228 protein-coding genes, 7 tRNA genes, 3 pseudogenes and 1 other annotated feature (2 of these 239 only partly in view) are annotated in these 227,900 nt (G+C 54.2%); of the genes and pseudogenes, 150 read left to right on the plus strand and 88 right to left on the minus strand.

What is annotated here, in order from left to right; translation table 11 throughout:
- From RHN82_RS18110 to ugd, 35 genes are all read left to right on the plus strand, one after another.
- On the plus strand, nt 1-908 hold the 3' portion of the coding sequence (locus RHN82_RS18110) for a polysaccharide export protein (protein WP_003862079.1). It extends 229 nt beyond the left edge of the window; the window shows 908 of its 1,137 coding nt (coding positions 230-1,137); its start codon lies beyond the left edge, outside the window; its stop codon occupies nt 906-908.
- Between the two features lie 6 nt (nt 909-914).
- Nucleotides 915-1,358: a low molecular weight protein-tyrosine-phosphatase Wzb gene (wzb, locus tag RHN82_RS18115; RefSeq protein WP_003862078.1), complete on the plus strand. Its 444-nt coding sequence runs from the start codon at nt 915-917 to the stop codon at nt 1,356-1,358.
- 2 nt (nt 1,359-1,360) lie between these two features.
- Entirely contained in the window at nt 1,361-3,523 is a 2,163-nt protein-coding gene (wzc, locus tag RHN82_RS18120; RefSeq protein WP_015572374.1) for a tyrosine-protein kinase Wzc, read from the plus strand.
- A 110-nt stretch (nt 3,524-3,633) separates the two neighbouring features.
- Nucleotides 3,634-4,476, plus strand: a complete 843-nt coding sequence (gene wcaA, locus RHN82_RS18125; RefSeq protein ID WP_017383272.1) for a colanic acid biosynthesis glycosyltransferase WcaA — start codon at nt 3,634-3,636, stop codon at nt 4,474-4,476.
- The gene (gene wcaB, locus RHN82_RS18130) at nt 4,476-4,967 is read left to right on the plus strand and encodes a colanic acid biosynthesis acetyltransferase WcaB (RefSeq protein ID WP_047053456.1); all 492 of its coding nucleotides are present in this window, start codon (nt 4,476-4,478) and stop codon (nt 4,965-4,967) included. Before wcaA ends, wcaB begins: the two co-directional genes overlap by 1 nt.
- The gene (wcaC, locus tag RHN82_RS18135; protein ID WP_047053458.1) at nt 4,964-6,181 is read left to right on the plus strand and encodes a colanic acid biosynthesis glycosyltransferase WcaC; all 1,218 of its coding nucleotides are present in this window, start codon (nt 4,964-4,966) and stop codon (nt 6,179-6,181) included. The genes wcaB and wcaC overlap by 4 nt, the downstream gene beginning before the upstream one ends.
- A complete protein-coding gene (wcaD, locus tag RHN82_RS18140) occupies nt 6,156-7,376 on the plus strand; it encodes a colanic acid polymerase WcaD (RefSeq protein WP_003863508.1) in 1,221 nt (406 codons plus the stop codon). Before wcaC ends, wcaD begins: the two co-directional genes overlap by 26 nt.
- 16 nt (nt 7,377-7,392) lie before the next feature.
- Nucleotides 7,393-8,139: a colanic acid biosynthesis glycosyltransferase WcaE gene (gene wcaE, locus RHN82_RS18145; RefSeq protein ID WP_047053460.1), complete on the plus strand. Its 747-nt coding sequence runs from the start codon at nt 7,393-7,395 to the stop codon at nt 8,137-8,139.
- A 16-nt stretch (nt 8,140-8,155) separates the two neighbouring features.
- Nucleotides 8,156-8,710: a colanic acid biosynthesis acetyltransferase WcaF gene (wcaF, locus tag RHN82_RS18150; protein WP_015572376.1), complete on the plus strand. Its 555-nt coding sequence runs from the start codon at nt 8,156-8,158 to the stop codon at nt 8,708-8,710.
- A 21-nt stretch (nt 8,711-8,731) separates the two neighbouring features.
- Nucleotides 8,732-9,853, plus strand: a complete 1,122-nt coding sequence (gene gmd, locus RHN82_RS18155; protein ID WP_003863514.1) for a GDP-mannose 4,6-dehydratase — start codon at nt 8,732-8,734, stop codon at nt 9,851-9,853.
- A gap of 2 nt (nt 9,854-9,855) precedes the next feature.
- Nucleotides 9,856-10,821: a GDP-L-fucose synthase gene (locus RHN82_RS18160; RefSeq protein ID WP_015572377.1), complete on the plus strand. Its 966-nt coding sequence runs from the start codon at nt 9,856-9,858 to the stop codon at nt 10,819-10,821.
- A 2-nt stretch (nt 10,822-10,823) separates the two neighbouring features.
- Nucleotides 10,824-11,303: a GDP-mannose mannosyl hydrolase gene (locus tag RHN82_RS18165; RefSeq protein ID WP_065186924.1), complete on the plus strand. Its 480-nt coding sequence runs from the start codon at nt 10,824-10,826 to the stop codon at nt 11,301-11,303.
- A complete protein-coding gene (gene wcaI / locus RHN82_RS18170; RefSeq protein ID WP_047053464.1) occupies nt 11,300-12,523 on the plus strand; it encodes a colanic acid biosynthesis fucosyltransferase WcaI in 1,224 nt (407 codons plus the stop codon). Before RHN82_RS18165 ends, wcaI begins: the two co-directional genes overlap by 4 nt.
- A 3-nt stretch (nt 12,524-12,526) precedes the next feature.
- Nucleotides 12,527-13,963, plus strand: coding sequence for a mannose-1-phosphate guanyltransferase (gene cpsB / locus RHN82_RS18175; protein WP_047053466.1), 1,437 nt, complete (start codon nt 12,527-12,529; stop codon nt 13,961-13,963).
- A gap of 109 nt (nt 13,964-14,072) precedes the next feature.
- A complete protein-coding gene (cpsG, locus tag RHN82_RS18180) occupies nt 14,073-15,443 on the plus strand; it encodes a colanic acid biosynthesis phosphomannomutase CpsG (RefSeq protein WP_047053469.1) in 1,371 nt (456 codons plus the stop codon).
- 46 nt (nt 15,444-15,489) lie between these two features.
- Nucleotides 15,490-16,884: an undecaprenyl-phosphate glucose phosphotransferase gene (gene wcaJ, locus RHN82_RS18185; protein WP_003863525.1), complete on the plus strand. Its 1,395-nt coding sequence runs from the start codon at nt 15,490-15,492 to the stop codon at nt 16,882-16,884.
- A 1-nt stretch (nt 16,885) separates the two neighbouring features.
- The gene (wzxC, locus tag RHN82_RS18190; RefSeq protein ID WP_003863527.1) at nt 16,886-18,364 is read left to right on the plus strand and encodes a colanic acid undecaprenyl disphosphate flippase WzxC; all 1,479 of its coding nucleotides are present in this window, start codon (nt 16,886-16,888) and stop codon (nt 18,362-18,364) included.
- 15 nt (nt 18,365-18,379) lie between these two features.
- Nucleotides 18,380-19,660, plus strand: a complete 1,281-nt coding sequence (gene wcaK / locus RHN82_RS18195; RefSeq protein ID WP_006811234.1) for a colanic acid biosynthesis pyruvyl transferase WcaK — start codon at nt 18,380-18,382, stop codon at nt 19,658-19,660.
- Nucleotides 19,657-20,877 (plus strand): colanic acid biosynthesis glycosyltransferase WcaL, encoded by a 1,221-nt coding sequence (gene wcaL, locus RHN82_RS18200; protein WP_047053471.1) that lies wholly within the window; start codon nt 19,657-19,659, stop codon nt 20,875-20,877. The genes wcaK and wcaL overlap by 4 nt, the downstream gene beginning before the upstream one ends.
- A 12-nt stretch (nt 20,878-20,889) precedes the next feature.
- Nucleotides 20,890-22,287 (plus strand): colanic acid biosynthesis protein WcaM, encoded by a 1,398-nt coding sequence (wcaM, locus tag RHN82_RS18205; protein ID WP_047053473.1) that lies wholly within the window; start codon nt 20,890-20,892, stop codon nt 22,285-22,287.
- 182 nt (nt 22,288-22,469) lie between these two features.
- Nucleotides 22,470-23,465 (plus strand): NAD-dependent epimerase/dehydratase family protein, encoded by a 996-nt coding sequence (locus RHN82_RS18210; protein ID WP_047053476.1) that lies wholly within the window; start codon nt 22,470-22,472, stop codon nt 23,463-23,465.
- Between the two features lie 215 nt (nt 23,466-23,680).
- Entirely contained in the window at nt 23,681-24,577 is an 897-nt protein-coding gene (gene galF / locus RHN82_RS18215; RefSeq protein ID WP_023303982.1) for a GalU regulator GalF, read from the plus strand.
- A gap of 284 nt (nt 24,578-24,861) precedes the next feature.
- Complete coding sequence (locus tag RHN82_RS18220; protein ID WP_047053479.1) at nt 24,862-25,959, plus strand: glycosyltransferase family 4 protein; 1,098 nt, start codon at nt 24,862-24,864, stop codon at nt 25,957-25,959.
- Nucleotides 25,956-26,744, plus strand: a complete 789-nt coding sequence (locus RHN82_RS18225; protein WP_047053481.1) for a glycosyltransferase — start codon at nt 25,956-25,958, stop codon at nt 26,742-26,744. Before RHN82_RS18220 ends, RHN82_RS18225 begins: the two co-directional genes overlap by 4 nt.
- Nucleotides 26,741-27,625: a glycosyltransferase family 2 protein gene (locus RHN82_RS18230; RefSeq protein ID WP_047053483.1), complete on the plus strand. Its 885-nt coding sequence runs from the start codon at nt 26,741-26,743 to the stop codon at nt 27,623-27,625. Before RHN82_RS18225 ends, RHN82_RS18230 begins: the two co-directional genes overlap by 4 nt.
- The gene (locus RHN82_RS18235) at nt 27,615-28,850 is read left to right on the plus strand and encodes an O-antigen ligase family protein (protein WP_048982130.1); all 1,236 of its coding nucleotides are present in this window, start codon (nt 27,615-27,617) and stop codon (nt 28,848-28,850) included. The genes RHN82_RS18230 and RHN82_RS18235 overlap by 11 nt, the downstream gene beginning before the upstream one ends.
- Entirely contained in the window at nt 28,822-29,403 is a 582-nt protein-coding gene (locus RHN82_RS18240; RefSeq protein WP_023303977.1) for a hypothetical protein, read from the plus strand. Before RHN82_RS18235 ends, RHN82_RS18240 begins: the two co-directional genes overlap by 29 nt.
- A complete protein-coding gene (locus RHN82_RS18245; RefSeq protein WP_310398406.1) occupies nt 29,400-30,053 on the plus strand; it encodes a glycosyltransferase in 654 nt (217 codons plus the stop codon). The genes RHN82_RS18240 and RHN82_RS18245 overlap by 4 nt, the downstream gene beginning before the upstream one ends.
- 10 nt (nt 30,054-30,063) lie before the next feature.
- Nucleotides 30,064-30,564: a glycosyltransferase gene (locus tag RHN82_RS18250; RefSeq protein WP_310398407.1), complete on the plus strand. Its 501-nt coding sequence runs from the start codon at nt 30,064-30,066 to the stop codon at nt 30,562-30,564.
- Nucleotides 30,565-30,664: 100 nt separating this feature from the next.
- On the plus strand, nt 30,665-31,774 hold the full coding sequence (locus RHN82_RS18255; RefSeq protein WP_063153451.1) for a hypothetical protein: 1,110 nt from the start codon (nt 30,665-30,667) through the stop codon (nt 31,772-31,774).
- A gap of 18 nt (nt 31,775-31,792) precedes the next feature.
- A complete protein-coding gene (galE, locus tag RHN82_RS18260) occupies nt 31,793-32,806 on the plus strand; it encodes a UDP-glucose 4-epimerase GalE (RefSeq protein WP_023303974.1) in 1,014 nt (337 codons plus the stop codon).
- A 126-nt stretch (nt 32,807-32,932) separates the two neighbouring features.
- Nucleotides 32,933-34,339, plus strand: coding sequence for an NADP-dependent phosphogluconate dehydrogenase (gene gndA, locus RHN82_RS18265; RefSeq protein WP_047053487.1), 1,407 nt, complete (start codon nt 32,933-32,935; stop codon nt 34,337-34,339).
- An 89-nt stretch (nt 34,340-34,428) separates the two neighbouring features.
- On the plus strand, nt 34,429-35,514 hold the full coding sequence (rfbB, locus tag RHN82_RS18270) for a dTDP-glucose 4,6-dehydratase (RefSeq protein ID WP_047053489.1): 1,086 nt from the start codon (nt 34,429-34,431) through the stop codon (nt 35,512-35,514).
- Nucleotides 35,515-36,396 carry a glucose-1-phosphate thymidylyltransferase RfbA gene (gene rfbA / locus RHN82_RS18275; RefSeq protein WP_017693099.1) on the plus strand — a complete coding sequence of 294 codons (882 nt, stop codon included), beginning with the start codon at nt 35,515-35,517 and terminating at the stop codon, nt 36,394-36,396.
- A gap of 239 nt (nt 36,397-36,635) precedes the next feature.
- A complete protein-coding gene (ugd, locus tag RHN82_RS18280; RefSeq protein ID WP_003859477.1) occupies nt 36,636-37,802 on the plus strand; it encodes a UDP-glucose 6-dehydrogenase in 1,167 nt (388 codons plus the stop codon).
- Nucleotides 37,803-37,851: 49 nt separating this feature from the next.
- On the opposite strand, the gene RHN82_RS18285 is transcribed toward ugd, so the two are convergent.
- The gene (locus tag RHN82_RS18285; protein ID WP_047053492.1) at nt 37,852-38,856 is read right to left on the minus strand and encodes an NAD-dependent epimerase; all 1,005 of its coding nucleotides are present in this window, start codon (nt 38,854-38,856) and stop codon (nt 37,852-37,854) included.
- Between the two features lie 192 nt (nt 38,857-39,048).
- Between RHN82_RS18285 and wzzB the strand changes: the two genes are divergently transcribed.
- Complete coding sequence (wzzB, locus tag RHN82_RS18290; protein WP_023303969.1) at nt 39,049-40,029, plus strand: LPS O-antigen chain length determinant protein WzzB; 981 nt, start codon at nt 39,049-39,051, stop codon at nt 40,027-40,029.
- Between the two features lie 38 nt (nt 40,030-40,067).
- Here wzzB and hisIE read toward each other — a convergent pair whose 3' ends face one another.
- The 9 genes from hisIE to hisL all read right to left on the minus strand — a co-directional run bounded on the left by hisIE (nt 40,068) and on the right by hisL (nt 47,283).
- Entirely contained in the window at nt 40,068-40,679 is a 612-nt protein-coding gene (hisIE, locus tag RHN82_RS18295) for a bifunctional phosphoribosyl-AMP cyclohydrolase/phosphoribosyl-ATP diphosphatase HisIE (RefSeq protein WP_047053494.1), read from the minus strand.
- Complete coding sequence (hisF, locus tag RHN82_RS18300) at nt 40,673-41,449, minus strand: imidazole glycerol phosphate synthase subunit HisF (protein ID WP_047053496.1); 777 nt, start codon at nt 41,447-41,449, stop codon at nt 40,673-40,675. Before hisF ends, hisIE begins: the two co-directional genes overlap by 7 nt.
- Nucleotides 41,431-42,168 (minus strand): 1-(5-phosphoribosyl)-5-[(5-phosphoribosylamino)methylideneamino]imidazole-4-carboxamide isomerase, encoded by a 738-nt coding sequence (gene hisA, locus RHN82_RS18305; protein ID WP_047053498.1) that lies wholly within the window; start codon nt 42,166-42,168, stop codon nt 41,431-41,433. The genes hisF and hisA overlap by 19 nt, the downstream gene beginning before the upstream one ends.
- Nucleotides 42,168-42,758: an imidazole glycerol phosphate synthase subunit HisH gene (gene hisH / locus RHN82_RS18310; RefSeq protein WP_017383297.1), complete on the minus strand. Its 591-nt coding sequence runs from the start codon at nt 42,756-42,758 to the stop codon at nt 42,168-42,170. Before hisH ends, hisA begins: the two co-directional genes overlap by 1 nt.
- On the minus strand, nt 42,758-43,825 hold the full coding sequence (gene hisB / locus RHN82_RS18315; protein ID WP_047053501.1) for a bifunctional histidinol-phosphatase/imidazoleglycerol-phosphate dehydratase HisB: 1,068 nt from the start codon (nt 43,823-43,825) through the stop codon (nt 42,758-42,760). Before hisB ends, hisH begins: the two co-directional genes overlap by 1 nt.
- Nucleotides 43,822-44,883 (minus strand): histidinol-phosphate transaminase, encoded by a 1,062-nt coding sequence (gene hisC / locus RHN82_RS18320; protein ID WP_047053503.1) that lies wholly within the window; start codon nt 44,881-44,883, stop codon nt 43,822-43,824. Before hisC ends, hisB begins: the two co-directional genes overlap by 4 nt.
- A complete protein-coding gene (hisD, locus tag RHN82_RS18325) occupies nt 44,880-46,184 on the minus strand; it encodes a histidinol dehydrogenase (protein WP_047053505.1) in 1,305 nt (434 codons plus the stop codon). The genes hisC and hisD overlap by 4 nt, the downstream gene beginning before the upstream one ends.
- A 5-nt stretch (nt 46,185-46,189) precedes the next feature.
- Nucleotides 46,190-47,089, minus strand: coding sequence for an ATP phosphoribosyltransferase (hisG, locus tag RHN82_RS18330; protein ID WP_000886595.1), 900 nt, complete (start codon nt 47,087-47,089; stop codon nt 46,190-46,192).
- A 44-nt stretch (nt 47,090-47,133) separates the two neighbouring features.
- Nucleotides 47,134-47,257 (minus strand) — a sequence feature (His leader region).
- A complete protein-coding gene (hisL, locus tag RHN82_RS18335) occupies nt 47,233-47,283 on the minus strand; it encodes a his operon leader peptide (RefSeq protein ID WP_099516347.1) in 51 nt (16 codons plus the stop codon). (Overlaps the previous feature by 25 nt.)
- A 172-nt stretch (nt 47,284-47,455) precedes the next feature.
- On the opposite strand from hisL, the gene RHN82_RS18340 reads away from it, so the two are divergent.
- The 4 genes from RHN82_RS18340 (at nt 47,456) to RHN82_RS18355 (ending at nt 50,881) form a co-directional block, all read left to right on the plus strand.
- Entirely contained in the window at nt 47,456-48,280 is an 825-nt protein-coding gene (locus RHN82_RS18340) for an SDR family oxidoreductase (RefSeq protein WP_017383300.1), read from the plus strand.
- 41 nt (nt 48,281-48,321) lie between these two features.
- Complete coding sequence (locus RHN82_RS18345) at nt 48,322-49,251, plus strand: LysR substrate-binding domain-containing protein (protein WP_047053507.1); 930 nt, start codon at nt 48,322-48,324, stop codon at nt 49,249-49,251.
- A gap of 219 nt (nt 49,252-49,470) precedes the next feature.
- Nucleotides 49,471-49,533: a membrane protein YoeI gene (gene yoeI, locus RHN82_RS18350; RefSeq protein ID WP_099458931.1), complete on the plus strand. Its 63-nt coding sequence runs from the start codon at nt 49,471-49,473 to the stop codon at nt 49,531-49,533.
- Nucleotides 49,523-50,881 carry an APC family permease gene (locus RHN82_RS18355; protein ID WP_006811203.1) on the plus strand — a complete coding sequence of 453 codons (1,359 nt, stop codon included), beginning with the start codon at nt 49,523-49,525 and terminating at the stop codon, nt 50,879-50,881. Before yoeI ends, RHN82_RS18355 begins: the two co-directional genes overlap by 11 nt.
- A gap of 121 nt (nt 50,882-51,002) precedes the next feature.
- Here RHN82_RS18355 and sbcB read toward each other — a convergent pair whose 3' ends face one another.
- Nucleotides 51,003-52,439 (minus strand): exodeoxyribonuclease I, encoded by a 1,437-nt coding sequence (sbcB, locus tag RHN82_RS18360; protein WP_162270701.1) that lies wholly within the window; start codon nt 52,437-52,439, stop codon nt 51,003-51,005.
- 191 nt (nt 52,440-52,630) lie between these two features.
- Here sbcB and dacD point away from each other — a divergent pair, with 191 nt between their 5' ends.
- The 4 genes from dacD to RHN82_RS18380 all read left to right on the plus strand — a co-directional run bounded on the left by dacD (nt 52,631) and on the right by RHN82_RS18380 (nt 56,028).
- Nucleotides 52,631-53,803 carry a serine-type D-Ala-D-Ala carboxypeptidase DacD gene (dacD, locus tag RHN82_RS18365; protein ID WP_047740833.1) on the plus strand — a complete coding sequence of 391 codons (1,173 nt, stop codon included), beginning with the start codon at nt 52,631-52,633 and terminating at the stop codon, nt 53,801-53,803.
- A gap of 118 nt (nt 53,804-53,921) precedes the next feature.
- A complete protein-coding gene (gene sbmC, locus RHN82_RS18370) occupies nt 53,922-54,395 on the plus strand; it encodes a DNA gyrase inhibitor SbmC (protein WP_045337599.1) in 474 nt (157 codons plus the stop codon).
- Between the two features lie 91 nt (nt 54,396-54,486).
- Nucleotides 54,487-55,545, plus strand: a complete 1,059-nt coding sequence (locus RHN82_RS18375) for an FUSC family protein (RefSeq protein WP_003859506.1) — start codon at nt 54,487-54,489, stop codon at nt 55,543-55,545.
- A gap of 147 nt (nt 55,546-55,692) precedes the next feature.
- Nucleotides 55,693-56,028 (plus strand): DUF496 family protein, encoded by a 336-nt coding sequence (locus RHN82_RS18380; RefSeq protein WP_000450410.1) that lies wholly within the window; start codon nt 55,693-55,695, stop codon nt 56,026-56,028.
- Between the two features lie 147 nt (nt 56,029-56,175).
- Here the strand turns inward: RHN82_RS18380 and RHN82_RS18385 are convergent.
- Nucleotides 56,176-56,251 (minus strand) — tRNA-Asn (locus tag RHN82_RS18385).
- Between the two features lie 226 nt (nt 56,252-56,477).
- Here RHN82_RS18385 and emmdR point away from each other — a divergent pair.
- Together emmdR and RHN82_RS18395 are read left to right on the plus strand one after the other, a co-directional pair.
- A complete protein-coding gene (gene emmdR / locus RHN82_RS18390) occupies nt 56,478-57,896 on the plus strand; it encodes a multidrug efflux MATE transporter EmmdR (RefSeq protein WP_047053514.1) in 1,419 nt (472 codons plus the stop codon).
- Between the two features lie 103 nt (nt 57,897-57,999).
- A tRNA-Asn gene (locus RHN82_RS18395) sits at nt 58,000-58,075 on the plus strand.
- Between the two features lie 131 nt (nt 58,076-58,206).
- On the opposite strand, the gene RHN82_RS18400 is transcribed toward RHN82_RS18395, so the two are convergent.
- Both RHN82_RS18400 and shiA read right to left on the minus strand, forming a co-directional pair.
- Nucleotides 58,207-59,661 (minus strand): AMP nucleosidase, encoded by a 1,455-nt coding sequence (locus tag RHN82_RS18400; protein ID WP_015572404.1) that lies wholly within the window; start codon nt 59,659-59,661, stop codon nt 58,207-58,209.
- Between the two features lie 76 nt (nt 59,662-59,737).
- A complete protein-coding gene (shiA, locus tag RHN82_RS18405; RefSeq protein WP_032648852.1) occupies nt 59,738-61,054 on the minus strand; it encodes a shikimate transporter in 1,317 nt (438 codons plus the stop codon).
- Nucleotides 61,055-61,310: 256 nt separating this feature from the next.
- Between shiA and pagP the strand changes: the two genes are divergently transcribed.
- Nucleotides 61,311-61,886 carry a lipid IV(A) palmitoyltransferase PagP gene (pagP, locus tag RHN82_RS18410; RefSeq protein ID WP_047053517.1) on the plus strand — a complete coding sequence of 192 codons (576 nt, stop codon included), beginning with the start codon at nt 61,311-61,313 and terminating at the stop codon, nt 61,884-61,886.
- Here the strand turns inward: pagP and RHN82_RS18415 are convergent.
- From RHN82_RS18415 to RHN82_RS18425, 3 genes are read right to left on the minus strand one after another with little or no spacing between them, the layout of a single operon-like run.
- Nucleotides 61,883-62,806: an acyltransferase gene (locus RHN82_RS18415; RefSeq protein WP_161956912.1), complete on the minus strand. Its 924-nt coding sequence runs from the start codon at nt 62,804-62,806 to the stop codon at nt 61,883-61,885. The genes pagP and RHN82_RS18415 overlap by 4 nt on opposite strands.
- A 38-nt stretch (nt 62,807-62,844) precedes the next feature.
- Nucleotides 62,845-65,895 carry an efflux RND transporter permease subunit gene (locus tag RHN82_RS18420; RefSeq protein WP_047053521.1) on the minus strand — a complete coding sequence of 1,017 codons (3,051 nt, stop codon included), beginning with the start codon at nt 65,893-65,895 and terminating at the stop codon, nt 62,845-62,847.
- The gene (locus RHN82_RS18425; protein WP_022648590.1) at nt 65,895-66,980 is read right to left on the minus strand and encodes an efflux RND transporter periplasmic adaptor subunit; all 1,086 of its coding nucleotides are present in this window, start codon (nt 66,978-66,980) and stop codon (nt 65,895-65,897) included. Before RHN82_RS18425 ends, RHN82_RS18420 begins: the two co-directional genes overlap by 1 nt.
- A 473-nt stretch (nt 66,981-67,453) precedes the next feature.
- On the opposite strand from RHN82_RS18425, the gene RHN82_RS18430 reads away from it, so the two are divergent.
- The 3 genes from RHN82_RS18430 to ldtA all read left to right on the plus strand — a co-directional run bounded on the left by RHN82_RS18430 (nt 67,454) and on the right by ldtA (nt 71,612).
- On the plus strand, nt 67,454-67,885 hold the full coding sequence (locus tag RHN82_RS18430; RefSeq protein ID WP_023303952.1) for a universal stress protein: 432 nt from the start codon (nt 67,454-67,456) through the stop codon (nt 67,883-67,885).
- A 47-nt stretch (nt 67,886-67,932) separates the two neighbouring features.
- On the plus strand, nt 67,933-70,626 hold the full coding sequence (locus RHN82_RS18435; protein ID WP_047053524.1) for a cation-transporting P-type ATPase: 2,694 nt from the start codon (nt 67,933-67,935) through the stop codon (nt 70,624-70,626).
- 62 nt (nt 70,627-70,688) lie between these two features.
- Nucleotides 70,689-71,612, plus strand: coding sequence for a L,D-transpeptidase (gene ldtA / locus RHN82_RS18440; RefSeq protein ID WP_047053526.1), 924 nt, complete (start codon nt 70,689-70,691; stop codon nt 71,610-71,612).
- A gap of 92 nt (nt 71,613-71,704) precedes the next feature.
- Here ldtA and RHN82_RS18445 read toward each other — a convergent pair.
- A tRNA-Asn gene (locus RHN82_RS18445) sits at nt 71,705-71,780 on the minus strand.
- Nucleotides 71,781-72,100: 320 nt separating this feature from the next.
- Between RHN82_RS18445 and nac the strand changes: the two genes are divergently transcribed.
- The 4 genes from nac (at nt 72,101) to RHN82_RS18465 (ending at nt 74,916) form a co-directional block, all read left to right on the plus strand.
- Nucleotides 72,101-73,018 carry a nitrogen assimilation transcriptional regulator NAC gene (nac, locus tag RHN82_RS18450; RefSeq protein ID WP_003859531.1) on the plus strand — a complete coding sequence of 306 codons (918 nt, stop codon included), beginning with the start codon at nt 72,101-72,103 and terminating at the stop codon, nt 73,016-73,018.
- Nucleotides 73,019-73,114: 96 nt separating this feature from the next.
- Nucleotides 73,115-74,065 (plus strand): HTH-type transcriptional regulator Cbl, encoded by a 951-nt coding sequence (gene cbl, locus RHN82_RS18455; protein ID WP_003859532.1) that lies wholly within the window; start codon nt 73,115-73,117, stop codon nt 74,063-74,065.
- A 190-nt stretch (nt 74,066-74,255) separates the two neighbouring features.
- Nucleotides 74,256-74,609, plus strand: coding sequence for a type II toxin-antitoxin system RelE/ParE family toxin (locus RHN82_RS18460; RefSeq protein WP_047053529.1), 354 nt, complete (start codon nt 74,256-74,258; stop codon nt 74,607-74,609).
- Between the two features lie 4 nt (nt 74,610-74,613).
- Nucleotides 74,614-74,916, plus strand: coding sequence for a helix-turn-helix domain-containing protein (locus RHN82_RS18465; protein ID WP_017383313.1), 303 nt, complete (start codon nt 74,614-74,616; stop codon nt 74,914-74,916).
- Between the two features lie 45 nt (nt 74,917-74,961).
- Here the strand turns inward: RHN82_RS18465 and RHN82_RS18470 are convergent.
- The 6 genes from RHN82_RS18470 to RHN82_RS18495 form a co-directional block, all read right to left on the minus strand.
- Nucleotides 74,962-75,037, minus strand: a tRNA-Asn gene (locus tag RHN82_RS18470).
- 167 nt (nt 75,038-75,204) lie between these two features.
- Nucleotides 75,205-77,394, minus strand: coding sequence for a TonB-dependent siderophore receptor (locus tag RHN82_RS18475; RefSeq protein ID WP_047053531.1), 2,190 nt, complete (start codon nt 77,392-77,394; stop codon nt 75,205-75,207).
- Between the two features lie 26 nt (nt 77,395-77,420).
- The gene (locus RHN82_RS18480) at nt 77,421-78,746 is read right to left on the minus strand and encodes a lysine N(6)-hydroxylase/L-ornithine N(5)-oxygenase family protein (RefSeq protein WP_047053533.1); all 1,326 of its coding nucleotides are present in this window, start codon (nt 78,744-78,746) and stop codon (nt 77,421-77,423) included.
- Complete coding sequence (iucC, locus tag RHN82_RS18485) at nt 78,743-80,485, minus strand: IucA/IucC family siderophore biosynthesis protein (RefSeq protein WP_047053534.1); 1,743 nt, start codon at nt 80,483-80,485, stop codon at nt 78,743-78,745. Before iucC ends, RHN82_RS18480 begins: the two co-directional genes overlap by 4 nt.
- Entirely contained in the window at nt 80,482-81,429 is a 948-nt protein-coding gene (locus RHN82_RS18490; protein WP_047053536.1) for a GNAT family N-acetyltransferase, read from the minus strand. Before RHN82_RS18490 ends, iucC begins: the two co-directional genes overlap by 4 nt.
- Nucleotides 81,429-83,171 (minus strand): IucA/IucC family siderophore biosynthesis protein, encoded by a 1,743-nt coding sequence (locus RHN82_RS18495; RefSeq protein WP_047053537.1) that lies wholly within the window; start codon nt 83,169-83,171, stop codon nt 81,429-81,431. Before RHN82_RS18495 ends, RHN82_RS18490 begins: the two co-directional genes overlap by 1 nt.
- Nucleotides 83,172-83,309: 138 nt before the next feature.
- Here RHN82_RS18495 and RHN82_RS18500 point away from each other — a divergent pair, with 138 nt between their 5' ends.
- Nucleotides 83,310-84,509: an MFS transporter gene (locus RHN82_RS18500; RefSeq protein WP_047053539.1), complete on the plus strand. Its 1,200-nt coding sequence runs from the start codon at nt 83,310-83,312 to the stop codon at nt 84,507-84,509.
- A gap of 3 nt (nt 84,510-84,512) precedes the next feature.
- On the opposite strand, the gene mtfA is transcribed toward RHN82_RS18500, so the two are convergent.
- Entirely contained in the window at nt 84,513-85,310 is a 798-nt protein-coding gene (gene mtfA, locus RHN82_RS18505; RefSeq protein WP_017693127.1) for a DgsA anti-repressor MtfA, read from the minus strand.
- 266 nt (nt 85,311-85,576) lie between these two features.
- Between mtfA and RHN82_RS18510 the strand changes: the two genes are divergently transcribed.
- The gene (locus RHN82_RS18510; protein ID WP_310398408.1) at nt 85,577-86,479 is read left to right on the plus strand and encodes a LysR family transcriptional regulator; all 903 of its coding nucleotides are present in this window, start codon (nt 85,577-85,579) and stop codon (nt 86,477-86,479) included.
- On the opposite strand, the gene RHN82_RS18515 is transcribed toward RHN82_RS18510, so the two are convergent.
- The 3 genes from RHN82_RS18515 to RHN82_RS18525 form a co-directional block, all read right to left on the minus strand.
- Nucleotides 86,451-87,239, minus strand: a complete 789-nt coding sequence (locus RHN82_RS18515) for a substrate-binding domain-containing protein (RefSeq protein WP_047053542.1) — start codon at nt 87,237-87,239, stop codon at nt 86,451-86,453. The two genes, RHN82_RS18510 and RHN82_RS18515, sit on opposite strands and share 29 nt — an antisense overlap.
- Nucleotides 87,240-87,245: 6 nt before the next feature.
- On the minus strand, nt 87,246-88,547 hold the full coding sequence (locus RHN82_RS18520; RefSeq protein ID WP_047053543.1) for an MFS transporter: 1,302 nt from the start codon (nt 88,545-88,547) through the stop codon (nt 87,246-87,248).
- Between the two features lie 260 nt (nt 88,548-88,807).
- Nucleotides 88,808-90,103, minus strand: coding sequence for a serine hydrolase (locus tag RHN82_RS18525; RefSeq protein ID WP_047053544.1), 1,296 nt, complete (start codon nt 90,101-90,103; stop codon nt 88,808-88,810).
- A 95-nt stretch (nt 90,104-90,198) separates the two neighbouring features.
- Between RHN82_RS18525 and RHN82_RS18530 the strand changes: the two genes are divergently transcribed.
- On the plus strand, nt 90,199-91,104 hold the full coding sequence (locus RHN82_RS18530) for a LysR family transcriptional regulator (protein WP_047053545.1): 906 nt from the start codon (nt 90,199-90,201) through the stop codon (nt 91,102-91,104).
- On the opposite strand, the gene fumA is transcribed toward RHN82_RS18530, so the two are convergent.
- Nucleotides 91,093-92,742 (minus strand): class I fumarate hydratase FumA, encoded by a 1,650-nt coding sequence (gene fumA, locus RHN82_RS18535; protein ID WP_047053546.1) that lies wholly within the window; start codon nt 92,740-92,742, stop codon nt 91,093-91,095. The genes RHN82_RS18530 and fumA overlap by 12 nt on opposite strands.
- A 52-nt stretch (nt 92,743-92,794) precedes the next feature.
- Nucleotides 92,795-94,303, minus strand: coding sequence for an anion permease (locus RHN82_RS18540; RefSeq protein WP_017383327.1), 1,509 nt, complete (start codon nt 94,301-94,303; stop codon nt 92,795-92,797).
- Between the two features lie 608 nt (nt 94,304-94,911).
- On the opposite strand from RHN82_RS18540, the gene RHN82_RS18545 reads away from it, so the two are divergent.
- Both RHN82_RS18545 and RHN82_RS18550 read left to right on the plus strand, forming a co-directional pair.
- Complete coding sequence (locus RHN82_RS18545) at nt 94,912-97,692, plus strand: flavocytochrome c (RefSeq protein ID WP_047053548.1); 2,781 nt, start codon at nt 94,912-94,914, stop codon at nt 97,690-97,692.
- 58 nt (nt 97,693-97,750) lie between these two features.
- Complete coding sequence (locus tag RHN82_RS18550) at nt 97,751-98,713, plus strand: FAD:protein FMN transferase (RefSeq protein ID WP_047053549.1); 963 nt, start codon at nt 97,751-97,753, stop codon at nt 98,711-98,713.
- On the opposite strand, the gene dcuR is transcribed toward RHN82_RS18550, so the two are convergent.
- Nucleotides 98,694-99,413, minus strand: a complete 720-nt coding sequence (dcuR, locus tag RHN82_RS18555; protein ID WP_003859556.1) for a two-component system response regulator DcuR — start codon at nt 99,411-99,413, stop codon at nt 98,694-98,696. The two genes, RHN82_RS18550 and dcuR, sit on opposite strands and share 20 nt — an antisense overlap.
- A complete protein-coding gene (locus tag RHN82_RS18560) occupies nt 99,410-101,026 on the minus strand; it encodes a sensor histidine kinase (RefSeq protein ID WP_047053551.1) in 1,617 nt (538 codons plus the stop codon). The genes dcuR and RHN82_RS18560 overlap by 4 nt, the downstream gene beginning before the upstream one ends.
- 153 nt (nt 101,027-101,179) lie before the next feature.
- Here RHN82_RS18560 and RHN82_RS18565 point away from each other — a divergent pair, with 153 nt between their 5' ends.
- The gene (locus RHN82_RS18565; protein WP_047053553.1) at nt 101,180-102,043 is read left to right on the plus strand and encodes an N-acetylmuramic acid 6-phosphate etherase; all 864 of its coding nucleotides are present in this window, start codon (nt 101,180-101,182) and stop codon (nt 102,041-102,043) included.
- A 54-nt stretch (nt 102,044-102,097) separates the two neighbouring features.
- Here the strand turns inward: RHN82_RS18565 and ompC are convergent, their stop codons facing one another.
- Nucleotides 102,098-103,261: a porin OmpC gene (gene ompC / locus RHN82_RS18570; RefSeq protein WP_049019469.1), complete on the minus strand. Its 1,164-nt coding sequence runs from the start codon at nt 103,259-103,261 to the stop codon at nt 102,098-102,100.
- Nucleotides 103,262-103,545: 284 nt separating this feature from the next.
- Between ompC and RHN82_RS18575 the strand changes: the two genes are divergently transcribed.
- The 3 genes and pseudogenes from RHN82_RS18575 to RHN82_RS18585 all read left to right on the plus strand — a co-directional run.
- Nucleotides 103,546-104,247 (plus strand): phosphohydrolase, encoded by a 702-nt coding sequence (locus RHN82_RS18575; RefSeq protein ID WP_047053554.1) that lies wholly within the window; start codon nt 103,546-103,548, stop codon nt 104,245-104,247.
- 43 nt (nt 104,248-104,290) lie between these two features.
- Nucleotides 104,291-105,724 carry a DNA cytosine methyltransferase gene (locus RHN82_RS18580; protein WP_104999914.1) on the plus strand — a complete coding sequence of 478 codons (1,434 nt, stop codon included), beginning with the start codon at nt 104,291-104,293 and terminating at the stop codon, nt 105,722-105,724.
- Nucleotides 105,705-106,112 (plus strand): annotated as a pseudogene (locus RHN82_RS18585) (very short patch repair endonuclease); the annotation flags it as partial. The gene RHN82_RS18580 and the pseudogene RHN82_RS18585, both read left to right, overlap by 20 nt.
- Nucleotides 106,113-106,167: 55 nt before the next feature.
- Here RHN82_RS18585 and yedA read toward each other — a convergent pair.
- Complete coding sequence (yedA, locus tag RHN82_RS18590) at nt 106,168-107,082, minus strand: drug/metabolite exporter YedA (RefSeq protein ID WP_047053558.1); 915 nt, start codon at nt 107,080-107,082, stop codon at nt 106,168-106,170.
- A 178-nt stretch (nt 107,083-107,260) separates the two neighbouring features.
- Here yedA and RHN82_RS18595 point away from each other — a divergent pair, with 178 nt between their 5' ends.
- The 3 genes from RHN82_RS18595 (at nt 107,261) to dgcQ (ending at nt 110,217) form a co-directional block, all read left to right on the plus strand.
- Nucleotides 107,261-108,172: a DUF808 domain-containing protein gene (locus RHN82_RS18595; protein ID WP_047053559.1), complete on the plus strand. Its 912-nt coding sequence runs from the start codon at nt 107,261-107,263 to the stop codon at nt 108,170-108,172.
- Nucleotides 108,173-108,249: 77 nt separating this feature from the next.
- On the plus strand, nt 108,250-108,432 hold the full coding sequence (locus RHN82_RS18600) for a YodC family protein (protein ID WP_003859574.1): 183 nt from the start codon (nt 108,250-108,252) through the stop codon (nt 108,430-108,432).
- 84 nt (nt 108,433-108,516) lie between these two features.
- Entirely contained in the window at nt 108,517-110,217 is a 1,701-nt protein-coding gene (dgcQ, locus tag RHN82_RS18605; RefSeq protein ID WP_047053562.1) for a cellulose biosynthesis regulator diguanylate cyclase DgcQ, read from the plus strand.
- Here the strand turns inward: dgcQ and RHN82_RS18610 are convergent.
- Both RHN82_RS18610 and yodD read right to left on the minus strand, forming a co-directional pair.
- On the minus strand, nt 110,202-111,002 hold the full coding sequence (locus RHN82_RS18610) for a mannosyl-3-phosphoglycerate phosphatase-related protein (protein WP_047053563.1): 801 nt from the start codon (nt 111,000-111,002) through the stop codon (nt 110,202-110,204). The genes dgcQ and RHN82_RS18610 overlap by 16 nt on opposite strands.
- A gap of 295 nt (nt 111,003-111,297) precedes the next feature.
- Nucleotides 111,298-111,525 carry a YodD family peroxide/acid resistance protein gene (gene yodD / locus RHN82_RS18615; protein WP_017383339.1) on the minus strand — a complete coding sequence of 76 codons (228 nt, stop codon included), beginning with the start codon at nt 111,523-111,525 and terminating at the stop codon, nt 111,298-111,300.
- Nucleotides 111,526-111,653: 128 nt separating this feature from the next.
- On the opposite strand from yodD, the gene dsrB reads away from it, so the two are divergent.
- Entirely contained in the window at nt 111,654-111,842 is a 189-nt protein-coding gene (dsrB, locus tag RHN82_RS18620; protein ID WP_003859583.1) for a protein DsrB, read from the plus strand.
- 99 nt (nt 111,843-111,941) lie between these two features.
- Here dsrB and rcsA read toward each other — a convergent pair whose 3' ends face one another.
- The 14 genes and pseudogenes from rcsA to fliF all read right to left on the minus strand — a co-directional run bounded on the left by rcsA (nt 111,942) and on the right by fliF (nt 123,461).
- Nucleotides 111,942-112,565 carry a transcriptional regulator RcsA gene (rcsA, locus tag RHN82_RS18625; RefSeq protein WP_003859584.1) on the minus strand — a complete coding sequence of 208 codons (624 nt, stop codon included), beginning with the start codon at nt 112,563-112,565 and terminating at the stop codon, nt 111,942-111,944.
- Between the two features lie 290 nt (nt 112,566-112,855).
- Nucleotides 112,856-113,648, minus strand: a pseudogene (gene fliR / locus RHN82_RS18630) (flagellar biosynthetic protein FliR); the annotation flags it as partial.
- Between the two features lie 6 nt (nt 113,649-113,654).
- Nucleotides 113,655-113,924 carry a flagellar biosynthesis protein FliQ gene (gene fliQ, locus RHN82_RS18635; protein ID WP_003859587.1) on the minus strand — a complete coding sequence of 90 codons (270 nt, stop codon included), beginning with the start codon at nt 113,922-113,924 and terminating at the stop codon, nt 113,655-113,657.
- 10 nt (nt 113,925-113,934) lie between these two features.
- Nucleotides 113,935-114,672 (minus strand): flagellar type III secretion system pore protein FliP, encoded by a 738-nt coding sequence (gene fliP, locus RHN82_RS18640; protein WP_003859589.1) that lies wholly within the window; start codon nt 114,670-114,672, stop codon nt 113,935-113,937.
- The gene (fliO, locus tag RHN82_RS18645) at nt 114,672-115,046 is read right to left on the minus strand and encodes a flagellar biosynthetic protein FliO (RefSeq protein WP_003859591.1); all 375 of its coding nucleotides are present in this window, start codon (nt 115,044-115,046) and stop codon (nt 114,672-114,674) included. Before fliO ends, fliP begins: the two co-directional genes overlap by 1 nt.
- A 2-nt stretch (nt 115,047-115,048) precedes the next feature.
- On the minus strand, nt 115,049-115,462 hold the full coding sequence (fliN, locus tag RHN82_RS18650) for a flagellar motor switch protein FliN (RefSeq protein ID WP_003859592.1): 414 nt from the start codon (nt 115,460-115,462) through the stop codon (nt 115,049-115,051).
- Nucleotides 115,459-116,463 (minus strand): flagellar motor switch protein FliM, encoded by a 1,005-nt coding sequence (gene fliM, locus RHN82_RS18655; protein WP_003859594.1) that lies wholly within the window; start codon nt 116,461-116,463, stop codon nt 115,459-115,461. Before fliM ends, fliN begins: the two co-directional genes overlap by 4 nt.
- Nucleotides 116,464-116,467: 4 nt before the next feature.
- The gene (gene fliL, locus RHN82_RS18660; protein ID WP_003859598.1) at nt 116,468-116,938 is read right to left on the minus strand and encodes a flagellar basal body-associated protein FliL; all 471 of its coding nucleotides are present in this window, start codon (nt 116,936-116,938) and stop codon (nt 116,468-116,470) included.
- Nucleotides 116,939-117,044: 106 nt separating this feature from the next.
- On the minus strand, nt 117,045-118,256 hold the full coding sequence (gene fliK, locus RHN82_RS18665; protein WP_047053567.1) for a flagellar hook length control protein FliK: 1,212 nt from the start codon (nt 118,254-118,256) through the stop codon (nt 117,045-117,047).
- Entirely contained in the window at nt 118,253-118,696 is a 444-nt protein-coding gene (gene fliJ, locus RHN82_RS18670) for a flagellar export protein FliJ (RefSeq protein ID WP_006811155.1), read from the minus strand. The genes fliK and fliJ overlap by 4 nt, the downstream gene beginning before the upstream one ends.
- A gap of 21 nt (nt 118,697-118,717) precedes the next feature.
- The gene (fliI, locus tag RHN82_RS18675; protein WP_017693144.1) at nt 118,718-120,088 is read right to left on the minus strand and encodes a flagellar protein export ATPase FliI; all 1,371 of its coding nucleotides are present in this window, start codon (nt 120,086-120,088) and stop codon (nt 118,718-118,720) included.
- A complete protein-coding gene (gene fliH, locus RHN82_RS18680; protein ID WP_047053568.1) occupies nt 120,088-120,795 on the minus strand; it encodes a flagellar assembly protein FliH in 708 nt (235 codons plus the stop codon). Before fliH ends, fliI begins: the two co-directional genes overlap by 1 nt.
- Nucleotides 120,788-121,786, minus strand: coding sequence for a flagellar motor switch protein FliG (gene fliG, locus RHN82_RS18685; RefSeq protein ID WP_003859608.1), 999 nt, complete (start codon nt 121,784-121,786; stop codon nt 120,788-120,790). The genes fliH and fliG overlap by 8 nt, the downstream gene beginning before the upstream one ends.
- Entirely contained in the window at nt 121,779-123,461 is a 1,683-nt protein-coding gene (gene fliF / locus RHN82_RS18690; RefSeq protein WP_017383346.1) for a flagellar basal-body MS-ring/collar protein FliF, read from the minus strand. Before fliF ends, fliG begins: the two co-directional genes overlap by 8 nt.
- 228 nt (nt 123,462-123,689) lie before the next feature.
- On the opposite strand from fliF, the gene fliE reads away from it, so the two are divergent.
- Complete coding sequence (gene fliE, locus RHN82_RS18695; RefSeq protein WP_003859612.1) at nt 123,690-124,004, plus strand: flagellar hook-basal body complex protein FliE; 315 nt, start codon at nt 123,690-123,692, stop codon at nt 124,002-124,004.
- Between the two features lie 75 nt (nt 124,005-124,079).
- The gene (yedD, locus tag RHN82_RS18700; protein WP_003859613.1) at nt 124,080-124,493 is read left to right on the plus strand and encodes a lipoprotein YedD; all 414 of its coding nucleotides are present in this window, start codon (nt 124,080-124,082) and stop codon (nt 124,491-124,493) included.
- A gap of 102 nt (nt 124,494-124,595) precedes the next feature.
- Here the strand turns inward: yedD and amyA are convergent, their stop codons facing one another.
- The 4 genes from amyA to fliD all read right to left on the minus strand — a co-directional run bounded on the left by amyA (nt 124,596) and on the right by fliD (nt 128,406).
- Complete coding sequence (gene amyA / locus RHN82_RS18705; protein ID WP_003859614.1) at nt 124,596-126,083, minus strand: alpha-amylase; 1,488 nt, start codon at nt 126,081-126,083, stop codon at nt 124,596-124,598.
- Between the two features lie 98 nt (nt 126,084-126,181).
- Nucleotides 126,182-126,553: a flagella biosynthesis regulatory protein FliT gene (gene fliT, locus RHN82_RS18710; protein ID WP_003859615.1), complete on the minus strand. Its 372-nt coding sequence runs from the start codon at nt 126,551-126,553 to the stop codon at nt 126,182-126,184.
- A complete protein-coding gene (gene fliS / locus RHN82_RS18715) occupies nt 126,553-126,963 on the minus strand; it encodes a flagellar export chaperone FliS (RefSeq protein ID WP_003859616.1) in 411 nt (136 codons plus the stop codon). The genes fliT and fliS overlap by 1 nt, the downstream gene beginning before the upstream one ends.
- A 30-nt stretch (nt 126,964-126,993) precedes the next feature.
- Nucleotides 126,994-128,406 carry a flagellar filament capping protein FliD gene (fliD, locus tag RHN82_RS18720; RefSeq protein ID WP_047053570.1) on the minus strand — a complete coding sequence of 471 codons (1,413 nt, stop codon included), beginning with the start codon at nt 128,404-128,406 and terminating at the stop codon, nt 126,994-126,996.
- 269 nt (nt 128,407-128,675) lie between these two features.
- Here fliD and RHN82_RS18725 point away from each other — a divergent pair, with 269 nt between their 5' ends.
- From RHN82_RS18725 to sdiA, 8 genes are all read left to right on the plus strand, one after another.
- The gene (locus tag RHN82_RS18725) at nt 128,676-129,893 is read left to right on the plus strand and encodes a FliC/FljB family flagellin (protein ID WP_047053571.1); all 1,218 of its coding nucleotides are present in this window, start codon (nt 128,676-128,678) and stop codon (nt 129,891-129,893) included.
- Nucleotides 129,894-130,056: 163 nt separating this feature from the next.
- On the plus strand, nt 130,057-130,776 hold the full coding sequence (locus RHN82_RS18730; RefSeq protein ID WP_003859623.1) for an RNA polymerase sigma factor FliA: 720 nt from the start codon (nt 130,057-130,059) through the stop codon (nt 130,774-130,776).
- Between the two features lie 54 nt (nt 130,777-130,830).
- Nucleotides 130,831-131,382, plus strand: a complete 552-nt coding sequence (fliZ, locus tag RHN82_RS18735) for a flagella biosynthesis regulatory protein FliZ (protein ID WP_015570235.1) — start codon at nt 130,831-130,833, stop codon at nt 131,380-131,382.
- Nucleotides 131,383-131,468: 86 nt separating this feature from the next.
- The gene (gene tcyJ, locus RHN82_RS18740) at nt 131,469-132,269 is read left to right on the plus strand and encodes a cystine ABC transporter substrate-binding protein (RefSeq protein ID WP_047053574.1); all 801 of its coding nucleotides are present in this window, start codon (nt 131,469-131,471) and stop codon (nt 132,267-132,269) included.
- Nucleotides 132,270-132,372: 103 nt separating this feature from the next.
- Nucleotides 132,373-133,359 carry a D-cysteine desulfhydrase gene (gene dcyD, locus RHN82_RS18745; protein WP_047053576.1) on the plus strand — a complete coding sequence of 329 codons (987 nt, stop codon included), beginning with the start codon at nt 132,373-132,375 and terminating at the stop codon, nt 133,357-133,359.
- A 21-nt stretch (nt 133,360-133,380) separates the two neighbouring features.
- Complete coding sequence (tcyL, locus tag RHN82_RS18750) at nt 133,381-134,049, plus strand: cystine ABC transporter permease (RefSeq protein WP_003859632.1); 669 nt, start codon at nt 133,381-133,383, stop codon at nt 134,047-134,049.
- Nucleotides 134,046-134,798 (plus strand): L-cystine ABC transporter ATP-binding protein TcyN, encoded by a 753-nt coding sequence (gene tcyN / locus RHN82_RS18755; protein ID WP_023306513.1) that lies wholly within the window; start codon nt 134,046-134,048, stop codon nt 134,796-134,798. Before tcyL ends, tcyN begins: the two co-directional genes overlap by 4 nt.
- Nucleotides 134,799-135,021: 223 nt before the next feature.
- On the plus strand, nt 135,022-135,744 hold the full coding sequence (sdiA, locus tag RHN82_RS18760; protein ID WP_017384479.1) for a transcriptional regulator SdiA: 723 nt from the start codon (nt 135,022-135,024) through the stop codon (nt 135,742-135,744).
- Nucleotides 135,745-135,808: 64 nt separating this feature from the next.
- Here sdiA and RHN82_RS18765 read toward each other — a convergent pair whose 3' ends face one another.
- A complete protein-coding gene (locus RHN82_RS18765) occupies nt 135,809-136,033 on the minus strand; it encodes a DUF2594 family protein (RefSeq protein WP_003859644.1) in 225 nt (74 codons plus the stop codon).
- A 464-nt stretch (nt 136,034-136,497) separates the two neighbouring features.
- On the opposite strand from RHN82_RS18765, the gene uvrY reads away from it, so the two are divergent.
- The 7 genes from uvrY to RHN82_RS18800 all read left to right on the plus strand — a co-directional run bounded on the left by uvrY (nt 136,498) and on the right by RHN82_RS18800 (nt 141,227).
- Nucleotides 136,498-137,154 (plus strand): UvrY/SirA/GacA family response regulator transcription factor, encoded by a 657-nt coding sequence (gene uvrY, locus RHN82_RS18770; RefSeq protein ID WP_003859647.1) that lies wholly within the window; start codon nt 136,498-136,500, stop codon nt 137,152-137,154.
- Nucleotides 137,151-138,983 (plus strand): excinuclease ABC subunit UvrC, encoded by a 1,833-nt coding sequence (gene uvrC / locus RHN82_RS18775; RefSeq protein WP_047053578.1) that lies wholly within the window; start codon nt 137,151-137,153, stop codon nt 138,981-138,983. Before uvrY ends, uvrC begins: the two co-directional genes overlap by 4 nt.
- Nucleotides 138,984-139,039: 56 nt before the next feature.
- On the plus strand, nt 139,040-139,588 hold the full coding sequence (gene pgsA / locus RHN82_RS18780) for a CDP-diacylglycerol--glycerol-3-phosphate 3-phosphatidyltransferase (RefSeq protein ID WP_003859652.1): 549 nt from the start codon (nt 139,040-139,042) through the stop codon (nt 139,586-139,588).
- Nucleotides 139,589-139,751: 163 nt separating this feature from the next.
- A tRNA-Gly gene (locus tag RHN82_RS18785) sits at nt 139,752-139,827 on the plus strand.
- A 51-nt stretch (nt 139,828-139,878) separates the two neighbouring features.
- Nucleotides 139,879-139,952, plus strand: a tRNA-Cys gene (locus tag RHN82_RS18790).
- 11 nt (nt 139,953-139,963) lie between these two features.
- Nucleotides 139,964-140,050 (plus strand) — tRNA-Leu (locus RHN82_RS18795).
- Nucleotides 140,051-140,300: 250 nt separating this feature from the next.
- A complete protein-coding gene (locus RHN82_RS18800; RefSeq protein ID WP_047053579.1) occupies nt 140,301-141,227 on the plus strand; it encodes a LysR substrate-binding domain-containing protein in 927 nt (308 codons plus the stop codon).
- Nucleotides 141,228-141,232: 5 nt separating this feature from the next.
- Here RHN82_RS18800 and RHN82_RS18805 read toward each other — a convergent pair whose 3' ends face one another.
- The 6 genes from RHN82_RS18805 to RHN82_RS18830 form a co-directional block, all read right to left on the minus strand.
- Nucleotides 141,233-141,703 carry a hypothetical protein gene (locus RHN82_RS18805; protein WP_047053581.1) on the minus strand — a complete coding sequence of 157 codons (471 nt, stop codon included), beginning with the start codon at nt 141,701-141,703 and terminating at the stop codon, nt 141,233-141,235.
- 160 nt (nt 141,704-141,863) lie between these two features.
- On the minus strand, nt 141,864-142,580 hold the full coding sequence (locus RHN82_RS18810) for an ABC transporter ATP-binding protein (protein ID WP_045348815.1): 717 nt from the start codon (nt 142,578-142,580) through the stop codon (nt 141,864-141,866).
- Nucleotides 142,577-143,452 (minus strand): ATP-binding cassette domain-containing protein, encoded by an 876-nt coding sequence (locus RHN82_RS18815; RefSeq protein ID WP_003859662.1) that lies wholly within the window; start codon nt 143,450-143,452, stop codon nt 142,577-142,579. The genes RHN82_RS18810 and RHN82_RS18815 overlap by 4 nt, the downstream gene beginning before the upstream one ends.
- Nucleotides 143,449-144,723, minus strand: coding sequence for a high-affinity branched-chain amino acid ABC transporter permease LivM (livM, locus tag RHN82_RS18820; RefSeq protein WP_047053584.1), 1,275 nt, complete (start codon nt 144,721-144,723; stop codon nt 143,449-143,451). Before livM ends, RHN82_RS18815 begins: the two co-directional genes overlap by 4 nt.
- A gap of 11 nt (nt 144,724-144,734) precedes the next feature.
- On the minus strand, nt 144,735-145,649 hold the full coding sequence (locus tag RHN82_RS18825; protein WP_003859667.1) for an ABC transporter permease subunit: 915 nt from the start codon (nt 145,647-145,649) through the stop codon (nt 144,735-144,737).
- Nucleotides 145,650-145,717: 68 nt separating this feature from the next.
- On the minus strand, nt 145,718-146,839 hold the full coding sequence (locus RHN82_RS18830; RefSeq protein ID WP_017693225.1) for a branched-chain amino acid ABC transporter substrate-binding protein: 1,122 nt from the start codon (nt 146,837-146,839) through the stop codon (nt 145,718-145,720).
- 411 nt (nt 146,840-147,250) lie between these two features.
- On the opposite strand from RHN82_RS18830, the gene RHN82_RS18835 reads away from it, so the two are divergent.
- Entirely contained in the window at nt 147,251-147,919 is a 669-nt protein-coding gene (locus RHN82_RS18835) for a YecA family protein (protein WP_047053585.1), read from the plus strand.
- Between the two features lie 28 nt (nt 147,920-147,947).
- Here RHN82_RS18835 and tyrP read toward each other — a convergent pair whose 3' ends face one another.
- Complete coding sequence (gene tyrP / locus RHN82_RS18840) at nt 147,948-149,159, minus strand: tyrosine transporter TyrP (protein ID WP_047053610.1); 1,212 nt, start codon at nt 149,157-149,159, stop codon at nt 147,948-147,950.
- Between the two features lie 191 nt (nt 149,160-149,350).
- Between tyrP and RHN82_RS18845 the strand changes: the two genes are divergently transcribed.
- Nucleotides 149,351-149,587: a YecH family metal-binding protein gene (locus RHN82_RS18845; protein ID WP_003859673.1), complete on the plus strand. Its 237-nt coding sequence runs from the start codon at nt 149,351-149,353 to the stop codon at nt 149,585-149,587.
- Nucleotides 149,588-149,623: 36 nt separating this feature from the next.
- Here RHN82_RS18845 and ftnA read toward each other — a convergent pair whose 3' ends face one another.
- A complete protein-coding gene (gene ftnA, locus RHN82_RS18850; RefSeq protein WP_003859676.1) occupies nt 149,624-150,121 on the minus strand; it encodes a non-heme ferritin in 498 nt (165 codons plus the stop codon).
- 200 nt (nt 150,122-150,321) lie between these two features.
- Nucleotides 150,322-150,660 carry a YecR family lipoprotein gene (gene yecR, locus RHN82_RS18855; protein ID WP_047053586.1) on the minus strand — a complete coding sequence of 113 codons (339 nt, stop codon included), beginning with the start codon at nt 150,658-150,660 and terminating at the stop codon, nt 150,322-150,324.
- Nucleotides 150,661-150,905: 245 nt separating this feature from the next.
- Between yecR and RHN82_RS18860 the strand changes: the two genes are divergently transcribed.
- Nucleotides 150,906-151,544: an RpiB/LacA/LacB family sugar-phosphate isomerase gene (locus tag RHN82_RS18860; protein WP_003859680.1), complete on the plus strand. Its 639-nt coding sequence runs from the start codon at nt 150,906-150,908 to the stop codon at nt 151,542-151,544.
- A gap of 42 nt (nt 151,545-151,586) precedes the next feature.
- On the opposite strand, the gene RHN82_RS18865 is transcribed toward RHN82_RS18860, so the two are convergent.
- Nucleotides 151,587-153,005, minus strand: a complete 1,419-nt coding sequence (locus RHN82_RS18865; protein WP_047053588.1) for an MFS transporter — start codon at nt 153,003-153,005, stop codon at nt 151,587-151,589.
- Between the two features lie 214 nt (nt 153,006-153,219).
- On the opposite strand from RHN82_RS18865, the gene azuC reads away from it, so the two are divergent.
- Entirely contained in the window at nt 153,220-153,303 is an 84-nt protein-coding gene (gene azuC, locus RHN82_RS18870; RefSeq protein ID WP_003859682.1) for a stress response protein AzuC, read from the plus strand.
- A gap of 107 nt (nt 153,304-153,410) precedes the next feature.
- The gene (locus RHN82_RS18875; protein WP_003859683.1) at nt 153,411-153,662 is read left to right on the plus strand and encodes a DUF2766 family protein; all 252 of its coding nucleotides are present in this window, start codon (nt 153,411-153,413) and stop codon (nt 153,660-153,662) included.
- A gap of 80 nt (nt 153,663-153,742) precedes the next feature.
- On the opposite strand, the gene RHN82_RS18880 is transcribed toward RHN82_RS18875, so the two are convergent.
- Nucleotides 153,743-155,086, minus strand: a complete 1,344-nt coding sequence (locus RHN82_RS18880; protein WP_047053590.1) for an anaerobic C4-dicarboxylate transporter — start codon at nt 155,084-155,086, stop codon at nt 153,743-153,745.
- Nucleotides 155,087-155,574: 488 nt separating this feature from the next.
- The gene (locus RHN82_RS18885; RefSeq protein ID WP_032654009.1) at nt 155,575-156,078 is read right to left on the minus strand and encodes a non-heme ferritin-like protein; all 504 of its coding nucleotides are present in this window, start codon (nt 156,076-156,078) and stop codon (nt 155,575-155,577) included.
- Between the two features lie 504 nt (nt 156,079-156,582).
- On the opposite strand from RHN82_RS18885, the gene RHN82_RS18890 reads away from it, so the two are divergent.
- The 6 genes from RHN82_RS18890 to otsA all read left to right on the plus strand — a co-directional run bounded on the left by RHN82_RS18890 (nt 156,583) and on the right by otsA (nt 163,383).
- Nucleotides 156,583-157,140: a DJ-1/PfpI family protein gene (locus RHN82_RS18890; RefSeq protein WP_047053611.1), complete on the plus strand. Its 558-nt coding sequence runs from the start codon at nt 156,583-156,585 to the stop codon at nt 157,138-157,140.
- Nucleotides 157,141-157,456: 316 nt separating this feature from the next.
- A complete protein-coding gene (gene araF / locus RHN82_RS18895; protein WP_017384422.1) occupies nt 157,457-158,446 on the plus strand; it encodes an arabinose ABC transporter substrate-binding protein AraF in 990 nt (329 codons plus the stop codon).
- Between the two features lie 71 nt (nt 158,447-158,517).
- Nucleotides 158,518-160,032, plus strand: coding sequence for an L-arabinose ABC transporter ATP-binding protein AraG (araG, locus tag RHN82_RS18900; RefSeq protein WP_003859688.1), 1,515 nt, complete (start codon nt 158,518-158,520; stop codon nt 160,030-160,032).
- Between the two features lie 14 nt (nt 160,033-160,046).
- A complete protein-coding gene (gene araH / locus RHN82_RS18905; protein ID WP_003859689.1) occupies nt 160,047-161,027 on the plus strand; it encodes an arabinose ABC transporter permease AraH in 981 nt (326 codons plus the stop codon).
- Between the two features lie 153 nt (nt 161,028-161,180).
- On the plus strand, nt 161,181-161,984 hold the full coding sequence (otsB, locus tag RHN82_RS18910) for a trehalose-phosphatase (protein ID WP_047053592.1): 804 nt from the start codon (nt 161,181-161,183) through the stop codon (nt 161,982-161,984).
- The gene (gene otsA / locus RHN82_RS18915) at nt 161,959-163,383 is read left to right on the plus strand and encodes an alpha,alpha-trehalose-phosphate synthase (protein WP_047053594.1); all 1,425 of its coding nucleotides are present in this window, start codon (nt 161,959-161,961) and stop codon (nt 163,381-163,383) included. Before otsB ends, otsA begins: the two co-directional genes overlap by 26 nt.
- 15 nt (nt 163,384-163,398) lie before the next feature.
- On the opposite strand, the gene uspC is transcribed toward otsA, so the two are convergent.
- Nucleotides 163,399-163,827 carry a universal stress protein UspC gene (gene uspC / locus RHN82_RS18920; protein WP_047053596.1) on the minus strand — a complete coding sequence of 143 codons (429 nt, stop codon included), beginning with the start codon at nt 163,825-163,827 and terminating at the stop codon, nt 163,399-163,401.
- Between the two features lie 796 nt (nt 163,828-164,623).
- Here uspC and flhD point away from each other — a divergent pair.
- The 6 genes from flhD to cheW all read left to right on the plus strand — a co-directional run bounded on the left by flhD (nt 164,624) and on the right by cheW (nt 170,029).
- On the plus strand, nt 164,624-164,974 hold the full coding sequence (gene flhD / locus RHN82_RS18925; RefSeq protein WP_003859693.1) for a flagellar transcriptional regulator FlhD: 351 nt from the start codon (nt 164,624-164,626) through the stop codon (nt 164,972-164,974).
- 2 nt (nt 164,975-164,976) lie between these two features.
- Nucleotides 164,977-165,555, plus strand: a complete 579-nt coding sequence (gene flhC, locus RHN82_RS18930) for a flagellar transcriptional regulator FlhC (protein ID WP_003859695.1) — start codon at nt 164,977-164,979, stop codon at nt 165,553-165,555.
- Nucleotides 165,556-165,678: 123 nt separating this feature from the next.
- Nucleotides 165,679-166,566, plus strand: coding sequence for a flagellar motor stator protein MotA (motA, locus tag RHN82_RS18935; RefSeq protein WP_003859696.1), 888 nt, complete (start codon nt 165,679-165,681; stop codon nt 166,564-166,566).
- Nucleotides 166,563-167,492 (plus strand): flagellar motor protein MotB, encoded by a 930-nt coding sequence (motB, locus tag RHN82_RS18940; RefSeq protein WP_047053598.1) that lies wholly within the window; start codon nt 166,563-166,565, stop codon nt 167,490-167,492. The genes motA and motB overlap by 4 nt, the downstream gene beginning before the upstream one ends.
- A 4-nt stretch (nt 167,493-167,496) precedes the next feature.
- On the plus strand, nt 167,497-169,506 hold the full coding sequence (cheA, locus tag RHN82_RS18945) for a chemotaxis protein CheA (RefSeq protein ID WP_047053599.1): 2,010 nt from the start codon (nt 167,497-167,499) through the stop codon (nt 169,504-169,506).
- A gap of 19 nt (nt 169,507-169,525) precedes the next feature.
- A complete protein-coding gene (cheW, locus tag RHN82_RS18950; protein ID WP_003859699.1) occupies nt 169,526-170,029 on the plus strand; it encodes a chemotaxis protein CheW in 504 nt (167 codons plus the stop codon).
- A gap of 97 nt (nt 170,030-170,126) precedes the next feature.
- Here cheW and RHN82_RS18955 read toward each other — a convergent pair whose 3' ends face one another.
- Complete coding sequence (locus RHN82_RS18955) at nt 170,127-171,386, minus strand: dicarboxylate/amino acid:cation symporter (protein ID WP_047051634.1); 1,260 nt, start codon at nt 171,384-171,386, stop codon at nt 170,127-170,129.
- Nucleotides 171,387-171,813: 427 nt separating this feature from the next.
- Between RHN82_RS18955 and RHN82_RS18960 the strand changes: the two genes are divergently transcribed.
- The 11 genes from RHN82_RS18960 (at nt 171,814) to cheZ (ending at nt 183,432) form a co-directional block, all read left to right on the plus strand.
- Entirely contained in the window at nt 171,814-172,386 is a 573-nt protein-coding gene (locus RHN82_RS18960; protein ID WP_023303908.1) for a spore coat protein U domain-containing protein, read from the plus strand.
- A gap of 7 nt (nt 172,387-172,393) precedes the next feature.
- Nucleotides 172,394-172,942 carry a spore coat U domain-containing protein gene (locus tag RHN82_RS18965; protein WP_047051633.1) on the plus strand — a complete coding sequence of 183 codons (549 nt, stop codon included), beginning with the start codon at nt 172,394-172,396 and terminating at the stop codon, nt 172,940-172,942.
- 16 nt (nt 172,943-172,958) lie between these two features.
- Nucleotides 172,959-173,720, plus strand: a complete 762-nt coding sequence (locus RHN82_RS18970; RefSeq protein ID WP_047051632.1) for a molecular chaperone — start codon at nt 172,959-172,961, stop codon at nt 173,718-173,720.
- On the plus strand, nt 173,696-176,080 hold the full coding sequence (locus RHN82_RS18975) for a fimbria/pilus outer membrane usher protein (protein ID WP_047051631.1): 2,385 nt from the start codon (nt 173,696-173,698) through the stop codon (nt 176,078-176,080). Before RHN82_RS18970 ends, RHN82_RS18975 begins: the two co-directional genes overlap by 25 nt.
- Nucleotides 176,077-177,039, plus strand: coding sequence for a spore coat U domain-containing protein (locus tag RHN82_RS18980; protein WP_047051630.1), 963 nt, complete (start codon nt 176,077-176,079; stop codon nt 177,037-177,039). The genes RHN82_RS18975 and RHN82_RS18980 overlap by 4 nt, the downstream gene beginning before the upstream one ends.
- 85 nt (nt 177,040-177,124) lie before the next feature.
- Entirely contained in the window at nt 177,125-178,792 is a 1,668-nt protein-coding gene (tar, locus tag RHN82_RS18985) for a methyl-accepting chemotaxis protein II (RefSeq protein WP_032648771.1), read from the plus strand.
- A 44-nt stretch (nt 178,793-178,836) separates the two neighbouring features.
- Nucleotides 178,837-180,438 (plus strand): methyl-accepting chemotaxis protein IV, encoded by a 1,602-nt coding sequence (tap, locus tag RHN82_RS18990; protein WP_047051629.1) that lies wholly within the window; start codon nt 178,837-178,839, stop codon nt 180,436-180,438.
- A gap of 19 nt (nt 180,439-180,457) precedes the next feature.
- Entirely contained in the window at nt 180,458-181,324 is an 867-nt protein-coding gene (cheR, locus tag RHN82_RS18995) for a protein-glutamate O-methyltransferase CheR (RefSeq protein WP_017384409.1), read from the plus strand.
- On the plus strand, nt 181,321-182,370 hold the full coding sequence (locus tag RHN82_RS19000; protein WP_003859716.1) for a chemotaxis response regulator protein-glutamate methylesterase: 1,050 nt from the start codon (nt 181,321-181,323) through the stop codon (nt 182,368-182,370). Before cheR ends, RHN82_RS19000 begins: the two co-directional genes overlap by 4 nt.
- Nucleotides 182,371-182,387: 17 nt before the next feature.
- Nucleotides 182,388-182,777, plus strand: a complete 390-nt coding sequence (gene cheY, locus RHN82_RS19005) for a chemotaxis response regulator CheY (RefSeq protein ID WP_000763862.1) — start codon at nt 182,388-182,390, stop codon at nt 182,775-182,777.
- A 10-nt stretch (nt 182,778-182,787) separates the two neighbouring features.
- Complete coding sequence (cheZ, locus tag RHN82_RS19010; RefSeq protein WP_003859718.1) at nt 182,788-183,432, plus strand: protein phosphatase CheZ; 645 nt, start codon at nt 182,788-182,790, stop codon at nt 183,430-183,432.
- Between the two features lie 40 nt (nt 183,433-183,472).
- Here the strand turns inward: cheZ and RHN82_RS19015 are convergent, their stop codons facing one another.
- Nucleotides 183,473-184,225: a hypothetical protein gene (locus tag RHN82_RS19015; protein ID WP_047051628.1), complete on the minus strand. Its 753-nt coding sequence runs from the start codon at nt 184,223-184,225 to the stop codon at nt 183,473-183,475.
- Nucleotides 184,188-185,636 (minus strand): deoxyguanosinetriphosphate triphosphohydrolase family protein, encoded by a 1,449-nt coding sequence (locus RHN82_RS19020; protein WP_047051627.1) that lies wholly within the window; start codon nt 185,634-185,636, stop codon nt 184,188-184,190. The genes RHN82_RS19015 and RHN82_RS19020 overlap by 38 nt, the downstream gene beginning before the upstream one ends.
- Before the next feature lie 236 nt (nt 185,637-185,872).
- Here RHN82_RS19020 and flhB point away from each other — a divergent pair, with 236 nt between their 5' ends.
- From flhB to RHN82_RS19045, 5 genes are all read left to right on the plus strand, one after another.
- A complete protein-coding gene (gene flhB / locus RHN82_RS19025) occupies nt 185,873-187,021 on the plus strand; it encodes a flagellar biosynthesis protein FlhB (protein WP_047051626.1) in 1,149 nt (382 codons plus the stop codon).
- On the plus strand, nt 187,014-189,092 hold the full coding sequence (flhA, locus tag RHN82_RS19030) for a flagellar biosynthesis protein FlhA (protein WP_047051625.1): 2,079 nt from the start codon (nt 187,014-187,016) through the stop codon (nt 189,090-189,092). The genes flhB and flhA overlap by 8 nt, the downstream gene beginning before the upstream one ends.
- Nucleotides 189,092-189,484: a flagellar protein FlhE gene (locus RHN82_RS19035; protein ID WP_003859725.1), complete on the plus strand. Its 393-nt coding sequence runs from the start codon at nt 189,092-189,094 to the stop codon at nt 189,482-189,484. The genes flhA and RHN82_RS19035 overlap by 1 nt, the downstream gene beginning before the upstream one ends.
- A 261-nt stretch (nt 189,485-189,745) precedes the next feature.
- A complete protein-coding gene (locus tag RHN82_RS19040; protein ID WP_003859727.1) occupies nt 189,746-191,329 on the plus strand; it encodes an MFS transporter in 1,584 nt (527 codons plus the stop codon).
- A 4-nt stretch (nt 191,330-191,333) separates the two neighbouring features.
- Nucleotides 191,334-192,473, plus strand: coding sequence for a glycoside hydrolase family 105 protein (locus RHN82_RS19045; protein WP_026080697.1), 1,140 nt, complete (start codon nt 191,334-191,336; stop codon nt 192,471-192,473).
- Between the two features lie 34 nt (nt 192,474-192,507).
- Here the strand turns inward: RHN82_RS19045 and argS are convergent, their stop codons facing one another.
- Entirely contained in the window at nt 192,508-194,241 is a 1,734-nt protein-coding gene (argS, locus tag RHN82_RS19050; protein WP_032648767.1) for an arginine--tRNA ligase, read from the minus strand.
- A 238-nt stretch (nt 194,242-194,479) separates the two neighbouring features.
- On the opposite strand from argS, the gene RHN82_RS19055 reads away from it, so the two are divergent.
- Together RHN82_RS19055 and cutC are read left to right on the plus strand one after the other, a co-directional pair.
- Nucleotides 194,480-195,040: a VOC family protein gene (locus tag RHN82_RS19055; RefSeq protein ID WP_015570274.1), complete on the plus strand. Its 561-nt coding sequence runs from the start codon at nt 194,480-194,482 to the stop codon at nt 195,038-195,040.
- A 78-nt stretch (nt 195,041-195,118) separates the two neighbouring features.
- A complete protein-coding gene (gene cutC / locus RHN82_RS19060) occupies nt 195,119-195,862 on the plus strand; it encodes a copper homeostasis protein CutC (RefSeq protein ID WP_033486800.1) in 744 nt (247 codons plus the stop codon).
- Nucleotides 195,863-196,036: 174 nt separating this feature from the next.
- Here the strand turns inward: cutC and cmoB are convergent, their stop codons facing one another.
- The 15 genes from cmoB to RHN82_RS19135 all read right to left on the minus strand — a co-directional run bounded on the left by cmoB (nt 196,037) and on the right by RHN82_RS19135 (nt 204,452).
- The gene (gene cmoB / locus RHN82_RS19065) at nt 196,037-197,008 is read right to left on the minus strand and encodes a tRNA 5-methoxyuridine(34)/uridine 5-oxyacetic acid(34) synthase CmoB (RefSeq protein ID WP_047051624.1); all 972 of its coding nucleotides are present in this window, start codon (nt 197,006-197,008) and stop codon (nt 196,037-196,039) included.
- Nucleotides 197,005-197,748, minus strand: coding sequence for a carboxy-S-adenosyl-L-methionine synthase CmoA (gene cmoA / locus RHN82_RS19070; RefSeq protein ID WP_047051623.1), 744 nt, complete (start codon nt 197,746-197,748; stop codon nt 197,005-197,007). Before cmoA ends, cmoB begins: the two co-directional genes overlap by 4 nt.
- Nucleotides 197,749-197,788: 40 nt before the next feature.
- Nucleotides 197,789-198,184 carry an MAPEG family protein gene (locus RHN82_RS19075; protein WP_003859737.1) on the minus strand — a complete coding sequence of 132 codons (396 nt, stop codon included), beginning with the start codon at nt 198,182-198,184 and terminating at the stop codon, nt 197,789-197,791.
- A 51-nt stretch (nt 198,185-198,235) separates the two neighbouring features.
- Nucleotides 198,236-199,009, minus strand: coding sequence for a DUF72 domain-containing protein (locus RHN82_RS19080; RefSeq protein ID WP_047051622.1), 774 nt, complete (start codon nt 199,007-199,009; stop codon nt 198,236-198,238).
- Nucleotides 198,988-200,301 carry a site-specific integrase gene (locus RHN82_RS19085; protein ID WP_047051621.1) on the minus strand — a complete coding sequence of 438 codons (1,314 nt, stop codon included), beginning with the start codon at nt 200,299-200,301 and terminating at the stop codon, nt 198,988-198,990. Before RHN82_RS19085 ends, RHN82_RS19080 begins: the two co-directional genes overlap by 22 nt.
- Nucleotides 200,302-200,356: 55 nt before the next feature.
- Entirely contained in the window at nt 200,357-200,593 is a 237-nt protein-coding gene (locus RHN82_RS19090; protein WP_023294930.1) for an excisionase family protein, read from the minus strand.
- Nucleotides 200,594-200,600: 7 nt separating this feature from the next.
- Complete coding sequence (locus RHN82_RS19095) at nt 200,601-200,747, minus strand: hypothetical protein (protein WP_023294929.1); 147 nt, start codon at nt 200,745-200,747, stop codon at nt 200,601-200,603.
- A complete protein-coding gene (locus RHN82_RS19100) occupies nt 200,744-200,968 on the minus strand; it encodes a hypothetical protein (protein ID WP_032103970.1) in 225 nt (74 codons plus the stop codon). Before RHN82_RS19100 ends, RHN82_RS19095 begins: the two co-directional genes overlap by 4 nt.
- Nucleotides 200,969-201,382, minus strand: coding sequence for a hypothetical protein (locus RHN82_RS19105; protein ID WP_047051620.1), 414 nt, complete (start codon nt 201,380-201,382; stop codon nt 200,969-200,971). It lies immediately after the preceding gene.
- The gene (locus RHN82_RS19110; RefSeq protein ID WP_071886803.1) at nt 201,372-201,965 is read right to left on the minus strand and encodes an HNH endonuclease; all 594 of its coding nucleotides are present in this window, start codon (nt 201,963-201,965) and stop codon (nt 201,372-201,374) included. The genes RHN82_RS19105 and RHN82_RS19110 overlap by 11 nt, the downstream gene beginning before the upstream one ends.
- Nucleotides 201,937-202,344 carry a hypothetical protein gene (locus RHN82_RS19115; protein WP_047051619.1) on the minus strand — a complete coding sequence of 136 codons (408 nt, stop codon included), beginning with the start codon at nt 202,342-202,344 and terminating at the stop codon, nt 201,937-201,939. Before RHN82_RS19115 ends, RHN82_RS19110 begins: the two co-directional genes overlap by 29 nt.
- Nucleotides 202,337-202,561 carry a hypothetical protein gene (locus tag RHN82_RS19120; protein WP_006811079.1) on the minus strand — a complete coding sequence of 75 codons (225 nt, stop codon included), beginning with the start codon at nt 202,559-202,561 and terminating at the stop codon, nt 202,337-202,339. Before RHN82_RS19120 ends, RHN82_RS19115 begins: the two co-directional genes overlap by 8 nt.
- A gap of 106 nt (nt 202,562-202,667) precedes the next feature.
- On the minus strand, nt 202,668-203,054 hold the full coding sequence (locus RHN82_RS19125) for a S24 family peptidase (RefSeq protein WP_032673909.1): 387 nt from the start codon (nt 203,052-203,054) through the stop codon (nt 202,668-202,670).
- Between the two features lie 66 nt (nt 203,055-203,120).
- A complete protein-coding gene (locus RHN82_RS19130; protein ID WP_006811077.1) occupies nt 203,121-203,552 on the minus strand; it encodes a helix-turn-helix domain-containing protein in 432 nt (143 codons plus the stop codon).
- 201 nt (nt 203,553-203,753) lie between these two features.
- Nucleotides 203,754-204,452 carry a helix-turn-helix transcriptional regulator gene (locus tag RHN82_RS19135; RefSeq protein WP_023150198.1) on the minus strand — a complete coding sequence of 233 codons (699 nt, stop codon included), beginning with the start codon at nt 204,450-204,452 and terminating at the stop codon, nt 203,754-203,756.
- On the opposite strand from RHN82_RS19135, the gene RHN82_RS19140 reads away from it, so the two are divergent.
- From RHN82_RS19140 to RHN82_RS19200, 13 genes are all read left to right on the plus strand, one after another.
- Nucleotides 204,445-204,789: a helix-turn-helix domain-containing protein gene (locus RHN82_RS19140; protein WP_309423426.1), complete on the plus strand. Its 345-nt coding sequence runs from the start codon at nt 204,445-204,447 to the stop codon at nt 204,787-204,789. The two genes, RHN82_RS19135 and RHN82_RS19140, sit on opposite strands and share 8 nt — an antisense overlap.
- Nucleotide 204,790: 1 nt before the next feature.
- On the plus strand, nt 204,791-204,988 hold the full coding sequence (locus RHN82_RS19145; RefSeq protein ID WP_000019788.1) for a DUF4222 domain-containing protein: 198 nt from the start codon (nt 204,791-204,793) through the stop codon (nt 204,986-204,988).
- Nucleotides 204,985-205,917: a hypothetical protein gene (locus tag RHN82_RS19150; RefSeq protein WP_000064516.1), complete on the plus strand. Its 933-nt coding sequence runs from the start codon at nt 204,985-204,987 to the stop codon at nt 205,915-205,917. Before RHN82_RS19145 ends, RHN82_RS19150 begins: the two co-directional genes overlap by 4 nt.
- 107 nt (nt 205,918-206,024) lie before the next feature.
- A complete protein-coding gene (locus RHN82_RS19155; protein ID WP_047051618.1) occupies nt 206,025-207,896 on the plus strand; it encodes a toprim domain-containing protein in 1,872 nt (623 codons plus the stop codon).
- A 3-nt stretch (nt 207,897-207,899) separates the two neighbouring features.
- Complete coding sequence (locus tag RHN82_RS19160; RefSeq protein ID WP_047051617.1) at nt 207,900-208,715, plus strand: antitermination protein; 816 nt, start codon at nt 207,900-207,902, stop codon at nt 208,713-208,715.
- A 203-nt stretch (nt 208,716-208,918) separates the two neighbouring features.
- Entirely contained in the window at nt 208,919-209,113 is a 195-nt protein-coding gene (locus RHN82_RS19165) for a hypothetical protein (RefSeq protein ID WP_047749287.1), read from the plus strand.
- Nucleotides 209,114-209,223: 110 nt separating this feature from the next.
- Nucleotides 209,224-209,613 (plus strand): phage holin family protein, encoded by a 390-nt coding sequence (locus tag RHN82_RS19170; RefSeq protein ID WP_017384387.1) that lies wholly within the window; start codon nt 209,224-209,226, stop codon nt 209,611-209,613.
- Nucleotides 209,603-209,881 carry a phage holin family protein gene (locus tag RHN82_RS19175; RefSeq protein WP_047051615.1) on the plus strand — a complete coding sequence of 93 codons (279 nt, stop codon included), beginning with the start codon at nt 209,603-209,605 and terminating at the stop codon, nt 209,879-209,881. The genes RHN82_RS19170 and RHN82_RS19175 overlap by 11 nt, the downstream gene beginning before the upstream one ends.
- On the plus strand, nt 209,881-210,510 hold the full coding sequence (locus RHN82_RS19180) for a glycoside hydrolase family 19 protein (protein ID WP_047051614.1): 630 nt from the start codon (nt 209,881-209,883) through the stop codon (nt 210,508-210,510). Before RHN82_RS19175 ends, RHN82_RS19180 begins: the two co-directional genes overlap by 1 nt.
- 7 nt (nt 210,511-210,517) lie before the next feature.
- On the plus strand, nt 210,518-210,787 hold the full coding sequence (locus tag RHN82_RS19185) for a hypothetical protein (protein WP_047051639.1): 270 nt from the start codon (nt 210,518-210,520) through the stop codon (nt 210,785-210,787).
- Nucleotides 210,788-211,078: 291 nt separating this feature from the next.
- Nucleotides 211,079-211,639, plus strand: a complete 561-nt coding sequence (locus RHN82_RS19190; RefSeq protein WP_080344070.1) for an HNH endonuclease signature motif containing protein — start codon at nt 211,079-211,081, stop codon at nt 211,637-211,639.
- Nucleotides 211,639-213,099, plus strand: coding sequence for a glycosyltransferase family 2 protein (locus tag RHN82_RS19195; protein WP_047051612.1), 1,461 nt, complete (start codon nt 211,639-211,641; stop codon nt 213,097-213,099). Before RHN82_RS19190 ends, RHN82_RS19195 begins: the two co-directional genes overlap by 1 nt.
- An 18-nt stretch (nt 213,100-213,117) precedes the next feature.
- Complete coding sequence (locus RHN82_RS19200) at nt 213,118-213,348, plus strand: DUF1327 domain-containing protein (RefSeq protein ID WP_039268832.1); 231 nt, start codon at nt 213,118-213,120, stop codon at nt 213,346-213,348.
- 15 nt (nt 213,349-213,363) lie between these two features.
- Here RHN82_RS19200 and RHN82_RS19205 read toward each other — a convergent pair whose 3' ends face one another.
- Nucleotides 213,364-213,648 carry a hypothetical protein gene (locus tag RHN82_RS19205; RefSeq protein WP_039268833.1) on the minus strand — a complete coding sequence of 95 codons (285 nt, stop codon included), beginning with the start codon at nt 213,646-213,648 and terminating at the stop codon, nt 213,364-213,366.
- Nucleotides 213,649-213,816: 168 nt separating this feature from the next.
- On the opposite strand from RHN82_RS19205, the gene RHN82_RS19210 reads away from it, so the two are divergent.
- The 18 genes and pseudogenes from RHN82_RS19210 to RHN82_RS19295 all read left to right on the plus strand — a co-directional run.
- Nucleotides 213,817-214,404 (plus strand): hypothetical protein, encoded by a 588-nt coding sequence (locus RHN82_RS19210; RefSeq protein ID WP_023296833.1) that lies wholly within the window; start codon nt 213,817-213,819, stop codon nt 214,402-214,404.
- On the plus strand, nt 214,404-214,754 hold the full coding sequence (locus RHN82_RS19215; protein ID WP_032682360.1) for an HNH endonuclease: 351 nt from the start codon (nt 214,404-214,406) through the stop codon (nt 214,752-214,754). Before RHN82_RS19210 ends, RHN82_RS19215 begins: the two co-directional genes overlap by 1 nt.
- A 158-nt stretch (nt 214,755-214,912) precedes the next feature.
- Nucleotides 214,913-215,386, plus strand: a complete 474-nt coding sequence (locus RHN82_RS19220; protein WP_032619868.1) for a phage terminase small subunit P27 family — start codon at nt 214,913-214,915, stop codon at nt 215,384-215,386.
- The gene (locus tag RHN82_RS19225; RefSeq protein ID WP_047051611.1) at nt 215,386-217,122 is read left to right on the plus strand and encodes a terminase large subunit; all 1,737 of its coding nucleotides are present in this window, start codon (nt 215,386-215,388) and stop codon (nt 217,120-217,122) included. The genes RHN82_RS19220 and RHN82_RS19225 overlap by 1 nt, the downstream gene beginning before the upstream one ends.
- Complete coding sequence (locus tag RHN82_RS19230) at nt 217,122-218,426, plus strand: phage portal protein (RefSeq protein ID WP_032104390.1); 1,305 nt, start codon at nt 217,122-217,124, stop codon at nt 218,424-218,426. The genes RHN82_RS19225 and RHN82_RS19230 overlap by 1 nt, the downstream gene beginning before the upstream one ends.
- Before the next feature lie 13 nt (nt 218,427-218,439).
- The gene (locus tag RHN82_RS19235) at nt 218,440-219,288 is read left to right on the plus strand and encodes a head maturation protease, ClpP-related (protein ID WP_032619863.1); all 849 of its coding nucleotides are present in this window, start codon (nt 218,440-218,442) and stop codon (nt 219,286-219,288) included.
- A 9-nt stretch (nt 219,289-219,297) separates the two neighbouring features.
- Nucleotides 219,298-220,509 (plus strand): phage major capsid protein, encoded by a 1,212-nt coding sequence (locus tag RHN82_RS19240; protein ID WP_023296252.1) that lies wholly within the window; start codon nt 219,298-219,300, stop codon nt 220,507-220,509.
- 43 nt (nt 220,510-220,552) lie between these two features.
- Nucleotides 220,553-220,879, plus strand: a complete 327-nt coding sequence (locus tag RHN82_RS19245) for a head-tail connector protein (protein WP_022650848.1) — start codon at nt 220,553-220,555, stop codon at nt 220,877-220,879.
- Between the two features lie 8 nt (nt 220,880-220,887).
- Nucleotides 220,888-221,226, plus strand: a complete 339-nt coding sequence (locus RHN82_RS19250) for a phage head closure protein (RefSeq protein ID WP_047051610.1) — start codon at nt 220,888-220,890, stop codon at nt 221,224-221,226.
- Nucleotides 221,223-221,672, plus strand: a complete 450-nt coding sequence (locus tag RHN82_RS19255; RefSeq protein WP_022648887.1) for an HK97-gp10 family putative phage morphogenesis protein — start codon at nt 221,223-221,225, stop codon at nt 221,670-221,672. The genes RHN82_RS19250 and RHN82_RS19255 overlap by 4 nt, the downstream gene beginning before the upstream one ends.
- Complete coding sequence (locus RHN82_RS19260; protein ID WP_063922089.1) at nt 221,669-222,016, plus strand: DUF3168 domain-containing protein; 348 nt, start codon at nt 221,669-221,671, stop codon at nt 222,014-222,016. Before RHN82_RS19255 ends, RHN82_RS19260 begins: the two co-directional genes overlap by 4 nt.
- Before the next feature lie 59 nt (nt 222,017-222,075).
- Nucleotides 222,076-222,495 (plus strand): annotated as a pseudogene (locus tag RHN82_RS19265) (phage tail tube protein); the annotation flags it as partial.
- Nucleotides 222,496-222,527: 32 nt separating this feature from the next.
- Nucleotides 222,528-222,911, plus strand: coding sequence for a phage tail assembly chaperone (locus tag RHN82_RS19270; RefSeq protein WP_001549114.1), 384 nt, complete (start codon nt 222,528-222,530; stop codon nt 222,909-222,911).
- An 8-nt stretch (nt 222,912-222,919) separates the two neighbouring features.
- Nucleotides 222,920-223,198 (plus strand): DUF4035 domain-containing protein, encoded by a 279-nt coding sequence (locus RHN82_RS19275; protein WP_032619858.1) that lies wholly within the window; start codon nt 222,920-222,922, stop codon nt 223,196-223,198.
- 55 nt (nt 223,199-223,253) lie between these two features.
- The gene (locus tag RHN82_RS19280) at nt 223,254-223,595 is read left to right on the plus strand and encodes a hypothetical protein (protein WP_032668789.1); all 342 of its coding nucleotides are present in this window, start codon (nt 223,254-223,256) and stop codon (nt 223,593-223,595) included.
- Between the two features lie 57 nt (nt 223,596-223,652).
- Entirely contained in the window at nt 223,653-226,955 is a 3,303-nt protein-coding gene (locus RHN82_RS19285) for a phage tail tape measure protein (protein WP_047051637.1), read from the plus strand.
- A gap of 2 nt (nt 226,956-226,957) precedes the next feature.
- Nucleotides 226,958-227,296: a phage tail protein gene (locus RHN82_RS19290; protein WP_022648882.1), complete on the plus strand. Its 339-nt coding sequence runs from the start codon at nt 226,958-226,960 to the stop codon at nt 227,294-227,296.
- Nucleotides 227,293-227,900: the 5' portion of a phage minor tail protein L gene (locus RHN82_RS19295; RefSeq protein ID WP_022648881.1), read on the plus strand. 151 nt of this gene lie beyond the right edge of the window; only the first 608 of its 759 coding nucleotides appear in the window; the start codon lies at nt 227,293-227,295; its stop codon lies beyond the right edge, outside the window. The genes RHN82_RS19290 and RHN82_RS19295 overlap by 4 nt, the downstream gene beginning before the upstream one ends.

The following is a 227,900-nucleotide window of genomic DNA, read 5'->3' on the forward strand; positions in this document are numbered from 1 at the left end:
ACCAGGAAATTGCCTCTTACCAGTATCGCGTGGGTCCGGGTGACGTCATTAACGTGACCGTCTGGGATCACCCTGAACTGACCACGCCTGCGGGCCAGTACCGCAGCTCAAGCGACACCGGTAACTGGGTACAGTCCGATGGCACCATGTTCTATCCCTACATTGGCAAAGTGCACGTCGCGGGCAAAACGCTTGCTGAGATCCGTAGTGATATTACCGGCCGCCTGGCGCAGTACATTGCTGACCCGCAGGTGGACGTTAATATCGCCGCGTTCCGATCTCAGAAAGCCTATATCTCTGGCCAGGTCAATAAATCCGGCCAGCAGGCGATCACCAACGTCCCGCTCACCGTTCTCGATGCGATCAATGCCGCAGGCGGCTTAACCGACGGCGCTGACTGGCGCAACGTGGTGCTGACCCACAACGGCAAAGAGCAGCGCATTTCGCTTCAGGCGCTGATGCAAAACGGTGACCTGACCCAGAACCGCCTCCTTTATCCGGGCGATATTCTGTACGTGCCGCGCAACGACGATCTGAAAGTGTTCGTGATGGGTGAAGTGAAGAAACAGAGCACCCTCAAGATGGACTTCAGCGGTATGACCCTGACCGAAGCGCTGGGCAATGCGGAAGGCATCGATCTGACTGCCTCCAACGCCAGCGGTATCTTCGTGATCCGTCCAATCAAAGGCGAGAACGCGAAGGGCAAGATTGCCAACATCTACCAGCTGGATATGTCCGACGCGACATCGCTGGTCATGGCAACGTCGTTCCGTCTCCAGCCGTACGATGTGGTCTATGTCACCACCGCGCCGGTTGCCCGCTGGAACCGTCTGATCAACCAGTTGCTGCCTACCATCAGTGGCGTTCGCTACATGACGGATACGGCGAGCGACGTTCATAACTGGTAAGCCGCGATGTTTAACAAAATTCTGGTGGTGTGCGTGGGGAACATTTGCCGTTCCCCCACGGCTGAAAGGCTGTTGAAAAATTACCAGCCTGCGTTAACGGTCGACTCCGCAGGGCTGGGCGCGCTGGTCGGAAAAGGTGCCGACGAACGTGCCGCAAGCGTTGCCCTTGAGCATAACCTCTCACTCGACGGGCACGTTGCCCGTCAGGTCTCTGGCCGGATGTGCCGGGAATATGACCTGATCCTCGCGATGGAAAAACGCCACATTCACGCGCTGTGCGATATCGCACCGGAGATGCGCGGCAAGGTGATGCTGTTTGGTCACTGGGATGGTGAGCGCGAAATTCCCGATCCGTATCGCAAGAGCCGCGAGGCCTTTGAGGCGGTATACACCTTACTAGACCAGTCTGCCCGTCAGTGGGCGCAGGCACTGAAAGCTCAGCAGGGATAACAATGACAGAAAAAACAAGACCTTCTGCCGCCCCGACGTCGGGCAGTGATGAAATCGATATCGGTCGCCTGGTCGGAACCGTTATTGAAGCGAAATGGTGGGTGCTGGGTATTACCGCCATCTTTGCCGTGGCGGCGATCGTTTATACGCTGTTCGCGACGCCAATTTACAGCGCCGACGCGCTGGTGCAGATCGAACAAAATACCGGAAACTCGCTGGTTCAGGATATCGGATCGGCACTGGCCAACAAGCCGCCGGCATCGGAAGCCGAAATTCAGCTGATCCAGTCGCGCCTGGTACTGGGCAAAACGGTTCATGACCTGGGGCTGGATATCGCGGTCACCAAAAACACCTTCCCGGTATTTGGCGCAGGCTGGGATCGCCTGATGGGGCGCAGTAACGATACGGTAAAAGTGACCGACTTCGTGATCCCAAAAGGGGCAGGGGACCAAACCTTTACCCTGACCGTGCTGGGACCAAAACAGTATCAGCTGACCAGCGACGCGGGCTTCAGCGCGCGCGGCGAAGTGGGGCAGATGCTGACCAAAGAGGGCGTCAGCATCAAGGTCAGCGCAATTCAGGCGCATGAGGGCGGGGAGTTTACGGTCACCAAATTCTCGACGCTCGGGATGATCAACAACCTGCAAAACAACCTGACCGTCACCGAAAACGGCAAGGACACCGGCGTCCTGAGCATGACCTTCACCGGTGAAGACAAGGATCAAATTCGCGACATCCTCAATAGCATCACCCGCAACTATCTGGAGCAGAACGTTGAGCGTAAGTCAGCGGAAGCCGCAAAAAGTCTGGCGTTCCTCAGTAAACAACTGCCGGAGGTGCGCGCCCGTCTGGATGATGCAGAGAACAAGCTGAACGCCTACCGTCAGGACAAGGATTCCGTCGATCTGCCGCTGGAGGCGAAATCGGTTCTCGACTCCATGGTGAATATTGATGCGCAGCTGAACGAGCTGACCTTCAAAGAGGCGGAGATTTCCAAGCTCTATACCAAACGTCACCCGGCGTACCGCACGCTGCTGGAGAAACGTCGTACCCTGGAAGAAGAGAAGGCGAAGCTGAATGACCGCGTGACCGCGATGCCGAAGACGCAGCAGGAAATTGTACGCCTGACGCGTGATGTGGAATCTGGCCAGCAGGTTTACATGCAGCTGCTGAACAAACAGCAGGAGCTGAAAATCACCGAAGCCAGCACCGTCGGCGACGTGCGTATCGTTGACCCGGCGATTACCCAGCCGGGCGTGCTGAAGCCGAAGAAAGCGCTGATTATTCTCGGCAGCATTATTCTCGGCCTGATGCTTTCCATCGTCGGCGTGCTGCTGCGCTCGCTGTTCAACCGCGGTATCGAAAGCCCGCAGGTGCTGGAAGAGAACGGGATCAGCGTGTATGCCAGCATCCCGCTCTCCGAGTGGCAGAAGTCCCGGGATAGCGTCAAAACCGTTAAGGGCGTCAAGCGCTACAAGCAGAGCCAGCTGCTGGCCGTGGGTAACCCGACCGACCTGGCGATTGAAGCGGTGCGCAGCCTGCGTACCAGCCTCCATTTCGCCATGATGCAGGCCAAAAACAACGTCCTGATGATGACCGGTGTCAGCCCGTCAATCGGTAAAACCTTCGTCTGCGCCAACCTGGCGGCGGTGGTGAGCCAGACCAACAAGCGCGTGCTGCTGATCGACTGCGATATGCGTAAGGGCTACACCCACGAGCTGCTGGGCACCAACAACGTTAACGGTCTATCGGAAATCCTGCTCGGTAAAGGGGAAATCAGCGAGAGCGCCAAGCCGACCTCGATTCCGAAATTTGACCTGATCCCGCGTGGCCAGGTGCCGCCGAACCCGTCTGAACTGCTGATGAGCGAGCGCTTCACGCAGCTGATTGAGTGGGCGAGCAAAAATTATGACCTGGTGCTGATCGATACCCCACCAATTCTGGCGGTTACCGACGCTGCCGTGGTAGGGCGTCATGCGGGCACCACGCTGATGGTCGCACGCTATGCGGTGAACACCCTGAAGGAAGTGGAAACCAGCCTGAGCCGCTTTGAGCAGAACGGTATTGAGGTGAAGGGGGTCATTCTGAACTCCATCTTCCGCCGCGCGACCGGGTATCAGGATTACGGCTACTACGAGTACGAATACAAGTCTGACAGTAAATAATAATCCCCCTCATCCTAACCCTCTCCCCAGGGGGGAGAGAGGACTGCATGGTGCAGCTTTTCTCCCTCTCCCTCCGGGAGAGGGTCGGGGTGAGGGATAAGGGGAAGACCATGACCACACAACGCCCTTTGATTTCTATCTATATGCCGACATGGAATCGTCAGCAGCTGGCGATCCGCGCGATTAAATCGGTCCTGCGTCAGGATTACGATAACTGGGAACTGATTATCGTGGATGACTGTTCCTCCTCTTACGAACAGCTGCAAAAATTTGTCGAAGACCTGAACGATCCGCGCGTGGTGTACACCCACAACGCCATCAACTCCGGGGCGTGTGCGGTGCGCAACCAGGCGATTATGCAGGCGAAAGGGCAGTATCTGACCGGTATCGACGACGATGACGAATGGACGCCAAACCGTCTGTCGATCTTCCTGTCGCACAAAGCGCAGCTGGTGACCCACGCGTTTCTGTATGCCAATGACTATGTCTGCCAGGGAGAGGTCTATTCGCAGCCGGCCAGCCTGCCGCTGTATCCGAAATCACCGTATTCCCGCCGCCTGTTCTACAAGCGCAACATTATTGGCAATCAGGTGTTTACCTGGGCATGGCGCTTTAAGGAGTGCCTGTTCGATACCGAGCTGAAGGCCGCGCAGGATTACGACATTTTCCTGCGGATGGTGGTGGAGTACGGCGAGCCGTGGAAGGTGGAAGAGGCCACGCAGATCCTGCACATCAATCACGGGGAGATGCAAATCACCTCGTCGCCGAAGAAATTCTCGGGCTACTTCCATTTTTACCGCAAGCACAAGGACAAGTTTGACCGTGCCAGCCGGAAGTATCAGCTCTTCACCCTGTATCAGATCCGTAACAAGCGCATGAACTGGCGCACGCTGCTGACGCTGCTGTCGGTACGTAACGGCAAGCGTCTGGCTGACGGGCTTCGGGGGAAATAATGTTTCTGGAAGATTGCCGCGCTAACAGCTGGAGCCTGCGCCCGTGCTGCATGGTTCTGGCCTACCGTATTGCGCACTTTTGCTCGGTGTGGCGCAAAAAAAATGTGCTGAACAATATCTGGGCCGCGCCGATGCTGGTGCTGTACCGCATCATCACCGAATGCTTTTTTGGCTATGAAATTCAGGCCGCTGCCACCATTGGCCGCCGCTTTACCATTCATCACGGCTATGCGGTGGTCATCAATAAGTTCGTCGTCGCGGGTGATGATTTCACCATTCGCCACGGGGTGACAATCGGAAACCGCGGGCCGGACAGCCTGGCCTGCCCGGTGATTGGCAATAACGTCGAGCTGGGCGCCAACGTGGTGATGATCGGGGACATTACCGTGGGCAATAACGTGACGATTGGCGCAGGCAGCGTGGTGCTGGACAGCATTCCGGACAACGCGCTGGTGGTGGGCGAGAAAGCCCGCGTGAAGGTGATTAAATGAACATTCTGCAATTTAACGTACGCCTCGCAGAGGGCGGGGCGGCAGGCGTAGCGCTGGATCTGCACCAGCGCGCGCTGCAAAAAGGACTCCAGTCGCGCTTTGTTTACGGTTACGGCAAAGGCGGCAAGAAAAGCGTCAGCCATGATAACTATCCGCAGGTGCTGAAGCAGACGCCACGTCTGACCTCCATCGCCAATATTGCGCTGTTCCGCCTGTTTAACCGCGACCTGTTCGGCAACCTGAATAATCTCTACCGCACCGTCACCCGCACCCGCGGGCCGGTGGTGCTGCACTTCCATGTGCTGCACAGCTACTGGCTGAATCTGGAAGAGGTGGTGGCGTTTTGTGGCAAGGTCAAGGCGCACAAGCCGGATACCCGATTCGTCTGGACGCTGCACGACCACTGGAGCGTGACCGGACGCTGCGCCTTTACCGACGGCTGCGAAGGCTGGAAAGATAACTGCCAGAAATGCCCTACGCTCAGTAACTACCCGCCGGTGAAGATCGATCGCGCGCATCAGCTGGTTGAGGGTAAGCGTCAGCTGTTCCGCGATATGCTCTCGCTCGGCTGCACCTTTATCTCCCCAAGCCAGCACGTGGCGGACGCTTTTAATAGCCTGTACGGAGCAGGGCGCTGCCAGATCATCAACAACGGTATTGATGTGGCGACGGAAGCGATCCTGGCCGAACTGACGCCCGTAGCCGTTACCCCCGGTAAGCCGAAAATTGCGGTCGTCGCCCATGACCTGCGCTACGACGGCAAAACCAACCAGCAGCTGGTGCGCGACATGATGGCGCTCGGCGACAAAATTGAACTGCATACCTTCGGCAAATTCTCGCCGTTCGAAGGCGCTAACGTGGTGAACCACGGGTTTGAAACCGACAAGCGCAAACTGATGAGCGCGCTGAACGGTATGGACGCGCTGGTGTTCAGCTCCCGCGTGGACAACTACCCGCTGATCCTGTGCGAAGCGCTCTCCATCGGCGTACCGGTGATTGCCACCCACAGCGACGCCGCGCGGGAAGTGCTGGAGAAATCGGGCGGTAAAACCTTCAGTGAAAACGAGGTGCTGCCGCTGGTGCAGTTGTCGAAGGCCGATATCGCGCAGGCTGTTTTTGGCACGGACCTGGAATCGTTCCGCAACCGCAGCCGCAAAGCGTACAGTGGACAACAGATGCTGGAGGAGTATGTCTCGTTCTATCAGAATCTGTAGTTATCTGCTGCTGCCGCTGATCTACCTGCTGGTCAACGTTAAGATTGCCCAGCTCGGTGAAAGCTTCCCGATCACTATCGTTACCTTCCTGCCGGTTCTGCTGTTGCTTTACGTTGACAAGCTTAACCTCAAAAAGCTGATGATTGCGCTGGGCATCGGGTTTGGTCTGACGGCGTTTAACTACATCTTTGGTCAGTCGCTGGACGCCAGCAAATATGTCACCTCCACCATGCTGTTTGTTTATATCGTTATCATTATTGGCATGGTGTGGAGTATTCGCTTTAAAACTATTTCTCCGCACAATTATAGGAAAATCCTCAGGTTCTTTTATATTGTCGTCGGGCTGATTGTTGTGCTTGCGGCAATGGAGATGGCACAAATTATTCTTACAGGCGGCAGTAGCCTGATGGAAATAATTTCGAAATATCTTATATACAGTAACAGCTATGTACTGAACTTCATTAAGTTTGGTGGCAAGCGTACAACCGCGCTCTATTTTGAACCGGCGTTTTTTGCTCTGGCATTAATCTCAATTTGGCTCAGCATCAAACAGTTCGGTATCAAAACCCCCAAGACCGATGCTATGATTCTTGCAGGAATCGTTCTGTCAGGGTCGTTCTCCGGGGTAATGACGTTTATTCTGTTTTACCTGCTGGAGTGGGCGTTCCAGTACCTGAACAAAGAGGCGATTAAGAAAAAACTGCCGCTGGCGATAATCTCTCTGACGGTATTTTTAGTGGGCGTAATATTTGCATTTCCGTACATTTCTGAACGTCTGGGTGATTTGGGAACGGAAGGTTCGTCGTCCTATTATCGTATCATTGGTCCACTGGTGATGGTGGGTTATTCCTTAACCCATATTGATGGCGTAGTAAGATTCGGCTCACTTTACGAATATGTTGCATCATTCGGAATCTTTAACGGTGCGGATGTCGGTAAAACCATAGACAATGGTCTGTATCTGTTAATTATCTATTTTTCCTGGTTCGCCGTACTGTTGACACTGTGGTATCTGTTTAAAGTTTTCAAAATGATGATTAACGCGTTTGGTGATAACCAGAACTTTCGCGTGCAACTTTATCTGTTCACACCGGTGTCGTTGTTTTTTACCGGGTCAATATTTAGCCCGGAATATGCATTCTTAATTGTATGTCCGTTTATTTTGCGCAAAGCGCTGAATATTACGAGCGTATGACGAAATGAGGTGATTTATGTTTCTTAGCGTCATTACTGTCGCCTTTCGTAACTACGAAGGGGTGGTAAAAACCTGGCGCTCGCTGCGCAACCTGGCGCGCGATCCGAGCCTCACGTTTGAGTGGATCGTGGTCGATGGCGGCTCGAACGACGGCACGGCGGAGTTCCTGGAAAAACTCAACGGTGAGTTCAACTTACGTTACATCAGCGAGAAAGATAAAGGCATTTACGATGCCATGAATAAAGGCATCAACATGGCGCAGGGGCGTTACGCCATCTTCCTCAATTCCGGCGATGTGTTCCATGAAGATGTGGCGCTGTTTGCCCGTCAGCTGGCGCGCCAGAAAGAAGATGCCATGTTTATCGGTGATGCGCTGCTTGATTTCGGCGAGGGGAAAAAAGTGCTGCGCAGCGCGAAACCAGGCTGGTATATCTACCACAGCCTGCCGGCCAGCCATCAGGCTATTTTCTTCCCAATGAGCGGCCTGAAAAAACAGCCTTACGATTTGCGCTATAAAGTGTCATCAGATTATGCCCTGGCCGCCAGCCTGTACAAATCTGGCTACCCGTTCCGTCGAATTAAAGGTCTGGTATCTGAATTTTCCATGGGCGGCGTGTCAACCTCGAATAATCTGGAACTGTGCCAGGATGCCAAAAACGTGCAGCGTAAAATATTACGCGTGCCGGGGTTCTGGGCGGAATTATCTTATTTCTTACGTCTGAAAACGACGGGTAAAGCGAAAGCCTTATATAACAAAGCCTGAGATATAAGGAAACGTAATGCAGGAATTAAATGGATTCTCCGTGCCGAAAGGTTTTCGGGGCGGGAGCGGTATTAAAGTTCAACTGTGGTGGGCTGTACAGGCAACGTTATTTGCCTGGTCGCCGCAAATACTGTACCGCTGGCGCGCATTTTTACTGCGTCTGTTTGGCGCAAAAATAGGAAAAAACGTAGTCATTCGACCTTCGGTGAAAATTACTTATCCCTGGAAATTAACGCTTGGGGATTACGCCTGGGTTGGGGATGACGCGGTGTTATATACCCTTGGCGAGATTACGATCGGCGCAAATTCGGTGGTGTCACAGAAGTGTTATTTGTGCACCGGCAGCCACGATTTTATGAGCCCGCATTTTGATATTACCGCTTCGCCTGTTGTGATCGGTGAAAAATGCTGGCTGGCAACAGACGTCTTTGTTGCACCCGGTGTTTCTGTTGGCGATGGCACGGTAGTCGGTGCCCGCAGCAGCGTTTTTAAATCGCTACCGGCAAATAAAATTTGCCGTGGCAACCCCGCAGTGGTGATACGCGAACGCGTTGAAACTGAAAAACTTTGATAAGTACAGAGGAATATAAACATGTCTAAAGTCGCTCTCATCACCGGCGTTACCGGACAAGATGGTTCTTACCTGGCAGAATTGCTGCTGGAAAAAGGGTATGAAGTTCACGGTATTAAGCGTCGTGCCTCTTCATTCAACACCGAGCGTGTCGATCACATTTACCAGGATCCGCATGCGGCAAACCCGAAATTCCATCTGCACTACGGCGACCTGACCGATACCTCCAACCTGACCCGCATCCTGCAAGAAGTACAGCCGGACGAAGTGTACAACCTGGGGGCGATGAGCCACGTTGCGGTTTCTTTCGAGTCTCCTGAGTACACCGCTGACGTGGATGCTATGGGTACGCTGCGTCTGCTGGAAGCGATTCGCTTCCTTGGTCTTGAGAAGAAAACCCGCTTCTACCAGGCATCTACCTCTGAGCTGTACGGTCTGGTGCAGGAAATTCCGCAGAAAGAGACCACGCCGTTCTACCCGCGTTCTCCGTACGCTGTGGCGAAACTGTACGCTTACTGGATCACCGTGAACTACCGTGAATCCTACGGCATGTACGCCTGTAACGGCATTCTGTTCAACCACGAATCTCCGCGTCGCGGCGAAACCTTTGTGACCCGCAAAATCACCCGCGCGATCGCCAACATCGCTCAGGGCCTGGAGTCTTGCCTGCACCTCGGCAACATGGATTCCCTGCGTGACTGGGGCCATGCGAAAGACTACGTGAAAATGCAGTGGATGATGTTGCAGCAGGAACAGCCAGAAGACTTCGTGATCGCGACCGGCGTGCAGTACTCCGTACGTCAGTTCGTTGAGATGGCTGCGGCACAGCTGGGCATCAAGCTGCGCTTCGAAGGCACCGGCGTGGAAGAGAAGGGTATCGTTGTTTCCGTTACCGGCCACGACGCACCGGGCGTGAAGCCAGGCGACGTGATTGTCCAAGTTGATCCGCGTTACTTCCGTCCTGCTGAAGTGGAAACCCTGCTGGGCGACCCAACCAAAGCGCACGAGAAGCTGGGCTGGAAACCAGAAACCACCCTGCAAGAAATGGTATCCGAGATGGTGGCCAAAGATCTTGAAGCAGCGAAAAAACACTCCCTGCTCAAGTCTCATGGCTACGAGGTTGCCATCGCGCTGGAGTCCTGAGAATGACAAAACAACGTATTTTTGTCGCCGGTCATCGCGGAATGGTGGGTTCCGCGATTGTCCGCCAGCTGGAACAGCGCGGGGACGTTGAGGTGATTGTCCGCACCCGCGACGAGCTGAACCTGCTTGATAGCAAAGCGGTGCAGGACTTCTTCGCCAGCGAACGTATCGACCAGGTGTATCTGGCGGCGGCGAAGGTGGGCGGCATTGTCGCTAACAACACCTACCCGGCGGATTTCATCTACGAGAACATGATGATTGAGAGCAACATCATTCACGCGGCGCATCTGCACAACGTGAACAAGCTGCTGTTCCTCGGCTCATCCTGTATCTACCCGAAAATGGCGAAGCAGCCGATCGCCGAGAGCGAACTGTTGCAGGGCACGCTTGAAGCCACCAACGAGCCGTATGCGATTGCCAAAATTGCCGGGATCAAATTGTGTGAATCCTACAACCGTCAGTATAACCGCGACTATCGCTCGGTGATGCCGACCAACCTGTACGGACCGCACGACAACTTCCACCCGAGCAATTCGCACGTGATCCCGGCGCTGCTGCGTCGTTTCCACGAGGCGACTGCCGAAAACGCCCCGGACGTGGTGGTGTGGGGCAGCGGTACGCCAATGCGCGAGTTCCTGCATGTGGACGACATGGCTGCGGCCAGCATTCACGTCATGGAGCTGGATCGCGAGGTGTGGCAGGAAAACACCGAGCCGATGCTGTCGCACATTAACGTCGGGACCGGCGTGGACTGCACCATTCGCGAGCTGGCGCAGACCATCGCGCAGGTGGTGGGCTACAAAGGACGCGTGGTGTTTGACGCCACCAAACCGGACGGCACGCCGCGCAAGCTGCTGGACGTGACCCGTCTGCATCAGCTGGGCTGGTATCACGAGGTCTCACTGGAGCAGGGGCTGGCCAGCACCTACCAGTGGTTCCTGGAAAACCAGCACCGCTTCCGGGGGTAATGATGTTTTTAAGTCAGGAAGATTTTGCCACGGTAGTGCGTTCCACTCCGCTGATCTCAATTGATTTGATCGTGGAGAACGAACGCGGCGAGTTCTTGCTGGGGAAACGAACCAATCGTCCTGCACAGGGCTTCTGGTTCGTGCCCGGCGGGCGCGTGCAGAAGGATGAGACGCTTACCGATGCGTTTGAGCGTCTCACTCTGGCGGAACTGGGCCTGCAACTGCCGATGGCAGCGGGCCAGTTTTACGGGGTCTGGCAGCACTTCTATGACGATAACTTTTCAGGCACCGGTTTCACCACGCACTACATCGTGCTGGGGTTCCGCCTGAAGGTGAGTGAGGCAGACCTGCGTCTGCCTGATTCTCAGCATGACGATTACCGCTGGTTAACGCCAGAGGCGCTGCTGGCAAGCGACAACGTCCATGACAACAGTCGGGCGTACTTCCTTGCGGAACGTCAGGCCGAGGTGCCAGGTCTATGAAAATCCTCGTCTACGGAATTAACTACTCGCCGGAGCTTACCGGTATCGGGAAATACACCGGCGAGATGGTCGAGTGGATGGCGAGCCAGGGACATGACGTGCGGGTGATAACTGCCCCGCCGTATTACCCGGAGTGGAAGGTAGGCGAACGTTATTCCAGCTGGCGCTACCGCCGCGAAGAGGGCGCCGCGACCGTCTGGCGCTGCCCGCTCTACGTGCCGAAACAGCCCTCGACGCTGAAACGTTTAATTCATCTGGGCAGCTTTGCCCTGAGCAGTTTCTTCCCGCTGATGGCGCAGCGTCGCTGGAAGCCGGATCGCATCATCGGCGTGGTGCCGACGCTGTTCTGCACGCCAGGCATGCGCCTGCTGGGAAAACTCTCCGGCGCGCGCACCCTGCTGCACATTCAGGATTATGAAGTGGACGCCATGCTCGGGCTGGGGATGGCGGGGAAAGGCAAGGGCGGCAAGGTGGCGAAGCTCGCCAGCGCCTTTGAGCGCAGCGGCCTGCACAACGTGGATTACGTCTCGACCATCTCGCGCTCGATGATGAACAAGGCGCAGGAGAAGGGCGTCCCGGCGGAAAAAGTGATCTTCTTTCCGAACTGGTCCGAAGTGGCGCGCTTCCGCGATGTGACAGACCAGGAAGCGCAGGCGTTACGCGCGCAGCTCGGGTTGCCTGCTGAGCAAAAAATCATTCTTTACTCAGGCAACATCGGCGAAAAACAGGGGCTGGAGAGCGTGATTGACGCCGCGCTTCAGCTGAGCGAACACCCGTGGATGTTCGTGATAGTCGGGCAGGGCGGCGGTAAAGCGCGACTGGAAAAAATGGCCAGCGAGCGCGGACTGACCAACATCCGCTTCTTCCCGCTTCAGTCTTATGACGCGCTGCCCGCGCTGCTGAAAATGGCGGATTGCCATCTGGTGGTGCAAAAACGCGGCGCGGCGGATGCGGTGCTGCCGTCCAAGCTGACCAACATTCTGGCAGTGGGCGGAAACGCGGTGATTACGGCAGAAGCCGCAACAGAATTAGGCCAGCTGTGCAACAGCTACCCGGGCATTGCCGTTTGCGTGGAGCCGGAATCGGTTCCTGCGCTGGTGACCGGAATTGAGCAGGCACTCGCCATGCCAAAAGAGAACACGGTGGCACGTGAATATGCCGAACGCACGCTCGAGAAAGAGAACGTGCTGAGCCAATTTATTGCAGATATACGGGGATAAATCATGAGTCAAACCACTTTGTATCCGGTCGTAATGGCGGGTGGATCCGGGAGCCGGTTGTGGCCACTGTCCCGCGTGCTTTATCCAAAACAATTCCTGTGCCTGAAAGGCGACCTCACCATGCTGCAAACGACGGTTAACCGTCTGCACGGCGTGGAGTGTGAAAGCCCGGTGGTGATCTGTAACGAACAGCACCGCTTTATCGTTGCCGAGCAGCTGCGCCAGCTGAACAAACTGACCGAAAATATCATTCTGGAGCCTGCCGGACGCAACACGGCGCCTGCCATTGCCCTCGCGGCGCTGGCGGCAAAACGCAGCAGCCCGGACTGCGACCCGCTGATGCTGGTGCTGGCGGCTGACCACGTCATCCAGCAGGAAGAGGCCTTCCGCGATGCGGTACGCGCCGCGATTCCTTACGCTGAGAACGGCAAGCTGGTGACCTTCGGCATCGTGCCGGATCTCCCGGAAACCGGCTATGGCTACATTCGCCGCGGCAGCGTTACGCCGGGTGAAGGCGACAGCGTGGCCTTTGACGTGGCGCAGTTTGTCGAAAAACCGAATCTGGAAACCGCGCAGGCGTACGTGGCCAGCGGGGAATACTACTGGAACAGCGGTATGTTCCTGTTCCGCGCCGGTCGCTACCTGGAAGAGCTGGATAAATATCGCCCGGATATCTTAAGCGCCTGCGAAAAAGCGATGGCGGTGGTGGATCCGGATCTCGATTTTATCCGCGTGGACGAAGAAGCTTTCCTCGCTTGTCCGGAAGAGTCCATTGACTATGCGGTAATGGAACGTACGGCAGATGCGGTAGTGGTACCGATGGATGCGGGCTGGAGCGACGTCGGCTCCTGGTCGTCACTGTGGGAGATCAGCGCGCATACCCCGGAGGGTAACGTCCATCACGGTGATGTGATCAGCCACAAAACGGAAAACAGCTACGTCTACGCCGAATCTGGCCTCGTCACTACGGTAGGGGTGAAAGATCTGGTGGTCGTGCAGACCAAAGACGCAGTGCTGATTGCCGACCGTAATGCCGTGCAGGACGTTAAAAAAGTGGTGGAGAAGATCAAGGCCGATGGCCGCCACGAACACCATATTCACCGTGAAGTCTACCGCCCGTGGGGCAAATATGACTCCATCGACGCCGGCGAGCGTTACCAGGTGAAACGCATCACCGTGAAGCCGGGAGAAGGGCTGTCGGTGCAGATGCACCATCACCGCGCCGAACACTGGGTGGTGGTGGCGGGGACCGCCAAAGTGACCATCGACGGTGAAGTGAAGCTGCTCGGTGAAAACGAGTCCATTTATATTCCGCTGGGCGCCACGCACTGTCTGGAAAACCCGGGGAAAATTCCGCTCGACTTAATTGAGGTGCGTTCCGGCTCCTATCTGGAAGAGGACGACATCATCCGCTTCCAGGATCGCTACGGGCGCGTGTAGCACTCCGCATCATGCCCGGTGGCGCTGCGCTTACCGGGCCTACGAATGACAAAAATAAATTTGGCCATTACATGGTCAGGGCCAACTGTTGCCTGAAAAAGGGGTCATCATGGAAAAATTAACCTGTTTTAAAGCCTACGATATTCGCGGCAAGCTGGGCGAAGAGCTGAACGAAGACATTGCGTGGCGCATCGGCCGCGCGTACGGCGAATACCTGAAACCACAAACTATCGTACTGGGCGGCGACGTGCGTCTGACAAGCGAATCCCTGAAGCTGGCGTTGGCGAAAGGGCTACAGGACGCGGGCGTCGACGTGCTGGACATTGGTCTTTCCGGTACCGAAGAGATCTATTTTGCCACCTTCCACCTGGGCGTGGACGGCGGTATCGAAGTGACGGCCAGCCATAACCCGATGGACTACAACGGCATGAAGCTGGTGCGTAAGGGCGCGCGTCCTATCAGCGGCGACACCGGCCTGCGTGACGTGCAGCGTCTGGCCGAGGCCAACGACTTCCCGCCGGTGAATGAAGCCAGACGCGGCAGCTATAAGCAGATTAACCTGCAAAAAGAGTACATCGACCACCTGCTGGGCTACATCAACGTGGCAAACCTCAAACCGCTGAAGCTGGTGATTAACTCCGGCAACGGCGCGGCAGGCCCGGTTGTCGATGCACTTGAAGCCCGCTTTAAGGCGCTGAACGTGCCGGTGACCTTCGTCAAAGTGCACAACACGCCAGACGGCAACTTCCCGAACGGTATTCCTAACCCGCTGCTGCCGGAGTGCCGCGACGACACCCGCAACGCGGTGATTGAGCACGGCGCCGATATGGGTATCGCCTTTGACGGCGATTTCGACCGCTGCTTCCTGTTCGATGAGAAAGGGCAGTTTATCGAAGGCTACTACATCGTTGGCCTGCTGGCGGAAGCGTTCCTCGAGAAAAACCCGGGGGCGAAAATCATTCACGATCCGCGTCTTTCCTGGAACACCGTCGACGTGGTGAAGGCTGCGGGCGGCGAGCCGGTGATGTCCAAAACCGGCCACGCGTTTATCAAAGAGCGTATGCGCGAGGAAGACGCCATCTACGGCGGCGAGATGAGCGCCCACCACTATTTCCGTGATTTTGCCTACTGCGACAGCGGGATGATCCCGTGGCTGCTGGTGACCGAGCTGCTGTGCCTGAAAGGGCAGAGCCTGGGCGAACTGGTACGCGACCGCATGGCGGCGTTCCCGGCGAGCGGGGAGATCAACAGCAAACTGGCGCAGCCCGCTGAGGCCATTGCCCGCGTCGAACAGCACTTTGCGATTCATGCGCTGGAGATTGACCGTACCGACGGTATCAGCATGGCGTTCCCGCAGTGGCGCTTCAACCTGCGCTCCTCCAACACCGAGCCGGTGGTGCGCCTGAACGTGGAGTCCCGGGCTGATACCGCGCTGATGGAAGCCCGAACGAAGGACATTCTGGCGCTGTTGAATCAGTAATAACTGCCCCTCCCGGTGGGAGGGGGAACCGAATACAGGAACAACGATGACAAATCTAAAAAAGCGCGAACGAGCGAGAACGAATGCATCGTTAATCTCTATGGTGCAGCGTTTTTCTGATATCACCATCATGGTCGGCGGACTGTGGGCGGTGTGTTGGGTCAGCGGGCAGTCGTTCTTATACATGCACTTGCTGATGGCGTTGATTGCGCTGGTGGTGTTTCAGATGATCGGCGGCATGACCGATTTCTATCGTTCATGGCGCGGCGTCAAAATGACCACCGAACTGATGCTGCTGCTCCAGAACTGGACCTTAAGCCTGATTTTCAGCGCAGGCCTGGTGGCGTTCAGCCATGATTTTGATAACCGTCTTGTGACCTATCTCTGCTGGTATCTGTTAACCAGCATTGGCATGGTGGTCTGCCGCTCGCTGATCCGCTTTGGCGCGGGCTGGCTGCGCAACCGCGGGTATAACCGTCGCTTCGTTGCCGTAGCGGGCGACCTGCCGGTGGGGCAGGTGTTGCTCGACAGCTTCCGCAAAGAGCCGTGGTTAGGTTTTGAAGTGGTTGGGATTTATCACGATGCGAAGCCCGGCGGCGTGCCGTCCGACTGGGCAGGTAACTACGAACAGCTTATTGACGATGCGAAAGCCGGCAAAATTCATAACGTCTACATCGCCATGCAGATGAAAGATGAATCCCGCATCAAGAAACTGATGCGCGAGCTGGCGGATACCACCTGCTCGGTGATCCTCATCCCGGATGTCTTCACCTTCAATATTCTCCACTCCCGTATTGAAGAGGTGAATGGGGTACCGGTTGTTCCGCTGTACGACACGCCGCTGTCGGGGATTAACCGCGTGCTGAAGCGCGTGGAAGATATCGTGCTTTCGTCCCTGATCCTGCTGCTCATCTCCCCGGTGCTGTGCTGTATTGCGCTGGCGGTGAAGCTCAGCTCGCCGGGGCCGATCATCTTCCGTCAGACCCGCTACGGCATGGATGGTAAGCCGATCATGGTGTGGAAATTCCGCTCCATGAAGGTGATGGAGAACGACAAGGTGGTGACCCAGGCGACGCAGAACGATCCGCGCGTCACCCGCGTGGGTAACTTCCTGCGTCGTACCTCGCTCGATGAGCTGCCGCAGTTCATCAACGTGTTCACCGGCGGGATGTCCATCGTCGGGCCTCGTCCTCACGCCGTGGCCCATAACGAGCAGTACCGTACCCTGATTGAAGGCTACATGCTGCGCCATAAGGTGAAGCCAGGCATCACCGGCTGGGCGCAGATCAACGGCTGGCGCGGCGAGACCGACACGCTGGAAAAAATGGAAAAACGTATCGAGTTCGATCTGGAGTACATCCGCGAGTGGAGCCTCTGGTTCGATATCAAGATTGTTTTTCTGACCATTTTCAAAGGCTTCGTGAACAAAGCGGCGTACTAAGATGAGCTTACGAGAAAAAACCATCAGCGGCGCGAAATGGTCAGCCATGGCCACCATCGTCATCATTGGCCTCGGCCTGGTGCAGATGACGGTGCTGGCGCGCATTATCGATAATCACCAGTTTGGTCTGCTGACCGTCTCGCTGGTGATTATCGCCCTGGCCGATACGCTGTCGGACTTTGGTATCGCTAACTCCATTATCCAGCGCAAAGAGATCAGCCATCTGGAGCTGACCACCCTCTACTGGCTGAACGTCGGGCTGGGTATCTTCGTCTTTGTGCTGGTGTTTCTGCTGAGCGATGTGATTGCCGGCGTGCTGCATAACCCGGACCTTGCGCCGCTGATGCGCACCCTGTCGTTCGCTTTCGTGGTGATCCCGCACGGGCAGCAGTTCCGCGCGCTGATGCAGAAAGAGCTGGAGTTCAACAAAATCGGCATGATTGAGACCAGCGCCGTGCTGGCGGGCTTTACCTTCACCGTGGTCAGCGCCCATTTCTGGCCGCTGGCAATGACCGCCATCCTCGGCTACCTCGTTAACTCTGCCGTGCGCACGCTGCTGTTTGGCTTCTTTGGCCGCAAGATTTATCGCCCGGGGCTGCATTTTTCGCTGGCGTCTGTTTCATCCAACCTGCGCTTCGGCGCGTGGCTGACGGCAGACAGCATTATCAACTACGTGAATACTAACCTCTCCACGCTGGTGCTGGCGCGCATTCTGGGCGCGAGCGTCGCGGGTGGCTACAACCTGGCGTATAACGTCGCGGTTGTCCCGCCGATGAAGCTCAACCCTATCATTACCCGCGTGCTGTTCCCGGCGTTCGCCAAAATTCAGGACGATACCGAAAAGCTGCGCGTGAACTTTTACAAGCTACTTTCCGTGGTGGGGATCATCAATTTCCCGGTCCTGCTGGGACTGATGGTGGTCGCCAGCAATTTCGTGCCGCTGGTATTTGGCGAGAAGTGGAACAGCATCATCCCGATCCTGCAACTGCTATGCGTCGTGGGGCTGCTGCGCTCGGTGGGGAACCCGATTGGTTCTCTGCTGATGGCGAAGGCGCGCGTGGATATCAGCTTCAAGTTCAACGTGTTTAAAACCTTCCTGTTTATTCCGGCAATTATTGTGGGCGGCCACATGGCGGGCGCCATTGGCGTGACGCTCGGCTTCCTGCTGGTGCAGATCGTCAATACCGTGCTGAGCTACTTCGTGATGATCAAACCGGTGCTGGGCTCCAGCTACCGTCAGTACATCCTCAGCCTGTGGCTGCCGTTTTACCTCTCCTTACCGACGCTTGCGGTGAGCTACGGCCTGGGCGTGGTGCTCAACGGGCATCTGCCGCTGGCGGCGTTGCTTGCGGTGCAGGTAGCGGCAGGCGCGCTGGCGTTCGGCGTGATGATTGTGCTGTCACGCAATGCGCTGGTGGTTGAGATGAAGCGCCAGTTTTGCCGTAACGAAAAAATGAAAACGCTGCTTCGCGCAGGCTAATTTTACGAGGCCATTATGAAATTACTTATTCTTGGCAACCATACCTGCGGCAACCGTGGCGACAGCGCCATCCTGCGCGGTTTACTGGATGCAATTAACACCCTTAAGCCTGAGACTGAAGTGGATGTGATGAGCCGTTATCCGGTCAGCTCATCCTGGTTACTGAACCGCCCGGTGATGGGCGACCCGCTCTACAGTCAGATGAAACAGCACAACAACGCCGCGGGCGTGATGGGGCGCGTGAAGAAAGTGCTGCGTCGCCGTTACCAGCATCAGGTGCTGCTTTCCCGCGTGACCGATACCGGCAAGCTGCGCAACATTGCCATCGCGCAGGGCTTTACCGATTTTGTGCGTCTGCTGTCCGGCTATGACGCGATTATTCAGGTGGGCGGTTCGTTCTTCGTCGATCTCTACGGCGTGCCGCAGTTTGAGCATGCACTCTGCACCTTCATGGCGAAAAAACCGCTGTTTATGATCGGCCACAGCGTCGGGCCATTCCAGGATCCGCAGTTTAACCAGCTGGCGAACTATGTCTTCGGCCACTGCGACGCGCTGATCCTGCGTGAATCGGTCAGCCTCGACATGATGAAGCGCAGCGAAATCGACACCACCAAAGTGGAGCACGGTGTAGACACCGCCTGGCTGGTGGATCATCAGGATGACAGTTTCCAGGCCAGCTACGCGGTACAGCACTGGCTCGACGTGGCGGCAAAGCAGAAAACCGTCGCCATTACCCTGCGTGAACTTGCGCCGTTCGATAAACGCCTCGGCACGACCCAGGCGGCATACGAGAAAGCCTTTGCCGACGTGGTGAACCGCGTACTGGACAGCGGTTACCAGGTGCTGGCGCTTTCCACTTGTACCGGTATTGACAGCTACAACAAAGATGACCGTATGGTGGCGCTCAACCTGCGCAACCTGGTGAACGATCCGTCCCGCTATCACGTGGTGATGGACGAGCTGAACGATCTGGAGATGGGCAAGCTGCTCTCCGCCTGCGACCTGACAGTGGGCACGCGTCTGCACTCGGCCATTATCTCGATGAACTTCGGCACGCCAGCCATCGCCATCAACTACGAACACAAGTCCGCGGGCATTATGCAGCAGCTCGGTATGCCGGAAATGGCCGTTGATATTCGTCATCTGCTGGACGGGTCACTGGGGGCGATGGTGGGCGACACGCTCGGCCAGCTGCCTGCGATCAACGAACGTCTGGCGGTGGCGGTAAAAGCCGAACGCGAAAAAGGTATTGGCATGGTGAAATCCGTACTCGACCGCGTCCGGGAGGGGAAATGAAGGTTGGTTTCTTCTTACTGAAATTTCCGCTGTCGTCTGAAACCTTTGTGCTGAACCAAATCACCGCGTTTATCGATATGGGGTATGACGTGGAGATTATCGCCCTGCAAAAGGGCGATACGCAAAACACCCATGCGGCGTATACCCGGTATGGGCTGGAGGCGAAAACCCGCTGGTTGCAGGATGAACCCGCCGGACGATTGAACAAACTGCGCCATCGCGCCGGGCAGACGCTGCGCGGCCTTCATCGCGCCTCGACGTGGCGGGCGCTGAATATGTCGCGCTATGGGGCAGAGGCCCGCAACCTGATCCTTTCCGCCATTTGCGGGCAAACGGCCCAGCCGTACCGGGCCGATGTCTTTATCGCCCACTTTGGCCCGGCGGGCGTAACGGCGGCAAAACTGCGTGAGCTGGGGGTGATTGACGGCAAAATCGCAACCATTTTCCACGGTATCGACATCTCCAGCCGGGAAGTGCTGAACCACTACACGCCGGAATATCAGCAGCTGTTTCGCCGTGGCGACATGATGCTGCCGATAAGCGACCTGTGGGCCGGACGCCTGAAAACCATGGGTTGCCCGAGCGAGAAAATCACCGTTTCACGCATGGGCGTGGACATGGAACGCTTCACCCAGCGACCGGTCAAGGTGCCGGGCAAGCCGCTGCAAATTATCTCTGTTGCCCGCCTGACTGAAAAGAAAGGGCTGCACGTAGCCATCGAAGCCTGTCGCCAGCTGAAGGCACGCGGCGTGGACTTCCACTACCGCATCCTGGGTATCGGGCCGTGGGAGCGTCGTCTGCGCACGCTGATCGAACAGTATCAGCTGGAAGACGTGGTCGAGATGCCCGGCTTCAAGCCGAGCCACGAAGTGAAAGCCATGCTTGATGATGCGGATGTGTTCCTGCTGCCTTCCGTAACCGGCGCCGACGGCGATATGGAAGGCATTCCCGTGGCGCTGATGGAGGCGATGGCGGTCGGCATTCCGGTGGTCTCGACCCTGCACAGCGGGATCCCGGAGCTGATCACCTCTGAACACTCCGGCTGGCTTGTCCCTGAAAACAATGCGCTGGCGCTGGCGGACCGTCTGGCTGCGTTCAGTGATATCGATCAGCAGACGCTGATCCCTGTGCTGCAAAATGCGCGGCAAAAAGTTGAAGCAGAATTCAATCAGCAGGTGATTAATCGCCAGTTAGCGAGCCTGCTGCAAACGCTGTAACGCTGAGGTTGTATGCTGAAAAAGATTACCCGACGCCGATTTGTCTCTTCTTTATCCGTCCTGGCTGCCATCCCGCTGTTGTCGCCCCGCGTTGCGCGGGCGGCGACCGGGAAGACGGTTTCTGTCGATCGCTACAACAATCACGACTGGATCGCCGCCTTTAAGCAGGCCTTTGCCGAGGGCGATACCGTTGTTGTTCCTGCCGGGTTAACCTGTGAAAACATCAATACCGGCATTTTCATTCCTGATGGCAAAACCCTGCTGATCCGCGGTGCGCTGAAGGGCAACGGCCGCGGGCGGTTTGTGCTCCAGGAAGGCTGCAAGGTCATTGGGGAAGGAGAGGGGCACACGCATAACATTACGCTGGACGTGCGTGGCTCCGACTGTGTCATTAAAGGGCTGGCGATGAGCGGTTTCGGCCCCGTCACCCAGATCTACATCGGCGGCAAGAAACCGAGGGTGATGCGCAATTTGCTCATTGATAACATCAATGTGTCACAGGCCAACTACGCCATTCTGCGTCAGGGTTTTCATAATCAGGTGGACGGTGCGCGCATTACCAACAGTAAATTCAGCCACTTGCAGGGTGACGCAATTGAGTGGAACGTGGCGATTAACGACCGCAACATCCTGATCTCTGACCATGTGATCGACAACATCAACTGCACAAACGGCAAGATCAACTGGGGGATAGGCATTGGGCTGGCCGGCAGTACGTACGATAATGATTATCCGGAACAGCAGACCGTTAAAAACTTCGTGGTGGCGAATATCACCGGCAGCAACTGTCGGCAGTTGGTCCATGTTGAAAACGGTAAACATTTTGTGATCCGTAATATCAAGGCCAGCAATATTACCCCTGACTTCAGTAAAAAGGCCGGAATTGATAACGCGACGGTAGCTATTTATGGCTGTGATAATTTCGTTATTGATAATGTCGATATGGTCAACAGTGCCGGAATGCTAATCGGCTATGGCGTGATTAAAGGCGATTATCTGTCGATACCGCAGAACTTCAAACTTAACGATATACGCCTGGATAACCGACAGCTGGCGTATAAGCTGCGCGGGATACAGATTTCTTCGGGCAATACCACGTCGTTTGTCGCCATTACCAACGTCAACATGCAGCGAGCAACGCTTGAGCTGCACAACAAGCCACAGCACCTTTTCTTACGTAATATCAACGTGATGCAGGAATCCTCGACGGGGCCCGCCCTGACGATGAACTTCGACTTGCGCAAAGACGTGCGCGGGAAGTTTATGGCCAAAAACGAGACGCTGTTGTCGCTGGCAAACATTCATGCGGTAAATGAAAAAGGACAGAGTTCGGTGGATATTGATCGGGTCGATCAACATGTGGTGAATACGGAACGGTTGAATTTTGCGCTGCCCTCAAACGGACGATGATGATCTCAGGCGTATCTCATTCAATCTGATGTAACCCCTAAAATTTGTTACTGAATTCAGCGATTTTAAGGTTTATAATCCATGGCATTACTTTGCAATATTCATTTTATCAATAACGGTACCTCAGGGAAGAACGCTATAACCGGGGGGTTGCCAAACACACATAACGCATTGAGTGGTGTATGAACGATAAGGTTTTGTTTATTGGCGCATCTGGTTTTGTCGGGACTCGATTGATCGAGATTGCTCGGACTGAGTTTGACGTTACGAACTTTGACAAACAACAGAGTCATTTTTATCCGGATATTACTGTTTCCGGTGATGTTCGTAATCAGGATCAACTCGATCAGGCGCTTGCTGGATTTGAAACTGTCGTGCTGCTCGCCGCTGAGCACCGTGATGACGTTAGCCCGACATCGCTATACTATGATGTAAACGTACAGGGTACACGTAACGTGTTGTCTGCTATGGAAAAAAATAACGTTAAGAACATTATTTTTACTAGTTCTGTGGCAGTGTATGGTCTTAACAAAATGAACCCTGACGAATCCCATCCCCATGATCCTTTCAACCATTACGGCAAAAGCAAATGGCAAGCGGAAGAGGTTCTGCGTGAGTGGTTTAACAAAGCACCAGAGGAAAGATCCCTGACAATTGTCCGGCCTACGGTCATCTTCGGTGAGCGTAACCGTGGAAACGTGTATAACCTGCTTAAGCAAATTGCAGGTGGTAAATTCGCCATGGTAGGCGCTGGAACCAACTATAAGTCAATGGCTTATGTCGGTAACATTGTTGAATTTATCAAATTTAAGCTGACCAATGTTAAGCCGGGTTATGATGTCTACAACTATGTAGACAAACCAGACCTGAACATGAATCAGCTAGTTTCAGAAGTTGAGAAGAGTCTCAATAAAAAAATCCCTTCAGTTCATCTTCCTTACCCGCTTGGTATGTTAGGTGGGTATTGCTTTGATATTCTTAGCAAAGTTACCAAGAAAAAATATGCAATTAGTTCTGTGCGCGTGAAGAAATTCTGTGCAACTACACAGTTTGACGCTACCAAGGTACACAGCTCTGGATTTAAAGCGCCTTATACCTTATCTCAAGGTCTGGACCGTACGCTGAAGTATGAGTTCGTTCATGAGAAGAAAGATGACATCACGTTTGTATCTGAATAATGCCTCAAAGGTTGCGATTTGTCGGAAACAGAGGGCTGTGCGATTTTCGCGACAGGGTTTCCGATAATTCTGGGTCACACTTAATGCATACTCATGTTTAGTAATGTGAGTTTTAGCGCGAAACGTGATTTGCATAAGGCGTAGTAGACTTCTTGATCGGGCAATTTTCCTGATTAGGTCTATACTTCGTCAACCATTTTAAGGTGGAAGATAAAATGACCAATTTGAAAGCAGTTATACCGGTAGCGGGTCTGGGCATGCACATGTTGCCCGCCACAAAGGCCATTCCTAAAGAGATGCTGCCGATCGTTGACAAGCCGATGATTCAGTACATCGTTGACGAGATTGTTGCTGCTGGGATTAAAGAAATTGTTCTGGTGACGCACTCTTCTAAGAACGCCGTCGAGAACCACTTCGACACCTCTTATGAACTCGAGGCGCTTCTTGAGCAGCGCGTTAAGCGTCAGCTTCTGGCTGAAGTTCAGTCTATTTGTCCTCCTGGCGTGACTATCATGAACGTGCGTCAGGCGCAGCCGTTGGGTCTGGGCCACTCAATCCTCTGTGCGCGTCCGGTAGTGGGTGATAACCCGTTCATCGTGGTACTGCCGGACATCATCATTGATAACGCCTCTGCCGATCCGCTGCGTTATAACCTGGCGGCAATGGTCGCACGCTTCAACGAGACGGGCCGTAGCCAGGTGCTGGCGAAACGTATGAAGGGCGATCTCTCTGAGTACTCTGTTATTCAGACTAAAGAGCCGCTGGAGTCGGAAGGGCAGGTGAGCCGGATCGTTGAGTTTATCGAAAAACCTGATCAGCCGCAGACCCTGGACTCCGACCTGATGGCTGTCGGCCGTTATGTGCTGAATGCGGATATCTGGGCTGAGCTGGAAAAAACCGAGCCGGGCGCCTGGGATCGTATCCAGCTGACTGATGCGATTGCTGAGCTGGCGAAGAAGCAGTCGGTTGATGCGATGCTGATGACCGGCGACAGCTATGACTGCGGTAAGAAAATGGGGTATATGCAGGCGTTTGTGAACTATGGCCTGCGTAATCTGAAGGAAGGGCAAAAATTTAGAGAAACAATACAAAAAATCATTTCAACTTATTGATATAATTAATTTTTATAATACATAAACGCCCATTCTAAATAATACATATTTAGGATGGGCGTTCTGTTTTGTAGTGACATTTATGTAATAATAACAGTGAGTTATACGTTTTTTTAGAGTATAATACTAGTTATTTTCTCTTGTTTATCTTGTCTTAAAATACGACAATTAAAACAGTTTAAAGCCACTATAGCTTTTTATAGAGCACACAATTAAATACACGCAGTGCACTGGTAGCTGTCGAGCCAGGGGCGGTAGCGTGCTTGTTTCTTAAGGAGTATGTTATGAAAGTTCTTTTTTTAATAACGCGGGGAGACGAAATAGGAGGAGCACAAACCCACGTTAGAGATGTTATGCTAGGGTTACGAGATAAGTATAATATTGAATGCATCTTAGCTACTGGTTCTGTAGGAAAATTCACAGATGAAATGCAACAAAATGGTATAAAAATCTTTCATATAAAATCAATGAAAAGAGAGATATGCCTTAATGATTTCAACGCCTTTTTAGAATTAAGAAAACTCGTCAAAAAAATAAAACCCGATATAATTAGTTGCCATTCATCTAAAGCTGGTGTTCTTGGTAGGCTAGCTACTATTGGCTTGAGTATTAAGAAAGTATTTACGGCACATGGATGGGCGTTCACGGAAGGGATTCCAGAGCGAAAAGCAAAATTTTATAAAAATATAGAGCTTATTTTATCCTACCTAACAGATGCGATCATCAATGTTTCGCAATATGATCGGCAATTGGCGCTAAGTAATAATATTAAATCTAAACATTATGTTATCCATAATTGTATACCTGATAATATCCAAATAAAACGTGATGTGTTCCGGGATAAAAATGAAATACCGATTCGTTTTGTAATGGTTGCAAGATTTTGTGAACAAAAAGATCACGAAACACTGATAAAAGCTTTTTCTAATATCTCACCAAACAAGTGGCATTTGAGTCTATTAGGTGGTGGAGATAGTACAGAAATTGAAAAATTGGTTTCGAAATTAAATCTTGACTCTAATATTGATTTCATCGGTGAGGTGTCAAATGTTCAGGACTATCTTAATAAAGCCAATGTATTCATGTTAATAAGTAATTATGAAGGATTCCCAATATCTATTATTGAGGCAATGAAAACAGGCCTTCCTGTGATAGCCAGTGATGTTGGCGGCGTTTGTGAGGCCGTTATTGATGAGCAAAATGGATATCTTATCCCGCGAAAGGATATTGCTGCTTTGCAAACCAGACTTAAGAATCTCATTGAAAATCCAGACCTGCTGATTAAATTTGGTCAAGAATCTCGTGAAATGTATGAGCGTAATTTTACTTTGAATAATATGGTCGACTCATATCATCAAGTTTTTGCCGAGGTGAATAAATGAGAGACTTGATAGTTTTAATGCCAGTTTATAATGATCAAAAGGATATGATCAGAACTTTAGACAGTATAAACGAAGATAATAATGATTTCTCAGTGCTCATTATCGATGATGGCAGTAAAACCCCGTTAACTTTAAATAATAAACAATATAAATTTACAGTTAAAATACATCGTCTGACTGTAAACAAAGGCATCACAGGTGCGTTAAATGCTGGACTGGATTTAATCTCAGAGATGGATAATATTCGTTATATTGCTCGATTAGATGCAGGTGATATTCAAGTTAAGAATCGTTTTAAGACACAACGACTGTATTTTAATAAGAATCAAAAGACTAAGTTACTAGGTTCAAATGTATCTTTTTATGATGTTAATGGTGCGGCTGTATTCGATACAAACCTTCCATTAACAGACGCTGCAATTAAAAAAGAAAAATTTATTCGTTCATGTTTTATCCACCCCACTGTTATGTTTTCTAAAGAGATAATTGAAGAAGGTTTAAGATATTCAGAAAATTATCCATGCGCTGAAGATTATGAACTTTTCCTTAGAATCACAAATAAATATGAAGTGGCTAATTTAAGTGACAAACTACTTTTTTGCCATGATAGAGCGAATGGCATAAGTTTAACCAGGAGAAAAAAACAAATATCAAGTGTTCTAAAATGCCTTCTTACACATAGGGACTACAAAAGCCCGTATTGGTATGTGGGTATCGGAAAAGTGTTAGCGCAATATTTTGTACCAAGGTCCGTTTTTAGCTATATCAAGGCTCGATTATCATGATTAATACAACTGTAATTATACCTTATAAAAATAATTTGGATGCGCTTCATCGTGCATTGAAAAGTGTATTATCCCAAACAGTTGAAGTGTCTATTTTAATCGTTGATGACGGGTCAGAACAAAGTCAGAAAGCAGATTTGGTAGTGCGGGAATTAAATCATCGAAATATTAATGTTATTTATAATGATACAAGCTTAGGAGGAGGCGAAGCGAGGAATATTGGAATTCGTAATGCTAAAACAAAATTCATAGCATTCTTAGATTGTGATGATTATTGGGATCATAATAAAATAGAATCACAAGAAAAAATGTTTTCTGAATTACCAGCAAATAGGACAAATGTTATTTTTAGTTCGATCCGAGTGGTAGATGAAAAACTAAATATCATTAAAGAATATTGCAATGGTTCGGCGGTGAAAAATTTCTCCGAATATGTTTTTCTTCAAGGTGGACTCATACAAACCTCATCTTTATTTCTTGAAACTTCACTGGCCATCAGGAATCAATTTAATCCTAATTTGAAACGTCACCAAGATTATGATTTTTGTCTGAAACTAGAAAGTCAGGGAGCAATGTTTGAATGTTGTGATAAGACGTATAGTTACTGGGTTGTTCCCAGCGATCCTCTTATAGCTTTAAAAAAAGGTTATGATTACAACCTTAGTTTGGATTTTTATAATAATTATAAAGGATTGATGACTACAAGAGCAGGGTATGCTTTTTTAGCAAAGGTCCCTCTATGGTTTTCTATTAAACAAAAGAACATGAAAGGTTTCGTTTCTAGTTTATTGAAAAAATGTGGTTTTAAAACTAGTTGTATGGTTTTTCTTGAATTGGCAAGATTAGTTTTAACAAAATGGATGAGGCGCGATGTTAAATAAATTTGACGATGTGAGACCAAAAGGTTTTATATTACTGAATTCAGCGTTCTTTATTTTTTGTTTACGTCCGCATGGGATGTCAGCCATTATTTTTATAATAACTGCAATAGCTTTACTAAGTCTTTTTTCCAATAAGTTAATTCTGAGATATGAAACGCAATTCAGGTTGCTTTATATTTTGATATTCGTAATGATGATCCGATGCATAATCGGCTTTGCTTTTAATGGTGGATATGAAGAAAGATATCTCCCTGTATTACTTTTATTTAGCTGTGTATTAATTATACACATTGTGACTGCTCGACAAGCTGATCTGAACGAATGTTATTCCGGTTTTTATTACGCAATAATTTTGACTCTTGCTTTAGTTTTGCTTGAGATTATAACTGGATATCATTTACCTTCCTCAAGATATTCAGATCCTACAAATGATGCACAATTATGGAGTATATCAAAGCCAACGGCATTTTATTATAATGAAAATGATATGCTTAGCTTTCTTGTGTGTTTTTTACCTTTTGCTGTTTATCATTCCAAAAAGAATTTACATAAAATAATAATTTTTTTATTGACATTAACTAGCGCAGTTTACATAGGTTCTAAAGCAGCAATCTTGGCGTTGCTTATTTATTTATTATTTACAAAGTTAGTTTCAAAGAAAGTGATTTTATTGCTTGGCGCTTTCTCGTCACTCATGTTGTTATTGCTAAACCCTTCCATCGTTGAAGACTTACTCCTTCTATCAAATAATGCTGCTTCGAGATTAGTTAATTTTTGGAATACACTTTCAACTGCTGGTGCGGACGATGAAAGCACCTCAGAGAGACTGCAAATTTACAAGGCAAACATTGATTGGTTGATGAATCATGCGAATGCCTTGTTGTTTGGCAATGGCCGCTTTGGAGACTATGAAATTGATATAATTAATCAGTATGGTTTAAGAATGGGCGAATTCCATAATATTCATTTTGAAATGATAACAATTTATGGAATAATCTTCTACATGCTGTTTTTTTCTTATTATACATTTTTGCTTTGGCGGTGCATTAAGCTGAGACATATCAAACCAGCTGTTAGACCTCTAATTACCTCAGCTGTTTTATATCCTATTTTAATTTCATTTGGGCCTAGTAGTTCTTTGAAATATCCGTTTCTTTTTATTATTGTACTATTGATGGCTATCGGGATAAGGACTTATGAAAAAAATACTAAAGTGCATATTTAAAATAACCTTGTATATTATTAATTTACCCTTTCTGCTTTGGTATCTTACGCGAGTTAAAATTCCTTATGCTAACTTTAAAAACGTAGCCATTTCTTTATCCAAGCATACAGGTGAAAGGGGCATTTTATTGAGGCAAGTCTTTTACAAGAAAACCCTTAAAAAATGCGGAAATAATTTGCGTGTGCATTATGGTGCTTTCTTTGTATACCCGAATATAACAGTTGGGCAAAACTGTACAGTAGAAGAATTTTCAATAATAAGTTTATGTGATCTCGGTGACGATGTAATCATTGCTGCACGTGTCTCCATCATGAGTGGTGGAAATCATCATGAAGTTGATGATTTAAACTTAAAGTTCGTTGATTCTTTATTACCTCTCAAGCACCTTTCTATTGGTTCGAACGTATGGATAGGTACTCATGCTGTCATCATGAATGACGTGGCTGAAGGTTGTGTTATTGGTGCTGGAGCTGTATTAACACGTAAATTTGAGAGGAATATGATTATAGCGGGTATCCCCGCAGCAATTATTAGAAAAAGGGGCGAGCTTTGAATATCTTGACTATTCCCTCCTGGTATCCAAATCCGAAGCTGAAGACTCAAGGCCTTTTTTTTCGTGACCAGGCGCTAGCATTATCTAAAAAACATAATGTCGATGTAATCTATTGCCATAGAGGTACTGCTTTTTACAACAAAAAATATAATGATAATGGGTTAAATACTTATTTCTGGGGGTATAGATTACGAGCAGGTAAATATATTGGGATGCTTATACGTATTCTTGTGTTTATTGCTATGTACATTAAATATCAAAAAAATAAAAAGGTTGATGTTATACATTGTCATAGTGTTGCATTTAATCAGGATGGAAGCGCTGGCATCGCCGGGGTTATAATTGGTAAAATTTTTTCAAAACCCGTCATAATAACGGAGCATGCAACAGTCTTCCAGGCAAAAAATTATAGTTACATTGAAAAGAAAATAATGAAATGGGCTTTGGAAAATGCCTCATCGTTAGTGGCAGTAAGTGATGGTTTGAAAGAAAGCTTACTCGAGTTCACTAACAGAGAAGATATATATACAATACCTAATACATTAGATGTCAAATTATTTGATATTGAAAAGGTTAAAAAATCAACATCATCTAATGGTGTGATTAATATTTGCTCTGTTGGCTATTTAATGCAAAAAAAAAGGTTTTGATAGACTAATATTGGCTTTCGATAAGATTAAAGAAAACTACAATATCGCATTCCAACTTAAGATAATCGGTGATGGGCCTGATTTAGATACACTAAAGGAAATGATCGAACAAAAGGGCTTAAAATCTAATATTGAAATGCTAGGTGAGCAAAGTAAAGACGAAATTGCATATCATATGGGACAAAGTGATGTTTTCATTCTACTTAGTCGAGTAGAGACCTTTGGCGTCGTTTTCATTGAAGCGTTGGCTTCAGGACTATTTTGTATAGCTACCAAATCCGGCGGCCCTGAATTCATTATTAAAAATGATATGCTTGGTGAACTTCTTGAAAATATAGACGATGCAAACTATTTTTCAGAAAAAATAGCGAACGTATTATTATCCGAAAAATTTAAGTCTGATGTAAGTTTACGAAAGAAATTTGTCAATGATAATTATTCATATGACAGTTTTCTTACCTCCTTCGATAATTTAATCTTATCAAAATATGAAATACCTACACATAATTAAAAAATACTCCTTCTTTTCGATAGCCCCCTTAATTACGGCTTTAATTCAGCTTTTTTCGGTTTTTATAATTGGGCATACGCTGTCAGGTCCTGAATTGGGTTTGGCAGGTATTTTTAATACCCTGATTTTTATTCTTGTTTTCATATCCGATGGTGGAAGTTCTAATTACTTTATTTACAGGAAAATTCTTAGCTTTCCAGAGGTTAGGATAATTACTGTATTAAATGTTTCTGTCTCATTCTTATCTATCTTATTATATTTCGTACTGTCACCTAATTTTATTGAAAGTAGTATTGTCACATTGATTTCTTTTTTTGTGATGGCTTTATCGATTAGTTTTCCGTTATATCATTATTCGCGATTGTTAGTTGAGAAAAAGTTTAATACCATAGCTATGGTTGAAGTCTTTTCAAAATTTGTATTTATTGCTAGTTTGTCAGCGCTAATCTACCGATTTCAAATCCAGGGAGTCGCTGTTGTATATGCATGGACAGCTTCATATGTAATAAGGTGTTTGATTTTTATAGTTGTATGTAGGGGATTTTCTTTGTATCAAGAAAATTCAATCAAATACGGAATTAAAAATATCATTCGTAGATGGTGGGCATATATTCATAATCAAATATTTTCCCAATTTTTGAATTATATCACTCTCACTGCGGATATATTCATTGTTTCACACTTCGGAGGATTGGAGCGCGTGGGCGTCTACAGTCTCTGCAAGGATGCCACTTTAAAAATTAGTGCCGTCATAAGTCCAGTTATCGGTAAATTATTGATAAGTCATGTCGTCACTTCAGACATTAAAGTGATCCATTTAAATGCGAAGAGAATATTTTTAAGCATTCTCTTTGTTGCTATGACTATTTTTCTTGCATGGAGTGTAGTAGGTCCTTATCTTCTTCAAGAGTTACGACCAGATATACATTCCGATTTTGAGATCTTTATTTATGCTTGGGCTATCTGTGGTGTATTGAGAATGCTTATAAATCCAGTAGCAACAATATTTCAAGGGTTGGGTGAAACGCGAAAAGAACTTTATATAAACTTGGTTTCATCGTTAAGTTTTATAATGATATTTTCGTTGTTATATGTAAGTGGTGTTATAACTGGTGTGATTAACATTATCCTCATTACTCTCATCGGGATGTATGTTATATCACTAATATACTCAGGATGGCTTTTGCAAAAACGCTTTCAAAAAATTTGATATCATGAGGCTTTAGAAATGACTATTTTGATAACCGGTGGCGCTGGCTACATTGGCTCACATACCGCTTTGAGCCTATTAGAACATGATCGTGACATTGTAATTGTTGATAACTTGGTAAACTCGTCGAAAATTGCTATTCAACGTGTTGAACAACTTTCAGGGAAAAGTGTCAAGTTTTATGAAGGGGATGTATGCAATATAGATTTCTTGAATATGTTGTTTTCAAAGTATAGTTTTGAATCAGTGATACATTTTGCATCTTTGAAATCAGTTTCGGAATCAGTGTCAAATCCTTTAGAGTATTATAGCAACAACATTGTTAGTATGCTTTCTTTAATTAAGGCTATGATGAATTATGGCGTAAATAATCTTATATTTAGTTCTTCTGCAACTGTTTATGGGGTACCTGAATCTATTCCTCTTACAGAATCGTGCCAAACAGGTGGTACGACAAATCCCTATGGGTCATCAAAATTTTTTATTGAACAAATATTAAAAGATGTCTCACGTGCAAATTCTAAGTTAAATATTATGTTGCTGCGCTATTTCAATCCCGTTGGAGCACATTCTTCTGGGTTTTTAGGAGAGGCTCCAAATGGAATACCTAATAATTTATTCCCTTATATAACACAAGTGGCTGTAGGCAAACTGGCTAAAGTGCATATATATGGCGATAATTATGATACACCAGATGGCACAGGCGTAAGGGATTATATTCATGTTATGGACCTTGCTGAAGGTCACTTGGCAGCACTAAATGCACAAAAAGATTATCCCGGCTTGAGAGTATATAATTTAGGCACAGGTAAAGGCTATTCTGTCAAAGAGATCGTTACCGCATTCAAAAAAATTACGGGTGTTGATATTCCATATCAGATTACCGAACGTCGTTTAGGGGATATAGCAGAATGTTGGTCTGATCCTTCTCTAGCTTCTCATGAATTAAGATGGAATGCTAAACGGGGATTAAATGAAATGATCACAGATGCCTGGAGATGGCAACAAAAAAATCCTGCTGGCTACGAATGAACCTTTCAGCCTACAAGTAAATTTGTGCTCACAAATGCGCTATCTTCCTTTTTATCTCTGCGTTAAAATCTTAGTACATTCAAGCCGCGCAACAGTCGCGGCGACCACACCTGACAGGAGTATGTAATGTCCAAGCAACAGATCGGCGTTGTCGGTATGGCAGTGATGGGGCGCAACCTGGCGCTCAACATCGAAAGCCGTGGTTATACCGTCTCCGTTTTCAACCGCTCCCGTGATAAGACCGAAGAAGTCATCGCTGAGAATCCAGGCAAAAAACTGGTTCCTTTCTATACGGTTAAAGAGTTCGTTGAGTCTCTGGAAACACCTCGTCGTATCCTGTTAATGGTGAAAGCGGGCGCAGGTACCGACGCTGCTATCGATTCACTGAAACCGTATCTGGATAAAGGCGACATCATTATTGATGGCGGTAATACCTTCTTCCACGACACCATTCGTCGTAACCGTGAGCTGTCTGCTGAAGGCTTCAACTTCATTGGTACTGGCGTATCCGGCGGTGAAGAGGGCGCCCTGAAAGGTCCATCTATCATGCCTGGCGGTCAGAAAGAAGCGTACGAACTGGTCGCGCCCATCCTGACCAAAATCGCAGCCGTAGCTGAAGACGGCGAGCCGTGCGTGACCTATATCGGTCCTGATGGCGCTGGTCATTACGTGAAAATGGTTCACAACGGCATTGAATATGGCGACATGCAGCTGATTGCTGAAGCCTACTCTCTGCTGAAAGGTGGCCTGAATCTCTCCAACGAAGAACTCGCAGAGACCTTCACCGAGTGGAACAAAGGCGAACTGAACAGCTATCTGATCGACATCACCAAAGATATCTTCACCAAGAAAGATGAAGAGGGTAAATACCTGGTCGATGTGATTCTTGACGAAGCGGCGAACAAAGGTACCGGTAAATGGACCAGCCAGAGCTCTCTGGACCTGGGTGAACCGCTGTCTCTGATCACCGAATCCGTATTTGCACGTTATATCTCTTCTCTGAAAGAGCAGCGCGTAGCGGCATCTAAGGTGCTGTCTGGTCCTCAGGCTAAGCCCGCTGGTGATAAAACGGAGTTCGTTGAGAAAGTCCGTCGCGCGCTGTATCTGGGTAAAATCGTCTCTTACGCGCAGGGTTTCTCTCAGCTGCGCGCGGCATCTGACGAGAATAACTGGGATCTGAACTACGGTGAGATTGCGAAGATCTTCCGTGCTGGCTGTATCATTCGCGCTCAGTTCCTGCAAAAAATCACCGATGCTTATGCTGAAAATGCAGGTATCGCGAACCTTCTGCTGGCGCCTTACTTCAAGCAGATTGCAGACGAATATCAGCAGGCGCTGCGTGATGTTGTTGCGTACGCGGTACAGAATGGTATCCCGGTTCCGACCTTCTCCGCTGCGGTGGCATATTACGACAGCTATCGTGCTGCTGTTCTGCCAGCGAACCTGATTCAGGCACAGCGTGACTACTTCGGTGCGCATACCTATAAGCGTACGGATAAAGAAGGTGTGTTCCACACCGAATGGCTGGATTAATATACGGTTAGCCATGCCATCAAGCCCGGTAGCGATACCGGGCTTTTTTATCTTGCCCGATCCACCTACTGTTTAATGGAATTGATTGCGTGAAAATTCTAGTTACTGGCGGTGCCGGTTTTATCGGTTCCGCGGTTATCCGACATATTATTAGCAATACTCGGGATAGCGTTGTTAACGTTGATAAATTGACCTATGCCGGTAATCTGGAATCCTTGCGTGAAGAAAGCGATAGCGAACGCTATGTTTTTGAGCATGCCGATATATGTGATAAAGAGGCAATGGCGCGTATTTTTGCTACCCATCAGCCTGATGCGGTAATGCACCTGGCTGCCGAGAGCCATGTCGACCGTTCTATCACCGGTCCCGCTGCGTTTATTGAAACCAATATTGTTGGCACGTATATCCTGTTAGAAACAAGTCGTGCTTACTGGTCTTCACTGGATGAGGCAGCAAAATCTACTTTCCGTTTCCATCATATTTCAACTGATGAGGTTTACGGCGATCTGCCTCATCCCGATGAACATTATGACTCCACCCCGTTACCGCTGTTTACCGAGAAAACAGCGTACCAGCCAAGTAGCCCTTACTCAGCGTCAAAAGCGTCCAGCGACCATTTAGTTCGTGCCTGGATACGCACCTATGGTTTACCCGGGATTGTGACGAATTGTTCGAATAATTATGGCCCATACCACTTTCCTGAAAAGCTGATCCCTCTTGTTATCCTTAATGCGCTGGATAATAAACCATTGCCGATTTACGGAAAGGGCGATCAGATCCGTGACTGGTTATACGTTGAAGATCATGCGCGTGCACTGTATACGGTTCTGACCAGGGGTAAGCCGGGCGAAACCTATAATATTGGCGGCCATAACGAGAAGAAAAATATTGAAGTCGTTCAGACCATTTGTGATCTGCTCGATGACATGGTACCGAAAGAAACATCCTATCGCGCACAAATTACTTATGTCGCGGACCGACCAGGTCACGACAGACGTTATGCAATTGATGCTCATAAAATTAGCGACGAGCTCGGATGGACTCCCCTGGAAACCTTTGAAAGCGGCATCCGTAAAACGGTTGAATGGTATTTGAATAACCAGGAATGGGTATCGAATGTGAAAAGCGGTGCCTATAAGAGTTGGATTGAGCAGAATTATGGGGAGCGTAAGTAAATGACGAAACGTAAAGGGATTATATTAGCTGGCGGATCGGGTACACGTCTTTATCCCGTGACAATGGCCGTAAGTAAGCAATTGTTGCCAATTTACGATAAGCCAATGATCTATTATCCGCTCTCTACGCTTATGCTGGCAGGTATACGGGATATTCTGATTATCAGCACGCCTCAGGACACTCCCCGTTTTGAACAACTGCTCGGGAACGGTAGCCAGTGGGGATTGCATATCCAGTACAAAGTGCAACCAAGTCCTGATGGACTGGCACAAGCTTTTATTCTGGGTGAAGAGTTTATCGGTGAGGATAATTGTGCGCTGGTATTAGGCGATAATATTTTCTATGGGCACGATCTCCCCAGACTGCTTGAAGGCGCAGCAAGCCAGCAAGAGGGGGCGACCGTATTTGCCTATCATGTCAGCGACCCGGAACGCTATGGCGTCGTTGAGTTTGATAAAGACGGTACTGCAATTGGCCTTGAGGAGAAGCCTCAGCAACCCAAGAGTAATTACGCAATAACCGGTCTTTATTTTTACGACAACGATGTGATTGAGATGGCCAAAAGTTTAACGCCGTCTGAGCGAGGTGAACTCGAAATTACCGACATCAACCGCATCTATATGCAGCAGGGACGATTGTCTGTCGCGATGATGAGACGCGGTTATGCCTGGCTGGATACCGGAACGCATCAGAGTATGATCGAAGCCAGCAATTTTATCGCCACAATTGAAGAGCGACAGGGGCTAAAAGTTTCATGTCCTGAAGAGATTGCGTTCCGACGAGGTTTTATTGATGCCGAACAACTTCGGGTACTCGCTGAACCGTTGAAAAAGACCGGGTATGGTCAGTATCTGCTGAATCTGACCAAGGGATTAGTCTGATTTGACGAAGTAAGCAGTTTTCCTCTGCTTACTGTCGAGTGCCCTTTAACGTCTTATTGTTGCTGTAAAACAGGTACTTTGCTTATTGCAACGACAGGTCTTTTTGTTGAGCAAAAACATTTTTCAAAAATCCTGAAACCTTGACAGTGAATGAGTATTAGCGCTAAAAAACTCCTAGTTAATCATTGTGGTGGCCACTATAGGGCTATCAAAAACTCAAACGTGTAGAAGTCAAACAAATGAAAATAACTATCTCCGGAACAGGCTATGTTGGTCTCTCAAACGGTATTCTGATTGCACAAAACCATGAAGTGGTTGCGCTGGATATCGTGCAGGCAAAAGTGGACATGCTTAACCAGAAGAAGTCCCCGATCGTCGATAAAGAGATTGAAGAATACCTCGCGACCAAACCGCTGAACTTCCGCGCTACCACGGACAAAGAAGACGCTTACCGCGATGCGGATTTCGTCATCATCGCCACCCCAACCGACTACGATCCTAAAACTAACTACTTCAATACCTCAACCGTTGAAGCGGTGATCAAAGACGTTACGGCAATCAACCCGAACGCAGTGATGATCATCAAGTCGACGATTCCAGTGGGTTTCACCAAATCGATTAAAGAAGAGTTGGGTATTGATAATGTCTTCTTCTCGCCGGAATTTCTCCGCGAGGGCAGGGCGTTATACGATAACCTGCACCCATCCCGTATCGTGATTGGCGAGCGTTCCGAGCGTGCGGAGCGTTTTGCTGCACTGCTTCAGGAAGGCGCAATCAAAAAAGACATTCCGGTGCTGTTCACCGATTCCACAGAAGCTGAGGCCATTAAGCTTTTCGCCAATACCTATCTGGCGATGCGCGTGGCTTACTTCAACGAACTTGACAGCTATGCCGAGAGCTTAGGTCTGAACACCCGTCAGATCATCGAGGGCGTGTGTCTTGATCCGCGTATCGGTAACCATTACAACAACCCGTCCTTCGGTTACGGTGGCTACTGCCTGCCAAAAGATACCAAGCAGCTGCTGGCAAACTATCAGGCGGTGCCGAACAACCTGATTTCTGCCATTGTGGATGCCAACCGCACGCGTAAGGACTTCATCTCAGATTCCATTTTGGCGCGTCAGCCGAAAGTGGTGGGTGTATATCGTCTGATCATGAAGAGCGGTTCCGATAACTTCCGCGCTTCTTCCATTCAGGGGATCATGAAGCGTATTAAGGCGAAGGGCGTGCAGGTCATTATTTATGAACCGGCCATGCAGGAAGACGAGTTCTTCCATTCGCGTGTGATCCGCGATCTGGATGCATTCAAAAAAGAAGCGGACGTAATTATCTCCAACCGTATGGCGGAAGAGCTGGCGGACGTTAAAGATAAAGTCTATACCCGCGATTTGTTCGGCAGCGACTAATTAATATCGTGATATAAAAAAACCCGGCGCTCTGCCGGGTTTTTTGTTTTTAAACGGTATAGAAGTTGCGGTACCAGTCGACGAAGTTTTTCACGCCTTCTTTGACTGAGGTTTGTGGTTTAAACCCAATAACGTCATATAGCGCTTTGGTGTCCGCACTGGTCTCCAGCACGTCACCCGGCTGGATCGGCATCATATTTTTTACCGCTTCCTTGCCCAGCGCCTCTTCAAGTGCGGTAATGTAATCCATCAGTTCGACAGGTGAACTGTTACCGATGTTATACACGCGATACGGGGCAGAACTGGTTGCTGGCGAACCGGTTTCGACTGTCCAGTCGGCATCGGCCTGAGGAATGACGTCCTGTAGGCGAATAATCGCCTCCGCAATATCATCGATATAGGTGAAGTCGCGCTTCATCTTGCCGTAGTTGTATACGTCGATGCTGTTGCCTTCAATCATGGCTTTGGTGAATTTGAACAACGCCATGTCCGGGCGTCCCCACGGGCCATAGACGGTAAAGAAGCGCAGGCCAGTGGTCGGCAGGTTATACAGATGCGAATAGGTATGCGACATCAGCTCATTGGCTTTTTTGGTTGCGGCATAAAGGGATACCGGATGGTCTACGGAGTCGTCAGTAGAAAACGGCATCTTACGGTTGAGGCCGTAAACAGAACTGGATGACGCATACAGAAGATGCTGAACCTTATTGTGGCGACAGCCTTCCAGCACGTTCAGGTGACCTACCAGGTTAGCATCTGCGTAGGCATGCGGGTTTTCCAGCGAGTAACGCACGCCCGCCTGTGCGGCAAGATGGATCACGCGGTCAAATTTCTCATTGGCGAAGAGCGCAGCCATGCCCTCGCGGTCCGCTAAGTCCAGCTTGTGGAAGGTGAAACTCTCGGATTTGAGCAGTTCGAGGCGAGCGAGCTTGAGGTTAGGGTCATAGTAATCATTCAGATTATCAATCCCAACAACTTCATGCCCTGCATCAAGCAGGCGCTTGCTGACATGAGAACCGATAAAGCCCGCCGCACCCGTTACCAGAAATTTCATAGCTTCCCTCATTCACAGTGTTCTTGTTGATGTCCCAGGACATCAGAATCCGACTATGATAGCGCGTCGCACTTCACTTACATAACCCATCTTTCCGATATAACTCATCGGATTCTTATAGAAAAATCGCCAGCAACAGATACACTATGGATACAAGATTGTTTTTGCCCTTTTTCATCTGTTAGGGATTGTATGACGCACAACAACGATAACCTGGTCACACGCAACAATGGCCCGGAGCAAATTGATTTACTGGATTTAGTGCTACAGCTGTGGCGTGGTAAGTGGGTAATAGGGGCATTTGTTGCTGCTTTTATCGTTCTCGCCGTTATTTATATTACTGTAGCCAAAGAGAAATGGACGTCATCTGCTATCATTGCTCAACCTGATGCTGCTCAAATAGCTACCTATTCCAATGCGTTGAATATTCTTTATGGCGGTGCTGCACCGTCGATGCTTGATATTCAGAATCGTGCAATCGGTCGTTTCAACTCCTCGTTCTCTGCGTTAGCGCAGGCGCTGGAAAATCAGGATGTACCCGAGAAATTGACGATTGAGCCCACGTTTAAAGGGCAAGGATTACCCCTGACCGTAACCTATCAAGGCGAATCTGCCGAAGCGGCACAAAAACAGCTTGCTCAGTACATCCAGCAGGTTGACGAGCAGACAGCAAAGGAACTTACGCTTGACCTCAGAGATAACCTAAAACAGCAAATCACGACCTTGAATGACTCCCTCGCGAACCAGGAGAAAGTTGCTCAGGAGCAAAAGGAACTGCGTATCAAACAGATCTCTGAGGCGCTAAAAGACGCAGAAGCGGCGAAGATAAATACACCGCAGCTCCAGCAAACACAGGATGTCACTCAGGAAACTATGTTCCTGTTGGGCGCAGTAGCGTTAAAATCAATGGTTGATAACGAAGCGTCCCGACCGTTAGTCTTCCCCGGTTCCTACTACCAAGCCAAAAAGAACTTGTTGGATATTCAGAATCTTAACGTAAATCCGGACACGATTCATGTGTATCGTTACGTCATGAAACCGAATTTACCTATTTATCGTGACAGCCCTAAAAAGGCCCTCACCCTCATCCTTGCCGTTCTTCTCGGCGGGATCATCGGTTCTGCTGTCGTCCTTGGCCGTAATGCGCTGAGAAACTACAAGCCACGAGCCTGATTTACACATAAAAAAAGACCGGGTTTCCCCGGTCTTTTTTATTTATGCCGTTTCCGCAAATTCTCAATCACCGTCGTTAAATCCAGCTCCTGATCCTGGAGCAGCACCAGCAGGTGATACATCAAATCCGACGCTTCATTCGTCAGCTCCTCACGGTCATGCACGGTGGCCGCCAGCGCTGTTTCAACGCCTTCCTCACCCACCTTCTGCGCAATACGCTTGGTGCCGCTGGCGTACAGCTTCGCCGTGTACGAGCTCTCGGGATCCGCTGATTTACGCTCTGCCAGCAGCTGTTCCAGCTGATAGAGGAACAGCCACTGGTGGCTCGCCTCGCCGAAGCAGCTGCTGGTGCCTTTGTGACAGGTCGGCCCAATCGGGTTGACCAGCACCAGCAGGGTGTCATTGTCGCAGTCTGGCGTAATGCTGACCACGTTCAGGAAGTGGCCCGAGGTTTCCCCTTTCGTCCACAGGCGCTGTTTGGTGCGCGAGAAAAACGTCACCTTGCCGGTGTCGATCGTTTTTGCCAGTGCCTCCTGGTTCATGTATCCCAGCATCAGCACTTCGCCTGAAACGGCATGCTGTACAACCACCGGCAGTAATCCGTCAGTTTTTTCCCAGTCCAGCTGCGCCTGTTGTTGCTCTGTTAACATACCCTGATCTCCACGCCCTGGTCGGCCAGGTACGTTTTTAACTCACCAATATTGATAATCTGTTTGTGGAACACGGAAGCGGCCAGCGCGCCGTCTACGTTCGCATCGCGGAAGGCTTCAAGGAAGTGTTCCATGGTGCCCGCGCCGCCGGAAGCAATCAGCGGAACGTGGCAGACCGCGCGCACTTTTTTCAGCTGCTCGAGGTCGTAACCGTTGCGTACGCCGTCCTGGTTCATCATGTTCAGCACGATTTCACCTGCACCGCGTTTTTGTACTTCCTGCACCCACTCCAGCGTCTCCCATTGGGTGACGCGCGTGCGGCTTTCATCGCCGGTATACTGGTTGACGTGATATTTGCCCGATGCGGCATCAAACCAGGTGTCGATCCCCACGACAATGCACTGCACGCCAAAGCGATCCGCCAGACGCGTAATCAGCTCTGGATCGGCGAGCGCAGGGGAGTTAATGGAAATTTTGTCCGCACCGAAAGAGAGAATTTTCGCCGCATCGTCAGCAGATTTAATCCCCCCCGCCACGCAGAAGGGAATATCAATCACCTCTGCCACGCGCGCCACCCAGCTTTTGTCCACCACGCGGCCATCGCTGGAGGCGGTGATATCGTAAAATACCAGTTCGTCTGCGCCTTCTTCGGCATAGCGTTTTGCCAGCGGAACGATGTCGCCAATGATCTCGTGGTTGCGGAACTGCACGCCTTTTACAACCTGACCATCACGCACGTCCAGGCAGGGAATTATCCGTTTTGCCAGCATTGAATCGCCTCCTTCACCGTAAATTTGCCTTCCAGCAACGCGCGACCCACGATCACGCCGCGTACACCGCTTCCGCGCAGAGCGGCGATATCCGCCAGGTCGCCGATACCGCCAGACGACTGAAACGCCACCTGCGGATAACGCGCGCAAACCTCTTCATACAGCGAGACGTTAGAGCCTGCGAGCGTACCATCGCGTGAAATATCCGTGCACAGGACGTGCTTCAGCCCTACCGGAAGATACATCCCGACTAGCTCTTCCAGCGTTACGCCGGAGTTTTCCTGCCAGCCGCTGACCGCGACCTGCTTGTTACCCTGCGCGTCAATGCGCACATCCAGCGCCAGCACCAGCGCATCCGCACCGAAGCGGCGGAACCAGCCCTTGACCGTCTCAGGATCTTTCACTGCGGTCGAACCGACCACCACGCGCGCCACGCCCGCGTCCAGTAAGGCGGCAACATCGGCTTCCGTACGCACGCCGCCGCCTACCTGCACGGGGACGTCCGCGCCAGCCACCAGTGTTTTAAGCAGCGGGATCTGGCGCTTCGCCGGATCTTTCGCGCCGGTCAGATCGACCAGGTGCAACACCTCAGCGCCCTCGGCGGCGTAAGCCTGTAACCGCAGCAGCGGATCGTTGCCGTAGTCGCGCTGCTGCCCGTAATCGCCCTGGTGGAGACGAACAACCGTGCCGTCAATCAAATCTAAAGCGGGAATTATCATCACATCTCCAGGAAATTTTTCAGCAGTTGCGCACCGGCGGCGCCGGAGCGTTCCGGGTGAAACTGCACGCCGTAAAAGTTTTCTTTCTGCACGGCGGCGGTGAACGCCTCGCCGTAATTGCACTGGGCGATGGTGTAGGCATTCACGGGCATGGCGTAGCTGTGAACAAAATAGAAGTACGCGCCGTCTTCTATACCCTGGAACAGCCTGTTGCCCGCCTTCGGATAAACGCGGTTCCAGCCCATGTGCGGCAACGGCAGGCCGTGGTCGGTCATTTTCGGCACGTCTTCTTCTATAATGCCCAGCAGATCAACGCCGTTGCTCTCTTCGCTGCGGCGGCCAAGCAGCTGCATGCCGAGGCAAATGCCTAGCACCGGTTGAGTACAGGCTTTGATGAGATCCACCAGCTCGCGCTCATGGATCTGATCCATCGCCGCCTGGGCGGTGCCAACGCCCGGCAGAAAGAGTTTATCCGCGCGCAGCACCACGTCCGGGTCGCGGCTCACCACCGGCTCGTAGCCGTGGCGCATAATCGCCGACTGTACGGAGTTCAGGTTGGCGCATCCGGTGTCCAGAATCACCACGTTCATTACAGCACTCCTTTCGACGAGGGCAGGGCGTCACCTTCCACGCGGATCGCCTGGCGCAGGGTACGGCCAAAGGCTTTGAACAGGCTCTCGACGCGGTGGTGATCGTTTTTGCCTTTGGTTTTCAGGTGCAGCGTCAGGCCCATAGTGTAAGAAAGCGAGCGGAAGAAGTGCTCCACCATCTCGGTACTGAGATCGCCCACGCGCTGGTAGGTAAAGTCGGCTTTGTATTCCAGGTGCGGACGCCCGGAGATATCCATCGCGCAGCGCGCCAGGCACTCGTCCATCGGCAGCACAAAGCCGAAGCGGTTGATGCCGCGCTTGTCGCCGAGCGCCAGCTTCAGGGCTTCGCCCAGCGCCAGGCCGGTATCTTCCACGGTGTGGTGATCGTCGATATACAGGTCGCCCTTCACCGCGATTTCCATGCGGAAGCCGCCGTGCGTGGCGATTTGATCCAGCATGTGGTCAAAGAAACCGACGCCGGTGTGGATCTTGCTGCCGCCTTCGCGGTCGAGCCAGACCTTCACGTCGATCTGCGTCTCTTTGGTGTTGCGTTCAACGTGGGAATAGCGGTCGCGTCTGGTGAGCTGCTCGCCAATCATCGCCCAGTTTAGCGTGTCGCGGTTATAGCGCAGGCCCGCAATGCCCATGTTGTCCGCCAGCGTGATATCCGTGACGCGATCGCCGATCACATAGCTGTTGCCTTTATCCAGCGCCTCTTCCGCCAGATAACGTTCAACAAGCTTCACTTTTGGCTTGCGGCAGTCGCACTCGTCGGCAGGCATATGCGGGCAGATCAGCACTTCGTCGAAGGCGATGCCCTGCGAGGTCAGCACCTGCATCATCAGGTTGTGCGGGCCGTCAAAGTCCGCCTGTGGGAAGCTGTCGGTGCCAAGACCGTCCTGGTTGGTGATCATCACCAGCTTATAGCCTGCTTTCTGAAGCTTCAGCAGCACCGGGATCACGTCGGGTTCAAACGCCAGCTTGTCGAAACGATCGACCTGAAAATCGCTGGGTGGCTCCGAGATGATGGTGCCGTCACGATCGATAAAGAGATACTTCTGACTCATACTTTCTCCGCTTTCAGGGCGTCAATCACGCGCTGGCTCTCTGCACGGGTGCCAACGGTAATACGCAGGCAGCCGCTCAGGGTAGGTTGTTTATTCTGGTCTCGTAAGATAATGCCCTGATCCCACAACGATTTAAATATCGCGCTTGAGGCGGTGAAGCGCACCAGGATGTAGTTGGTTTCCGAGTCGAACACCTGCTCCACGCACGGAATCGTTTTCAGGGCATCGACAAGATACTGACGCTCTTCCAGGATCTGCGCCACACGCTCGCGCATCGCGCTGATGCCCTGCGGGGCCAGCGCCTGTGCCGCAATATCGGCAACCGGCGTTGAGAGCGGATACGGGGCAATCACTTTCAGCAGCAGGTCGATAACCGTTTTATTCGCCAGCGTAAATCCACAGCGAAGGCCGGCGAGGGCGAAGGCTTTGGAAAGGGTACGCAGCACAACGAGATGCGGATACTCCTCAAGCCAGCCTGTCAGCGTCGCCTGCGGGCAGAACTCAATGTAGGCTTCATCAGCGACGACCAGCGCCTTGCCGCGCGTCATCTCCAGCAGGGTGCGGATATCCTGCGGATGAATAATCTGCCCGGTGGGGTTGTTCGGGCTACAGACAAACACCACCTTCACGCCGTCGAGGTTATCGGCGATGCCCTGCAAATCCAGCTGCCAGTTGTCGAGCGCCTGTACGTTGCGGCACGCCACCCCAAAGGTTTCCGCGCTGACGCTGTACATCCCGTAGGTGGGCTGGCAGTACATCACCGCGTCTTTACCCGGTTCGCAGAACGCGCGGATCAGCAGCTCAATCCCTTCATCCGCCCCACGGCTGACCAGCACCTGCTCAGGCTTCACGCCTGCATACTGGGCATAGTTCTCGATCACCGCTTTCGGCTGACACTCCGGGTAGCGGTTCAGCGTCTGCTGCGAAAGCTCAAAGGCCACCGCCGTGGGATATTCGTTGGCATTCAGCCAGACGTCGCCGTTCCCGCCCAGACGACGCGCAGACTGATAGGGCGTCAGGCGACGGACATTTTCGCGGGCTAATTCTTCGATGTTCATGCTTGCTCCTTCAGGGCGGCAACGCGCAGCGTCACGGCATTTTTGTGGGCAGTCAGGCGCTCGGCGGCGGCCAGGGTTTCAATGGTCGACGCCAGCGAGGCAAATCCCTCGCGGGAGAGTTCCTGCACGGTCATGCGCTTCTGGAAATCCGCCAGCCCCAGGCTGGAGCAGGTTGAGGTATAGCCATACGTCGGCAGCACGTGGTTGGTGCCGGAGGCGTAATCCCCGGCGGATTCCGGTGACCAGTCGCCGAGGAACACCGAACCTGCGTTGGTTATGCTGTCGACCAGATCGCGCGCATTGCGGGTCTGAATAATCAGGTGCTCAGGACCGTACTGGTTGGAGATGGCGATGCACTGGTCAAGATCGCGGGCCACAATCAGGCGGCTGGCGGATAGCGCCTGACGCGCCGTTTCCGCACGCGGCAGGTCAGCCAGCTGACGCTCAACGGCGTCGCCCACGCGTTTTGCCATGTCGGCATCTGGCGTCAGTAAAATCACCTGTGAGTCAGGGCCGTGCTCGGCCTGCGAGAGCAGGTCAGAGGCCACGAAATCCGGTGTAGCGCCGCTGTCGGCAATCACCAGCACTTCAGACGGCCCGGCAGGCATATCAATCGCCGCGCCGTCCAGACGCTGGCTGACCTGACGCTTCGCTTCGGTCACGTAGGCATTGCCCGGGCCAAAGATTTTGTCGACCTTAGGAATGGAACCCGTCCCGAACGCCAGGGCGGAAATCGCCTGCGCACCGCCCACTTTATAGATCGCCTGCACGCCGCACAGCTTCGCCGCATACAGGATCTCATCGGCGATCGGTGGCGGAGAGCAGAGCACCACCTTCTGACAACCGGCAATACGTGCCGGGGTGGCCAGCATCAGGACGGTCGAAAAAAGCGGGGCAGAGCCGCCGGGAATATAGAGGCCGACGGACGCCACCGGACGCGTCACCTGCTGGCAGCGTACGCCGGGCAGGGTTTCCACATCCACCGCCTGCAATTTCTGCGCGGTGTGGAAGGTATCAATATTTTTCACCGCGACGGCCATCGCCTGTTTGATGTCATCACCCAGACGATTGCTGGCATCAATGATTTCCTGCTCGGTAACCTGTAACGCGTCGACCTCAGTTTTATCAAACTTCGCGCTGTACTCGCGCAGCGCATCGTCCCCGCGGGCTTTGACGTTATCGAGGATCTCCGCCACGGTGCGGGTGATGCTCTCCGAGGCGGAAATTGCCGGGCGCATCAGCAGCTCGCGCTGTTGCGCGTCGCTACAGGTATTCCAGTCGATGATTGTGTTAAAGCTCATGGTCGTTACTCCATCATCTTCTCAATTGGCAGCACCAGAATGGAGCTTGCGCCCAGCGCCTTCAGCTTTTCCATCGTTTCCCAGAACAGGGTTTCGCTGCTCACCATGTGCATCGCCACGCGCTGCTGGTCGCCCGCCAGCGGCAGAATGGTTGGGCGCTCAGCGCCTGGCAGCAGGGCAATCACTTCGTCCAGGCGCTCGGTTGGCGCATGCATCATGATGTATTTGGATTCGCGCGCCTGAATCACGCCCTGAATACGGGTCAGCAGCTTGTCGATGAGCTGCTGTTTGGCGTCGGCCATCTCGCCGTCGCGCTGGATAAGGCACGCTTTGGAGCGGTAGATCACCTCCACTTCGCGCAGGCCGTTCGCTTCCAGCGTGGCGCCGGTGGAGACGAGGTCACAGATGGCATCAGCCAGGCCCGCACGCGGCGCCACTTCAACGGAGCCATTCAGCAGACAGGATTTAAACTGCACGCCTTTTTGATCGAGGTAACGCTTCAGCAGGTGAGGGTAAGAGGTGGCGATACGTTTGCCGTTCAGTGCGGCCGGGCCGTCCCAGGCTTCATCGACCGGCGTAGCCAGCGACAGGCGGCAGCCGCCAAAGTCCAGACGACGCAGGGTAAAGTAGCGCGGATCTTCGCCCTGCGCGCGGCGGGTTAATAACTCTTCTTCCAGTACGTTTTCGCCAATGATGCCGAGGTCAACGACGCCATCCATCACCAGGCCCGGGATATCGTCATCACGTACGCGCAGAATGTCGATCGGCATATTTTCAGCCAGGGCGATCAGGCGCTGGGTGTGCAGGTTGATTTTAATCCCGCAGCGGGCCAGCAGTTCGCGTGAATCGTCGCTTAAACGGCCTGATTTTTGAATAGCTATGCGTAAACGTGAGTTATCTAACATTCTGTGTTCCTCATTAACCTGTTTTAACCTGTCTGAGTGCGGTCCAAAAAAAGCCCCCGGAAGAAGATCTTCCGGGGGCTTTTTCATGCGTTCATGCACCACTGGAAGATCCAAACGTCTTCCAGCACACATCGCCTGAAAGACTAGTCAGGATGATGGTGATGATGGTGGTTTTTAAAAGGAACGCGTGTCATATAAATTCTCGTTGAATGCTTATGCATTTGATGTCTTTTAACCTAAACCAGTTGTACGCCATAAAGCAAGGGCTTTTTTTGATCATTAATTCATTTCATATTGATGGTATGAATTGTGCGTTCCACCAGGCTGGCGTAGCCTTATAACAAGCGTCGTTAAGCGGAGAATGTCATGAAAAAGGTCGCGATTGTCGGGTTAGGGTGGTTAGGAATGCCACTGGCGATGTCATTAGCCGCGAAAGGCTGGCAGGTGACAGGGAGTAAGACCACCCGGGATGGGGTTGAAGCGGCACGCATGTGCGGCATTGATGGTGTCGAGCTGCGTCTCGAACCCGAGCTTATCTGCGATACCGACGAGCTGGATGAACTGATGAATGTGGACGCGCTGGTCATTACCTTACCGGCGCGGCGCAGCGGCCCGGGTGAGTCTTTTTACTTGCAGGCGGTGCAGGAGATTGTCGACAGCGCCCTGGCGCACCATATCCCGCGTATCATTTTCACCAGCTCCACCTCCGTCTATGGCGATATCGACGGTACGGCGAAAGAAAACACCGAGCGCCGTCCGGTGACCGCCAGCGGCCGGGTGCTGAAAGAGCTGGAAGACTGGCTGCACAATCTGCCGGGGACGCAGGTGGATATCTTACGTCTGGCTGGGCTGGTGGGGCCGGGCCGTCATCCGGGGCGTTTCTTTGCCGGTAAATCTGCGCCGGATGGCCAGCACGGGGTGAATCTTGTGCATCTTGAGGATGTTATCGGCGCCATAGAACTGCTTTTGCAGGCTCCGAAAGGGGGGCACATCTATAATATATGTGCGCCTTCGCATCCGCCGCGCAGTACCTTTTATCCGCTGATGGCGCGCCAGCTGGGTCTGGCGCCGCCGGTATTCAGTGAGGCGCAGGGGGAACGCAAAGGCAAAATTATTGATGGCAATCGTATTTGCCATGAACTGGGATTTGAATATCAGTATCCCGATCCGCTGGTTATGCCCATGGAATAATTGCGCCGGCGGAGACAATCGCACACCGCAAGGGGGCGAAGATGAAACCGCTGCTGGATGTTCTTGTTATTCTGGATGCGCTGGAAAAAGAGGGGAGCTTTGCCGCCGCCTCGGCGAAGCTCTATAAAACCCCTTCGGCTCTGAGCTACACCGTGCAAAAGCTCGAGAGCGATCTTAATATCCAAATCCTTGACCGCACCGGGCATCGCGCGCGTTTCACCCGCACAGGGCAGATGCTGCTGGAAAAAGGGCGTGACGTGCTGCATACGGTTCGCGAGCTGGAAAAACAGGCCGTCAAACTTCACCAGGGCTGGGAAAATGAGCTGGTGATTGGGGTTGATGATACTTTCCCTTTCTCCCTGCTTACTCCGCTTATTGAGGCGTTCTATCAGCGCCATAGCGTCACGCGGCTGGTTTTTATTAATGGCGTGCTGGGCGGTTCCTGGGAGGCCCTGACGCAGGGCAGGGCGGATATCATCGTCGGGGCGCTGCATGAGCCTCCCCAGTTAAGTGAATTTGGTTTTGCGCGGCTGGGCGTTCTGGAGCAGATTTTTGCCGTTGCGCCTCATCACCCGCTGGCGAATGAACCGGAGCCTGTTACCCGACGCGTCATTAAAAACTATCGCGCCATTGTGGTTGGAGACAGCTCTCGCCCCGAATGCGGCATTTCATCGCAGCTGCTGGATGAGCAGGAGGCCATCACCGTTTTTGATTTTAAAACCAAGCTGGAACTGCAAATAAGCGGCCTGGGGTGCGGTTACCTTCCCCGTTATTTAGCGCAGCGGTTTATTGACAGCGGAGCGCTGGTGGAAAAACAGGTTTTAGCGCAGAGCAGTAACGAATCGGTATGGGTGGGCTGGAATGAACAGACCGCCGGGCTTGCCAGCGCCTGGTGGCGAGACGAAATTTTAGCAAATAGTGCTATCGCTACAGTTTACACTCAGGCAGGTGATGGGAAATCAATCAGTTAGTAAAATTAATTTATGGGCAGGTTTCTCAATGTATTGCCTTTTGTATCTGGAATAGGGCAAAATGCCGCCGCTGCAAACAAATGAATAATCGACGATATAAAAGGCGTCGGTTATTTTTTTTTGCATGTACGAAACGAAACTAAAAACCAAGAGGCCGGGCTTCGTACCGGATAGATATTTACTAAAATCCGACAGTTGTTGTCGCTGAGGAAGAAAGAAATGGGGCAATTTTTCGCTTACGTGGCGGTTATTACCGTAAAGGAGAATAACTATGTCGCATAACGCAACTCCAAACACCTCTCGCGTGGAATTACGTAAAACGCTTACGTTGATTCCGGTTGTTATGATGGGCCTTGCCTATATGCAACCGATGACGCTGTTCGATACATTCGGTATCGTATCAGGCCTTACTGACGGTCACGTTGCAACGGCGTACGCCTTTGCGCTGGTCGCCATCCTCTTTACAGCGCTGAGCTACGGTAAACTGGTTCGCCGTTTCCCGTCCGCAGGCTCTGCGTACACCTATGCTCAGAAATCCATTAGCCCGGCGGTTGGCTTTATGGTGGGCTGGTCATCACTGCTGGACTACCTGTTCATGCCGATGATCAACATTCTGCTGGCAAAAATTTACTTCGAAGCGCTGGTACCTTCCGTGCCGTCGTGGATCTTCGTTGTGGCGCTGGTGGCCTTTATGACCATCTCTAACCTGCGCAGCATCAAGACCGTGGCTAACTTCAACACCCTGATTGTGATCCTTCAGATGGGGATTGTTGCGGTTATCGTTGGGCTGATCATCTACGGCGTTTCCCACGGTGAAGGTGCAGGTACGCTGACCAGCACCCGTCCGTTCTGGTCTGAAGGCGCGCACGTAGTACCGATGATCACCGGTGCAACTATCCTGTGCTTCTCGTTCCTGGGCTTCGACGGTATCTCTTCTCTGTCTGAAGAGACCAAAGACGCTGAGCGCGTGATCCCGAAAGCGATTTTCCTGACCGCGCTGATTGGCGGCCTGATCTTCATCGGTGCGTCTTACTTCTTACAGCTGTACTTCCCGGATATCTCTCGCTTTAAAGATCCGGATGCATCACAGCCTGAAATTATGCTGTACGTGGCGGGTAAAACCTTCCAGTGGGGCGTGCTGATCTTCTCCAGCGTCACCGTACTGGCTTCCGGTATGGCAGCGCACGCGGGCGTTTCTCGTCTGATGTACGTGATGGGCCGTGACGGTGTGTTCCCAACCCGCTTCTTCGGTTACGTGCATCCTAAATGGCGTACCCCGGCGTGGAACGTGCTGCTGGTGGGCGCGATTGCCCTGCTGGCGATTAAATTCGACCTGGTAACGGCCACTGCGCTGATTAACTTTGGTGCGCTGGTGGCGTTTACCTTCGTTAACCTCTCCGTGATTTCGCAGTTCTGGATCCGTGAGAAGCGCAACAAGACGCTGAAGGACCACATCAACTATCTGGTGCTGCCAGTGTGTGGTGCCCTGACGGTGGGCGCCCTGTGGATCAACCTGGAAGAGAGCTCAATGGTTCTGGGTCTGATCTGGGGTGCAATCGGCCTGATTTACCTGGCCTGCGTGACCAGAAGCTTCCGCAACCCGGTTCCTCAGTACGAAGACGTCGCGTAAGACTGTGTCGGGTGGCGGCTATGCTCAACCCGACCTACAGTTTCGTAGGCCGGGTAATCGTTAGCGCCACCCGGCAAAAAAAAGCCGGAGACATCGCCTCCGGCTTTTTTGTACCCGCTATTCAGACAATTTCTTGCGCATACTGGAACAGCGCTTTCAGCAGCGCCTGCTTCTCAGCATTCCCTTCATACTGACCGTAAAGCATCTCCAGCTCCTGGGCGTAGCTATTAAGAAACTCCGGTGTAAATACGTTGCGCCGATGCTGTAACCAGCGTTCCTGCTCTGCTTCATCCAGCGTGCCGGGATAGTTACGCGCGCGATAATTAAACATCAGCTTCTCAATGCGCTTATCTGCGAAGGTGATATCCAGCGCGGGCAGGTTACGCGGGTCGGTTTGCAGCACGATGTTCATCGCCGCGCGATCGGCATCGCTGAAGAAGCCGTTATAAAGCTGCGCATCCACATTCTCAGACGGCACGAACGGCTCTGCTTCGGCAAAAATGGCGACGACTTTCTCGCGCACCTGCGGGTTGTCACGCAGCATTTTCAGGTTGTCGAGGCAGTGCTGACGGTTTATCCCCAGCCGGTCGGCGTCTTCCGGGCGCAGCGTGTTGGCCTGCGCCAGCACCGGGCACTTATTGATATGCACCAGTTTAACCGGTACGGCTGGTAGGTCACCCAGCGCCTCTTTCGGGGTATAGAGCCGTTCACGTAAGGTGTCGCTGTCAAGCTCAAGCAGCGGCGAGATATCCCCGGCGAGATCCACCATGATGACGGCGTTACGGTTGTCCGGATGCCAGGCAAGCGGCGCCACCCAGCTTGTGTTCCCGCGCCACGCCCCAAACATCCCTGAAATATGCACCAGCGGTTTCATCTGCGGCACGTCAATCAGCGTCATCAGCTTTTGCTTGCTGCGATGGCTCAACAGATACTCAAACAGGCGCGGCTGCGCGGTTTTTACAAGTTTCGCCATAGCGATGGTCGCGTAAACGTCTGCCATCGCGTCGTGGGCGTTGCTGTGCTCGATGCCGTTGGCGCGCGTCAGGTGTTCCAGCCGGAAGCTGGTCAGCCCTTCCTCATTCTCCGGCCAGTTGATCCCTTCCGGGCGCAGGGCATAACAGGCGCGCATGATGTCGAGTAAATCCCATCGCGAGTTGCGGTTCTGCCAGCTCCAGGCGTACGGATCGTAGAAGTTGCGATAGAAGATATTGCGCGTCACTTCATCGTCAAAACGGATGTTGTTATAACCCACCACGCAGGTATTGGGCACCGTGAACAGGTCGTGGATGCGACGAGCAAATTCTGCTTCGCTAACGCCTTTATCCCGCGCTTCCTGAGGCGTGATACCCGTCACCATCACCGCGCCCGGCTGCGGCAGATAGTCATCGGCGGGTTTACAGTAAAACACCTCGGGTTCGCCGATGACGTTAAATTCGTCATCGGTACGGATAGCCGCAAACTGCGCCGGTCGGTCCAGCGCCGGATGGGTGCCAAAGGTTTCGTAATCGTGGAACAAAAAAGTCGAGCGCGCGGCAGAGTCAGACACCAGTAATCTCATCCTGTTAAAAATTGACGTCTCTATGGTAAACGATTGGGGTGAGCAGTCCGAATAAAAAGCATCGTCAGGCAAGAAATTTGCGAGATTTGTTCCGAAAAAATCTGCGCGTTGTCACATTTTTTTGCAATTAAGGCAGGTAACGACATCAGAACTCCCGTAAAAAGGTCATCGATTTTTACTGACCTGAGGATATACCGTTGAAACGCCGTCTGTTTATTGCTGTTTCTTTACTCGCTTCGAGTATTTCATCCGCGCTGGCTGCCGAGCCGCTGGATTTTTCACCTCAGCCGCCTGCCATCCAGGCTGGCTCCTGGGTATTGATGGATTACACCACGGGTCAAATCTTAACGGCGGGCAACGAACATCAGCAGCGTAATCCGGCGAGCCTGACCAAACTGATGACGGGGTACGTTGTCGATCGTGCCATTGATAGCCACCGCATCAGCCCCGATGACATTGTGACGGTCGGACGTGACGCCTGGGCAAAAGGCAATCCGGTCTTTGACGGTTCGTCGCTGATGTTTCTGAAGGAGGGCGATCGGGTTTCCGTGCGCGATCTCAGCCGCGGCCTGATTGTTGATTCCGGCAATGACGCCTGCGTGGCGCTGGCGGATCACGTGGCGGGCGGTCAGCCGCAGTTCGTCAGGATGATGAATGACTACGTTGAAAAGCTGAACCTGCGCGATACCCACTTCGAAACCGTACACGGGCTGGATGCACCGGGTCAGCACAGCTCCGCTTACGATCTCGCCGTGCTTTCCCGGGCCATCATTCACGGCGAGCCTGAGTTCTACCACATGTACAGCGAAAAGAGCCTGACCTGGAACGGCATCACCCAGCAGAACCGCAACGGCCTGCTGTGGGATAAGACCATGAACGTGGATGGCCTGAAAACGGGACACACCTCGGGCGCGGGCTTTAACCTGATTGCCTCCGCGGTGGACGGTCAGCGTCGACTGATTGCGGTGGTGATGGGGGCAGACAGCCCGAAAGGACGTGAAGATCAGGCGCGCAAGCTGCTGCACTGGGGACAGCAAAATTTTGATACGGTGCAGATCCTGCATAACGGTAAAAAGGTGGGAACCGAGCGCATCTGGTACGGCGATAAAGAGCAGATCGCGCTGGGCACGGATCAGGACTTCTGGCTGGCATTACCCAAATCGGAAGTGCCAAACATCAAGGCGAAATACGTGATGGATAAAAAAGAGCTGGAAGCGCCGATCGCCGCGCATCAGCGGGTAGGGGAGATCCAGCTGTACGATCGTGACAAGGTGGTCGCGCACTGGCCATTGGTTACGCTGGAAAGCGTTGAAAAGGGCGGCCTTTTCTCCCGCCTCGGCGATTATCTGCATCATAAACTCTAACCTTTTCGGGCAGACTGGCAGTGTTGCGAGTCTGCTCACATAATAAACACTCCTGCTTTGCCGATAATCTCGATTCTGCTTTACAGTGTATATATATACAGTAATAAACGGAGGCAGCATGGACTACAGCATCAGGCAGCAACAGAAACGTACGATCGCTGGCTTTCATCTCGTGGGGCCGTGGGAAAAGACGGTCAAGCAGGGATTTGAACAGCTGGTCATGTGGGTAGACGGGCGTCATATTCAGCCGCAGGAGTGGGTGGCCGTTTATTATGACAATCCGGATGACGTGCCGGCAGAAAAGCTCCGCTGCGTTACCGCCGTAACGGTAGCGGACGATTTCACTATCCCTGAGAACAGCGAAGGGGTGATGATGACCGAAATTGCTGCCGGAGAGTACGCTATTGCCGCCGCGCGCGTTGAAAATCATGATTTCGCCACTCCGTGGTATCAGTTCTTCAACTCCCTGCTGGAAGACAGCAAATTCCAGATCGCGGCAAAACCCTGCTTTGAACGCTATCTGAACGATGGCAATGCTGACGGCTACTGGGATATTGAGATGTTTGTACCGGTAGAGCACAAAGTGGGATAATCCTGCGGAATGCAGGGTTTTTCAGCCGGGCGCGATCCACCCGGCTGAAAACACAGTACAATTGTGGTTTGCCGTAGAGCTGGAGACGGGTGTGCGCCCCGACAAGTCATTAACCCCTTTTGAAATTCGGTTATACAAACATTATCGCGTGGTGCACGGTTGCCGCATTGCGCTGGCGTTTGTGTTGACCTTCGTACTGGTTCGTTTGCTGGATATCCCGGAAGGGACGTGGCCGCTGATCACGCTGGTGGTGGTGATGGGGCCAATCTCATTCTGGGGGAACGTGGTCCCTCGCGCTTTCGAACGCATAGGCGGCACCGTTTTAGGCTCGGCGCTTGGGCTTATCGCCCTGAAGCTGGAGCTGATCTCGTTTCCGTTCATGTTGCTGTGGTGCGCGGTGGCGATGTTTCTTTGTGGATGGCTGGCCCTCGGCAAGAAACCGTATCAGGCGCTGCTGATTGGCATTACGCTCGCGGTTGTGGTCGGCGCACCGGCGGGCGATATGACCACCGCATTGTGGCGAAGCGGGGACGTGATCCTCGGCTCGTTGCTCGCCATGCTGTTTACCGGCATCTGGCCGCAGCGTGCCTTCCTGCACTGGCGCATTCAGATGGCAAACTACGTCACGGCATTTAACCGGGTCTACCAGGCCGGGTTTTCGCCGAATCTGATCGAGCGTCCGCGGCTGGAAAAGCACCTGCAAAAAATCCTCAATGATGTGGTCAAAATGCGTGGGTTAATTACGCCAGCAAGCAAAGAAACCCATATCCAGAAAGCCATTTTTGAAGCTATTCAGACGGTCAGCCGTAATCTGGTCTGTATGCTTGAACTGCAAATCAATGCCCACTGGGCCTCACGCCCCAGCCATCTTCTGATGCTCAACGCGCATACGCTGAAAGAGACGCAGCAGATGACGCAACAAACCCTGCTGACCATCGCCCATGCGCTCTACGAAGGTAACCCGCAGCCGATACGGGCGAACAGCGAGCGGCTAAACGAAATCGTCGCCGAGCTTAAACAGCTGATGAATGAGCGCCAGGGCGACAATGTGGCGGAAACGCCCATCCATGGTTATGTCTGGCTGAGTATGGAGCTGGCGCGACAGCTGGAGTTGTTATCGCAGCTGATTTGCCGGGCACTGCGCAAATAAAAAGCGTATGTGATGCCTGCTGCTTCGATTCAGCAACAATTAGGGTTATGATGGTTTTAAACGATATACTCATTGTCATTCGCAGCCGCTGTCTGTTAAAACGGTTGCTTTAACGAATCCGAATCTCACATTATCAGGGGTGTAAAAATGGAAACTACCAAGCCTTCGTTCCAGGATGTTCTGGAGTTCGTCCGCCTGTTCCGCCGCAAAAACAAGCTACAGCGCGAAATCCAGGACGTAGAGAAGAAGATCCGTGACAACCAGAAACGTGTCCTGCTGCTGGACAACCTGAGCGACTACATCAAGCCTGGCATGAGCGTTGAAGCTATTCAGGGCATCATCGCCAGCATGAAGAGCGATTATGAAGATCGCGTTGATGACTACATCATCAAAAACGCTGAACTGTCCAAAGAACGTCGCGACATCTCCAAGAAGCTGAAAGTGATGGGCGAAATCAAAAACGTCGACGCGAAAGGCGAGTAATCGCACACTCTGTTGCCCGGTGGCGCTGCGCTTACCGGGCCTTCAGGACTGTTATCACGTAGGTCGGGTAAGGCGAAGCCGCCACCCGACAATTTTACCGAACGCAGAAAAGCAAAAAGCCTGCTTTAAAAGCAGGCTTTTTAAATTTGGCTCCTCTGACTGGACTCGAACCAGTGACATACGGATTAACAGTCCGCCGTTCTACCGACTGAACTACAGAGGAATCGTTGTGGAGGCTTATCTTAGCGGCGAAAAAACTTTTGTCAAACCTGATCTCAGGCAAAAGCGTTTGTTTGATGATTCTGTCGTCATTTTGTTGTAAATCCACACATAATTTTATGGAAAATACTTTGCAGGATACGCATTTCTGCCCCATCATTTGAAATGGAGTTTCAACTTTCTCGCTAAGGTCCATTTTGAACGTCACCGCACCCCTACGCCAGGCGATTATGCGCACGCCCTGGTATGCAAAACGTAAGAGTTATCGAGTTCTCTTCTGGCGTGAAATCACCCCCCTTGCTGTGCCTATTTTCCTGGAGAATACCTGCGTCCTGCTAATGGGCGTGCTGAGCACCTTTCTGGTGAGCTGGCTCGGTAAAGAAGCCATGGCCGGGGTAGGGCTGGCGGACAGTTTCAACATGGTGGTGATGTCCTTCTTTGCCGCTATCGATCTCGGTACGACGGTGGTGGTGGCGTTTAGCCTGGGCAAGCTTGATCCGAAGCGTGCCCGCGAAGCGGCCAGACAGTCGCTAATGATCATGACCCTCTTTTCGATCATCCTTGCGGCGGTTATCCATTATTACGGCAAAGAAATTATCGACATTGTCGCGGGAGAAGCGACCAGTGAGGTGAAGGATCTGGCTCTCACCTACCTGGAAATGACGGTGCTGAGTTATCCGGCGGCGGCCATCGCGCTGATTGGTAGCGGTGCGCTTCGTGGAGCAGGAAATACCAAAATTCCGCTGCTGATCAACGGCGGCATGAACATCCTGAATATCATTATCAGCAGCGTTTTGATTTACGGCGTCTTTTCCTGGGAGGGGCTGGGCTTTGTCGGCGCGGGTTTAGGGCTGACCATTTCCCGCTATATTGGTGCGGCGGCGATAATTGGCGTACTGATGGCGGGAATTACGCCATCGCTGCGCCTGACGCTGAAAAGCTATTTCCGTCCGCTTAACTTCGCCATTATCTGGGAAGTGATGGGGATCGGGATTCCGGCCAGCATCGAATCCGTGTTGTTTAACGGTGGGAAACTGCTGACGCAGATGTTTGTTGCCGGGATGGGAACAGACGTCATCGCCGGCAACTTTATTGCCTTCTCCATCGCCTCGCTCATTAACCTGCCGGGGAACGCGCTGGGGTCGGCGTCGACGATCATCACCGGCAGACGTCTCGGAAAGGGGCAGATAGGGCAGGCGGAACGGCAGCTTCGGCATGTCTTCTGGCTTTCAACCATTGGGCTGACGGCGATTGCGTGGGGAACTGCGCCTTTTGCCGGGCTGATGGCCTCGTTTTATACGCATGAAAATGACGTGAAAGAGGTCGTGAAGGTGCTCATTTGGCTCAACGCGGCGTTTATGCCAATTTGGGCCGCCTCCTGGGTACTTCCTGCCGGGCTGAAAGGGGCGCGCGATGCCCGGTTTGCGATGTGGGTCTCCATGCTCGGTATGTGGGGCTGTCGCGTCGTGGCGGGCTACACGCTGGGGGTAATGTTAGGTATGGGCGTTGTCGGCGTCTGGCTGGGGATGTTCCTTGACTGGGCCGTGCGCGGCGCGCTGTTTTACTGGCGCATGGTGAGCGGGCGCTGGCTGTGGAAATATCCGCGAAAAAAACAGGAGCAGGAGGTTTCGGAAACGGCAAGTGCCTGACAAATGTGCGAAGTGGAGAATAAATCGGCAAACGATTGAAAATCTGCATTCACCCTTTGACATCCTCAGGGCGCATCGATAATATGCGCCCCGTTCACACGATTCCTCTGTAGTTCAGTCGGTAGAACGGCGGACTGTTAATCCGTATGTCACTGGTTCGAGTCCAGTCAGAGGAGCCAAATTTAAAAAGCCTGCTTTTAAAGCAGGCTTTTTGCTTTTCTGCGTTCGTGAAATCGTCGGGTGGCGCTCCGCTTACCCGACCTACGGAATCCCAGGCCGGGTGAGTGGTGTGCGTGATGTGTCCTTGTTATCAGCGGAACGGTGGCTCATTAAAGGTGCGCAGCTTGCGGGAATGCAGTTTGTCTCCCTCTGCACGCAGTAAATCGATGGCGCGAATACCAATCTGAAGGTGCTCTGAGATCGCCCCTTCGTAGAAACGGTTCGCCTGGCCCGGCAGTTTGATCTCGCCGTGCAGCGGTTTATCGGACACGCACAGCAGCGTGCCGTAAGGGACGCGGAAGCGGTAGCCCTGGGCGGCAATGGTGGCGCTTTCCATATCGATTGCGACCGCACGGCTGAGGTTGAAACGCAGGGCGGAGGCGGAATAGCGCAGCTCCCAGTTACGATCGTCGGTGGTGACGACCGTACCGGTACGCAGGCGCTGCTTCACCTCTTCACCCGGCATGCCGCTCACCTCTTTGGTGGCGTCGTACAGGGCGCGCTGCACTTCCGCGATACTCGGGATAGGAATATCCGGCGGCAGAACCGCGTCAAGGACATGGTCGTCACGCAGATAAGCGTGGGCGAGGACGTAATCGCCAATCAGCTGGCTTTCACGCAGGCCGCCGCAGTGGCCGATCATCAGCCAGACGTCCGGGCGCAGTACCGCCAGATGGTCGCAGATGGTTTTCGCATTCGACGGGCCAACGCCGATGTTAATCAGCGTAATGCCCTGACCGTCGGCGGTGATCAGGTGCCAGGCTGGCATCTGGTGCTTTTTCCACGCCAGATCGGAGATGGCCTCTTCCGGTGCTTCGGTTTCGGCGGTGATCCAGATCCCGCCCGCGCAGGAGAGGGCGATGTAAGGGCTGTCCGGGTCGAGGATCTGGCTACAGCCCCAGCGGACAAATTCGTCCACGTAGCGGGTGTAATTGGTAAACAGCACGAACGGCTGGAAATGTTCGGCTGGGGTGCCGGTGTAGTGGCGCAGGCGTGCCAGCGAGAAATCGACACGGCGGGCATCAAAGTGCGACAGCGGTGAAAACTCTGCCGGGTGATAGATCCCGTCCGCCGTCTCATCGCCAATCTGCGACAGCTCAGTGGTCGGGAAGTGGCGGGTCAGCCCCGCGCTCATGGAGCGATCCAGCGTCAGCGCCGAGCCGTCTATCACGTACGGGTAAGGGATCTCGTGCAGGGACGGCTCAACGCTGATATGCGCGCCGTAATCCTGATACAGCAGGGTAAGCTGCTCTTCCAGATAGGGGCGGAACAGCGCTGGTCGCGTGATGGTCGTGCTGTAACAGCCGGAGTGGGTGAAACGCGCATAGGCGCGGGTTTTTGGATTGCTGCTGGCGCTGCCGTCCCAGGTGACAGAGAGCGATGGATAAACAAAAAGGCCCTGGGTTCTGGCCTTTTCATCGGGAAGTTTCCCTGTTTCGATATAGTCACTGATGGCGCTGCGCAGTGCATTGACGGACTGTTCATACAGCGCGTCGAGTTTTTCCAGCGCCTGAGCCGGGGTCAGGCTGGAGCCCTTATTATTCATGTCTGTCTCCTTGTTCCACAGGTGTGCGGCTTTACCCGATAGTATGTCACACGCCTGTGAAACAAAAGTGAGGAGATCAGCTGTGCGCGGTTTCCTTCATCAACAGGGCGGTGGCGGCAGAAAGCAGGCAACCCGCCAGCAGATAAATCGCCACGCTGTGCCAGTTACCGCCGGAAAACGTCACCAGCGCGGCGGCGATAAACGGTGTAAACCCGCCGCCGACCACGCTCGCCACCTGATATCCCACGCCCGCGCCGCTGTAACGGTAGCTTGCGCCAAACAGCTCGGTAAACATTGGCTGCTGCACGCAGACCACCATATCGTGAGCGATGTTCGCAAGCATGATCGCGAAGAAGACAATCCAGAAGACCGACTGTGCCTCCAGCGCCATAAAGAACGGCCAGGCGCTGAGTGTGCCGATGAGCGCCCCGGTGATATACACCCGTCGACGGCCAAAGCGATCCGCCAGCCAGGCGAAGCAGGGGATGGTCAGGCAGCTGATCCCGCCCACCACCAGGCCAATATTCAGGAACAATTCCCGCGGCAGGCCGAGGTTTTGCGTGGAATAGTTCAGGGCAAAGGCGGTGACGATATACATCGTCAGCAGTTCGCACAGGCGCAGGGCGATGATTTTCAGAAAAGCGCCAGGGTGCTGCACCAGCGCTTCCATCACCGGCAGCCGTTTTTTCGCGACCGGTTTTTCGCGCTGCTGCCGCTCAAACTCAGCCGACTCTTCCATGCCGTTACGGATCCACAGGGCCACCACGACCAGCACAATGCTGAAGATAAACGGAATACGCCAGCCCCAGCTCAGGAACTGCTCGTCTGTCGTGAGCTGGCTTATTAGCGACACCAGGCCCGTGGAGAGCAGCAGACCCACGCCATAACCCACCTGCACGCCGCTGCTGTAAAACGCTTTCTTATTCTTCGGCGCGCTTTCCACGGACAGCAATGCCGCGCCGCCCCATTCACCGCCGACGGCAAAGCCCTGAATGGCGCGCAGCGTCACCAGCAACACCGGAGCCCACCAGCCAATCGAGGCAAAGGAGGGCAAAATACCGATCAGCGCGGTGGCAATGCCCATCATCCAGACGGTGAGCATCAGCATACGTTTCCGGCCAAGGCGGTCACCGAAGTGGCCGAAAATTACCCCACCCAGCGGACGAAACAGAAAACCGACGCCGAAGGTGGCAAACGCAGCAAGCGTGCCCATGGCGGGGCTGATCTGGGGAAAGAATTCACGGTTAAAGACCAGCGCAGCGGTAATACCGTAGAGCAGAAAGTCATACCAGTCGACGACGGCGCCTGCGAAGCTACCTAAAGCGGCGCGGCGGGCGCGGTTAAGCGAAGGTGTCTCCTCGTTGCGGCGAGCGGAGATAAGGGTGGAGTCCATAGTTGTCCTGTCTGTACTGATTTTTAATTATTGGTATAAGAAAAGGTCACTCACATCGCGGCCGTCATATTGACGGAATGTATGAGACTACCGCGACAGACGGCCTGAGAAAACGTTTTTATCTTTCCTGAAAGCGCAGAATAAATAATTTTCATCTTATCGGGCGACAACATAAATCAGCCTGTTTGGCTCCGGTTAGGGCTGAATGGTTTACAGTAATAATGATCGCTGCGTGACGTAAGCTGAGGGAATAACGATGCAACGCCTCTTTCCTACTCTGTTGGTAGTCCTGTTTTTAGTCGTATCTCCGCTGCATGCGGAGCCGAAAGTCTATGGCGAACAGCGTATTCACCGCTGGTGGGATGCAGTAACGGACGATATTGCGCAAACCTGGGAACAGCCGGATCGTTACGATCTCTACCTTCCGTTTCTGAGCTGGCATGCACGCTTCATGTATGACAAAGAGAAAACCGACAACTACAACGAAATGCCGTGGGGTGGGGGGCTGGGCGTGTCTCGCTACAACGACGAGGGCAACTGGAGCGCGCTCTTTGCCATGATGTTCAAAGATTCACATAACGAATGGCAGCCCGCGATGGGCTACGGCTGGGAGAAGGGCTGGTATCTGGATAACGCAAAAGATTTCCGCCTGGGGCTGGGGGCCGCTGCGGGGATCACGGCACGCGACGACTTTGCCAACTATGTCCCGCTGCCGTTTATCTTCCCGCTTTTCTCTGCCGGATATAAGCGCGTCACCGTCCAGTTCACCTATATCCCCGGAACCTACAACAACGGCAACGTGCTGTTTGCCTGGCTGCGCCTGGGCTTTTAGAGGGTGATCACTTTTTTGGCTACTGTGTTGGACAGGATCAGCAGCGAAAACAGGACCGACGTAACAAAGGTAAGCACAATCAGAGCCAGTTTGGTGCTCAGGGACGTCACCGGAATGAGCGCGGTCAGCAGGTGAAACACCGAGTAGTGCATAATATAGACCCCGGTCATGGTTTTGCTAATGGCGGCCAGCACGGACTCTTTAAACTCCGCATTGCGGCGAAACCGCACGCCGTTGGCCGCAATCACCAGAGCAATAATCAGAATGTAGATTTGCGATCCGGTAAGAATAAAGGCGTTTCTGTCTGCTTTAAATAGCGCAAAAAAGAAGTGCCGTTCGTAAAACCACGTGAAGAGATAGATAAACGGTATGGCAATCACCGCGGCCCTGACCACATTTTTGCGGCCGATCCACGCCGCGATCTGCGGATCGCAAAAGAGCTGCCCCGTCAGATAAAACAGCAGCCACGTCCACAGGCGATACTGCGGCGACAATGAAAGGACGTGGGCATCAGGATAGAGGGCTGACAGCAAATCGTACCCGTATGAGAAAAGCAGCAGGGCGGCAATGACCCCGCAAAAGAGCATTCGTCGCTGACTGAGCCGCTCCACCACCGGGTGAAACGTGTAAATCACGATAAACGCGAACACGAACCAGGGCTGGATCAGATATCCGCGCTGATAGGGCTCCCACAGGTAGTAAATCGTTACCCAGAACAGAAAGACGATCACCAGGCTTTTGATCTTATCCAGCTGCCAGCGCGTGCCGTGTCGGGATTGCCCGTCCAGATACCCTGCAACCACAAAAAATAACGGCGTGGCGATGGTCGAAATGAAGGTTAAAAAACCGAGGATCCAGTGATAGTCATAATCGTAATGATCCCAGGTGTTGTAGATGGTGAAAAAGGTGACCGCCGTCATACAGCCCAGCGTCTTGATGATATTCAGCCCTGTCGCATTCATTGTTGTTCAGCTTTGTCCTTACGATGGAAACACGCGTAAATTACGGGGAGTACCAGCAGCGTCAGGATTGTAGCAAACCCAAGCCCAAACATAATCACAACAGCCATGCTCTGGAAGAACACATCCAGCAGCAGAGGGGCGAGGCCGAGTACGGTCGTGAAGGCGGTAAGCAGGATGGGACGCAGGCGCGACGTGGCGGCGTACACGATAGCACTGTGCTGATCCTGCTGCGCTTTCTGCTGTTCTATCTCTTCCACCAACACAATGCCGTTGCGGATCAGCATCCCGCTCAGGCTCAACAGGCCAATCAACGCCATAAAGCCAAAGGGGATGCCGGTAATTAAAAACCCCGGCGTCACGCCGATCAGCGCCAGCGGCACGGTCAGCCAGATAGCGACGGCGTTTTTCACCGAACTGAACATTAGCACCGTGATCACAAACATCACCAGATACCCGAGCGGCAGCGTGGTAAACAGCCCCTGCTGCGCTTCGCTGGAGTTCTCCGCGTCCCCGCCCCACTCAATGCTGTAGCCGTGAGGCAGTGGCAGGGCATCTATTTGCGGCTTCACGCGGGCGAGAATATCGCCGGAGGTTTGCTGGCTCAACGGGTCAGGGTCGGTCTGCACGGTCAGCACGCGCGAGCGGTCACGGCGCAGGATCAGCGGATCTTCCCACTCCAGCGCGAAGCCGCTGACGACGTTGCTTAGCGGAATATACTGCTGCCGGGTCAGGACGTTGTTCAGGTGGTTGGCGTCCAGCCGCTCGCTTTCCGGCGGGCGCACTACCACGGGCAGCAGATCGCTTCCTTCACGGTACAGTCCTGCCCGGCTGCCGGAGAAATTCATCTCCAGTGCGTTATCGACGTCCTGCTTATCCACGCCAAGCTCACGTCCGAGCGCGGTGACGTACTGCGGGCGGATCACTTTGCTGCGGTTTTGCCAGTCGTTCCTGACGCTGTCCGTCGCCGGATCGCGCGTAAGAATGTTGTCTACCTGGCTGGCGATCAGACGCAGCCTGTCGGGATCGGGGCCTTTAATACGTATTTCAATGGCGCTGTCGCCGGAGGGGCCAAACATCACCCGCTTCGTGCTGGCGTTAACCTGCGGATAGTTTCGTGCGATGTATTCATCAACGTGGCGGGTCAGGGCGGGGATGTTACGCTGGTCGTCCATTCTCACCATGATTTGCGCATAGTTGCTGTACTGCCGTTGTCCGCTGTAGGTCAAAATAAATCGCATACTTCCCTGACCAATCGTCGAGACCGTGGTTTCCACGCCAGGCTGGCCGTTAATGGTTTTCTCGATATCACCGGTCATCTTTTCGGTCCAGTTAATGTCGGTACCGTAAGGAAGCCAGAGGTCGACAAAGAAAATTGGCGTACTGGAGGAGGGGAAGAAGTTCTGCCGCACCGAGCCAAAGCCCCAGATGGCGGCGACCAGCAGTGCGGCCATCACTACCAGCGTTGGCGCTTTACGCCGTAACAGCGCGTTGAGTACCCCCTGATAGATCCGATAGATACGTTTGTCATAGGGATCTGTTTCGTCGGCCTTTGGCGGTGCAGCATCTCGTTTAAACAGCCACCACTTAATCAGCACTGGCGTAATGGTGAGGGCTGAGAACCAGCTCAGCATGAGCGAAATCAGCAGGACCTGAAACAGCGACTTACAGTATTCGCCGGTGGAATCCTGCGACAGCCCGACGGGCGCAAAGGCCAGGATGGCAATGACCGTCGCTCCCAGCAGCGGCAGCGCAGAACGGCGAATAATGTCGCTAATGGCGTTCATCAGGGACGAGCCCTGCTGCCGGGCTATCAGTACCCCTTCGACAATAACAATGGCATTGTCGACCAGCATGCTGAGGGCGATGATCAGCGCGCCCAGTGAAATGCGCTGTAGTTCAATACCCCAGAGATACATGATCAGCAGCGTGCCCAGCACGTTGAGGGCGAGGGAAAAGGCGATAATGATCCCGCTGCGTAAGCCCATAAAGATCAACAACACACCGATGACAATCGCCAGCGCCATCAGGAAGTTAATGATAAATCCGTTAACGGAATGACCGACCTCCGCCGCCTGATCGTAAAACAGGTCGATATGGATGCCTGCCGGTTTCTCGGCTGACATCTGCTCTAGCTTCGCCTCCAGGGCATGTCCCACGTCGATCACGTTAACGCCGGGGATAAAGGAGACGCCCATGGTAACGGCTTTTCTGCCGTTGGCATGGTAGATGCTGGCAGGGGAGGCATCCAGCCCGCGTGACAGGGTGGCAATATCCCGTAAGCGGGTAGCCGCCCCAACGCCCGGCGGGGTCACGATAAGATCGGCCAGCTCGTCAATACTTTCGAATTCACCGGTAGGATGCAGACGAATTGACTCAGTACCGGAGGGGATCTCTCCCGCGCTGGAGACCACGTTCAGCCTGCTGAGCTGGGCAGAAAGCTGGTTCAGCGTTATCCCGCGTGCGGCCATTTTGCTCAGAGAAATGTCCACGTTAATCTGCTGAGTGAGGGCTCCGCCGATGGCCACTTTGCCCACGCCTGGTACGAGGACCAACTCCCGGCGCAACTGCTCGGCATAGCGAACCAGTTCCGGATTGCTGAATTCATCTCCGGAAATGGCAAAGAAAAAGCCGAACACATCGCCAAAATCGTCATTCACAAACGGGGTCACTACGCCGGGTGGAAACTGTCGGGCGGCATCTCCCACCCGGCGACGCAGTTCATCCCAGATTTGCGGCAGTGCATTTGAGTGGTAGCGCGAGGCTATATTGACCGTGATCTGCGACAGGCCGTTGGAGGAGATGGAGCTGACGTTATCCAGGTAAGGTAATTGCTGAAGCGCGTTTTCCAGCGGCAGAGTGACCTCTTCCTCAACCTGCTGTGCCGACGCGCCCGGATAATGGGTGATCACCACCGCCGTTTTGATGGTAAACGCCGGATCTTCCAGTCTGCCAATGTTCAACAGGGCAATAATGCCGCCTACGCCCAGCAGCAAAATCGTCAGCCAGACGCGAACCGGGTTGCTGATAAACTGACGAGAGATATCCATTACAGTCCCCGTTCACGCGTCCAGATACGTACCGGCTGGTTGGGATGTAACTCCCCAACGCCTGCGGCCACCACGCGTTCACCCGCCTTAAGCCCACCGACGATGACGACCCCCTCAGCACTGACTTGCCCCACGCTGACCTTACGATCTTCAAGGTGCAACGTATCGCCTTCGCCCGTCACCACCCAGACGTGTGGCTCATTGCGCGGGCGGTTATCCGGGTTAAAGACCGCTTCAACCGGCACCACCAGCGCCTCACTGCCCACGCCCGCCGGAAGGTTGGTTAAATTGATGGTGACCGTTCCGCTGACGCCGCCCACGACGGGAAAATCATCCGGGCGGGGCATGGTTAAAATCACCTGCCAGGTCAATGTGTTGCTGTCGCTACTGCCTGAGTGCTCTTTGTACACAGCGGTAAACTCGCGACCGGGCAGGGCGTTGATCCTCACTACCGGTTTGTACTGCGCATTGCGGATATCGAAGGTGTTAAACAGATTCTCTGGAAGGCTGAACACCACGTCCAGCAGATCGGTACGGGTCAATGTGACGACGGGCTGGCCAGCGGAGACGACCTGATGATTTCGCACATGGACGCTGGCCGCTGTCCCGCTAAAGGGGGCGACGAGCGTCATCTGGCTTAATTCCTCGCGCGCAATCTGTAGCGCGGCGTTTGCAGAATCGCGGTTTGCGCGCTGGACATCCATCTCGGCTTTCGACACGGCCTGGCGTCCCGCCAGGGTCTGGAAGCGGTCGAATTGCCTCTGCGCCAGGGTCGCCGCCGTTTGCCTGTCGTTCAGACGCTGCCGGGCTTCGCGATCGTTAAGACTGGCGAGCCGTTGCCCCTGTTTGACAACGGCACCCTGGCGAATGTCCAGGGTCTCAATCTGCCCGGCACGTTTGAATGCGAGATCCGTGGCGTCGCCGGATTCGATACGGGCGGGAAAGACGCGCTGCTGCGCGTTGCCGGCCTTGACCACCTCTGCGACTTTTACCATTTTCGGCAGGGGCGCGGCGCGGTCGGGTTTCGGATCGCACGCCGTCAGCAGCAATAAAACAGCAGGCAGAAGAGAGAGGTAGCGCTTCACAGTATTCCCCTGATAATAATTGTTTTATTTATTTCGTCATCAATGCTGGGGTGGCGCTATTCTGCCAGGGCCGAGACGACCACATAGGTAAATAGACCGATTGCTGTGCTGGCGATAATGGCGAGCGCAATAAACAAACCAAGGCGAATCAGGCTTAAACCGTACATGCATTCCTCCATGAGGTTGAAGGTGGCGCGGGATAAAGAGAATGAACGTGTTGCATGCCTGACTATGAGCATAGTCGGTGAATAAATAAATGTTAAATAACCATTATTAGTGGCGTGACATACTCAGGCGAAACAAGCGTTACGATAGCGTATCTCCTTTGAATAACATCCTGATATTCCTGTGCTACGTTTAATAGCATCCATTCCTTTTTTCCGTAAAAGGCATTCGCGCCTGTACCCATGGGGTTGATGCGATCTCTCCTGATTCACTCACTGTTGTGTTGGTTATAAAAAAGGATGCTTGATATGTATAAAACGATTCTGGTGCCGGTGGACGTATACGAAACAGCGTTGTCTGACAAAGCGCTACAGCATGCCCAATTCCTGGCGCAAAGCGCATCGGGTGATGTCCATCTGCTGTACGTTATGCCAAAGTTCTCGGCAGAACTGACCCGCGGTTTTATTGCAGACGCGAGAAAGATGGATGAATATATGATTAATAATGCTAAAGAAAAACTGGCTGCGCTGGTAAAAAAAATCAACCTGCCGGAAGCGAATGTCCATCTTCATGTTCGCAGCGGGAATATACGTGATGAGGTAATCAAACTGGCGGATGAACTTAACGTCGGTGCGATTATTGTGGGATCGCGTAATCCCAATATTCAAACCCATTTATTAGGGTCAGAGGCGGCGAGTATCGTTCGTTATGCGCATGTTCCTGTTTTCGTTATTCGTTAATGACATGAAAGCAAGGTGATTTCTGAAAAGAACCTGAGGAAGGAACGATGATAACAGAAAAGCCTCACCGCCCGTATTATCAACAGACCGTTGATGAAACCCTGACAAATATCCAATCCAGCCTCGACGGACTCAGCAGTACAGAAGCGACCGCCAGGCTGGAAAAATACGGCGAAAATGCCTTACCGCAAAAACCGGGTAAACCTGGCTGGCTGCGCTTTCTGGCCCATTTCAACGATGTTCTCATTTACGTTCTTCTGGCGGCGGCGCTGCTGAAGCTGATAATGGGACACTGGGTGGATATGTTTGTCATTCTTGGGGTAGCCATCATTAACGCCCTGATTGGCCATATTCAGGAGAGTAATGCGGAGAAATCGCTGCAAAGTATTCGCAATATGCTCTCCAGCGAGGCTGTGGTCATCCGGCAGGGCAACCATGAAACTATCCCGACGACAGCGCTGGTGCCCGGAGATATCGTCGTGATACGCGCCGGGGATCGCATTCCTGCCGATCTTCGTGTGACAGAGGCGCACAATCTGCGGGTGGAAGAAGCTATTCTCACCGGCGAATCCACGGTAGTGGAGAAAAGCAGCGATGCGCTCCACGGGGAGTTGCCGTTAGGCGACCGTTACAACCTGCTTTATTCTGGCACCACCGTCAGCTCCGGCGGGGGAAAAGGGTTGGTGGTGGCGACCGGTGGGGAGACCGAACTCGGCCATATCAACCAGATGATGTCAGACATTGAAAAACACCGTACCCCGTTGATGGTGCAAATGGACAAGCTCGGCAAGACCATTTTTATCACCATTCTGGTGATGATGCTGGCGCTGTTCGTTTTCAGTCTTATCTTCCGTGATATGCCCGTATCAGAGTTGGTGCTGTCGCTGATTAGCCTTGCGGTGGCGGCGGTGCCGGAAGGATTACCGGCCATTATCTCGATTATCCTCTCGCTGGGCGTGCAGGCGATGGCGCGTCGTAAGGCGATTATTCGCAAGCTGCCTACCGTGGAAACGCTGGGGGCGATGACGGTTATCTGCTCGGATAAAACCGGCACCCTGACCATGAATGAGATGACGGTAAAAGCGGTGATTACCGCGGACACCACCTACCGCGTGGAGGGAGACAGCTATGAGCCGGTGGGCGCGATTCACCCCGTTGACGATCCGACACCGGTCACCGTGACCCAGGGATCTGTGCTGGAGCGCTATCTGCGCACCGTCGATCTCTGTAATGACAGCCAGCTGATCAAAGATGAGCAGGGGCTGTGGAAAATCACCGGCGGGCCCACCGAAGGCGCGTTGAAGGTGCTGGCCGCCAAAATCCCGCTTCCGGCAATTGACGCCGAACTGCGCAGTAAAATCCCATTCGATTCGCAATATAAATACATGTCCACCCTCTATCGCCTGGGTGACGAAGAGGTGATGTTAATCACCGGTGCGCCGGACGTCCTTTTCCGTCTTTGCCAGCACCAGCAGACCCAAAACGGGCTGGAGCCGTTCAACCTGCACTACTGGGAAGAGAAGATTGAAGAGTATGCGCGCGAGGGATTGCGCATGGTGGCTGCGGCCTGGAAACCGGCCGCCAGCGGGCAGCGCGAGCTGACGCATGCGGATCTGCAAGAGGGGGTCATACTGCTCGGCATTGCGGGCATGATGGATCCCCCGCGCCCGGAAGCCATTTCGGCCATTGCCGACTGCTTGCAGGCGGGCATTCGCGTGAAAATGATTACCGGGGATCATCCACAAACGGCGATGAGCATTGGACAGATGCTGGGTATTGGCAACGCGGCGAGCGCCATTACCGGGCGCGAGCTGGAGGCGATGGACGACCACCAGCTGAGCGAGGCGGCGCAAAAATACGATATCTTTGCCCGAACCAGCCCGGAAGATAAATTCCGCCTGGTGCAGGCGCTGCAAAGTAAGCAGGAAGTGGTCGGGATGACCGGGGACGGGGTGAACGATGCGCCTGCGCTGAAGCGGGCGGATGTCGGCATCGCGATGGGGATCAAAGGTACTGAAGTCACCAAAGAAGCCGCCGATATGGTGTTAACGGATGATAACTTTGCCACCATTGCCCGGGCGGTCCATGAAGGGCGTCGGGTCTACGACAACCTGAAAAAGACCATTTTGTTCGTTATCCCGAGCAACATCGCCCAGGCCTTGCTGATCATTATTGCCCTGCTGGCGGGAAACCTGATCCCATTAACGCCGGTACTGATCCTGTGGATGAACATGGCAACCTCGGCAACGCTGTCGTTTGGCCTGGCGTTTGAAGCGGGTGAGAAGGACATCATGAACCGGCCGCCGCGTAAGTCTAACCTGCATGTGATGGACGGTTATGCCATCTGGCGAGTGGTGTTTGTCGGCCTGATGATTGCCATCAGCGCCTTTGTGCTGGAGGCCTGGCTGCAACCTCGCGGCTACTCTCCGGAGTTCATCCGCACCGTGTTGCTGCAAACGCTGGTCACCGCCCAGTGGTTTTACATGCTCAACTGCCGCGTCACCGACGGCTTCTCCCTGAGTAAAGGTCTGCTGGCTAACAAGGGGATATGGATCGTGAGCGGCGTGCTGCTGGCCCTTCAGCTTCTGATCATCTATGCGCCGTTCATGCAAATGCTGTTCGGTACCGAAGCGCTACCGTTCCGCTACTGGATCATCACCTTCCTGATTGGGTTTGCGATGTTCATGATTGTTGAAGCAGAAAAAGTCCTTACCCGGAGATGGCGCACGACGAAAAGATGACTGAATGAGCAGGCTAAGCCTGCCCACCGGCAGGCTTTCTCTTTGACTGAGTACAGAACACTATGATTCGATTTGCCTCGTTCGTTTTTACGCTTGGTATTCTGGTTCCCGCTGCATCTGCTGTAACCTACCCCCTCCCTCCCGAGGGCAGCAGCCTGGTGGGGGCGCCAGTCACCATCACCGTGCCTGAGGGCAATACCCTGCCGCTCGAAGCGTTTGCAGCGCAGCACGGGCAGGGGTTGAGCAATATGCTGGAAGCCAACCCGGGGGTGGATCCATTTTTACCGCGAGCCGGAACACAGCTGGTGGTGCCGCAGCAGCTTATTCTGCCACCAACGGTGCGCGAGGGGATTGTGGTGAACGTCGCGGAAATGCGACTTTACTATTATCCACCCGGCAGCAACACGGTTGAGGTGCTGCCTATTGGCATCGGCCAGGCCGGGCGCGAAACGCCGCGTAACTGGGTAACCGCCGTTGAGCGCAAACAAGAAGGCCCAACCTGGTCACCCACGGCAAATACGCGACGGGCTTACGCGAAAGAGGGGAAAACGTTGCCCGCGTTCGTTCCCGCCGGGCCGGATAACCCGATGGGGCTGTATGCCCTCTATATCGGCAAGCTGTACGCGATCCACGGTACCAACTCAAATTTCGGCATTGGTCTGCGCGTCAGCCAGGGCTGCATTCGCCTGCGTAATAACGATATCAAATACCTGTTCGATAACGTTTCGGTGGGGACGCGGGTACAGCTTATCGATCAGCCCGTAAAAGTAACCACCGAGCCGGACGGTAGCCGTTGGGTAGAGGTTCACGAGCCGCTTTCACGCAATCGCGCGGAATTTGAATCGACAAATAAGGTGCCGCTACCCATTTCGGCCACGCAAAAGACGCAGCTGATAAGTGAAGGGGCGGGCGCTGAGCTGGAACGGCGGTCGGGGATACCGGTGAAGCTTGCTATGTCTGGTAGTGCCTCGCTTACCGGGCCTTGAGTACCGTAGGTCGGGTAAGCGCAGCGCCACCCGACAAACTGACCGAACGCAGGAAAGCAAAAAGCCTGCTTTAAAAGCAGGCTTTTCAAATTTGGCTCCTCTGACTGGACTCGAACCAGTGACATACGGATTAACAGTCCGCCGTTCTACCGACTGAACTACAGAGGAATCGTGTGAACGGGGCGCATATTATCGACCTGCGTACGCCTTGTCAAAGGATGGATCGCCGACTTTGAACTGTTTGCTGACAAAACCAGCAAAGTGACGTTTTTGCCAACGGAATGCACCATTATTGTGCAGATATACCCCGAATGGGGCAGATCGGAAACCGTTGTCCCCGTCTCAAAACAGGCATCAGTGATTGGCTTTCCTTATTTTCAACCGCTTAGCGGAGACATACACCCGCTGCAAAAAACTGGCATCCATATTGCAAAACCTGTTTAACAACACAGCCGTTACCGGCACGCTATTTTCGAACAGGGGGCAACATGAACTTAAGACGACTGAAATACTTCGTAAAAATCGTCGATATCGGCAGCCTGACCCAGGCGGCTGAAGTGCTGCATATCGCGCAGCCTGCGCTGAGCCAGCAGGTCGCGACTCTGGAAGGCGAAATGGACCAGCAACTGTTGATCCGCACCAAGCGCGGCGTAACGCCTACCGAAGCGGGAAAAATTTTATATACCCATGCCCGCACGATCCTGCGTCAGTGTGAACAGGCGCAGCTGGCCGTGCACAATGTGGGGCAGACCCTGAGTGGCCATGTCTCCATCGGGCTGGCGCCGGGAACGGCTGCATCGTCGGTAACCATGCCGCTGCTACAGGCGGTGCGCGCGGAGCTACCGGAAGTGCTGGTTTATCTGCATGAGAACAGTGGTTCCGTGCTCAATGACAAACTGCTCAACGGTCAGCTGGATATGGCGGTGCTGTACGATCGCTCCCCGGTTGCCGGGATCACCAGCCAGCCGCTGCTGAAGGAAGATCTTTATCTGGTCGGTACCCGTGATTGCCCCGGCCAGAGCATTGATTTAACCGCTGTGGCAGAGATGAACCTGTTCCTGCCGCGTGACTACAGTGCCGTGCGCGTGCGTGTTGACGAAGCGTTCTCGCTGCGCCGTCTGACGGCCAAAATTATCGGCGAGATTGATTCTATTTCCACGCTGACTGCCGCCATTGCCAGCGGCATGGGGGTAACGGTTCTGCCCGAGTCTGCCGCACGTTCACTGTGCAGCGCGGCGAACGGCTGGATGGCCCGCATCACCACGCCATCCATGAGCTTACCGCTGTCGTTGAATATGTCTGCGCGCGGCTCCCTTTCACCGCAGGCGCAGGCGGTGAAAGAGATCCTGATGTCTCTGGTCAGTAAGCCGTCCCTGGAAAATCGCGAGCTGCAACTCGTCAGCTGATATTCCAAATAAGCATAAGATGCTGGTTTTTATTATTTGTTCTCCAGCCCGGCTGACTCTAACAATAGCCTTATGTCAGATGCGCCGGAGTGAATTGTGAATTTCCAGCAACTTAAAATTATTCGTGAGGCGGCCAGGCGGGATTACAACCTGACCGAAGTCGCCAATATGCTTTACACCTCTCAGTCGGGCGTCAGCCGACATATCCGCGAGCTGGAGGAGGAGTTAGGCATTGAGATTTTTATCCGTCGCGGCAAGCGCCTGTTGGGTATGACCGAGCCAGGCAAGGCATTGCTGACCATCGCTGAGCGCATTCTCAACGAGGCCAGCAACGTTCGTCGGCTGGCGGATCTCTTTACCAACGACGCTTCGGGTGTGCTGACTATCGCCACCACCCATACGCAGGCGCGCTATAGTCTTCCGACGGTTATCAAGGCATTTCGTGAGATCTTCCCGGACGTACGTCTCGAACTGATCCAGGGCACGCCGCAGGAAATTGAAGTGCTGCTGCATAACGGCGGGGCCGATATCGGTATCGCCAGTGAACGGCTGAGCAACGACCCGCTGCTGGTGGCGTTCCCGTGGTTCCGCTGGCACCACAGCCTGCTGTTACCCGCCGATCACCCGCTGAATCAGGTTTCGCCGTTGACGCTGGAAGAGATCGTCAAATGGCCGCTTATCACCTACCGGCAGGGCATTACCGGACGTTCGCGCATTGATGAAGCATTCAAGCGTAAAGGGCTCACCCCGGACGTGGTGCTGAGCGCGCAGGATTCCGACGTGATCAAAACCTACGTCGAGTTAGGGCTGGGGATTGGCCTGGTGGCCGAGCAGTCTGGCGGCGAATATGAAGCCGGAAATCTGGTGCGTCTGGATACGCGTCATCTGTTCGATGCGAACACCGTCTGGCTGGGGCTAAAGCGCGGACAGCTTCAGCGTAACTACGTGTGGCGTTTTATTGAGCTATGCAATGCGGGGCTTTCCGTGGATGAGATCAAACGCCAGGTGATGGAGCCGGAAGAAGTGGCGATTGATTATCAGATTTAACTACGCGTCTGCCCGGTTGCGCTGCGCTTTCCGGGCTTGTATTCCCCCTTCACCCTGTTTCGCCTTTATTTCTGAAGACGGCTTCCATATTTTGCAACCTTAGCCTGCATAACAGCCATTCTGTCTGCATAATCGGCAATATAGTTTTGCATCTATATAGTTTTTGATCTATGTTGCACAAGGAGGTCCCGTGTGGGCGATTAAAACTACGGACAGGTTTGACGACTGGTTCACCTCATTAAACGATAGCGAGAGAGCCAGCGTACTGGCCGCGCTACTTGTATTGCGGGAAAAGGGACCGGGTCTGTCCAGACCGTATGCCGATACGCTGAAAGGCTCCCGCCACAGCAACATGAAAGAATTGCGTATCCAGAGTAAGGGTGATCCGCTGAGGGCATTTTTCGCTTTCAATCCGAACCGTACGGGTATTGTACTGTGTGCGGGCAATAAGATCGGTAATGAAAGGCGATTTTACGATGAGATGCTCCTCGTTGCGGATCGGGAATACACTCGCTGGCTGAACACATTAAAAGAGAGGAATTAACGCGATGGGCAGAACCCTGGAGCAGCTTATTGCAGATGAAAAACCTGAGGTTGTTGCCAGCGCACAGGCAATGGCAACGGATATTTTGCTCAATATCCATCTGGCCGAGTTACGTGAAAAAGTGCAAAAAACGCAGGTAGATATGGCCAGGGCGTTGGGTATTAAACAACCTACTGTCGCCGTCATGGAAAAGGCAGGGCGCGATATTAAGCTTTCTTCTTTGAAACGCTACGTTGAGGCCGCCGGAGGGAAGCTACGGCTGGATGTAGAACTGCCCGATGGTTCTCATTACGAGTTTGTGTTGTAACCCACAAAAGCAAAAAGCCTGCTTTAAAAGCAGGCTTTTCAAATTTGGCTCCTCTGACTGGACTCGAACCAGTGACATACGGATTAACAGTCCGCCGTTCTACCGACTGAACTACAGAGGAATCGTGTGAACGAGGCGCATATTATCGACCTGCGTGCGCCTTGTCAAAGGGGAAAACACCGTTTTTGTTCGTTTGCCGACAATTTCAGCAAACCGATGATTTAATAGCAAATTTGCTTTCAAATTGCACAGCAAATCGCGCCGCCCGCAGGCAGGCGGCGCGCAGGATCAGAACAGTACGGAGTAGTTCAGACCAAACGTACGTCCACGGCCTTTATACGTATAAAGACCCGGTGCGCCGTAGGTTGGGCTATACAGCCCCGGTGCGCGCTGGCCCCAGGCGGTGGTGTAGTCTTTGTCCAGCAGGTTTTCCACGCTGAAGCTGACTTTCCCCACCGGCAGGGCGTAGCTGCCGAGGAAATCAACGGTGTTATAGCCATCGATCTTCTTACCATCGGCGTCAGACACGTCAAAGGTTTGTGTGCTCTGCACGCGCAGCGTCCAGTCGCCCGGCGCCCAGTTGACCCATGCGCTGGATTTCGACGGGCTGGCGCTGTCGACCGTCAGCTTCTCCCATTTCCCGTTTTCACGCGTTTCGGACTTGATGGCGTTAAAGTTCGCCCCGGTGCTCCAGTCGCTGTCGGTGAAGAAATAGTCCACCTGGCCTTCAACCCCATAGATACGACGTTTGTCGTCCTCCAGATTGATGGTCATGTCGCTCTTGTTGATGGTGATGGTTTTATCCGAGAGCGAGTAGTACGCCGCCACCTGGGTACGCAGGTTATCGCCGGTGAAGCGCCAGCCCAGCTCGTAAGCATTGACCTTAATCCCGTCCAGCGTTGAGTCGTTCACGTTGACGCTGTTTTGCAGGCGATAGTGACCATCGACCAGCTGATAGGTGCCGGAGCCGTAGTACTTCGCCAGATCCGGAATTTCGAAGCCCTGGGAGAAGTTAAACCACAGCTGCTGCTGTTCGGTCAGACGTCCAAGGATCCCGGCGTTAAACAGGAAGTTGTTGTAGTCGGTTTTCCCGCCCGGCACCGCGTCAGCGGAGGTCGCTTTGCCGGTGGCGATTGCCTGCTGCTGGGCGTAACCGACAAAATCGTCCACCTTGTTTTCGGTGTACTGGTAACGCACGCCGCCGCTCAGGGTGATGGCGTCAATGTCATAGCTGGCTTGCAGGAACGGCGCGAGGTTGGTAATGCTGTAACCCGGATAACGGCCCACGTTGTAGGCGTTGTCCAGCTCCATGCCGCCGCTCGCCGCCGCTTTGCTTAAGTCAAAGAACTGCTGGTTGGCATCGAATGTTTCGTGGTCGGCATCCACACCCCAGGTGAGGGTCAGGTCGTCCATCGGCTTGCTGTTCAGCGTCAGCTTGCCGCCGTAAAAATCGGTTTTCTGCTGGGATGCGCCAATGCTGGTCACCGCGCCTTTGCTCAGCGTCGGGAACGGGTAGTAGGTCAGGCTCTCGTCACGGTAGTAAATCTGCGCAACCAGATCCTGACCCCAGAAATCGGTGTTCGAGTATTGCAGGTTGATCAGGTGACGCTCTGTGCCCGGGATACGGTCAGAGTTCAGGTTGTCTTTGTTATAGGCTTTGGCATCGCCCGTGACCGCAGCGAAATTCTCCCCAAGGAACAGGCCGTGCTTGCCGTCGGATTCGCTCTTGTAGTACTGCGTGGTTAACTGGAGCTGCTGATGTTCGTCGATGTTGATGGTGCCTGTCCCCATCACGTCGATACGGTCGGAATACTGCAAGCCGGTCTGGGTGTTATCGATAATCACCTCGTCGCCGTTGCCGTCATACCAGCCGCCGTAGCGCTGATAGGAGACCGACAGACGGCCAGAAGCGTTGTCATTGCCGCCGCTCACGGCTGCCGATACGTTCTCATCATGGTCGTTATGGCTGTTAAACCCGCTTTTTGCCCCGGTCTGGAACTCTATTTCGGTCTCCGGCTGGCCTTTTTTGGTGACGATGTTCACCAGACCGCCGGTACTGCCGCCGCCGTACAGCGAGGTGGCGCCGGAAATGACTTCGATACGGTCAATGTTGAACGGATCGATAGAGTCGAGCTGGCGGCTGTCGCTGCGGGACGAGTTCAGACGTACGCCGTCCACCATCACCATCATGGAGCGACCGCGCAGGTTCATGCCGTAGTTGGTACGTCCCTGGCTGCTGACGTCCATGCCGGGGATCAGCTGGGCCAGCACGTCTTTAATCTCTTTCCCGCCCTGAACCTGCTGCTCAATTTCCGCCCGCTCAATAACCCAGGTGGTTTGCGCCATCTCTGCCACGCTGCGATGTGCCCGGCTGGCGGAGACCACAATATCTTCTTCCTTTTGTTCTTCCGCCCACGCAGAGGTAGAAAGCATGGCAAGCAAGCACGGATTTAAAACCCAAAGATGAGAACGTTTCATTGTTATGTTGATCCTGAATGTGTGTGTCAGTACTCGGTGGTCTTCATTAATGATTTAAAAACCTGGCTGCTCTCCGGGCTGGTGGTGCTCCGCCAGTGGATCACGCCGGGGGTGGTTGCCAGCTCAAACGGCTCGTCATCGTGGGCGCGATTCAGAATTCGCGCCGCGCGCCAGGCCATCAGGCTGAGCTGGGGTTCGGCAATACCGAGACGGTGCATCCCGGCATTGACGGCAAACAGGCGGTTGCTCTGCGGGCCGTCCCATTCAAGGGTAAAATCGTTGTTGATGCAGAAGGCTTCATCCTCATCCAGACGCAGTCGGGAAGAGAGCGAGGCGAGAAACGCGGGCTGCACAGCGCGGTAGCCGGTGGCGAAAATCACCACGTCGCTTTCCAGCTGTTCGCGCCCGCCGTCCAGGTGATGCTGGATGCTGAGGCGATGTCCGGTTTCCTGGCGCGTCAGCGCCGTCACCGAGCGGGACGGCATCAGGTGCGCCCAGGGTTTTTCGCGCAGCACTTCGAAGCGGTGATACATGGCGCGATAGATGGCCAGCAGCGACTCCGTGGTGATCCCGTCGGAGGTCATCTTCTGCTCCTGCAACATCTGACGTCGGGCGTCGTCACCGAGGGTCGAGAAGCTGTCCACATACTCCGGCGTGAAATACTCATTAGCAAACGCGGCTTCATCCAGCGCGTTGTAGTTGTTGCGGCGCGACACCCAGTTGAGGCTCAGCGGCTGGCCCCATTCCCCACGGAAGATATTTAAAAACAGATCCGCACCGCTCTGGCCGCCGCCAACGACGGTGACGCGCTTGCCCGCTAAATCCGGCGTGCGCAGCATCATTTCGCTGGCGTGGAAGCAGGTATCGTCCTGCGCGGTGACGCAGTCTGGGAGATTGATCTGCTTCCCAATCCCCACGCAGACGTGGCGCGCCAGGAAGCGATCCCGCTGGGTCACGACCTCAAACAGACCGTTTTGCTCATCAAAGCGGACCTGCTGTACCTGCTGGCTGAAGGCCAGGTTCGTGAGGTTATCCGCCGCCCAGCACAGGTAGTCGGCAAACTCCTCGCGCGAGACGGTGCGCTGCTCGGTGGTGAGGAAACGGTAGAACTTTTTGCGCTGTACCAGATAGTTCAGGAAGCTGTGGCGGTTGGTTGGCTCCACGGCACTGACCAGATCCTTCAGAAAGCTGGTCTGCATGTGGCAGTCCGGCACCATCATCCCCGGGTGCCAGGAGAAGTGCGGCTTGCGTTCAAGAAACAGCGAGCTAAAACCGTCCAGCCCCTCTGCCAGCGCGGCAATACTGAGGTTGAACGGACCGATACCAATGCCGATGAAATCATAGGTTTTCATTGCGCTGACTCCCGGGAGACCAGAAAAAGAGGGTTATCAAGATCGCAGACGTAGTTCGGCAGCATGCGGCTGCCGCCGTCGTGTTCAGAGAAGGTCAGTTTGACCGGGTTGAGGATCACGCGAATAATCTGCGGCTTAAACAGGTCGAACTTCGCGAAGCGCGCCGCAAGATCCGGATGGGCGGCCATATAGCGACGTAACACCAGCGCCAGGATCTGATAGAAGCGGGTTTCGCTCACGCCGCATTGCAGGGTGAGGCGGGATATAAAGCGCAGCACCGTGACAAAGTTGCCGGTTTGCAGGTCGTGGATGATGTAATCCGCGCTGAGGCGCGCCGTCACCGCTTTTACCTGCTCCGGCAGGCTCTGCATCTGCGGGAAATCTTCATCCACCAGGCGCATGTCGCCCTGGAAATCCTTCAGCAAAATGCGCTGCGGAACGTAATCTTTCATCACCAGCGTGACGTTCTGGCCGTGGGCGATAAGCGCCACCCCGTAGCGACAGAGCAGGTGATAGAAGGGGATCACCGTCGCCTCAAACAGCTTTTCCAGCCATGCGTCAGCGGTTAACCCCGAGCGTTTGATCCACGCGTCAATCAGCGGGCGGCCCTGGTTATCGGTTTCCATCAGCGCCGCCATCAGCACCGCCTGTTCGCCATCCTGTAAATAGCAGGATGGGTTCTCGCGCCAGATCACCCCCAGCATCTCCTGATAGCGGTACGGCGCCTCAGGCAATGCGGCATAACCGGGATGCGACAGATATCCGGCTGCGGGTTCGCCAAGCACCTGCGCCCCGGAGCGAATCAGCGTGGCATCACTGGCGAACTGCTGCTGTAGCCAGCGCGAGGCCAGCGGACCGGCGGCGATATACTTGCCCGGAATACCGCGATAGCAGGAGGTGTTGTAGATGGTCAGCGGCAGCTTGATGTCATACGGCGCGCGACGGCTGGCGTTGGTCAGCGTGCGCAGGGACTGCTGCGCCAGATACTCATCGCCGAACTCACCCAGTTCTACCATCTCACCGCGCGCGAGCTGCGCCAGGAAATGAATGGCAATTTTTTGCTGCCACTGCCACGGGTGCAGCGGCACCGGCAGCCAGCTGTCGTCCAGATCCAGCTCCTGCCAGCGGGCGTCGAACCGCTCGCGCTCGGCATCGTCCATGGCGCTGGCGAGCAGGGCGTTAATATCGCAATCGGCGTCGCTGCTCCAGACCAGACGCTCGCGCTGCACGGCGACCCAGTGCAGGCGAAAACGCCCGCGATATTCCGGCGCGTACCGGCGCAGGGCATCCAGCCCCCAGCCGCGGCGCCCCTTGTTGAAAATAAACTTCGGGTGACCGCGCATCAGGCACTGTAGTTCGTCCGGGTCGAGGTGGATCAGCGCATCGGCATCCAGCGTTTCACGCGCCTGCAACAGCTGCATATCACCCCGCAGCGTGGCGTAGAGGTCTTCCATGTGCTCCGCCGTTTGCGCGTCGCTCATCTCCAGCACGCTGGCCAGTTGCAGCAGCGCGTTTTCCGCTTCGACCGCCGCGCCGCTGGTGGTGGTCAGGGTATCAGTGTCAATATGCAGCCAGCCCCAGATCCCACGCGTGGCGCGGAACTGCCAGCACGCGTTGCCCATGGTGATGCGCCAGTAGTCCGCTGAAACCGGCTCGGCGCGCAGGGTGCGTTCATATTCCAGTTCGGCGAGGATCTTCGCCACCATCTCACGGTTCACTTTCTGCCAGAGTGCGTTCACAGTTCCACCTCGTGGAAGAAGCGATGACGCTCGCTCATGATCAGACGGGAGCGTTTGTGCGGGAAGTCGAACTCTTTCACCGTGTCGAAACCAGCGGACGCCAGATGGCGGAACAGACGCTGGTTGTCGAAGCGCGGTTCCGCCACAATGCGCGCCGTGCGCGGTTCATCGAGATACAGATAGTGGCTGAGGCCGCGCAGCCAGCTGCGGATATACTGCGCCCCGCGCCAGTTCTCTTCGCCCACCAGCATGTGCAGCCCACGGTCAAACGGCTGCCAGCGATAGTGGCGGCCAATGCGGTCTTCTGCCGCCCAGTAGAGTTCAAAATAGCCGAATGGCTGATCGTCAAAGCAGCCGATCACCGGGTAGCAATAAGTCGAGTCGAGCTGGCGACGCAGGTAGTTCTCCTGCTCGGCCTGCGGACCGGCCATTTCCCAGAAGGCATTTACGCGCGGGTTGTTCATCCAGCGGGTAAAACGCTCGCCGTCCAGCGCCACGTCCGCCACGCGGAAGCTCAGGGTGCGCTTAATCTGCGGATCGTAACGGCGATACACCTCGCCCTGCGGGCGGTGAGGGCGCAGCGGGAAGTACAGCTGACGGCTTTCATCAAACTGCATTTCGCCGCTCGCCTGCGGACGTTCGCCTTTCAGCCACAGCGGCAGCTGCCAGAAAATTTCACGCGCCAGATAATCTCCGTGAACGAGGCTAAACAGCGCCTGCGCCTGAGGTTCATCCTGCCAGGCTGCCCACGGCAGGGTAATGCCGGTCAGGGCGGGCGCGGCAACAAACAGCTGGTCGAGGGCGTCCACCAGCCAGCCGTCCGGGAGCCCGGTCAGCCGCTCCAGCACCGCGCTGCCGTCGAGACCCAGCGTCAGCGGCAGGTTTTGTTCCGTGGCCGTGCAGCGAAAGCCGTAGCCGGAATGGACGATATTCGCGTTTGCCATCACGCCTTCTCCTTATAAAACGGGTTGCTAAAGTCGAAATAGATCACCGCCGGATCGACGATGGTGTTTTCGTTGCGATCGTGCAGGTAGCAGAAGAAGTTGCCTTTGCAGTTCCAGGTCGGGCTGTCGAGCACATAATCAAGGCAGCGGGTCTGCTTCGCCGTCGTGCGCAGTTCGGCCAGCGCGTCACGCACGCGGGACATCAGGTTCTCTTCGCTGTCGAAACCGGCAGCGGCGAGCGCGGCGGTGACGGCAAGGGTAGAGTTCAGCAGCAGGTAATAAGGGAAGTAGCGCAGCAGCTGGCTCTCACCGAAGCGGTTTTCCACCTCGGTTTCACCTGCCTCTTTCAGCCACGCGTCGGCCCCTTCGGTCCAGGCGCTGCCCTGGCAGTCGCGGTAGATCAGCCCAACGGGGAAATCCTGCTGCATCTCAACGAGGATATTTTGCTGGTGCGCCAGCAGGACCAGACCGTAGTCCGCCTCGGCGCTGAACAGCGGAAGCAATACCCGGTCGCAGTAGGCGTCCAGCCAGCAGCGCGCGGACTGGGTGAGCGGGAGATCCAGACGCTGGCTCAGACGACGCACCGCCGCGGCGAGCAGGCTGTCGCCGCCGTCCGGCGCGGCCTGGGTTAGGCTCACCAGCACGTTGGTTTGCGTTTCAGGGGTATCGAACAGCAGGTTGACGCGCAGGGCCATCAGACTCTCTTCCTGAACGACGCCGTGCTCATCGCACAGCCCCGCCCAGCCGTCCTCCTGCATCACGCGCATGGTCGGGTAGCGCGCCTGAAGTTCCTGCCAGCGTGCCGTTTTCGCCAGCCGCGCCAGGCGCATGCCGCGCTTAACCTCTTTCACCGACAGCGTGCGCACGGAGTTGGTCAGCCGCACGCTCAGGGAAAACTTAATCATGTCGCTGTTGGTTTCGCTGTACAGCGAGCGGGAAGAGCTGGTGGGCAGCCATTGCGCACCGGCTTCGCCCAGATCGCGCAGGGCGCCTTTTTCTACCAGACGCTGGCACCAGTCCTGCTCCAGCAGATAGTCGGCCTGCCACGGGTGCATCGGCAGCAGCCAGCAGGTGTCGGTGAAGTGACCGAGAAGGGCCGGCGCGCTCTGCGCTGCAAAGCGCAGCAGACGTTCCCGCAGGGAGACGTTCAGGCTGTCACCGGCAACCAGCGTGCTCTCAACCGCAAACCAGCGCAGCGGGAAGCGGGAGGCGAAATCCGGCAGATAGCGGCGCGCCTCGGCCTCGTTAAACGGCTCGTGCGACTTTGGGGCAGGATGAAAAGCATGGCCGACCAGCAGCGCCTGTTCCGCTTCGGCAAAGGTCAGCGGCTTATCGCGCAGGTTTGCCCAGTTGTGGCGTAAATCAATGGCCTGCCAGGTGTGCGTATGGCTTTCCTGGACGCGCTGCTTAAAGCGAGCCAGCGTATCGGCATCCAGAGCGCCTCTTACCGTCTCTTTTTCAAGAATGAAATCAATCAGTTGATGGAATGTGACCGTGTCACCGCCGTCGCTGTCGGCCTGAATCAGCGTTGCCGGAAAACGATACTGGTGATGCTGTGTGGGGGAGAAATAGCGTACCGGAACCCGAATGGCCTGGGTTGGGGAGAGCGGGATATGAATCTGTGATAACTCATCCGCACGGGTTGCGGGAAGATAGTGCCAGTCCTTCGTTTCGCGCAGCAGCGCGTTCAAAAAACACTGGGCCGCAACATCTGTACCGGCGGAGCGGGGCAGAGTACGCATAGTTGTACCTCATTCCATGACTGATAATAATTCTCGTTATGATATTCATTCTGTTTACAGTGGCAACTATTTTTGCAATATTTGTTTTCATAAACTTCATAATTTCCACACATTTATTGACATTATCTTCACAATTTTATGCGCGCTCGTACTGAGAATCTCACTGACGTTGTGGCCCCTAAAGCTAACTGGCCCCTGGCACTGGGCGCCGGTTTATTAGGTATTGGGCAAAACGGTTTGCTGGTTATGCTGCCGCAGCTGGTCTCCCTGACCGGACTGTCGCTCTCCGTCTGGGCCGGGCTGCTGATGTTCGGCTCGATGCTCTTTTTACCCGCCTCGCCCTGGTGGGGACGCCAGAGCGAGCGGCACGGCTGTAAGATCGTTATGCTGGCCTCGCTGGGCGGCTATCTGGCGAGCTTTGTCGTGATGGCGCTGGTGGTCTGGGCGATGGCGAACGGCGTGCTGAATGCCCTCTGGGGAATGGCAGGCCTGGTGCTGTCGCGCATGCTGTACGGCCTGACGGTATCAGGGCTGGTGCCTGCGGCCCAGACGTGGGCCATTCAACGCGCGGGGCTGGATAAAAGGATGGCGGCGCTGGCGACGATAAGCTCTGGCCTGAGCTGCGGGCGTCTGCTGGGACCGCCTCTGGCCGCGCTGATGCTCAGCGTCAGCCCGGTCGCACCGCTCTGGCTGATGGCGCTGGTGCCGTTGATCGCGCTGCTGCTGGTGCTGCGCGAAGCCGCCGATCCCCCGCTGCCGCCGGTGGCGCACCAGTCGACGCGGTTACAGGCCTCCATGCTGCCTTTCCTGGTGCTGGCGCTGCTGCTGGCGGCGCTGGTCAGCCTGATGCAGCTTGGTTTATCGCCGCATCTTCATCCGTTATTTAATGGCGATGCCGTGCAAATCAGCCATCATGTCGCGCTGCTGCTGAGCCTGGCCGCGCTGGCGACCCTGGCGGCGCAGTTTCTGGTGGTACGCCCGCAGCATTTTACCCCGAGAGTTTTACTCTTACTTGCCGCGGTCTTGATGGTGGCGGGTCTTGGGCTGATGTGTCTCGCCAGTTTAGCCCTCTTCTACGTGGGCATTGTCATCACTTCGCTGGGGGCCGCCATGGCAACGCCGGGATACCAGCTTTTGCTCAACGATCGGCTGACGACGGGCAAAGGCGCAGGGGTGATCGCCACCAGCCATACGCTGGGGTACGGGGCCAGCGCGCTGCTGGTACCCGTGGTGACGCGCGTTTACGGTGAGCAGTTTTTGATTACTGCCGCATGGGGAATGGCGCTGCTGTTTCTCGCGGTGAGCTTGTGGGTACGATCGACCGATCGTACCCCTTAAACATTAGTGGAACGGATGAGGGGAGGTGCTGGCTGCGTCCTCACTTTGCCGCAGACGCTGGAGCGGATCCTGCTGATAAAACTGGCAAAAACGCTGCCACAGCGCCGGGAAGCGTGGGGCGAAAAGCTCAGGTGCGCTAAAGAAATACTCGGACAGTACCGCAAAACACTCGGCGGGATCGGTCGCGGCATAGGCATCAATGCTGGCCGCGCTTTCACCCACCAGGTCTATCTCATCCTGAATGTTTTCCATCGCCGCGTGCAGGTCGTGCTCCCATCCCGCGACTTCACGCAGCGGGATCAGCGGCACGCCGCTGGCGCGATCGCCGTTGCGGGTATCCAGTTTGTGCGCCACTTCGTGAATGATCAGGTTGAAGCCCGAGGCATCGAACGAGTCCTGAATATCCAGCCAGTTGAGGATGATTGGCCCTTGCTGCCAGCTCTGCCCGGACTGCACCATACGCTGGTTGTGCACCAGCCCGATGTCATCCTCCCACTCATCATCGACGATAAACGGCGCCGGGTAGATCAGCACTTCGTGGAAGCCATCCAGCCATTCGATACCCAGCTCCAGCACCGGCAAGCAGAAGAGCAGGGCGATGCGGGAATTTTTGAGCGGATCCAGTTCGAAGCCCTGTAGCGGCACCAGCCGTTTTTGCTGTAAAAAACGCTCGGCCAGCTGAATCAGCTTTGATTGCTCTTCAGGCAAGAGATTCGCCAGCACGGGGATCGCCAGAGCCTCATCCCAGGGCAGCGCCATATTTCGACCAGCGTCGTTCGTTTTCCAGGGCCACTTAATCATCGCTTTGCTCGTTACTCGCACGTGAACAAAATGGAAAGGTCAGGGGCTGTTAGCATGCCAACATACTCTGTTAAGCAGTATGACACTCCTCTTCGGCTGCATGCAGAGTGGCAGCCTGTTTAAGAGGGATCCAGCCCGCATAAACTATCACTATGTGCCGTCAGGTTGATAGCGCTTTAGGGGTATCCCCTTCATTTTGTGAAGTATGTCGTGCGCGACTATGATAAATCTCTTCTTACCCTACCGTGCTTAAGGATCCCGTCAGTATGCCCGTCAATTTTGACCTCAACGATCTCTATGCTTTCCGCGCTTTACTGGAATACGGCAATTTCCGTCTTGCGGCGGAGTCTATCTGCCTTTCCCAGTCGGCGTTGAGTCGCAGGATTGAAAAGCTGGAGGCGGCACTGGGGACAAAACTGTTCGACAGAACCACCCGCCGCGTCACGCTGACCCTGTATGGACAGACCTTTGCCGACCAGTGCGGACAGCTGCTTGCTGATGTGGAGTCCATGCTTTCGGATATCGATAAGGCCAGCGAGGAGCGTACGGGGCTGATCACCGTGGCGACGGTGCCGTCCGCCGCCTGTTACTTTATGCCGGATGTGATCCGCCGCTTTCAGTCCCGTTACCCCCGCGTGCGCATAAAACTGATCGACAGCAGCGCCGGAAACGTTATCGAGGCCGTCACCCGCGGACAGGCGGATTTTGGTATCTGCTTTGCCCGGAGCTTGCAGCCCGACATCGAGTTTGTCCCGCTGGTGGAGGATGTCTACGTGGCCGCCTGCCGACGCGACAGCCCGCTTGCAAAAAGAAAAAGCCTGACGTGGCAGGCTTTTTATCAGCAGGATTATATCGGTCTGGATAAGACCTCCGGCAACCGCAATCTTCTCGACCAGCGGGTCGGGCATATTCGGCCTGAGCGCCCCAGCATCTGCGAAACGCGGCACGTGACGACCATGCTGGGGATGGTTGAAGCCGGGATCGGTATTGCGGCCGTTCCCGCCATGTCAATGCCCCGCGCAGAGCATTCGCTGCTGACGTCGGTGCCTTTAACCGAGCCTGAAGTCAGGCGAACCGTGGGGCTGATCCGCCGCCGCGGGCGGATCCAGTCCTATATTGCTGCCGAACTCGAAACGCTGATCACCGAGCAGTATCGCGAGGTGCGCTGACGGGCGTTAAGCCCGTTGACGTAATGACGCTGGCGGCCTGTGGCGAAGAGAGAAAAGTCAGCAGCGCTTTTCCCTGTTCGGGATGGTCAGCCTTCTGCGTTACGGCTCCGGCGAAACGGGTAATGTACTGCATGTCGTCAGGCAACTTACCCACAAACGTCACCCCCGAGACCGGCAGAAGCTCGCTCACCTGCTGAAAGCCGAGATCGTATTTCCCTTTTGCCACTTCAGACGCCACCGGGATGCGCTCAACCCGGTGCGCTTTATCGTGAACCTGGCCGTGGATGCCCAGCTTACGGAACAGCTGGCTCTCAACATACCGGCCGCTGGCGCTGTCGGAATAAGCCATGGAGTGCGCCTTCAGCAGCGTTTGCCGCAGGGCAGGCACCGTACTGATATCCGGCACCGGCGCGCCCGCTTTGACGACCATCCCGACGGGCGAATCCGCCAGCTCCACGCGGGAGCCCGCCGCCGTCCTGCGATCCTGTTCCAGTTTCGCCAGCGCATCGCCCACCATAATTACCACGTCCGCTTTTTCGCCCCGGGCGAGCCGCGCCGGAATGGCCTGCGGCGTTTTGCCCATCGACGGGCCGGAGATCACAATGAGCCTGTCGCCGCTTTGCGCTTCGTACTGCGGCGTCAGCTTCTCCAGCGCCGCTTTGAAGCCGCCAGAAATCATCACCGTCACATCCTGCGCAAGCGCGCCCGCGCTGAGGGTGGCGAAGGTCAGGGCGACAATCACCGTTCTGAATGTAAGCATGAGGGATCACTCCTTAACGGCGGTTTGCAGGATTAACGTGCGACGACGATAGAGATAAAGCGTTGCCAGCAGGGCGCAAACGGCGGCAAAGCTCATCCAGTAGCCCGGGGAGGCTTTGTCGCCGGTGTACTCAATTAAGGCGGTCGAAATCACCGGCGTGAAACCGCCAAAGACCGCCGTTGCCAGGCTGTAAGCCAGTGAGAAGCCCGCCACGCGCACCTCTGCTGGCATGATCTCCGTCAGGGCCGGGACCATCGCGCCGTTATACAGGCCGTAGAGGAAAGAGAGCCACAGCAGCACGGTCAGCATCATGGAGAAGCTCGGGGCTGCGGCCAGCATCGTCAGCGCCGGATAGCTGGTCGCCAGCGCCAGCAGCGTCATGGCGATCAGCACCGGTTCACGCCCGAAGCGATCCGACAGCGCGCCGCCCACCGGCAGCCAGATAAAGTTGGACACCGCCACCAGCAGCGTGACCAGAAGACTGTCCGACGCGCTGAGCATCAGGACTTTTTTACCGAAGGTCGGGGCGTAAACGGTGATCAGGTAAAACGCGGTGGTGGTCATCGCCACCATCAGCATACCCGCGACGACTACCGGCCAGTTAGCGAGCAGCGTTGTGAAGACCTGACGCATCGCCAGATGGTGGCGACGGGCGCTAAATTCCTCGGTCTCTTCCAGCTTGCGGCGCAGGAAAAAGATAAACGGCACAATCAGACAGCCAAACAGGAACGGAATACGCCACCCCCATTCGCGAATGGCACTCTCCTCCAGCACCACATTCAGCGCAAAGCCCATCGCCGCCGCGATCATAATGGCGACCTGCTGGCTACCCGACTGCCAGCTGGTGTAGAAACCCTTGCGGCCCGGCGTGGCGATCTCCGCCAGATAAACCGAAACCCCGCCCAGCTCGGCGCCTGCCGAAAAACCCTGCAACAGGCGGCCGGTCAGCACCAGCAGCGGCGCCCACAGGCCAATGCTCTGATAAGACGGGATCAGCACGATCAGGAACGTTCCGGCAGCCATAATCGACAGGGTGACGATCAGCCCTTTACGGCGACCCACTTTATCAATGTAAGCCCCCAGCACAATGGCCCCGATCGGACGCATCAGGAAGCCCGCGCCAAAGACGGCGAAGGTCATCATCAGTGACGCAAATTCACTGCTTGCCGGAAAAAAAGTATGGGCGATGTAGGTGGCATAAAAGCCGAACAGAAAGAAGTCGAATTGCTCAAGAAAGTTGCCCGACGTGACGCGGAAAATCGCGCCCGCTTTGGCACGAACCGTTGCAGGTGTGGTTGAGGAAACCATGATTATCTCCAGTTTTATAGTGACGTTATGCTCGTCTGTTTCTGAAAACTGGATCAGGAAGTGGAAATTAATAAGCGCAAATAGCGCATGAACCGATGCGTGTGGTGCATTAATGACAAAGCGTTGACCAGTATTTACATATTCAACAATAACTTAACATTTCGGTGATCTTTTATTTACTCGATTTCGCTAAGTTGCTGATATATCAGTTTTGTGACATCGCGCAGGTGAGAAGCCAGGCGGGGCCTGGCTTGGGATTATCAGCGCAGCGCGGTCGCAATCGCGCTAAACATCAGCGACGCTTCCAGCGGCTGGGCGCTGAATGACGGCTCTGCCTGCGGCCAGGTGGACCACTGGACGATAACCAGATTTTCTTTCTGATTAACCATGATCATCTGACCAAAAATACCCAGCGCCCACAGGGAATCTTTCAGCGAATTTTCGACTTTCGGCTCCACGTGTGTGGCGGTGACTGGCACTTCGTTGTTCCACCACTGGTAGCCGTACAACCCCTTCGGATGCGCGTCGGACACCGATCCTTTGGCCTGTGTCCAGGCTGAGGACTGTTTCACCCAGCCCTCGGGGAGGATCTGCTTCCCGTCCGGCAGCGTACCGTTATGCAGGATAAACTCCCCGAAACGCCCCCAGTCTTCCAGCGTGGCGTTAAACCCATGCGCACCCACGTCGTGCTGGCCTTTGCTGTAGGCATGCCACACGCCGTCGCTCGCCATGCCGTACGGCTGCCAGATGCTTTTCTCCAGATACGCCGCGAGCGTCATGCCGGTGGCGCGCTCAAGCACATCGCCTAACAGCCAGGCGCCACCCGAGGAATAGGACCAGTTTTCGCCCGCCGGGTGTTCACGGTGTAACCCCTTCACCAGGGTGCGCACGCAGTCGTAGGTGCCCGGCTTCGCTTCGCATTCGGTAAGCCGGGCGAAGTCAGATTGCGGGTTGGTGTAATCTTCGTTCCACGCCACGCCAGAGGTGTGGGTGATGAGCTGTTTCAGCGTTACGCCCTCCCAGGCGGTGCCTTTTAAATCCGGTTCGTATTGGGTGACAAGGTCGTCCAGGGAATGGATTTTCCCTTCTTTAATTGCAACACCCACCAGCGCGGAGACCACCGATTTGCCCACGGAGCGCGACGTCCAGAGCGTTGAGTCGGTATTGCCTTCTCCCAGGTATTTATAGGCCACTTTGCCGTTTTTCAGCACCAGCATGCCGCTGACGTTCTGGCGTTTCAGGTAATCCTGAAGAGTGTAACTCTTACCCTTCACCTGATAGCGGGCATCGGTGAGCGGTTTTTCTGCGGGCAGCAGCGGCGTAGCGTTGCCGTGGCGGAACACGTCCCCCGCGTAGTTGCGGTAGTCATTGCGAAAGCCCACCACGCGATCGGCCTGGCTCCAGGTGAGCATGGTATGCGCGTCTGGGAGTCTGGCATCGAAAGGCGCCGGACAGGTGGTGAGGTCGGTACCGTTGCAGGCCGCCATAACGGCGGGCGAGAGCAGGCTGCTGACAACCAGCGCCGCGAGCAGCGTGCGGTTTGTTTTGATTTTCATATTTATCTCGTTTGGCTCAGGAAGGACTTCAGTTTAAGAACCTGCGGCCTATAATAAAAAACGCGTTATGGGGGAAAATCCCCCGTAAAAATTGCGTGGAGAATGGCGTGGCATCACTGATCTATTCCTTTGCCCAGCTTGAGGCGTTCACTGCCGTCGCTGAACACGGCAGCCTGATGAAGGCGGCCAGTAAACTCGGCAAAGATCGTACTACCCTCCGGGATCTGATCGATTTCCTTGAGGATGGGCTGGGCTACGCTCTGTTCCTGCGGGAGGGGCGCAGCCTGCGCCTGACGCCGGAGGGGGAGCAGCTTCAGCGGCAGGCGCACCTGCTGATGCGGCAGGTCAAAGCGTTTGAGGCGTTTGCCAGATCGGTACCGGACAGCGCGACGCAGGACATTGCCCTCGTTTACGATCCGTTCACACCCAGAGCTTTTTTACAGGCGCTGATTGCCACTCTGGCGACGAAAAAGATCCGCCTGAGCCTGACCAGTGCATCGCGCGATGAGGCGGAAGCGATGCTGGCAAACGGTCAGGCCGATCTGGGGATCTGCCAGGCGCGCAACCGCAGCGTGGGCAATGAGATGGAGTGGCGGGCGCTGGGGGCGATCGAAATGGATTTTTACGCCGCAACGGCGCTTTTTGCGGAGGTTGCGTCGCCGGTGTCGCTGCTCGATCTCTCTCTGGTGCCACAGGTGATTATGCATGCCGCATCAGACGAGCCGGTTGCCCGTCGCCTGCAAATTTCAGGGCACACGCTTTTCACTAACGAACTGGAGATGCTGCGCGGCCTGCTGGAGCAGGGCTGCGGCTGGGGGTTTTTGCCGACCCATCTTCAGGCAACGCAGTGGAAAAATGTAAAAAGGCTGCCCACCGAAGTGGGCAGCCAGGGAATAAGCCAGACGATGGTCACTATCTGGAAGCCGGGCAGCGACAAGCGCGGGTTGATCAACGATACGCTGTCGCTGCTTCCGGCGTTATGGCAACGTTCAGCGCTGTGAGCACCCTTTGCACTGTTTATTCTGGATCTGCTGGAAGAAGTCGTTGCCTTTGTCATCCACCAGGATAAACGCCGGGAAGTTCTCCACTTCAATTTTCCAGATGGCTTCCATTCCCAGTTCAGGATACGCCACGCACTCCAGGCTCTTGATGCTGTTTTGCGCCAGCACCGCCGCCGGGCCGCCGATGCTGCCGAGGTAGAAGCCGCCATGCTTATGGCAGGCGTCGGTGACCTGCTGGCTGCGGTTACCTTTGGCCAGCATGATCATGCTCGCACCGTGGGATTGCAGTAAGTCCACGTAGGAGTCCATACGCCCGGCGGTGGTTGGGCCTAAGGAGCCAGACGCGTAGCCTTCCGGCGTTTTCGCCGGGCCTGCATAGTAAATCGGGTGATCTTTAACGTACTGCGGCAGTTCTTCCCCGTTGTCGAGCAGCTCTTTCAGCTTCGCATGGGCGATGTCGCGCGCCACGATGATGGTGCCGCTCAGCGACAGGCGGGTGGATACCGGGTGCGAGGAAAGCTGCGCCAGAATGTCGGGCATCGGCTTGTTCAGATCAATGCTTACCACGTCGCCTTCTCCCTGCTGGCGCAGGGATTCAGGAATATACTGGCCCGGATTGTGCTCCAGCTTCTCAATCCAGATCCCCTCGCGGTTAATCTTCGCCTTGATGTTGCGGTCAGCGGAGCAGGAGACCCCCATGCCGATCGGGCAGGAGGCGCCGTGGCGCGGCAGACGGATCACGCGAATATCGTGCGCGAAGTATTTCCCGCCGAACTGCGCGCCAAGGCCGAGGTTTTGCGCTTCCTGAAGCAGTTCCTGCTCGAGCTGGACGTCGCGGAATGCCTGGCCGTGCGCATTGCCTTCGGTTGGCAGGCCATCGTAGTAGCGCGCAGAGGCGAGCTTGACGGTTTTCAGCGTGGCTTCCGCTGAGGTGCCGCCGATAACGAAGGCGATATGGTAAGGCGGGCAGGCCGCGGTACCGAGGGTCCGCATCTTCTCAACCAGATAATTTTTCAGCTTCGCCGGGGTGATCAGCGCTTTGGTTTCCTGATACAGATAAGTTTTGTTGGCAGAGCCGCCGCCTTTCGCCATGCACAGGAATTTATACTCGTCACCATCAACGCTGTAGAGGTCGATCTGCGCGGGCAGGTTGGTGCCGGTGTTCACCTCTTTATACATATCCAGCGCCGCATTCTGCGAGTAGCGCAGGTTGTCTTCAATATAGGTGTTATACACGCCCTGACTCAGCGCCGCTTCGTCGCCGCCGCCGGTCCAGACGCGCTGGCCTTTCTTACCCATAATGATTGCCGTACCGGTATCCTGACAGGTGGGCAGCACGCCTTTCGCCGCAATCTCGGAGTTGCGCAGGAATTGCAGGGCAACGTACTTATCGTTCTCGCTGGCTTCCGGGTCGCTCAGAATAGCCGCAACCTGCTTCTGGTGAGAGGTGCGCAGCATAAATGCCGCGTCGTGGAAGGCCTGCTGTGCCAGCAGGGTCAGCGCCTCTGGCTCGACTTTCAGCACTTCCTGACCGTCGAACTCGGCAACGGAAACGTGCTCTTTGGTCAGCAGATAATATTCGGTATCGTCATGCGCGAGGGGGAAGGGGGTCTGGTAGATAAAGGGTTTGTTTGACATAGCTTGCTCCACAAAAATTTAACCGCCGGAGGAAATGTCCGGCGGTCAGGAATCAGAACATCATGGACATCCACGGGTAGCCAATCAGCAGCAGAGCTGCCAGGAAGATGGCGCCGAAGATGGTGCCGAGGCGCCAGTAGTCTTTGGTTGGCAGGTAGCCGCTACCGTAGTAAATCGGGCTTGGACCGGTACCGTAAGGGGTGATGATCCCCATCACGCCCAGCGAGGTCACCATCAGCAAGACGAACACTTCCATATTCATGCCCGGAATGGTGGAGGCGATGGTCAGCATCGCAGGCAGCAGCGCCGTGGTGTGCGCGGTGGTGCTGGCGAACAGGTAGTGCAGCAGATAGAACGCCAGCAGCAGTACGATGGTGGCGACACCCGGAGAGATACCGCTCATCAGCAGGCCGCCTTCTTTACCCAGCCAGCTGATAAAGCCGGTGGAGGAGAGGCCATCCGCCAGCGCCACCAGGGTAGCGAACCAGACGAAGGTGTTCCACGCGGCTTTGTTGCCGGTGATATCGTTCCACTCCAGCACGCCGGTCCACAGCATCAGGCCAACGATCAGCAGGGCAGCCATGGCCGGTTCAATCCACGCCGCGGCGAAGATCCACATCAGCAGCGCACAGCACACGAACACCAGCAGCAGGATCTCATTGCGCGACAGTTTGCCCAGTTTTTCCAGTTCACGGGTCGCCCACAGCGGGACTTCGTTATTCACTTTCACTTCCGGCGGGTAGAACCAGTAAGCCAGCAGCGGCATGGTCAGGATCAGCAGGATGCCCAGCGGCAGGAAGGCGAGGAACCAGGTCCCCCAGGAGATATCAATTCCGACCGTGCTTTTTACCAGCGCCAGCGCCAGCAGGTTAGGTGCCAGAGCGGAAAGGAACATCGAGCTGGTGATACAGGCCGCGGTGATGGCTACCCACATCAGATACGAACCGATTTTGCGCGCGCTTGGGTCATTGGGTTTTGAACCGTACAGCGGCGGCAGGTTGGCGATGATCGGGTAGATGGTCCCGCCGCTGCGCGCGGTGTTGGACGGGGTGAACGGCGCGAGCAGCAGGTCTGCGAAGGTAATGGCGTAACCGAGCGTCAGGCTGCGACGGCCCAGGTACTTCACCAGAATCAGCGCCAGACGGCGGCCGAAGCGGGTTTTGTCGTAGCCTGCGGCGAACATAAAGGCACCGAAAATCAGCCAGACGGTGGAGTTACCAAACCCGCTGACCGCCCATTTAAAGGAGGCGCCCGCCAGCTTGAATTTTGGATCAGCCAGCTGTTCCGGGCTAAAGAGCACCCACTGGCTGCACAGCGCAATCGCCACGACGCCGGTAAGACCGATCACGGCGCCCGGCAGCGGTTCGAAAATTAACCCGACGATGACGCCGACAAAGATGGCAAAGTAGTGCCACGCATATGGCGGCAGCCCTTCCGGAACGGGGACAAACAACAGCAGGACGGCAACAATGACGGGCAGAGCCATCATCAGCAGTCGTTTTGCTGTTCCATTTGATGCCAGATTCGCCGCAGGAGGCGTTACAGCAGTTTTTGTATTCATAGTTTCACGTCTTAAGTTGTCAAAAATTCGTCGCCCGGCGAAAACACAAATTCGATTGAAGTATCCTTTTTGCTTTTTTTAGTTATTTAAGGTGCGGTTTTGTGTTTTCACTAATAGCGATTTAACGCATTTTGGTTTGCGCTAAATAAAAAATGATGATGTTTTTATATTGCTCTTTTGAATGCCATAACTATTGATCGCGATCAAAAAAACGGAACTGAATGGCTATTTTTATACTTTTTATAATAACCACTCTGGGTAGTGTGGTTATTCACTGATTTTAAGTATGTTATGTATCAAAACTATAACACTTGAATCTTGGTGTTTTCGTTTGTTGTTGTTTTATAAGGTTTTATATTGATCATGGTGTATTGGTTTGACCTTTTATAATTTAACTTTTTTTAAATTATTGTGAACGAGTGAAACATTCCCGCTAACACCAATGTATTATTAATGTTATCGAAGGGATTAAATAGTTTATTAACTAACGTAATGGCTTTAGAAACTAAAAAAAGATTTATATTACTATCATGACATCGGCAAAAAACACGAAATAAAAAATCATCCCGATAACGAATTCTTAATTTTTAAAGTTTGGAGTTTCTATTATGAGCACTAACGAACGTATTTTAAGCCCCTTCACATTACCGAATGGTACTGAACTGAAAAACCGTTTGTTAATGGCCCCGATGACAACCTGTACCGGTTATTACGATGGCACCGTGACCAGCGAGCTGGTGGAGTACTACCGCGCCCGCGCGGGCAGCATCGGCACGATTATCGTTGAGTGCTGTTTTGTTGACGATCTCGGCCTGGCGTTCCCGGGCGCAATTGGTATTGATAACGACGAGAAAATCGCCGGGCTGGCAAAAATCGCTGACGCCATCAAGTCAAAAGGCTCCAAAGCCCTGCTGCAAATCTACCACGGCGGCCGCATGGTCGACCCAAAACTGATCGGGGGCCGCACGCCGGTTGGCCCAAGCGCCGTTGCCGCGCCGCGTGACGGTGCCGCCACGCCGGTTGCCCTGACCGCGGAAGAGGTGGAAGGCATGATCGGCAAGTTCGGCGAAGCCGTACGCCGCGCAATTCAGGCCGGCTTCGACGGCGTCGAAATCCACGGGGCGAATACCTATCTGATCCAGCAGTTCTTCTCCCCGAACTCCAACCAGCGTGACGACGAGTGGGGTGGCAGCCGCGAAAACCGCGCGAAATTCCCGCTGGCGGTGCTGGACATTACCCACAAGATGGTGCGCCAGTACGCGGACGACGCGTTTATCATTGGCTACCGTTTCTCTCCGGAAGAGCTGGAAGTCCCGGGCATCCGCTTTGAGGACACCCTGTATCTGCTGGAAAAACTGGCCGCGCGCGGGGTGGATTATCTTCACTTCTCCCTTGGCGCCGCCCTGCGTCCTTCTATTGTCGATACTCAGGACCCGACGCCACTTATCGAAAAATACTGCGCCATGCGCTCTGACACGCTGGCTCAGGTGCCGGTGATGGGCGTTGGCGGCGTGGTGAATGCCACGGATGTGAATGAAGCGCTGGATCACGGTTACGACCTGATTGCCGTTGGCCGCGCCACCATCGCCTATCCGGACTGGACCGATCGCATCGCGGCGGGCGAAAGCCTGGATCTGTTTATGGACAGTACCCGACGCGAAGAACTGAGCATTCCGGAACCGCTGTGGCGCTTCTCGCTGGTGGAGGCGATGATCCGCGACATGAGCATGGGTGAATCCAAATTCAAACCAGGCACCTTTATTGAAAAAGTGCAGGACGATGCCAACGAACTGGTGATTAACGTCAGCCTCGAAACCGACCGCATCGCCGATATCGAACTGGCCTCCGGCCCGAGTGAAGACGTCGAGTTTGTCACCAGCTTCGAAGAGATCCGCACCCGTATTCTGGACGCCAACACCCCGCACGTGGATGCTATCACCGGCGCGACCAGCCAGAGCGAGGCGGTGAAAAAAGCGGTCTCGAAGGCGATGCTGAAATCCAGTAAAGCGCTGGCGGCAGAAGAGGGCGCTGACCCGAATGAGACTAAAAGCGTGGACGTGGTAGTGGTCGGCAGCGGCGGTGCAGGGCTGGCGGCGGCGATTCAGGCGCATGACGAAGGCGCGAGCGTGCTGATCGTCGAGAAAATGCCAACCATCGGCGGGAACACCATTAAAGCCTCGGCCGGGATGAACGCGGCGGAGACCCGCTTCCAGCGCGTGAAAGGTATTCAGGACAGCAAAGAGCTGTTCTACCAGGAAAGTCTGAAAGGCGGTGGCAACAAGAACAACCCTGAACTGCTGCGTCGCTTTGTCGAGAACGCGCCGCAGGCCATCGAATGGCTGGCCACGCGCGGCATTATGCTGAACGACATTACCACCACCGGCGGGATGAGCATCGACCGTACGCACCGTCCGAAAGACGGTTCCGCAGTGGGCGGGTATCTGATCAGCGGCCTGGTGCGTAACGTCAACAAGCGTAACATCGAGGTGATGCTGGATACCTCCGTGAGCGACATCATCTTCGAGAACGGCGAAGTGACCGGTGTGCGTCTGACCACCGAAGAGAACGAAACCCTCACCGTGGCAACCAAAAGCGTGATTGTGGCAACGGGCGGCTTCAGCGCCAACAGCCAGATGGTGGTGAAATACCGTCCGGATCTGGCAGGGTTCGTTACCACCAACCACAAAGGGGCGACCGGGGGCGGCATCGCGCTGCTGGAGCGTATCGGTGCGGGCACCGTGGATATGGGCGAAATTCAGATCCACCCAACCGTTGAGCAGAAAACCTCGTATCTGATTTCCGAATCCATCCGCGGCGGCGGGGCGATTCTGGTCAATCAACAGGGGAACCGATTCTTTAACGAAATGGAGACCCGCGATAAAGTCTCGGCGCAGATCATCGCGCTGCCGGAGAAATACGCTTACATCGTCTTTGACGAGCATGTTCGCGCCAAAAACAAAGCCGCGGATGAGTACATCGCGAAAGGGTTTGTTACCAGCGCCAGCTCGCCAAAAGCCCTGGCGGAAGCGCTGGGGATGGATCACCATCAGTTCCTGGCAACGCTGGAACGCTACAACGGCTTTGTGGAGAAACAGCACGATGATGATTTCGGCCGCACCACCGCGCTGCGTGCGCCAATCAACGAAGGGCCATTCTACGCCATTCAGATTGCACCGGGCGTTCACCACACCATGGGCGGCGTGACCATTAACACAGAAACCTGCGTGCTGGACAGCAACCACAACGTATTGCCGGGAGCGTTTGCTGCGGGTGAGGTTGTCGGGGGCATCCACGGCGGTAACCGTATCGGCGGTAACGCGGTGGCAGATATCATTATTTTTGGTACGCTTGCAGGACATCAGGCGGCTATGCGTTCGAAAACACGGTAAGGCTCCTGTTTCCCCGGCGGCGCGGTGCCTGCCGGGGCTACAACTGAGGACTCATGCAATGCCTGATAGCCATCGCGTTTACAGTTACTCCGCCGTTCTGATGGGATCGCCCATCCTCCTGAAACTCTTTTCCCATGACGAAGCGCTTGCCTCCCGCGTGTTTCGCCTGATCAAACAGTACGAAGATCTGCTCACCGTTAACCGCGCGCACTCCCAGGTAATGGACATCAACCATGCGGCCGGTCAGCATCCGGTTGCCGTCAGTCGCCCGGTGTTTGAACTGATCCGCTGCGCGAAAGCGGCCAGCCTGCTTAAAGACAGCGCCTTTAACCTGGTGATCGGCCCGCTGGTGAAGCGCTGGAAAATTGGCTTTAAGGGGGACGCGGTACCGCCCGCGGACGAGATCGCCGCCTTGCTGGGCATCACGCATCCTGCGGACGTGGTGCTGGATGAAGCCAACAGCAGCGTGTTTCTTACTCGCCAGGGAATGGAGATCGATCTGGGGGCCATTGCTAAAGGCTATATCGCCGACAGGGTGCGGGATTACCTGCATAAAGAGGGTGCCGAACTCGGGCTGATCAACCTTGGCGGCAACGTCCAGACGTTAGGCTCGCCGGAGGGCGGCTGGCGCGTCGGCCTGAAAAAACCGTTCGCCGCTGATGCGCTGATTGGCGCCATGACGGTCGAAAACCGGTCGGTGGTGACGTCTGGCACCTATGAGCGCTATTTCGAGCAGAACGGCAAACGCTATCACCACATACTTGACCCACGCACCGGTTACCCGCTGGATAACGAACTGGACAGCGTGACGATTATTTCGCAGGACTCCCTCGACGGCGATATCTGGACCACGCTGATCTACGGCATGGGCGTGGAAAAGGGCTGCGCCGCGCTGCGTTCGCGCCCCGATATTGAAGCCATCTTTGTCACCAAAACAAAAGAAGTGGTGATCTCCTCGATGCACCACTTCCGTTTTACCCTTCTGGACGACAGCTACCGAATTACTGGCAGTACTGTTTGAGCAGTCCGACCTGTTCCGGCTGCAAACGGTAGCGATATACCGGCCGGCCGGTAGCGCCGTAGTGAATGCTGGTGAACAGGATATTGATTTGTGCCAGCCAGATCAGGTATTTGCGGCATGACACGCGGGAAATGTTGACCGCATTCGCCAGATCGTCGGTGGAAAATTCTATCTCTGGATGGCTGTCGATCCACTGGCAAATGGTGCGCAGCGTCTGCGGCGTTAGGCCTTTCGGTAATTTTTTGCTGTCGGCCAGCTCCGGCGCGCCGCCGTGGATCAGCCTGTCGACGTCGGCCTGTTCATAATACTGATGCGATCCCATCAGGCTGCGCTTTGCCTTCCAGCCGTTCAGCGCCTCTTCAAAACGCGGGAACTGGAACGGTTTAATCAGGTAATCCACCACGCCATAGTGCATTGAGGTCTGGATCGTTGCGGCGTCGGAGGCCGACGAGATCATAATGACGTCAATCGGGCGGCCCGACGCGCGGATGATGGGCAGCAGATCCAGCCCGTTATCCTGCTGCATATAGACATCCAGCAGCACCAGATCGATCGGCTGGCCTGGGTTGGCGATCAACGCCTCGGCCTGGTTGAGCGTGGAAGCGACGCCGCAGCAGCTAAAACCCTCAACGCGGTTAACATAAAGACGGTTGAGGTCGGCTACCATGGCGTCATCATCGACAATTAACACATTTATCACGCGATATTCCTCTCGCTATCCCAGGGGATCTGAACAAAAAATTGGGTAAATACGCCAGGCTCCGACTCGACGGTAATATCTCCGCCCAGATTCTGGATCTGCTGACGCGCAAGGAACAGCCCAACGCCGCGGTTTTCACCTTTTGTTGAGTAGCCCTTTGTAAAAATAGCCTCCAGCCGCTCGGGATCAATGCCGGGACCGTCATCGCTGACCTCACCGCTCAGCCAGCCGTTCTGATAATGCAGCAGCAGGCCGATCTCGCCTTCCGGCTGACCTTCCATCGCATCCAGGGCATTTTCGATTAAATTGCCCAGTACGGTGATCAGCACCGCAACCTGCTCTTCATTGGCGGTGTCAGGAAGCTGGCTCTCCTCCGCCAGCGTCAGGGTCACCCCGACCTCTTTGGCGCGGTTAATTTTACCCAGCAGGAAGCCCGCAATGACCGGGGATTTAACTTTGCGCTGTATCGCGCCGATATCCGTCTGATAATTCTGCGCAGTCTGGATGATGTACTCCTCCAGCTTATCGTAGCGCTTCATGTGCAGCAGGCCGAGGATCACGTGCAGCTTGTTCATAAATTCGTGCGTATGAGCGCGCAGGGCATCAACGTAGCTGACCATGCCATCGATACGCTGCATTAACTGGCTGATTTCGGTCTTATCGCGGAACGTGCTGATCGCCCCGATCACCTGATTCTGGCTTTTCACGGGGACCATGTTGCACAGCAGCAGCCGCCCGTTACAGCCGATCTCCTGATCCTGGCGGGCAATGCCGGTCCTGGATACTTCGCGCAGGCTGGCCAGCAGCGGTTCACTGCTGCTTTCGGAGTGCTGGCCCGAGGTCAGGAGTAATATTTCTCTGGCGGTGTGGTTAATCATCGTCACGCGCCCGTGCATATCCACGGCCATCACGCCTTCGCGCAGGGACTGCAACATGGCCTGGCGCTGCTCAAAGAGGGCGGAGATCTCGTAAGGCTCCAGCCCGAAGAGGATACGTTTCAGAACCCGGACCAGACCCCATATCGCCACTGAACTCATCAGAACGCTGAATAAGATGGTCCACACGGCGTTGAGCCGCCCGCGGGCAATCTGATCTTCAACTTTATTCAGCGAGATACCCACCACCACCACGCCGATCTGGTCGTGCTGGTCGTCATACACGGGCGTAAAGACGCGCAGCGCTTCCGCGAGCGCGCCGCGGTTAACGGAGACATTCTCTTTCCCTTCCAGGGCGGGCGTCAGATCGTCGCCAATAAAATGCAAACCTAACAGCGCTTCGTTTGGATGGGAATAGCGGATCCCACGCAGGTCGGTGACCACGGTAAACAGCAGGTCGTTGCGCTTCGTCACCGCCTGGGCAATCGGCTGGATGATGCCAGCCTGCGGCGATTCCATCAGGCCACGCTTGATTTCCGGGCTGTCGGCCAGCGTCCGGGCGATACCCAGCGCGGTATCTTTCACGTCATCGCGCGTGGCGCGGGTGATCTGCACAGAGTAAAGCGCGAAAACCACCAGCAGCACCGAGCCGATAATCGCGCACACCATCAGCGTAACCAGCGTATTCAGCTTCATAGGGCGCTTGCGCGTCGGGGGGAAGGGCTGCAAATCGCTCATTAACACTCCGCGATGAAAAAGAAAGGGCTAATTATCGCTGATGACGGGCGTTTCATAAAGCCATGTAAAGAGAGGCGTTTCGTGAGCCTCCTCTCAGGTGACCTATATAAAACACTTTATAGTGTGAGGGTACTCATAATAAGGAGGCAGTTTATGAGCATTATGCTTACCGGTACGGCCAGGGAAAGACGGCACGCCAGCACGATGAACATCGACAGATTATCGACGCTGGATATGCTTAACGTCATACACCAGGATGACGCGCAAATCTCTTCTGCACTTACCCCTCACTTAAGTATGCTGGCCCGCGTGGTGGATAACGCGGCGGCGACGCTTAGCCACGGCGGACGTCTGGTGCTGACCGGCGCGGGCGCGTCCGGACGCGTGGCGGAGCAGGCGGCAGAAGCGTTTGCGCCGGGCAAACACCCTGTCATTGCGTTAACAGCAGGTGATAACGCCGGAAGCTACGCGAGCGGCGTTGCCGACCTTCAGACGATAGAATTTGGCGAGCATGACATGATGCTGGCGCTGTCCGTCAGCGGCAAAACCCCATGGGTATGGGGCGCGATGCGTCATGCGTGGTCCCTGGGCTCAACGGTTGCGCTCATTACGGAGGATGCGCAAAGTGAAGCGGCGCAACTGGCGAGTATGGTCATTGCTCCCGATCTGGGCGCGGATGTGGTGGCCGGGTATACCAACGCTAAAGCAGGCATTGCGCAAAGCATGATCCTGCATATGATCACCACCGGTCTGGCGGTACGTTCCGGACGGGTGTACAGCAACCTGCGCGTTGATCTGGAGGCAAGCAACACCAGATGGGCCGAACGACAAATTGCCATTGTGATGGAAGCAGGGGGATGTAGCCGGGCGCAGGCGAAGGCCGCGCTGGAAAGCTGTAACCACCAGTGCAAAACGGCGGTACTGATGGTGCTGACGGGGCTGGATGCCTGGAAAGCGCATGAATTGCTGGCGCAGAACAACGGGTTTGTTCGCCTGGCCTTGCAGGAAGCGCCGTAATATTTCAGCGTCAAATAAAAAAGCCCGCATCGCGGGCTTTAATATTGAGAGGGATTAGAACTGGTAGGTCATGCCTACGCCAACGATGTCATCGGTAGAAATACCGTTTGCTTCGTAGAAGCGTTCATCGTTGTCCAGCATGTTGATTTTGTAGTCAACATAGGTGGAGAAGTTCTTGTTGAAGCTGTAGGTCATGCCCACGTCGATGTAGTTAACCAGATCCATATCGCCTTTCTGACCCTGCGGGTTGCCAGCGTAGCCTGGATAAGTCATGTCCTTACCTTTAGAGTAAACCCATGCCAGGGATGGACGCAGACCGAAGTCGAACTGGTACTGTGCCACCGCTTCGAAGTTCTGAGTCTGATCCGCAATACCATAATCGCCGTATGGGGTCATGTTGCGGGTTTCAGCGTACATCATCGCCAGATAGACGTTATTGGCATCGTATTTCGCGCCAATGGCCCATGCTTCGGCTGTTTTACCGCCGGCGTAGAGTGCATTGTTTTGACCTGCACCTTCTTGTGCGTTAGTACGGTCGGAAGAAGAGTACGCAGCACCCAGGCTCAGACCAGACAGATCGCCAGAGAAGTCATAGGAGGTGGACATACCGAAGCCGTCGCCGTTCTGGAAACGTACGTCGTTATGGCCGTTTTTGGTGCCTTCCTGGTTTTCATTTGCGTTAGCACCTTCGTTAGCACCCTGATATTGCAGCGCAAAGTGCAGGCCGTCGACCAGACCGAAGAAATCGTTATTACGGTAAGTTGCCAGACCGTTAGCACGACCGTTCATGAAGTTATCGGTCCAGGTGTAAGAATCTCCACCAAATACCGGCAGCATATCGGTCCAGGCTTCTACGTCATACACGACGCCGTAATTACGGCCGTAATCAAATGAGCCGTAGTCGCCAAATTTCAGGCCAGCGTATGCCAGACGGTTGAAAGATTTATCCCCTGCGCTTTCGGTGTTGTTAGCGTAGGTTTTATATTCCCACTGGCCATAACCTGTCAGTTCGTTCGTGATCTGCGTTTCGCCTTTGAAACCCACCTGTACATAGGTTTCATCGCCGTCGTCGCCTGGGTTGTCGGAGAAGGTATGACGCGCATCAACCTTACCGTACAGGTCAACTTTGTTGCCATTCTTGTTATACATTTCCGCCGCATTTGCTGCGCCAGCCATTAATAACGCGGGTACGAGAATTGCCAGAACTTTTCTTTTCATTATATATTCCCTTTAAATATAAATTTTCTGAATATATGTAGTTACCCTCCGTAACTACATGGCTGATACTATTCTATGGATTATTATTTAGGTTCAAAAATAAATGTAATTAAAGTGGTAAAAATATTACAAAATATTTCTTTTTATCTCTTTATTTTTCATATGAATTAATTCATTGAAAATATAGCGGGTAATTATTATTAAGTATTTCGTAATTCTATTTATTAAAGATTTTGATTCGGGTGTATTATAATTCACTCTCTTTTGAGCAACAGGATGGGATGATGGAACTTGCGCAGTGGCAGCACCGTTTTGAGCGCTGGCTCGACGAAAATCATTTTACTGATGATGCGGCGCACGATATCGCCCATTTTCGCCGCGTCTGGATGACCGCCCAGGCCATAATGGCTGACGAGGATAGCGATCCGCTGGTTGTGCTGACCGCATGCTACTTCCATGACATTGTCAGCCTGCCGAAAAATCACCCGCAACGCAGCCACTCCTCGCGGCTGGCAGCGCGAGAAACGCGCGAGATCCTCAGTCGCGATTTTCCTGATTTTCCGCCCGATCGTTATGCAGCCGTTGAACATGCCATTGAAGCGCACAGCTTCAGTGCCGGTATCGCGCCGCAAAGTCTGGAGGCCAAAATTGTGCAGGATGCCGACCGTCTGGAGGCGTTAGGCGCTATCGGCCTGGCGCGCGTCTTTGCCGTCTCCGGTGCGCTGGGCGCCGCGCTGTTTGATGCCGACGACCCGTTTGCCGGAACACGAGCGCTGGATGATAAAGCCTTCGCGCTCGACCACTTTCAGACCAAACTCCTGCGCCTGCCGGACACCATGCAAACCGCGCGGGGGCGCGAACTTGCGCGTCACAATGCCGATTTTCTGATCCAGTTTATGGCGAAGCTGAGTGCCGAATTACAGGGCGATTACCTCGGAACCGACAGCCAGATATTGACCCATTTCCGTCGCAGTGTGCGATCCTGAACTGTGGTACTCTGTTTTCTGTCTTTATTGTCCGGTTAAGAGAATGCAGGAAAATCGATCAGTGACTGTGCCCGCGCCTGAGCGGGTTGAGAAATCAACGGCAGCCGTGCAGGCACTCCTGCGTCAGCTGCTGGAAATGTATGATGCTAAAACGCTGGCAAACCAGCTGGTGGCCCATGGCGAGAGCCACTGGAGCCCGGCGATACTCAAGCGGCTGCTGATAAGCGACAGGGCAGGGCACCGCCTGAGCGACGGTGAGTTCCGCTATCTGCAAAATTTGCTGCCGCGTCCTCCTGCTGCGCATCCAAATTATGCCTTTCGCTTTATCGATCTCTTTGCCGGTATCGGCGGCATTCGCCATGGCTTTGAAGCTATTGGCGGGCAGTGTGTGTTCACCAGTGAATGGAATAAACATGCCGTCCGTACCTATAAAGCCAACTGGTATTGCGATCCCGACGCGCACCAGTTCAACGCGGATATTCGTGATGTCACGCTGAGCCACAAAACCGGCGTCAGCGATGAAGAGGCCGCCGAACACATTCGCAATACCATTCCGGCGCACGACGTGCTGCTGGCGGGCTTTCCGTGTCAGCCGTTCTCGCTAGCTGGCGTGTCGAAGAAGAACGCGCTGGGACGCGCACACGGCTTTGCCTGCGATACGCAGGGCACACTGTTCTTTGACGTTGCCCGGATTATTGATGCCCGCCGCCCGGCAATTTTTGTGCTGGAGAACGTCAAGAATTTAAAGAGTCATGACGGCGGCAAAACCTTCCGCATTATCATGCAAACGCTGGATGAACTGGGTTATGACGTGGCGGATGCAGAGGACATGGGGCCGGACGATCCGAAAATTATCGACGGCAAACACTTCCTGCCACAGCATCGCGAACGCATCGTGCTGGTGGGCTTTCGCCGCGATCTCAATCTGAAAGGCGATTTTACGCTGCGTGATTTGCCCTCGCTCTATCCTGCGCGCCGCCCGACGGTGGCCGATCTGCTGGAGCCCGCCGTCGATGCGAAATTCATTCTGACGCCGGTGTTGTGGAAATACCTCTATCGTTATGCCAAAAAGCATCAGGCCAAAGGCAATGGCTTTGGGTTTGGCATGGTCGATCCGCTTAATCCTGACAGCGTGACGCGTACGCTGTCGGCGCGCTATTACAAAGATGGCGCGGAAATTCTTATCGATCGCGGCTGGGATAAGGCGCTGGGCGAAAAAGATTTTGACGATCCACAGAACCAACAGCACCGGCCGCGGCGCTTAACGCCGCGCGAGTGCGCCCGCTTAATGGGCTTTGAGACGCCGCAGGGCTACAGTTTTCGCATCCCGGTGTCGGATACCCAGGCCTATCGTCAGTTTGGCAACTCGGTGGTGGTACCCGCCTTTGCCGCGGTAGCAAAACTGCTGGCCTCACGCATCAGCAAGGCCGTTCAGCTTCGTCAGAGCGAGGCCGTCAATGGCGGACGTTCACAATAAGGCCACGCGCAGTAAAAACATGCGTGCCATCGGCACGCGTGATACCGCGATTGAAAAACGGATCGCGGGCCTCCTGACCGCCGTCGGGTTTGAATTCAGGGTTCAGGATGCCACGCTTGCCGGGCGTCCTGATTTCGTCATCGACGCGTATCAGTGCATCATCTTCACCCACGGCTGTTTCTGGCATCATCATGACTGCTATCTGTTTAAAGTCCCGGCGACACGCACCGACTTCTGGCTGGAGAAGATTGGCAGGAACGTCGAGCGTGATAAACGCGATGTTTCGCAGCTTTACGCTCAGGGCTGGCGGGTGCTGATTGTCTGGGAGTGCGCGCTGCGCGGAAGAATGAAGCTGAATGACGTGGAACTGACGGAGCGGCTGGAAGAGTAGATCTGCGGCGGCGGTCAGGCCGCGCAGATCGATACCCAGGGCATTCACCCGATCACGGTTTCTCCACCTCACACGTCGTAATAATCGGTTTCGCGGGCAGCAAATATTTACCCAGTGTGACCAGCACCACGGCAAAGACAATCACACCCAGCGCCAGCCATTCAATCGTCGACAGCACTTCGCCCGCAAAACCGGTACCCAGCAGCACGGCCACCACCGGGTTAACGTAGGCGTAGCTGGTGGCAACCGCCGGTGAGACGTTGCGGATCAGGTACATATAGGCGTTAATGGCGATAATGGAGCCAAACAGCGCCAGATACCCAACGGCCAGGAAACCTGAAAGGTCTGGCATCGCCGTCAGTTTTTCACCCGTCAACGCGGAGGCCATCAGCAGCACAATGCCTGCCGCGAGCATCTCAATGGCACCCGCCATCATCCCGGAGGGCAGCTCGATGCGAGAGCCGTAGACCGAGCCGAAGGCCCAGCTCATGGAGCCGATCATGATCAGAACGGCAGCCCAGGGGTTCCCGCTCAGGTTACCGCCGCTGTTCAGCAGGATGATACCCACAAGCCCAATCGCGATGCCCAGCCATTCGAGCTTACGGGTGCGGATCCCGAAGAGACGACTAAAGCAGAGCGTAAACAGCGGCACGGTCGCGACGACCACGGCGGCGATGCCCGACGGCACGTTCTGGTGTTCGGCGACGGTTACCGCGCCATTGCCCACCGCCAGCAGCAGCAGGCCAATCAGGGCGGCGTTAAGCAGGGGACGCAGCGGCGGTAGCCTGTGGCCGCGCAGCAATAAAAACGCCATCAGCAGCACGCCAGCCGTAAGGAAACGAATACCGGCCATCATCAGCGGGGGCCAGCTTTCCACGCCTATACGAATGACAAAATAGGTGGATCCCCAGATGATATACAGGGAAAAGAGTGCTCCAATGAGCGGTAATAAATGCCGAAAACGCATAGTCCCTCACGACGAAATAAAAAGTTCGCTCATAGTTAACGCCAAAACTATCGGACTGGCGAGTGCTTTAATTGTGTAGTTAATGTGAAATTTTTGTTGACGTGAGGTGCCTGTTTCCGGGCGGTGAGTTTTGTTCCATACTATTCACTTAATTAGCAAAAAAAGAAGGATAGAGATTTTGGCAGGAAGTAGCTTATTAACATTGCTGGATGATATCGCCACCTTGCTGGATGACATTTCGGTTATGGGAAAACTGGCGGCGAAAAAAACCGCCGGGGTACTGGGAGATGATTTGTCGCTTAACGCGCAGCAGGTCAGCGGCGTGCGGGCGAACCGTGAGTTGCCGGTGGTGTGGGGCGTTGCGAAAGGGTCCTTTATTAACAAGGTGATCCTCGTTCCGCTGGCGCTGCTGATTAGCGCCTTTATACCCTGGGCCATTACGCCCCTGCTGATGATTGGCGGGGCGTTCCTGTGCTTCGAGGGTGCCGAAAAAGTGTTGCATATGTTCGCTGCACGCAAAGAGAAAGACACCCCGGAAATGCGCCAGCAGCGTCTGGAAGCGCTGGCCGCACAGGATCCAAAAACGTTTGAACGCGATAAGGTTAAAGGCGCGATCCGCACGGACTTCATCCTCTCGGCCGAGATTGTGGCGATTACGCTGGGGATCGTCTCAGAAGCCCCTCTGATGAACCAGGTGCTGATCCTGTCCGGCATTGCGATCCTCGTGACGATAGGGGTTTATGGCCTGGTCGGGCTGATCGTCAAGCTGGACGATATCGGCTTCTGGCTGGAAAAAAAATCCAGCGCAATTGCGCGCGGCATCGGAAAAAGCCTGCTGGTGCTGGCGCCGTGGCTGATGAAAACCTTGTCGGTGGTGGGAACCCTGGCGATGTTCCTGGTCGGCGGCGGCATTATCGTGCACGGTGTTGCTTCGCTGCATCACATGATTGAACATTTTGCGTCAGGCCAGGGAGCGGTAGTCGCTGCGATCCTGCCCACACTGCTTAACCTCGTACTGGGCTTTATCGTCGGTCTGATTGTGGTAGCCGTTGTTAAGCTGGTTGAAAAAGTACGCGGGAAATCGCATTAATTATTGCTGACCCCGGATGCAAAAAGACCATTCCTCGTCTAAATTGAAAACGTTTCACCCTGATACAGGAGGCAGGTATGGTCTTTTTGATCAGTGATGAAGTTAAGCCTAAAAATGGTGGTCCAGGCATGATCGTCACCGGGTATTCCAGCGGAATGGTGGAGTGTCGGTGGCATGATGGATACGGCATTAAGCGGGAGGCTTTTCGTGAAGACGAGCTTCAGCCTGCGAATAAAAGGCAAAAACGCGACAAGGCTTAATCACACAACGCCCGGCCTTGCCGGGCGTTTTTACTGGCAGAAGACTTATCATATCGGATGGTGAGCGACAATCAGGGAGTGTGTGTGCAGCACGATACCTTTGTTGTAAAACAATCTTTTTTGCAGTGGCTGCATAAGCGTAGCAATCCCCGTTTGATTGTTAACCTCTGTTTTATCGTTGTCCTGATCTTTTCCACTCTCCTGACCTGGCGCGAAGTCGTGGTACTGGAAGATGCTTATATCTCCAGCCAGCGTAACCATCTGGAAACGGTTGCCAGTGCGCTGGACAGACAGCTTCAGTTCAGCGTCGATAAAATGCTGTTTTTTCGCCACAGCATGCGTGATGCGCTGGAAACGCCGCTGGCGTTTGGCGCGCTGCATGATGCGGTAAAGCGTTTTGCGCATTTGCGCACGTCTTCCACCTGGCAAATTGCGGTTGATAAACGGCGCACGTTACCGATCAACGGTGTTTCGGATGCTTTCGTTGACAAGACAACCCTTCTGAACCGTGATGATGAGTACCTTGATAATGAACTGTCCGCCGCGCTTGAAGTGGGGTATTTGCTGCGTCTGGCATCCAGCTCATCCCGCAACGAAGAGCGCGTGATTTATGTCTCTCGCGCCGGATTCTTTCTGGAAACGGATACGCCGGGAAATTCCAGCGATATCGTGCAGCGCTATTACCATCTGGTCACTCAGCCCTGGTTTACCCAACAGTCCGAACGTGAAAACCGTGCGCGTGCCGTGCGCTGGTTTATCTCGCCGCCTTCCTCCTTTGTGGGCAAAAAGCCGCTGATTACCGCCAGCGTGCCGGTTTACTACAATCACGTCTGGTATGGCGTGGTGGCGATGGATTTCACCTTTGCCACCCTGCGTCGCCTGCTGGTGGAAGCCGTCGGCGATAACCCGGAGGGGGAATACCAGCTGTATGACAGTCGGCTTACCCTGCTTGCGACGTCTGAATCACCGGCTGCGGACGTTAATCATTTTGACGCGCGCGAATTAGCCCAGATAGCGCACGCGATAGAATCGGATTCCGAAGGCGGCATTCGCCTGGGGAGTCGTTTTGTCAGCTGGGAGCGTCTCGACCATTTTGATGGCGTCATCCTGCGCGTGCACACCCTGGATGAAGGGGTGCGCGGCGATTTCGGCAGCATCAGCATTGTGCTGGCACTGCTTTGGGCGCTGTTCACCGCGATGCTGCTCATCTCCTGGCTGGTGATCCGGCGCATGGTCAGTAATATGTATTCGATGCAGAACTCGCTGCAATGGCAGGCCTGGCATGATCCTCTGACCCGGCTGAATAATCGTGGGTCGCTGTTCGAGCAGGCGAAAATACTGGCGAAGCAGTGTGAACAGCAGTCGCTGCCTTTCTCGGTCATCCAGATCGATCTTGACTGCTTCAAGAGCATCAATGATCGGTTCGGGCATCAGGCGGGTGATAAGGTGTTGTCCCATGCCGCGGGGCTAATTGCCAGCACCCTCCGAGATAAAGATATTGCCGGACGCGTCGGGGGCGAAGAGTTCTGTGTGGTGCTGCCCGGCATGACGCTTGAAGAGGCGGCGGAAGTCGCAGAGCAGATCCGCGAGCGTATCGATAGCAAAGAGATCCTGATTAAAAAAAGTACCACCCTGCGCGTGAGTGCGTCGTTTGGCGTCTCTGGCGCGCAGGAGAAGGGTAATTACCACTTCGAAAATCTGCAATCCACCGCCGATGCGCGTCTGTATGAGGCGAAACAGCGCGGGCGGAACCGGGTCATCTGGCAGGATCACGTCAAAAAGTAATCAAGCCCCTCGCACCAGCCGGTCGGCCCGGTGTGCTGAGTGTGATAAACCCGGGCGGGATCGTTGTTCTTAAGGCTGATACCCTCCCGGTTGAAGCCTTTCACCACGACGGCAAAGCCTACGCTGTCCAGCAGCGGGGCATCATTGGGGCCGTCGCCCAGGCCCAGCGTCGTCGGTTCGGAACCCTCGTGCAGGCGATACTGGTCCACAAGCCAGTGAACCGCCACGTCTTTGCCGCAGCAGGTGTCCAGGATATGCCAGAAGCGTGCTCCCTGGACGATCTTCAGCCCCTGCCGGGCGAGTTCGGCGGCAAAGCGTGCCATTTGTTCATCACTGTCACGCCAGATCAGCGTCACGGAAGCCTCGTGCTTGCGCGCAAGCACCGAACGGGGACGGCTCAGCCCCGTCCATTCGGCGACCACGCGCTCGTCCACATCATCGAAGGTGGTGAATTTCAGATGCATCGCCTGGCGTACCCGGGCAATACACTGCCGGATCTCGTCATGCTTCTTTTCTGAGATGAACCGTGCGGCGTTTTCCCACCGTACGTCAGGCTGGATCACCGCGCCGTTTTCCGCAATGTAGGGCAGCCCGCCAAGCCCCAGCTCCTGCTGGATGTCATCCATCTCGGACGCGGTTTTGCTGCTGCACAGAATGACCGGTACCTGTTCATCCATTAACTTTTCCAGCCAGGGGGCCGCAGGCTGCCAGTCGAGTGTGTGAAAATCCAACAGCGTGCCGTCGAGGTCGGTAAAGACAAGCAGAGTCTCCTCAAGCGAAGGCATAATGTCTCCCGGATAATAATTTTGCCTAAGAAAAATCTTAAAAAAAATAGGCATTGAAGCGCCGTTGAACTGGAAACGATCCCGACAAACCCACACGCGGCGCATGTTTATACTCATAACCAAAATTCACATGTAGAAAACATAATATTCGCTAAGAGAATATATGCTTGTAAGACAATTCTGTTGGGGATAATGTCTTACCTGCATCAGATTTCCTGGTGTAACGAATTTACAAGTGCTTCTTGCATAAGCAAGTTTGATCCCGGTCATCCCCATGACCGGGATTTTTTTCGTCTTAGCGGTTCGTCTCCGAGACGCTAAAATCATGGATATCCAGCTCGAATGCCTCAGCCAGTTCACGGTAGGTATGGTAATCCCGACCATTGACCACGACACGGTCTGAATTATCCTCCGCGCGATGAACTTCGGACTCACTAATTTCATTGATGGCGGCAAGCAGGGCATCGACATCCACTTCAACCTCACGCTTAATGGTGTCGCTGTACTCTTTGTCAGTCTTCATGGCGGGTTCCTCATTTAACCGTCTCAACAGCTAAGTATAGACCGCACACAAAAACGCCATTCGCGCCAGGCGGCGATGCCAGGCAATGTAATTTGTTCTACACTGGCTCAAAACCACAGGAGGAATGTATGAAGGTCAACGATCGGGTAACCGTCAAAACGGACGGTGGGCCGCGCCGCCCGGGCGTGGTGCTGGCAATAGAAGAGTTTAATGAAGGCACAATGTATCTGGTGTCGCTGGAAGATTACCCGCTCGGCATCTGGTTCTTCAACGAACTGGGCCACCCGGATGGGATCTTTGTGGAAACGGCGGAATAGGGCGGCGTCGGGGGCGTCTTCTCCCCGGCTCCGGCTGCTGAAAAGCAAAATCTCTGGCCAGGCCAGAGATCAAGGTAGGGTACAACATGGCCGTGCAAATTAGCGCATATTAACGAAAATCCCATTCGTCACATTATCTGTCAGGCGTACGACATGGTATATCACTTGCTTATTATGCGTTTTAATTTTCCTTTTAATATTTCCTTTGTGTGATGATACTGTTTTTGCCTTGATATTCATCTGGTCTGAGATCTGAATTGTCCCTTGTCCAGCCATCCACATTCTTAGCATACTTGATTCAGTTCTGCTTAATGATAGGGTGGGTAAGTTAATCGCCCCTACATTCTTAACTTCTTTATTCAAATAATCGCCCAGAATGTCATCAAGTGACTCTGGTTTAATCGATTTCGAACTGATTAATAAGTTTTTACGCACCAACAAATACTCATCGAAATGAATATTGGCGATCGCCATAAAAACAATAAACAGGGTCTTAGGATGCTGATTAATGATCTGCTTAATGTGCTGACTGTTAGCGGGGTCGTGAATGAAACAGTCCTCATTAATAAACACCACGCCGGGCTTGTGGGCGTCACAAGCGGCTGCGAGTTCTTCAACGGTGTGTGCATCGTTGATGTCTCTCTTTCTTACCCCTCTGCTTGCTAAGTACCCGGTTAACCCTAGCCGGGTGTAGCTGCATAAATCCATAATGATCGTTGACATGGCATACCCTCACTCAATGCGTAACGATAATTCACCACCTGCCTGAGAGCTCATAAACAGCCATACGGGATGGAAAAAATCTAATAAAACCTGTGAGCATGACAAAGACTTTCAGGCGAACTCACTATCCCGTAAAGTTACGTATAATTTGCCAGGAATCATCTTAAAGTAAAGTAAATATTAAGTATTGTGAGATGGTTAGAAACATTTAAACCGCGTCAGATATATCCTGGTAGATGTTTTTCGAGATTATTTTTAGGAATATCCTCAGAAAGACATTGCAAACACTGCGGGTTATTATTTGCGTGGAAGTTCGCTGACAATATCCGCTAACAGATTGAATATCTCGCTGAATAAATGCTCGCAGAAGGGGGCGATAAGTGGCATCAATAATGACATTAATAAAAGGCCAACCGTCAACGTCACCGGAAAGCCGATGACGAATACCGACAGCTGCGGAGCCATTCGGTTGAGTAAACCTAATGCGAGGTTAACGGTGAGCAGCAGGGTAATGATCGGCAGCGCCAGCATCAGCCCGTTGAGGAAGATCAGCCCGGCAGCCCGCACCAGTGCCAGAAACGCGTTGCTGTTCACCGGGTTGTCGCCAATCGGCAGCGTGTGGAAGGTGTCCACCAGCATCGAGATGAGCCACAGGTGGCCGTTGAACGAGAGAAACAACAGCATCGCCAGCAGGTCGATAATACGCGCCAGCACGGGCATATTCAGATGGCTGCCCGGGTCAACGAACGTCGCGAAAGACAAGCCCATCTGCAAACCGATCAGTTCACCCGCCGTTCGTACCGCGGCGAAGGCGAGCTGCATCGTAAACCCGACCGCCACGCCAATCATCACCTGTTGCAGGGCAATCCAGATCGCATTCGGGGAAAAGATCGGGATATCCACCGCTGGCAGGGTAGGGGCAACGATAAGGGTGATAACCATGCCCAGCCCAATTTTGACGCGTTTAGGCACCGACTTTTCACTGAGTATGGGGGCGGTAGAGATCAGCGCCATGATGCGCAGCATCGGCCAGAAATAGATCCCGAGCCACTGAACAAACTGATCGCTGGTGAAATGCAGCATCGTCCGTCAGCCGATGATGTAAGGCAGATTGGTGAACAGGTTGCGCATATAGTCCAGCAGCAAATTGAGCATCCATGGCCCGGCAACGATAATCGCCACGAAGACGGCAATGATCTTCGGGATGAACGACAGGGTCATTTCGTTAATCTGCGTGGCGGCCTGGAGAATACTGATAATCAGACCGGTGACCAGCGCAACCAGCAGCAGGGGCGCGGCGACGGCAATCGCGACTTTCATCGCCTCCGTGCCCATCATCATGACCGACTCAGGCGTCATTGCGCGCTCCTCAACTGTAGAAACTCTGCGCCAGCGAGCTGACCAGCAGCTGCCAGCCGTCGACCAGCACGAACAGCATGATCTTAAAGGGCAGGGCAATGGTTGCGGGCGGGACCATCATCATCCCGAGCGCCATCAGGACGCTGGCGATCACCAGGTCAATAATCAGGAACGGAATGAAAATGGTGAAGCCAATCTGGAACGCCGTTTTCAGCTCACTGGTCACATACGCCGGGAGCAGAATGCGCATCGGCACCGCTTCCGGTCCCTGTAACTCACCGGTGTTAGCGAGACGGGCAAACAGGGCCAGATCCGCTTCGCGCGTCTGGCGAAGCATAAATTCACGTAATGGCTGGGCGCCCTTTTCCAGGGCAACCTGCATGGAAATTTTATCTTCGCTGAACGGCTGGTAGGCCTCGGTGTAAATCTTGTCGATCACCGGCGACATAATGAAAAAGGTCAGGAACAGGGCTAAACCCAGCAGCACCTGATTGGGCGGCGCGGACGGCGTGCCGAGCGCGTTGCGCAGCAGGCCAAACACAATGATGATGCGGGTGAAGCTGGTCATCATCAGCAGGATCGCCGGGATAAAGGTCAGCGAGGTGATGAACACCAGCGTCTGCACGGACAGGGACCAGCTTTGCCCCCCGTTCGCCAGCGGCGTGGAAACCAGCCCCGGCAGTTGCGCATACACAGAGGGCGCGAACAGGCCCAGGCCTGCCAGCGTAAGGAATAACAAACGGCGCATCAGGATCTCCCGGGACGCTTGAGCAAACTCTTCATAACGGACTGGAAATCCGCAGGGGCCTGGGCGTTAGCCTCCACCGTGGCAGGCGCAGGGGGAAGCGTGTGAAGAACGTTAATGCTGGAGGCGGTCACGCCCAGCACCAGTCGCGCATCTTCCACCTCCACAATGACCACGCGTTCGCGCGGCCCGAGCGGGGTGCTGGCGCTGACCTTCAACCCGCGGGTACCGGCCGTTTTCCCCGCCAGACCGAAACGCTTTGCCAGCCAGGCGGCGATAAGGATAAAGGCAATAATACCGAACAGCGCGCCGCTCACCTGGAGCAGCGGTGAGCCGGGTACGGCGGAGGGCGCGGACAGTGTTGCCTGGGTTTTCATACTTAACGGCTCAGACGACGCATGCGTTCGGAAGGGGTAATGATGTCGGTGATACGTACGCCGTATTTATCGGCCACTACCACTACTTCGCCCTGTGCAATCAGGTAGCCGTTGATCAGAATATCCAGCGGCTCACCCGCTAAACCGTCAAGCGCCACCACGGAACCCTGCGTCAGGCGCAGCAGCTCTTTAATGGTCATGCGGGTGCGACCCAGCTCAACGGTCAGCTTGACCGGAATGTCCATAATCAGGTCGATGTCCTGCAACGTGCCGCTGACGTCGCCGCCGCCTAACTGCTGAAAGACCGCGTCTGCCGCGCTTTTCGTCGGCGTCGTTTTCTGCTCGTTTAACGCGTCAGCCCACAGATCGTCCAGTGCTCCGCTGTTTTCATCGGACGGATTGTTCATGTCACTCATTTGGGCTGTTCCTCATTCAGCGAATTCAAAATCGGGTTGATCAAGTGCTCAACGCGTAACGCATACTGGCCGTTAATCGTGCCGTACTGGCTTGTCAGCACGGGTACGCCATCCACATGGGCAATAATGCGGTCGGGTTTATCTATCGGCAAAACGTCGCCGGGTTGTAATTTCAGGATCTGCGATAACCGCATGGAGATGTCGGCGAAGTTGGCCACCAGCTCCAGCTGCGAATGCTGCACCTGACGCACCAGGTTTTCACGCCAGTTCTGATCTTCGTGACGTGAGTTCTCCAGCGGCGGGTTCACCAGCAGTTCGCGCAGCGGTTCAATCATGCTGAACGGCAGGCAGATGTTGAACTCGCCCGTCAGGTTGCCGATCTCGACGTGGAACGGGGTGTTCACGACGATGTCATTCGGGGAGGTGGTGATGTTGGTAAACTTCACCTGCATCTCGGAACGTACGTACTCCACTTCCAGCGGGTTAATCGCTTTCCACGCGTCGCTGTAGGACTCCAGCGCCAGCTTCAGCATGCGGTTAATCACGCGCTGTTCGGTATGGGTAAACTCGCGGCCTTCCACTTTGGTCGGGAAACGGCCATCGCCACCGAACAGGTTATCCACCGCGATGAACACCAGGCTTGGCGAGAACACAACCAGGCCGGTACCGCGCAGCGGTTTCAGATGGATCAGGTTAAGGTTGGTTGGCACCGGCAGGTTGCGGGCAAACTCATGATACGGCTGAATGCGGATGGCACCGACGGTGATATCCGGGCTACGACGCAGCAGGTTAAACAGCCCCATACGGAACTGACGTGCGAAACGTTCGTTGATGATCTCCAGCGCCTGTAAACGCTCGCGCACCACGCGACGCTGGGTATTGGGATCGTAGGGACGAATATTATCGTCGCCGGTCAGACCCGGTTTCGGTTCGTCACTCTTATCGCTGTCGCCGTTGAGCAGCGCATCGATTTCTGCCTGAGAAAGAATACTGTCGCCCATGTCGTTACCGCAGAATGAAGGCTGTATACAGAACGTCAGTGACTTCCTGCTTAGGTTGGCCGTTTACCAGCGGGGTCGCCAGCGTCTGTTTTATGGCATCGACCAGCTTTTGCTTGCCCACATCGGTGGCGAGCGCGGAGGCATCCTGACGAGAAAACAGCAGCAGCAGACGGCTACGCACTTCTGGCAGGTAGTCGTTCAGACGTGCACGGGTCGCTTCATCTTTCAGACGCAGCGTAATGCCCACGTAAAGCACGCGATCCGCATCGCCCAGATTGACGGTGAACGTATCCAGCGGGTAGAAGACCGGCGCCGGTGGAGGCGGCGCTTCAGCTTTGGCGGCCGCGCTGGAGGGTTCCTGCTGCATACGCCAGTAACTGTAGCCTGCGGTGGCGCAGGCCGCGAGGGTAATCAACACCAGCAGCGGGATCCAGATGGAACGCTTGCTTTTTTTGGTGATAGCGGAGTCTGTCATCTGATACGAGCTTCCTGTTTCGGTACAGCTTAATACGGTGATTATCCCGTGTCCGGCTTAGGTCAAAGCGTGGAAAAGACGGGGATAATCACGTTACCTCTGGCGTTTAGGCAAAGATGTCTACGGCACGGCTGCCGCGCGCGGCGGATTGCAGGGCGGCAGGGGCAGGCAATAACTCTTCACTCTCATCGTTAAACCCGCCATGCTGGCCGGAACGCGAAGCGTGCTGTTGCTGCCCGGATGAGGACTGCTGTTGCCCGGCAAAGCCCTCGCTGCTGACGCTGCTTTGGGAAAGCTGAATGCCGTTTTCCGCAAGCTGCGTGCGCAGGATCGGCAGGGCCGCTTCCAGCGCCGCGCGAACGTGGCTGTGGGGCGAAACCATCTGCAACTGCGCCTGGTTGTCATCCAGCTTAAGCGAAATTTGCACCTGACCCAGATCCTCCGGGTGCAGACGCAGCTCTGCGGTCTGCTGTCCCTGCTTTGTGAACAGGGTGATGTGCTGGCTCAGATTCTGCTGCCATTCGTGCGTGCCCAGCGGCTGGCTTAATACCGGCGCTGTCGCAACGGTAGCGGCAGGCTGGGAAGGCGCCAGGTGACTGACGATCGGGGCCAGCGTCGCGGTTGGGCTGGCGGCAGACGACGCCGCGCTCGCTACGTCCTGCTTCTCCGCGACGGCGGCGACGGCTGGGGTAACGGCTGCCGTGGCGGGCAGCGATGTGTCGCTGTCCTGAACCGGCATTTTTTCCTGACCCGTTAACGCATGGCTAAGCGGCTGATGCTGGCCGTTGTCCGTCTGGGCTAGCGCAGAGGGGAGGGCGGCTCGGGGGGCGATCTCCCCGGTGCTCGCAGGCTGTGTCGCTACCGTGGTGGTCTGCTGGTGCGGTAACATCGCCATCAGCGCGCTTAACCCGGCCAGCTCCTCTTCTTCAGTCGTGGTCTCGCTGTTTGTTTTCGCCTCCGGCTGGGTCAGCGTCTTCAGCGCATCGGTATTCGCGGCGGGTTTCAGGCCGGAGACGAGGCTTTGCAGGGAGACGGCGGTATCTTCACCGGTCAGGGTCTCCTGACGGGAGAGCAGTTCGGCAATTTTGGCCTGGAGCGTGGTATCACCGTTTTTTTCCTTTGCCGCTGTCGACAGCTTGCTGCCCGCCGCTTTCAGATCGGCCAGCGTCAGCGGGGCATCTTTGCCTTTGCCGGTGGTCTCGGTCAGCGCGCCCGCCAGCAGAGAGAGAAAATCTTGCGCGCCCTCAGCGCCTTTCCCGGTCAGCGTGCCGCCGGATGGGTCGCTGTCGGTCATCAGCAGTTGTTGCAGTGTGATCATTCTGGTTTCCTCATTGATGCGCGCTGGGCAAACTCATCCATTTTTTTCTGATCCAGACGGTTTTCCGCCAGGGTCGAGGCTGCAATCTGCCGGTCCTGTAAGGTTTGCCAGGCCTGCAACCGCTGTTTTTTCTCGCGCCAGAAATTCAGCGCGGTATCGACCTTTTGCGTCCACTGGTTGAGCTGCTGGCGATGCTGTTCAATCGCCTTTTCCAGCGTCTGGATAAACTGCTGATAGTTAATCCAGCGCTGGCTACCAATGCCCTGCGTCATGTCGGTGTTAAGGTTGGTGCGATATTCATGCTGATAGTCGATTAACATCTTCAACTGTTCTTCAGCCTGCTGGCACCCGCGTCGCATTGCGCCAAGCTGCAATGCGGCATCATCAACTTCTTTTTCAGCCAGATCTTTCAGCGTTGATAACGCGCTGTTTTGCGCCATGACCTTCGCCCTCCACCTGTGTTACACCTGCGGGAAAATCAGCTCCAGTGCCTGGAGGGAATCTTCCCAGTCGGCGCGTTCAAAAATACCTTGTTGCAGAAATGCCTCCAGCTGCGGCCACAGGGCAATCGCTTTATCGAGCATCGGGTCGCTGCCTTTGGCGTACGCCCCGACGCTGACCAGATCGCGGTTGCGCTGGAAGCTGGAGAGCAGTTGTTTGAAGTTACGCACGCGGGCGTAGTGTTGCTCGGTGATCAGGGCCGTCATCGCACGGCTGATCGACGCTTCAATATCAATTGCCGGGTAGTGCCCGGCTTCGGCCAGACGGCGCGACAGCACGATATGGCCGTCGAGGATCGCGCGCGCGGAGTCGGCAATCGGGTCCTGCTGGTCATCGCCTTCGGTCAGTACCGTATAGAACGCGGTGATGGAGCCGCCGCCGCTGATGCCGTTCCCCGCGCGCTCAACCAACGCCGGGAGCTTGGCGAAGACCGACGGCGGGTAACCTTTGGTCGCGGGCGGCTCGCCGATGGCCAGCGCAATCTCACGCTGCGCCATCGCGTAGCGGGTCAGGGAGTCCATAATCAGCAGCACGTGCTGGCCCCGGTCGCGGAAATCTTCCGCAATACGCGTGGCGTAGGCGGCACCCTGCATACGCAGCAGCGGCGACACGTCCGCAGGCGCGGCGATCACCACCGAGCGGGCGCGGCCCTCCGCACCCAGAATGTTTTCGATGAAATCTTTGACTTCGCGACCACGCTCACCAATCAGGCCAACCACGATAACGTCCGCCTGGGTATAACGCGCCATCATGCCGAGCAGAACCGATTTACCCACGCCGGAGCCGGCAAACAGCCCCATACGCTGGCCGCGTCCCACGGTGAGCAGGGCGTTAATCGGCCGCACGCCGGTATCCAGTACGTGCTCGATTGGGGTGCGTTGCAGCGGGTTGAAGGGTTGGGTGATCAGCGCGCCGGTTTCGGTGGTATCAGGGGAGGGCAGGCCATCAAGCGGTTTGCCGCTTCCGTCCAGCACGCGGCCCAGCAGCGCCGGACCGAGCGGGAGCTGTTTGCCGCTTTGCAGGCCGTCACCGCTGATGTTTTTCGCGTAGACGCGGGCGCCGGGCAAAATCCCTTCCACTTCTTCAAGGGGCATCAGAAACAGGCGCTGACCGTTGAACCCGACCACTTCGCTTTCCACTTCACGCGTCTCCCCCCCGTCCTGACGCTCAATCACGCAGGTGGCGCCGAGCGGAAGTTGCAGCCCCGTGGCTTCCAGGACCAGACCGGTGGCGCGCGTCAGGCGTCCATAACGACGAACGGATGGCAGCTGCGCCATCTTCGTTTCAAAATTATCAAGCGTGTTAAGCCAGCGCGTAAGGCGAGCGGTCATCAGACGACTCCCGGTGCTGCCAGGCGGCACAGTTCCTGCCAGCGGGTCGCAACGCTGGCATCCAGATCGCCCTCATCCGCCGAGACCTTACAGCCTCCGTGATGGAGCGACGGATCGCCGCGCAGCCGCCAGCCGTGCAGGCTTAGCGTCGCGCCGAGGCTCTCTTCCACGCGCTGCAAATCATCAGGATGAACGCGCAGCTGCGGTTTGCCGCTGAACAGCGGTTCCTGCTGGAGCAGGGCCTGGATCTGCTTAATCAGCGCGGCGTTATCCACCACCGGCGTCTGGCCGATCACCTGACGGGCCGCCTCCAGCGCCATCTGCATCAGGCGCGAGGCGATCACGCTGTCGAGCGCATCCAGCGTATGCTGAAACTCGCTCACCAGCTGCTGCATGCGGGCATGCAGCGGCGCCTGCTGCTGGCGCGCCTGCTCAATGCCCTGCTCTAAACCTTTCGCCAGCCCTTCCTGATAACCCTGTGCGTGCCCGGTCTGGCGGCCTTCGTTCATCCCGGCGTTGAAGCCCTGCTCGTGCGCCTGCATTTGCATCTGGGCCAGCATCTGGGCGCGCTGTTCCTCTTCACTCAGCTCGGGTTCGCCCGCCCCGGCGTCGCCCTCGTCGGACGACACAACGGCAGGGGTGAACTCTGCGGTGGGAGGGGAGAGGTCGTCAGGCGTCCAGCGCTTCCACGACAGTTCATCAGACATAGGTGTCGTCTCCGCTGCCAATCACCATCTCGCCGGTTTCTGCCAGACGACGAACAATAAGCAGGATCGCTTTCTGTTCGTTTTCCACCTGAGACAGACGCACCGGGCCACGGTTGGCCAGGTCGTCGCGCAGGATATCGGCCGCACGCTGGGACATGTTGCGCAGGAACTTCTCGCGCAGCGGCTGCTCGGCGCCTTTGAGGGCGATAAGCAGCGATTCGGAGTCCACCTCCTGGAGCAGGCGCTGGATGCTGCGATCGTCCACTTCGACCAGGTTTTCGAACAGGAACATCTCGTCGATAATTTTCTGCGCCAGTTCGCCGTCGAACTCGCGTACCGCCGTAATAACCGCCTCTTCCTGCTGCGTTTTCATCAGGTTGATGATTTCCGCTGCCGTTCTCACGCCGCCCATTTTGCTGCGCTTGAGGTTCTGGCCGTCGAGCAGGTTGTTCAGCACTTCGGTCAGCTCCGCCAGCGCGGCTGGCTGGACGCCGCCGAAGGTGGCGATACGCAGCATTACGTCGTGGCGCAGGCGCTCGTCGAACAGCGCCAGAATATCGGCTGCCTGACCCCGTTTGAGGTGGACCAGAATGGTGGCGATAATCTGCGGGTGCTCGTCGCGAATAAGATCGGCGGCGCTTTGCGGCTCCATAAAGTTGAGCGTTTCGATCCCGCTGGCGGTGTCGCGCGTTTCGAGAATATCTTCCAGCAGGCTGGCGGCGCGCTCTTCGCCGAGCGCCTTAACCAGCACGGAGCGCAGGTATTCGTTGGCGTTGACGTTGAGCGCCGCAAACTGCTCGGCTTCCTGCTCAAACTCCGCCAGCACTTCGGTCAGCTGCTTGTTGGAGATCTGGCGCACGTTGGCCATCGCCGCGCTGAGGATCTGCACTTCTCGCTGGGAGAGGTGTTTAAACACCTCCGCCGCGCGATCTTCGCCAATGGTCATCAGCAGGATGACGCTCTTATCGGTGCCTGTAAGCGTATTACTCATGTTCGTTACCCATCCAACCGCGGATGACCAGCGCGACGACGCGCGGATCGTTATCTGACATTTCGCGAATGCGCTGGCTCATCACCTCTGCGCCCATGCGCTGGTTAGCACGACGCTGCTGCATCTGTTCATCTTTGCTGAGACGAACTTCAACCGCTTCTTCCTCGTCCGGACGCGCGTTCTTCTGTTCCAGCGCGGCTTTCTCGGCTTCAGCACGGCGCTGTAGCTGAGGACGAACGCCCTTACGCCACAGCAGCCACGCGACAATCAGCACCAGCAGCCAGCGGCCTGCGGACATCAGCTGATCGAAGAACGCCTGCTGTTGCCAGAACGGCAGTTCGCCACCGGTCTCATCCACCGGGTTGAACGGTGAGTTCACAACGTTGAGGGTATCGCCACGTTTTTCAGAGAAGCCCATCGCTTCGCGGGTCAAATCTTCGATCTGCTTCATCTGCTCCGCCGTGAGCGGCAGCGGTTTACCGTCCGGCAGCGTTTTGTAGTTCACCACCACGGCAACAGAGAGACGCTGAATATCGCCCGTGTTCAGTTTGGTATGGCGGATAGTCCGGTCGACTTCGTAGTTGGTCGTTTCGTTACGGCTGCTGTTACGCGGGCCGGTACTGTTCGCGGTCGAGGTCGTCTGCTGATTCGTTTGCTGACCGTTCTGCGGGTTTGCCGGCGGGGTGGAGATTGGCGCGGCGTTGGCAGGCGCAGGCTGGTTAGAGAGTGCGCCCGGCACACCGCCAGGATACTGGCCGCCGACCTGTTCCGTCTCATTGATCTGACGCGAGCGTAACACGGCGCGGGAGGCATCCCCGTTCGGGGCGTACTGCTCTTCGGTCTGTTCTTTATTCGAGAAATCAATCTGCGCGGTGACCTGCGCGTGCACGTTACTGCTGCCGACCACCGGGCCCAGAATCGCTTCAATGCGACGCTGGAGACGGCCTTCCACGTCGGCGGCGTATTTCAGCTGAGCGTCGTTGAGATCGCGCCCGGCGGTGTTGGACTGCGTCAGCAGATGACCACTCTGATCGACAAGCGTGACGTTACCCGGCGGCAGACCGGCCACCGCACTGGAGACCAGGTGCGTGACGGCGCTGATCTGCCCTTCATCCAGCGCACGGCCAGGTTCGAGGTTAACGGTCACAGAGGCAGAAGGGGACTTTTGTTCGCGGACAAACAGGGACGGCTTAGGCATCGCCAGGTGCACACGGGCACTTTTCACCGGGCCTAAGGTTTCAATCGTACGGGCCAGTTCACCTTCCAGCGCACGCTGGTAGTTAACCTGCTCGCTGAACTGACTGATGCCGAATTTTTCCTGATCCAGCAGCTCAAACCCAACCGCGCCGCCTTTTGGCAGCCCCTGCTGGGCGAGACGCAGGCGAAGCTCGTGCACTTTATCTGCCGGTACTTCAAGCGCACCGCCGTTATCGGCAAAGCGATACGGGATGTTCATCTGGGTTAACTGGGTGACGATGGCACCGCCATCCTGATCGGAAAGGTTGCTGTAGAGCGTGCGGTAATCCGGGCTTTTTGCCCATAAGACCATCGCGACAACGATCGCAATGGCGGCAGCGCCTGCCACAATCAACGGGATCTTAGGGTTGGCGCGAAGGCGGTTCATCCACTCGAGTGATTTATTCTGTGGCGCTGTCGATGCTGCTGTCGCACTCATTGCGCACCTCTTAAATCCTGGTGGTTTACGTTATTCGTGTAGAGAAACAAAACTGACTCCCGGGTCGGCAAACACGACAAAAGTTCCATACTGATGGCCCTGCCATTATTTGATGATTCGGGATTTTCTATGCGTCAAATAACCTGGTTTTTTAACGCTATTTACCGCCATTATCTTATTGACAAGCTGTTAGTCTTGACCTCGTAAAAAACCATCCAGGGGAGAGTCATGGCTATACAGGGCATTGAAGGGGTACTCAGTCAGTTACAGGCAACGGCGATGACCGCCCGTAACCAGAGCGTGGCTGACCAGCCGCCGGGCGTCAGTTTCGCCGGTCAACTGCATGCGGCGCTGGACCGGATCAGCGACAAGCAAAACGCGGCCCGTACCCAGGCTGAGAGATTTACCCTTGGCGAGCCCGGCGTGGCGCTCAACGATGTGATGGCCGATCTGCAAAAAGCGTCGGTGTCTTTGCAGATGGGGTTGCAGGTGCGTAACAAGCTGGTGTCGGCATACCAGGAAGTGATGGGGATGCAGGTTTAATCAATACCTATCTTACGCTGGCAGCCTGATGGCTTTAATGCCACAATATTTTTTTCTTCGCATGCAGGAAAGATGATGAAAAAAGTAGCAATTGTGGCTGCGATGCTGACGTTAGCGGGATGTGTTCAGGTCGATAACTATCAGGAAGTAATTAAGCACCCGGTACCTTCGCAACTGGCAGGTTACTGGCAGTCGAAAGGGCCGCAGAGCGCGATGGTGAGCCCGGAAGCGATCGCCACGCTGGTGGTGACGCCAGAGGGAGATACGCTGGATTGCCGTCAGTGGCAGCGCGTTATCGCGGTGCCGGGTAAGATCATGCTGCGTTCAGATGATTATTATAACGTGACCCGTAAGCTGGATGTCTATCCGCTGGAGCGTGATGGAGCGGCGCTGGAGTATGACGGTATGGAACTGTACAAGGTTGATCGTCCAACGGTGGAATGCGCAGATTACCTGAGCAAGAATCCGCTGGAGAGTAAGCTTCCGTAGCGGTAAAAGCAAAACGGCAATCATATTGCCGTTTTTAGGGTTTGCTCCCTCTCCCGGTGGGAGAGGGTCGGGGTGAGGTCATCAGGCCGCACTTTCCCAGCACTACAGCGCGTCCTCAATCACCCAGACGCTGACGCTGCCCCCGTTACAGAAGAACGTTCCTTCGCCATCCGCCGCCGTGGTCACGGTTTCCTCGCGGTTGCCTAAAAAATCACGCCAGGTCTTGTTGCCGTAATTCTCTCCGAGGCAGATCGTCTTCTCGCCGTCATCGCCATTCGACAGCACCACAACACAGCCCGGGTGTTCCTCAGTCCCGCTGCGGCTGAACGCAATACAGTTTGGATGATCGAAAAACAGCGTCTGCACGCCGTGGGCAAAACGCTGCCGGGCGAGGATCAGCTCGTGGAGCTGTTCAATCACCGGCATATCGATGTGATACGTCTCGCCATCCCCGCCGGTGTCGTCATAGCTTGCGCCAAAAAGATCCGGGTAGAACACGCTCGGCACGCCGTTTTCACGCAGCAGGATGAGCGCGTAGGCCAGCGGTTTGAACCAGGCTTCAACCGGGGCTTCCAGCGCCTGCAAGGGTTGGGTGTCGTGGTTGGCAACCAGCGTCACGGCATGGAACGGATCGGCTTCCACCAGCGTACCGGTGAAAATCTGGCTCATATCGTAGTCGCGTCCCTGGCGTGACGCTTCGTGAAATTTCATTTGCAGCGGCGCATCAAACAGCATGGTTTTACCGTCCACCTGATTGATGTAGTGCTGCAATTTATCCACTTCGTGAGACCAGTATTCCGCCACGATAAACAGCGGCTGCGGGGCCACCTCCTGGACGTGCTCAATCCACTCTTTGTAGAACCAGGCCGGGATGTGTTTTACCGCGTCCAGGCGGAAGCCGTCGCAGTGGGTTTGCTCCATCACCCAGCGCGCCCAGTATTTGATCTCCTCCGTCACCGCGTGGTTGCGAAAATCAATATTTTCACCCATCAGATAATCGAAATTGCCCATCTCGTCGTCGACCTGATCGTTCCAGCCTTCGCCGGTGTAGTCGTTCACGATTTTGAAGATACCGTCCTCATTGGGGTTTTCAATGTGGTCGATACCGCTGAAGCATTTGTAATCCCAGATGAACTGCGAATACTGCCCGGCCCGAACGGGGAAGGTGTAGCGCGTCCAGGCTTCACATTCGATGATCTCATCGCTGATTTGGGTGCGATCCTGAGCATCCACGCGCTGCACGCGGACGGGTTCCTTTTCATCGGCCCCCATTTTGTGGTTGACCACCACGTCCAGAAGCACCGCAATCTGGTTGCTTTTTAAGGCATTGATGGCCTCCAGCAGCTGGGCTTTATCGCCGTATTTGGTGGCGACGCTGCCTTTCTGGTCAAACTCACCGAGGTCGAAAAGGTCATAAGAGTCATACCCAACGGAATAGCCGCCGGATGCCCCTTTATATGCTGGCGGTAACCAGACCATATTGATGCCGATTTCGTTCAGGTTGGGGGCTAATGCCGTGACTTCTCGCCACAGTTCACCGCCGGTGGGGTAGTACCAGTGAAAACATTGTAAAAGTGTTGGGTTGCGCATGCACCATCTCCATGAGGTCGCGAAACTCAAGTATGGAGCAGGTTTGGCAGAAATGCCTGGCGAACGAAACGGTTAACGTTTGCCCGCCAGTTAAATGGCTAATTGATATCGCTATTACTTTGCGGAACCAGGACATGACCGCCCTGGTTACCGTAGGTGGAGAGAACGGTTTTCTGGATGGAAGATTGCCCGACCAGCTTCGCCAGCTCATCCATTCTGGCTTGCAGCAACGTTTTTACCTGGCCTTCGTTGTCCAGGATCACCCGCAGCGTCGGGCGAAGCTGCTCCTGAATCTGCGTCGAAGGTTCACTTTCCTGAGTGAGACGAGCCAGTGAGTGCACCGCATTAACATAGTCGGTTTCACAGATGATCAGATCATCCCATAGTCCCTGCCGGGCCAGTCGCAACATCAACTGGCTCTGCTCAAGGAGTTGCTGATAAAGGGCATAAAGTTGCGGTGCGTTACTCATTAGACGGCGTCCTGCATCAGTTGTGGCGTACCGGCAACCTCCTTCCACCCGTCAGCGATATTGCGCAGCAGGTTTTCCACCTCTTCGATGGCGCTGGCGTCGTTATTCACGTTGGCGTGCAGGAGGCGACGTACCATATAGGCATAAAGGGCAATCAGGTTTTGCGTAAGCTCATCACCGTTATTTTCCACCAGGCCAACCTTCAGCCCGTTTTCGATAATGTTGATGGCTTTTGAGAGCGCCAGCCCTTTTGCCGGGATATTACCGTCTGCCAGGAACAGACGCGCGCGTACCAGCGCGCTGAGGGCTCCATCAAATAGCATGATAACCAGTTGCTGCTGGCTGGCGCTCATCACCGCGCTTTCAACTTCTATTTTTGCGTAGGCTTGCGTGCCTTTTGCGCCGTACATGTTATCCCCCTCGGGTCTGATTAGCGTTTACTACTTGTTGCTGGACGTATTTTCGAACTGCTGCGTCAGGTAGCTGCTGGTGTTGTTCAGCGAGGTCATCAGTACGTCCAGCTGGGTAAACTGGGCTTTGTACTGCGCCACTCTTGCGTCAATACGTTCGCTAACTGAGTTATATTGATCCGTCAGCTTGTTCAGCGTTTTGCTGACGCCATCTTTGGCCGCCTGGATAATGCCTTTACTGGAAAGCCAGTCAGTCAGATGGGTGGCCATGGTGGTGGTGATCCCGGTGGTTTTACCGTCACCCACAACCAAATCTTTCACGGCTGCCGGGTTCTCCGCCAGCGCTTTTTTTAGCTTGTCGCTGTCCAGTTCCAGCTTGCCCGTGCTTGGATCTGAAGTAATGCCGACCTGAGAAAGCGTTTTATAGGCGGTTCCGCCGACGGTGTTGCTCAGCATGGTTTTCAGCTGCGTCTGGATAGTACGCAGCGTACTGTCTCCGAGCAGGGCGCCGTTGCTGGAATCCTGCGCATCTGTACCCGCATCAACCGCCGTATATTTGGTTAATGATGCAAAGCTGTCCTGAAGGGTGTTGTAGGCATCCACCCAGGCTTTCATCGCCGTTTCCGCTTTCGACGTATCTTTAGCGATCGTCAGCGTCTGGTTACCGGTAGTGACGTCGTTCAGGTTCAGGGTGATATCTTCCAGCGCATCGCTGATGGTGTTGCTGCTGTTTTCGATATCGACGTTATTCACCTTCAGCTTCGCGTTCTGCGCGGTGACGCTTTCCGTCATGCCGTTGCTGGCGTCGGTGCTGGTGCCGTTGTAACCCATAAAGGATTGCAGGGCGCTGTCGCCGCTCACGCTGATGCTGACCGCGTTGTCCGCCCCGGTTTCGGTGGAGGTGATGGACAGACGATACTGACCATTACCGACGTTAATAATACTGGCGGTCACGCCGGCGTCAGCTTTGTTAATCGCATCGCGAATGCCGGTCAGCGAAGAGTTTGCCGCGCTGATATCGACGGTCACCGGATCTTTACCGTTACCGGCGGTAAAGGTGATCTTGCTGTCAGCCGTGGCAATGGCCGTTTTGGTATCCGGCTGCGCGTTTTTGGTCGTCAGGGTTTGCGCCTGCGCCAGCTGCGACACGCTGATGGTGTATTTACCGGCAATTGCGCTGCCGGTGGTGGTGGCGCTGAATGCCGTGGTGCTGCTCGACGTGCTGGTCGCCGTAAACAGGTCGGCTTTATTCAGCGCGGTGTTGGCGGTCTGAAACGCTTCCAGTGAACTTTTCAACGTGCCGTAAGCGCTCAGCTTGGCGGTATACGATGTCTGTTGTTTGGAAATTGGCGTCAGCTGTGCTTTTTCGGCCGTGGTCAGACTATCCAGAATGTCTGCTAACTTAAGACCCGATCCAATCCCCAATGATGAAATACTTGCCATATTTATTCCTTAATCTATCGACACGTAGAACGAATAGTGGGGTTATCGGCCTTAATGGGGGAAAGTTTACGGTTAATTTCTTTTTTTTAATGGCGGGAATAACGGTAATAGAGAAGAGCTTTTCCGTGGCTAAAAAAATTAACGCGATCCTGAAAAAAAATCTAAAGGTTGTTTTGGACCAGACGATAACACCTTTGACGGCGATGAAGCCGAAGGGTGGAAACCCAAATCTAACCAAACAGATTTGATGAACAACAGGAATCGAAATCATGGCACAGTACATTAATACCAACAGCCTCTCGCTGATCACTCAGAACAACATCAACAAGAACCAGTCCGCTCTGTCTTCTTCTATCGAGCGTCTGTCTTCTGGTCTGCGTATCAACAGCGCGAAAGATGACGCTGCGGGCCAGGCGATTGCTAACCGCTTCACCTCTAACATCAAAGGCCTGACTCAGGCTGCACGTAACGCTAACGACGGTATCTCTGTTGCTCAGACCACTGAAGGCGCGCTGTCTGAAATCAACAACAACTTGCAGCGTGTTCGTGAGCTGACCGTTCAGGCTTCTACCGGTACTAACTCCGCTTCTGACCTGTCTTCAATTCAGGACGAAATCAAATCCCGTCTGTCTGAAATCGACCGCGTATCCGGTCAGACTCAGTTCAACGGCGTGAACGTACTGGCTAAAGACGGTAAAATGTCCATCCAGGTTGGCGCGAACGATGGCGAAACTATCGATATCGACCTGAAAAAAATCGACTCTACTACCCTGGGTCTGAATACCTTTAACGTTACTGGTCCAGTTAGCGCTGCTGGTGAGTTTGGCAAAACAGGTACTGCTACTGCTGTAACCGATTTTACTAAATATTACGGTGCAACTACACAAGTTGCAGATGCAACTGTTGCTGAGAAAGGTGCTGCAAACGACCTGTCAACTCGATTAGGCTTAGGAGCTGGCGGCGCAGCATTTGCTGATGACGTTTTTGCAGATGACAACGGAAATCTGTTTGCCAAGGTAACGATTAAAGCAACTACCGCAGCTGAAAGTAATAACTTAAAAGCTAATGGTTTTGACATCGCCAGTGGTGCACAACAAGATTTTTATGTTGCAATTGATCCTGAATCAGCAGATCTGACAGATCCTACAAAAGCTGCCTTTAAGATTGATACTAAGAACCTGAGTCTGAGCAGCATGACTTCTGGTTCTACTACTGATCCACTGGCTAAACTGGACGAAGCTATCGCGTCCGTAGACAAATTCCGTTCTTCACTGGGTGCGGTTCAGAACCGTCTGAGCTCTGCCGTAACCAACCTGAACAACACCACCACCAACCTGTCTGAAGCGCAGTCCCGTATTCAGGACGCCGACTATGCGACCGAAGTGTCCAACATGTCTAAAGCGCAGATCGTTCAGCAGGCCGGTAACTCCGTGCTGTCCAAAGCTAACCAGGTTCCTCAGCAGGTTCTGTCTCTGCTGCAAGGCTAATCGCCTGTTTAAGCTCAAACCCCGCTTCGGCGGGGTTTTTTCTGTCCGCATTCACGCGTAACCCCCCAAATAACCCCTCATTTCACCCACTATTCACCCGATTAAAACCCCTCCAGAATCGGATAATCATGCCGATAACTCAACTAACGCAGGGCTGTTTATCGTGAATTCACTCTATACCGCTGAAGGTGTAATGGATAAACACTCGCTGTGGCAGCGTTATGTTCCGCTGGTGCGTCACGAAGCATTGCGCCTCCAGGTGCGTTTGCCGGCGAGCGTGGAACTGGACGATCTGCTACAGGCGGGCGGTATCGGGTTATTGAATGCAGTTGACCGGTACGACGCTCTGCAAGGAACGGCATTTACGACTTACGCAGTGCAGCGTATTCGTGGTGCGATGCTGGACGAGCTGCGCAGCCGCGACTGGGTGCCGCGCAGCGTTCGCCGCAACGCGCGCGAAGTGGCGCATGCGATGGGGCAGCTGGAACAGGAGCTGGGGCGCAACGCGACGGAAACCGAAGTGGCGGAGCGTCTGGGCATTCCTGTTGAAGAGTATCGCCAGATGTTGCTCGATACCAATAACAGCCAACTCTTCTCTTATGATGAGTGGCGCGAAGAGCATGGCGATAGCATCGAGCTGGTGACCGATGAACACCAGCAAGAAAACCCGTTACACCATTTACTGGAAGGGAATTTACGCCAGCGCGTGATGGAAGCGATTGAAGCTTTACCGGAACGTGAGCAACTGGTGTTAACCCTCTATTACCAGGAAGAGCTCAATCTCAAAGAGATTGGCGCCGTGCTGGAGGTGGGCGAGTCACGGGTGAGCCAGCTGCACAGCCAGGCCATTAAACGCCTGCGCACAAAACTGGGTAAGTTATAGGTGAGTCATTCGCCTTGGAAATGCCGCACAACGTATTGACAACCAGGAGTTATCATGACGGTGCAGCAATCTAAAAGACGGCCTTTAAGCCGCTACCTGAAAGACTTTAAACACAGCCAGACGCATTGCGCCCACTGTAAAAAATTACTCGACCGCATCACGCTGGTTCGTCGCGGTGAAATCGTGAATAAGATTGCGATTTCCCGCCTCGACACGCTGATGGATGAAGCCGCCTGGCTTGAAGAGCAAAAAGAGTGGGTAGCGCTTTGCCGTTTCTGTGGCGATCTCCATTGCAAAGAGCAAAGCGACTTCTTCGATATTATCGGCTTCAAGCAATTCCTGTTTGAACAAACGGAGATGAGTCACGGCACCGTGCGTGAATACGTGGTTCGCCTGCGCCGCCTGGGTCAGCATTTGACCATGCAAAATATCTCCCGCGATCTGCTGACAACCGGATACCTGGATGAAAATCTGGAGCCCTGGCTGCCCGCCACCAGTACCAACAATTACCGCATCGCGCTGCGAAAGTACGCGCAATATAAAGTCCAGATGCCGGGCGTCATAAAGCAGAAAGTCCGCGCCGGAACAACTTCTGATATATATTAAAAAAGAATAAGATGTAGCGCAGCCGCCTTTGACGTTGCAGGCGATTTCTCTACACTACTCAAAAATTCCACTGTATCGGAGTACTTATGAAATTAGCACTTCTGGGTCGTCAGGCGCTGATGGGGATGATGGCCGTTGCGCTGGTCGCGGGGATGAGCGTGAAAACGTTCGCGGCAGAGAATCTGCTTAACAAAGTCAAAGAGCGCGGCACGCTGCTGGTTGGGCTGGAAGGAACCTATCCTCCGTTCAGCTTCCAGGGCGACGACGGTAAACTGACCGGTTTTGAAGTGGAGTTTGCGCAGGAGCTGGCAAAACACCTCGGCGTTAAAGCCTCCCTGAAACCCACCAAATGGGACGGGATGCTGGCGTCACTGGACTCCAAACGTATTGACGTGGTGATTAACCAGGTAACCATTTCTGACGAGCGTAAGAAGAAGTATGACTTCTCCACGCCGTACACCGTGTCCGGTATTCAGGCGCTGGTGAAGAAAGGTAACGAAGGCAGCATCAAGTCCGCAGCGGATCTGAAAGATAAGAAAGTCGGCGTCGGTCTGGGCACCAACTACGAAGAGTGGCTGCGCCAGAACGTGCAGGGCGTGGACATCCGTACCTACGATGATGACCCGACGAAATACCAGGATCTGCGCGTAGGCCGTATTGACGCCATTCTGGTTGACCGCCTGGCGGCGCTGGATCTGGTGAAGAAAACCAACAATACCCTGGCTGTTGCGGGCGATGCGTTCTCCCGTCAGGAGGCTGGCGTGGCGGTGCGTAAAGGTAACGAGGATCTGCTGAACGCCATCGACGGCGCCATTGCTGAGATGCAGAAAGACGGCAGCCTGAAGGCGCTTTCTGAGAAGTGGTTCGGCGCTGACGTGACGAAATAAGTCTTTGACTGACAAAAAAAGGCGCTTTTAAAAGCGCCTTTTTTATTTCTCGCGCGTCTGCGTGCATAATGAAATAACAATTGTTTGCGTGACCGGAGGAACCATGTCACTACAGAATTTAACGCGCTTTCCCCGTCTGGAATTTATCGGCGCACCCACGCCGCTGGAGTATCTGCCGCGATTTTCTGACTATCTGGGGCGCGATATTTTCATTAAGCGTGACGATGTGACGCCCATGGCGATGGGCGGGAATAAGCTGCGCAAGCTGGAGTTTCTCGCCGCCGATGCCCTGCGCGAAGGGGCGGACACGCTGATCACCGCCGGGGCAATTCAGTCTAACCACGTTCGCCAGACGGCGGCAGTGGCGGCGAAGCTGGGACTCCACTGCGTAGCCCTGCTGGAGAATCCGATCGGGACGCAGGCAGAGAATTACCTGACTAACGGTAACCGTTTGCTGCTGGATCTGTTCAACGTGCAGGTTGAAATGGTCGACGCGTTGACCGACCCGGCTGCACAGCTCGACGAGCTGGCGGCGCGGCTGGAAGCGCAGGGTTTTCGTCCATACGTGATCCCGGTTGGCGGCTCGAATGCGCTGGGTGCCCTCGGCTATGTTGAGAGCGCGCTGGAAATCGCTCAGCAGTGCGAAGGCGCGGTGAGTTTATCCTCGGTGGTGGTGGCGTCCGGCAGTGCGGGAACCCATGCCGGTTTAGCGGTCGGGCTTGAGCAGCTGATGCCAGACGTCGAGCTGATTGGCGTGACCGTTTCCAGAAGCGTTGCGGACCAGAAGCCGAAAGTCGTCACCCTGCAACAGGCGGTGGCTGAACAGCTTGCGCTTCAGGCGAAGGCGGAGATACTGCTGTGGGATGACTATTTCGCGCCGGGCTATGGCACCCCCAATGATGAAGGGATGGAGGCCGTTAAGCTGCTGGCCCGTCTCGAAGGTATTCTGCTCGACCCGGTCTATACCGGTAAGGCAATGGCGGGCCTGATCGACGGCATCGCCCGCAAGCGCTTTAAGGATGAAGGACCCATTTTGTTTGTTCATACTGGCGGAGCGCCTGCGCTGTTTGCCTATCATCCTCATGTCTAAAAATCAGGTAGAAAAATAATAATGCAAGAAAGTATTCAACTGGTTATTGATTCGCTGCCGTTCTTGCTTAAGGGCGCGGTGTTTACTTTACAGCTCAGTATCGGCGGGATGTTCTTCGGGCTGGTGCTCGGGTTTGTGCTGGCACTGATGCGCATGTCGAACATCTGGCCGGTGCGTTGGCTGGCGCGGTTTTACATCTCCGTGTTCCGCGGAACGCCGCTTATCGCCCAGCTGTTTATGATTTACTACGGTCTGCCACAGTTTGGTATTGAGCTGGACCCGATCCCGGCGGCGATGATTGGCCTGTCGCTGAATACGGCGGCGTACACCTCTGAAACGCTGCGTGCGGCGATCTCGTCCATTGATAAAGGGCAGTGGGAAGCGGCGGCCAGTATCGGGATGACCCCGTGGCAGACGCTGCGCCGGGCGATCCTGCCCCAGGCGGCGCGCGTGGCGCTGCCGCCGCTGAGCAACAGCTTTATCAGCCTCGTGAAAGACACCTCCCTTGCGGCGACCATTCAGGTGCCGGAGCTGTTCCGTCAGGCGCAGCTGATCACCTCGCGCACGCTGGAAGTGTTTACCATGTATCTGGCGGCCTCTCTGATTTACTGGGTGATGGCGACGGTGCTGTCCGCTCTGCAAAACTATTTTGAAAACCAGCTTAACCGCCAGGAGCGTGATCCAAAATGAGTGCAATTGACGTCAAAAACCTGGTGAAAAAATTCCACGGGCAAACGGTGCTGCATGGCATTGACCTTGAAGTTGAGCAGGGCGAAGTGGTGGCCATTATCGGCCCGAGCGGATCAGGCAAAACCACGCTGCTGCGCAGCATCAATTTACTGGAGCAGCCCGAAGGCGGGACGATCCGCGTGGGTGATATCACCATTGATACCGGGAAACCCATCAGCCAGCAAAAAGGGCTGATTCGCCGCCTGCGCCAGCATGTCGGCTTCGTGTTCCAGAGCTTTAATCTCTTTCCGCACCGCACGGTGCTGGAAAACATTATTGAAGGGCCGGTCATCGTCAAGGGTGAGCCTAAGGAAGACGCGACGGCCCGCGCCCGCGAGCTGCTGGCGAAGGTTGGCCTGGCAGGGAAGGAGACGAGCTATCCGCGTCGCTTATCTGGCGGGCAGCAGCAGCGTGTCGCCATTGCGCGCGCGCTGGCGATGCGCCCGGATGTGATCCTGTTTGACGAACCTACATCCGCGCTCGATCCTGAGCTGGTCGGGGAAGTACTGAACACGATCCGACAGCTGGCGCAGGAGAAACGCACGATGGTGATTGTGACGCATGAGATGAGCTTCGCCCGCGACGTTGCCGATCGGGCTATTTTTATGGATCAGGGGAGAATAGTTGAGCAGGGGCCGGCTAAAGCGCTGTTTGCCAATCCGCAGCAGCCCCGTACCCGCCAGTTCCTTGAAAAATTCTTAATGCAGTAGCATTTTCGCGTTCAATTTGCTCCAGATGCCGCTTCTGGAGCAAATTATCCTCCCTTAAACTCCGTTCTGTTGCTTTTTTATTCCGCCTGATGTGGATAAGCCATCGCCAAATTAAAGATAATCTCCCTGTGGCCGATATTTTATATAAATAATCATGCTTTATGTGTTAGGTTATATTCACCATAATAATGATTATCTTTATCAGAGGCTTCATTCAGTAAGTATGAGGGATATAGACTTTTTCACCTGGCGACGGGAATGCTTCCTCCGGTTTCAGGAAATGACCTGTGCCGAAGAGGTATATCAGGAACTTCAGCGACAAACGCAGGCGCTTGAATTCGATTATTATGCGCTTTGTGTTCGACACCCTGTGCCATTTACCCGCCCGCGAACCTCCGTCCATTCCAGTTATCCGCAACAATGGATGGCGCAATATCAGTCCGAGAATTATTTCGCCATTGACCCGGTGCTGAAGCCGGAGAATTTCATTCAGGGACATTTGCCCTGGACGGATGAATTATTCACGGATGCCCAGCAATTATGGGACGGCGCGCGGGACCACGGTTTACGCAAGGGAATAACGCAGTGTCTGATGATGCCAAATCATGCGCTCGGATTCCTTTCCGTGTCATGTACCAGCTTACAGGCACACTCGATATCGAGTGAAGAAGTTGAGCTGCGTTTACAAATGCTGGTCCAGATGGCGCTCACTACGCTGCTGCGCTTTGAACATGAGACGGTGATGCCGCCTGAAATGAAATTCAGCAAGCGTGAGCGGGAAATTCTGAAGTGGACCGCAGAAGGGAAGACGTCGGCAGAAATCGCCATCATTCTCTCCATCTCGGAAAATACCGTCAATTTCCATCAAAAGAATATGCAGAAGAAATTCAACGCACCGAATAAGATCCAGATAGCGTGTTATGCCGCGGCGACGGGGCTTATCTGACTGATATCACGTTCTGCGTGTCAGACGAGAAAACGGCTGAATGCTTTGCATCCAGCCGTTTTTGTTACTGGCGGTAGGCTTGTTTAATTTGCTTAACCGTATTGGCAAAAACAGCGGATTCCGCCTGGTCTTCCATCTGCGCGATCTGTTTTTCCATTTTAATGATCACACGACCAGCATCAGCCTGGCCCATCGCCTGTAGCATAAGCGTCAGCAGCGACTTCAGGCAGTTTACTTCCTGTGCCAGTTCCTGGTTATTCTCGGCAGTGGCAAATTCAGGTGTGCTCATTTATTTTCCTCATTATAAAACAGCGCATGAGCGCGACGATGAAAGTTAAGGCGGCGGAGTATACCACAAGCTACGGCAAAAAATGCAGTGGTTGTTTTTTATACTTGTCGCGCCGTGATTATTGGTCGGCGCGGATTATGAAGGTACTCAGTCCAATATGTTAGCGGCAATTAAATGTTTATCCCCGGTTCGTCATTCGTTAATTGTTGTTACAAAAAATCGCGCGCTCTTTTTCGTCAGAGTTAACAACTGTTTTAGTAACTTTTTGAATGTCGATGCTAAAAAATAGCGGTAAAAGCCCAGTGGGCAAGGGTTTTCTTTCCACTTGCTGTACAGCCTAATTTCCAAAAACGAGACCAGAATCGTATAGACGATTTTTTAGCGTTTTAATCTTGCATGGAAAACCGTTAATATAAACCCAATTAGCAGTCAGTAGCGTTATCCCTATTCTGGAGACATTTCCTTTGATCAACGTCCTTCTTGTTGATGACCACGAACTGGTGCGCGCAGGGATACGACGCATTCTTGAAGATATAAAGGGTATTAAAGTTGCCGGCGAGGCGTGCTGTGGCGAAGATGCCGTCAAATGGTGTCGCGCCAACTCCGCAGACGTGGTGCTGATGGATATGAACATGCCCGGTATTGGCGGGCTTGAAGCCACGCGCAAAATCGCGCGCATGTTCGTTGATACCAAAGTTATCATGCTGACCGTCCATACCGAAAATCCGCTGCCTGCCAGGGTTATGCAGGCGGGTGCTGCCGGGTATCTCAGTAAAGGCGCCGCGCCGCAGGAAGTTGTCAATGCGATCCGCACCGTCTACGCCGGTCAGCGCTACATCGCTTCTGATATTGCTCAACAGATGGCCCTGAGTCAGATTGAACCGGAAAAAACGGAATCTCCGTTTGCCAGTTTGTCTGAGCGCGAATTGCAGATTATGCTGATGATCACTAAAGGTCAGAAGGTGAATGAGATTTCAGAGCAGCTGAATCTCAGCCCGAAAACGGTCAACAGCTATCGCTATCGAATGTTCAGTAAACTGAACATTCACGGTGATGTCGAACTGACTCATCTGGCCATTCGCCATGGTTTGTGCAATGCGGAGTCGTTAATAAGTCAGTGAGTGAAGCGTTCGATTCAAAAGCATTTCTGAAAACCGTCACCAGCCAGCCAGGCGTCTACCGTATGTACGATGCTGGCGGTACGGTTATCTATGTCGGTAAGGCGAAAGATCTGAAGAAACGCCTTTCCAGCTATTTCCGCAGCAACCTTGCCTCCCGTAAAACCGAAGCGCTGGTCGCACTTATACACAACATTGATGTCACCGTAACGCATACGGAAACGGAAGCGCTGCTCCTTGAGCACAACTACATTAAGTTGTATCAGCCGCGCTACAACGTTCTGCTGCGCGATGACAAGTCCTATCCGTTTATCTTCCTGAGCGGCGACACGCACCCGCGGCTGGCGATGCATCGTGGCGCTAAGCATGCAAAAGGTGAATATTTCGGCCCGTTCCCGAACGGTTATGCCGTGCGGGAAACGCTGGCGCTTTTGCAAAAAATCTTTCCCGTTCGCCAGTGCGAAAACAGTGTTTATCGCAACCGCTCCCGGCCATGCCTGCAATATCAGATTGGCCGCTGCCTGGGGCCGTGCGTTGAAGGGCTGGTGAGCGAAGAAGAGTACGCGCAGCAGGTGGAATATGTCCGCCTGTTTTTAGCCGGGAAAGACGATCAGGTGCTGACGCAACTGATTGCTCGTATGGAAAAAGCCAGCGCTGGGCTGGAGTTTGAGGAGGCCGCACGCATCCGCGACCAGATTCAGGCGGTGCGCAGGGTGACCGAGAAGCAGTTTGTTTCCAATACGGGCGACGACCTCGATGTTATCGGCGTAGCCTTTGACGCCGGTCTGGCCTGCGTTCATGTGCTTTTTATTCGTCAGGGCAAAGTGCTCGGCAGCCGCAGCTACTTCCCGAAAGTGCCGGGCGGCACTGAGCTGGGTGAAGTGGTGGAGACCTTCGTCGGTCAGTTTTATTTGCAGGGCAGCCAGATGCGTACGCTGCCCTCGGAGATCCTGCTCGACTTCACGCTCGATGATAAAACCCTGCTGGCGGAATCGCTTTCAGAGCTGGCAGGCCGCCGGGTGAATGTTCAGACGAAACCGCGCGGCGATCGCGCGCGTTATCTGAAGCTGGCGCGAACCAATGCCGCCACGGCGCTGACCACTAAACTTTCCCAGCAGTCGACCGTCAGCCAGCGTTTAACCGCGCTTGCTACGCTGCTCAAGCTGCCGGAAGTGAAACGCATGGAATGCTTCGACATCAGCCATACGATGGGTGAGCAGACCGTGGCGTCGTGTGTGGTCTTTGATGCCAATGGTCCGCTGCGGGCAGAGTATCGTCGCTATAACATCACCGGCATTACGCCTGGTGACGATTATGCCGCCATGAACCAGGTGCTGCGCCGTCGCTATGGTAAAGCGATTGAAGAGAGCAAAATCCCGGACGTTATCCTTATCGACGGCGGGAAAGGGCAGTTGGGGCAGGCGAAGGCGGTATTCGAATCGCTCGACGTGGAGTGGGATAAGAACCATCCGCTGCTACTGGGGGTAGCGAAAGGGGCAGATCGTAAGGCTGGCCTGGAAACACTGTTCTTTGAGCCGGAAGGCGAGGGCTTTAGCCTGCCGCCAGATTCCCCTGCGCTGCACGTGATCCAGCATATCCGCGATGAGTCGCACGATCACGCCATCAGCGGGCACCGTAAAAAACGGGCGAAAGTGAAAAATACCAGTACCCTTGAGACGATTGAAGGCGTCGGGCCAAAACGTCGCCAGATGCTGTTGAAGTATATGGGCGGATTGCAAGGATTACTCAATGCCAGTATGGAAGAAATTGCAAAAGTGCCGGGTATTTCGCAAGGGCTGGCAGAAAAGATCTACTACTCGTTGAAACATTGAGGGCTCTGTAGCAACATAGAGCTAAATTTTACTGACAACAGACAGTTACCGTCATCATGCGATTTAATATCCCTACGTTGCTCACTCTCTTTCGCGTTGTGCTCATTCCGTTCTTCGTCCTGGCATTTTACCTGCCGGTCGTCTGGGCGCCTTTTGCCTGTGCGCTTATTTTCCTGATTGCTGCCGTGACGGACTGGTTTGACGGTTATCTGGCGCGTCGCTGGAACCAGAGCACCCGCTTTGGCGCGTTCCTCGATCCGGTTGCGGATAAGGTGATGGTAGCAATCGCGATGGTGCTGGTGGCGGAACATTATCATACATGGTGGGTGACGCTGCCTGCCGCGACCATGATTGGCCGTGAGATTATTATCTCTGCCCTGCGCGAGTGGATGGCGGAGCTGGGTAAACGCAGCAGCGTGGCGGTGTCCTGGATCGGTAAAGTCAAAACCACTGCACAGATGGCGGCGCTGGTATGGATGCTGTGGCGTCCGAATGCCTGGGTAGAGTGGGCCGGCATTGGTCTGCTGTGGGTTGCGGCGGTGCTGACGCTGTGGTCAATGCTGCAATATTTGAACGCTGCGCGCGGTGATTTGCTTGAACAGTGATCGTTTCGGCTTAATTTTCAGCAAACGATCCTGAGATGCAAAAAATAACGTTGACTCATAACGTCATATCAGTAGAATGCAACGCATCGAACGGCGGCACAGTTAGCCGGACGACAATGAAATCAAGTGGTTAGGAAGTAGTTAAATAGTTACTTGATGACATGCGGGAATAGCTCAGTTGGTAGAGCACGACCTTGCCAAGGTCGGGGTCGCGAGTTCGAGTCTCGTTTCCCGCTCCAGATTAGTGCATCGGCAGTTTGCGGGTGCAGGTCGAAAGACAACAGATTTAAGGCGCGTTAGCAAAGCGGTTATGTAGCGGATTGCAAATCCGTCTAGTCCGGTTCGACTCCGGAACGCGCCTCCACTTTCTTCCCTGGCCGGATGGTGGAATCGGTAGACACAAGGGATTTAAAATCCCTCGGCGTTCGCGCTGTGTGGGTTCAAGTCCCACTCCGGCTACCATGGGAAAAAGCAGAATAATCAAAGCAATAAGCAGTGTCGTGAAACCACCGAAAGGTGGTTTTTTTGTGCCTGACATTCTGCTAATCAACAACCTTCATTTCTGACTCCCACGTAATAAAACAGCGATCCTTTTCAACGGAATTAAACAGATACACATTATGCTATCGTGTAGCGGGCGCGATTTGCAGTGTGTATATTTGCAGGTTTGCGATCCTGATCCCCCATGCCATCACCTCATTTAAGGGACGCTATGTCTTTACCGCCATTGTATGCACTGCGTGCGTTTGAAGTTGCTGCGCGGTTGAACTCCTTCAGTAAAGCCGCTGAAACGCTCAATATTACGCCGGGCGCGGTCAGCAGACATGTTCGTACTCTTGAATTATGGTTCGACTGCGAGCTTTTCAAAAGGCAAGGTCCCCGCGTGGAGGTCACTGAAGCCGGGCGGGTGCTTGCCGGACAGCTGAACGAAAGCTTCACGAGTATTGAATGGGCCTGCCGGGCATTTCGCAGTGAAAACCACCTGCTGCGGTTAAAAGCACCCAGCACCCTGACTATGAGATGGCTTCTCGACGTGCTGCGATCTTTTCGCAACAACCATGCAAAACCACAGGTTGAGATTGCCAGCGTCTGGATGGACATTGACACCGTTGATTTCAATCTTGAGCCCTACGACTGCGCCATTCTTCTCGGTAATGGCCGTTTTGGTGACACAACGGAAAGCCAGCTGCTTTTTCATGAATGGCTTATCCCGGTTTGTACCCCATCACTTATCGAACCGGCACGGCAGCGGCTTCCGCAATGCGATCTGATACATCCTTCACCGGACAGACGGGACTGGCGACGCTGGCTGCGAAGAACAGGATTGTTCCCGGGGCTCGATATGAGCAGCGGTATGGTGTTCGATACCCTTGAACAGGGGAGTATCGCCGCGATGAACGGGCACGGCATCGCTATCGCCGACCTGCATCTCACGCTTGATGCCCTGAAAAGTGGCCTGCTGGGCCTGCCTTTCAGGGAAGCTATCGCGACCGGGGATGGCTACTACCTCGTCTGGCCAAAAAATTCACTCAAAAGAGAGAGCATTCAGCATCTTCTGGCCTGGCTGCAAAACCATACCCCGGTCGTTCCGGCTCTGGATATTCTTTATCTGGAATACGATGAAAGCCGGGTGTATTAATACCGTTATGAGTAAGAGATGTTTGCCATCTTTTTATAGCGTTCTGGTAAAGCGCTGTTCAGGCTGAGCACCTTATCCAGAATATAAAAAGCAGGGGTATTTTTTTGCTGCTCAGCCTCAATGATTGCCGCGCGTAATATCGTGGCGGCAGAAGTAATCTTGTGAAAATATGCCTCGGACTCGGGCGTCTGAAATTCACCCGACGTGGCGTAACGCACGTGCGGCCAGCCGGAAAAGTCGAGCAGAGGAAGGGGCTTTCCTGCTTCAGGATGACAGGCTGAAATCAGCGCAGCCGCTTGCTTAGGGTCGCGATGGGCAACGGACAGCATGTACACGCGCTGCGAAAACGGTGACAGAGCCTCTGAGTGATGATTCGTCGCCATAAGCATGGCCATAAAATCCTGTAAATCATTGGCTGAATCGCTGTCAGGTGGTAATACAGTTTTCATTAACTGATATAACGCATCAAGTGTCATGTTTGCCCCGGATCCTCTTATCATTATTATTCAGTTTGCGGCTGAACGTTTCTCGGCCCGCGCAAAGGCGGGTCGTGAGGATGATATTTGAATACGGTAGCATCAGAAAAACGATTAATAATGGCAATCATTGTGAGTTTTTCTCACTATAGCCCAGGCTTCAGACGCCACCCAGATACGCCTTCCTCACCTCCGGATCCTTCAGCAACGCCTCGCCGCTGCCGCTTAACCGAATCTGGCCATTAACCATCACATAGCCGCGGTCGGACAACTTCAGCGCGTGGTGCGCATTCTGCTCGACCAGAAAAATCGTCATTCCGTTACGGGCCAGCTCGCGCAGCGTCTGGAAGATCTGTTTAACCACGATTGGCGCGAGGCCGAGGCTGGGTTCATCCAGCAGCAGAAGTTTAGGACGGCTCATCAGCGCGCGGGCGATAGCCAGCATCTGCTGTTCACCGCCGGAAAGCGTCATCGCCCGCTGGTTACGTCGCTCCTTGAGGCGAGGGAAGAGGTCGAACATGCTTTGCATATCTTCCGCTGCATGCTGATTGCCGACGGGGATTGTCCCCATCAGCAGGTTCTCTTCTACAGACATATCCGGGAAAATGCGTCGTCCCTCAGGTGCCTGCGCGATGCCGCCGGTGGCAACATAGTGGGTGGATTTCTGGCTGATATCCTCGCCGCAGAAGAGGATCTGCCCGTTGCGGATCCGGGGCTGACCAAAGACAGACATCAGTAATGTTGACTTCCCCGCGCCGTTAGCGCCAATCAGGGCCACGGTTTCCCCTTTGTTTACCTCAAGCGAAACCTGCTTCAACGCCTGGATCACCCCGTAGAAAACATCCACATCCTGAAACTGAAGCATCGGTTCGCTCACAGATTTACCTCGCTTTCGTCGGTGCCCAGATACGCGGCAATCACCTTTTCGTTGTGCTGGATCTCAGCCGGTTTACCTCTGGCAATCACATCGCCGTGATCGAGCACAATGATGTCATCTGAAATGCCCATCACCATCCCCATATCATGCTCGATCAGCAAAACCGTGATGTCATGGTGGTCGCGCAGGAACCGGATGATCTCACTCAGCTTGTGCGTTTCCACCGGGTTCAGGCCGGCAGCAGGTTCATCGAGACAAATCATCTCCGGGCCGGTACACATGGCGCGGGCGATTTCGAGGCGTCGTTGCTGGCCATAGGACATTTCCCCGGCCAGACGGTTCGCGCAATCCACCAGATCCACCACCTCCAGCCAGTAAAACGCCCGGTCCAGCGCATCGTTTTCTGCCCGACGATACGCAGGGGTGTTCAGCACCCCCGCCAGCAGATTGCGGTTGACGCGCATGTGCTGTGCCACCAGCAGGTTTTCCACAACGGACATCTCGCGGAACAGGCGGATGTTCTGAAACGTGCGCGCAAGACCCGCGCGGTTCACCAGATGCGTGCCGCCAAACATCTTATAGAACAGGCGTTGACCAAGCTGCGCCGGGTTAAGCCAGTCGCCCGGCTGAAATTTCTGGCCGAGCACCTGAATGACATTGGTGGTTTTATTTCGTGCATTGAACAGAATATTGCCGCCGGAGGCCCGGTAGAAACCGGTGAGGCAGTTAAAGACGGTCGTTTTTCCCGCGCCGTTAGGCCCAATGAGTGCGGTAATGGAGCCGCGCTGCACCTCAAGATTGACGTCGTTTAAGGCCTTGATCCCGCCGAAGTGCATCATCAGATGTTCTACACGTAAAATCGTTGCGTTCATGGCGCCACTCCTTTACGCACGGCAAATCCGCTGCGGTTGATGCGGATCAGACCGCGAGGGCGCCAGATCATCATCACCACCATCAGCATGCCAAACAGCAGCACCCGGTATTCCGCAAAGCTGCGCAGCAGTTCCGGCGTGACGGTCAGCACAAAGGCGGCCAGTACGACGCCGACGGTGGAGCCCATCCCGCCCAGGACCACAATGGCGAGGATCAGGGCCGATTCAAAAAAGGTGAAAGAGGTCGGGTTAACAAACCCCTGGTAGGTGGCAAAAAACACCCCGGCGATACCTGCCGTCGATGCGCCCAGGGTGAAGGCCGAGAGTTTGACCAGAACGTGATTCAGCCCCATGGAACGGCAGGCAATCTCATCCTCACGGAGCGCTTCCCACGCCCGTCCAATGGGCATCCGGGTCAGCCGGTGTTTAATGTACAGCACCAGCATCACCACCAGGAAAAGTACCGCATAGATGAAAATAAACTTCATGTTGGGGTTATAGGTCAGGCCGAAGAACTCGTGGAAGGGGACGCCGCCTTCTTTGGCGCGTCGGCCAAACTCCAGGCCAAAAAAGGTCGGGGCAGGTGCTGAAACGCCGTTAGGCCCGCCGGTGAAGGTGAGCCAGTTGTTCAGCACCAGGCGGATGATCTCGCCAAACCCAAGCGTGACGATGGCGAGATAATCCCCGTGCATGCGCAGCACCGGAAAGCCGAGCAGGGCGCCCGCGCCCGCGGCCATTAGCGCCGCCAGCGGCAGCATGCTCCAGAACCCAAGCCCCAGATACTGATACCCGAGCGCCAGCCCGTAAGCGCCGATGGCATAGAAGGCGACATAACCCAGATCCAGCAGCCCTGCCAGGCCAACAACAATGTTCAGCCCAAGACCGAGCAGGACGTAGATCAGTCCGAGAATGGCAACCGTCAGAACGTATTTAGTGGCCACAAACGGGAAGCAGATCGCCAGCGTGACAATCAGCGGAATGATCCAGCGCATGCGGCTTTTATACGCCGGTGGCCGGACATACACGCCCGCATTGTCGGATTCAAACCGCGCCTGTAAACGTCTTCCTGTCGCCGTAGCTGAAAAAGCGCTCAGTAAAAAGCGTCCCACCATCACCGTGCCTACAATCCACGCCAGCCGCTGGCCGTCAAAGGTAAAGCTGTAACCATCCAGTATCACGCCCGCAATCGGGCCGAAAATAATCAGGGCGATCATTCCGGAAAAAATTGAGTCCAGAATGCAGCGCTTCAGGGAAAAACCGTCAGAGGTCATCGCGTTGTTCCTTACACTTTAGCCACGACAGGGCGGCCCAGCAGCCCCTGAGGACGGAAGATCAGAATTAAGACCAGCAATCCAAACGAGAACACGTCTTTATAATCCGAGTTCACCATCCCGGAGAATTGCGCCTCTGCGACGCCCAGAATCAGCCCGCCAAGCATCGCGCCGGGCAGAGAGCCGATGCCGCCCAGCACCGCCGCCGTAAAGGCCTTGATGCCGATAACGAACCCGACGTAAAAATCAAAGGTGCCGTAATTCATGGTGATCAGCACGCCCGCCAGCCCGGCCATCGCTGCGCCGATAACAAACACCAGCGAAATAATTCTGTCGGTGTTGATACCCAGAATGGAGGCCATCTTACGATCCTGCTGCACCGCACGGCACATGCGTCCTAAGCGGGTACGGTTGATAATCCAGGTCAGCACCAGCATGCCCGCGAACGAGGCGATGAGAATAAAGACTTTGGTATAGGTTATCTGGACAAACCCTTCGCCGAGGTGAAAACGCAGCACGCCATCCAGCATGGTCGGGACGCCCTGCTGACGCGGACCCTGACTGAGCTGGACGTAGTTTTGCAGTATCAACGACATCCCGATGGCCGAAATCAGCGGCGCCAGACGCGTCGAGTTGCGTAGCGGCTTATAGGCGATGCGCTCAATCGTCCAGCCGTAAACCCCGGTGACCACGATGGTGAAAACCAGCGTCCCCAGGATCAGCAGCGGAAAGGAGTGGAGTCCAAAAAACGCCAGCAGAGCCAGGCCAATGGCCGAGAGATAGGCGGAGATCATATACACTTCGCCGTGGGCGAAATTGATCATGCCGATGATGCCGTACACCATGGTGTAGCCGATGGCGATAAGACCGTAGACCGAACCCAGCGTTAAGCCATTAATTAATTGTTGCAGGAAGAATGTACTCATGGTCGCGCACCTGAATAAAGGGTTACGCCGACAGTCAGACCTGCCGGCGCTGAGCAGATTCCGTCCCGTTATGGCACTTCTTTATATTTGCCTTTGTCATCCCACTGGTAGACCACGTAGTCAGAGACTTTGAGGTCACCTTTGCTGTCCCAGGCTTTTTTACCCATCACCGTGTCGACAGGGTTGGCCTTCAGCCACTCGCTGGCTTTTGCGGAATCCGTCCCTTTTGTGGCCTTAAATGCCGCCGCGATAGCCTGCACAGACGCGTAGGCGTAGAGGGTGTATCCCTCGGGTTCAAATTTACCGGCGCGGAATTTCTCGATGACGGCTTTTCCGTCCGGGATCTGGCGCGGATCTTTACCGAAGGTCATGTAAATACCGTTGGTGTACTGCGCCCCACCGGCAGCGGTGACCATCTCTTCATTGACGATACAGTCTCCCGAGAAGAACTTCGCCTGCACGCCCTGTTCACGCATCTGGCGAACCAGCGGGCCCGCTTCCGGGTGACAGCCCCCGAAGAACACCACGTCCGGTTTTTGTGCGCCAATTTTGGTCACCAGCGCGTTGAAGTCTTTCTCCCCGCGGGATAACCCTTCGTACATCACCTCCTTCACGCCGCGTTTCGCCAGCGCCGCTTTAGTGGCGTCCGCCAGCCCCTGACCGTAGGTGTCTTTATCGTGGATGATGACCACCCGTTTGGCTTTCAGCTTATCAAGAATGAAATCGCTGGCGACCTGGCCCTGCTGGTCGTCACGTCCGCACATGCGAAATATATCGCTCATGCCACGTTCGGTAATAAGCGGGTTCGTTGAGCCGGGGGTGATGGAGAGGATCCCGGCATCGCTATAGACCTCGGAGGCGGGCATGGTCGACGAGGAGCAGAAGTGGCCGACGACCGCTTTCACCTTATCCTGATCAACTAAGCGGTTGGCAACGGCGACGGCCTGTTTGGGCTCGCAGGCGTCGTCGCCCTGAACCAGTTTGATTTTCTCACCGTTGATCCCACCGGCGGCGTTAATGTCTTCCGCCGCCTGCGTAGCGCCATGCCAGTATTGATCGCCGTAGGTTGCGTTCGGGCCTGTGAACGGCCCGGCCACGCCGATGACGATATCGGCCTGCGCGGAAAAGGCCGTCACCAGACAACCGGCCAGCACCAGGGAGAGGGGAGTTTTGGTAAATTTCAGCGACATTATTATGTTCCTTAGCAAAGAGGTTTTTGCACCAGGTCGAAACCCGAACGCCTGATGGCATCGTAAATCCAAAAACAAGAGCGAGAACAAAATGCACTTTAGAAGCAATCTCATGCTTAATACGGCGAGGATCCCACGCACCGCGAAGCGCGCAGAACATTAAGCAAAAAGGTTGCCAGAATGGTTAATCCCTTGACCGGGTCACAACACGTTGAGTATAGAGCGCCGTTTTATGCGCCTTTGCGGGATGAGATGAATTTACAGCGGAGATCACATCTCCTTAACAACAAAGCCCATAAGTTGTGCAACGGTCACGATTTGCACGTTTTTGCAGCAATAAAGACCTAAACTTCAGATAGGCACGCGCGGCGATATATGTCAGGATCGTTTTTTTTATCAGGAGTATCAGCAATGGCTGAAGGCCCATTAAATGAAAGCGAGATGACGTGGCTGGAAGAGACATTAATCTCTTACGGTCACGACGATGCATCCGTGATTGACGTGTCCGAACTGGACGGCATGCTTACCGCAGTACTTTCCGGTCCCGTTGTGGTGGAGCCCGACACCTGGCTGGTGGCGGTCTGGGGTGGTGAGAAATATATTCCGCGCTGGAAAAACGATCGTGAGATGAACCGTTTTATCGATCTCTGCTTTAAGCACATGAACGATATTGCCGAGCGTTTGAGCGAATACCCGGATCAGTTTGAACCGCTGTTTGGCTATAACGACGTTGACGGTCAGAGCTATACCGTGGTGGAAGAGTGGTGCTATGGCTACATGCGCGGCGTGGCGCTGACGGACTGGTCATCCCTGCCGGAAGCGCTGGAAGCGGACCTGGCGGTGATTGCCCTCCACGGGACGGAAGAGAATAGCGAGAAGCTGGATGCGCTGACCGAAGAGGAGTACATGGCCAGCATCGAGAGCATTCAGCCTGCGGCGCTGCGTTTGTATAACTACTGGGTGGCTAACCCGCAGCAGCCGGAAGCGAAAAAGCCGATCGTGAACGGGTCGAAGGTGGGGCGTAACGATCCGTGCCCGTGCGGGAGTGGGAAGAAGTTTAAAAGCTGCTGCCTGCACTGAAAAAAGGGGCTATTCATAGCCCCTTTTTTTACCCCACTTCCGGCAGCATTCCCGCTGCAATCAGCACCTGCACCAGAATAATCACCACCCCACAACCAAACACCACGCACAGCATTAGCGTACCGCCCGCTACGCGATACCCCTGCTGCGGATGTTGCTTGCGGCTCTTCCACGCCAGCAGGGAAGGCAACAGCAGGGCCAGAATCGATAACGCCACGCCAGCATACCCCAGCGCCATCACAAACCCGCGCGGGTAAAAGAGCGCGAAGGCCAGCGGCGGCAGGAAGGTCATCGCCCCCGTCTGTAAGCGTCCCGCAACGGTATTGCGACGCTGGAACAGATCCGCCATATAGTCAAACAAGCCAAGCGCCACGCCGAGGAAGGACGTTGCCAGCGCCAGGTCTGCAAACAGATGTACCGCCAGCTCCACGTGTGAAGAGGCCACCACGTTACGCAGGGCAACCAGGAATCCATTCAGACCAGAATGCTCTGCCATCAGGCCGATAAAGGTATTGGAATCAATACTGCCCAGCGTCACCAGCTGCCAGAACAAATAAGCAACCAACGGAATGGCGCTGCCGATAACAAAGACGCGGCGCAGCTTGCGAATATCACCGTTCATATAGCTCACGATGCTCGGCACGCTGCCGTGAAAACCAAAGGAGGTGAAAATAACCGGGATGGCCGAAAGCGCCAGACCCTTCTCCAGCGGGAGAGAGAGCAGGTTAACCTTGTGCACATGCGGTGCCAGCAGCACCAGCATCACAACCAGGAAGAGAATTTTGGCGCTGAACAAAAAACGGTTAAACAGATCGACCAGCGATGTGCCCGCGCAAACCACGCCGCCACCGATCAGCGTAAAGACAATGGCGCCTGTTTCCGGTGAAAGCGACGCACCGAAGCCGTCATTGATACTTGACGCAATCAGCTCCCCGGCGCCGCTGATGTAAGCGGCAGTCAGGGCGTACATCAGGAACATCATGCTGAAACCGGTGATCCACTGCCCGTAGCGTCCAAGATAGCGTGCAGCCAGGGAGCCTAAGCCGGTATCGGCAGGGACATGCTGATAAACCTCAAGCAATAATAGCGCGGTGTAACACATCAGGGCCCACAGACCGCCCAGCAGCACTACGGTGACTCCAAACCCGACGCCCGCAGCCGCCAACGGCATGGCCAACATTCCTGCGCCAATGGTCGTTCCGGCGACGATAAAAATACTTCCCAGAGTTCTGTTCTTCACGCTTTCCTCTACAACGCTTCCATACCGCGACTCATTCTGCGGCGCAGAGTAAGGGAAAAGCCCCATCTCGTCAAATCACCGTTACATAGGGTGTAATGATTAATTTACAAAAAGGAAGGCGTAACCTGCGCCAGCGCAAAGCGTGTCGTGGAGGGAGCGTTTAGTCTGCTTTTTATTTACGAGAGGTAACCATGTCAATTCACGGACACGACGTGCTGAATATGATGATTGAGTCAGGTGAGCGCTATACGGAGGAGAGTCTGGTAGAGGCGATACATGCCCGCTTTGGCGAAGCGGCGCGTTTCCATACCTGTTCAGCTTCAGAGATGACAGCCGCGGAGCTGGTGGCGTTTCTGGCGGCGCGCGGAAAATTCATTCCGGCAGCAGACGGATTTTCCACTCACGAAAGTAAAATTTGCCGTCATTAAATAAAGCGGTGCTGAAACCTCAGCACCGCTTTTCTGTTAATTCTGGGTATCGAGCGTCGACAGCTCTTTATCAATGAAGTACAGACCTTCCCCGGATTTACCTGCCAGAGATAATTTATCCAGCACGGATTTAAACAGCTTCTCTTCTTCGTGCTGTTCAGCCACATACCACTGAAGGAAATTAAAGGTTGGATAATCCTGGCTGGTCATGGCGGCATGAGCCAGTTCATTAATTTTCTGGGTGATCAGCTGTTCGTGCTCATAGGTGGCGCGAAACAGTTCATCAAGAGAGCCGTACTCGGCAAAAGGCGATGCCACGTTATCGATGCGCGGCAGGCTGCCGGTATCAGTCAGATAATCAAACAGACGCTGCATGTGCGTCATCTCTTCCTGGGCATGACGACGCAGGAAGGCGGCCGCCCCTTCAAAGCTGTGATAGCTGCACCAGGCGCTCATCTGCTGATAAAGCAGGGAAGAAAACAGCTCAAGATTCATTTGCGCATTGAGCTTGTCGATCATTTCAGTTTTTAACATGGTGCAGCTCCGGTTTATTAATTCTGGTTCATGATGAGCGACACTATAATTTGTTATTTAATTATTTGCAAAAAGTAAAATAAATATTTCTTTATTAAAAATACGAATGGGAATAAAACGCATTGCCGCCATTTATATTTATTAATGAGAATTGTTTTAGTTCTTATTAAATAAACTGCCAGCGTGACTGGCAGTCGCGGTTAATACCACGGATTCTGGCTGGAAGCGGTAACGGCATATCCCTGACATTTATACTGAATGGTCACACTTTCGTTCAGACAGAGTGAGCCGCTGATCAGGGTGCAGGTTTTAATTGGCTGCCCGTAGGCTGACGCAGAGGCGTAGCCCATGTGTTGGCAGGCTTTGGTTGCTGTACCGTTATTAACATAGTCATCAGACCAGGCGTTTTGCAGCAAGGCCTGGCCATAGTCGAGGCGCACAATTCCGTTAGGGGCATCCGTACTGCTGACTTCTGCCTGACGGTTGATGCTGCACCCGGCGAGCAACAGGATCGTTCCGGCTATGATTACACGTTTCATGGTTCACTCTGCGTGACGGGAAATACGCCATTGTAACCAACGCGATGGCACGCAATGGCCGGAATAGCCGGAGGATCTGCCCTCTCACTGTGCAACGAGCCGGGCCACCGCGCGAAATTGTGAGCGCATCTTTGTTTTTTAAAACAAGTTTTCACTTAATTTGAAAGTGTGTTTGTTTGATAGTAAGGTTAAGTTGAAAAGGTATCCACAGCGGGATCGCCCGCCATGCATTCAGGAGAGACAAGATGAAAATTGCACTGATGATGGAAAACAGCCAGGCCGCTAAGAATCCCATCATCCTTAATGAGCTGAAAGCCGTTGCTGATGAGAAAGGTTTCCCGGTCTATAACGTCGGTATGAGTGATGAGAACGATCATCATCTCACCTATATTCACCTGGGCATCATGGCGAGCATTCTGCTTAACGCTAAAGCCGTTGATTTTGTTGTTACCGGCTGCGGTACCGGGCAGGGCGCGCTGATGTCCCTGAACATCCATCCGGGTGTGATTTGCGGTTACTGCATCGATCCTGCGGATGCTTTCCTGTTTGCGCAAATCAACAACGGTAACGCGCTCTCTCTGCCGTTTGCGAAGGGCTTCGGCTGGGGAGCAGAACTGAACGTACGCTTTATCTTTGAGAAAGCCTTTACCGGACGCAATGGCGAAGGCTATCCACCAGAGCGTAAAGAGCCGCAGGTGCGTAACGCCGGGATCCTGAACCAGGTGAAAGCGGCGGTGGTGAAAGAAAACTATCTGGATACCCTGCGTGCAATCGATCCTGAGCTGGTTAAAACCGCCGTCTCGGGCCAGCGCTTCCAGCAGTGCTTCTTCGAGAACTGCCAGGACAAAGAGATTGAAGCCTTCGTGCGCGGTATTGTTGGCTGATTTACTTTGCCGGGCGGTGCGTTGCCTGCCCGGCATAGAGCCTTACTTTTTCGAAGAGACCGCGCTGCCTGCATCTTTGGTCAGACGCAGCGTGTCAACCATTCCCACCAGGCAGATTAGCGCGATCGCCACAAATGCCAGCCGGAAGCTCATTCCCGGCATACTGGCAACCCCTATCGCCTCACTGACTTTTTCCCCGATACGAATACCAATTGCCCCGAGCGTGATCCCAAGCCCCACGGCAAGTTGCGTTGCGGTTGAAAACAGGGTATTGGCATAGCTCATCTGCGCCGGGGGCACATCCGCAAAGGCCAGCGTACTGATGGCCGTAAACTGAATCGAACGGAAAACGCCGCCCAGATAGAGGATCAGCATGACGAGCCACGCGGGCGTCTGCGGCGTAAGAAACGCGCAGGCCAGCAACGCCAGGACATTCATTGCACCGTTAATCAGCAACAGCCGCTTAAACCCCAGGCGGCGGATCAGCGGCGTCGTCGCCGGTTTAATGGTGAGATTGCCAACGAAAACCGCCAGCACCAGCAGGCCAGAATGGAACGCGTCCATGCCAAAGCCGACCTGGAACATCAGCGGTAGCAGGAACGGAACCGCGCTGATGGAGGCGCGAAACAGCGATCCGCCGTACAGGGTGACGCGAAACGTTGGCACCTGCATCGCATCGAGCCTGATCATCGGCCAGGTTGCCCGCTTAAAGTGACGCAGCGCCAGGCTTAAGGCGACGACACCGACGATAAACAGCGTGGCGGTTAATCCTGTCCGCAGTGGCTCTGCGCCCATCAACTCCATCGCATAAACCAGGCTTACCATGGCAAGGGTGGTGACAACAAAACCCGGTAAATCAAACGGGCGGCGCGTATCTTCATGCAGGTCTGGAATGATGCGCAGCGCCAGCAAAATGGCGATTATCCCCAGCGGCACGTTAATAAAGAAGATCCAGCGCCAGTCGGCATAGCTGGTAATGAACCCACCCAGCGGCGGGCCGATGATCGGCGCGACCAGCGCAGGCCACGTCAGGGTGGCGATTGCCGTGATGAGCTGATGTTTTGGCGTGGTGCGTAGCACGGCCAGGCGACCCACGGGCACCATCAGCGCGCCACCCATGCCCTGGAGGACGCGCATCGCGACGAACTGATCGAGCGTGGTGGACAGGCCGCACAATACCGAGGCCAGCGTGAAGATCGCCAGCGCGAGGGCAAACACTTTTCGCGCGCCGAAGCGGTCGGCGATCCAGCCGCTGGCGGGGATCAGCACGGCCAGGGTGATCAGATAGGCGCTGATGCCGATATTCAGATCCACCGCCTGTACGCCGAAGCTTTTTGCCATATCCGGCAGCGCGGTGGCGATCACCGTCCCGTCCAGAAACTCCATAAAGAAAGCACCGGCCACCAGCAGCGCCGCAGGTGATAATCCACGGCTCTCTTTGCCGGATACGTTTTCACTCATTCTCTTCCTGCTCGCTCAAAAAATTTTATAAACATTTACTGGAATTTATAAGCCTGTAACGTGCGGATTTATCATGGCTTTTTTTAACAAACCAGCAGCACTGAGGGTTTAATAACCGTGACGCAGGTCACAAAATGGTTGATTTTTGTGATGGTGGTCATATTATAAGCGTATTGACAATAACACCTGCATAACACGTTACTGGAGCAACATAATGAAACTGCGCAAAATCCTGAAAAGCATGTGGGCAAACTACTGCACAACGTTTAAAGACGTCCCACCGGGTGCGATGTTCTGATAAAAAAAACCTGCTTCGGCAGGTTTTTTTATGTCTGCGGACGACGAGAGGGAGATGGAAGGGCGTCTGTTTTGCTACTATGGCGGCCTTTGAATAAGGAGAACCCCATGTCACAAAACCTGAGCGCCGATCAGGAACTGGTATCTGACGTCGTCGCCTGCCAGCTGGTTATCAAACAAATCCTTGATGTGATTGACGTTATCGCGCCGGTTGAGGTACGCGAAAAGATGTCGACCCAACTGAAAAACATCGATTTCACCAACCATCCTGCTGCGGCGGACCCGGTTACGCTCCGCGCGATCCAGAAAGCGATTGCGCTGATTGAACTCCGATTCACACCGCAGGGTGAGTCTCACTAAAATAAACCGATGTTTTAAAATTAGAAACTCTTTTCTGCTTTTACGTCGAAGGGCGACAGAGCCTGTCGCCCGCAGAAGGATCAGAAGAACGTCTGCACCAGCAGATAGCTCACCACGCAGGCACAGCTGACGCCAATCAGCCCCGGCAGAATAAAGCTGTGGTTGATGATGAATTTACCGATGCGGGTGGTGCCGGAGCGATCGAATCCAATACAGGCCAGATCGCTCGGATAGGTGGGCAGCACAAAGTAGCCGTAGGATGCCGGGAAGAAGGCCACCAGCATTTTCGGATCGATGCCCAGCATCAACCCCATCGGGGCGACCGCGGTCAAGGCCGCAGCCTGGCTGTTGACCAGTTTTGATACCAGGAAGAGCACGATGGCATACGTCCAGGGATGACTCTTCACCACCCCCTCCAGCGCCATTTTCAGCTCGTCGAGATGCGCCTGAAAAAAGGTATCGCTCATCCACGCCACGCCAAACACCGAGAAAATCGCGACCATCCCCGCCTTAAATACCGCCCCGTTTGAAATGGCCGACGCATTTACCTTGCAGGTCATCAGCATAATGGCCCCGGCGATCAGCATCATCATTTGAATGACAAGGTTCATCGACAGGGCCGTCATTTTGCCTTTGATCTCAAACGCCGGACGCAGCTCGGGCAGCGCACCCAGCAGGACCACAACGGCAATCCCGGCGAAGAAGATCCACGTGGACCAGTAGGCCTGTTTCGGGAAGCGCTGATCCATCAACGTCTCCGTTCCTCCATAGATAAACTCCCGCTGTTTCGGATCTTTCAGCTTTTCCTGAAATTCAGGATCGTCTGCGAGGTTTTTCCCGCGACGCAAGCTCCACAGTGCCGCAATGGCGACGCCAGACAGTGAGGCCGGTACGGAGACCGCAAGAATTTCGAGGATCCCCCACGCGTGGCCGATACCGTGCTGCGCACCCAGAATCGAGACCAGCGAAACGACGGCCACGGAAACGGGGGAGGCGGTGATCGCCATCTGAGAGGCCACCGAGGCCACCGCCATCGGCCGTTCCGGGCGTATGCCTTTTTTCAGGGCGATATCCGCAATAATGGGAAACATGGTGTAGACGACGTGGCCGGTCCCGCACAGGAAGGTCAACATCCAGGTGGTAAACGGCGCGAGAAGGGTGATGTGCTGGGGATGTTTACGCAGCAGGCGCTCTGCGAACTGCATCATTACATTCAGGCCACCGGCGGTCTGTAGCGTGGCCGCACAGCCGATGACGGCGAGGATTGTGAGCATTACGTCAACCGGCGGTTTACCGGGTTGCAGACCAAAGACAAAACTAAAAATAAACAGGCCGATACCGCTTATCAGCCCCAGGCCCATCCCGCCGAAGCGGGTGCCTATCAGCAGGCAGAGGATAATGACAATAAACTCAATGGTGATCATGATGCTCCCTCGTCAATGAATGTAATTAAACAAATCATTACACGATGTGTGGTTATTCATTGGGAGCAAGATCTGATTTGTTAAATGTCAGCAAAAGCAGGGAGTTGGTACCCACTCCCTGACGGGCTGAGGGATCCCCAGTAATTTGAAAGCAAAAGCTATAACGTTGCCTCAGAATAACTGAGGGCTTTCAGCGATGCCTCGGTCCGGCTGTAAATCGCTGAGCCGGAAGGAATAAGCCGAAGGCACCGCGAAGCGGCGATTTTCCGCCGGAAGCCCGGGTCGCCAGGGTGGTGGCGACTGAGCCACCCTGGCACGTTCACCGGTTATGCCGTGACAGAGTAGCAAGGAACATAACGTGAACGGAATGACCACCAGAGCCGTATGTTCCCCCTCACCCCAGCCCTCTCCCTCAAGGGAGAGGGGGCCGTCTGTGCAGGCATTATTTTGTGGGGAACTCTCAGCCCTGACGGGTGCGTGTGAAGGACTTAGTGGTGTTGCACGGTAGCAATGTCGAGAAGATGGCGGTCCGTCTGCTCCAGACAAATCCCCGCGCGTTTCGCATTGCGGATTTCATCTGCGAGCGTCTTCAGCAGCATGCCATCCTGCTGCTGCTCTCTGTCCATATCGCGTAAAAACTTGAGGGTAATAATGTCCTGTTGCGCTTTGGCTTCATCAGCCAGTTTGCTCAGCTTCGCACAGCGTTGCTCATACTCTTCGAGCGTTTTCTGGAACAGATCTTCCAGAGAAGTGTAATTATCTTCAATCGTTTCAAGCTCTTTGACGGTAGGGTTTGCCCCGACAGCTTTCAAAAAGTTAAAGACGCGCATCATGTGCGTGACGTTACTTTGCGCCTGAGTACGAAAGAAGGTGGCAGTGCCGTTGAGGCTTTTTCTGGAACACCACGCGCTCAAATGCAGATGCAGATTGGAAGCATAAAACTCCAGGTTCATCTGGGCATTCAGTTTTTGCATCATCGTTTGGGTAGTCATTCTCATATCCTTATTGACTGCGGGACTTGATGTCCGCTACTTAACCTGACCCGGCAGGTATTGACGATTGAAGGGCAGAAATAGATTTCTGCAAGGTAAAAAAACTCGAAAATTCACTTCCTGTGTTCGATTTAAATAAGCATACGCTTCTCTTCGACTTAAGAAAACTCTTAATTGGGCTGTGTTTACCATACATTACAAATTTAAATATAGCCCAGAATGGAAAGAGGGTTACGAGATTGTGTTTTATATAAACTGTTGATTTTTATGAACATAAAGTTAATTTTGCTCATTTTTATCGTTTCAGGAAACGTTCTTTGGCGGGAAATTCTGTAAAAGTGTTAAATCAGAAATAATATCTGCAAATATATCCTGTTGTATCAAATTTGAGCTAAATCAATTTTCACTCAATATACGGTTCTGTGATCGCGACGCAAGATTGCTATCTGATAATCCGAGAAAATGAAACAGTGTTTTACATCGTTTAATTCGTTGAGGTTTATGATGGCTAACGTTGCGGTGCTGCTGGCACCCGGTTTTGAAGAAGCAGAAGCGATAATCACGATTGATATTCTGCGGCGTTTACAGATTGAGGTGGAGACGCTGGCCTGCGCGGCGTCCCGTGCGGTAGTGAGTTACCACAATATTCCCATGGTGGCTGACAGTACGTTAACGGAGCGCATTAATACGCTGTATGACGCAGTCGTGTTGCCCGGTGGGCCGCAGGGCAGCGTCAATCTTGCGGCTAACCAGGAGGTGCTCCGCTTTGTTTCCGCCCATGACGAGCAGGGCAAACTCATCTGCCCGATCTGCTCTGCGGCCGCGCGGGTGCTGGGCGGTAACGGGCTACTGAAGGGGCGCCGCTACGTCTGTTCCGGCGATCTGTGGCAGAGCGTTGATGATGGAATATATGTGGATGCGCCGGTCGTGGTGGATAATAACCTCATCAGCGGCAAGGGGCTGGGTCACGCTTTTGACTTTGCGCTGACGCTCTCTGCTCGTCTGTTGGGTGACGACGCCCCCGTGCGCGATCATGCTGAACACATCTATTACCGCTGGTAATTTTTCTGCCGGGCGCTAAGGCGTCCGGGTTACAGGGATTTCTTAGCTGACCTTATGGATAATCCTGCTTAACTCCTTTCCATTTGTAGGACAATTACGTCCTTTTTTATGTCATTTTCCGCTGAATTTATGTACGCAATTACTGTAATTCTGCGGTGTGATGTTGCTCTCTTATGGATGATTAATTTCCCGCTAAAACTATCTCCAGCAATAACGCTTATGACGAGGTAAGCGCTAATGCCTTGTTTTAAGTCCGATTAAATAAGTCGTTCGCCATTATTCCCTACAGATAAGAATGCTAAAGCTGGAGTTTACCATGCACAAATTTACTAAAGCGCTGGCGGCCATCGGCCTGGCTGCCGTTATGTCACAATCCGCTATCGCTGAAAATTTAAAGCTCGGTTTTCTGGTTAAACAGCCGGAAGAGCCGTGGTTCCAGACCGAATGGAAATTTGCTGATAAAGCCGGAAAAGATTTGGGATTTGAGGTAATTAAAATCGCCGTACCTGACGGTGAGAAAACGCTGAACGCCATTGATAGCCTGGCGGCCAGCGGCGCGAAAGGTTTCGTTATCTGTACGCCGGATCCAAAACTGGGGTCCGCGATTGCCGCGAAAGCGCGCGGTTACGACATGAAAGTGATTGCGGTGGACGATCAGTTCGTGAATGCCAAAGGTAAACCGATGGATACCGTTCCGCTGGTAATGATGGCGGCCACTAAAATCGGTGAGCGTCAGGGCCAGGAGCTCTATAAAGAGATGCAAAAACGCGGCTGGGATGTCAAAGAGACCGCCGTGATGGCCATTACCGCTGACGAGCTGGACACCGCCCGTCGTCGTACCACCGGGTCCATGGACGCCCTGAAAGCGGCTGGCTTCCCGGAAAAACAGATCTACAAAGTCCCGACCAAATCCAACGATATTCCGGGCGCCTTTGATGCGGCGAACTCCATGCTCGTCCAGCATCCGGAAGTGAAGCACTGGCTGGTGGTGGGGATGAACGACAACACCGTACTGGGCGGCGTGCGTGCAACGGAAGGCCAGGGCTTTAAAGCACCGGACGTAATCGGGATCGGCATCAACGGCGTTGACGCCGTGAGCGAACTGTCAAAAGCGCAGGCGACCGGCTTTTATGGCTCTCTGCTGCCAAGCCCGGATGTCCACGGCTATAAATCCAGCGAAATGCTCTACAACTGGGTGACCAAAGGGGTTGAACCGCCGAAATTCACCGAAGTGACCGATGTGGTGCTGATCACCCGCGATAACTTCAAAGAGGAGCTGGCGAAAAAAGGACTGGGCGGTAAGTAATACGCTGTGATTGCGCCCCTTACTCACCGTGAGGGGCCAGACGTACACACTACAGGAATCACGGAGTCGTTATGCAACAGTCTGATCCGTATCTCTCTTTCCGCGGCATCGGTAAAACGTTCCCCGGTGTAAACGCGCTGACCGATATCAGCTTCGACTGCTATGCCGGCCAGGTTCACGCCCTGATGGGGGAGAACGGCGCGGGAAAATCCACGCTACTCAAAATTCTCAGCGGCAACTACACGCCCACCACCGGCACGCTGGCTATTCGCGGCGAAGAGGTGGCCTTTGCCGACACTACGGCAGCATTAAACGCGGGCGTCGCCATCATCTATCAGGAGCTGCATCTCATTCCTGAAATGACCGTGGCGGAGAACATCTATCTGGGCCAGCTTCCGCATAAAAGCGGCGTGGTCAACCGCTCGCTGCTCAACTATGAAGCGGGCTTGCAGCTCAAGCACCTTGGGCTGGATGTCGATCCGCAAACGCCCCTTAAGTATCTCTCCATCGGCCAGTGGCAGATGGTGGAAATTGCCAAAGCGCTGGCGCGTAACGCCAAGATCATCGCTTTCGATGAGCCAACCAGTTCGCTCTCGGCGCGTGAAATAGAAAATCTCTTTCGCGTGATCCGCGAGCTGCGCAAAGAGGGCCGCATCATTCTGTACGTTTCTCACCGTATGGAAGAGATTTTTGCCTTAAGCGATGCCATCACCGTGTTTAAAGATGGCCGCTACGTGCGCACCTTCACCGATATGCAGCAGGTCAATCATGACCAACTGGTGCAGGCGATGGTCGGACGCGATCTGGGGGATATTTACCACTGGAAACCGCGTGAGTATGGCCCGGAGCGTCTGCGTCTGGATAACGTCAAAGCCCCGGGCGTGCGCACGCCCATTTCACTCTCGGTGCGCAGCGGCGAAATCGTCGGGCTGTTTGGCCTTGTGGGGGCAGGGCGCAGCGAGCTGATGAAAGGGCTGTTTGGCGGGACGCGCATAACCCAGGGCCAGGTTTTCGTCGACGGGAAAAAGGTCGATATTCAGAAGCCTGCGCAGGCGATTAACGCGGGGATTATGCTCTGCCCGGAGGATCGAAAGGCCGAAGGCATTATTCCGGTGCACTCGGTGCGCGACAACATCAACATCTCTGCCCGGCGCAAGTTTATCCGCGCGGGATGCCTGATTAACGACGGCTGGGAGGCGAGCAACGCGGATCACCATATCCGTTCGCTGAACATTAAAACCCCCGGCGCTGAACAGCTAATCATGAACCTGTCCGGCGGCAACCAGCAAAAAGCCATTCTGGGGCGCTGGCTGTCGGAAGACATGAAGGTCATTTTGCTGGATGAACCAACGCGCGGTATCGACGTGGGGGCGAAACACGAAATCTATAACGTCATCTATGAACTGGCAAAACGCGGTGTGGCGGTCCTGTTCGCCTCCAGCGATCTGCCCGAGGTGCTGGGCGTCGCCGACCGCATTGTTGTGATGCGTGAAGGTGAAATTGCCGGTGAATTGCTGCATGAACAGGCGAATGAACAACAGGCGTTGAGTCTCGCCATGCCTAAAGTTAGCCAGGCTGTCGCCTGAGTAAGGAGTCAATGATGTCCTCTGTTACTACATCCGGAGCGCCGAAGTCGGCTTTCAGTTTTGGCCGCATCTGGGACCAGTACGGCATGCTGGTGGTCTTTGCTGCCCTGTTCGTCGCCTGCGCGATTTTTGTGCCGAACTTCGCCACGTTCATCAATATGAAGGGGCTGGGGCTGGCTATCTCCATGTCCGGCATGGTGGCCTGCGGAATGCTGTTCTGCCTGGCCTCCGGTGATTTTGACCTGTCGGTCGCCTCGGTGATTGCCTGTGCCGGCGTCACCACTGCCGTGGTGATCAACATGACCGAAAGCCTGTGGATCGGCGTGCTGGCCGGGCTGCTGCTCGGCGTGCTGAGCGGCCTGGTGAACGGGTTTGTCATCGCGCGCCTGAAGATTAACGCCCTGATTACGACGCTGGCGACCATGCAAATCGTGCGCGGTCTGGCCTATATCATCTCCGACGGTAAAGCGGTCGGGATTGAAGACGAGCGTTTCTTCACGCTGGGCTATGCCAACTGGCTGGGGCTGCCTGCGCCAATCTGGCTGACGGTAGGCTGTTTGATCCTGTTCGGCTTCCTGCTTAACCGCACCACGTTTGGCCGTAACACGCTGGCGATTGGCGGCAATGAAGAGGCGGCGCGTCTGGCGGGTGTCCCGGTCGTACGGACCAAGATCATTATCTTCGTGCTTTCCGGGCTGGTATCGGCGGCGGCGGGGATTATTCTGGCGTCGCGTATGACCAGCGGCCAGCCAATGACCTCTATCGGTTATGAGCTGATCGTCATCTCAGCCTGCGTTTTAGGGGGCGTTTCCCTCAAGGGTGGCATCGGAAAAATCTCATATGTGGTGGCGGGGATCCTGATTCTGGGGACTGTAGAGAACGCCATGAACCTGCTTAATATTTCTCCGTTCTCCCAGTACGTCGTACGCGGCCTGATCCTGCTGGCAGCGGTGATTTTCGACCGTTACAAGCAAAAAGCGAAGCGTACCGTCTGATTTATTTTTAGCCATCAATATGCTCAACTATTAACCATAGTTGACCCCCTGACCGGCCCGCCAGTTTTGCTGACGGGCCGGTTGCCAAATGGCGAGCGCCGTCACACTGTCTATACTTACATGGCTGTTTTGTTCACTGTAAGGAGGATTAGGGTGGCTGACTTGTTAACCGCACCGCCTGTACTGCCCGGAAAATTTGCTTTCTTTTTTGACCTCGACGGGACGCTCGCCGGGATTGAACCGCATCCGGATGACGTTGTTGTACCGGACACGGTGTTAGAGAATTTGCAGCAGCTCTCCCGACAGAACGAGGGGGCACTGGCATTGATTTCAGGGCGCTCAATGGCCGAGCTGGACGTGCTCGCCAGTCCTTATCACTTTCCGCTGGCCGGTGTGCACGGAGCGGAGCGCCGCGATATCCATGATCAACTGCATATAGTTTCACTCCCCGACACGCTGATTCAGGCGCTGCATGCGCAACTCTCTTCGGCTCTGGAAATGCTTCCCGGTACGGAACTGGAAGCCAAAGGCATGGCCTTTGCGCTGCACTACCGTCAGGCGCCCCATCATGAGGCAGCGATCTTTGCGATAGCAAGAAGCGTGGCGGAAGCCCATCCGGAGCTGGCGTTACAGCCGGGTAAATGTGTGGTCGAGATTAAACCGGCAGGAATTAATAAAGGCGCTGCCATTGCAGCGTTTATGGAGGAAGCGCCGTTCAAAGGGCGTACGCCAGTCTTTTTTGGGGATGACCTGACCGACGAGGCCGGGTTCAGGGTGGTAAACCAGGCCCAGGGCATGTCTGTCAAGGTTGGATCTGGTGAAACCATTGCCGGATGGCGGCTGGAAAATGTCGCCAGCGTCTGGCAGTGGATATCTGACGTCGCTAACCAGCAACAACAACAAATAGCGCAAAACAACGGGAGAAATCATTATGGGTCGCTTAGTCGTCGTCTCTAATCGCATCGCACCGCCGGATGATAAAAAAGCCAGTGCCGGTGGCCTGGCGGTCGGGGTATTAGGTGCCCTCAAAGCCGCGGGTGGTCTCTGGTTTGGCTGGAGCGGGGAAATCAGTAATGAAGAGAAACCGCTAAAAAAGGTGTCACGGGGCAATATCACGTGGGCCTCCTTCGCTCTTAGCGAGAAGGACTACGATGAATATTATTCCGAGTTCTCAAACGCCGTGCTGTGGCCAGCGTTTCACTATCGTCTGGATCTGGTGAAATTCCAGCGTGAATCCTATGAAGGCTACATGCGCGTTAACGCGCTGCTGGCAGATAAACTGCTGCCGCTGATCGAAGAAGACGATATTTTATGGATCCACGATTACCATCTGCTGCCCTTCGCAAGGGAGCTGCGGAAACGGGGTGTGAAGAACCGGATCGGCTTCTTCCTGCATATTCCGTTCCCGACCCCGGAGATCTTTACGGCGCTGCCGCAGCACGAAGAGATCCTGGAGGCGCTGTCAGATTACGACCTGCTCGGCTTCCAGACGGAAAATGACAGGCTGGCCTTCCTCGACAGCGTCTCGGGTAAAACCCGGCTGGTCACTCACGGCGGCAAATCTCACACCGCGTGGGGACGAAATTTCCATACCGAAGTCTACCCGATTGGTATTGAGCCAGACGAAATCGCCGAGCAGGCCTCCGGTCCGCTGCCGCCGAAGCTTGCCCAGCTCAAGGACGAACTCAAGCACGTTAAGAATATCTTTTCGGTTGAACGACTGGATTATTCCAAAGGGTTGCCGGAGCGATTCCTCGCCTATGAAACCCTGCTGGATAAATTCCCGCAGCATCACGGCAAGATCCGCTACACCCAGATAGCGCCGACCTCGCGCGGTGAGGTTCAGGCCTACCAGGATATTCGTCACCAGCTGGAGACCGAAGCAGGGCGCATCAACGGGCGCTATGGTCAGCTCGGCTGGACACCACTTTTCTATCTGAATCAGCACTTTGAGCGCAAAATCCTGATGAAAGTGTTCCGCTATGCCGACGTCGGGCTGGTCACGCCGCTGCGCGACGGGATGAATCTGGTGGCAAAAGAGTATGTAGCAGCACAAGATCCTGCTGACCCGGGCGTGCTGGTGCTGTCCCAATTTGCCGGTGCGGCAAACGAGTTAACTTCAGCGCTGATTGTGAACCCTTACGATCGCGATGACGTGGCAAATGCCCTGAACCGCGCGTTAACCATGCCGCTTGCGGAACGTATTTCACGTCATTCGGAAATGATGGAGACCATCGTCAGGAATGATATCAACCGCTGGCAGGCGCGTTTTATTGACGATTTGCGCGCGATCCAGCCGCAAAGTCAGGAAGGTGATCTGCAAAAAAAGATCGCGACCTTCCCTAAACTCGCCTGATTTTCTTCGGGGGCATTAATTGCCCCCGAGAGGCACCAGCAGGACATCCACCTGGCTTGACGAAACGATGGATTTTGCCGAGCATGCCGCCCGGGAAAAAAAGCTCTGGTTATGATTTCCGCAAATAACCAGGTCAATATTCTGTTTCCGACAAATGTCGAGAATATGTCCACTTAACTCCCCGGTGGCAATCACCGTCTGATGGACAGGATAGTTTGCCCGCTCAACCAGTTCGCGCAGAAATTGCTGCGTTTCCTCCTGAAGAACCTCACGAATATCTTCCAGCATAGGCGCTGCCAGTTGATTATACATTTCGGGTTCAGCTGCCAGGGTGATCAGACTTATGCGAGCGTTGTTCGGGCGGGCAATGGAAACGGCACGGGCGACGAGTTGATGACTTTCTGGGGAAACAGCAACAGAAACAAGAAGATGGGAGTAACTCATCACACACTCCTTTTATGTCAGAATGACACGTTTCTCAAGCTTTACCGCGAATCTGCCGCTTCTGCAAGAGGTACATGCGACAATAGTGTGAACCTTATCATAATTATTCATTAATTATTCTTATAAGAAGAATAACGAAATGGGGGCGCTAAATGAAAGTAATTAACAACTTAACGTAAATCACACATTTAGCCTTCCGTGCTGTTAAATCGCGTTAACCGATCGTCAACGCAAACGTGATGGTTACCCCTGGAAATTTGTTTCTCGAATCGAAAACTTAACCTGCTGTTTTTACTTAATTAACTCCGGCTGTTCCCTGACGTTCTCGCCCGTTCAGACGCGGAAGGGCTATGCGTCTTAGACGTAGCAATTTTCATACCCGATCCCCTCATCCCTCTGCATGAGTATTCGTTCCATAAGAATATAACCAAGCTTCGGTTGCTCAATAAATAGCCAAATTACAAGTCACGCTGATGGATTTATGGGTTACATTCGCGTAAATTATGTGACGAAGATCACATTTTTTTTAAATTCCAGGGGGGGCTGCATTGTATGTGTCAAAACTGACGAGTAGAGTTTGCGTCGAATTAGGAAAAATCTTAGTTATTTGTAAGAAAAGATAAAATGTGTAACCGACATTTTGGCCATGTTAACCGGTCACGCGCTTTACGACGTACAAACCTAAATTCAACTATGCATTTGGCCTTTTCTTTTTATACCGGGTGATTTCCCGGCGACATCACGGGGTGCGGTCTTTCCGCATAAAAATAATAGTTGGTTATTCGGGATGGGAAAAATGCATACATCCGAGTTGCTAAAACATATTTATGACATCAATTTGTCGTATTTATTGCTCGCGCAGCGTTTGATTAGTCAGGACAAACCGTCAGCGATGTTTCGTCTGGGTGTTAACGAAGAGATGGCAACCATGCTGGGTGGATTAACCCTCCCGCAAATGGTCAAGCTGGCTGAAACCAATCAACTTGTCTGCCAGTTCCGTTTTGATAACCCGCAGACCATTACGCGTCTGACTCAGGAATCCCGCGTGGACGATCTGCAACAGATCCACACCGGTATTCTTCTCTCCACCCGCCTGCTCAACGAAATCAGCCAGCCTGATGACGTAGCCCGGAAGAAAAGGGCTTAACAATGAGCGAAAAAAGCATTGTTCAGGAAGCCCGTGATATCCAGCTGGCGATGGAACTCATCACGCTCGGCGCGCGTTTACAAATGCTGGAAAGCGAGACGCAGCTAAGCCGTGGTCGTCTGATCAAGCTGTACAAAGAATTGCGTGGTAGCCCGCCGCCAAAGGGCATGCTGCCGTTTTCGACTGACTGGTTCATGACCTGGGAGCAGAACATCCATGCTTCCATGTTCTGTAATGCCTGGCAGTACCTGCTTAAAACGGGCTTATGCAGCGGCGTTGATGCCGTGATCAAAGCCTACAAACTTTACCTTGAGCAATGCCCGCAGCAGGAAGAGGGACCCCTGCTGGCGCTGACCCGCGCCTGGACGCTGGTGCGTTTTGTTGAAAGCGGCATGCTTGAATTGTCGCGCTGCAACTGCTGTGACGGCAATTTTATTACCCACGCGCACCAGCCTGCGGGCAGCTTCGCCTGTAGTTTGTGCCAGCCTCCATCCCGAGCCGTAAAAAGACGTAAACTTTCCCGGGATGCTGCCGATATTATTCCACAACTGCTGGATGAACAGATCGAACACGCTGTTTAACCCGAACCTGTGGGCAAGATTCCAGCAGCGGTAAGCGATTACCGCTGCTTTTTTTTACCCTGCGTTCAGGTCTCGCGCTCGAAATGAACGTCCTGCCATAGTCACTAGCGGAAGGATGATGTCGTGCTTATCTTATTAGGTTACCTGGTAGTTCTCGGTACAGTTTTTGGCGGTTACATGATGACCGGCGGGCACCTTGGAGCACTCTATCAACCGGCTGAACTTGTCATCATCGGCGGTGCAGGGGTAGGGGCTTTTATCGTTGGTAACAACGGTAAATCGATCAAGGGCACGCTGAAGGCGATTCCGCTGCTGTTTCGTCGCTCGAAATACACCAAAAGCATGTATATGGATCTGCTGGCGCTGCTCTATCGCCTGATGGCGAAGTCACGTCAGCAGGGGATGTTCTCGCTGGAGCGGGACATCGAAAACCCGAAAGAGAGCGAAATTTTCGCCAGCTACCCGCGTATTCTGGCCGACGCGATGATGCTCGATTTTATCGTCGATTACCTGCGCCTGATCATCAGCGGCAACATGAACACCTTCGAAATTGAAGCCCTGATGGACGAAGAGATAGAAACCCACGAGAGCGAATCCGAAGTCCCGGCCAACAGCCTGGCGCTGGTGGGCGACTCGCTTCCGGCGTTCGGCATCGTGGCGGCGGTCATGGGCGTGGTGCATGCCCTGGCCTCGGCGGATCGCCCGGCGGCTGAGCTGGGGGCGCTGATTGCCCACGCGATGGTGGGGACGTTCCTCGGTATTTTACTGGCCTACGGCTTTATCTCCCCGCTGGCGAGCGTGCTGCGCCAGAAGAGCGCCGAAACCACCAAAATGATGCAGTGCGTGAAGATTACGCTGCTCTCTAACCTCAACGGTTATGCGCCACCGATTGCCGTCGAATTTGGTCGTAAGACGCTCTACTCCAGCGAACGTCCGTCGTTTATCGAACTGGAAGAGCACGTGCGCGCAGTGAAAAACCCCAACCAACAGACGACAACTGAGGACGCATGAAAAACCAGTCCCATCCGATCGTCATCGTAAAAAAGCGCAAGCATAAGGGGCACGGGCACGGTTCTCACGGCTCCTGGAAGATCGCGTACGCCGACTTTATGACCGCCATGATGGCCTTCTTTCTGGTGATGTGGCTGATCTCCATCTCCAGCCCGAAAGAGCTTATCCAGATTGCGGAATATTTCAGGACGCCGCTGGCGACGGCGGTCACCGGCGGGCCACGCATTTCGAACAGCGACAGCCCGATCCCCGGCGGCGGTGACGATTACACCCAGCAGCAGGGCGAAGTGAAAAAACAGCCGAACATCGACGAGCTGAAAAAACGGATGGAGCAGGCGCGCCTGAAAAAACTGCGCGGTGACCTGGATCAGCTGATTGAAGCGGACCCTAAGCTGCGCGCGCTGCGTCCGCATCTGAAAATTGACCTGGTGCAGGAAGGGCTGCGTATTCAGATCATCGACAGCCAGAACAGGCCGATGTTCAAAACCGGCAGCGCCGACGTGGAGCCTTACATGCGCGATATTCTGCGTGCGATTGCACCGGTGCTGAACGGTATTCCTAACCGCATTAGCCTGTCCGGACACACGGATGATTTCCCGTACGCCACGGGAGAGAAGGGATACAGCAACTGGGAGCTTTCTGCCGATCGCGCCAACGCCTCGCGTCGCGAGCTGGTGGCGGGTGGGCTTGATGATGGCAAGGTCCTGCGCGTGGTCGGCATGGCTGCAACCATGCGCCTGACCGACCGCGGACCGGATGACGCCATCAACCGTCGTATCAGTCTTTTAGTGCTGAACCAGCAGGCGGAGCAGGCCATCCTGCATGAAAACGCCGAAAGGCAGAATGAGTCACTGGACGATTTAAAACAGCCTGGGGCCGTCCCTTCGGCTGCCGTTCCAACATCGCCACCAGCCAATCCGAGGTGATAGCGTGAGCATGGATATTACCGATTTTTACCAGACATTTTTTGATGAAGCCGACGAATTGTTGGCCGATATGGAGCAACATTTGCTGGATCTGGTGCCCGAGGCACCGGACTCAGAACAGCTCAATGCCATCTTCCGTGCGGCGCATTCCATTAAAGGCGGAGCCGGAACGTTTGGATTTACCATTTTGCAGGAAACCACCCATTTAATGGAAAACCTGCTGGATGAAGCACGACGCGGTGAGATGCAGCTCAATACCGACATTATCAACCTGTTTTTGGAAACGAAAGATATTATGCAGGAACAGCTCGACGCCTATAAAAGTTCGGCAGAGCCTGATGCCGCCAGCTTTGAATACATCTGCAACGCGCTGCGTCAGTTAGCGCTGGAAGCCAAAGGTGAGGCGTCTGCGCCCGCTGTCCCTGCGGCAAAACTGAGCGTTGTTGACGCCGTGGCCGAACCCGATACGGCGCCTGACGCGCCCGCAGGAAAACTGCGCGTGGTACTGTCACGTCTGAAAGAGAACGAGGTCAACCTGCTGGAAGAGGAGCTGGGGAACCTGGCGACGCTCAGCAACGTGGTGAAGGGAAAAGACAGCCTGGCCGCGACGCTCGACGGCGGGATCGGCCAGGATGACATCGTGGCGGTGCTCTGCTTCGTCATTGAAGCGGATCAGATTGCGTTTGAAACCGAGGCGGCGGCCGTTGAAGCGCCAGCTCCGGCAGAGAATACCCCTGCGGTAGTTGCCGCTGTCCCGGCCCTGAAAGCCGTGCCAAAAGAGACGGCTGCCCCGGCCCGTGGTGAAAAACCGGCGGCGCGTTCCAGCGAGTCCACGAGCATTCGCGTGGCGGTGGAGAAAGTGGATCAGCTGATCAACCTGGTCGGTGAACTGGTGATCACCCAGTCGATGCTGGCCCAGCGCTCCAACGAGCTGGACCCGGTGACCCATGGCGATCTCATCACCAGCATGGGCCAGTTACAACGTAACGCCCGCGATTTGCAGGAATCGGTGATGTCCATCCGTATGATGCCGATGGAATATGTCTTCAGCCGCTTCCCGCGCCTGGTGCGCGACCTGGCCGGCAAGCTCAACAAACAGATCGAACTCACGCTGATGGGCAGCTCCACCGAGCTGGACAAGAGCCTGATTGAACGCATTATCGACCCGTTAACGCACCTGGTGCGTAACAGCCTCGACCACGGCATCGAGCTGCCGGAAAACCGCGTGGCAGCCGGAAAATCGCCCGTGGGCAACCTGATCCTGTCAGCGGAACATCAGGGCGGCAACATCTGCATCGAAGTGACCGATGACGGCGCGGGCCTGAACCGCGAGCGCATTCTGGCGAAGGCGATCTCGCAGGGAATGGCGGTCAACGAAAACATGACCGACGAAGAAGTGGGCATGCTGATTTTTGCCCCGGGCTTCTCAACCGCAGAGCAGGTCACCGACGTTTCCGGCCGCGGCGTGGGCATGGACGTGGTGAAACGTAACATTCAGGAGATGGGCGGTCACGTTGAGATCCAGTCTAAGCAGGGCGCGGGCACCACGATTCGTATCCTGCTGCCGCTGACGCTGGCCATTCTTGACGGCATGTCCGTTAAAGTGGCGGACGAAGTCTTTATTCTGCCGCTGAACGCGGTGATGGAGTCCCTCCAGCCGCGTGAAGAAGATCTGCATCCGCTGGCGGGCGGCGAGCGCGTGCTCGAAGTGCGCGGCGAGTACCTGCCGCTGGTGGAACTGTGGAAAGTGTTCGAAGTGGACGGGGCAAAAACCGAGGCCACGCAGGGTATCGTTGTGATCCTGCAAAGCGCCGGACGCCGCTACGCACTGCTGGTCGATCAGCTGATTGGTCAGCATCAGGTGGTGGTTAAGAACCTGGAAAGTAACTACCGCAAAGTGCCGGGGATCTCTGCTGCCACCATCCTGGGTGATGGTAGTGTCGCGCTGATCGTCGATGTATCGGCACTTCAGGGATTAAATCGTGAACAACGTGTGGCGAACACAGCCGCCTGATTAAGTAAAAGGTAATAACATGACCGGTATGAGTAACGTAACGAAACTGGCGGGCGAGCCATCTGGACAGGAATTCCTGGTTTTCACTTTAGGTGATGAAGAGTACGGTATCGACATCCTGAAAGTGCAGGAAATTCGCGGTTACGACCAGGTAACGCGCATTGCGAACACGCCAGCGTTTATCAAGGGTGTGACCAACCTGCGCGGTGTGATTGTGCCTATCGTGGACCTGCGCGTGAAGTTCAGCCAGGGCGATGTGGAGTACAACGATAACACGGTGGTGATCGTCCTGAATCTGGGGCAGCGCGTGGTGGGGATCGTGGTGGATGGCGTGTCTGATGTACTGTCGCTGACCGCAGATCAAATCCGTCCTGCGCCGGAGTTTGCGGTCACGCTGTCGACGGAATACCTGACGGGGCTGGGTGCGCTCGGCGAGCGTATGCTGATTCTGGTGAATATTGAGAAGCTGCTGAACAGCGAAGAGATGGCGCTGCTGGATATCGCGGCGAACCATGTAGCATAAAACAAAGCCGGGTGGCGGCTTCGCCTTACCCGGCCTACGTGTTCGAGCCATTCGTAGGCCGGGTAAGGCGAAGCCGCCACCCGGCTCTTTTGTAACCTTACGCCTCCTGCTCCACCAGCGCTGCTTCCGCTTCCCGCGCCCCTTCATTCTGCGACAGCATCGCCGTCGCAATCCCGTTCCCCAGCACGTTAATGGCGGACCGTCCCATATCCAGGAAATGGTCAATCCCCATCAGCAGCAGGATCCCGGCCACCGGAATGTTAAAGCTCGGAATGGTCGCCGCCAGCACCACCAGCGACGAGCGCGGTACGCCCGCAATCCCTTTTGAAGCCAGCATCAGCGTTAACATCAGCACCGTCACCTCGGTGAAACTCAGGTGAATGTTGTACGCCTGGGCGATAAACATCGAGGCGAACGAGCAGTACACCATAGAGCCGACCAGGTTAAACGAGTAGCCAATCGGCAGGACGAAAGAGGCGATATTACGTGAACAGCCGAAGCGCGCTAACTGCTCCAGCGTTTTCGGGTATGCCGCTTCTGAGCTGCTGGTGGTAAACGCGACCAGCACCGGATCTTTCAGCATTGCCACCAGACGGAAAATCTCTTTTTTCAGCACCATGTAACCTACCGCCAGCAATACCAGACAGGTCAGAAGGATTGCCACATAGTAACCCCCAATAAACGAGGCGTAGTTCAGCAAAATGCCCAGACCCTGAGTGGCAATCACGGACGAAATCGCGGCAAAAATGGCCAGCGGCGCAACGTACATCACGTAGCCCGTCACTTTCAGCATAATGTGGGAGACCACATCCAGCGCCGCCACCAGCGGGGCGTTGAATTTTTGACCTAATGACGCGCCGCCAATGCCGAAGAACATCGAGAAGACCACAATTTGCAGGATCTCATTGTTCGCCATCGCGCCGGCAATGCTGGTTGGAATGGTGTGTGACAGGAAGGCTTTCAGCGACATCCCGCTAACGGCCAGGCCGGTATCAACCGTCTCTGTCGGAATGCTCAGGTTCAGACCGCTGCCGGGTTGTTCAAGGGTAACAATAAACAGCCCCACCAGAATGGAAAGTACGGATGAGCTGATAAACCACACCATCGCTTTACCCCCGACGCGCCCAATCGTCGACGTTTCACCCAGCTTCATAATGCCCACCGTCAGGGTGCTGAATACCAGCGGGGCAATCACCATCTTAATCAGCCGCAGGAAAATATCGGTCAGCAGCGTAATGTTCTCCGACCAGGCCTGTATCGCGTCGGACGAAGCATACTCATGGATCGCCGCACCTGAAAGAATACCCGCCAGCATGAAAATCACGATGAAGAGCGTGAGTTTGTTTGCACTTGCCACAAAAAGATCCTCTATGCGCTAAAAGAGTTTCCTGCGTCGATGCATACAAAATTTTTATTTAAGCGCAGGAAAATATTCGAGGCATAAATTGAAGTAAAGCTGCGTGAGTTACAACTTGTTTTTAATTTTTATGAAATTCGTTGTTTTTATCATGACGATATATTGTGATTCAGATCACATTACAGGCGATATATCCTCAGCCTAAGCAAGAATAATGCCCGTTTTATTTTGCTAACTCTTTGTAATATTTGTTAATAGTGTGTTAATTCAAGGGCGGGTGTCTCCTCTCCGTTGAAAGTGGTTGAAGCGTGAACCATAAACTAAATTCTCAGTAACCGCGCCGGGGAATGTTTAAGCGGGGCTAACATATTGAACAGTATGAATAAAATAGGGCAAGCGAACCATTATTTCTTCTGGAGGGTGGTAAATGAAAAGAAAACTTCTTTTTATCTGCGCGGGTACACTGCTGTCGGCGGCGACTGTCGGTCAGGCGCTGGCAGTCACCAGTAGCGGTACTATCGGGGCGACGCTGACGCTGACGAACGGTTGTTTGATCAACGGCTCGCCAACGCAAAACGGCATTAACTTCGGGACACTCGATTTCGGGACCCATCCTGCGACATTCTCCACCCTGACTACCCAGTTAACCGGAGCCAGCGGCGGAAACACCTTTACCATTCAATGTACCACTGCCAGTTACACGGTGGCGATCACCGGCAACACCAACGCGACCGCACCCGGAACCGTTGTCGGCACCCCTGGCACACCCGCCCGCTATCTGGTGAACACCGCCAATGCGGCACAGGGCGTGGCATATAGCCTCTATAGCGACAGCGGGTACAACAACGTGATCGCTAACAACGCCGCGTTGCCCGTAGCTTCCACAGCGGGCGGGGTGAACAGCTATACCCTCTACGGGCGCATAACGGGCGGCGGCAATAGCGTAACGGTTGTACCGGGAACCTATACCGACACGATTAACGTCAGCGTCACCTACTGATTCAGCCATGAAGGCATTGTGTTTATGTCTGTGCGAAAGCGCAGAGGGCGTCGTGCACCCTTTTTTGGCCCTGATCGTCGGGCTGATGATGATCTGCGACGCCGGGGCGGTGACCTCCCAGTCCTTCAGGGTGAGCGCGACGGTAGTACCAGGCTGCTCGGTGAGTACCGGCACGGGCGGGCGCTTTGGGACGCTGGATTTTGGAACCCGCAATGGCGTGGACAACACGCCGGTCAGCACCAGCTTTGTCGCCGACGGCGCGTTGTCCATCGCCTGCACGCCGGGCGTGGCGCTGAGCATGAGCATTGACGGCGGCCAGAATTACAGCTCGGTGCGACGGATGACGCGTTCAGGCGGGACCGAAGTTGTTGGTTACCGGCTCTACAGCAGCAGCTCTCTGGCGGCGAACAGTGAAATTGGGGTTAACCAGGCCATACCGATTACCTATACCAACAGCAATAACATCGCGCTGCCTCTTTTTGGCGTCGCGCTCCTGACGGGGTTTAGCCTGCCGGGAACATATTCAGATCAACTCACCGTGACCTTGTCATGGTAGGAAAGGGAGAACATCGATGAAGCCATTTTTCAGGCGTTCAGGCCTGGTGGGTCTGTTGGGGGCAACGGCTCTGGCAGTGGGCCAGGCGCAGGCAGCGGCAACCATTCTTCTGTGGCCCATCGATCCGTGGCTGTCGGCAGAGGCCAGAGCAACTGAATTGTGGATCCAGAATCAGGGCAACAGCGCCACGACAATGCAGGTGCGTATTGTGCGCTGGAAGCAGGAGGGAGGATATGAGCGTTACACCGCCCAGCAGGATGTGGTTGCCAGCCCGCCGATCGTGACCATCGCCAAAGGCAGTAAACAGCTTATTCGCCTCATCAAGCAGGGGACGATCCCGTCGGGGGTTGAGCAGGCTTACCGCATTATTGTGGATGAAATTCCCCAGCCGGATGCCAAAGCGGAACCGTCCATGGGCCTCAAACTGCAAATGCGCTATTCGATTCCCTTATTTGTTTATGGGCAGGGGATCCCCACCCTCAACGAAGGGGCGCACCACGCGCTGGCGAACACTCAACAGCTGAGCTGGCGGGTCGTTCAGGAGGGGGGGAAACCCGCGCTTCAGGTCCGCAATCAGGGGGATGTACACGTCCGGCTCAGCCAGGTTGCGGTTGAGCAGGGCGGGCAAAAACGCACGGTTGCCGAGGGGCTGCTGGGTTATGTGCTGCCAGGCAGCACCCGAAGCTGGCCGCTTCCGGCAGGGATTTATCAGCCGAACCGGATGAGCGCGCAAATTAATGCCAGGGATACGCAATGGCAATCGACGCCCGTCAACTGAAACCAGCGATGATGATCCTGCTTTGCGTCAGTACCAGCGCCTTTGCCGAAACCGGCGACGACAGTTTACCGCCGCCGCCGGATGCACGGACGATGAACGGCGAAGCAGTATTCCAGCTCGCCCTGGTGCTGAACCACTATGACACGGGTCTGGTGGTGCCGGTGACGCAGCGCGAGGGCGCCTGGTTTATTTCGGGCGCGGATTTGCTCCGCGCCGGGCTGCCGCCCGCGCATGTGCCAGCCGGAGAGGTGAATCTCTCGACGCTTACGTCGGTACGCGCAGAGTACGACAGCACGGCCCAGCGCCTGTTGCTGACGGTCCCCCGGGACTGGGTCGCGGCGCGGGTCACGCCTTTCAGTGAGCAGAGCACGCAAAGCAAACCGCACTATGGCCGCGGCGCGCTGCTCAATTACGACGTTTATACCAACCATTCCGAACACACGGGCGGCCAGGCATCGGTATGGCACGAGTTCCGCTATTTCAATGAGGATTATTCATTTTCATCGACGGGTTACGCCCGGCAGAATTTCACCGGTAACAGCGGGCAGCAGGAAGGGTATGTGCGTTATGACTCTACCTTACTGATCACCAACGAAGAGGATGCCACCACCTGGTCCGCCGGGGACGTCATCAGCGATGCGCTGAGCTGGAGCACCAGCGTGCGCATGGGCGGGATCAGCTACGGGCGCGACTTCTCCCTGCGTCCGGATCTGGTGACCTGGCCACTGCCCGCGTTTTCCGGCGAGGCGGCCGTCCCGACCTCGGTCGATCTCTTTATTAATGGCTACCGTTCCGGCTCCACCCGCCTTCAGCCGGGGCCGTTTACCCTCACCAATCTGCCGTATATCAACGGTGCCGGGGATGCGGTACTGGTTACCACGGATGCGCTGGGACGTCAGGTGAGTACCACGCTGCCGTTTTATGTCAGCAGCGATCTGCTTAAGCAGGGGTTAAGCGACGGCGCCGTGACGCTGGGCAGCCTGCGGCGTAACTACGGTATTGAGAATTATGACTATGGCCCGGCGGCGGGCAGCGGATCGTACCGCTACGGGGTGACCGACTGGCTGACGCTGGAGGGGCATGCGGAAGGGGCGGAGTCGCTGGCGCTCGGGGGTGCGGGCACGGTGTTGAAGCTCGGGCGTTTTGGCGTGGTAAATACCTCGTGGACCCAAAGCCGCATGCGCGGCGATAGCGGCGGCCAGATAAACTGGGGCTATCAGTACAACACCAGCGAGTTTAGCGTAGCGACCCAGCATACCCGACGCGACCGTGGCTTCGGCAACCTCGCTCTGTACGATCAGCCCACCGTTTATGATGAAAATGATAACCCCGTTGCCAGCCTGAGCCGCAATACCGACCAGTATTCCTTAACCTTTAACCTCGGCGGATACGGCAATATCGGCGCGGCGTGGATCGGGGTTGAGAGTTTTGACAGCCAGAAAACTGAGCTGCTCAACCTCTCCTGGAGCCGTAATCTGTGGGGCTCAAGCAGTATTTATCTGGCTGCCAGCCGTGACCAGCAGCGAGGCGACTGGACGGTTGCGCTGTCGTTGCAGGTCCCCCTCGGCGAACGTGACAGCGCCGCCGTCACCTTTGAAAACACCCCTGACGCAGGCAGCACTCAACGCATTAACTACAACCACTCGATGCCTTCAGACGGCGGCTTTAGCTGGAACATGGCCTGGGCCAACCAGTCGCGGTCGAGTAACTATCAGCAGGCCACGCTCGGCTGGCGGAATAACAACGTGGAGCTACAGGGCGGCGGCTATGGTGAGAAGGGCATGATGACCTGGTGGGGCGAGGCGATGGGTTCTGTCGTGCTGATGGACGGTGAACTGTTTGCGGCGAACAAAATCAACGATGCGTTTGTGGTGATCAGCACCGACGGTCATCCGGATGTTCCCGTCAGCTACGAAAACCAGCCGGTCGGTAAAACCAATAACAAAGGCTATCTGCTGGTGAGCGGCGTTTCCGCCTATTACCCGGCAAGTTACCGCATCGATACCCTGAACTTACCCGCGGATACCCGGCTGAAAGAGACCGAGCGTCGGGTGGCGATTCGTCGGCATAACGGTTATCTGGTGGATTTCCCGATGGAGCAGGAGCGGGTTGCCAGCGTGATCCTGCACGATGCGCAGGGCAATGCGATCCCGGTGGGAAGCCAGGTCAGACGCGCGTCCCGCAGCAGCGCGGTTGTCGGCTACGACGGCCTCGCCTGGCTGGAAAACCTCAACGACGTGAATCCGCTCGAGGTCATCACCCCGGAGGGTAAACGCTGTACGGCAACGCTGACCGTTGGCGCAAACCCTGAACATAAGCTGCAAACCTACGGTCCGCTGACCTGTCGGGAGGCGCCGTGAGACGCCTGTTAATCGCGCTCCTGCTGCTGTGCTCCGGCGGCAGCTGGGCGGCCTGCACCGTCAGTACGGTGAATGCCTCGTTTGGCAGCGTCACCTCGTTCGCACTCAGCGGTACCGGGGAAGTGGAAACGACGGGCACACTGGTGGTGACCTGCGATACCGTTCTCAACCTGTTAACCAACGACTCGGTGACGCTGAATTACACCTCGGCATCCGTCTTCGCGAATAGCCGGGCGACCATGAAGCGTACGGACAACGCGGCTATTACCGATGTCATCCCTGTGCGCCTGTGCGGGGCGTCCGGCTGCGGCGGAAACAGTGAAGTACAAATCAGCAAAGCCTATACCTGGAGCGGAAACACGCTGCTCGGGCTGCTGGGTTCAAGGCGCTACAACATTCCCCTTTATTTCCGGACCGTAATGGGGCAGAACGTCACCGCCGGGCCGTATCAGGTGCTGTTAACGTTCAGCATTAACTACAACGTGTGCGCCGTTGGCGCGGTCGGAGCGTGCCTGACCCCGCAAACCGGCACGGCAACCACCTCTATCCTCCTCAACATGACCGTCACCAACGATTGCAGCACCATGACCACGCCGGACGTGAATTTTAACAGCGCGCCGCTGGTGCAAAATTTTCCCACCGTTTCACAGTCGGTCGCCGTCACCTGCACCAAGGGCAGCACCTACACCATAGGCATTAATAATGGGGCAAACGCCCTGAACAACGTGCGTCGTATGGTCAGCGGCAGCAACTTCATGAGTTACGACATCTATAAAGAGGCGACCAGCAACCGCTGGGGCGGCAGCGGCAGCGAGCGCTGGGCCAGCGCCAGCTCATCGCAGGTCAGTACGGACGGGCTTTTACGTACCTACAACTACACCGCCAAAGTTCTGACCAGCCAGGCCACGCCGCCTGCCGGAACCTACACCGACACGCTGATTGTCGACGTCGCATTCTGACTCCCGCGCTTTTCCCTTTCGCAAATGTAAAGTTCTTGTGGCCTGTGCCGATAACACCGTTAATAAATCTATGAGAAGGTGTTGTATGTTGAACCGTATCCGCGTTGTCACAATGCTTATGATGGTGCTGGTCATTTTCGCACTTCTTCAGCTTATTTCTGGCGGCCTCTTTTTCTCGTCGTTAAAACAGAACCAGGACAGCTTCGCGGCCTCGAACGATTTGCGAATGCAGCAAAGCGAACTGACCACGACCTGGGATCTGATGTTGCAGACGCGTATCAACCTGAGCCGCTCGTCTGCCCGCATGATGATGGACCCGAATAACCAACAGAGCAGCGCAAAAACGGAACTGCTGAAGAATGCGCGCGCCACGCTGGCAGACGCGGCGAAACATTACGACGCCTTCAAAAAAATCGCCCCTCAGCCGGCAATGGCGCAGGCGAGCGCGAACATAGATGAAAAATATCAGGCCTACTTCGCTGGCCTCACGGAGCTGGTGCAGTTCCTGGAGCAGGGCAATATGGACGCCTATTTCGCGCAGCCGACCCAGGGAATGCAGAACGCCCTCGGCGCGGCGCTCGGCGAGTACGCCAAAGCCAGCGGCGAGCTTTATCACTCCGCCTTTACGCAAAGCCAGAACGACTACCGTTTCGCGAAATGGCAGATGGCGGTTCTCGCCCTCGCGCTGGTCATCGTGCTGGTGGCCGTGTGGTACGGCATTCGTCATATCCTGCTTAACCCGCTTGGCCGCGTCATTGCCCATATTCGTGATATTGGCCGGGGCGATCTCACGAAAACGCTGACCGTTTCTGGCCGCAATGAGATCACCGAGCTGGCAACCAGCGTCGACCATATGCAGCGTTCGCTGATTGATACCGTCGCCAACGTGCGCGAGGGGGCGGATGCCATCTATACCGGCACGAGTGAAATCGCGATGGGCAACAACGATCTCTCGTCCCGTACCGAACAGCAGGCGTCCGCTCTGGAAGAGACGGCGGCCAGCATGGAGCAGCTCACCGCGACCGTGAAGCAGAATGCCGACAACGCCCGCCAGGCGTCGCAGCTTGCAGAAAGCGCGTCCGACACCGCCCAGCGCGGAGGGCGGGTGGTCGACGGCGTGGTGAAAACCATGCATGACATTGCCGACAGCTCGAAGAAAATCGCCGACATCATCAGCGTTATCGACGGCATCGCTTTCCAGACCAACATCCTGGCGCTGAACGCGGCCGTTGAAGCGGCGCGTGCGGGCGAGCAGGGGCGCGGGTTTGCCGTGGTCGCTGGCGAAGTACGTAACCTCGCCAGCCGCAGCGCCAATGCGGCGAAAGAGATCAAAGCCCTGATTGAAGACTCTGTTTCACGCGTGGATACCGGCTCGGTGCTGGTGGAAAGTGCGGGTGAAACCATGAATGACATCGTGAATGCCGTGACGCGCGTGACGGACATCATGGGTGAAATCGCCTCTGCATCGGATGAGCAGAGTCGTGGTATTGACCAGGTCGCCCTGGCGGTATCGGAAATGGATCGTGTGACGCAGCAAAACGCCGCCCTGGTGCAGGAGTCCGCTGCCGCGGCCGCTGCGCTGGAGGACCAGGCGAGCCGCCTGAAAATGGCCGTCTCGGCGTTCCGTCTTACTTCAAAAACGACAAATACGGTCAGCTCGCGGTCGGCGTACAGCGAAGCAACCCCGGCGCCCGTGACAACACGTACGCGCGCAGCGGTGACCGGACAAGATGAAAACTGGGAAACATTTTGACTGACAATTAAACCGCGGCTGCTTGCCGCTTGATGGGAGCGTGGATGTTAAATCGTATTCGTATCTCGACCACACTGTTTTTGATTCTGATCCTGTGTGGGGTTTTGCAGGTTGGCAGTAACGGGTTGTCTTTCTGGGCGTTTCGCGATGGCTATCAGAATTTGCAGGAAGTTGAGACGAGTAATCAGCAGCGCTCCGCACTGGCACAAACGCGTGCCGTGCTGTTGCAGGCAAGCACTGCGCTGAACAAAGCAGGGACGTTAACCGCGCTGAGCTATCCGCCGGAGGATATTAAGGCGCTGATGGTCGTGGCCCGCAGCAGCCTGAAGCAGGCCGACGCGCAGTTTAAGGCCTTTACGGCGCAGAAGGCGGTCAGTGAGAAAGAGAAAGCGCTGAAAGTCGCCATGAAAAAAACCTTTGATGTGTGGTACGGCGATCTCGACCATCAGGCGACGTGGCTGGAGAACAACCAGCTTTCAGATTTCCTGACCGCGCCGGTGCAGGCGTCTCAGGCGGCGTTTGACGGCAGCTTTAACGCGTGGCAGCAGGATATTAACCAGTTTGTGGCGCGTGCCGGTGCGGACAGCCGTACCAGCTACCGCATGTCAGGGGCGATATTCCTGACCATGGTGATCCTGGCCGCCCTGCTGACCGGCGGCTCGCTGTGGTGGTCGCGCAAAATGATCGTCCAGCCGCTGGCCATCGTCAGCAGCCACTTCGACAGTATTGCGAAGGGCGACCTGGCGCGTCCGGTGGCCGTGTATGGCAGGAATGAAATATCAGCGATTTTCGCCAGCCTGAAGGCGATGCAGGGGTCGCTGCGGGAAACGGTAAGCAACGTTCGCCAGGGCAGTTACGCCATGCATACCGGGATCTCCGAGATTGCGGCAGGCAATAACGATCTCTCATCACGCACCGAACAGCAGGCGGCATCGCTGGCGCAGACGGCGGCCAGCATGGAGCAGCTGACCGCGACGGTAAGCCAGAACGCCGATAACGCGCGTCAGGCGTCCGACTTGTCAAAACAGGCGGCGATGACGGCGAAACGTGGGGGCGATCAGGCTTCTCACGTCGCCAGCACGATGCAGGAGATTGCCGCCAGCTCGCAGAAAATTGGCGACATTATCAGCGTCATCGACGGTATCGCGTTCCAGACCAATATTCTGGCGCTGAACGCGGCCGTTGAAGCGGCGCGTGCCGGGGAGCAGGGGCGCGGGTTTGCGGTGGTTGCCGGTGAAGTCCGTAACCTCGCCAGCCGCAGCGCCAATGCGGCGAAAGAGATCAAAGGGCTGATAGAAGAGTCGGTCTCCCGCGTTCAGCAGGGCTCCGCGCTGGTGGATACCGCCGCGCAGACCATGCACGAGATTGTCACCTCCGTGACGCGGGTTAACGACATTATGGGCGAGATTGCCTCGGCGTCTGATGAACAACGCCGTGGTATTGAGCAGGTGGCGCAGGCCGTTACACAGATGGATCAGGTTACGCAGCAGAACGCCTCACTGGTGGAAGAGGCGGCGGCGGCGACCGATCAGCTGGCAAACCAGGCGGATCACCTTACCGGGTTAGTCGCCGTATTTAATGTGAAAGAGCACGTTGAAGCAGTAACAGAAGTCGGACGGTCACAGGCCGTGCCCGTTGTATCCTGAATGTGATTGAGAAGGCGCTATGACATCACCCATGCCCTCAGGGCAAACGTCATTATTGTTGCAGATGACACAGCGCCTCGCGCTGTCCGACGCGCATTTTCGTCGGATATGTCAGTTAATCTACCAGCGTGCGGGGATCGTGCTTGCGGACCATAAGCGAGACATGGTCTACAACCGGCTGGTGCGGCGCTTGCGCACGCTGGGGCTGGACGATTTTGGCCGCTATCTGAGCATGCTCGAAGCGAACCAGAACAGCGCCGAATGGCAGGCATTTATCAACTCATTAACCACCAACCTGACCGCGTTTTTCCGCGAGGCGCATCACTTCCCGGTGCTGGCGGAACACGCCCGTCGCCGTAGCGGAGAGTATCGCGTCTGGAGCGCGGCGGCCTCTACCGGGGAAGAGCCGTACTCGCTGGCCATCACCCTGGCGGACACCCTGGGCATGGCGCCGGGCCGCTGGAAAGTGTACGCCAGCGACATCGACACGGAAGTGCTGGAAAAAGCCCGTAACGGCGTTTATCGCCAGGATGAGCTGAAAACGCTGTCTCCCCAGCAGCTACAGCGTTACTTCATGCGCGGTACCGGCCCGCATGAAGGACTGGTGCGCGTACGCCAGGAGCTGGCGAACTGCGTGGAATTTGCCCCCGTTAATTTACTGGATAAGCAGTACAACGTGCCGGGGCCATTCGACGCCATTTTTTGCCGTAACGTGATGATTTATTTTGATAAAACGACGCAACAGGACATATTGCGTCGCTTTGTTCCGTTGCTCAAGCCTGACGGTTTACTGTTTGCCGGGCACTCGGAAAACTTCAGCAACCTCGTGCGTGAGTTTAGCCTGCGTGGGCAAACGGTATATGCGCTGAGTAAGGAAAAAGCATGAGTAAAATCAGGGTATTGTCTGTCGATGATTCGGCGCTGATGCGTCAGATCATGACCGAAATCATCAATAGCCACAGCGATATGGAGATGGTGGCGACAGCGCCCGATCCGCTGGTCGCGCGGGATTTAATCAAAAAATATAACCCCGACGTGCTGACGCTGGATGTTGAAATGCCGCGCATGGATGGCATCGATTTCCTGGAAAAATTAATGCGCCTGCGCCCGATGCCGGTGGTGATGGTGTCATCTCTGACCGGTAAAGGTTCAGAAATCACCCTGCGCGCGCTGGAGCTGGGGGCGGTGGATTTTGTCACCAAGCCGCAGCTCGGCATTCGCGAGGGGATGCTGGCGTACAGCGAGATGATCGCCGAGAAGATCCGCACCGCGTCCCGGGCGAAGCTTGCCGCGCATAAACCGACGGCAGCCCCGGCAACCCTGAAGGCGGGGCCGTTACTCAGCTCGGAAAAGTTGCTGGTCATTGGCGCATCAACCGGAGGAACAGAGGCAATTCGCCATGTACTCCAGCCATTGCCGCTCTCAAGCCCGGGTATCCTGATTACGCAACATATGCCGCCGGGCTTTACCCGCTCGTTCGCGGAGCGCCTGAATAAGCTGTGCCAGATCAGCGTGAAAGAGGCGGAAGACGGCGAGCGCGTGCTGCCGGGTCACGCCTATATCGCCCCGGGTGACAAGCACATGGAGCTGGCGCGCAGCGGGGCGAACTATCAAATCAAAATTCATGACGGGCCGCCGGTTAACCGGCACCGTCCGTCGGTGGATGTGCTGTTTCATTCGGTGGCGAAACATGCGGGGCGCAACGCCGTTGGGGTGATCCTGACGGGGATGGGCAACGACGGCGCCGCCGGAATGCTTGCGATGCACCAGGCTGGCGCCTGGACGATTGCGCAGAATGAAGCAAGTTGTGTGGTGTTCGGCATGCCGCGCGAGGCCATCAATATGGGTGGCGTAAGCGAAGTGGTCGATCTTAGCCAGGTAAGCCAGCAGATGCTGGCGAAAATCAGTGCCGGACAGGCAATACGTATTTGACTCAGGAGTATTATTTTATGGCGGATAAAGAGCTTAAGTTTTTGGTTGTGGATGACTTTTCCACCATGCGTCGCATTGTGCGCAACCTGCTGAAAGAGCTGGGCTTCAACAATGTTGAAGAAGCAGAAGACGGGGTGGATGCGCTGAACAAACTCCAGGCTGGCGGGTTTGGTTTTGTGATTTCCGACTGGAACATGCCGAACATGGACGGTCTCGAACTGCTGAAAACCATCCGCGCGGATGCGGGCATGGCCTCTCTGCCGGTGCTGATGGTGACCGCAGAAGCGAAGAAAGAGAACATTATTGCCGCTGCACAGGCGGGCGCAAGCGGCTACGTGGTGAAGCCATTCACCGCGGCGACTCTGGAAGAGAAGCTCGGGAAGATCTTCGAGAAACTCGGCATGTGAGGTGATGGATATGTTGCAACCTGCTATGAAACCCGTTGAAGAACATTCGCCGAGCGACATTATTGCCCGCATTGGTAGCCTGACCCGCATGCTGCGCGACAGCCTGCGTGAGCTGGGGCTGGACCAGGCTATCGCCGAAGCGGCGGAAGCCATCCCTGACGCGCGCGACCGTCTGGACTACGTCGTGCAGATGACCGCGCAGGCGGCCGAGCGTGCGCTGAACAGCGTTGAAGCCTCGCAGCCGCACCAGGATGCGATGGAGAAGGGGGCGAAAGCGCTGAGCAAACGCTGGGATGAGTGGTTTGAGAACCCTATTGAGCTGGCGGATGCCCGCGAACTGGTAACGGATACCCGTCAGTACCTGGGTGACGTGCCGGGCCACACCAGCTTCACCAATGCCCAGCTGCTGGACATCATGATGGCGCAGGATTTCCAGGACCTCACCGGCCAGGTGATCAAGCGCATGATGGATGTGATTCAGGAGATTGAACGTCAGCTGCTGATGGTGCTGCTGGAGAACATACCGGAACCGGCTGCCCGTCCGAAACGCGAGAACGAAAGCCTGCTCAATGGTCCACAGCTTGACACCAGCAAAGCAGGCGTGGTGGCAAGCCAGGATCAGGTGGACGATCTGCTGGACAGTCTTGGTTTTTAATGTAAAAACACCACCTCATTGAGGTGGTGTTTTCTATGGTTTAAATTCGAATTTTAATATCGAATCCGGTTCGGAAATGACAGAGGTCTTCTTTGAGACGACGCAGATCCTCGACGCTAAAGGAAGAAGAGCGATAACTACCGTATTCATACTGCCTTAGCTGGTCAAAGCTGTGTTCATGCAGAGCCTGTAACAAAAAATCGGTCAACTGTGGCCCCAGGATCTGGACTCGCTTGTTATAGATTGTGCGCAAGATCTTGATTACAGAACCCACTTCGTTAGGTGTTTTCTGTAATACGAGTTCAAGCCGACGGTGATGCAAGTCATGGAGATAGTTATCAGGACTAATGAGATGTTTCTTCTTCACATCGTAAAGAATTGAATCCCATGACATCAGCGTTGTATTCAATAAGCTATAGGTATCTTTAAACTCAACAATCCTGTTCTTAAAGGCCCAGGTATCATTGATGCTCCAGATATCAAAATCCAGACTCATGTAATGGAAGCGGATCCCGCCCAGCTTATTTACGCTGAAACATTCGATGTTGTGTCTGTTCAGCGCGTTAATCAGCTCTTCTCGTGACAGATCAATGACCAGATCGATATCCGAAGTAAAGCCTCCACGCCCAAAAAGACCGATATCGCGAATCATCCCGCCAAAAATCCACGCGTGCGAGCGCTCAGCCAGAGCGTCGATGAGCGCTCTGGCTTGCTTTCGCTCTTCGCTAACGTCAAAGAAATCTTCGATTCTTAGCTTAAGGCGTTGATGGCTGGAGACGACTTTCATATTCATAAAGCGATTTTAGCTCATCGTGAAGGCGTATCAAATAACTGTCTGTCATTCCTGAAACAGCATCAGCGAGCAACTGCGCTTCTTTATAAAGCGGGGGTAAGTTGTTTTCTTTATCATCAAACACTCGGCGGTAGTTTTCAGAGATTCGGCCATACGCATAACGACCAAATGGTGTATCCCATTCCTTTCCACCGCTTTTACGACCCTTTATACCTACCCAGAGCATGTCCATGAGCCCCTGTATGTAGTTTGAGCCTTTCAGCTCCAGCTCAAGTACGGTTCGATGACGATAGCCACGGGTTTGATCAAATTTTTTCAACGCTGAACAAAGTTCATTTCCATCACTGATACTTATCAGATCCTTAATAGCGCACTCGGTATTGCAAAGTTGTTTATGGCACCGTCGAAAAGCCTCAACAACACTCGTGATGAGTACATTTGTTCCGTGCACACGGAACATTTGCATACTCATATCATTGATTTCGGCGGGGGAAAGCTCTTGTTTTCGGTCGTCCCATTCCTGATTCTTATCCTGTACTTTTTTTACCAACTGATTAATTGTTTGATCTGTTCCGTTTTTCCAGCTTGTCAGAAAACTAATCAGATCCTGATAGGATGCTAGCCCTTTTTTTATGGTGTCTTCCGCATCAAGAATTGAATACGCTATGTCATCACACGCTTCCATTAAATAGGTAAAGGGATGTCTGAGTCCTTCAGAAAGGCCTGTTTCCTGCCAAATATCATGTACCACTTTTTCTTCCGAGAACAGATATCCATGTTTACTCCATTTCTTGTTTTTGATGTAGGAGGACTGAGGGTATTTAATCATGGCCGCAAGTGACGCATACGTAAGATTCAAACCATAATTATCATTGATAATTTGAAGTCTGGTCACAAGGCGCAGCGTTTGAGAATTGCCATCGAAGTTCATGAAATCATTGAATATCCTGCCGCTTTCTTCATCGAATTCATGCGCAACCAGGGGAGCCAAATTGCGACGAAACCACGCCGCCATCGCTGCCTCTCCCTGATGCCCGAAAGGAGGATTACCCAAATCATGTGCCAGTCCAATCGTTGCCAACAGAGCGGGGACATCGCGTTCCAGTATTAAGTGGTTACAGTCGCTTCCAAATATTTCTTGTTTCATTTCAAAGGCAAGACGCATCCCGATGCCTCTGGCAAAATTCGCCACTTCGTGGGAATGGGTCAATCGGGTACGTACGCTGTCATTCAGATCCAGTGGGAAAACCTGCGTTTTATCAGCTAAACGACGGGTTGGCGCTGCGAAGAGTAAGCGGTCAAAGTCTCGTTCAATCTCTTGCCTACCGGCAGCGAGGTCGGACTTTTTTGAACCCGGATTTTTCTCTTTATCTTTGCGTCTGCTGCTATTTAACAACTTACTCCACTTCATAAAACATCCTTTTTATTGAGGCCTTTAAGAAAAGCTATCAAACCCAACCAGGGGTTACCAGACGGTCCAGAATGAAAATTTTAAAACTGGAATGCGCTACGCAAGAAACGAAACCAGAGGCAGGCGTAATGGGTGTTAAGGGATTAAATCGGCCCTTTTTATTGGTTTGTTTACGCGATTGCCAAAGTAATTCTTAGGCATGATACCCGTGAATTAATGGGCTGCGAGCAGGCACAGTGGCAGAAGAGAACGACGACAAAACAGAAGCCCCCACACCCCACCGACTTGAAAAAGCCCGTGAGGATGGGCAGATCCCCCGATCCCGAGAGCTGACATCCCTGCTGATCCTGGTGGTGGGCGTCTGCATAATCTGGTGGGGCGGGGAGCTGCTCGCCCGCAGACTGGCGGGAATGCTCTCGGCTGGCTTACGTTTTGATCACAGCATGGTCAATGACCCCAATCTGATCCTCATTCAAATCATCAACCTTGTGAAAAGCGCGATGATCGCCTTGCTGCCGCTGATCGCGGGCGTGGTCATCGTGGCCCTTGTTTCACCGGTCATGCTCGGTGGCCTGGTGTTCAGCGGAAAACCGCTGCAACCGAAATTTTCCAAGCTCAACCCGTTACCCGGTATTGCGAAAATGTTTTCCGCGCAAACCGGGGCTGAGCTTCTTAAAGCGATCCTGAAATCGCTTCTTATGGGCAGTACCGCCGGGTTTTTTCTGTGGCACCACTGGCCAGAGATGATGCGCCTGATCAGCGAATCCCCGATGACGGCGATGAAAAATGCCCTGAACCTGGTCGGGTTATGCTCGCTGCTGGTGGTACTGAGCATTATTCCGATGGTGGCGTTCGACGTTATCTTCCAGATCTTTTCCCATATCAAAAAGCTGCGAATGTCGCGTCAGGACATCCGCGATGAATATAAACAGATGGAAGGCGACCCGCACGTTAAGGGCCGTATCCGCCAGATGCAGCGTGCCGCCGCGCGTCGGCGCATGATGGAAGATGTGCCGAAAGCCGACGTCATCGTCACCAACCCGACCCACTACTCCGTGGCGCTTCAGTACGACGAAAACAAAATGAGCGCGCCGAAAGTGGTGGCGAAAGGGGCCGGGCTGATTGCGCTGCGCATTCGCGAAATCGCGACGGAAAACCGTGTGCCGATCCTCGAAGCACCGCCGCTGGCCCGTGCGCTGTATCGCCACGCGGAAATTGGACAACAGATCCCGGGCCAGCTCTACGCCGCTGTCGCAGAAGTGCTGGCCTGGGTGTGGCAACTGAAACGCTGGCGTTTAGCGGGCGGTCAACGACCTGTAAAACCTGAGAACCTTCCGGTGCCTGAAGCACTGGATTTTTTGAACGAGAAGGACACTGATGGCTAATCTGGTGGCAATGTTGCGCCTGCCCGGCAACCTGAAATCGACGCAATGGCAGATCCTTGCCGGACCGATTCTGATCCTGCTAATTCTGTCGATGATGGTGCTGCCGTTACCGGCATTTATCCTCGACCTGCTTTTCACCTTCAACATTGCGTTGTCCATCATGGTGTTGCTGGTGGCGATGTTCACCCAGCGCACGCTGGAGTTCGCCGCGTTTCCAACGATCCTGCTGTTCACCACGCTGCTGCGCCTGGCGCTGAACGTTGCCTCCACGCGTATCATCCTGATGGAAGGGCACACCGGCGCGGCGGCGGCGGGCAAGGTGGTCGAAGCCTTCGGTCACTTCCTGGTGGGCGGCAACTTCGCCATCGGTATCGTGGTGTTCGTCATTCTGGTGATTATCAACTTCATGGTTATCACTAAAGGGGCGGGGCGAATCGCAGAAGTGGGCGCGCGCTTCGTGCTCGACGGGATGCCGGGCAAGCAGATGGCCATCGACGCGGACCTGAATGCCGGGCTGATCGCGGAAGATGAAGCGAAAAAACGCCGTGCCGAAGTGACCCAGGAGGCAGATTTCTACGGCTCCATGGACGGTGCGAGTAAGTTTGTGCGCGGTGACGCCATCGCGGGCATCCTGATCATGGTGATTAACGTCGTCGGCGGCCTGCTTGTCGGCGTGCTGCAACACGGCATGGACATGGGCCACGCAGCGGAAAGCTATACGCTGCTGACCATTGGTGATGGTCTGGTGGCGCAGATCCCGGCGCTGGTGATCTCCACCGCGGCGGGCGTGATTGTGACCCGCGTCAGCACCGATCAGGACGTGGGCGAGCAGATGGTGGGGCAGCTCTTCAGCAACCCGCGCGTTATGCTGCTCTCTGCGGCGGTGCTGGGCCTGCTCGGTATGGTGCCTGGCATGCCAAACCTGGTATTCCTGCTGTTCACCGCCGCGCTGCTGGGCCTTGCCTGGTGGATGCGTGGCCGTGAAACGCAGCCTAAAGCAGAGCCAGCGCCGGTCAAAATGCCTGAGAACACCCAGGCGGTGGAGGCCACCTGGAACGACGTACAGCTCGAAGATTCGCTGGGGATGGAAGTGGGGTACCGCCTGATCCCGATGGTGGATTTCCAGCAGGATGGTGAGCTGCTTGGCCGTATCCGCAGCATTCGTAAAAAATTCGCCCAGGATATGGGCTTCCTGCCGCCGGTGGTCCACATCCGGGACAATATGGATCTCCCGCCCGCGCGCTACCGCATCCTGATGAAAGGGGTGGAAATCGGCAGCGGTGATGCGTACCCCGGCCGCTGGCTGGCGATTAATCCGGGCACCGCCGCAGGCACGATGCCGGGTGAGCAGACGACCGACCCGGCCTTTGGTCTGGCGGCAATCTGGATTGAGAGCGCCCTGAAAGAGCAGGCGCAGATCCAGGGTTACACGGTCGTTGAGGCCAGTACCGTGGTGGCGACGCACCTCAACCACCTGATTGGCCAGTTCTCTGCGGAACTGTTTGGTCGTCAGGAGGCGCAGCAGCTGCTCGACCGCGTAACGCAGGAGATGCCGAAGCTGACCGAAGATTTGGTGCCGGGCGTGCTGACCTTAACCACCCTGCACAAAGTGCTGCAAAATCTGCTCGATGAGAAGGTGCCCATTCGCGATATGCGTACCATCCTTGAAACGCTGGCCGAACATGCGCCGCTGCAAAGCGATCCGCACGAACTGACGGCGGTGGTGCGCGTGGCGCTCGGACGCGCCATTACCCAGCAATGGTTCCCGGGAAGCGGCGAAGTGCAGGTCATTGGCCTGGACACGCCGCTGGAACGTCTGCTGCTTCAGGCGTTGCAGGGCGGTGGCGGGCTGGAGCCGGGTCTGGCGGACAGATTACTGGCGCAAACCCAGGAGGCGCTGGCGCGTCAGGAGATGCTGGGCGCGCCGCCGGTGCTGCTGGTGAATCACGCGCTGCGTCCGTTGCTGTCGCGCTTCCTGCGCCGGAGCCTGAACCAGCTGGTGGTGCTGTCGAATATGGAGCTGTCCGATAACCGCAATATTCGCATGACGGCGACCATAGGAGGGAAATAATGCGTAAGTGGCTGTGGATCTTACTTTTCCCGCTGGCGGCGCAGGCCGCAGGCGAGGGGGCATGGCAGGCCAGCAGTATCGGCTTAACGCTCAACCATCGGGGGGAGTCGATCTCCTCCCGTCCGCTGTCCGCCTCTGAGCCCGTGTCCGGGCAGATGACGCTGGTGGCCTGGAATTACACCCTGACGGGACCCACACCGGCCGGGTTACGGGTGCGGCTGTGCTCGCTGACCCGCTGCGCGGAAATCGAGGGACAAAGTGGCACCACCCAGGCCTTCAACGGGGTGTCTGCTCAGGAGCCTTTACGCTTTATCTGGGAAGTGCCAGGCGGTGGACGTCTGATCCCGGCGCTGAAAGTTCAGCGCAACGAGGTGCTCGTCAACTACCGCTAATTGCCCGCCTTTTCGCCAGTCTTCAGGCATTTCTGAAGGCTGGCTCGCAAAATTGACCTTCCCTTTTGATACAAAAGAAACGCTGTTTTATAAATCAGTGACACGCGTATTGACACTCTTTGCATTTTTGCCATTCACCCCTTTGTGATGGCAGAAACAGAAAGGTATCAACAGGTCGATACTTTTACTGTAGCCGTGTAAAAACTCCCGGACGAGGTTTGCTTACAGGGAGTCTCCCAAAACTGATTAGGGTTGACGGCAATGAAAACACGTAAAATTGGACTCGCAAATTATCTTGCTTACGGGTCAGGGGACTTCCTCGGGGCGGGAACCACCGCCCTGACGGCCGCCTGGCTTTTGTATTTTTATACCACCTTCTGTGGACTCACACCGATTGAAGCAACCTTTATCTTCGCCGCCGCAAGGGTGCTGGATGCGGTTGTCAGCCCGTTAATGGGCTTTTTAACCGATAACTTTGGCACCACCTGGCTGGGCAAGCGTTTTGGCCGTCGTAAGTTTTTCATCCTGCTCGGTATTCCCTGCGTTTTCAGCTACTCGCTGATGTGGGTAGGGGACATGAGTTTCTGGTACTACCTGCTGACCTATCTGATCTTTGATATCGTCTACACCATGATCCTGGTGCCGTACGAAACGCTGGTGCCGGAGATGACGGACGATTTCAAACAGAAAACCAAATTCTCCGGGGCGCGTATCTCTATGGCGCAGATGTCCGCCATTCTGGCCTCCTTCCTCCCGGGGATCCTGCTCACGCATTTCGGCAAAGACAACGCGATCTCCTTCTTCTATGCAAGCCTGGTCTTCTCCGTACTCTGCGCGCTGATGCTTACTTTCGTCTGGTTCTTCACCTGGGAGCGTCCGCGGGAAGAGTGGTCTGAAGCGGCCCTGCGTGCCGAAGAAGAGAAGAAAAAGCTGACCCTGGGCCAGAGCCTGAACCGTCTTTTTGTCGAATTAAGTTCGACGCTGCGTATCAAGATTTTCCGCCAGCATCTGGGGATGTACCTTGGCGGCTACATCGCCCAGGACGTCTTTAATGCGGTGTTCACCTATTACGTGGTATTTGTGTTGATGCAGGAGGCCTCAATGGCGTCCAACCTGCTGGGCACGATGGCCATTTTCCAGTTCCTCGCCGTGATCGGCATGATCCCGCTGTGCATTCGCTTCGGACCTGCGCCGTCTTACCGCATGGTGGTCGTGCTGTTTGGTCTGGCTTCGCTCTCTTACGCGGTGCTTTATTACGCGGGCCTGAGCGACGTTTACGCTCTGCTGCTGCTGATCTCTGCGGTTGCCGGTCTTGGCCGCGGAGGTATCAACTACGTACCGTGGAATACCTACACCTATATTGCTGACGTGGACGAAGTGATCACCGGTCAGCGTCGCGAAGGGATCTTCGCTGGCATCATGACGCTGACCCGTAAAGCGTCTCAGGCCGGTGCGGTAATGCTGGTGGGGATCGTGATGCAGATGTCGGGCTTTGTCAGCGGGCAAAAAGTGCAGCCTGCGGAAGTGAGCCACACCATTCTGATGATCCTGAGCGTTGGCACTATTCTGGTGCTGTTCTGCGGCTTCCTTGTCTCCCTGCGCTTCAAACTCAATTTGCAGACCCACAGCACCCTGCGTGAAGAGACCGCGAAAATGCGCGAGTCCGGCCATGCGATGCCAGAGGCGGTGACCCCGCAGGCCCGCGCCACCGTGGAGATGCTGGCCGGTATGCCGTATGAATCCCTGTGGGGCAACAACAACATCGGTTATCTGAATCGCAATAAGCCGGCGGCCCCTTCGCTGAAGGATCGCGCGGTACTGAATTCGACATACAACAGAGGTTAAGATGATGAAAGTTTGGCCTGTCAAACATAGCCCGTTACTGCGTCAGCCTGAGCGCTTTATCGCCAGGGATGAGCTGAAATCGCTGATTCAAAAGGTGACGCATAACCTGGTCAATATCCACGACAAAACGGGGGAGTTTTTGCTGCGGCTGGACGACGGGCGCGTGATCGACACCAAAGGCTGGGCCGGATGGGAATGGACCCACGGCGTCGGTTTATACGGTATCTGGCAGTATTACTGCCAGACCGGTGACGAAGGCATGCGCGAGATTATCGACAGCTGGTTTGCTGACCGTTTCGCTGAAGGCGCAACCACCAAAAACGTGAATACCATGTCGCCGTTCCTGACGCTGGCGTATCGCTACGAAGAGACCAAAAACCCGGCCTGGCTGCCGTGGCTGGAAAGCTGGGCGGAATGGGCGATGAATGAGATGCCGCGCACCGAACATGGCGGCATGCAGCACATCACCCTGGCGGAAGAGAACCATCAGCAGATGTGGGATGACACGCTGATGATGACGGTGCTGCCGCTGGCGAAAATCGGCAAGCTGCTGAACAAGCCGGAGTACGTCGAGGAGGCGATCTATCAGTTCCTGCTCCACGTACAGAATCTGATGGATCGGGAGACCGGGCTGTGGTTCCACGGCTGGAATTACGACGGCAATCACAACTTTGCCCGGGCTCGCTGGGCGCGCGGCAACAGCTGGCTGACCATCGTGATCCCGGATTTCCTCGAGCTGGTGGATCTGCCGGAAAACAACGCCGTTCGTCGCTATCTGGTGCAGGTACTGAACGCGCAGATCGCCGCGCTGGCAAAATGTCAGGACGAGAGCGGATTGTGGCATACGCTGCTGGACGATCCTGATTCTTATCTGGAGGCGTCGGCCACGGCAGGGTTTGCCTACGGCATTCTGAAAGCCGTGCGCAAGCGTTATGTCGGCGCAGAGTACGCAGAGGTGGCGGAGAAAGCGATTCGCGGCATCGTGCAAAACATCTCGCCGGAAGGGGAGCTGCTGCAAACGTCCTTCGGGACGGGGATGGGCAGCGATCTGGCGTTTTACCGCCAGATACCGCTGACCTCAATGCCGTATGGACAGGCCATGGCGATTCTGTGTCTGACGGAATATTTGCGGAAATATTTCTGATAATAAAAAACCCGGCGCTCGCCGGGTTTCTTTTTTACATACGTTCTACGGTTTCGATACCCAGGGTATCCAGACCCAGCTTCAGGGTCTTCGCCGTCAGCTGCGCCAGCTTCAGGCGGCTGTGGCGCACCGCTTCGCTCTCGGCAGAGAGGATAGGGCAGTGTTCATAGAAGCCAGAGAACAGACCGGCCAGATCGTACAGGTATGCACACATAACGTGCGGCGTACCGTCGCGTGCGACCACGGAGAGCGTCTCTTCGAACTGAAGCAGGCGGGCAGCCAGCTGTGCTTCACGGTCTTCGGTAATAGACACCGTGGCGTTCGCCAGCACGCTTTCGTCGATATTGGCTTTACGGAAGACGGAGAGTACGCGGGTATAAGCGTACTGCATGTATGGCGCCGTGTTGCCTTCAAACGCCAGCATGTTGTCCCAGTCGAAGATATAGTCGGTGGTACGGTTCTTGGAGAGATCCGCGTATTTCACCGCGCCGATCCCCACCGCGTTAGCCAGTTTCTCCAGCTCGTCAGCAGGCATATCCGGGTTCTTCTCGGCCACCAGGCGACGGGCGCGCTCCAGCGCTTCATCCAGCAGATCGGAAAGCTTCACGGTGCCGCCCGCACGGGTTTTGAACGGCTTACCGTCTTTACCCAGCATCATGCCGAACATGTGGTGTTCCAGCGGCACGGAATCCGGCACATAACCCGCTTTACGCACGATCGTCCACGCCTGCATCAGGTGCTGGTGCTGGCGGGAGTCGATGTAATACAGCACGCGGTCCGCATGCAGGGTTTCGTAACGGTATTTCGCACAGGCGATGTCGGTGGTGGTGTAGAGATAGCCGCCATCCTTTTTCTGGACGATCACGCCCATCGGTTCGCCTTCCTTGTTTTTATACTCATCAAGGAACACTACCGTTGCGCCTTCGCTTTCCACCGCCAGATGTTTAGCTTTCAGGTCCGCCACAATGCCTGGCAGCATCGGGTTATACAGGCTTTCACCCATCACGTCGTCACGGGTCAGGGTCACGTTCAGACGGTTATAGGTAAGCTGGTTCTGGGACATGGTAATGTCCACCAGCTTGCGCCACATCTCGAGGAAGTACGGGTCGCCACCTTGAAGTTTTACCACGTAGCTGCGCGCGCGCTCGGCGAAGGCTTCATCTTCGTCATAGTGCTTTTTGGCTTCACGGTAGAAACCTTCCAGGTCTGCCAGCGCCATTTCGCCTGCGTTTTCCTGCTGCTGCTTTTCCAGATACGCGATCAGCATGCCGAACTGCGTGCCCCAGTCGCCTACGTGGTTAGCGCGGATCACCTTGTGACCAAGGAACTCCAGGGTACGCACCGCCGCGTCACCGATGATGGTGGAGCGCAGGTGACCGACGTGCATCTCTTTCGCCACGTTTGGCGCGGAGTAGTCAACCACCACGGTCTGGGCTTCTGGCTGAGCCACGCCCAGACGGTCAGATTTCAGCGCCGCGTCAACGTGGCTTGCCAGGAACGCAGGCTCAAGGAAAATGTTGATAAAGCCCGGACCGGCGATTTCGGTTTTGCTGGCGATGCCGGTGAGATCCAGATGCGTCAGTACCTGCTCAGCGAGCTGTCGCGGCGGCATGCCCAGTTTTTTAGCCACTGCCATCACGCCATTAGCCTGATAGTCGCCAAACTGTACTTTCGCTGACTGACGAACCTGTGGTTCGCAATCCGCAGGCGCACCTGCGGCAATCAGTGCCTGACTGACTTTTTCTGAGAGAAGAGCCTGAATATTCACCTGGATACCTTACGTTTTTGATGCGGGTAAAAAACACCCACGCCAGTTTAAGAATTTAGGGCGGGAGTATACTGCAAATGCCTTCGGGCGTCAGCCCTGCGGGGGGCGAAGATCGCTCAGAATCCAGGCGAAGACGGTATGCATAATCATGCAGTCGAAAAAACCGTGATTCTGCGGTTGGTCGACAGAGGGCAACAGAGTAAATTAGCGGCTTTGCGACACGAAACGAGACTGACCTATGGCGAACTGGCACACCATTGACGAACTGCATGATATTTCCGCAGATTTACCGCGCTTCACCCAGGCGTTCACAGAACTTGCCACCCGTCTCGGGCTGGATATCGCGCCGCTTGAGGCCGATCACATCTCTTTGCGCTGCCACCAGAACGCCACCGCCGAACGCTGGCGGCGTGGCTTTGAGCAGTGCGGAGAACTGCTGTCGGAGAATATCATTAACGGTCGCCCGATCTGCCTGTTCAAACTTCACGCGCCGGTTACGGTGGCGCACTGGCAATTCACCGTTGTGGAACTGCCCTGGCCAGGAGAGAAGCGTTATCCGCACGAAGGCTGGGAGCATATCGAAATTGTTCTGCCTGGGGAGCCCGAGACGCTGAACGCCCGTGCGCTGGCGCTGCTTTCCGACGAGGGGTTAAGCCAGCCGGGTATTTTCGTCAAAACCAGCTCGCCAAAAGGGGAGCGCGAACGCTTACCGAACCCTACGCTTGCCGTAACGGACGGCAACGTGACGGTGAAATTCCATCCCTGGACTATCGAGCAGATCGTCGCCAGCGAAGCGTAAGCATTGTGAGCGTCGATCCAGACACCAGTCGGGCAACGTGCCACGATGGTACGTTGAGTGAAATTTAAGGAGGATGTCATGGCGCTGCTGGAAATTTGTTGTTACAGCGTGGAGTGTGCCGTCACTGCGCAACGGCACGGGGCCGATCGCATCGAGCTTTGCGCGGCACCGAAAGAAGGAGGATTAACCCCGTCCTTTGGTGTGCTGAAATCAGCCCGTCAGGCCATCACCATTCCGGTGCACCCGATTATTCGCCCGCGCGGCGGTGATTTTTGTTATACGGCGGGTGAGTTCAGTGCCATGCTTGAGGATATCGCCCTTGTCCGTGATTCCGGTTTTCCGGGGCTGGTGATCGGTGTGCTGGACGAAGACGGCAACATCGATCTTCCGCGTATGCGTCAGGTCATGCGCGCCGCCCGGGGGATGGCGGTCACTTTTCATCGTGCGTTCGATATGTGTCAGGATCCGATACAAGCCTTTGATACGCTGGCAGAACTGGGCGTTGCGCGCGTTCTGACGTCGGGCCAGCAGTCCTCGGCTGAAAAAGGACTGAAATTAATTACGGAACTAAAAGCACATTCCGGTGTTCCAATAATCATGGCGGGCGCAGGAGTACGCGCCAGCAATCTGGAACTGTTTTTAAACGCAGGGGTGGAAGAGCTGCACAGCTCGGCGGGTAAATGGATACCTTCACCCATGCGTTATCGCAATACAGGGTTGTCAATGTCGACGGATGCTGAAGCGGATGAGTACTCGCGCTACGGTGTGGATGGAGAGTCGGTTGCGGTAATGAAATCGTTGATTGAACGTCATCACGTGTAGCAACGTACCGATTTTTACCGCGCATCATGTCGCCCAATATGATGCTTGCTTGTACCAGGCCCCTGCAAATTACACAGGGGCCTTTTTTTCTTTTTTGCCCGGTGGCGCTACGCTTACCGGGCCTACGAAATCACGCGTAGGCCGGGTAAGGCGCAGCCGCCACCCGGCTAAAGGCTACGGCTTGGTCGCAATCAATACCGCACGCATCGGGGCCGGATAGCCTTCGATGGTTTTACTGTGATCGTCCGGGTCGAGGAATTGCTCCAGCGATTCGGTGATCATCCAGTCGGTGCGGCGCTGTTCCTCAACTGACGTCACGCACACATCGGCGATGCGTACATCGACAAACCCACATTTCTCCAGCCAGTTTTTCAGCGCCAGCGCGGAAGGGATGAAGTAAACGTTGCGCATCTGCGCATAGCGATCGCCCGGCACCAGAACGGCATGTTCATCGCCTTCGATGACCAGCGTTTCCAGCACCAGTTCGCCGCCGCTGACCAGCTGATCTTTCAACTGCCAGAGATGCTCCAGCGGGGAACGACGGTGGTACAGCACGCCCATTGAGAAAACGGTATCAAACGCTTTCAGGGCAGGGAGTTGCTCGATACCCAGCGGCAGCAGGTGCGCACGCTGGTCGTTACCCAGCAGCTTACGCACCGCTTCAAACTGGCACAGGAACAGCTGCATCGGATCGATACCGACGACCAGATGCGCGCCTGCGCCAATCATGCGCCACATGTGATAGCCGCTACCGCAGCCCACGTCCAGAATAGTGCGCCCGGTCAGGTCGGATAAATGCGGCAGAACGCGATCCCACTTCCAGTCGGAGCGCCACTCGGTGTTGATATTTACACCGTACAGCGAGAACGGCCCTTTGCGCCACGGCATCAGGTTACGCATCAGCGTTTCGATGCGGTTGAGCTGCCCGGCCGGGAGCGGCTCTTCGCTCTCAGCCGTCACGCTGTGCAGTAAATCCAGACGATGAGGCGTCAGTTCAGGCAGAAACTCCACGGCGTTGGACCACTGCTTCAACAGACCATGCTGCTGATCGCGCTGCCAGGTAGCAATTTGCGCTGGCAGGGTTTCCAGCCAGTGGGAAAGGTGGTTTTTGGCAATCAGCTGATAGAAATTACCGAACTCGATCATGCTACGTCCCCGGCTTTCAGCGCCACCAGAGAACCAAAGTTAAAGCACTGGAACCACAGTTCGCTGTGTTCAAATCCGGCCTTACGCAGGCGCGCTTTGTGGGTTTCTACGGAATCCGTCAGCATGACGTTTTCAAGCATGCTGCGCTTCTGGCTGATCTCCAGCTCGCTGTAGCCATTTGCACGCTTGAAATCATGGTGCATGTTGAACAGCAGTTCGCCCACGCTGGCGTCTTCAAAGCTGAATTTCTCAGACAACACCAGCGCGCCGCCCGGGTTCAGGCCCTGATAAATTTTATCCAGCAACCGCTGACGATCGTCCGGCACCAGGAACTGAAGGGTAAAGTTCAGTACCACCATCGAGGCGTTCTGGATGTCGATATCGCGGATATCGCCTTCTACCACATGCACAGGCGTAGGGGCTTTATACGCGTCAATGTGGCGACGGCAGCGTTCAACCATGGCCGGTGAGTTATCGACAGCCACAATCTTGCAGCCTTCGTGATGAACGTTACGACGAATGGACAGCGTTGCCGCTCCCAGCGAACAGCCCAGGTCATAGACCTGCGTGCCGGGTTGAACAAAACGCTCCGCCAGCATGCCGATCATGGAGATAATATTGGAATAACCGGGAACAGAGCGCTGGATCATATCCGGGAAGACTTCGGCTACCCGTTCATCAAAGGTCCAGTCGCCCAGGCTGGCGATAGGCGCGGAAAAAAGCGTGTCGCGATCTGACATAACGTAAAAATCCGGGAAAAATAAAGGGGCATATTGTGCGCTAATGGAAGGAGAAAACCAACTCCCACGGCATATACCAAAGGTTAGCCAGCACCATCAGCAAAAGCGAGCACCAGGTCGCGCTCATGCCGGAACGACGCCAGCGGATCAGGCGGTGGTGAAAACCATAATAATGCATCAAACGCCCTGCTATCAGCAGCAGCCCACAGACGTGCACCATCCAGGTTTCAGCGCCATCCATCTCCATTAACAGCAGTAAAATTAACGCGACGGGAATGTACTCGACCGCGTTGCCGTGGATCCGGATTGCGCTTTGCAGCTCAGAAAAGCCCCCGTCGCCGTACGAGACGCGGTACTGCATTCTCAGGCGCACAACATCAAATGAAAATTTAATCAGCAGTAATGCACCTAACACCGCATACAGCGCGCTGACCATACTAACTCCCTGTTTTTGGCAGATGGCACGTCTCTATGATAGGGGGTGATTTCAGAAAAGAGAAGATTGTTGTGGGATGGACGGCGCGGGGCCAACCGACGGAACCGCCTGCTGCAAGGCCTGCCAGAGAGCATCGACCAGTTCAGGCGCCTGCGCGATATCCGGCGTATGTAAAAAAAGGTACGGCGTGGTGGTGTGCTCCCATTTCGCCAGCGTTTGCAGCCAGACGGCGAACATCTCCTCATTTTGCTGCATGTTATCGCTGCCGATAAACCGGACCATCGGGTTCTGCGCCGTTACGATCGCGTGGACGGGCACTTTCGGTTTTTTGCGCTGGGCATCAACAACGGCTTCGCTGTGCGGGATTGCGCTGTGTACGGGGCGGCTGTCGAGGATCACGCGGTTGACCGATCGTTCATGCAGGCCGCGATTGAGCGCTTTCTCCGCGTCGCCCTTGGCAAAGAATTCCGGATGCCTCACTTCTACGCCGTAGGTGAAGCCCTGTGGCAGGGCGTCGAGAAACTGCCAGAGGGCAGGCAGGTCGCGCGGGCCAAACGTGGCGGGAAGCTGGAGCCAGTACTGGCCAATACGGTTGGCCAGAGGCGACATGCGGGTGAAAAACTCGTGGGTTAAATCATCGCAGTTGCGCAGCGCGGCGTTGTGGGAGATGGTCGCCGGGAATTTAAAGCAAAAGCGGAAGTCGTCGGTGGTTTGCTCGCGCCAGCGTTCAACAATCTCCGCGCGGGGCAGGGCGTACAGCGTGGTATTGCCCTCCACGCAGTTAACATGTCGGGCGTTATTAACTAACTTACTGATTTTAATAATGCTCTGGCGCTGCTATGTATGCTTTGGGGCATCTGTGGGGCAAAATCCGCGAGCCTCTGATTCAGCATTGCGATCTGCTCGCTACTGCTGTCTGCCATCCACGCACCGTATACGTTGAAGACCATCTGGGCGCTCGCATGGCCCATCTGACTGGCAATGAAGCTGGGGTTAGCACCAGCTGACAGTGACCAGCATGCATACGTGTGACGCGACTGATATGCTTTCCTGTGCCTTATCCCTGCTCGCTTCATCGCTGCGTCCCATAAATCACCTATCGAGTCGACTTTGTAGATGATCCCCACCTGCTGACATCTTCTGACCAGTTGAGGGTTGAAAACAAATGTACACTCGTGGCTCTCAGTTCTGCCGTATTCGCGCAGCTGAACATCGATTTGATGCTTTTTTCCAAACCTGGTCATTTCCGCCTGATTCCTCAGGACGCTGATCGCAGGCTGAATGAGGTGTATCACTCTGTTGGTACTGGCCTCAGTTTTCGGTAGAGTGAATTCACCCAGTTTTGTATAATTGCGCCTGATTGTTATTGTTCCAGCTTCAAGATCGATATCCTCCCAGGCCAGGGAGGTCAGCTCCCCATGACGGACCCCTGTGTATACTGCTAGTGACCACAGGTTTTTCGTCTGCTGATGCCGGCATGCATCAATCAGGCGAATAAATTCGTCACGAGTTAGCGGATCTGGCTCTGCCCTGGCTTTTTTGAGAGGCTTGATCCCGTCGAATGGGTTCGCCTCTAAGTAACCGTGATCTGCGGCAAACTGAAACATTCCGGCAATAGTTGTCATGTAATAATTTACGGTGACAACACTTCTTCCCTTTGCCGGGACCTTCCCCTTCATTGGCATCTGGTGACCGGTCAGTAAATCTTTCCTGATATACAGTAATTCCTCTTTCGTCACCGCCGACACCAGCCGATTACCCCCGATCCTTGGCACCATATTCCTTGTGACCGACTCATAACGGTTGAGTGCGTTCGCGCAGATTTCCATTCTCTTCAGATCCAGCCACTTTTCGGCAAGCTCTGACACTGTAATTTCTTTCTTCCCCACCCCAAAAGTCTTGAGGTTAGGGGAGTCCGGAAACTGTGCCGCGTACTCAAATGTGCCTGTTCTGATGGCAAAACATACCGATGTCCGCAGTTCCCCGGCGATCTTCCTGTTCTTAGCGGTGTCAGGGACACCGAGGCTCTCCCTGACACGCTTACCTTTGAAATTAAACCAGATGCGCAATGTGCCACCGTGGTTTTCGACGCCTGTTGGATATGTAACTCTATCCATTGATTCCTCCAGACGCCCAAGAGCGATATGAGATTACCTTTTTCATGGCCTCAGATCACCCAGGCTGTTTGTTTTTCATTGAGGCCACCCACGCATCGACCGCTTTACGGTTGTACATGCACTCGCTGGAAGGTTTCGGATTTCCGTCCGGTGAAACGTGCACATATTCCCGCCCAACCATCCAGCATTCTTTTCTGGCCCGGAGGATGGTTCCGGGCTTGAGCCCGGTAACCGCAATCAGAACCTTTTCGCTAACCCAGTCATTCGGTACCAGAAGAACAACGTCGCTCATAATCACCTCACACTACATCCAGGCCACGGCAGTGGCACCACACTTCAAACATCCGCTTAACCACTTCCCGGCAATAAAGCCCCTGAATATCCCGTGTCAGGTCGTAGCGGTTTCCGTATCGCTTACGAACCCATATTTCAAAAGCTGTATTCATCGTGCCGCCTCCCTGATTGCAGTTCTGTAAGCGCGTAATGCATCACGGCTTTTACCAGAAATAACCGTTTTCAGGATGAAAGTTCCGTGCCGTGAACTCACTACGGCTGGCACCAGAAACAGAGTGTTTTCAACTACCCTGTTATGCTTCCGGTACTCGAATACGGTGCTGGAGATAACGATATTTGCTACAGCGCCATAGTCTTGGTATTGGATTTTCATTCAGCGTACCCCGGCAGGCTTTGTTGCTTTGAGTTCGTCACGTTCTTTGACGTAGCGCTCGTGCATCGCGTCCCATTTTGCACACCATTTCTCCATTTCTCGCTTGCGCGCCAGGATACGACGCAGACGGCGAACACAACGCTGGTGGGCGGCCAGATACTCCGCTTTTGTTTCCCCATCTCGCCATACCTCCATATCATCGCGATCAATACGCACCCTCGGGTGACGCTGCGGAAAACCAGAACGCTCAAAAGCCTCGGTGGTCATGAAGAAAGCCAGATAGCGGATCGCCGTATCTCGCGTGAAGCATTTTTTGATACGTCTGTGGCGTACCGCCACGTACAGTGGGCCAACTGGCGTATCGTGTTTCTGTAATGCCAGGTCAATCATGCTTACGGTGCGTTTATCGTTCATTTCCGGTCTCTCCCGTGAATCGTGTTCTGTTTTTTCCGTGGTTATCATGAAATCCATATTTAATTTCTGCGTTTCGTCTTGCCTCGACTGCTTTATTGAAATCCGTGAAAGATCCCAGATATATTTGCTTCGCGTTTATAACAATATTTGCCCACCATTTTTTCTTGTGATGTGACCAGCTCACCCCTGTATGGCCGGATGTGTTGGTTTTAGATAAGCGCGCATTCTTACTATTGTCTTGGTTTGTACATGAACGCAGGTTTTCTATTCTGTTATTAGTGGTGTTCCCATCAATGTGATCGACTACTTCGGGCTCAACACCATTAACCATTTTAAATATCAGGCGATGGGCATAGTAAATGACACCATCTAACCGCACGATACGATATGCTCCTGTTTTTGTTTTAATAAACGCGCCAGCAGGTTTACCTGCAAATCTTGTATTTAATTGTTTTTGTATACTTGATGATGAAAAGTGTTTTAAGGGACGATGTTTCCAAAACAACTCTCCAGTTTTTTGTTCGTAATAAAAGCACTCGTTGAGATAATCTGATTCAGGAATTCGTATCGCTGTAAGTGCCATCAGATCCCCCCATTTCATTACCCTCCGTTTTCGGAGCCTCCACTTTTTGTTTTTTGATGAACTCAACCAGCTCAGAAATGAGCTCGTCGATTAATTCCTTCCCGCAATCCGTAAGGAATTCACCGCTGCCATTAACATCAACAGCGCTGCTGTAAATTCCCTTGATAGCTTTTACGCCTTCGACATTCCCGTACTCACTGATCGCAAGCCTTTCGAATTTTCTCAATAATCCATCGAGAAGAATCTCTGTTAACTCGACCGTGTTAATGCCGCCTTTATTGAGCTTAATAACAAGGCAGTTACTGCCTGTTTTACGCTGGTGGCGTAATAACGCTGCTTTTAAAATTCGGCGGCGATATGTCTCGATTAATTTATCCATTGCGGCGAGCCTCCTCCTCTAAGCTCATAACAATTTCCTCTTCTTTTTCGGTCCAATCATGAATTTCGCCAGCAATGTCATAAACAAGAGAGCAAATAGTTTTAAGTTGGAAATGGTCCAGTTTGTCGTGATATTCAAATAATGTTTGCGATAAACCAGCCAGTTGCTCGGCTTTGATGTTCACAACCTGAATGTCTTGCCTTTTTAATAAGCTCATAATTACCGACCATATGCTTTTTTAAGATAAAGACGAGCGATTACCTCGTAACCGCAGGCCGCATAAAGGCATGCTGTTCTATATGCCGATTTATCAATGATGAAAGTCATACGAAGCGCCTCACAGCCAAAGAAGCCACCACCCGACCGTGAATTTTGATTTCTTTCTGTTCATCGGTATTAAGGGTGAAAGTTTCGTAATGATGGTTATCAGAAATGATTTTTAATGAGCCATCAGCTAATGGCTCAATTCTCTTAATGAAAAGACATGGGCGACCAAAAGCATCCATTGTGTAAACATAAATGCCAGAGGTAAGCGCACGTCCACCGCAATCAACGAAAGCCACAACCTCACATGGTTCGATGGTCGGCTGCATTGAATCACCTTCCATCCGGCAGCTTTGTACGCGGTTGCCAAAGTCATTGATGTTGTCAGATCCGAACAGCATTTGAGGCGTTTTAACTGGCTGATTAACTGCGACGGAATTTTGCATTTTCATTTCCTCAGGGTGAGTTTGGCCCCACCAAGAAAGGTGTTAATTAAATAATGTTAATTAATTTTAAATCTTGTCGGCTTGCTTGCAGATGGTTTCTTGCAAGTCGTCTAATTTTTCATAAACGATAGTTAGCGTACCGATAGCCGACAATTCCGGAGGCATACAATCCATAGCGTTGGATAAAGCCATTCTGCAATTGCCAATATCCGCAGACCATGAATTAAGTTGATTGGAAGTTATAATGCTTGTTGGCTCTGTAAATTCACCACACTGCTCGTTTCCTGAAATGAGCCACAGAACATCAGAATGAAGAATGTTAGCCAATTGGATTAACTGGTCAGCAAACGGAACAGTTTTTTCCGTTTCCCAGTTGTTAATGGTTTCGGTTGTTAAACCAAGATGATCAGCCAAAAAATCCTGAGACAGTCGAAGCGAAGATCTTTGATTTAATATTCTTTTGCCGATGGTTTTGGCTACGGTGATTTGAGTATTCATTTCATTGGCTCCGTTGTTTGCCGATGAATGAACTCTAAGTCATGCAATAACTTATTGCAATAACAAAACTTATTTTTCTTTTGCGATTTAGTTTAATGCATTGATTTTTTTGATTAAATTTTGTTATTAAACTGCATGCTTACAGCTACAGACAAAGAAAAAGCCGCTTAAAAGCGGCTTCAAAAGGTGGGGTGTTGAAGGTTAGAGCCTATTGTAATTGATTGATTCATGCATTATGGCTTTACCCATCACGTAAAGGTCATCTTGGTTTTCTTCCGTGATATACCATTTCTCATATGCCGGATTATCCGATAAGACTGCCAGCCTGTTTCCCTGCATCTGGAGACGTTTTAGGTGAAATGTTTTACCAAAAACAAACACATACACACCATCCGTTAGAAAGTGTCGGACGGAAATGTCTACGAAGACACGATCACCGGAATTGAACGTGCTGGCCATGCTGTCGCCATTGACGGTCATTACTTTTACGACATCTTCACTACGATTCCCGAAGAGGGATTTTGCATGTTGAGTCGTGAACTCAATAGCGTGTAAAACCTCCACATATTCTGAAAGCATGAACGTGCCAGGTCCTGCACTCACTGAAAGGTCAAGAACCTCGACCCTGAATATGCCAGCGTTATCCTTTACCTCCCTTTCGGGCATGGTCTCTATCACATAGCCCTGTCTATGAGGCACATGATTTTTTCCAGTTGATAGCCATTCAGGGCTCACACCCAGCGCATTAGCAATCTCAACCAACTTACGTGTTGTGTTGGTTTTGCCTGCAACAAGACGCCAGATAGCTGGTTGCGAAACCCCAACTTTCATCGCTAATTCTGCCTGTGTAAGGCCTGCGTCAACCATCGCTTTTTGAAGACGATCTGAGAATGTGTTCATACCAATAAGCCTATACAAAAAGTTATTAAGTGGCAAATACGATAAGTTATTGCATAAAGTTATTCAAGGCTATACTCTTTCCCTATGTTCAATAACTTTTGGTATTTTTATGATCAATCAACATGTCAAGAGAGCTATCGATATTCTCGGCGGCCAAGCTGCATTAGCAAGGGCGTGCGGGGTTACTCAACCGGCTGTATTTCGCTGGCTTAATGGTAGCCGGGTTAAGGCTGATCATGTCATGTCCATTGTTAAAGCTACTGGTGGCGAAGTTAAAGCCTACCAGATCCGCCCAGACCTTCCAGATACATTCCCTCCCCCGGGCAATGAGGTGTGATATGTCGCACTCGATCACTACCGAAAACCAAGTTAAGCCATTGGATATCGATTATCGCGATCCGCGCGGTGTGATTGTGCATGTCACCGGCTGGAATCGGGATAAACAGCAGGTGTACTTCACCAGGCAGAATTATCCGCATGAATGCATGCAGCCTGTCTGGAAGTTTCAAAATTATTTCAGGAGGGTTGTGGAGTGAGCAATTTCTTACAGCTCGTTGATCGTCCAATAGCCTTTCAACGGTCCTTCGTTCGCCTTGGCGTGGGTATTACAGGTGCATTGCTATTGTCACAGATTGTCTATTGGCAGAACCGCATGGAAGGGAATTGGTTCTACAAAACCCAGACAGATCTCGAAGAAGAGACTGGATTAACGCGTTACGAACAAGAGGGAGCGCGTAAAAAGCTGGTTTCCTGTGGCGTACTGGAAGAAGCAAAACGTGGCATCCCAGCAAAATTATATTTCAGAGTAAACCAGGAGCGCTTGGAAGAACTTCTACTTGGCGAAAACCAGCATGCAGGTATGGGGAAAACCAACAAACAAGGATGCGGAATTTCCGCAAACAGTGATGCGGAAAACCAGCATGCAGGTATGGGGAAAACCAACGAGCAGTCATGTGGAAATTCCGCATCCATTCATACAGTAGATTACCAGGAGACTACACAGAAGATTAATACAGAGAATAAATATCTTGGTGCATCGGCTGAAGCCGACACACCGAAAGTGAAATCTTCAACTGATTATTCTCCTGCATTTGAAGAAGCCTGGCAGGCATACCCAAAACGTAGCGGTGGAAATAACAAGCTAAGCGCATTCAAAGCCTGGAACGCACGTATTAAACAGGGCGTAAAACCAGAGACGATGCTGGAAGGGGTTAAGCGCTACGCAGCTTTCATGGCCTCTGAGGGAAAGATCGGTACTTCGTTCGTCAAGCAGGCGGCGACGTTCTTCGGGCCGGATAAACATTTCGATGAACCGTGGCTGGTAGAGACCCAGGAAAACAAAGTCCCTACCCGACAAGACCAGTCTCGCTACGAGTGGTACGCAAAGTCTGATGACGGCTCTGCCGAGGTGTTTATCAATCAGTCAGCGATCGATCGCATGAACCGTGGCGGGTATCGCCCATGAAAATACTCCTCAAGCGTGTGCTGGTGGCCGGATATAACCACGGCGTTCTGTGCGAGGGATTTGTGAGATGGTTTTTTGTTAAATTCGATTTACGGAGTTTGTGAGTTATGAGCCCAGCTGAACTATCAGAAAAACTATGGGATAACGCTGAACGCGTCGCTAAGTTTCTCCTTCCGAAAGGACATCTGGAGGGGAAGGAGTGGTGTGCTGGCAATACGAACGGTGACTCAGGCAAAAGCCTCAAGGTCAATATCGGCGGTAAAAAATCATGGGCTGACTTTGCCAGCGGTGACAGCGGTGACCTGCTGGATCTCTGGGTGTTGGTTCGTAACTGCCAGCTGCATGATGCAATGCGAGAGGCGAAAGAGTTTCTTGGCCTGAAAGATGACGACCACCACTTCGAAGCGAAGAAAAAACTGTTCTCTCGTCCGACGAAAAAGGGCGTTAAATCGGCCAGCAAATGCTATGACTACCTTGCTTCACGTGGAATTACCCGTGAAACAGCCGATCGCTTTAAGGTAACAGACGCGGTGGTCTGGTATCACGACGAAAGCCGCGAGGTACCAGCAGTGGCATTCCCGTACATCCGGAATGGTGAACTGCTACAGGTAAAACGTATTGGAACCGAAAGGCCAAACGGCAAAAAACTGATTATGGCTGAAGCTGATTGCGAACCATGTCTGTTTGGCTGGCAGGCTCTGGATAAAAACACCCGCCTGGTAGTTCTGTGCGAAGGTGAGATTGATTGCATGACCTTTACGCAGCTTGGCTATGATGCCCTGTCTGTTCCCTTTGGCGGTGGCAAAGGGGCCAAACAGCAGTGGATTGAATATGAATACCATAACCTCGATCGCTTCCAGGAAATTTGGCTGTGCCTGGACAACGACAATGTAGGCCGTGAAGCTGCAAAAGAAATCGCCAGACGTCTTGGGGAACATCGTTGCCGCATGGTTGAACTTCCCCACAAAGATATCAACGATTGCCTGATGAACGGCATGGACAGCGACTCCATTCTGGAATACATGGAGCGCGCCAAATTCTTCGATCCCGATGAGCTTTGCTCAGCAGGGGACTTGCTTCAGGAAACTATCGAGGCATTCGAACATCGGGATACCGGTCTGTTTACAAGCCCATGGGCTTCGCTGAACAACAACTTTAAGTTCCGTGCCGGTGAACTGACCCTCGTTAATGGCGTTAATGGGCATGGAAAAACAGAGCTCGTTGGACATATCGCGATTGATGCGATGAGTCAGGGCGTCAGGACGTGTATTGCTTCTCTGGAGCTTAAACCAGGCAAAATGCTTGCCCGACTCACGCGGCAAACCATCTGCACTTCCTCACCGAAACGTGAAGAAATCATTATGACCAACGAATGGTTTTCTGACCGCCTTTGGGTATTCAAACTTACCGGAACTGCCAAAGCAGACCGGCTTCTTGAGATTTTTGCCTATGCCCGGCGTCGCTATGGCATTGAGCTGTTCGTCATAGATAACCTGGCTAAATGTGGCTTAGACGAAGAAGACTACACAGGTCAGAAGGACTTCATCGATACGCTGTGCGACTTCAAGAACGAGCATAACTGTCACGTCCTGCTGGTTACCCACGCCAGAAAAACAAACGACTCCGCTCCAACAGGAAAGATGGACGTAAAAGGCACTGGCGCCTTAACCGACATGCCCGACAACGTTATGGCCGTCTGGCGCAACATTCCCCGTGAGCTGGCGCAGAGAAAAGCGGATCGTATGGGTTATGAGAGCCTCGACAAAGACGAACAGGCCGCGATCAATCTCCCCGCTTCAATGATTCGTTTGTTGAAGCAACGAGAAGGGGAAGGGTGGATCGGTGACATCGGAGCTAATTTCGACTCTCGCTCTCACCAGTTCCTGGAAGGCGAGAAAAAACCATTTAACTACCTGGTCGGTAAGCCGCAAAGCGAGCTTGATCTCGAGTGGGAAGCCAGCAACGTAACGAGGGTTTGAGATATGGAACTTGAAGCATCACTAAAACACTTTAGCCCTCAGGGAATGCAGATCAGCGACGACGTGAAGGGAACTTCTCCGGACCGCCTTACAGGAACAGACGTAATGGCGGCGATTGGTACCACCAGCAGCCGTGCGCGCTTCGGCCTGGCGGCGTTCTTCGGTAAAGCGGGAATCAGCAAAACGGATGAACAGCTCGCAGTTCAGGCGCTGGCGCGATATGCGATGGATGTCGCACCGAAGAATGTTCGCAAAGCAGCTGGTGGGCAGTTCGGATGGTGCATGCAGATGCTGGCGCAGTTTGCCTTTGCTGATTACTCCCGTTCGGCCGCCACCAGCGCGACGTGTCACAGCTGTTGCGGTACCGGGCGAACAACCCGCGAGCAGATTACCCGCAAAGTTTCTTACCCATGGGGTAAAGCGCCATACTGGGCCTGCCGCTCTCGTGCTGTTCGACCATCTGACTGGGAGCAGTGGACGGAGGTAACAGAGGTTGTACCGGCGGTCTGTGATGTTTGCGAAGGCAAGGGAACGATCAGCGCCCGGTGCAGGTGCGGCGGTAAAGGTGAAGTGCTGGATCGCAAAGCGACCAAAGAACGTGGCGCACCGGTTTTCAAAACGTGTGAACGTTGCTCTGGTAATGGCTTCTCTGCTATCTCCTCGGCGACGGTACACCGTGCCATTCTGAAGCGTCTCCCGGACCTCCATCAGTCCTCATGGTCACGCAACTGGAAACCCTTTTATGAAATGCTGGTGGACACGCTGCGCCAGGGGGAGCGTCACGCGGCAGTAGAGTTTGAGAAGGCGACAACTTATTAATATGATCGGAACAAATGGCGACACTTTTTTGCACGTTAGTGTTGACTTTGCATAAAACTGTCCTGTATGCTTCTGATTATGGAGTATAGCGCCTGTAGATAATTAACCTCTAAAAGCCCGCCACGTTGCGGGTTTTTTTATTTCCAGCAAGGTTTTTCTTCATTGCGTTTGTTATGTTGTGTTTTTTAACTGAGGGTCAGTTGATGAGCGCAGATGAAAACTTGTTGAGTAAAATTCAGGAAGTACGGACGGTAGAGGATGTGGAGCAAGTCAATTTGGGCCTTTCTAAAGGCTGGGTGATTTTGATGATCACCGAGAGCTCTACAGTCTGGGAAGATGGCAGCAAAAGCAGCCTTGTTACATATCACATGGGCAAGCCGAAGGCATTGCCGGTCTGATCAAGCCTTACCAAATCAAAAATTTCAATCATATATAGGCCACCTCACGGTGGCCTTTTTTGTTTCCCCTCAACCTTCTGAGAGGATCAACAGCAATAAGAGGGGGCAAAATGTCCGATCCATTAACCGGCACCGGCGCTGTTCTCGGCGGCGGCCTGCTGGGTTCAGTCCTGTACGGCGTCTTTACTCATACAGATTTTGGTGTGGTGTTCGGGGCGTTTGGTGGTGCGGTGTTCTACGTCGCGACAGCCACAAACCTGTCCCGCGCCCGACTGGCAGCATATTTCCTGACGTCGTTTATCGTTGGGGTGCTCGGGGCAGGACTTATTGGCTCACTGCTAAATGCAGCTTCGCACTATGAAAAACCGCTGGATGCACTGGGCGCAGTGATTCTGTCTGCCCTGTGTATAAAAATCCTCACTTATCTTAACAACCAGGATTTGAACAACGTGTTCAAGTTTTTCTCGCGGCTACGCGGGGGAGGGGGAAATGGCAATTGACCCGTCAGCATTCTTTAATGCGTTTATCTGTGCGGCCATAGTTATCGTGCTGATGTTTTACCAGCGACATGGCGCCCGGCATCGCCCCTTTATTTCTGTCCTGGCGTATATAACCGTGCTGGTTTACGCCGCGATCCCCTTGCAGTTCATCTTCGGCCTTTATCGTGATTCCAGTTGGCTGGTGGTGGTCGCAAACATTCTTATCTTCGCCGCCATCCTGAAGGTTCGTGGAAATATGGCGCGGCTGGTTGATCGTCTGAGGCACTAATGAACCAATCACAATTTCAGAAGGCGGCTGGTATCAGCGCCGGATTAGCTGCGCGCTGGTTTCCGCATATCGACGCCGCCATGAAGGAATACGGCATCACCGCACCGCTTGACCAGGCCATGTTTATTGCCCAGATGGGGCATGAAAGCACCAGATTTACCCGGCTGGTGGAGAACCTGAATTACGCGGTTGAAAACCTGGTACCGACGTTCGGTAGCCACCGTATCACGCAACAGCAGGCCGTCGCACTTGGCAGAACGGCAACGCAACCGGCAAACCAGAAAGCGATCGCCAATCTGGTTTACGGCGGTGAGTGGGGAAAAGAACACCTGGGCAATCAGGCTGCCGGTGATGGATGGAAATACCGCGGTCGCGGGCTGAAACAGGTTACCGGCCTGAGTAACTATCGCAGTTGTGGTCACGCGTTGAAACTGGACCTTGTTACCCATCCGGAGCTGCTTGAACAGGATGAATACGCCGCGCGCTCTGCTGCATGGTTCTATGCCTCCCGCGGTTGCCTTCTTCATTCCGGCGACGTGGAACGCGTGACGCTTATTATCAATGGGGGCAGAAACGGGTTGGATAAACGCCGCGCACTATTTAACCTGGCGAAATCCGTTCTGGTGTGAGGTGAATGTGGGGATCGAAACGATAATTGGGCTGGTCGCATTGGTTATTTCCGCTATCGCCGGCGCTTTTGGCCTGGGCCATATTCGCGGCACCAGCAAAGCTGAAGTGAAAGCCGACCAGCAGCGCACCGAAGATAACGCAGCGGCAACGGTCGCAGCAGCCGAACGCCGGGTAGAAGCTACGAAAGAGGCCAGCAATGTACAGCAGACTGTTAACCATATGCCTGGCGACGATGTTGATCGCGAGCTGCGGGACAACTGGACCCGTAAGGGTTGAGGTAGCCGATACGTCTTGCGACTGGGTTAAACCCATCTACTGCACAGCGCACGACTGGGATGTACTGGACAGGCAGACGAAGCGCGACATCCTGGCGCATAACAAAGCGTGGCAGGCTAACTGCCAGAAACAAACCAGAGCCTCGCAATAGCGGGGCTTTTTTTTGCGCATCGCACGCGCAAAAACCACTCAGAACCTTTCAGGATGACCCTTGAGGAACCGGCTGGCGTCGGAGCCTTCTGAGGGCTGGATCTCCTGTGCGACAAGGTTCATCACTAAAAGGTAACTCCGATGAGCGGACTTGTTAGAAATGCAGGAAAAACCTGTTCCGTTAATTCATGTGAACGGCCAGCGCATTGCAAAAGCATGTGCCAGATGCATTATCTGCGACTCTATAAAACCGGCTCCCTCGAAGCAAAATCACCGCTCGATAGATTGAGCAGCAAGTATATGGTTGATGATTCAACCGGATGCTGGAACTGGCTTGCATACATAAATCCAGACGGATATGGAATGTTTAAACACAAAGGGATGATGACCCTGGCCCACAAAGCCAGTTATGAGATATTGGTCAAGAATGTTCCTGATGGCTTTGAACTTGATCACCTCTGCCATAACCGAAAGTGTGTTAACCCAAAACACCTCAGGGTGGTGACCCACACAGTAAACGTCTGGAACCGAATAAAGCCGGTGAGTTCCACTGGGGTGATGGGCGTATCTGTCAGGGAGAGCGGAAAGTACAGGGCAACACTTACGCGAAACGGCGATGTCATTTTTCGAAAGGAATTTGAGACATTATCCGAAGCAACGGCTGCGGTTGAAAAAGCACGATACGAATTTGAGGGGAAATAATGGACGTCATTGTTGATGGGGTTCCTTATGTCCGCGTCGATAGCGTTTCTCACAATAAAATCGGGATCGCGATAACTACGCATAACAGGCCGCAGGTACTCGCCAATTCACTTGAGCAACATCGAAAACATTTACCTCCCGGCGCAGTGGTATTCGTCATTGATGACGGGTCCAACCCTCCTGCAAAAGTGCCGGAGTGGTGCAATTTAATCCGACATGATAAGTCACGAGGAATTGTCGCATCGAAAAATTCCAGCCTTGAATGCCTTATGGACTCAGGATGCGAACATTTATTTTTGTGGGACGACGATGCGTATGCCATCGCTGATAACTGGCACTTGCCATACATCGAATCACCCGAACTGCACCTGGCTTACCAGTTCCTCGATCTTGCTGGCCAGAATAAGCTCAATGACCTTTCGGTGCTTTACCGTGACGATCAGCATGTGGCGTACACCGGGCAGCGCGGAGTGATGCTCTATTACCACCGTAGCGCTATCGAGAAGGTTGGTGGTTTCGATCGGGTATACGGTCGCGGCATGTACGAGCACAGCGATCTCGCCTTGCGCATCCATAACGCAGGACTAACTACGTGGGCTTACGGTGATGTGGTCGGTTCAGAAAAGCTGATTCATTCTCTCGACGAGCATGAAGCGGTAGAGCGTTCGGTGCCGCGTCCCGACCGACAGGCGCTGGTTGAACGTAACGTGAAGATCCACAACGAACGGCGTGATGCCGGGTTTACTGGTTACGTTGAATACCGCCAGCAGCGCGATGTGGTTATCACAACGCTACTGACCAGTCAGCCTGACCCGCAGCGCGGCACAAAAATGGCGGCCTCGCCTGACATGCTGGCTAAATGGGCCTCATCACTTCGGAATTGTGGCCGCATAGCGCTGGTGGATGAGCTGCATGCAGCCCCGGCAGATGTTGAGCTATGTCGCGTTCCTGACGTGAAGATGAATGTCTACTTTCGTCGCTGGTTGCACATCTGGCAGCACCTGCGAGAACACCCTGAATACCGGTTCGTCTGGTGTACCGATGGTACCGATGTCGAAATGCTTCGCGCGCCGTGGGAAGAAATGGAAGCCGGAAAGGTGTATGTCGGTTCAGAACCAAAGACCTACGCCGATACCTGGGCAAAGCAGAATCATCCGGAGCGCATCTATCAGGAGTTTATTGAAGAACACCGCAACGATGTGATGCTTAACGCTGGGCTGCTGGGTGGTACTCGCGCTGATGTAATGGCGTTCGCTCACGGCATCATCCGTCTTTACTACCGGATCGAGAGTTATCGTTTCTGGAAGAAAGAACAGGCTGGCGCCGCGGTGGGTGACATGGTGGCGTTCGGCATTGTTGCGCAGTCATTCGCTGACAGGCTGGTCACCGGCCCTCTGGTTCACACGGTGTTCAAAACTGAGGGCATCGGTATAGAAAGCGCTTGGTTTAAACATAAATAATTCTTACGGGGGTTAAGAATGATGCAAAATCACGAGTTAGTAGTTTCGTCTTTCATCGCTAACGGCGAAGTTATTAATGCTACCGTGAGCGTACGGGCGATGGCGGTACCAATGTTAAACATCTTCAGTATGGAGGTTTTTATTGCTCGAATTGAGGGAGGTACGGTCGAATATTATGAAGGTGAAGCCATAAAAACTGCTGCAAAGGTCATCAGTGTTGTAAATGAAGAAATTAATAAAGCGGCCTGAAGGCCGCGCTTACAATTACTTAATGAACTTCTCTGGTTTCGGTTGGAACATTATTTGGACAGACGGCTGAAGCAACTCGTTGATGGCAGACTTGATAGGTGCTGACTGACTGTGATTGAGTTTATCCAGAGATTCTGAAAGGGTCTCTCTGAGTTTGGATGAAAACTGACTATCGCCCGATTGTTCATCGAGAAGCTTAATCATGTGAGTGATTACAAAGTTTGCGGCTGCACCTTGTTTTGCCATCTGCTGTTCAAGTGTAGCGATTTTGTGCAGAAGAGAAGCTGTTTGTTGGTCCATTTATATTTCCTAATCCAGAGGTTATCAGCCATCCCTCTTTATATGAGTGCGCCAGTGTCCCACCACTGACGGGCTGAGTGCTTACCTTAACCAGGGTTAAAGCGGAGCAACACCCTGATATTCAGACAGTAGCCGCCATCGTGCGGCTTTTTTATTGGAGATTCGCTGGTGGCTGAAGAGATTAAGTTTGTGGTGGTCGGCCATCATACCCGCTTAGGGCCTGCACAACGTCTTGCTGCACTGCTGCATGCTCATCTGCTGGTTGATGACGATAACCACGGCGCGAACTGGAATCATCGCCGCGCGCTTGAGTGGGCAGCAGAACAAACATGCCGGGTTGTCGTAATTGAGGATGACGCGCTGCCGGTGCAGGGATTCACCGAAAAGGTAACTGACTGGCTGGCTCGTTTCCCTGACGACATGCTGAGCTTTTATCTCGGTACCGGGCGGCCTCCACAGTATCAAATGCAGATTGCTGAGCGGCTAATCGTGGCTGATAAGACACGCGCTGATTACATCACGCTGTCGAGACTCATTCATGGCGTTTGCTATAGCGTCCCGCCTAAGCATGTGCAGCGCGTGCTATCCCGCTGGGATAACAGCAAGCCCGCCGATTACGCTGTGGGTGATGCATGGGGTGGCTCAGTGATCTATCCGTGTTATTCGCTGGTGGACCATGCTGACGGCGAACCGGTTGAGCGTCACCCTGACTCAGCGCCACGTACAGAACGCCGCCGGGCGTGGAGGTTAGCCTGATGCCTGCGTTAATACCGAGAGCATGCCGCAAGCGTGGCTGCCCAGGCACGACCACTGACCGCTCAGGCTATTGTCACAGGCACCTTAACGAAGGCTGGCAGCAGCATCAGCGGGGACAGAGCAGGCATCAGCGAGGCTATGGCAGTAAGTGGGACAGGCTGCGCCCAATCGTTCTCGGCAGAGATAAACACCTTTGTCAGGAATGCCTGCGAAATGGAAGGTATACACCCGCTGAGACGGTGGACCACATCATCGCCAAAGCAAATGGGGGTACCGATGACCTGTCCAACCTCGAAAGCCTCTGCAAGCCCTGCCACAGAGCGAAGACAGCAGTCGAGAGACTCAAATGACATCATTTCTCATTTGAAATGAGAAAGGGGGAGGGTGGGTAAAAACCTCAGGGGAATCACCCTAAAGGACCGCCGCCTAACCTCTTTTCACATCGCCGCAGGTTAGAAAACTTTTTTTATGGGGTCCCCCATTCGATGATTAATAGGAGTTTTCGATTATGTCTGGACCACCGAAAACCCCGACCCATCTACGTTTGGTGAGGGGTAACCCATCTAAACGCCCGATCAATGAGAACGAACCAAAACCCCCTTCAGGGGTACCCCCAACGCCGAAGCATTTCGACAAGCAGGGGAAATACTGGTTTAAACGGATGGCCGACGAGCTTGATGCTATCGGTGTGATGTCTCAGCTGGACGCCAGAGCCCTTGAGCTGCTGGTTGAGGCTTATACCGAATACCGGCATCACTGCGACACGCTTGAAGTTGAGGGCTACACCTACCGGACCGAAACGCAGAACGGGGATGTGCTGATCAAGGCTCACCCCGCAGCCATCATGAAAGCTGATGCCTGGAAACGTCTGCGCGCCATGCTTGGTGAGTTCGGCATGACGCCAGCCAGCCGCACGAAAGTGAATGCAAAAGGTCCTGATGCGGTTGACCCGCTGGCCGAGTTTATGAAAGCGAGGGATTAATGGCTAAGGTTGCAGAAGGCATCCGCTACGCCGAGAGGGTGGTGGCGGGGGAAATTATTGCCTGTGAGTATGTGCGCCTTGCCTGTCAGCGTTTTCTTGACGATCTGGCACACGGCGAAGAGCGCGGTATTTTCTTCAGTGAACCGCGCGCGCAGCACATTCTGAATTTCTATAATTTTGTACCTCACGTAAAAGGCGCACTGGCAGGGCAGCCTATTGAGCTGATGGACTGGCATGTTTTCATCCTTATTAATATTTTTGGTTTTGTTATCCCGCTGGTGAACGAAGAGACGGGGGAAACCGTCCTGCGTAATGACGGCAGCGGTCGGCCGGTGATGGTTCGGCGTTTTCGTACAGCAGATGTTGAGGTGGCCCGTAAAAATGCCAAATCAACGCTTTGCTCTGGCGTGGGGCTTTATATGGCTGGCGCAGACGGCGAGGGCGGGGCGGAGGTTTATTCCGCTGCAACCACTCGTGACCAGGCGCGAATTGTTTTTGAAGACGCGAAAAATATGGTCAAGAAGGCGAAAGCCACTCTTGGGCGGATCTTCGAATTCAACAAGCTCGCTATCTACCAGGAGCAAGCCGCCTCCAAATTCGAGCCATTATCATCAGATGCGAACAACCTCGACGGCCTGAACATCCACTGCGCCATTGTCGACGAGCTGCATGCTCACAAAACGCGTGACGTCTGGGACGTTCTGGAGACGGCAACCGGCGCGCGTCTGCAATCGCTGCTTTTCGGTATCACCACAGCCGGGTTCAACAAAGAAGGCATCTGCTACGAATTGCGTGATTACGCCATCAAGGTGCTGCGTGGGCTGGTAAAAGACGATACGTTTTTTGCCATCATCTACACCTTAGATGAAGGTGACGATCCCTTTGATGAAAAAGTCTGGCAGAAGGCGAATCCGGGGCTGGGTATCTGTAAGCGCTGGGATGACCTGCGCCGCCTGGCTAAAAAGGCGAAAGAGCAGGTTTCGGCCAGAATTAACTTTTTCACCAAGCACATGAATATCTGGGTTACCGCTGAGTCAGCCTGGATGGACATGATGAAATGGGAAAAATGCGAGTTTATCGCCCCGCAGCACGAACTTAAAACCTATCCCTCCTGGGTGGGCGTTGACCTTTCAAACAAAATTGATATCTGTGCGGCCGCGAAAGTCTGGCGCGCGCCAGATGGCCACGTTCATGCGGATTTCAAATTCTGGCTACCGGAAGGACGCCTTGAGAAATGTTCACGCCAGATGGCAGAGCTCTATCGTAAGTGGGCCGGGATGGACAAGCTGATCCTTACCGACGGGGATGTAATCGACCATGCTCAGATTAAGGAAGAGCTACAGCTGTGGGTTGCTGGCGAGAGCCTGAAAGAAATTGGCTTCGACCCGTGGAGTGCGACGCAGTTCAGCCTAGCGCTGGCAGAAGAAGGGTTGCCGCTGGTGGAAGTGCCGCAGACGGTTCGCAATTTCTCTGAGGCGATGAAAGAGGTCGAAGCGCTGGTATACGGTGGCCGATTCCATCACAGCGATCACCCGGTGATGAACTGGATGATGTCCAACGTAACCGTCAAACCGGACCGGAACGAGAACATATTCCCGAATAAGTCCACACCTGAGGCCAAAATTGATGGCCCTGCGGCCTTGTTCACAGCAATGAGCCGCGTTCTGGTTAACGGTGGCAACGACCAGCAGGATCTCTCCGGATTCTTCAATAATCCCATCATGGTAGGTTTCTGATGAAAAAAAACAAACGGCCAGGCAGGGTTAAAAGTGCTCTGCTTAACTGGCTTGGTGTGCCTATCAGCCTGACTACCGGCACATTCTGGGAGGAATGGTTTGGTACCAGCAGCAGCGGAAAGGTGGTAACGGCCGATAAAGCCATCCAGCTATCGGCTGTGTGGGCATGCGTAAGACTGTTAAGCGAGTCTATTTCAACCCTTCCGCTGAAAATATACGTTCGACAGCCTGACGGTTCGCGTAAAGCGGCAACCGATCATCCGGCCTATTCGATACTGTGCCGCCGACCCAATTCAGAAATGACACCATCACGCTTTATGTTGATGGTGGTCGCCAGTATTTGCCTGCGCGGGAACGCCTTCATTGAGAAGAAATTCATCGCAAACCGCCTGGTTTCGCTGGTGCCTTTGCTGCCGCAGAACATGGTGGTTAAACGTCTCACGACCGGGGCGCTGGAATACAAATACACTGAAAACGGTAACGAGCGCGTCATTCCCGTCAAAAACATCATGCACATTCGCGGGTTCGGTCTTGACGGTGTTTGCGGCATGATGCCGATGAAAACAGGCCGGGATGTGATCGGTTCTGCAATGGCGGTTGAAGAGTCCGCGGCGAAGATATTCGAACAGGGCCTGCAAAGTTCAGGGTTTCTCTCTTCTGATAAAGCTCTGGATGATACTCAACGTGAAAAACTTCGCGGTTACATGGCGGCGTTTACAGGCTCAAAAAACGCCGGGAAAATCATGGTTCTTGAGGGAGGCTTGACGTACCAGGGCGTAACCATGAACCCGGAAGATGCTCAGATGCTCGAAAGCCGCGCCTTTAGCATTGAGGAGATCTGCCGCTGGTTTCGCGTTCCGCCTTTCATGGTCGGTCACACCACGAAGCAAAGTAGCTGGGCATCCAGTCTGGAGGGCATGAACCTCCAGTTCCTGACGCACACCCTGCGACCCCTGCTGGTGAACATCGAACAGGAAATTGGACGGTGCCTGCTGGACAGCGATGATGAGGTTTTCGCGGAGTTCTCCGTAGAAGGACTGCTGCGCGCCGACAGCGCGGGCCGTGCTGCGTACTATACCAGTGCGCTCCAGAATGGGTGGATGTCCCGTAATGACGTGCGCCGTCTTGAAAATATGCCACCGATTGAAGGGGGTGACATTTACACCGTTCAGCTCAACCTGACGCAACTGAAAAATCTCGAAAGCAGCAATCCTGCTGTTCAGGCTCTGGCCCTGAGAGAGCTGCATAACCACATATTCCCTGACATTTCCTTTGAACAATCTCCGCTGAAACAGGCCGCTTAGGAGCACTTTCCTGATGAGCAAAAAACAACTTCCGGTAGCACCGGCGGGTCGCCCCTGCGCGCGCGTTACCTGTGAAACATTACCGTCCGCACTGGACCGCTGGGACGGCGGGATCAAAGCTGCGGCCACCGACGACAACAGTATTTCTGTTTTTGATGTGATCGGGCAGGACTACTGGGGTGAAGGCGTAACAGCCAAACGTATCGCCGGTGCACTACGGGCGATGAATGGCGCCGACGTCACGGTCAATATCAACTCCCCTGGCGGTGACATGTTCGAAGGCCTGGCAATCTACAACCTTTTGCGAGAATACGAAGGCCGTGTGACGGTGAAGGTGCTCGGTATTGCCGCCAGCGCCGCCTCAGTCATTGCGATGGCCGGGGATGATATTCAGATCGGTCGTGGTGCCTTCCTGATGATCCACAACTGCTGGGTCTACGCGATGGGTAACCGCCATGACTTTGCGGAACTGTCACAGTCTCTGGAGCCCTTCGATAACGCTATGGCAGACATCTACGCGGCGCGTTCCGGCCTTGATATGGCAGCTGTTCAGAAACTGATGGACGCCGAGAGTTATATCGGTGGCAGTGACGCTGTGGCGAAGGGACTGGCAGACAGCCTGCTTTCTGCTGATGCGGTCAGTGATGGCGATGAATCACCTGCGGCCGCGCTTCGCAAACTTGATGCGCTGCTGGCTAAAACCAACACCCCGCGCTCTGAGCGCAGAAAACTCATTAAAGCCTTATCCGGTGGCATGCCTGGCGCTGTCACCACCAACGACGGTACGCCGGGCGCTGCCGAAGATATCAAACCTGAAACCCTCAATTCACTTGAAAACGCTCTTGCGGCGTTAGTCAAATAAGGACCATTTATGTCTGAAGTAAACGAAATTCTGAAAAAAGTCACTGCCAGCATTGAAGATGCAACCAGCAAATTCAACGCGAAAGCAGAAGAGGCACTGACCGAAGCGAAAAAGAATGGTCAGCTCTCAGCTCAGACCAAAGATGTTGTAGATAAAATGGCGACAGAGCTCAACGCTCTTAAGGAAGCTGAAAAAACCCTTAAGGCCAGCCTTGGTGAGCTGGAACAGCATGTTGCCCAAATGCCATTGAACAACGCTGCTAAAGTTACCGAAACTGTTGGACAGGTGGTGATTAATAGCGAGGCGCTGAAGGCCTTTGCCGCGAGCGTTGAAGGCAATAAGCGCGTAAGCGTCCCAGTTCACGCGGCCTTGCTTTCTACAGATGTTGCAGATGGCGTGGTTGAACCACAGCGACTGCCTGGCATCGACACTGCACCAAAACAGCGTCTCTTCATTCGTGATCTGATTGCGCCTGGCCGCACATCTTCACCGGCTATTTTCTGGGTGCAGCAAACGGGCTTTACCAATGCAGCGAAAGTCGTTGCAGAGGGGACTGCCAAACCTTACAGCGATATTGAATTCGCAACTAAAATCACGCCGGTGACAACCATCGCGCACATGTTTAAGGCATCCAAGCAGATCCTTGACGATTTCGCTCAACTCCAGTCTACGGTTGACGCTGAGATGCGTTACGGCCTGAAATATGTTGAGGAACAGGAAATCTTGTTCGGCGACGGAACTGGTGTGCACCTGCACGGCATCGTTCCTCAGGCCTCAGCATTCGACCCGGCATTTTCTGTTGAGAGCCAGAACGGGATTGATGATCTGCGCCTGGCAATGCTTCAGGCTCAACTGGCTCGTTTCCCTGCATCTGGCCACGTTCTGCACTTCATCGACTGGGCGAAAATTGAGCTCACGAAAGACAGTCTGGGCCGCTATATCCTGGCTAACCCGGCATCTCTGACTGGCCCTACGCTTTGGGGGCTTCCGGTGGTAGCAACTGAGGCAGCAGCTTTCCAGGGCAAATTCCTGACAGGCGCATTCAATGCCGCAGCTCAACTGTTCGATCGTGAAGATGCCAACGTGGTTATCTCCACCGAAAACGCCGACGACTTCGAGAAAAACATGATCTCCATTCGCTGCGAAGAACGTCTGGCGCTGGCTGTGAAACGCCCTGAGGCGTTCGTTTACGGTTCATTCAGCACCGGCGCGGGTAGCTGATAACTATTGCGGCCTTCGGGCCGCTTTTTTTCGGGGCAAACAAATGCTTGATCAGAATGTGGTGAAACAGCATTGCCGCATTGATACCGACTTTACGGGTGATGATGCTCTGCTGGAGATTTACACAGGTGCAGCGGCCCGGTACGTCCAGACATGGACACGCCGAACGCTCTATGAAAAGGAAAGCAGCCCTGGCTACGCTGACGACCCGGACCCGATACTGCTCAATGATGATGTGAAGGCAGCCATGCTACTGCTTATCGGTCACTGGTATGCAAACAGGGAAGCGGTAAACATCGGGAACATAACTTCAGCCGTACCTTTTGCTGTGGAAGCGCTATTGCAGCCATACCGTATTTATGGACTGTAGGAGGGGGTATGCAGGCCGGAAGACTGAGAGACAGGGTGGTAATTCAGAACATCACAACATCCAGAGACCCTTCTGGTCAGCCTGTTGAAACATGGTATGACGGCGCGACTACATGGGCAGAAGTTAAAGGTATCAGCGGGCGTGAGCTTGTAGCGGCAGGTGCAGAAACGGCTGTAGCCACTATCAGGGTATGGACTCGATTTCGTAACGATATAACTGCTGCGTCAAGACTCAGGGTTGTGACTGGCCCGTTCAAGGGTGTCATTTTAAATATCATTGGTCCGCCGATACCTGATTCTCGCGGCATTCAGCTCGAAATTCTTTGTAAGCAGGGGATCGAAAAATGATTGAGACGAGCCTCGATTTTTCCGGCCTGAATGACATCGCAAAGGATCTGGAGGCGCTTAGCCGCGCTGAAAACAATAAGGTTCTTCGTGATGCCACGCGCGCCGGTGCGGAGGTGCTTAAGGACGAAGTGATCGCACGTGCACCGGTACGCACCGGAAAACTGAAAAAAAACGTGGTGGTTGTTACCCAAAAAAGCCGCCGCCGCGGGGAGATTTCTTCCGGCGTCCATATTCGTGGCGTTAACCTGCGCACCGGAAACAGCGATAACACGATGAAGGCGAATAACCCGAGAAACGCCTTTTACTGGCGATTCGTTGAGCTGGGCACCGCGAACATGCCTGCACATCCGTTTGTGCGACCCGCTTACGATACTCGCGAGGAAGAGGCCGCCAGCGTCGCCATTGCCAGGATGAATCAGGCTATTGATGAGGTATTGAGCAAGTGAATGAAGATAATATCTACGCCTTGCTTTCTTCCCTGGCAGAAGGACGGGTATACCCCTATGTTGCGCCATTAGGTAGTGACGGGAAACCGTCTGTCTCTCCACCCTGGATTATCTTTTCCATCGTCGATGATGTTTCCGCTGACGTACTGTGTGGCCAGGCAGAGAGCAGGGTTTCCGTTCAGGTCGATGTGTATTCCACTTCGATCGCTGAATCACGATCCCTGAGAGATTTGGTGCTCGCTTCGCTTGAGCCGTTAACCCCTACAGAGGTGGTAAAAATCCCCGGGTACGAGCCAGATTATCGGCTCTACCGTGTCACCCTGGATTTTAAAGTTACCCCCTGACAATTAATTCACCCAACGAACCCGCCTGATGGCGGGTTTTCTTTTTCCAGGAGACAGCTATGTCTGCACTTTATGAAAAATCGCAGCTGACGAAGATCCTTATTTCCTCCCTGCCAGCCACCAAAGAAACGATGGATTCCGCAACCTTCCTCGATCTGAGTTGCACCATCAAAGAAATTCAGTTCACCGGTGGTCAGAAGCAGGATATCGACGTAACAACACTTTGCTCTACCGAGCAGGAGAACATCAACGGCCTGCCTTCTCCGTCAGAAATCTCTCTGTCCGGCAACTTCTACAAGAATCCGGCGCAGGACGCCTTGCGTGAGGCCTATGACAACGATACGACCTACGCTTTCCAGGTTATCTTCCCGTCCGGCAAGGGCTTTAAGTTCCTGGCTGAAATCCGCCAGCACACCTGGTCTTCAGGTACCAACGGCGTAGTGGCGGCAACGTTCTCCCTGCGCCTGAAAGGTAAGCCTGAAAACATCGAGTCTGGCTCCTGAGAGGTCGCATGAAGAATATTAAAAATCTCGCCCTGGCTAAGATGTCGGGATTTCGTCATAAGACGGTCGCCGTTCCTGAGTGGGAAGGCGTCAAAGTGGTTCTCCGTGAGCCGTCTGGAGAAGCCTGGCTGCGCTGGCAGGAGGTGGTGAAAGCGGGTGCTGATGATGAAAATGTGTCGGTATCGGAAAAGGCACACCGTAATCTTTGCGCTGACGTGGTGCTCTTCATTGACGTCCTGTGCGACACCGATAAGCAACCGGTATTCAGCGTAGACGAAGAAGAGCAGGTGCGTGAAATCTACGGCCCCGTCCATTCACGCCTGCTCAAGCAGGCGCTTGACCTGATCAACAACGCGGACGAAGCGCGGGAAAAGTCTCAACCCCCGGCGTAAAGTTTCTGATGTCGCTTGCGCTCCGGATGGGGCGCACGCTTTCAGAACTACGGCAGAGCATGACTGCAAGCGAGCTTCTGATGTGGATTGAGTTCGACAGGCAAAGTCCGGTTGGCGATATCCGTGGCGACATTCAGGCAGCCCAGCTCGTCTCTGCCATCTACGGTTCGCAGGGGGCAAAAGTACCGCTGGACGATGCGATCCTGCGATGGGGTGGCGATGAGCAATCAGAACCGAAGGACCCGTTTGCAGGGCTTGAGGCGGCACTTACAGCTGCAACTCAGTGACAAATCTAGTACCTGGGTTTAGCATTAGCATGAATAATGCAATCAAGGTGCAAAAATGAAAAAGTTAATTATAGCCGTCATGTGTTTGTTTTTTATCAGCGCGTGTAAGCCTGAGAAAAATGATTTTATTAAAAATGGCGAAAACATCGTCAGAGAGAAATTAAATAACCCAGATGATGCTAAGTTTAACGCTGAATATTTTAAGTATGGTGATAATGCAGCATACGTTTGTGGTGATGTGACTTACAAAAAAAATAATGATGGCACAAGTTATCGTAATAAATTTTACGTCTATGTCGAGATTATCGATGGGAAATTAACAAGTAATGGTTCAGCAGTGGTGATTAAAGAGGACGACAAGGCATTTCTTGAGGTCTATAAGACGCTTTGCAGGTAGGGCAATTTTATTCAATACGAAGCTCGCTGTGTGCGAGCTTTTTTATTTGGTGAAAGCATGGCAACTCTTCGCGAACTGATAATCAAAATCTCTGCTAACTCCCAATCGTTCCAGTCGGAAATTTCCCGCGCCTCACGCATGGGGCAGGATTATTACCGAACCATGCAAAATGGTGGCCGCCAGGCAGCGGCAGCGTCAAGAGAAACTCAGAGGGCTTTAGCTGATTTAACGGGGCAGCTTAATTCTGCAAAGGCGTCTGCTGTTGGTCTTGCTGGGGCATTTGCAGGAGCATATGCCACCGGGCACCTTATTTCTTTGGCTGATGAGTGGAGTTCAGTTAACGCCCGGTTAAAGCAGGCATCAAAATCCTCCGATGACTTCAAAGAGTCACAGCGTGCACTGATGGATATTAGCCAGCGAACCGGAACCGCATTTTCAGATAACGCCAGCCTGTTTGCCCGTTCAGCCGCCTCCATGCGTGAGTATGGCTACAGTTCAGAAGAGGTTCTGAAAGTAACCGAAGCTATATCGACAGGACTTAAGCTGTCAGGCGCAAGCACGTCTGAAGCCAGCTCAGTAATCACACAGTTTAGTCAGGCGTTAGCACAGGGTGTTCTTCGAGGCGAGGAATTTAACTCCGTCAATGAAAACGGTGATCGCGTTATTCGTGCACTGGCATCCGGCATGGGTGTCGCCAGGAAAGACTTAAAGGCTATGGCCGATCAGGGACAACTTACCGCCGATAAAGTTGTTCCGGCTTTAATCAGCCAGCTTGGGGCGTTACAGGATGAATATAGCGCGATGCCACAGACCGTTGCATCAGCAACGACCAAAATTGAAAACGCATTTCTGGCGTGGGTAGGTGGTGCAAATGAAGCCACTGGGGCGACAAGCGCGCTAACCGGGGCATTGAATGCGATTTCAGATAATATCAATACCGTTGCCTCTGCTGCTGGCGTGCTGGCGGCCATCGGAGGTTCAAGATTTATTGGCGGCATGATTGGCGATCTTGGAAGCCAGACGGCGCAGTTGGTTGAAGCGAGGAAAAATGAAATAGCGCTCGCCGCCGCAAGGGCAAGTACAGCCACACAATCACAGCGCAAGGCCGCTGCCGATGCTATTGCTGCTGAGCGGGCTTACCAGCTTGCCCAGTCAGAACTTGTGCTGGCAAAGAATACTAATGCTGAGGCTACTGCCACTCAAAATGCCATATCCAAGCGCCGGGCAATGATTACAGCAAATGCGGCACTGGTACAGTCAAACAGAGCCGTTGCAGCCTCTCAGCAGGCACTAAACTCTGCAACATCAGTGCTGGGGCTTGTAAAAACAGGCGCTACAGGCCTGCTGGGTCTTGTCGGCGGGTTGCCTGGGCTGTTGATGCTGGGGGCCGGTGCCTGGTACACGATGTATCAGAATCAGGAGCAGGCACGTCGTTCCGCCCAGGAGTATGCTGGTCAGATTGATGAAATTAGGCAAAAAACCTCACAAATGTCTCTGACCGAGACGGATGAAAATCGTGGGCAAACCGTTGAGGCTCTCGTTGAACAAAATCGTTTGGTTGATGAGCAAGCCAAAAAGGTTGGTGAGCTGAAGAACCAGATCGACGATTTGAATGCATCGCGTGGAAAACCGGGCATTACCAGCGAGAACGATGCAAATATCCTTAAAGCAATAGCTATTGTTACGGATCAACTCGCTGTTGAAGAGGGAAAATTGAATGACATGCGAGATAAATCTCGCGGCATTCAGCAGGCTCTCGAAGAAATTGAGCGGCGTCGTAATGATTTAATACGCGAACAAGCCTGGCGACAGAATGCGGTATATCAATCGATGATCATGATGAATGGTCAGCATACTGAATTTAACCGTCTGCTGGGTCTGGGAAATCAGCTATTAATGGCCCGGCAAGGGCTGGCTAACGTCCCGCTCAGACTTCCTCAGGCCGACCTCGACAAAAAGCAAACCGATGCCCTCGAAAAGAGCCGCCGGGATCTGGAGTTGTCACGCCGGAAGGGTGAAGCAAAAGAGCGCCTGCGACTGAGTTATGCAGCCGATGACCTGGGGTTAACCAGTGATCCGCAATTCCAGACAGGCCGTCAGGAGTTTATTAATAACGGTCTTGCTGAATGGCGGAATAATGAGGCCAACAAACCTAAGGCGAAGGGCGGTAAAACCGAAGGCGAGAAAACCGAGGATGTGTATAAGCGCCTTATCAAGCAGCAAAAAGAGCAGATTGCCCTGCAAGGCCAGAATACTGAACTGGCGAAGGTTAAATACCAGGTCAGCCAGGGCGAACTTGCTTCTCTGACAGAAGCCCAGAAAAAGACGGTATTGCAGAATGCTGCGCTGATTGACCAGGTTAAATTGCGTGAGCAACTGCGAAATTACGAAGCCAACCTTGCTGACAGTAACGCCAGCGCCCGCGCAGCCAATGAAGCGCAACTGCTGGGCTACGGGCAGGGAACCAGGTTCCGTGAAAGACTTCAGGAGCAGTTCAATCTGCGTAAGGAGTTTGAGCAGAAGAATACCGATCTTCTCCGCCAGCGTCAGGCTGGTGAAATCGACGAGACGTTCTATCAGCAGGGGCTGGCACTTAATAAGCGCTACCTAGAAGAGCGCCTGCGCGACCAGGAGGGATATTACACTGCTTCTGATGCGCAGCGTGACGACTGGATGACGGGACTGTCTGAGGGTTATGCGAACTGGGTGGACGAAGCTACTGACTATTCTTCCATGGCCGCTGACGGCATGAAGCAGGCCATGGGGGGGGCGGTCACCACGATCACCGACATGCTTAATGGCAACGTTGACAGCTGGAAGGACTGGGGCGTGAGCGTACTGAAGATTATCCAGAACGTTCTGGTGAACATGGCTGTTGCTAATGGTGTCAGCTCAATTGGATCACTGTTCAGTTTTGGTGCCTCGTCAGCCGCAACCGCCAGCAGCGGTACCGCTATTCAGAATGCTGGCGCGAACTTCACATTTAATGCGAAGGGTAATGTTTACGACTCTCCGTCCCTGAGCGCTTACAGCAATGGCGTTTTTCAGACGCCTCAGCTGTTTGCTTTTGCCAAAGGCGCAGGGGTTTTTGCCGAGGCTGGTCCGGAAGCCATTATGCCGCTTACGCGGGCACCTAATGGTGATCTTGCTGTTCGCGCAGTAGGGATGCCGCAGGTCTCTGGCGGCGTGCCTTCAGTTAACTTCGGCGATATCAATATTCAGGGCGGTTCTCCACAGGCGTCCAGTCAGGGTACTGCCGGAGCAGCAGGCAGGCAGCTTAAGGATGCCATCACTGGTGTCATTAACGAACAGGCCAGCATGCCGGGCTCGCCTCTGTGGCGATTAATCAAGGGAGTTTAACCATGGCAGTCGAAACCTTCAGCTGGTGCCCAAAGGTTGCCTCTCAGGTTGATACAAGTTTTCGTACCCGAAAGGCGCAGTTTGGCGATGGCTATACACAGGTGGCCGGGGACGGCATCAACCCGGTAACACCTCAGTGGAGCGTGAGCTTTACCGGCGACGAGGCTTACATTCAGGCCATTAAAAACTTTCTGAACAGACATACAGGGTGGAAGTCATTTATCTGGAAGCCGCCGCTTGAGCCTTCAGGTTTATGGCGCGCGGAATCCTTCCAGATATCTACCCACGGCAACAAAAAATACACCCTCAGCAGCACATTCATACAGGCATACCATCCATGAGTATTTCATCTGATGTCCAGAAACTGGAACCGGGTAAGCGCGTCCGCCTGATCGAGGTGGACGGCTCAGCGTTCGGTGCGGGTATTCTTCGCTTTCACAACGAGACAATCCCCCATACCGAGGCGGAAATCATCGCCGCAGGCGGCGACGAGTCAAAACTTGAGCCGAAGTCGGTGTGGTGGCAGGGGCAGGAGTATGGCGCGTGGCCGTATGAACTGACCGGCATATCTGTCAGCAGTGACGGCCAGAGTTCACGGCCGTCTCTCACCGTTGCAAACATCAGCGGCACGATTGGCGCGCTGTGCCGAAGATTTCAGGGGATGGCTAAAGCAAAGGTGATCATCCATGACACCTTCGCCCACTATCTGGACGTAAGAAATTTTCCTGACGGGAACCCGACTGCGAATCCCAACGAGGAGCGCAAACAGGTTTATTACATCGACCGTAAATCAGGATCAGACGATGAAACCGTAGAGTTTGAGCTTTCCAGTCCAGCCGATCTGCGCGGGCAACTCATTCCGACCCGGCAAATTCAGCCAATGTGCACGTGGTGCATGCGGGGCTGGTACAAAACCGGGAATGGCTGCACCTACGCCGGGCAAAA

It is taken from the genome of Enterobacter cloacae complex sp. EB5 (genome assembly GCF_031432835.1).
Classification (GTDB): Bacteria; Pseudomonadota; Gammaproteobacteria; order Enterobacterales; family Enterobacteriaceae; genus Enterobacter; species Enterobacter hormaechei_C.

Excerpts from the sequence above, each read along its gene's own strand:
- wzb (WP_003862078.1), top strand. The coding sequence starts at position 915 with ATGTTTAACAAAATTCTGGTGGTGTGCGTGGGGAACATTTGCCGTTCC.
- wzc (WP_015572374.1), top strand. The coding sequence starts at position 1,361 with ATGACAGAAAAAACAAGACCTTCTGCCGCCCCGACGTCGGGCAGTGAT.
- wcaA (WP_017383272.1), top strand. The coding sequence starts at position 3,634 with ATGACCACACAACGCCCTTTGATTTCTATCTATATGCCGACATGGAAT.
- wcaB (WP_047053456.1), top strand. The coding sequence starts at position 4,476 with ATGTTTCTGGAAGATTGCCGCGCTAACAGCTGGAGCCTGCGCCCGTGC.
- wcaC (WP_047053458.1), top strand. The coding sequence starts at position 4,964 with ATGAACATTCTGCAATTTAACGTACGCCTCGCAGAGGGCGGGGCGGCA.
- wcaD (WP_003863508.1), top strand. The coding sequence starts at position 6,156 with ATGTCTCGTTCTATCAGAATCTGTAGTTATCTGCTGCTGCCGCTGATC.
- wcaE (WP_047053460.1), top strand. The coding sequence starts at position 7,393 with ATGTTTCTTAGCGTCATTACTGTCGCCTTTCGTAACTACGAAGGGGTG.
- wcaF (WP_015572376.1), top strand. The coding sequence starts at position 8,156 with ATGCAGGAATTAAATGGATTCTCCGTGCCGAAAGGTTTTCGGGGCGGG.
- gmd (WP_003863514.1), top strand. The coding sequence starts at position 8,732 with ATGTCTAAAGTCGCTCTCATCACCGGCGTTACCGGACAAGATGGTTCT.
- RHN82_RS18160 (WP_015572377.1), top strand. The coding sequence starts at position 9,856 with ATGACAAAACAACGTATTTTTGTCGCCGGTCATCGCGGAATGGTGGGT.
- RHN82_RS18165 (WP_065186924.1), top strand. The coding sequence starts at position 10,824 with ATGTTTTTAAGTCAGGAAGATTTTGCCACGGTAGTGCGTTCCACTCCG.
- wcaI (WP_047053464.1), top strand. The coding sequence starts at position 11,300 with ATGAAAATCCTCGTCTACGGAATTAACTACTCGCCGGAGCTTACCGGT.
- cpsB (WP_047053466.1), top strand. The coding sequence starts at position 12,527 with ATGAGTCAAACCACTTTGTATCCGGTCGTAATGGCGGGTGGATCCGGG.
- cpsG (WP_047053469.1), top strand. The coding sequence starts at position 14,073 with ATGGAAAAATTAACCTGTTTTAAAGCCTACGATATTCGCGGCAAGCTG.
- wcaJ (WP_003863525.1), top strand. The coding sequence starts at position 15,490 with ATGACAAATCTAAAAAAGCGCGAACGAGCGAGAACGAATGCATCGTTA.
- wzxC (WP_003863527.1), top strand. The coding sequence starts at position 16,886 with ATGAGCTTACGAGAAAAAACCATCAGCGGCGCGAAATGGTCAGCCATG.
- wcaK (WP_006811234.1), top strand. The coding sequence starts at position 18,380 with ATGAAATTACTTATTCTTGGCAACCATACCTGCGGCAACCGTGGCGAC.
- wcaL (WP_047053471.1), top strand. The coding sequence starts at position 19,657 with ATGAAGGTTGGTTTCTTCTTACTGAAATTTCCGCTGTCGTCTGAAACC.
- wcaM (WP_047053473.1), top strand. The coding sequence starts at position 20,890 with ATGCTGAAAAAGATTACCCGACGCCGATTTGTCTCTTCTTTATCCGTC.
- RHN82_RS18210 (WP_047053476.1), top strand. The coding sequence starts at position 22,470 with ATGAACGATAAGGTTTTGTTTATTGGCGCATCTGGTTTTGTCGGGACT.
- galF (WP_023303982.1), top strand. The coding sequence starts at position 23,681 with ATGACCAATTTGAAAGCAGTTATACCGGTAGCGGGTCTGGGCATGCAC.
- RHN82_RS18220 (WP_047053479.1), top strand. The coding sequence starts at position 24,862 with ATGAAAGTTCTTTTTTTAATAACGCGGGGAGACGAAATAGGAGGAGCA.
- RHN82_RS18225 (WP_047053481.1), top strand. The coding sequence starts at position 25,956 with ATGAGAGACTTGATAGTTTTAATGCCAGTTTATAATGATCAAAAGGAT.
- RHN82_RS18230 (WP_047053483.1), top strand. The coding sequence starts at position 26,741 with ATGATTAATACAACTGTAATTATACCTTATAAAAATAATTTGGATGCG.
- RHN82_RS18235 (WP_048982130.1), top strand. The coding sequence starts at position 27,615 with ATGTTAAATAAATTTGACGATGTGAGACCAAAAGGTTTTATATTACTG.
- RHN82_RS18240 (WP_023303977.1), top strand. The coding sequence starts at position 28,822 with ATGAAAAAAATACTAAAGTGCATATTTAAAATAACCTTGTATATTATT.
- galE (WP_023303974.1), top strand. The coding sequence starts at position 31,793 with ATGACTATTTTGATAACCGGTGGCGCTGGCTACATTGGCTCACATACC.
- gndA (WP_047053487.1), top strand. The coding sequence starts at position 32,933 with ATGTCCAAGCAACAGATCGGCGTTGTCGGTATGGCAGTGATGGGGCGC.
- rfbA (WP_017693099.1), top strand. The coding sequence starts at position 35,515 with ATGACGAAACGTAAAGGGATTATATTAGCTGGCGGATCGGGTACACGT.
- ugd (WP_003859477.1), top strand. The coding sequence starts at position 36,636 with ATGAAAATAACTATCTCCGGAACAGGCTATGTTGGTCTCTCAAACGGT.
- RHN82_RS18285 (WP_047053492.1), bottom strand. The coding sequence starts at position 38,856 with ATGAAATTTCTGGTAACGGGTGCGGCGGGCTTTATCGGTTCTCATGTC.
- wzzB (WP_023303969.1), top strand. The coding sequence starts at position 39,049 with ATGACGCACAACAACGATAACCTGGTCACACGCAACAATGGCCCGGAG.
- hisIE (WP_047053494.1), bottom strand. The coding sequence starts at position 40,679 with ATGTTAACAGAGCAACAACAGGCGCAGCTGGACTGGGAAAAAACTGAC.
- hisF (WP_047053496.1), bottom strand. The coding sequence starts at position 41,449 with ATGCTGGCAAAACGGATAATTCCCTGCCTGGACGTGCGTGATGGTCAG.
- hisA (WP_047053498.1), bottom strand. The coding sequence starts at position 42,168 with ATGATAATTCCCGCTTTAGATTTGATTGACGGCACGGTTGTTCGTCTC.
- hisH (WP_017383297.1), bottom strand. The coding sequence starts at position 42,758 with ATGAACGTGGTGATTCTGGACACCGGATGCGCCAACCTGAACTCCGTA.
- hisB (WP_047053501.1), bottom strand. The coding sequence starts at position 43,825 with ATGAGTCAGAAGTATCTCTTTATCGATCGTGACGGCACCATCATCTCG.
- hisC (WP_047053503.1), bottom strand. The coding sequence starts at position 44,883 with ATGAACATCGAAGAATTAGCCCGCGAAAATGTCCGTCGCCTGACGCCC.
- hisD (WP_047053505.1), bottom strand. The coding sequence starts at position 46,184 with ATGAGCTTTAACACAATCATCGACTGGAATACCTGTAGCGACGCGCAA.
- hisG (WP_000886595.1), bottom strand. The coding sequence starts at position 47,089 with ATGTTAGATAACTCACGTTTACGCATAGCTATTCAAAAATCAGGCCGT.
- RHN82_RS18340 (WP_017383300.1), top strand. The coding sequence starts at position 47,456 with ATGAAAAAGGTCGCGATTGTCGGGTTAGGGTGGTTAGGAATGCCACTG.
- RHN82_RS18345 (WP_047053507.1), top strand. The coding sequence starts at position 48,322 with ATGAAACCGCTGCTGGATGTTCTTGTTATTCTGGATGCGCTGGAAAAA.
- RHN82_RS18355 (WP_006811203.1), top strand. The coding sequence starts at position 49,523 with ATGTCGCATAACGCAACTCCAAACACCTCTCGCGTGGAATTACGTAAA.
- sbcB (WP_162270701.1), bottom strand. The coding sequence starts at position 52,439 with ATGAGATTACTGGTGTCTGACTCTGCCGCGCGCTCGACTTTTTTGTTC.
- sbmC (WP_045337599.1), top strand. The coding sequence starts at position 53,922 with ATGGACTACAGCATCAGGCAGCAACAGAAACGTACGATCGCTGGCTTT.
- RHN82_RS18380 (WP_000450410.1), top strand. The coding sequence starts at position 55,693 with ATGGAAACTACCAAGCCTTCGTTCCAGGATGTTCTGGAGTTCGTCCGC.
- emmdR (WP_047053514.1), top strand. The coding sequence starts at position 56,478 with ATGCGCACGCCCTGGTATGCAAAACGTAAGAGTTATCGAGTTCTCTTC.
- RHN82_RS18400 (WP_015572404.1), bottom strand. The coding sequence starts at position 59,661 with ATGAATAATAAGGGCTCCAGCCTGACCCCGGCTCAGGCGCTGGAAAAA.
- shiA (WP_032648852.1), bottom strand. The coding sequence starts at position 61,054 with ATGGACTCCACCCTTATCTCCGCTCGCCGCAACGAGGAGACACCTTCG.
- pagP (WP_047053517.1), top strand. The coding sequence starts at position 61,311 with ATGCAACGCCTCTTTCCTACTCTGTTGGTAGTCCTGTTTTTAGTCGTA.
- RHN82_RS18415 (WP_161956912.1), bottom strand. The coding sequence starts at position 62,806 with ATGACGGCGGTCACCTTTTTCACCATCTACAACACCTGGGATCATTAC.
- RHN82_RS18420 (WP_047053521.1), bottom strand. The coding sequence starts at position 65,895 with ATGGATATCTCTCGTCAGTTTATCAGCAACCCGGTTCGCGTCTGGCTG.
- RHN82_RS18430 (WP_023303952.1), top strand. The coding sequence starts at position 67,454 with ATGTATAAAACGATTCTGGTGCCGGTGGACGTATACGAAACAGCGTTG.
- RHN82_RS18435 (WP_047053524.1), top strand. The coding sequence starts at position 67,933 with ATGATAACAGAAAAGCCTCACCGCCCGTATTATCAACAGACCGTTGAT.
- ldtA (WP_047053526.1), top strand. The coding sequence starts at position 70,689 with ATGATTCGATTTGCCTCGTTCGTTTTTACGCTTGGTATTCTGGTTCCC.
- nac (WP_003859531.1), top strand. The coding sequence starts at position 72,101 with ATGAACTTAAGACGACTGAAATACTTCGTAAAAATCGTCGATATCGGC.
- RHN82_RS18465 (WP_017383313.1), top strand. The coding sequence starts at position 74,614 with ATGGGCAGAACCCTGGAGCAGCTTATTGCAGATGAAAAACCTGAGGTT.
- RHN82_RS18475 (WP_047053531.1), bottom strand. The coding sequence starts at position 77,394 with ATGAAACGTTCTCATCTTTGGGTTTTAAATCCGTGCTTGCTTGCCATG.
- RHN82_RS18480 (WP_047053533.1), bottom strand. The coding sequence starts at position 78,746 with ATGAAAACCTATGATTTCATCGGCATTGGTATCGGTCCGTTCAACCTC.
- RHN82_RS18490 (WP_047053536.1), bottom strand. The coding sequence starts at position 81,429 with ATGGCAAACGCGAATATCGTCCATTCCGGCTACGGCTTTCGCTGCACG.
- RHN82_RS18495 (WP_047053537.1), bottom strand. The coding sequence starts at position 83,171 with ATGCGTACTCTGCCCCGCTCCGCCGGTACAGATGTTGCGGCCCAGTGT.
- RHN82_RS18500 (WP_047053539.1), top strand. The coding sequence starts at position 83,310 with ATGCGCGCTCGTACTGAGAATCTCACTGACGTTGTGGCCCCTAAAGCT.
- mtfA (WP_017693127.1), bottom strand. The coding sequence starts at position 85,310 with ATGATTAAGTGGCCCTGGAAAACGAACGACGCTGGTCGAAATATGGCG.
- RHN82_RS18510 (WP_310398408.1), top strand. The coding sequence starts at position 85,577 with ATGCCCGTCAATTTTGACCTCAACGATCTCTATGCTTTCCGCGCTTTA.
- RHN82_RS18515 (WP_047053542.1), bottom strand. The coding sequence starts at position 87,239 with ATGCTTACATTCAGAACGGTGATTGTCGCCCTGACCTTCGCCACCCTC.
- RHN82_RS18520 (WP_047053543.1), bottom strand. The coding sequence starts at position 88,547 with ATGGTTTCCTCAACCACACCTGCAACGGTTCGTGCCAAAGCGGGCGCG.
- RHN82_RS18525 (WP_047053544.1), bottom strand. The coding sequence starts at position 90,103 with ATGAAAATCAAAACAAACCGCACGCTGCTCGCGGCGCTGGTTGTCAGC.
- fumA (WP_047053546.1), bottom strand. The coding sequence starts at position 92,742 with ATGTCAAACAAACCCTTTATCTACCAGACCCCCTTCCCCCTCGCGCAT.
- RHN82_RS18540 (WP_017383327.1), bottom strand. The coding sequence starts at position 94,303 with ATGAATACAAAAACTGCTGTAACGCCTCCTGCGGCGAATCTGGCATCA.
- RHN82_RS18545 (WP_047053548.1), top strand. The coding sequence starts at position 94,912 with ATGAGCACTAACGAACGTATTTTAAGCCCCTTCACATTACCGAATGGT.
- RHN82_RS18550 (WP_047053549.1), top strand. The coding sequence starts at position 97,751 with ATGCCTGATAGCCATCGCGTTTACAGTTACTCCGCCGTTCTGATGGGA.
- RHN82_RS18560 (WP_047053551.1), bottom strand. The coding sequence starts at position 101,026 with ATGAGCGATTTGCAGCCCTTCCCCCCGACGCGCAAGCGCCCTATGAAG.
- RHN82_RS18565 (WP_047053553.1), top strand. The coding sequence starts at position 101,180 with ATGAGCATTATGCTTACCGGTACGGCCAGGGAAAGACGGCACGCCAGC.
- ompC (WP_049019469.1), bottom strand. The coding sequence starts at position 103,261 with ATGAAAAGAAAAGTTCTGGCAATTCTCGTACCCGCGTTATTAATGGCT.
- RHN82_RS18575 (WP_047053554.1), top strand. The coding sequence starts at position 103,546 with ATGGAACTTGCGCAGTGGCAGCACCGTTTTGAGCGCTGGCTCGACGAA.
- RHN82_RS18580 (WP_104999914.1), top strand. The coding sequence starts at position 104,291 with ATGCAGGAAAATCGATCAGTGACTGTGCCCGCGCCTGAGCGGGTTGAG.
- yedA (WP_047053558.1), bottom strand. The coding sequence starts at position 107,082 with ATGCGTTTTCGGCATTTATTACCGCTCATTGGAGCACTCTTTTCCCTG.
- RHN82_RS18600 (WP_003859574.1), top strand. The coding sequence starts at position 108,250 with ATGGTCTTTTTGATCAGTGATGAAGTTAAGCCTAAAAATGGTGGTCCA.
- RHN82_RS18610 (WP_047053563.1), bottom strand. The coding sequence starts at position 111,002 with ATGCCTTCGCTTGAGGAGACTCTGCTTGTCTTTACCGACCTCGACGGC.
- yodD (WP_017383339.1), bottom strand. The coding sequence starts at position 111,525 with ATGAAGACTGACAAAGAGTACAGCGACACCATTAAGCGTGAGGTTGAA.
- dsrB (WP_003859583.1), top strand. The coding sequence starts at position 111,654 with ATGAAGGTCAACGATCGGGTAACCGTCAAAACGGACGGTGGGCCGCGC.
- rcsA (WP_003859584.1), bottom strand. The coding sequence starts at position 112,565 with ATGTCAACGATCATTATGGATTTATGCAGCTACACCCGGCTAGGGTTA.
- fliQ (WP_003859587.1), bottom strand. The coding sequence starts at position 113,924 with ATGACGCCTGAGTCGGTCATGATGATGGGCACGGAGGCGATGAAAGTC.
- fliP (WP_003859589.1), bottom strand. The coding sequence starts at position 114,672 with ATGCGCCGTTTGTTATTCCTTACGCTGGCAGGCCTGGGCCTGTTCGCG.
- fliO (WP_003859591.1), bottom strand. The coding sequence starts at position 115,046 with ATGAAAACCCAGGCAACACTGTCCGCGCCCTCCGCCGTACCCGGCTCA.
- fliN (WP_003859592.1), bottom strand. The coding sequence starts at position 115,462 with ATGAGTGACATGAACAATCCGTCCGATGAAAACAGCGGAGCACTGGAC.
- fliM (WP_003859594.1), bottom strand. The coding sequence starts at position 116,463 with ATGGGCGACAGTATTCTTTCTCAGGCAGAAATCGATGCGCTGCTCAAC.
- fliL (WP_003859598.1), bottom strand. The coding sequence starts at position 116,938 with ATGACAGACTCCGCTATCACCAAAAAAAGCAAGCGTTCCATCTGGATC.
- fliK (WP_047053567.1), bottom strand. The coding sequence starts at position 118,256 with ATGATCACACTGCAACAACTGCTGATGACCGACAGCGACCCATCCGGC.
- fliJ (WP_006811155.1), bottom strand. The coding sequence starts at position 118,696 with ATGGCGCAAAACAGCGCGTTATCAACGCTGAAAGATCTGGCTGAAAAA.
- fliI (WP_017693144.1), bottom strand. The coding sequence starts at position 120,088 with ATGACCGCTCGCCTTACGCGCTGGCTTAACACGCTTGATAATTTTGAA.
- fliH (WP_047053568.1), bottom strand. The coding sequence starts at position 120,795 with ATGTCTGATGAACTGTCGTGGAAGCGCTGGACGCCTGACGACCTCTCC.
- fliG (WP_003859608.1), bottom strand. The coding sequence starts at position 121,786 with ATGAGTAATACGCTTACAGGCACCGATAAGAGCGTCATCCTGCTGATG.
- fliF (WP_017383346.1), bottom strand. The coding sequence starts at position 123,461 with ATGAGTGCGACAGCAGCATCGACAGCGCCACAGAATAAATCACTCGAG.
- fliE (WP_003859612.1), top strand. The coding sequence starts at position 123,690 with ATGGCTATACAGGGCATTGAAGGGGTACTCAGTCAGTTACAGGCAACG.
- yedD (WP_003859613.1), top strand. The coding sequence starts at position 124,080 with ATGAAAAAAGTAGCAATTGTGGCTGCGATGCTGACGTTAGCGGGATGT.
- amyA (WP_003859614.1), bottom strand. The coding sequence starts at position 126,083 with ATGCGCAACCCAACACTTTTACAATGTTTTCACTGGTACTACCCCACC.
- fliT (WP_003859615.1), bottom strand. The coding sequence starts at position 126,553 with ATGAGTAACGCACCGCAACTTTATGCCCTTTATCAGCAACTCCTTGAG.
- fliS (WP_003859616.1), bottom strand. The coding sequence starts at position 126,963 with ATGTACGGCGCAAAAGGCACGCAAGCCTACGCAAAAATAGAAGTTGAA.
- fliD (WP_047053570.1), bottom strand. The coding sequence starts at position 128,406 with ATGGCAAGTATTTCATCATTGGGGATTGGATCGGGTCTTAAGTTAGCA.
- RHN82_RS18725 (WP_047053571.1), top strand. The coding sequence starts at position 128,676 with ATGGCACAGTACATTAATACCAACAGCCTCTCGCTGATCACTCAGAAC.
- fliZ (WP_015570235.1), top strand. The coding sequence starts at position 130,831 with ATGACGGTGCAGCAATCTAAAAGACGGCCTTTAAGCCGCTACCTGAAA.
- tcyJ (WP_047053574.1), top strand. The coding sequence starts at position 131,469 with ATGAAATTAGCACTTCTGGGTCGTCAGGCGCTGATGGGGATGATGGCC.
- dcyD (WP_047053576.1), top strand. The coding sequence starts at position 132,373 with ATGTCACTACAGAATTTAACGCGCTTTCCCCGTCTGGAATTTATCGGC.
- tcyL (WP_003859632.1), top strand. The coding sequence starts at position 133,381 with ATGCAAGAAAGTATTCAACTGGTTATTGATTCGCTGCCGTTCTTGCTT.
- tcyN (WP_023306513.1), top strand. The coding sequence starts at position 134,046 with ATGAGTGCAATTGACGTCAAAAACCTGGTGAAAAAATTCCACGGGCAA.
- sdiA (WP_017384479.1), top strand. The coding sequence starts at position 135,022 with ATGAGGGATATAGACTTTTTCACCTGGCGACGGGAATGCTTCCTCCGG.
- RHN82_RS18765 (WP_003859644.1), bottom strand. The coding sequence starts at position 136,033 with ATGAGCACACCTGAATTTGCCACTGCCGAGAATAACCAGGAACTGGCA.
- pgsA (WP_003859652.1), top strand. The coding sequence starts at position 139,040 with ATGCGATTTAATATCCCTACGTTGCTCACTCTCTTTCGCGTTGTGCTC.
- RHN82_RS18800 (WP_047053579.1), top strand. The coding sequence starts at position 140,301 with ATGTCTTTACCGCCATTGTATGCACTGCGTGCGTTTGAAGTTGCTGCG.
- RHN82_RS18805 (WP_047053581.1), bottom strand. The coding sequence starts at position 141,703 with ATGACACTTGATGCGTTATATCAGTTAATGAAAACTGTATTACCACCT.
- RHN82_RS18815 (WP_003859662.1), bottom strand. The coding sequence starts at position 143,452 with ATGAACGCAACGATTTTACGTGTAGAACATCTGATGATGCACTTCGGC.
- livM (WP_047053584.1), bottom strand. The coding sequence starts at position 144,723 with ATGACCTCTGACGGTTTTTCCCTGAAGCGCTGCATTCTGGACTCAATT.
- RHN82_RS18825 (WP_003859667.1), bottom strand. The coding sequence starts at position 145,649 with ATGAGTACATTCTTCCTGCAACAATTAATTAATGGCTTAACGCTGGGT.
- RHN82_RS18830 (WP_017693225.1), bottom strand. The coding sequence starts at position 146,839 with ATGTCGCTGAAATTTACCAAAACTCCCCTCTCCCTGGTGCTGGCCGGT.
- RHN82_RS18835 (WP_047053585.1), top strand. The coding sequence starts at position 147,251 with ATGGCTGAAGGCCCATTAAATGAAAGCGAGATGACGTGGCTGGAAGAG.
- RHN82_RS18845 (WP_003859673.1), top strand. The coding sequence starts at position 149,351 with ATGTCAATTCACGGACACGACGTGCTGAATATGATGATTGAGTCAGGT.
- ftnA (WP_003859676.1), bottom strand. The coding sequence starts at position 150,121 with ATGTTAAAAACTGAAATGATCGACAAGCTCAATGCGCAAATGAATCTT.
- yecR (WP_047053586.1), bottom strand. The coding sequence starts at position 150,660 with ATGAAACGTGTAATCATAGCCGGAACGATCCTGTTGCTCGCCGGGTGC.
- RHN82_RS18860 (WP_003859680.1), top strand. The coding sequence starts at position 150,906 with ATGAAAATTGCACTGATGATGGAAAACAGCCAGGCCGCTAAGAATCCC.
- RHN82_RS18865 (WP_047053588.1), bottom strand. The coding sequence starts at position 153,005 with ATGAGTGAAAACGTATCCGGCAAAGAGAGCCGTGGATTATCACCTGCG.
- azuC (WP_003859682.1), top strand. The coding sequence starts at position 153,220 with ATGAAACTGCGCAAAATCCTGAAAAGCATGTGGGCAAACTACTGCACA.
- RHN82_RS18875 (WP_003859683.1), top strand. The coding sequence starts at position 153,411 with ATGTCACAAAACCTGAGCGCCGATCAGGAACTGGTATCTGACGTCGTC.
- RHN82_RS18880 (WP_047053590.1), bottom strand. The coding sequence starts at position 155,086 with ATGATCACCATTGAGTTTATTGTCATTATCCTCTGCCTGCTGATAGGC.
- RHN82_RS18885 (WP_032654009.1), bottom strand. The coding sequence starts at position 156,078 with ATGACTACCCAAACGATGATGCAAAAACTGAATGCCCAGATGAACCTG.
- RHN82_RS18890 (WP_047053611.1), top strand. The coding sequence starts at position 156,583 with ATGGCTAACGTTGCGGTGCTGCTGGCACCCGGTTTTGAAGAAGCAGAA.
- araF (WP_017384422.1), top strand. The coding sequence starts at position 157,457 with ATGCACAAATTTACTAAAGCGCTGGCGGCCATCGGCCTGGCTGCCGTT.
- araG (WP_003859688.1), top strand. The coding sequence starts at position 158,518 with ATGCAACAGTCTGATCCGTATCTCTCTTTCCGCGGCATCGGTAAAACG.
- araH (WP_003859689.1), top strand. The coding sequence starts at position 160,047 with ATGTCCTCTGTTACTACATCCGGAGCGCCGAAGTCGGCTTTCAGTTTT.
- otsA (WP_047053594.1), top strand. The coding sequence starts at position 161,959 with ATGGGTCGCTTAGTCGTCGTCTCTAATCGCATCGCACCGCCGGATGAT.
- uspC (WP_047053596.1), bottom strand. The coding sequence starts at position 163,827 with ATGAGTTACTCCCATCTTCTTGTTTCTGTTGCTGTTTCCCCAGAAAGT.
- flhD (WP_003859693.1), top strand. The coding sequence starts at position 164,624 with ATGCATACATCCGAGTTGCTAAAACATATTTATGACATCAATTTGTCG.
- flhC (WP_003859695.1), top strand. The coding sequence starts at position 164,977 with ATGAGCGAAAAAAGCATTGTTCAGGAAGCCCGTGATATCCAGCTGGCG.
- motB (WP_047053598.1), top strand. The coding sequence starts at position 166,563 with ATGAAAAACCAGTCCCATCCGATCGTCATCGTAAAAAAGCGCAAGCAT.
- cheW (WP_003859699.1), top strand. The coding sequence starts at position 169,526 with ATGACCGGTATGAGTAACGTAACGAAACTGGCGGGCGAGCCATCTGGA.
- RHN82_RS18960 (WP_023303908.1), top strand. The coding sequence starts at position 171,814 with ATGAAAAGAAAACTTCTTTTTATCTGCGCGGGTACACTGCTGTCGGCG.
- RHN82_RS18965 (WP_047051633.1), top strand. The coding sequence starts at position 172,394 with ATGAAGGCATTGTGTTTATGTCTGTGCGAAAGCGCAGAGGGCGTCGTG.
- RHN82_RS18970 (WP_047051632.1), top strand. The coding sequence starts at position 172,959 with ATGAAGCCATTTTTCAGGCGTTCAGGCCTGGTGGGTCTGTTGGGGGCA.
- RHN82_RS18975 (WP_047051631.1), top strand. The coding sequence starts at position 173,696 with ATGGCAATCGACGCCCGTCAACTGAAACCAGCGATGATGATCCTGCTT.
- tar (WP_032648771.1), top strand. The coding sequence starts at position 177,125 with ATGTTGAACCGTATCCGCGTTGTCACAATGCTTATGATGGTGCTGGTC.
- tap (WP_047051629.1), top strand. The coding sequence starts at position 178,837 with ATGTTAAATCGTATTCGTATCTCGACCACACTGTTTTTGATTCTGATC.
- cheR (WP_017384409.1), top strand. The coding sequence starts at position 180,458 with ATGACATCACCCATGCCCTCAGGGCAAACGTCATTATTGTTGCAGATG.
- RHN82_RS19000 (WP_003859716.1), top strand. The coding sequence starts at position 181,321 with ATGAGTAAAATCAGGGTATTGTCTGTCGATGATTCGGCGCTGATGCGT.
- cheY (WP_000763862.1), top strand. The coding sequence starts at position 182,388 with ATGGCGGATAAAGAGCTTAAGTTTTTGGTTGTGGATGACTTTTCCACC.
- cheZ (WP_003859718.1), top strand. The coding sequence starts at position 182,788 with ATGTTGCAACCTGCTATGAAACCCGTTGAAGAACATTCGCCGAGCGAC.
- RHN82_RS19015 (WP_047051628.1), bottom strand. The coding sequence starts at position 184,225 with ATGAATATGAAAGTCGTCTCCAGCCATCAACGCCTTAAGCTAAGAATC.
- RHN82_RS19020 (WP_047051627.1), bottom strand. The coding sequence starts at position 185,636 with ATGAAGTGGAGTAAGTTGTTAAATAGCAGCAGACGCAAAGATAAAGAG.
- flhA (WP_047051625.1), top strand. The coding sequence starts at position 187,014 with ATGGCTAATCTGGTGGCAATGTTGCGCCTGCCCGGCAACCTGAAATCG.
- RHN82_RS19035 (WP_003859725.1), top strand. The coding sequence starts at position 189,092 with ATGCGTAAGTGGCTGTGGATCTTACTTTTCCCGCTGGCGGCGCAGGCC.
- RHN82_RS19040 (WP_003859727.1), top strand. The coding sequence starts at position 189,746 with ATGAAAACACGTAAAATTGGACTCGCAAATTATCTTGCTTACGGGTCA.
- RHN82_RS19045 (WP_026080697.1), top strand. The coding sequence starts at position 191,334 with ATGAAAGTTTGGCCTGTCAAACATAGCCCGTTACTGCGTCAGCCTGAG.
- RHN82_RS19055 (WP_015570274.1), top strand. The coding sequence starts at position 194,480 with ATGGCGAACTGGCACACCATTGACGAACTGCATGATATTTCCGCAGAT.
- cutC (WP_033486800.1), top strand. The coding sequence starts at position 195,119 with ATGGCGCTGCTGGAAATTTGTTGTTACAGCGTGGAGTGTGCCGTCACT.
- cmoB (WP_047051624.1), bottom strand. The coding sequence starts at position 197,008 with ATGATCGAGTTCGGTAATTTCTATCAGCTGATTGCCAAAAACCACCTT.
- cmoA (WP_047051623.1), bottom strand. The coding sequence starts at position 197,748 with ATGTCAGATCGCGACACGCTTTTTTCCGCGCCTATCGCCAGCCTGGGC.
- RHN82_RS19075 (WP_003859737.1), bottom strand. The coding sequence starts at position 198,184 with ATGGTCAGCGCGCTGTATGCGGTGTTAGGTGCATTACTGCTGATTAAA.
- RHN82_RS19085 (WP_047051621.1), bottom strand. The coding sequence starts at position 200,301 with ATGGATAGAGTTACATATCCAACAGGCGTCGAAAACCACGGTGGCACA.
- RHN82_RS19090 (WP_023294930.1), bottom strand. The coding sequence starts at position 200,593 with ATGAGCGACGTTGTTCTTCTGGTACCGAATGACTGGGTTAGCGAAAAG.
- RHN82_RS19095 (WP_023294929.1), bottom strand. The coding sequence starts at position 200,747 with ATGAATACAGCTTTTGAAATATGGGTTCGTAAGCGATACGGAAACCGC.
- RHN82_RS19100 (WP_032103970.1), bottom strand. The coding sequence starts at position 200,968 with ATGAAAATCCAATACCAAGACTATGGCGCTGTAGCAAATATCGTTATC.
- RHN82_RS19105 (WP_047051620.1), bottom strand. The coding sequence starts at position 201,382 with ATGAACGATAAACGCACCGTAAGCATGATTGACCTGGCATTACAGAAA.
- RHN82_RS19110 (WP_071886803.1), bottom strand. The coding sequence starts at position 201,965 with ATGGCACTTACAGCGATACGAATTCCTGAATCAGATTATCTCAACGAG.
- RHN82_RS19115 (WP_047051619.1), bottom strand. The coding sequence starts at position 202,344 with ATGGATAAATTAATCGAGACATATCGCCGCCGAATTTTAAAAGCAGCG.
- RHN82_RS19120 (WP_006811079.1), bottom strand. The coding sequence starts at position 202,561 with ATGAGCTTATTAAAAAGGCAAGACATTCAGGTTGTGAACATCAAAGCC.
- RHN82_RS19125 (WP_032673909.1), bottom strand. The coding sequence starts at position 203,054 with ATGCAAAATTCCGTCGCAGTTAATCAGCCAGTTAAAACGCCTCAAATG.
- RHN82_RS19130 (WP_006811077.1), bottom strand. The coding sequence starts at position 203,552 with ATGAATACTCAAATCACCGTAGCCAAAACCATCGGCAAAAGAATATTA.
- RHN82_RS19135 (WP_023150198.1), bottom strand. The coding sequence starts at position 204,452 with ATGAACACATTCTCAGATCGTCTTCAAAAAGCGATGGTTGACGCAGGC.
- RHN82_RS19145 (WP_000019788.1), top strand. The coding sequence starts at position 204,791 with ATGTCGCACTCGATCACTACCGAAAACCAAGTTAAGCCATTGGATATC.
- RHN82_RS19155 (WP_047051618.1), top strand. The coding sequence starts at position 206,025 with ATGAGCCCAGCTGAACTATCAGAAAAACTATGGGATAACGCTGAACGC.
- RHN82_RS19160 (WP_047051617.1), top strand. The coding sequence starts at position 207,900 with ATGGAACTTGAAGCATCACTAAAACACTTTAGCCCTCAGGGAATGCAG.
- RHN82_RS19165 (WP_047749287.1), top strand. The coding sequence starts at position 208,919 with ATGAGCGCAGATGAAAACTTGTTGAGTAAAATTCAGGAAGTACGGACG.
- RHN82_RS19170 (WP_017384387.1), top strand. The coding sequence starts at position 209,224 with ATGTCCGATCCATTAACCGGCACCGGCGCTGTTCTCGGCGGCGGCCTG.
- RHN82_RS19175 (WP_047051615.1), top strand. The coding sequence starts at position 209,603 with ATGGCAATTGACCCGTCAGCATTCTTTAATGCGTTTATCTGTGCGGCC.
- RHN82_RS19180 (WP_047051614.1), top strand. The coding sequence starts at position 209,881 with ATGAACCAATCACAATTTCAGAAGGCGGCTGGTATCAGCGCCGGATTA.
- RHN82_RS19190 (WP_080344070.1), top strand. The coding sequence starts at position 211,079 with ATGAGCGGACTTGTTAGAAATGCAGGAAAAACCTGTTCCGTTAATTCA.
- RHN82_RS19195 (WP_047051612.1), top strand. The coding sequence starts at position 211,639 with ATGGACGTCATTGTTGATGGGGTTCCTTATGTCCGCGTCGATAGCGTT.
- RHN82_RS19200 (WP_039268832.1), top strand. The coding sequence starts at position 213,118 with ATGATGCAAAATCACGAGTTAGTAGTTTCGTCTTTCATCGCTAACGGC.
- RHN82_RS19205 (WP_039268833.1), bottom strand. The coding sequence starts at position 213,648 with ATGGACCAACAAACAGCTTCTCTTCTGCACAAAATCGCTACACTTGAA.
- RHN82_RS19215 (WP_032682360.1), top strand. The coding sequence starts at position 214,404 with ATGCCTGCGTTAATACCGAGAGCATGCCGCAAGCGTGGCTGCCCAGGC.
- RHN82_RS19220 (WP_032619868.1), top strand. The coding sequence starts at position 214,913 with ATGTCTGGACCACCGAAAACCCCGACCCATCTACGTTTGGTGAGGGGT.
- RHN82_RS19225 (WP_047051611.1), top strand. The coding sequence starts at position 215,386 with ATGGCTAAGGTTGCAGAAGGCATCCGCTACGCCGAGAGGGTGGTGGCG.
- RHN82_RS19230 (WP_032104390.1), top strand. The coding sequence starts at position 217,122 with ATGAAAAAAAACAAACGGCCAGGCAGGGTTAAAAGTGCTCTGCTTAAC.
- RHN82_RS19235 (WP_032619863.1), top strand. The coding sequence starts at position 218,440 with ATGAGCAAAAAACAACTTCCGGTAGCACCGGCGGGTCGCCCCTGCGCG.
- RHN82_RS19240 (WP_023296252.1), top strand. The coding sequence starts at position 219,298 with ATGTCTGAAGTAAACGAAATTCTGAAAAAAGTCACTGCCAGCATTGAA.
- RHN82_RS19245 (WP_022650848.1), top strand. The coding sequence starts at position 220,553 with ATGCTTGATCAGAATGTGGTGAAACAGCATTGCCGCATTGATACCGAC.
- RHN82_RS19250 (WP_047051610.1), top strand. The coding sequence starts at position 220,888 with ATGCAGGCCGGAAGACTGAGAGACAGGGTGGTAATTCAGAACATCACA.
- RHN82_RS19255 (WP_022648887.1), top strand. The coding sequence starts at position 221,223 with ATGATTGAGACGAGCCTCGATTTTTCCGGCCTGAATGACATCGCAAAG.
- RHN82_RS19270 (WP_001549114.1), top strand. The coding sequence starts at position 222,528 with ATGAAGAATATTAAAAATCTCGCCCTGGCTAAGATGTCGGGATTTCGT.
- RHN82_RS19275 (WP_032619858.1), top strand. The coding sequence starts at position 222,920 with ATGTCGCTTGCGCTCCGGATGGGGCGCACGCTTTCAGAACTACGGCAG.
- RHN82_RS19280 (WP_032668789.1), top strand. The coding sequence starts at position 223,254 with ATGAAAAAGTTAATTATAGCCGTCATGTGTTTGTTTTTTATCAGCGCG.
- RHN82_RS19285 (WP_047051637.1), top strand. The coding sequence starts at position 223,653 with ATGGCAACTCTTCGCGAACTGATAATCAAAATCTCTGCTAACTCCCAA.
- RHN82_RS19290 (WP_022648882.1), top strand. The coding sequence starts at position 226,958 with ATGGCAGTCGAAACCTTCAGCTGGTGCCCAAAGGTTGCCTCTCAGGTT.